Here is a 230,686-nt window from a genome sequence, read left to right as displayed (position 1 = left end):
CGACGGGAGCTTGCCTTGTCGTTCGCGGGCTGGCCGCGGCAACGGAGACAACTGTACATGGTCGGGGAGGGGGGTGTGCAAGCGGGATATGGCTTGTGATGTGGCCTACCTGAAGCGTGGCGGGCCGGGGCGTGGCGCCGACACCTTTTCAGGTGAACCCCCGTTGCGCCGGCCCCGGCCCGCCGGGCGACTGTAACGCGCCGCGCCGGTGGGCGCGGCGCGATTCTCACTGGTTGCTCGTGCTGGCCTGTCCGGTGATGCCGTCGAGCCAGGCGGCGTCGACGCCGTCGTGGTAGTTGACGAGCTTGGCGCCGAAGGCGTCGTCGCCGACCTTGGCGGTGATGCTGGCGATGACGCCGACGGTGGTCACGCAGACCTCGAAGGAGCCGACGGGCGCTTCGGCGGCGCCCTGGACGTCGACGCAGTCGGCGAGCTCGCCGGCGAGGGTGGTGTCGGTGAACTCGGCGCTGGCGGCGGCGTCGGCCGCGGCCGCGGCGAGCCAGGACGCGACGTCGTCGTCGGTGGGGAGGAGGCCGTCGAGCTCCTGGCCGAGCCAGACGGCGAGGTCGGCGTCGTCCTCGCCGGCCCACAGGGACGGGCGGTCGCCGACGACGACCGCGGCGGTGCCCGCCTCGGGGTCGACGGCCACGAGCAGCGCGTCGTCCGAGCCTTCGAGGAGGTACTCGGCGGTGTAGGCGTGGCCTTCGCCGTCGACGAGGCGCTCGCTCAGCTCGGTGAGGGCGGCCTGGTCCTCCGAGGCCGTCTCCTCGCCGCCTGCGCCTCCGGAGCAGCCGGCGGCGAGCGCCAGCAGCGCCGCCGCGCCGAAGGCGGCGCAGCGCCGGAGGGGGTTCTGCACGATCATGGGGCTCCACTTCCGTTGTGCTCGGCGATGGAGGCGCCGGGGCCGCTCTCGGCGGCGCTCGCGAGCCGCGACTCGGCCGTCGGCATCCGGGGGGCACGCCTAGCACAGGTGTCTGATCTGAGATAGGACTCCACCTTATAGCGCCCTAACCAGCCTCCATGTAACACGAGGAGGACCCGTCGCCGCCATCGCGTTTTCGCGGCTCGGAGGCACTGCCGCCGGGGCCGGGGCGTAGGCTGGGGTGCTGTGGCCGGCGCAGTGTCGGGTCGGCCGAAATCCTTCGGACACGGCCCCGTAATCGGGCCGACAGTCATGATTCGGCTATCTCAGGAGTGACAGTGGCTGCAATTGAAGACATCCGGGCCAGGGAGATCCTCGACTCCCGCGGGAACCCCACGGTCGAAGTGGAGATCCTGCTCGACGACGACACGCTCCAGCGGGCGGCCGTGCCCTCGGGCGCCTCCACCGGCGCCTTCGAGGCCATCGAGCTGCGCGACGGCGACAAGTCCCGCTACCTCGGCAAGGGCGTCGAGAAGGCCGTGGACAACGTCAACGGCCCGATCCGCGACGCCCTCATCGGCATCGAGGCCTCCGAGCAGCGCCTCGTCGACCAGGCGCTCCTCGACGCCGACGGCACCCCGGACAAGTCGAACCTCGGCGCGAACGCCATCCTCGGCGCGTCCCTCGCCGCCGCCAAGGCCGCCGCCGACTCCGCGGAGCTGCCGCTGTACCGCTACGTGGGCGGCCCGAACGCGCACCTCCTGCCCGTGCCGATGATGAACATCCTCAACGGCGGCTCCCACGCGGACTCCAACGTCGACGTCCAGGAGTTCATGATCGCCCCGATCGGCGCGCCGACGTTCAAGGAGGCCCTGCGCTGGGGCGCCGAGACGTACCACGCGCTCAAGTCGGTCCTCAAGGACCGCGGCCTGTCCACCGGCCTCGGCGACGAGGGCGGCTTCGCGCCGAACCTGGAGTCGAACCGCGCCGCGCTCGACCTCATCGCCGTGGCCGTCGAGAAGGCCGGGTACAAGCTCGGCACCGACATCGCCTTCGCGATGGACGTCGCCGCCACCGAGTTCTTCACCGACGGCGCCTACCTCTTCGAGGGCCAGAAGAAGACCGGCGACGAGATGAGCGCCTACTACGAGGAGCTCATCGCCGCCTACCCGTTCGTGTCCATCGAGGACCCCCTCTCCGAGGACGACTGGGCCGGCTGGTCCGCGCTCACCGCCGCCGTCGGCTCGCGCCTCCAGATCGTCGGCGACGACCTGTTCGTGACGAACCCCGAGCGCATCCGCCGCGGTATCGACGAGAAGGCCGCCAACGGCCTGCTGGTCAAGGTGAACCAGATCGGCTCGCTCACCGAGACCACCGACGCCGTCGAGATGGCCCACCGCGCGGGCTTCGGCTGCATGATGAGCCACCGGTCCGGCGAGACCGAGGACACCACCATCGCCGACCTGGCCGTGGCCATGACCTGCGGCCAGATCAAGACCGGCGCCCCGGCCCGGTCCGACCGCGTCGCCAAGTACAACCAGCTGCTGCGCATCGAGGAAGACCTCGGCGACGCCGCCCGCTACGCCGGCGCCTCGGCCTTCCCGAAGTTCGGCAAGTAGAACGTATCCAGGGGAACCTGAAGCGGACCTGAAGCCGCCTGAAGGGAACCTGAAGTGAAGGCCCCCGTGCTTCGGCGCGGGGGCCTCCGCCGTGCCGCATCGACTAGGCTGGGCCCGTGAACGCGAGCCGTCGACCCAGCCGCCCCGGAGGACGATCCACCGGTCCCGGCCGCACCCGCGCCGCCCGGCGCCCCGCCCCCGGCACCGCGGGCCGCGCCGAGGTCAAGCGGGTCCGGTACCGGCCCGCCCGGAAGGTCTCCCGCCGCGCCGCCGTCCTCGCCCTCGTCCTCTCCGCGCTCGCCCTCGCGTACGCCTACCCCCTGCGCACGTACGTCGAGCAGCGCATCGAGATCAACCGCCTCGAAGCCGAGCAGTCCGCGCAGCAGGACCGCATCGACGACCTCGAAGCCGAGCGCCTCAAATGGGACGACCCCGAGTACGTCGAGGCCCAGATCCGCTCCAGCCTCCTGCTCGTGCCGCCCGGCGAGGACCTCGTCATCGTCATCGACGAGGACGACCCGAAGCACACCGGTGGCGAGGACGACGAATCCGGGGCCGACAAGCCCTGGTACGAATCGCTCACCGATACCTTTGAAGACGCCGATCAGCTTGATCCGGACGAGACCGAGGAACCGGGGGAATGACCGTGAAGGCAGTGGAGCAGGTGGCCCTGTGAAGCCCGAAGCGTGGCCGCAGGAGCCGCAGCCGGTGACCGACGCGGACGCGGCCGCCGTCTCCGCGCAGCTCGGGCGCCCCATCCGCGGCGCGCACGCCGTCGCCTGGCGCTGCCCCTGCGGGCAGCCCGCCGTCGTCGAGACCGAGCCGCGCCTGCCCGACGGCACCCCGTTCCCCACCACGTACTACCTGACCTGCCCCAAGGCCGCCTCCGCGATCGGCCGCCTCGAAGGCGGCGGCGTCATGAAGGACATGAACGACCGCCTGAACGCCGACCCCGAGCTCGCCGAGCACCACCGCCGCGCCCACGAGGACTACCTCGCCCGCCGCGCCCGCCTCGGCGACGTCCCCGAGATCGCCGGGGTCTCCGCCGGGGGCCTGCCCGACCGCGTCAAATGCCTCCACGCCCTCGTCGGCCACGCCCTCGCCGCCGGACCCGGCGTCAGCCCCATGGGCGACGAGGCCATCGACATGCTCCCCGAATGGTGGCGCACCTCCAGCTGCGCGACGAGGCAGGAGGCCGCCGAATGACCGCCCGACGCGTCGCGGGGATCGACTGCGGCACCAACTCCATCCGCCTCCTCATCGCCGACATCGACGATGACGGCCGCCTCCACGACGTCGTGCGCCGCATGGAGGTCGTGCGCCTCGGCGAAGGCGTCGACCGCACCGGCCGCCTCGCCGACGCCGCCATCGAGCGCACCCGCGCAGCCCTCGCCGACTACACCGCGCAGATCCGCGAGCACGGGGCCGAGGCGATCCGCATGGTCGCCACCTCCGCGAGCCGCGACGCCGCCAACGCCGCCGACTTCACCGCCATGGTCGAGGCCGTCCTCGGCCAGGCCCCCGAGGTCATCACCGGCGACGAAGAAGCGCGCCTGTCCTTCACCGGCGCCGTCGCCACCCTCCCCGCCCACGACGGCCAGCGCCTCCTCATCGACATCGGCGGCGGCTCCACCGAGTTCGTGCGCGGCACCGGAGGCGACGTGATCGCCGCGATCTCCGTCGACGTCGGCTGCGTCCGCATGACCGAGCGCCACCTGCGCTCCGACCCGCCCGGCCCCGCCGAGATGGACGCCGCGACCGCCGACATCACCGGCATCGCCGACCGCGCCCTGGCCGTCGCCGACCCGGGCCGCGAGGCCACCGAGCTCGTCGCCGTCGCCGGGACCGCGACCACCGTCGCCGCGATCTCGCTGGCCCTGCCCGCCTACGACCCCGACGCGATCGACGGGACCCGCCTGACGTACGAGCAGGTCGCGAAGGTCACCGCCGACCTCGCCGCGGCCGACCACGCCGCGCGCCTGGCGATCCCCGTCATGCACCCGGGCCGCGCCGACGTCATCGTCGGCGGCGCGCTGGTGCTGCGGACCATCATGGAGCGCAGCGGGATCGGGGAGGTGCTCATCTCCGAGCACGACATCCTCGACGGCATCGCGCTCTCCGCATAGGACGAAACGGAGCGGCCCCGCTGCGATCGATCGCAGCGGAGCCGCTCCGTGTTCCGTTACGCCGGTTGCAGTTCCTTCGCGGGGGCCTTCGACGAGGCCCGCCACAGCTCGGCCGCCAGCCACAGCGCCGAGACCGTCACCAGTGCGCCCCAGGCGATCCGGCCCGCCTGCGGAATGAAGAACTGCGGCAGGTACGTGACCATCAGGACCGCGAACGGCACGCCGGACCACTTCGACAGCACGCCCGAGCGCCACACCGCGACGGCGGCGAGCACTCCTGCGATCGCGATGAGCGCCAGGCCGATCGCGAACACGGTCATCGCGGTCGGGTCGAGGCGGAACGCGTCGCCGACCTCGGTCAGCGAGGCGTCCCCGTCGGCGACCGCGCGCTCGCCGATCGCCTTGAGGCCGTAGACCTCCGCGCCGTAGTACGAGATGGTCAGGCCCGAGCCGATGTAGCCGATGGTGGCGGCGAGGAACGCGGTCTTCTCGTGCTTCGTTCCCTCAAGAAAACCGCGGAGGGCGCCGTAGCCGAGGGGGATGAGGATGAGGCCGACGATGGCCGAGACGTGGGCGATGGACCATCCGGCGCTGGCCCAGGACGCGGCGCCTTCGAGGGTGGTCTGGTCCTCGCGGGGCGCGACGGCCTCGTAGAGGACGAAGAGGATCCCGGCGAGCGCGAAGGCGAAGGCGCCCATGCGGGCTCGGGGGTCGGGGGCGGTGCGGGTCATCGGGGCTCCTTATGGGGTTCACCGCTCATTTCCGTGAGCGGTGCTCTCTGTTGAGAGCAATGATTGCACATCGTTCCCGAGGATGCAAGAGCGGTGCTCTCGTTTCTGTACACTGGTCTCATGAACGCGCCGAGAACCGCCAGAGAACGCGCCCGCGCCGAGCTCACCAGGGAGATCCTCGCGACCGCGCGTCGCCAGCTCGGCGAGGTCGGCGCACCGGGGCTGTCCCTGCGCTCGGTCGCCCGCGACCTGGGCATGGCCTCCTCGGCCGTGTACCGGTACTTCGCGAGCCGCGACGAGCTCCTGACCGCCCTCCTCATCGAGTCCTACAACGAGGTCGGCGAGGCCGCCGAGAGCGCCGACCGCCCCAAGGCCGTCCCCGAGAACCGCTGGATCGGCGTGTGGAACGGCGTGCGCAACTGGGCCCTCGCCAACCGGCACGAGTACGCGCTGCTGTTCGGCACCCCGGTCCCCGGCTACGCCGCCCCGCACCTCACCACCGAGATCGCCGCCCGGATGCCGCTCACGCTGGCGCGCATCGTCGCCGACGCCAAGCGCGGCAACGGACTGCGGCCCTACACCGGGCCCGAGTGCGACCCGGCCGCGATCGAGCCCGCGATGCTCGCCCTCCTTGAGGACGGCGCCTTCACCGTCGAGGAGACCGCGCGGCTCATCCTCGCCTGGAACCGCCTCGTCGGGATCATCGGCTACGAGCTGCACGGGCATCTGAACAACGTGACCGCCGACGACGCCGGGTTCTTCGACTACGCGGCCCGCGCCGAGGGCGCGAACGTGGGCCTCGCCTTCGACTAGGAGACGGAAGAGGGCCGCCCGGCGCTGCCGGGCGGCCCTGAAGTCTCAGCGGCCTAGAAGAAGTACAGGCCCAGGGCGATCGCGGCCACGACCAGGACCGCCGCGACCGCGGCGAGGACCCACGGCCAGCGGCGGCGCGCGCGGTGCTCGGAGACGTCGCCGACGACCACGGTGACGTTGTCGGGGCCGCCGCCTTCGAGGGCGAGGCGAACGAGCTCCTCGGCGGCCGCCTGGGGGTCGGCGAAGTCGCGCAGGACGTTCTCGATCACGGCGTCGTCCACGACGTCGCTGAGCCCGTCGGAGCAGAGCATGTACCGGTCGCCGATCTGCGCGGGCCGGGTCTCGAAGTGCGCCGGGGCGGGGTTGGCCTGGAGCACGCGGGTGACGACGGACTTGTAGGGGTGGTCCTGGGCCTCGGCGGGGGTGATGGCGCCCTCGTCGACCAGGTGCTGCACGTACGAGTCGTCCACGGTCACCTGGACGAAGTCCTCGCCGCGCACCTGGTAGGCCCGGGAGTCGCCGATGTGGACGATGTCGACGGCGTCGTCGCCGAGCCACAGCCCCGTCAGGGTCGTCGCCATGCCCTCGGACTCGGGGTTCTCGGCCACGGCGGCGCGGATGCGGTCGCGGGCGGCCTCGACGACCTCGCCCAGCTCCGCGTGGGCGTCGGCGGGGGAGCGGCGCGCCAGGCGGGTCACCTCGGCGATGGTCACCCCGCTGGCGACCTCGCCGGCCGCGGCGCCGCCCACGCCGTCGGCCACCGCGAGCAGACGCCGCGACGCGAGGTGGGAGTCCTCGTTCAGGTCGCGGACTTTGCCCACGTCGGTGGCGGCGCCGTAGCGCCATCGCAATTCGGTCACAGGCGATCACCACTGATTCGGCACTGAGTTTCGGCAGTCTGTTCAAAGCTTGGCCGTTCGAGGGACATGGGCGCAAGTGTAGTGGTCCCGCACTCACAGCACGCGACCGTTGAACCCCGGTCCGCGCACCGGCCGGGCCCGGCGCTGTATCCCCCGATCGTGCCACCCTGCCAACCCGCCGCTGAGCTGCGGTGACGCCCCGATTACAGTGGATTCAGCCCGCTTCGCCACCCACCCCCGGGAGCTGCCATGAAGTCCGTGCTGGCCGACCGCTACGTCCTGGAGCACGAGATCGCGCGGGGAGCGGTCGGCGTCGTCTGGCGGGCGTTCGACCGGATCACCGGCGACTGGGTGGCCGTCAAGGTCCTCCGCGAGGAGCTGCGCGGCGAGGCGGAGATCTTCGAGTCCTTCCGGGCCGAGGCCGAGATCCTGCGGACCATCGACCACCCCGGGGTCGTCGGCGTCAAGGACTTCATCGTCACCGACGCGGTCTGCGCGGTCGTCCTGGAGTTCATCGAGGGCCTGGACCTGCGCGAGCACCTGCGCCTCCACGGGCCCCTCCCGGCCGCCGAGGCCGCGCTGCGGTGCGCCAGCGCCGCCGAGACCCTCGCCGCGATCCACCGCTCCGGCTACCGCCACTCGGACGTCAAGCCCGGCAACCTCATGCTGCACGGCGCCGAGGGCGTCAAGTTCGTCGACTTCGGCATCGCCCGCGCCGCCGCCTCCCGCACCGCGCCCTCCCACGGCACCCCCGAGTACATCGCCCCGGAGGTCGCCTCCGGCGACTCCGCGAGCACGGGCGTCGACAACTACGCGCTCGGCCTCGTCCTCTACGAGGCGCTCACCGCGCACAGCGCCTACCGGGGCGGGTCCATCACGGAGGTCGTCGAGCGCCACCTCACCCGCATCCCCGTCAAGCCCGCCGTCGTCGACCGCGACCTGTGGCAGGTCGTCGAGACGCTGCTGTCGCTCGACCCGCGCGCCCGCGGCGACCTCGACGCCGTCGCCGCCGAGCTGCGCCGCCTCGCCCCGCGCCTCTCCCGCCAGGCCACCGCGCCGATCGAACCCGAACTGCGCGAACGGGACGCGACGAAGTCCTTCACCTACGAGCCCGTCACCCCGCACGCCGGGGAGGGCATCGGCGCGCTCCTCGCCGCCGGGCAGGAGCCGCCGCCCGAGCCCGCGCGCCGCGGCCGGTTCCTCGTGGCCGCCTTGGCCCTCGTGGGCCTGGCGGCCGCGGCGGTCTGGGCCGTCGCGGCCCTCACCGGACCCGACGTCCCGAATGCGGAGAATGCGGGCGATCCGTCTGAAGAGGCCGGAACGTCCATCCCGGCCGGGGACCAGTCCTCTGGGGACCCAACGGAACCGGCCTCCACTGAGTCCCCGTCCGGTGACGCTGCGTCCGCCACTCCCGAAGGGCCGGAGTCGGAGAGCCCCGATGGCGGGGTGGAATCAACTGATATGTCCGGATCAGAGGGTGAAACCGGAGGCTCCACTAAGGGCGGTTCGGACGACGACTCGCCCGGATCGGACCTCATCGGTTCCCCCATGCCGACAAGTGAAAACGGCCGCGACAGTCGATAATGATCCATGCGCGGCGAGTGACGCCGCGTCACCCGAACCGATGAGGGCGATGGGGATCACACGATTGGAATTCTCCGATCAAGCGTTGCAATACCGTATCGGTCGCCGTCGGATTCACAAGGCTTGCAGCGGAATCCGTGGTCACGCAGCATGAGTCATGGGTCGGGGTCTATCGACACATTGGAGCTGTCCACTTGTCAGGGCGGCATCCACATGGCATCCTGTCGGGCATGGCAGGAAAAGAACTCAACGCGACCTCGGCAGCATTGCTGGGCTTGCTTCACGAAGGACCGATGACCGGCGGACAACTCATGGCGGAGGCGACCCGTCGCCTCGGTCCGTACTGGACCATGACGCGCTCGCAGGTCTACCGCGAACTCCCCGCCCTCGCCGAAGGCGGCCTGGTGCGCGTCGGGAAGCCGGGGCCCCGCGCCTCGGTGCCCTACACCATCAGCGCCAACGGCAAGCGGGCGTTCACCCGCTGGCTCAACGAGCCGGCCCGGATCGGCCAGCTGCGCGACCCCGTCGCGCTGCGCACGGCCTTCCTCGACTACCTCTCGAAGGACACCGCCGACGAGATGTTCGCCGACGCGGTCGAGCAGCACCAGGAGGCCTTGGCAGAGGCCCGTGCCGCCGCGAAGGACTACGCCGACGAGGACCCGAACGCCGCCGTCGCGATGGAGTTCGCGATCGGCTACCACCGCTCGGCCCTCAGCTGGCTGAAGAAGCGGTAGACGGCTAGACCCCCGGCCCGCGGGCCGGACGCACGAGATCAAGCACGGAGCGGGACGCGGCCCTGAGGGGCTCGCGTCCCGTTTCGTATGAGCCCGAATACAGGCGTACCCTGATCTGTTGTGACCAGTGTCGATGTTTCCGCCGATCTCCGCGAACTCAAGGCGACGCTCGCCAGCGTCGAGGCCGTCCTCGACCTCCCCGCGCTCCGGCGCGAGCTGTCCGAGCTTGAGGCCGCGGCCGCCGACCCCGGGCTGTGGGACGACCCCGATCACGCCCAGCAGCTCACCTCCCGCCTCTCCTACGTGCAGGCCGAGCTCAAGAAGCTCGCCTCGCTCCACGGGCGCATGGACGACGTCGAGGTCCTCTTCGAGCTGGCCGACGCCGAGGACGACCCGAGCGCGGCGGCCGAGGCCGGCGCCGAGCTCGCCTCGATCCGCAAGGCCGTCGACGAGCTGGAGGTCCGCACCCTCCTCTCCGGCGAGTACGACGAGCGCGACTGCGTCGTGACCGTCCGCTCCGGCGCCGGGGGCGCCGACGCCTGCGACTTCGCCGAGCAGCTCATGCGCATGTACCTGCGCTGGTCGGAGCCGCACGGCTTCGGCACCGAGGTGTACGACGTCTCCTACGCCGAGGAGGCCGGGATCCGCTCGGCGACCTTCGCCGTCAAGGGCCCCTACGCCTACGGGCACCTCTCGGTCGAGCAGGGCACCCACCGCGTCGTGCGCATCAGCAAGTACGACAACCAGGGGCGCCGCCAGACCGGCTTCGCCGCCGTCGAGGTCGTCCCGGCCCTGGAGCAGACCGACGAGATCGAGGACATCCCCGAGGACGAGATCCGCGTGGACGTCTACCGCTCCTCCGGCCCCGGCGGGCAGGGCGTCAACACCACCGACTCGGCGGTGCGCCTGACCCACCTCCCCACCGGTATCGTCGTCTCCTGCCAGAACGAGCGCTCGCAGCTCCAGAACAAGGCCACCGCGATGGCCGTCCTCAAGGCCAAGCTGCTCCAGCGCACCCGCGACGAGGAGCGCGCGAAAGTCGACGAGCTGCGCGGCTCGGCCACCGCCTCGTGGGGCGACCAGATGCGCTCCTACGTCGAGCACCCGTACCAGATGGTCAAGGACCTGCGCACGGGCTTCGAGACCGCCGACGTCAAGGGCGTCTACGACGGGAACATCGACGGCTTCCTGGAAGCGGGCATCCGCTGGCGCAAGAGCGGCGAGAAGTCGACCGACTAGCACCGGATCGTGGATCCTGTTTCCTATAGGATCTACGATCCGCTGTGGACCCCCCGTGCCCGCCCGGTGACCCTCCGGCGACCCCGCATGGGCCTCCTGACCACATGTGCTTCCCCCGTTCGGACGAAATCACGTCGTTACCACCGGGCGGTCGTGACATATGGGTCGGAAACGACGGAATATGCCACGCTTGTGCTGGAGCCGCCGGACCGCCTCCGGAATTCGGCGGATAGACTCCGCCTCGTGATTCAGCTTGAGGGTGTAACCAAGCACTACCCCCGGTCGAACCGGCCCTCGGTCGAGGACATGAACGTCTTCATCGACAAGGGAGAGTTCGTCTTCTTCATCGGCCCGACCGGTGCGGGTAAGTCCACGATCATCAAGCTCCTGCTCCGCGAAGAGATCCCGGACAAGGGCAAGATCACCGTCGGGGACACCGACGTGACCCGGCTGCGCCGCTGGAAGACCCCGGCGTACCGCCGGAGCATCGGCTGCGTGTTCCAGGACTTCCGGCTCCTGCCGAACCGCACCGCGGCCGAGAACGTGGCGTTCGCGCTGGAGGTCATCGGCAAGCCCAAGTCCGTGGCCCGCCGCGTCGTCCCCGAGGTCCTCGAACTCGTCGGCCTCGGCGGCAAGGAGCACCGCTACCCGCACGAGCTCTCCGGCGGCGAGCAGCAGCGCGTCGCCGTGGCCCGCGCGTTCGTCAACCGCCCGCTCCTCCTGCTGGCCGACGAGCCCACCGGCAACCTCGACCCCGACACCTCGATCGAGATCATGCGGCTCCTCGACCGGATCAGCCGGACCGGCACCACCATCCTCATGGTCACCCACGACTCCAACATCGTGAACCAGATGCGCCGCCGCGTCATCGAGATCGAGAACGGCCAGATCGTCCGCGACCAGGCGCGCGGCGTCTACGGCTGAGCGAAAGGCAGAACCAGAGCTAATGCGCGCGAAGTACGTGATGTCCGAGGTCTTCCTCGGACTGTGGCGCAACATCTCCATGACCGTCGCCATGATCATCACCATGGCCGTCTCGCTGACGATGCTCGGCGCGGGCCTGCTGCTGTACAACCAGGTCGACGTGATCGAGGAGTACTACCAGACCAACCTCGAAGTGGTGGTCTACCTCGACCGCGACATCGACCAGGCGACCACGGACCAGCTCAAGGCGGACCTGGAGGCCAGCGGCTACGCCGAGCAGGTCGTGTTCGAGTCCAAGGACAAGGCCTACGAGCGGTTCAAGGACACGTTCGAGGAGTCCGAGGACCTCGTCAACTCCGTCGACGCCGAAGTCCTCCCCGCGGCCTTCCGCATCAAGATGAAGGACATCAACGACGCGCCGAAGCTCATCGCGGACTTCCAGGAGCGCGAGGGCGTCTACCAGGTGACCAACCAGCGCGACATCCTCCAGCAGGTGTTCGACATCCTCGGCGGGGCCCAGCGCCTCACCCTGATCGTCGCGCTCGTCCAGGGCGTCGCCGCGCTCATGCTGGTCGCCAACACGATCCAGGTCGCCGCGTACTCGCGGCGCCGCGAGGTCGCCATCATGAAGCTCGTCGGCGCGCCGAACTGGTTCGTCCAGGCGCCGTTCGTCCTGGAGGCCGTCTTCGCCGGCGTCATCGGCGCGATCTTCGCGTTCGCGACGCTCATCGCCGCGAAGTTCCTCGTCATCGACGGCCAGTTCAAGGACCTGTTCTCCCTGATGCCGCCGATCAGCATGCAGTCGATCCTGCTGCTCCTGCCGATCCTGACGGGCATCTCCGCGCTCATCTCCGCGGTCACCGCGTGGATCACGTTGCGGTTCAACATCAAGGTCTGACCCTCACCTGATCGGGGCGATGAGCGCCGATCCGCCTGAACATCCGTCGCAGATGGACTAGATTCTGGCGTTATGAGGCGAATCGGATGGCTGCTCGCGGCCCTGCTCTTCACGGCGGGGACCGCGAGCAGTCCCGCATTCGGGGTCTCCCAGTCCGATCTGGACGAGGTCGACCGCCAGAAGGCCGAGATGGCCGCCGAGCTCGAAGACGCCTCCGACGAGGTCCGCGCCGCGGGCGCCGTCCTCGCCGAGACCGAGGCCCGCCTGCCCGGCGCCCAGCACGACGTCGACGTCGCCCAGGGCCGCGTCGCCGCCGCCGAAGCCGAGTCCGCGCAGGCCGCGCGCGAAGCCGAGGCCGCCCGCGAGGCGCTCGCCGCCGCCGAGGACGAGTACGCCGCGGCGGCCGCCGCCGTCGACGAGGCCCGCGAGTCCCGCGCCGCCCTGTTCAACGCCACCGCCCGCGGCGCCGAACTGCTCACCGTCGACGCGATCCTCGCCTCCGACGAGCCGTCCGAGGCCGTCGACGGCCTCACCTACCTCGAATTCCTCATGGACGGCAAGGAGCAGGCCGTGCAGGAGGTCACCCTCTCGCGCCGCGAGGCCGCCAACGCCGAGAACGCCGCCGCCGCGGCCGAGGCCGAAGCGGCCGAGGCCGAGGCCGCCGCCGCGCAGGCCCTCGCCGACGCCCAGGCCCGCGAGGCCGAGGCCCACGCCGCGCAGCTCGCCGTCCAGCAGCTCCAGGCCGACCAGGAGGCCGCGCTCGCGGTCGCCGAGTCCTCCCGCGACGAGGCCCAGGCCGACTACGACGAGCTCGAAGCCGAGTCCGAGCGCCTCGCCGACCAGCTGCGCCGCGAGGACGACGACAACGACCACGGCGGCGGCTCGTCCTCCGGCGGCGGTGGTGGCGGCGGCTGGGTCGTGCCCGTCGACGGCTGGAAGTCCTCGGACTTCGGCTGGCGGATGCACCCGATCTTCGGGTACGCGCGCCTCCACGGCGGCACCGACTTCGCGGCGTCCTCGGGTACCACGATCCACGCCGCGGCCTCCGGCAAAGTGGTCTACGCGGGCTGGAGCTCCGGGTACGGGAAGCTCACGTGCATCTCGCACGGCGGCGGCATCACCAGCTGCTACGCGCACCAGTCGAGCATCTGGGTCTCCTACGGCGAGCACGTCGACCGCGACGAGGGCATCGGCGCGGTCGGCACCACCGGCGACAGCACCGGCCCGCACCTGCACTTCGAGGTGCGCGTCCACGGCGAGCGCGTCAACCCCGTGCCGTACCTGCCGTCCTGCCTGTGCCGATAAGGTTTCGACGTACGACTGTTCGATCGTTAAGCTTGCCTGGTGTCCAAGAAGAAGCAGGAAAAGGTCAAGCACTCGGGTCCCGAGCGCTCGGTGGTGACCACCAACCGGAAGGCCCGCCACGACTACGAGATCCTGGACACCTTCGAGGCCGGGATGGTCCTGTCGGGCACCGAGGTCAAGGCGCTGCGCCAGGGCCGGGGGAACATCGTCGACGCGTACGCCGAGATCCACAACGGCGAGGCCCGCGTCCACAACTTCCACATCCCCGAGTACGACTACGGGACGTGGACGAACCACCCGCCGCGGCGCATCCGCAAGCTCCTGCTGCACCGCTCCGAGATCGACAAGCTCGCCCCGAAGCTCGACGAGGCCGGCCTCACGCTCGTCCCGCTGTCGGTGTACTTCCAGAACGGGTACGCCAAGATGGAGCTGGGCCTGGGCCGCGGCCGCAAGAACTACGACAAGCGCCAGGCCATCGCCAAGCGCGAGTCCGACCGCGAGATCGAGCGGGCCATCGGCCGCGCCAACAAGCGCGGCGGGAGCTGACGGGAATATCGGGTCGACCCCGTCCGTTGAGACGGGGTAGAATTCCACAGCACAACTGAACAGGGTGATGAACACTCACTCGACGTTGCACCTGGCACCATCCAGGGGCTGATCGGTTTCGACTCCGTACGTTGACGTGAGGGAAGCGGGTCGAGGAAGCCAACGCCGTCTCGTAAACCGATGTTGGAAACCAATAAGTGCCAACGCAAAGCAACGCACTGACTTCGCCCTCGCTGCCTAAGCGAGCGTGAAGTTTGCCGCTCCAGGGGCGCATCCGCCCTGGACCAGCGGCATCATCTGAGGATGCTGTGGCCGTCGTCTTGATCGCTGGGACGCCGTCCGAGACTTTCGGCGATTAGAGCCCGTCGCACCGACTCGTCCGCGTGATCGGTGGGGCTCGATAAAAGGCACAGCGGACTGCACCCGGAGAAGCCTCACGAAGGCCGCGGAGGACCAGGGTTCGATTCCCTGCAGCTCCACCATAGGGTTCGCACTTGAACCCTGACCCATAGGAAAAGCGGCACCAGCCTCCGGGCAGGTGCCGTTTCGCCGTTCCCGGTCCCGGAACGCGATGAGCGGCGCGATGGATTCCGACACGCCGCCCCGGACCACGGTGGCCCGCTGGTCCGTGTCGGTGTCCAGGTGGAGGCGGGTGAAGCAGATCGTGTTGAGGATCTTCCGCTCGTCATCGCTGAAGGACTCGTAGAGCGCCCGAGGCCGGGTGAGCAGGTCGATGAACGGTGCCACCGTTGCGACCGCCTCATCGAGCCGGGGCCGGTCTGCCTCAGCAAGCTGGGCTTCGACCGTTTCGCGTTGCGCCTTGATGCCCTGGATCTTCGCGGTGAGCTTCTCGGTGGGCCAGTCGGGATCACCGATCAGATCGAGCACCTGGTCCTCCAGGGAGGCGAGGCGCTTGCGCTCGCGCTTGAGATTCCGCTTGAGCGCTGAGGTCGTCTCCAGATCGGCCCGCCCGACCCGCTCCAGCCCTTCCCGAGTGAAGGCGGCCTCGTCCGGCGACAGCGCGATGGTCGCGTAATGCGCGGCGACGGCCGACTCGACGTCGGCAACGGGGAACCGTGGCAGCTTGCACCCGTCGCCCTCGTTGCGGCCCATGCATAGGAAGTAGAAGTACAACCGCCCGGTCTTGGACTTGCCGCGTTCGATGATGAGCCGCCGTCCGCACCGGGCGCACCACACGAGCCCCTTCAGATAGTGGTCCCACTTCCGCTCGCGGGTGCCGGCCCCGCGCTGGCTCACGAGTACCGCTTGCACCTGCTCGAACAGGTCGGCGTCGATCAGCGGTTCGTGCCGCCCCGGGTACTCAGTGCCGTTGAAGGACACGTAACCGAGGTAGTACTGGTCGCGCAGAATCTGCCCGATCTTGTGCATCGACAGTTCGGTCCCGGCCGGATACGTCTTGGTCGGCCGCGTCCGCAGCCCCGCGCTGACCGCCAGCTCACGCAGCCCCTTGAACGAGAACTGCCCAGTCGCATACCGCTCGAACAGCATCCGCACCAGCGGGCCGCGCACCGGATCGAGAGCGACGGTCCGCACTTCGCGGCCGTCGACCATCTCACGGACGTTCAAGTACCCGAGCGGTGCCCGTCCCGGCGTCCCGCCCCTCGCGGCCTTGGCTTCCATCTTGTAGGCGATGTCCTGGCCCGAGACCCGCGACTGGTACTCGTTGAACCCGTCGACCATGTGCGCCATGAGGTCTCCGGTAGGGGAGTCGTCGGTCGGGTCCTTCACCGACAGGATCGTCACCCCGAGGCCGCGCAGCTCCTTCTTTGTGAAAGCCGCGTCAGCGGTGTCCCGGAACAGGCGCGAGCGCATGTACACGACGATGTAGGCGACATCGCCCTCGTTGCGCACCCGCCCCATCATCTTGCGGAAGGCAGGCCGCCCATCGATCGAGCGGCCGGACTTCCCGGGTTCGACATACTCGTCAACCACCTCAAGGCCCATTCGTTCCGCGAGCGCCAGACACGCCTTCCGCTGAGCCGGGATCGAGTTCCCCTCCGGGTCGTAGTCGGTGTCCACCTGTCCCTTGGAGGAGACCCGCAGATACACCACGGCCCTGCCTTCTGCCCCTTGTCGCACCGTTTTCTGCCCGCGCCCGGTCATGTCGCCGTCGCCCCTTCACCATCGCCTGAATCGCTGTCAGGGGCCGCGGCACCAGCCGTGTCGGCCTGGTCCCGCTCCTTGGCGACCCGGCGCGCAGCACGCAGCAGCAGCGCCGCCAACTGATCGGTATCGATGACCTTCCGGCGCGCACCGGTGACCCGGATACGCCGATCCACCCGGCTCATCGAACCCACCACATGGCGGTAAATGTGCTGGTAGCAGCCCCATTGGCGACCGTAACGCGAACTTGTTGCAGATACGAGCATCGGACGCAGGCGGGTGAACAGCCTCGCTCAGTCGGAAACCACTCGGGCTGCGAGAAGAAAGAAGACGACCAAATCAAAATGGGCGGCGAACCGTCGCTTCGGTCTCAGAGACCAACCAAGGTACCTGCTCGTCACCGAGTCGTCCAGCAATCCGAATGCAGGTACCCGCACCGACCCGCACGGTGCGGGTCGGTGCGGGTACTGAATGCATCTTCTTGTCCGGTCGCCGCCTATCCGATGTACGGCTCGGATCGATCTGCGAGGCCGTGCGCAATGCGAAGCCGCATCGACGGATTGATGGGCAGACGGTCAAGCTCCTCGACGCCGATCCAGGCGACTCGGGTGGACTCCGGACTCGTCGTGATGCTGCCACCCGTCACGCGTGCTTTGAAGGAGATCGAGAACTGCTGGCGGACCTCGCCGTCCCCGTACTCGATCAGATGTCCCGGATCGGTGTAGAGGCCGACGATGCCGGTGATTTCGACATCGAGTCCGGTCTCCTCCTTGGCCTCACGGACTGCGGTCTCTGCGATCCGCTCACCGAGATCATGCCCGCCGCCGGGCAGTGCCCAGTCCCCGTTGTCTGACCTCTGGATCAACAGCACCCGGCCCATCTCGTCGGCAACGAACACCACCGTTGAAGGAACAACACTGTTGGGCGCAGGGACATCCAGGTCAGGCGCGCGCACAGGTCGACGATCGTGTCCGCAGGGCTGGTGGTGGAGATACCGGAGACCGTACGACCCAGCGGTGGCGGCCAAGCCGGGTCGAGGATTCGGTGCTGAGGCGGGCGATGCGGTCGCCGATGCGCCGTTTTTGGAGCGCACGGTGCCAGTTGGGGATGTCGTAGGTCTTGTCGGCGTGGACTTTCCTCAGTTGCCTGCGACGCGGGCCGCGTCGGCGGGAGGGGATCCTGGAGATGCCCTGGAACAGCGACTCGAGGACCCGGGAGTCGTGGATGTTCGCGCCCGAGACACCGAGCGCGAGCGGGAGTCCGTTCCGGTCGGCAGGACGCGGATCTTCAAGCCGGACTTGCTGCGATCGACCGGGTTTGGCCCGGTCAGCGATTCCCCTTTCTGGCGCGCAGGTTCGCCCCATCGACGATCGCTCTCGGCCAGTCGATGTCGCCAGCGGCGCCGAGCCGGTCAAGCACGGCGCGGTGGCGCTTGGCCCACGGCGCGGCCTCGGACCACTCGGCAACGCGCCGGTGCGCGGTCTGGTGCGAGACGCCGAAAACCGACGGCATGTGTCGCCAGGCGCATCCAGTGGTCAGTACTCCCACAGCCCGTCGGGCATAAGGCGTCTGGCGAACTCATCCACGCATGATCTATCCCTGACCTCTTGGGCACCACCTGAGAAACTCGCTTATTGCAGGAACCCACCGGCTGAGATGCGTTCTTATTCGGAAAGGGTGCCATTGTATAGAGTCTGGTCAAGATCTCGAGGTCGGATCAATGGCTTCCCCTTGACGAAATAGTTCATAGGTATTGTCGCGCGGATTCGGGGCGTCGCCAGGGCCTCAACTGAGTGAGCAGTTTCTCTGGCATCGAAGAAGAACAGGTCGCCGGGCATCATGCTGAGAGCGACTTGATCGTCGACGTCCTGGCCGAACAGTAGCCGCCCTCCCAGCCGCACAGACGATGGTGACAGCACAAGGAGCCCAGTATAGGGATTACTGTCATAGTGCCACTCGTAGCGACCTCCGATACCTTCGAGAAGGTTGATGTTCGCTCCACTAACAAGATCCGGCGACGGAATGAGCCCGACACCGAAGACGCGTTCCGCGAGATGCAGAAAGTCTTGTTCGTACAGTTCTTGTAGCCGTGGCAGGTGTTCTGCAACTGCGCGTCCGTTCATTAGGCGATACGTCAGTTCTATGCCAACGTCTTCCAGGCTAGTTGAGGTACCTCCGACCAGTTTTGCACTTGTCGCCATCTCGGCAGCGACCGTTAGAAAATCGTCGATGTCTCCAATGGTTAGAAGACCATCTGCGATCGCGTTTGTTCCATAAAAGGGGTATGGAAGCACGGAAACTCCGGTTTAGAGAAAAGGGATTAAGAGCTGGTCCGAGATAGTGGGGTCGCCATCTTGATCAGCTTATTGTAGATTTCTAGCATTCTGGAAAGGTCTACGTCGAGCATCGTAACTTCTCCACGAGCGCTCCCCGATGGGTCAAAGCGATCTTCCAGCCCAACACGACCATTGAAGTCGATGAAACCTTCGCCGATCTGTTTAAGCAGATTGGGGTCGTACTTGGTTACCTCTTCATTTTTGACCAAGTACCCGATCAAGGGAGCTTCAGACTCTTTAGTGTGTTGGTCGATTGGTGATCGTGTTAGGAATTCTGCAATCCGCTTGCTTTCAACGATAAATATTCTCTCAACACGCACACCTCGCTCAGCAGCATCAATATTGGCTCGCAAGAAGTTTCTCTCTAGATCGCTGTCATTCCACTCCTCATCCGAGGACATTGAAACTGCATGCACGTATTCACCATTGCCGAGGGTTCCAAACTGACGAAATAGCCAGTCGTAGTAGTCGCCAGTCTGCAGGGTAGAGGAACGCTTGTTTATTGCGAGGAGTCGAAGCTGTTCGGTAGCATCCTTGACAATCTTCTGCTTGACTGGCGAGAACTCCGGTTCGGTAATAGCGGCGAATCGGCGAACTACTTCGTTGAGTGAAGAATAGTCAGCGTCAGGGCCAATCTCGATGTAGTCCGCGATCTTCCTGAGTGGCAACAGATCCCGTGCGAGAGTCGCATTTATGTCATCGCGCTCTTTTGCGAATGACTCCTCAAGTGCCTTTCGCTGAATGGTAAGCAGCATGCTACCAACAGGAGCCGCGAGTGAAAGCGCCCATCCTGCTGGCGAGCTCGCAAGGAAAAGCCAGTTGACGACACCGAAAGCAGCGCCAAGAAGCAAGCCAAAAACAGCCTCGACGATCGAAACGGGAAGACTGCCTATTTTCATGGAACTGTCCTAATCGACCGACTCTGACTCGTACTTTGAGATTGTATCGACGCCTGTATATCCGCCATCGACAGTCACCACCGACCCAGAGATAAACGAAGCCTCGGCGGAGGTCAAGAACGCCAGAACATTCGCAACCTCGGCGGGCGTTCCAAGTCGGCCAAGAGGTGTGATCCTACGAGACATCTCGAACACCTCATCGGTGTCCATCACCCCGCCGATCCAGCCGGCAGCGACCGCGTTGACCCGAACCCCATGTGGCCCCAGGTTGTTCGCGAGCGTCATCACCAGGTTGTGTACAGCCGCTTTAGAGGCGGCATATGCGCCAGCGCGGTACGAGCCACGGAACGCTTCGGTGCTCGTCACAATCACTGCACTCCCACCGTCAGCCAGCAAAGTTGAGGATTCGGTGAATAGGGCAGCCGGGGCGGCAAGGTTCTCAACTACCGATCGTGTCCACTGGGCCTCGTCGAAGCCGCTGATCGGTTCCATCTCGAAGTACATGTGTGCATAGACAACTGCGGTATAGCCCTCGGGCTGCTCTGACGCGAACGTTCTCACTGCTGACAGATCGCCCAGATTCAGCTCGACCAGCCTAAGCTTTCCCTCGCTTTCATTCCGAAGTCTGGTTAGCTTGTCGGACGGCGGGACGCTGTAGGTTCCGACAACATTGATACCCTGCTCTAGAAGCCGAGTAACAAGGGCCGCCGCGACCGGGCTCTCAGTTCCGACCACCAAATAGCTCATTTTGAACTTCCTCTATTTTCTACTGATCTTATCAGGATTGTTGAATTCGAATACATAGCGTATGGGCGTGATCTTTGTATATGGAACATAAAGTTGCATCTATTGAATCGCTGAGAAACTCCAATATTTTGGACTTATTCGCTCCTCGGCCACGAAGCAATGTCAACCCTCTAATGTGCATACGATGGAATCTTACGGAAAGCAACTTCCGAATATCGTAGGCCGAATAGAGCCGCGCGTCGACTGCAAATCCATCGGGGATTTCCGCACCCCTTGGCGTGTACGCCACTACTTCGCTATTGCGTCGATCGGGGGAAGTTTGACGATCGAGACCGTACACCATCAGGAAGGCGCGTCCGTTTCGACGTAGCACCCGGGCGGTCTCTGCCAAGGCTAGCTCGATCTCCAGCACATGTGAAAGCGCACCGAAAGTTGAGATCGCTACATCAAAGGTCTCATCTTGAAACGGCATTGAGCGGGCATCACCTTGCACAAATGACCGGCCAGGGAACGCCGCTCGTGCCACATCAAGCATCGGTCCAGAAAGATCCAATCCAACATAGTTGACGCTTTCAGGCAAGAGTTCGACGCCCTTTCCTGTCCCGCAGCCCACATCAAGAACACGGGCACCATGTGGAACGAAGCGTCGCAATGCGCGGCGCACCAAGCGGTCCTCGCGACGGAACTCCTCTCCCTGATAGGCGCTGTTGTAGATCGCAGCAATATCGTCGTAACTCACGCTTATTCCCTGAGTGCAAACGGTATCTTCGAGGATCATCACATTCGATCTTGGCAAGGATTTTCACAGGGCAACGACCATCTTGTAGGAGCAATGATTAACTTCTTTCGCTCTCAGCCTCAGAGTGCTCACATACCCGTCTGCGAGCATCTATGAGAGACTACTATACATGGTGCTTCTCGCCAGGACGAGAACAGGTACGAGATGTGGAGCCGGTAGGATCTCTATGGCTCTCAAAATCAGCACAAGTCCGCTGCTTTCGATTCGTCTGTGCTCATTGTGGTTTGAGCAGCTTTCTGAGTTCTCTCGATTTATGCTCGACCGTGCGAAAAGGCGCTGTACTGGGACGCGTTTTTGTGGTATTAGGCGCCCCGTTGGCCTGGTGCCATCTTGGGCAGCAGACGCGGCGGGCCATGTAGTGCTGTCCGGGTTTCGCGGTGTGTCATGCGGTGAGTACGAGTCGTAGGCGGGTCTGATGGTGGTGCCATCGGGCTCGGGCGAGGTAACGCTGTCGCCAGATCGACCAGTGGGCTTGGTGTGCTTTGCGATCGGGTGGGTCGTAGGCGATGAGGACGGCGAGGCGGGCGCGGATCTCATAGCGGCTGGGCGGAACAGGCGGCAGGTCGGCCGGGATGGGCTGGTCGGCGCGGTGCGGCAGGTAAATCGGCGCCCAGGCGATCGGTGTCGATGACGTCGCGCCGTTTCCCGGTCACACGGATGTGTCGACCGGCCCGGCTCATCGCACCCACCGGCCGGTGAATGCGCAGGTAGCGGCCCCTTTGAGGACCGTAGCGCGGACTCGATTGGTATACGAGCCTGCAACACGGATGGGTGAGAAGCCTCGGACCGCGCACGTGGCAAGGAGCTGCCGAGCGGCTGTCTTACGTGCGGGCAGGCATGACGAATGAACCTGCGTGGGCTGTGGGAAGAGAGTTGACCAGTGCAAGGGAGGCGACGTGCCGTCACTCGTGGTCTCAGATGCACTCTAGGTTAGCGGAGTGTCACTCATGATGCAAGGGGTAAGGGTGGCAGTAGGTCCTGATGTGGGGGCCCGCGGAGCGGGGCGGGTACCACTCGTTGTCGTCGTAAGACCCTTTGGGGGGAAATCAGAATGTATTTAGTAGGACCCGCACGACGGGTCCTACCTATTCGCAGCGAGCTGGGGAAACACGGCGGTGCGAGTGCCGGAGGCGTCTCGGGGGTGCTCGCGGAAGTGGGCACGGGTCCGTTCCCGGAGATCGTTCCGGGACTCCTCCGGAGCATCCTGGCCTGAGCCGTCAGAGACGGCGGAAGCTGTAGACCTCGTCGAGGCAGCGCATCTCGGCAGGCGAATCCCCGGCGCACCACCAGACCGGGCCGAGCGGATCGCCACTTCTCGTCGTGTTGGTGGTGGCGACCAAATCGCGTCCTCCTGCTGCGGCGAGCCGATCGTGGAGGTTGGCTTCCCGTCCGGGTTTGGTGAACTCGATGAGCATCATCCGTGGCGGCGCCAGGGCGAGGATCTGCTCGCGGGTGCGCTTGCCCTCGTTGATGTCCCTGCTCCGGATGCCCTGCCGCCTACCGATCTCCTTGTTGTACCAGTCGACCTTGCGCACCAGGCGCTCCAACGGCTCGGTCCCGGTGTCGTACTCAAAGGTGAACTCGCGCTCTTGCCCGGCGAAAGCGAGGTCGAAGCAGCCGTCCGGGCGCTGGCCCATAGCGGGCGAGACTTTCTCGGCCTCGCGTTCGACATACCAGTACCGCAGCACCGCATCGATATCGCCGCGGCACGAGGAGGCCAGGCGCGTATAGAAGTCGTTGACGCCTTCAAGGTGCGAGCGGTGCGAGGAGAAGAACAGCGAGTCCGCGTACTGCCTGGCCTTCAACTTGGTCGGAGCCCTGCCGGGTTTCGGCTTCTCGGACTCGCCGAAGAAATCAATCCCCGGATCGCGCTCGAAGTCAGCCACAGCGACGGAATGTGCCAGCGTGAGGCCCAGGAAACCCAGGAAATACCGGTACGCCTCGTGCGTCGAGGGACGCCGGCGATCGAGCAACTCTCGCTCGCACAGCGTCTTGATCCGGTCATACGCCGAGGAAGCCGAATCGAAGAACACCCGCTCCAACTGCACGATCGTGAGCAGACGAAACCTGTTCAAGTGATCGACGATCGCGAGATCCCGCTCCGTCAACTGGTGCGCGATCTCGCCCAGCGAAGCCGCCGCCTGGGCGGGTTTGCGCCATGAGGTCATAGACCCGCCTCCAGCCGGTAGCGGACACGTCTTCGGACGACGCCAACCGTGTGGCGCCGCGTCAGCTTCTGCTCGGATCGAATCGTCTGCACTCCCATCGCTCATACACATGCCGCATGTCGGCCTGCGTTGCGAGCGCGAGCATGACTCGAAACCGTCGCCGAGGCAAGTGTTTGTGCGGGGTTGTGCGGGTGAAGCACCCTCACAGACCCGCACCGCACCCGCACCGTCCGACTGTTCGTGCCGAGATGTCTGAAACTTGAGGAGGGCTAGGATCGTCGGGTGCAACCGAGCATGGCCGAACGCGCCAAGGTCCTCGCCGAGCAGCGACTGAGCAATACCCTGCCCCGTCGATGGCGGCATGTCCAAGCAGTGGCCGCTCGCGCTGAGCAGATGGCCTCGATGCTCATAGGGTCCGGAGACCGAGAGGCGCTGGTGTCGGCTGCGGTACTGCACGACATCGGTTACGCCCCCTCGATCGTTGTCACCGGCTTTCATCCCCTCGATGGGGCGCGGTGGCTCCGCAGCATCCAGTTCGACGACCGTGTGGCCGCGCTGGTCGCCCACCACACCAACGCCGTTGTTGAAGCCGAACTCCGCGGTCTGGAACGAGACCTCATCACCGAGTTCGCGCGTGAGACCACCCAGGTGGCCGACCTGCTGTGGTACTGCGATCTGACCACCGGGCCGGACGGTCAGCTCTTCACGGTGCCGGAGCGCCTCGCGGAGATCCGCGACCGCTACGAGCCCGGCTCGATCGTCGCGAAGTTCGTCGACCGCAGCGCGGGCGAGTTCTTTGACGTCGAAAAGCGGATCGAGAACGGGCTCTCGCCGGACTAACCGATGTAGGGCTCGGGTCGGTTCGCGAAGCCATGCTCGATCCGCATGCGCATCGAAGGGTTGATAGGCAATCCGCCGAGATCGTTCGATGCGACCCAAGCGACCTGCGTCGATTCGGAGCTCGTGCGCAGCATCCCACCGACCGGTTTCGCTCGGAACGCGATCGAGAACTGCTGACGGACCTCGCCGTCGCCGTACTCGATGAGGTGTCCCGGATCGGTGTAGAGGCCGATGATGCCGATGATCTCGATGTCGAGGCCGGTCTCCTCCTGCGTCTCGCGGATCGCGGTGTCGGCGATGTGCTCACCCAGGTCGTGCCCGCCGCCAGGGAGCGCCCAATCGCCATTGTCCGAGCGCTGGATCAACAACACGCGGCCTTGTTCGTCGGTCACGAACGCGACCGTCGAGGGCACGACGCTGTTGGGGGCTGGAGCGTCGGGGTCGTTGATGTGGTCGATGCGGCTCATGGCCTCACCTTGCCATGATCGCCGCCCCAGGCATTGCGTGAAGCGGTCCAGACGCGGTCGAAACTGTCGGCGTACGAGTTGAACAGCGTGCCTCCGGCCAGACGTCGCAGATGCAAGACCGGAGCGTGCGCGGCAGGGAAACCGTAGACGTGGGTGTTGACCAGCATCTCGTCGTCGTAGCGGTAGATGCTGTTGTACAGCGTCGTCGAGTGATACCCGACGAAGACGCCCTCGGTGCCCCGCAGCTTCTCGTAGAAGGACAAGACGTTGCGAACCTTCGCCGCGAGTGCATCGCCGATCCCCTCCTCACGCCCACGCACGGCTACCGCCTCGCTGTCGGGGTCGCCGAGCAGGATCGTGATCCTGGTGCCAGCCGCAGCCTTCTGCTGCAGCGCCTCGATCAAGCCCGGATCGTGCTCGGGCAGAAACAGCCCGGAGTACACGAGGATGCCGATCCGCTCGGTAGCGTTGTCGAACAGCCGCCGCCACAACTCAGGGGGCACCTGGAAACGCCGAGGGTAGGTCCGGATCACCTCAGACTGCGAAACCCGGGCCTGACGCTCGGCGGTGTCGATGTTCGGCCACAGGTACTCCTCGGCCTCATCGAGCATCGTGGCGACCGCCGAGCGGTGCCGCGGATACGGCACCCTCCCACTGCTGATCCAGCGCCGCACGGTCTTCGCATCGACTTCGAGCTCCTCAGCAAGCCCCTCCGGCGTCAGGCCCGCCACCTGCATGGCTTCCTTCAATCGCTCATTCGGCATAAGGGCTCCCGTCGGGGACGACTTCGGATCTTGAGGACGTCTCTTCGCGTCCCATTGTGTAGTTCAGTCGTCCCCGTCTGTCAACCACCCTGTAAGTACGCCGCTCTCCAGACGGCACCAGGCCGAGCCGAACGACCACGCAACAGGGGGACACGCATGACGCAGGTACAGGCGTCCGACCAGACCGCCAAATCGGAGGTGCTGGGCGAGTGGACGACCGAGCACGGCAACCGCCTCACCCTGATGGCCCGGCGCACGACCGGATACGCCTCGATCTGGCTGACCCACTTCGGCAAGCCCGCCAAGATCGGCTCGGCCGCACACGCAGGCGGAGTCCTCCGTGAAGTCCGCTGGGAAGAGCCCTGGCGAGAGCAGACGGACGCATGGAAGAACCAGCAACGCCGCTACATCGCCTCGCTGATCGCCACCTGGTACGCCGAGGGCCACGAACCCCCGAGGCCGGCCGCCCTACCCTCGACCGTGATCGGCACCTTCGACTGCTTCGGCTTCCGCTTCGCCGTCGAGCCCACCGCCGCCTCCGAGCATGCCGTCCTCAGCGTCATCAACGTCGCGGGCACTCTCACCCCCGTCGCTGACCTCCTCCACGACCAAGGCCGCATCTGCGGCATGAGCACCCGCCCCGGCTGGAAGAGCACACCCGACGACCGCAAACGAACCTGGCGCCACGAAGCCGAAGCCATCCTCACCCGAGCAGCCCAACAAGGCCGCCTCTAAGACCTTCCTCCAAGGGGTGGGGCTCGCTGGGTGGAGCGAGCCCCACCCATTCTTTGCCGGAGAGAAAGGAGGTACCGCAGGGGGGCCGTTCAGCTGGGACCGACCGCGCGGCCGGGGACCTGCAGCGGAACCGAATGCCAGGCATCTTACGTCTATGCTGTGGCGATGGCACTTCAGCGACTTGTCCTCATCAAGTACGCCTGCTTCACTGAGCGAACTGAGCTCGAACTGGCGCCGATTACAGTACTCTTCGGCCGTAACCACTCCGGGAAGAGCGCGCTCGCCCGATCGCTGCGTGTGCTCGAGACAGGCTTCGGTACCAACGCTGCTGTGCCGCTCGACCTTGCTGCGCTCGGGGACGATGCCCCTGAATTTATCGACCTGGTGCCCGACCGGCTCAGTCATGGAAGGGTCGCGGTCGAATTCGGATTCGAGGAGGCAGATGTCTCAGCCACGATCCAGAGCGTCGTCGATGAAGGCGCGGCGCAGGTGGTCAGCGATTGGCGATTGCTATCCGACCACACCGATCTCAGGTTGAGGTGGGACTTTGAACAACAAGCATCACAGGGACTGCGTACCTACCTAGTCTCAGAAGGTGACCGCCCTCCGCGGTCGGCAGCCATAGCGTTCAGAGGACTCACGCCGGAAGGTACTGGACTACCGTTCGAGATCCAGCTTCCGAAATACCCCTCCGTCCGGATGATGGGGCCGTTTCGCAGCCCTATGGCGCGACGAACCCGTCTCTCCTCGGTGGCTCCCGCCCTAGATCCCGAGGGCAGGCAGACGGCCACGATCCTGATTAACGACCATGCGCGTGGATCAGGGGAGGTCATTGGGTTGGTGAATGATTACCTGGAGAAGCAACTCGCAGATTGGCGACTGGAGGTCCGGCCGCAGTATGACGGCTATTCCGTCAGGCTGCGGTCGGTGATTAACCGGAACCTCTCTGTCGCTGCGACCGATTCCGGCACTGGCGTCACTCAGCTCCTGCCGCTGCTCGTGCTGCGGGCCCAGGACGAGGTCGCCCCGCCGATGTCCGAAGTTATCGAAGTAGTGGAGGAGCCTGAGTTGCATCTCCATCCCGCAGCCCAATCCGCGCTCGCGGACATGTACATCGATGCCGCTCAAGCGCAGGCGAATCTGCGATTCCTCGTCGAGACCCACAGTGAGACCTTGCTGCTACGACTGCGACGTCGAGTCGCCGAAGGGACCTTTGATCCGGCTAGGTTGGCGCTGTACTACATCGAGAACGACGGACGCAGATCGACAGCTAGACGCGTCGTCGTGGATGACAGAGGCGATGTCAATTGGTGGCCGGACGGTATTTTCTCGGAGGACTTTGCCGAGGTACGGCAGATCGCTTTGGCACAGCGGAACCGTCTGGAGAACGATGCTCATTGAACTAGACCCAGCGGTCTATACCTTCGAACACCACGACTCGGTGGTCGCGATGCTCGTCCTGTTCAAGAGGCAGTGGCACGACTGGGCCATACACCCCATGGATGTCGCTGCCTTTACCGAGTTTCTCCGTGAAACGCAGCAAGGGCTCGTCTCCGACACCAACCGGTTGTTCGCCGAGAACTGCGCTAAAAACTACCTGGCCTATGACAAGCGAGCGCCGACCCGGTTGGGTGGGGCCAGACTCGCCGAGGGCGTTGAGGAACTCGGTCGACCCGCGGCCGTCATCGTGGAGAACGCCGAGTCCGATGGCTGTTTTCTGCGCGCGGTCGCGACGGTCCTTGACTCGGAGGTTCGTGAGGCGTTCGAGAAGGGCAGAATCGCCCTCGTCCACGGTGGGGGCGTAGGCGACGCATGCAAGCAGGCCAGGAAAGTATGCGAGGAACTCCCGCGCTTCAATCGCGCGTTGCTGGTATTGGACAGTGACCGTTGGGTGCCGGGTTCGGAGTCGAAGCATGAGAAGAAGGCCCGTGAACTCCGCAAAGCGGGCGTCAAAGTGCACGTTCTGCTACTTCGTGAGGCTGAGAACTATGTCCCGAACAGGGTGTTCGTAGCGATTCCGCGGCAGCGTGGTCGGGAGACCACGCATCTCGACAGCTTGAAGACGCTGAGCCACGCCCAACGGGGGCACCTCGACATGAAGAACGGTCTGAAGAGCACCGGCGATACTGCCAGTTACCAGCGCGAACTTTACGAAGACCTCCCCGACTTCCATCGTCGACGCCTGGTCGGCGGCTTCGGGGACCGGATCCTCCATTACTTCGAGGATTTCGTCCGCTCAGTGAGTGCTGAGGACATCATGAAGAACGCTGGCCCGGAGGCGCTCGAGGATCTGCGTGACATGCTGGACCAGATCAAACGGATCGTTTAAGGAGGCGGCATGTCCGGTCACGACCCCGACATCAGCATTCAGCCGGAAGTGCAGCTGATGGAGGCGGTGCTGCGGCCCCTCGCAGACGGAACCTTGCGCATTCCGCGATTCCAGCGGCCGTTCGTTTGGGAGCCTGAGCAGATTCTCGCCCTGTTCGACAGCATCGAACGCGGCTACCCGATCGGCAACCTCCTCTACTGGGAGCCCTCAGAGGAGCTCAGCTCGATGGGCAAAGTCGGTGACCAGCCCATTCCTGCCGCACCCAGGAATGCGAGGACCAGTTACGTGCTTGACGGGCACCAGCGACTGTCTGTTCTATACGCGACCCTGCGACGCCCGGCTGATCCGCCTCGAACTTCTGATCAAGACAGTTGGCAGTGGTGGCCGTACCGGGTGCTCGGGTTGGCGGAAGACGCGGATCCTGAAGGGCGACCACGATACCGCTACCAACATTGGCGCAAGGACACCGAGCCTCCGCCGAACTACCTGCCGGTCCGAGCGGTGCTGCGCACAGTAGATTTCCTCGCCTACTGCCGCGGTCTCGAAGGGAGACCGGATCTCATCGCGGAAGCGGAGCAGGTAACGCAGCGTATCCGCGAATACTCGGTGCCGATCGTCAAGCTAGAGGGCGGATCGCTCGACAAGGCGGCCGAGGTTTTCACCAGAGTCAATTCGACTGGTCGTGCCATGAGCCAAGCCCAGATGGTGTCTGCGCTCACCTATAAAGAAGACGATGCGCCGACCTTGGCGGAGCGCATCGACGAGATCATCGAGGATATTGCAGGAACCGGGTTCGGCGAAGTGTCCGACAAGACGATTTTCCAGGTCGTTCTTGCGGTGAAGGGTGAGGAGGACTACCGCAGTCCTGAATGGTCGACGATCGCGAAAGAAATGGGACCGACGCTGCATGAGACGATCAGTGACGCCTGGGAGGCATTGTCGCTCGCGGTAGGATTTCTTCGAGACGAGGTGGAGGTTCCGTCGGCAAGGCTGATTCCATACGACCTTCAGTTGATCCTCCTGGCGACCTTCTTCAGCAAGTGTTCCCACCCCACCCTTCAACAGAGGAAGGTGCTGCGGCGCTGGTTCTGGGAGACTTCCTGGTCAGGCCATTTCGCCTCCTCCAACACGACGCAGGTCCGACAGAGCTTGCAAGCGATGAAGACCTACGCCGAGGAGGGTATATCCCCAATCCCGAAAGACTTGAAGCCATTGCCGTTCCCCGAGCGGTTCGACCAGAAGGCTGCCAGGGTGCGAGCTTTCATCCTGTGGGATTTGATCGCCCACAAGAATCGACTCGATGTCTCAGGCGCGGTGATCGACGCGGCTTCGATCTACCGCACCAGCCCTACCGCAACCTATCGGCACGTTGTCTCCCGGCCCACCGAATCCAAGCCCGCAAATCGCCTGGTCTTTCCCACTGGTCCTCGGATTTCCGTGCGCCGAGCGCTGGTTGATCTCGACGATAGAACCCGGCCCGAAATCCTGGAGAGCCATGGCATCCCTGAAGCTGCGTGGTGGGCCCTGAAGATAGGGGAGCACAAGACCTTTGTCGAAGAGAGGACTCGATTTCTCGTTGGCGAGGAGAAGAAGTTCATGGACTGGATCCTCGAAAAGTCGGCATCAGTCGGCGAAACAGACGGCCATTCACTGTCCTGATTTCTCAGCTTGGGGCTTCAGTGGCTCGAATGGCGTGCCTCTCGGGTCAGGCGTTTGACGCTTGAGATGCTGATTCCGTACTTCTTTGCGAGAGTCTTCTGGAGTTCGCCTGCTCGAAATTCGTTGACGATGGCGGCGCGGTCTGCGCGGGTGAGGCGGCGTTCCAGAAACCAGGGCCTTCTGTCGGTTGTGCGGGCCACCGGCTGTTCGGGAACTGAGAGGGGGTCAGGGTTCTGAACTGGGCCGGTGAGCAGGTCAGGGAGCTGGTATGAGTGGGCCTTGAGCTGGGGTGATGAGTTCAAGTAGGTCGTTGCAAGATCCACCGACAGACAAGGCCGGGACGCGGAAGCGTCCCGGCCTTCGTCGTGTCCGGGGCCTGTTCAGGCCGCTGCGCAGGCGCGGCGGCGGTAGGCGTCGAAGACGGTGCGGGCGTCGGGGCCGAAGTCCTCCCAGGGGCGGGCCGAGGCGTCGGTGGCGAGCTGGGCGAACAGGGGGACGGCCTCGGCGCCGCGACCGGCGTTGACCAGGCCGTACGCGGCCCAGCTGCGGTCGGCGTTCGCGTAGGGGCCCGTCGCCCCCTCCCGGGTGCCGAGGCGGTGGAGGACCGCGTCGAGGGCGCGGTGGACGCGCGGGTCCTTCCAGACGTGCTCGTTGACGTCCTCGTAGTCGTAGGCGGCCGCGACGACCAGGAACGCGAGGGACGGGTGCGCGGCGGCGGCCCGCTCGGCGAAGGCGAACAGCGGGTCGTAGGAGCCCTGCCCCTCGGGGGACCAGTACATGAGCGCGAACTCGTGCCCGGCGCGGTGGAGCGGGTCGCGCGCTTGGAGCTCGCGCCAGATCGCATTGAACGTGTCGGCGTCGTAGTCGCGGGCGCGCGCGAGGACGACGAGCGTGAACCACGGGGTCGGGTCCTCGGGGGCGAGCCGGGCCGCGTGCTGCGCGGCGGCCTCGGTGCGCGCGACCGTCCGGTAGAACGCGTCGTGCTGCTCCGGTGTGGTCTCCTCCGGGGGCCGATTGCCGCGCAGTTTCCATGCGAGCCAGAACAGGCCGTGGGCGTCGACCACGGCGATGTGGCGCTCGTCGCCGCCCGCGGCGCGCCACGCCTGGAGCCACGCGCCGTCGTCGGCGGCGGCCTCGCCGAGGGCGTGGACGGCGGCCGAACGCGTCGTCCACTCCTCGTAGCCGCGCTGGAGCAGGTCGGCGGCGGGCCGCCAGTCGCCCCGGCGCGCGGCGGCGACGGCCGCGGCGATCGCGGGCACCGCGCGGCTCACGTCGGTGCTGAGCGCGGCCGCCGGAGGCATGCCCCACCTGGTGACGTCCACGGGCGGCATGTCGGGCAGGCCGGGGATGACCTCGGCGGGGTTGACCGTGGGGTCGGTCGCCTGGATGAGGGCGATGACGTCGGACTGGGACACGGTGTCCATGTACGCGGAGAGGGACTGGCCGCGCCGCTTCGCCTCCTTCCGCATGGACATCAGGACGCGGGTCTTCGCCTTCAGGAGCAGTGCCATGAGGTGTTCGCCTTTCCGGTGGTCAAGGTGAGCAGTGCGCGCAGGGGCGCGGTGTCGGGGGCGTCGGCGACGGCGGCGTCGAGCGCCGCCGGGAGCGCGGCGTGGGCGTCCGCGCCGGTCAGCGCCGCGGCGGCGGCCCTGTGCAGGCCGTCGCGGACGTACAGGCGGGCGCGTTCGCGCCGCACCCGCGGCGGGTCGCCAGGCGAGGCCGGGGCGAGGTCGGGCAGGAGCCCCGCGTCGAGCGCGTCGAGGAGCACCGGCAGGGTCGGTTCGCGGCCGGTGGCCCGGGCCGCGTTCGCAAGGACCGCATCGGTGTTCGCGGGCGGACCGGCGACGGCGCCGAAGAGGCGCTCGGGGTCGCGCAGCAGCCCGGCCGCGGCTCCGGCCGGGACCGGCACCGAACCGGGCGCGCGCATCGCGGCGACCGCCGCGATGCGCCGGGCCGTCGGCGGATGCGTGTCGTACGGGTCCGCCGCGGCGGGACCGGACGGGTCGAGCAGTGCGAGCGCGCCAGCGGTCGCCGCCGAACCGGCCGCGAGCGCGGCGGCGCGGTCCGCGGCCTGCTCCTGGGCCCGCGCGAGGCCCGCGGAGGCGCGCAGCACGAACGCGCCGTAGCGGTCGAGCACGGCGCGCAGGGCCCGCTGGAGGAGGTCGTCCCCGTTCAGCGCGGCGAGGGTCCGCACGTAGGTGCGGCGGCTGCGGTAGGCGGCCCCGGCGAAGCGGGTGTCGCGGCCCGCGTAGTGCGCGAGCTCGTGGGCGAGGACCGCGGCGAGCTGCGTGGCGGTCATCGCCGCGAGCAGCGGCGCGCCCACGGACATGGTCCGGTGCGTGCGGCACCCGCGGCGGTCCTCCCTGACGGCGGCGTTCGCGTCGGCGGTGAGGCGGATCTCGTGCGGCGCACCGGTGCCGACGGCTGCGGCGAGCACGCGGACCAGGGCCCACAGGCGCGGCTGGTCGCGCTCCTCCACGAGGACGCCGTCCGGCGGTTCGCGGTCGGCGGCGGCGAGCGCCCACAGGCCGTACCCGAGGGCCGCCAGGAGCGGCAGGAGCGCGACCGCGATCTTCGCGCCTCCCCACGGGGACACCGTGAACGCGTACGCGACGCCGCCGAGGAGGCCGCCCCCGACCGCGAGGATCAGCGCGGAGACGGCCCCGGTCAGCGCCGCCCACCACAGGGCCCGCAGCGAGGTCAGCGCCGGTCCTTCGGCTTCTTCATGCGCTCGGCGAGCTCCCGGATCTTCCGGAGCTCCGCTTCGAGCTCCGCGGCCGCGGCGGGGTCGGCGGCCTCCCACAGCTCGGTGAGCTCGTCGTCGGCGGCGCTGCGCTCCATGCCGTGGATTTCGGCGGCCTGCCACGCGAGCCGGTGCACGCGCTGCTCCAGCGACGGGTCCTTCGCGAGGATCGCCTCGACCCGCTCGGCGACGCCGCCGCCCGGACGCGCCAGCGCGGCGACGTCCCGCTTCGCCTGCTCGGCGGACTTCCCGCCGACGAGCCGCGCCTGGAGGTGCGCGATCCCGGTGAGGACCATGGCGGTGACCACGGCGACGGTGATCCCGGCGAAGAACCCGTAGACGAGGTTCATGACCAGGCCGTTGCGCGCGAAGAACGCGAAGAGCACCGCCGTGGCGACCATGCAGACCAGGTACCACCAGTACCCGAGCCGCTCCAGGAGCCGGAACCATGCGGGCTTGCGCCCGGGGAACCCGTCGAGGGCCTCCGCCAGCCGCTGCACGGCCTCGTCGACGCCGGGCGGCGCGTCGGGCGCGGTGATGACGACATGGTCCGACCTGCGGACCAGCCAGCGGATCCTCGCCACGGCCCCTCCTCTCGCGGGGGCGCCCGATGCGCCCCGGATGTCGCGGCCATCCTGCCCGGCCGCGGTTACCGCCGACTTACACCGCACCCGCGCCCCTGCGGGAGGCTCGGTTAGCCTGGTCCCATGCCAGACACGGGCGCGCTCCGGTTCGGCGTCCTCGGTCCCCTCGAAGCGTCGCGCGGCGCGGCGCCCCTGCCGCTGCGCGGACCGCTCCAGCGGCGGCTGCTCGCGGCCCTCCTCGCCGGATCGGGCCCCGTCTCGGCCGACGCGCTCACCGACGCGATCTGGGATGTCCCGCCCCGCGACGCCCGCAACGCCCTCCTCGTGACCCTCCACCGCCTCCGCCGCACCATCGGCGAACCCGAACGGATCGTCCACGGCCCCAACGGATACCGCATCCGCGTCACCGCGGAGGACTTCGACGCCGCCGCGTTCGCCGCCGCCGTCGCAGCCGCGCGGGAGGAGCGCGCCGCGGGCCGCCTCGACCCCGCCGCCGACGCCTACACCCGGGCCGCGGCGCTGTGGCGCGGCGACGCCTACGCCGACGTCGCCGACACCGGCCTCATCCGCGCCGAAGCCGACCGCCTCGGCGAGGAGCGGCTCCTCGCCGCCCAGGAACTCCACGAAGTGCGCCTCGACCTCGGCCTCCACGACGCGGCAGCCGCCGGACTCGAAGCGCTCGCCCGCGCCCACCCGTTCCGCGAGCGCCTCACCGCCCTGCGCATGCTCGCCCTCCACCGCGCCGGACGCCGCGCGGAGGCCCTCCAGGTCTACCGCGAGGCCCGCGCCGCCCTCGGCGGCGAGCTCGGCATCGACCCCGGACCGCTCCTCCAGCGCCTCCACGAAGCGGTCCTCCGCGACGACGAGCGCCTCGACGTGGTCGCCGCCGGAACGCTCGACGGACCCTGGACCCCGAACGCCCGCAAGCGGATCGACACCGCCCGGCCCGTCCCCCGCGAACTGCCGCCCGAGGCCCCCGGATTCACCGGCCGCGCGACCGAACTCCGCGACCTCGAATCCGCCCGCCTCGGAAGCGACGACGACGGCATCCCGCCCGCGCCGCTCATCGTCCTCTCCGGCATGGCCGGGGTCGGCAAGACCGCGACCGCCGTCCACTGGGCCCGCCGCATCGCCGCCGACTACCCCGACGGGCAGCTCTTCCTCAACCTCCGCGGCCACACCGCGCTCCCCGAGCTCGAACCGGCCGAAGCCCTCGCGGCCCTCCTGCGGTCCCTCGGCCTCACCGGCGACCAAGTGCCCGCCGACCCCGACGAGGCCGCCGCCCGGCTGCGCACCGCGACCGCCGGACGCCGGCTCCTCGTCCTCCTCGACAACGCCGGGTCCGCCGCACAGGTCGGCCCCCTCCTCCCCGCCGGACCCGGCTCGCTCGTGATCGCCACCAGCCGCGACCGCCTCGCCGACCTCGCCCGCCACGGCGCCCACCGCCTCGACCTCGCGCCCCTCACCCCCGCCGAGGCCACCGGACTCCTCAAGTCCCTCATGCGGATCCCCCGCTCCGCCGACCGCCCGGACCTCGCCGACCTCGCCCGGGCCGCCGGGTACCTGCCGCTCGCGCTGCGCCTCGCCGCCGCCAACACCGACCGCCCCGACGCGCCCGCCGAAGGCGTCCAGGCGGTGTTCGACGGCTCCTACCGGGCCCTGCCCGAGGACGCCCGCCGCGTCCTGCGCCTCCTCGGCGCCGTCCCCCTCCGCTCCCTCTCACCCGCGGCCGCGGGCGTCGTCGCCGGACTCGCACCGGCCGCCGCCGCGGCCGCCGTCGAACGACTCGTCCACGCCCACATGGCGAACCGCGACGCCCGCGGCCGGCTCGTCCTCCACGACCTCATCCGCGACTACGCGGGCGGCCTCACCGCCGAGGCCGAATACACCGAGGCCCTCGACCGCCTCCTCGACTGGTACCTCGACTCGGCCGACGCGGCCTGCCGCAGCCGCTACCCCGACTACGCCCGCCTGCCCGACCCCGCCCGGACCGCGCCGCTCGACGCCGCGCGGGCCGAGCTCTGGCTCGACGGCGAGCGGGAGAACCTCGTCGCCGTCGCCCGCCACGCCGCCGAGCGCGGCCGCGGCACCGCGGCCTGGCGCCTCGCCGACGCCCTCCGCGGCCACGGCTGGACCACGATGCCCGCCGCCGACTTCCTCGCCCTCGGACAGGCCGCCCTCCAGGGGGCGCGCGCCGAAAGGAGCCTCGCAGGAGAGGCCGCCGCGGAACTGTGCATGTCCACCGCGTACATCAAGTCCCGCGACTTCGCCGACGCCGCCCGCCACGCCGGACGCGCCGCCGACCGCGCCCGCCGCCTCGGCTGGGAATTCGGGGAGGCCTCCGCGCACCACAACAGCGCGCTCGCGTCCTGGAACGCCGGCAAGCTCGCCGACGCCCTCCGCCACGGCGAGGCCGCGCTCGCGATGAACCGCGCCTCCGGCCGGATCCGCGCGGCCGCCGTCAACCTCGGGGCCCTCGGCGTCGTCCGCGGCGACCTGGGGGAGCTGCACGCCGCGCACCGCCTCCAGACCGAGGCGCTCGCGCTCGCCGAGGAGGCCGGCGACGCCGCGCTGGCGGCCTCGCAACGGCGCGACCTCGCCGCCACCGGGATCGCGCTCGGCGACATCGACTCCGCCGAACGGCACCTGCACCGGGTCGTGGCGTACGAGGTCGACACGGGCGCGCGTGATCTCGGCGGTGCGACCGCGGCGTCCCTCGCGGTGCTGCACTCCGCGCAGGGGTGCCACGACGACGCGCTCGTTTACGCGGACATGGTGGTCCGCCAGGCAGACCTGCGGGGCGACCGGTTCAGCCGGGCCATCGGCCTGGTCGCGTCCGCGGCGGCGCTCAACGGGGCCGGCCGCCACGAGGAGGCGGTGGCCGCCGCCGCGCAAGTCCTCGGGCTCGCCCACGGCGACCTCGCGACCACCGGTATCGACGCCCTCGTCGAGCGGGCCGCCGGGCGGATCGCGCTCGGTGAGACCGCGGCCGCCGAGACCGACGCGGCGCTGGTCCTCGAACTCGCCGCAGCGGGCGGCTACCGGGTCGCGGAGGGCAAGGCGCTCAACCTCCTCGCCGACGTGCGCCTGCGCCGCGGCGAGACCGGGGAGGCCCGCGCCCTCGCCGCGCGTGCCGCCGACATCCACCGCTCCTGCGGCCACCGCGCCGGTGAATCGCGGTCGCTGCGGATCCTGGAGGCGGCCGCCCGCGACGGCGCCGCGATTCGCCCGCTCGACTAGGGATATGTCCTTAAGATCACACTATGCACACGTTGTTGGTGGTCCTGCACGTGCTGGCGGTGGTGGTCTGCGTCGGCCCGGCCATGCTGCTGCCGTGGCTGGGCGAGCGCGCCCTGCGCGAGCGCGACGGCGATCGCGTGCACCAGGCCGGGCGCCGCACCATGCTGTACAACGCGCTGACCCTGGTCGCGGCCCTGTTCGGGGTGCTCGCGACCGCCACGAGCGACCGCTACTCCTTCGCCGACGCGTGGCTCATCATCGCCTCGACCCTCTACGTGGTCGCGGTGGTCAACGGCGCGGCCGTCATCCCCGCGGTGCTCGCGCGGATCGGCAAGGAGCTCCAGGACGCGCACGGGGTCATGGACGGGGAGCTGCTGGAGCAGCACCGGGGGCGCCTTTTGGCCCTGTCGGGCCTGAACCTCGTCTTCTACACCGCCGTCGTCATCCTCATGGCCTGGCGGCCCGGCGCCTAGCTCACGGTGTCTAGTTCATCGACGGGTCGGACGGGTAGTGCGCGACCGCGGACAGCATGCCGCCCTGCCGCTTCCACACCATCGACCACAGGTCCTCGGGGCTCGCGGAGAACGGGTCGGCGGGGAGGGCGTCGAAGACCATCCACGCGCCCGCCTCGATCTCGGACTCCAGCTGGCCCGGCGCCCATCCGGCGTACCCGGTGAAGACGCGCATGCCCTCCAGGAGCGGCGCGACCTCGTCGGGGTCCCGGGACAGGTCGAGGGTGCCGAGGCGCCCGAGCACGGGCCGGAACGCGTCGGAGAACGGCGCGTCCGCCTTGCGCCAGCCCAGGCCGATCGCGGCGTCCGGCTGGACCGGCCCGCCCTCGAACAGGACCGCGGGGTGACCGGCGAGCACGGCCCACTGGTCGAGGTAGTGGGCGACCTTCCGCTCGGTGGCGCGGTTGAGGACCACGCCGAGCACGCCGTCGGACTCGTGCCCGACGCCGATGACGACGGTGCGGTCGAAGTTCGGGTCCTGAAGACTCGGCGTGGCGACGAGGAGACTGCCCACGAACGACCTCGTCCGCGCCGGCGTCGTCTCACGGCTGACCATGGCTCCACCTCCGTTCTGCGCCCGCTTCGGCGAGGAGTGCTCGGGGTCCTGGGTGCGGCCCGGTTTCACCCGCACGGTAACCCGCGGGAGCGCGCTTGCAGCAAGGTTCTCGCACTTTCCGGAGAATTACACCGTGGTGTCGGGAGCCCGACAGTTGTTTCCTCACTGAGGGTGCGCAGGAGGGGACGATCCGCCGTCGGAGGCGCCGTCGCAAGTGGAAGAAGGGGCCCCAGGTTCCCCTGGGGCCCATGTGATGTCAGTGGCTACCGGAGTCCGGCGAAGAGGTCGTCCTCGGGGAGGCGCGTGTCGATGCGGGACTCGACGAGCTCGTAGTCCTCGGTCGGCCAGGCCTTCTCCTGGATCGCGCGCGGCACGGCGAACCAGAACCCGTCCGGGTCGACCTGGGTCGCGTGGGCCTTCAGGGCCGCGTCGCGGATCTCGAAGTACTCGGCGCACTCGACGCGGGTGGTCACCCGCTCGCTCTTGTCGCGGGTCCAGTCGCCGGCGTCCATCCAGTCCTTGTACGGCGACTCCAGCCCCGCGTCGACCATCGCGTAGTGCAGGGCCTCGATGCGCGCCTTGCCGAAGCCGTGGTTGTAGTACAGCTTCAGCGGCTGCCACGGCTCGCCGCGGTCGACGTACTTCGCGGGGTCCCCGGCGGCGGCGAAGGCCGCGACGGAGATCTCGTGGGTCTTGACGTGGTCGGGGTGCGGGTAGCCGCCCTCCTCGTCGTACGTGGTGACGACGTGGGGCTTGAACGAGCGCATGACCTCGACGAGCGGCGCGGCGGCCTGCTCGGTGGGCACCAGGTAGAACGCGTCCTGGGGGAGGTCGATCCCGGAGTCGGGGAGCCACCCGTCGGGGAGCCCGGAGTCGGTGAAGCCGAGCCAGTGCTGCTGCACGCCGAGGATCTCGCGGGCGCGGGCCATCTCCTCGCTGCGCACGCGCGGGAGGTTCTCCTGGATCTCGGGGCGGTCCATCTTCGGGTTGAGGACGTCGCCGCGCTCGCCCCCGGTGCAGGTGACCACCAGGACCTCGATGCCTTCGCGCACGTAGCGCGCCATAGTGCCCGCGCCCTTGCTCGACTCGTCGTCGGGGTGGGCGTGCACGCACATCAGGCGCAGGGTGCTTCGGTTCGTCACAGCAGTCGACCTCGCTGGCTGGGAGACAGGGATCCTCGTCGCTCGGACCGACTCGCGCACCGCGGTAGTTGTCGGCTCCGGCATTCTGTGCAACGATACTCGATAATCAATGCTTCCCGGTTTCTCCCGGAATCCGGACTCCCGGCGGCGAAGCCGCTGATCGCGAAGGAAAGCCGCGCCAATGACTGAGACGCAGACCACGGACGGACGCGTGCCTGATACGGCCCACGTGTCCTTCCCCGACGGTCGCTACGGTCGGCGCCGCCAACCCGCCAGGCGCCGCCCGGCGCTGACCGCGGCCCTCACGGCCGGGGTCGTCGTCGCGGGCGTCGCCGCCGCGTGGCTCCTCATGGAGTCCTACGGCCAGGACGAGGTCTCCGAGCGCCTCCTCGCCTACGACGACTCCGTCGCTGGCCAGGTCGCCGTCACGTTCGAGGTCTACAAGCCGGCCGGCGAGGGCGCCGTGTGCGCCGTCCGGTCCCGCGACCTCGCCGGAGCCGAGATCGGCTACGCCGAAGTGGAGGTCCCGGCGGACGACTCCACCCGCGTGGAGATGACCTACGTCCTCCCGGTGGAGGGCGACGCCAACACCGGTGAAGTACTGAGGTGCTGGCAGGCCGACTGAGCACAGACTTCCGGCCCGTCGCACCGCATTCCGGTCGGCGGGCCTTTCGCTATCCGGGGCCCGCGCTCGGCACGCGGCGCGCTGAGGCGGGACCCGCAACACGGATCGCACTAATCGGAGGATTGAGAACACATGGCTACCGACGCTAACCAGGGCACCTGGCTGACCCAGGAGGCCTACGACCGCCTCAAGGACGAGCTGGACGAGCTCATTGCGAACCGCCCCTTGATGGCCGCGGAGATCAACGCCCGCCGCGAGGAGGGCGACCTCAAGGAGAACGGCGGCTACCACGCCGCCCGCGACGAGCAGGGCAAGCAGGAGGGGCGCATCCGCCAGCTCGAAGACCTGCTGCGCAACGCGAAGGTGGGCGAGGCGAAGGACTCCGACGAGATCCAGATCGGCACCGTCGTCACCATCGCGTTCGACGGCGACCCCGACGACACCGAGAAGTTCCTCCTCGGCTCCCGCGAGATCGCCGCGACCACGGACCTCACCGTGTACAGCCCGGACTCCGCGCTCGGCGCGGCGATCCTGGGCCACAAGATCGGCGACACCGTCGTCTACAAGACCCCCAAGGAGATCGAGATCTCCGTCAAGATCATCGAGGCCGAGAAGTTCCTCGGTTAGCGCTGCGCGCGAAGGGGGCCCGCCGCGGCGGGCCCCCTTCGGCGTGCGCGGGGCCTAGGCCCGCTGGGTCCAGCCGACGTCGATCCGCTTGCCGTACTTGTCGAAGTAGTGCAGCGCGTCCATGTGGACGGCGACGGTGATCGGCTGCCCGGCGGACACCGGGATGTGCGGGGGGAGGCGGAACACGAGGTCCGCGGGCTTGCGGATGGGGCCCGAGTCGGTGTCGCCGCGGCGCTCGGCCGGGGCCTGCCCGAAGCCGGAGAACAGGCCGCCGAGGCGCCGGCGCGGCTTGGAGCCCGAGCGCGCCAGGTCCGGCTTGTCGCCGATGCCGTCGGGGACGACCGCGGTCGCGCCGATGTCGAGGAACACGAGCGTCTCGTGGCCGTGGTGCTCGTAGAAGCGGACGCGGCCCTGGATCGACTGGCCCGGGTGGCCCTCGGCGACCGGCGCGAGCGCCTCCGCGCGCATGCCGACCACGATGTTCTCGCCGTGGTAGCGGGCGACGGCGCGCCCGCGCAGGTCGTGCCAGGGCAGGCGCAGCTCCTGGTCGCCGAAGTCGAGCGCCACGTACCGGTCGAGGAAGACGTTCACGCGCGCTTCGAGGAGGTTCATGCGCGGGGTGCCCAGGAACGCCGCGACGTACATGGTCGCGGGCCGCTCGTACACCTCGTCGGGGGTGCCGACGTCCTGGAGGACGCCCTTGCGCATGACCGCGACCCGGTCGGCCATCGTCAGGGCCTCGGTCTGGTCGTGCGTGACGTACAGCGTCGTCGCGTCGTGGCGGCGCACGAGCGAGGAGATCTCCGTGCGCAGCTCCGCGCGCAGGCCCACGTCCAGGTTGGACAGCGGCTCGTCCATGAGGAACAGCTTCGGGCGCCGCACCAGGGCCCGGCCCATCGCCACGCGCTGCTGCTGGCCGCCGGAGAGCTGGTTCGGCTTGCGGTCCACCAGGTCCGAGATGCCCAGTGCCCCGGCCATGTCGCCGACGGCGTCGGGCACGGACTGGGCGCCGTTCTGCCTGCCGAGCTTGAGGGGGAACCCGATGTTGTCGCCGACGGTCATGTGCGGGTAGAGCGCGAAGGTCTGGAAGATCATGGCGGCGTTGCGCTCACGCGGGGGCAGGTCGTTCGCGTACTCGCCGTCCAGGAGGATCTCGCCGTCGGAGGGCGTCTCCAGGCCGGCCACCATGCGGAGCACCGTGGACTTGCCGCAGCCGGAGGGGCCGAGCAGGACGAGGAACTCGCCGTGGTTGACCTCCATGCTCAGCGAGTCCACGGCCAGGGTGTCGCCGGGGAACACCTTCGACACGTTCTTCAGCGTGACAGCAGTCACCGTTGACTCCAGGGGTTCAAGGGGATGGACAGGTGGTGGTCGGGCGGCGGCGCTGGGCGGGCGGTGGCCGGTATGTGTCCCGCGAGCTGCGCCACGGTTACGGGCTGACTGTTCGTAGCTTAAGCCTTCCGGTCTCTTTGGGTAACGGGGGTCACCCGCTGTTTCAGAAGTCCGGCGCGTCAGGTGCGCACCGATTCGCCCCGGGTGCGACCTGCCGTTTCGATGGGCGGAATGCAGCCGCCCACGGAGGTGCGGAATCGACAAATCGGTCGCTGGCAACCGTTATCGGGGCGTTCTGGAGAAGCGCGGAACCGGCCCCGGAACGGCGGGCGGGCACCGTGCGCACCGCGGGCACTACGATCGAGGCGTGACGGAACTCGTGACCCTGGCCGACGTCCGCGACGCCGCGGACGCGCTCGCCGGCATCGTCCGGCGCACCCCGCTGGAACCCTCCCGCGACCCCGTCCTCGACGGGGTCCACCTCAAGTGCGAGAACCTCCAGCGGGCCGGGTCGTTCAAGATCCGCGGCGCCTACATGCGCGTCTCGGGCCTCAGCGACGAGGAGCGCCGCCACGGCGTCGTCGCCGCCTCCGCGGGCAACCACGCCCAGGGGGTCGCGCTCGCCGCCTCCACCCTCGGCATCCGCTCCACCGTGTTCATGCCCGAGGCCGCGCCGCTCCCGAAAGTGGCCGCCACCAAGGGATACGGCGCCGACGTCATCCTCGGCGGCCTCACCGTGGACGACGCCCTCGAATCCGCGCACCGCTTCGCCGACGAGACTGGCGCGACCCTCATCCACCCCTTCGACCACCGCGACATCGTCGCCGGGCAGGGGACCATCGCGCTGGAGATCCTCGACCAGCTCCCCGAGACGGCCACCATCGTCACCTCCGTCGGCGGCGGCGGGCTCATCGCCGGGATCGCCGCCGCGGCCAAGCAGCTCAAGCCGGGCATACGCATCGTCGGCGTGCAGGCCGAAGGCGCCGCCGCCTACCCGACCTCCCTCGCCGCGGGCCGCCCCGTCAAGCTCGACAAGATGCACACCATCGCCGACGGGATCGCGGTCGGGCGCCCCGGCGACGTCCCCTTCGCGCACGTCGCCTCGCTCGTCGACGAGATCGTCACCGTCACCGAGGAGGACATCAGCCGCGCGCTCCTGTCGCTCCTCGAACGCAACAAGCTCGTCGTCGAGCCCGCCGGGGCCACCGCCTACGCCGCGCTCCTCAACTACTCCGTGGCCTACGACGAGCCGTGCGTCGCGGTCCTCTCCGGCGGCAACATCGACCCGCTGCTGCTGATGCGCCTCATCGAACACGGCCTCGGCGCCTCGGGCCGCTTCATGCGCGCGAGCCTGCGCTGCGCCGACCGCCCCGGCGCCCTCGCCACCGTCCTCAGACTCGTGGGCCGCTACGGCGGCAACATCGTCGACGTCTACCACCAGCGCTCCGACCCGCGCCTGAGCGTCGGCGAAGTCTCCGTCGACCTCTCGATCGAGACCCGCGGTTCCGAACACGCGACCGAAATCGTTGCGGCCCTGCGCGACGCGGGGTACTTCGTGTCGGTGGAGGGTCCTAGCATCTGAGGCATGACGAAAACTCTGGACGAACTCATGGAACCGGGCTGGGCCAAGGCCCTCGCCCCCGTCGCCGACGACGTCGCCAAAATGGGCGAGTTCCTGCGCAACGAAGTCGCCGAAGGCCGCAAGTACCTGCCGGCCTCCGAGCACATCCTCCGGGCGTTCCAGCAGCCCTTCGACGACGTCAAGGTCATCATCGTCGGCCAGGACCCCTACCCGACCCCCGGGCACGCCATCGGCCTGTCCTTCGCCGTCGCCCCCGACGTGCGCCCCCTGCCCAAGAGCCTCGTCAACATCTTCAACGAGTACCGCGACGACCTGGGCCACCCGCTCCCCGCCAACGGCGACCTCACTCCCTGGGCCGACCAGGGCGTGCTGCTGCTCAACCGGTCCCTGTCCGTCGCGCCCGGCACGCCCGCCTCGCACCGCGGCAAGGGCTGGGAGGCCGTCACCGAGCAGGCGATCCGCGCCCTCGCCGAGCGCGGCGGCCCCGCCGTGGCCGTCCTCTGGGGCGCCGACGCCCGCAAGCTCAAGGACCTCCTCGGCCCGATCCCCTCGATCGAGTCCGCGCACCCGTCGCCGCTGAGCGCCCGCCGCGGCTTCTTCGGCTCCAAGCCCTTCAGCCGCGTCAACGCGCTCCTCGCCGAGCAGGGCGGTGAGCCGGTCGACTGGCGCCTCCCGGCGCTGAACGAGGCCTGAGCGGCCGGGATACGGTTGCAGGGTGATCGAGATCCTGGCGCAAGAGTTCGGCCCGGAGCGCGACCAGGCGATGGCCGGTCCGCTCGGGGCGTTCGTGACGGTCTTCCTCCTCGTGACGATCATCTTCCTGATCAGGGGGATGAACAAGCACGTGCGGCGCTCGAACGCGCGCTTCGAGCGCGAGGCCGCCGCCGCTGAGGCCGCGACGGCGACGGCGACCGAAGACGACGCCAAACCCGCCTAGGCCCTGCCGTGCCCCGAAAGAACCGCCGCCGGGACGAACCCCGGCGGCCGACCTCCGGCGCCCAGGACCCGAGCCTCGTCGACGGTCCCGGCGGGCCCGTCCGCGTGCGCCGCATCCCCGGCGCGGGCGCCGAGAAGGTCTACCGGTGCCCCGGCTGCGACCTTGAGATCCAGCCGGGCACACCGCATGTCGTCGCGTGGGCCGACGACGGCGACGGCGACGACCGCCGCCACTGGCACACCGGCTGCTGGAACGCCCGCGACCGCCGCAGGCCCGGCCGCTGGCGCTGAGCGGCCAGCACTGAGCCGCCGGCGCTGAGCCCTCCGACGCGGCGGGCGGCCCCGATCGGGTGACACCGCGGCCGCGGGGGCCGGTTCCTGTCGGACCCCGGCGTGAATCTGGGACCGACCGTTCCCCGGGTGGGTGGGGGGTAGGGACGGCGGGAACCAACGTAGCGAGGGGTGCGACACAGCGGGTGGCCCCGCACCCGCGCTGCCGGGGATAATTCCGGCGTGGCTGTCATCAGATCCGCGAGCATGCTCCCCGCCAGACGCGAGGCGCTCACGCTCCACACCGCCGACGGGCTCGAACTCGTCGGCGAACTCGCCCTGCCCGCCGACCGCGAGCCCGAGGCGACCATCGTGTGCGTCCACCCGCTGCCCACCCACGGCGGCATGATGGACTCGCACGTCTTCCGCAAGGCCGCCTGGCGGCTCCCCGCACTGGCCGACATGGCGGTGCTGCGCTTCAACACGCGCGGCACCGAGTCGCAGCAGGGGAAGAGCCAGGGCGCCTTCGACAACGGCGTGGGCGAGCGCTTCGACCTCGCCGCCGCGGTCGAGTACGCCGAGTTCGCGGAGCTGCCGCGGCTGTGGCTGGTGGGGTGGTCCTTCGGCACCGACCTGACCCTCAAGTACGGCCTGGAGCCCGGCGTCGAGGGCGCGGTGCTCCTCTCCCCGCCCCTGCGCTACTCCAAAGAGGACGACCTGGAGCGCTGGGCCGACGACGGCCGCCCGCTCCTCGCCCTCATCCCCGAGCAGGACGACTACCTCCAGTACCCGGAGGCCAAGCAGCGCTTCGCCGCAGTCCCGCAGGCCGAGGTCGTGGAGATCGCCGGCGGCGGCCACCTGTGGGTCGGCAAGGCCGAGGAGGCCTTGGACCGCATCGTGAACCGCATCCTCCCCGGCCGCGCCCCGCTGCCGACCACTTGGGACGGACCGATGGAGCGCGGCGACACCTCCGCCTACGCGGACAAGTCCGTGGCGGCATTCGGCGGCTTTCTTCCCAAACCCGAACGGGACTGACTCCGGCGCTCCACACGGGACCTGAAGCGGTCTTCAGGCGGCTTCAGGTCCCCTTCAGGTTCACCCCTGCACTATTGCCTCCACGCCCGGCGGACCGCCGGACGGAGCGAAGGAGGCACACGATGACGAACCCCGAATCAGCCCCGGCGCCGGACGGCCGGACGGGCCCCGGTCGGCATCGATCGGGTTGCGGGACTTCAGGTCCGGTCCCGCTCCGGGGCGGACGACCGAGCCGAGGTGCAGCGCGCCGGCCCCAAGCGACGGGGGCCCGGGCCCGCCGCCGGGCTCAGACGCATTCGAGGAATTCGACGATGCTGGGCGGCATCGCGGTGTCGGTGCAGCCGGTGACGGCCACGAGGTCCTCGCCCTCGATGCGCCAGACGCGGCGCTCGGTCGAGCCCTCGCCGTCGCCGCCCGACCCGCCCGGGTAATCCACTGTGGCCGCGACATAGCCGCCGCCGTCGGCGCACCAGCTCTCCACGACCTCGCCGTCGTCGAGCTGCTCGCTGATCCGCATGCCGAGCACGGCCGGGTCGGTGCAGACGGTCCCGGTGCTCTCGGGATTGGTGGCCGCGTAGGTCGCGAGGGCGGCGCCGCCCAGGAGCGCTCCCGTCAGGGCGATCCCCGCGGTCGCGGTGGCGATGGACCGCAGTCGCGGGCGCAGGCCCACCCGCTCGCGGCCGGGCCGGTAGGGCGCCAGCTCGGTCGAGGACGCCACGGTGACGGGGCGCAGCCCGCGGCGGGGGAGGAGGCCCGCGGCCACTGAGTCGGGGCGCAGGCCGGAGGCGACCGGCCCGCCGAGGGCGATGCGGGTGAGGTGCTCGCGGAAGACGTCGACGGTGGGGCGCCGCCGGGGGTCGGGGCTGAGGGCGGCCCCGATGAGGTCGGTGAGGTCCGAGTCCACGCCGGGGACGTGCGGCACCGGGGCGGCGCGCAGCAGCGGGTCGGCGGCGTCCTCGCGGGCGTGGCGCACCCACGGCAGCCGCCCGCCGAGGGCGGCGTAGAGCACGGTCGCGAGGGCGTACACGTCGCCCGCGGGGCTGGCGGCGACCTCGCCCGCGACGGCGGCGTCGAGGTGCTCGGGGGCGGTGTAGGGGGTGGGGGGGAGGGGGGCCGCCAGGACGGGGGCGGTGACGTCGTAGGCGGTGAGCTGGAGGTGGTGCCCGGAGCCGACAAGGATGTGCGAGGGCTGGATCGCGCCGTGGATGAGGCCCGCGCGGTGGTACACTGCGACGGCGTCGCTCAAGGCCACGCCGAGGGCGCGCACCTGCCCGGGGGGCATGGGCCCCTGCTCGGCGAGGAGGTCGGCGAGGGTGCGGCGCGCCGTGCCCACCGCGAGGTACGGGCGGCCGTTCTCGGTCAGGCCCACGGCCGCGCAGGGGGACAGATGGGGGTGGGCGGGGAGGCCGGTGAGCTTCGCGGCCCATTCGAGGAAGACTTCGCGCCGGGAGCCGTCGACGCGCTCATGCGCGACGGTCACGCACAGCAGCTCGGCGGGGTCGGCCGCGACGGTGCCGCCGAAGACGCTGCACACCGCGTCCCGGTGCAGTAAACGGTGGACGGCTGCGGGTCCGACGGTCTGGGTGCTCGACATCCTCACCTCCTCAGGGGGTCCGCTGATCGGTGTCGTGATTTGGCACTAAATGTGAGGCTATCCCATCCGATCGGTCGAGCGGTAGTCGGCCGTAGGGATGTGGCACGAAAGGGTGACCGAACCGGCACTCTCGGTCATATTCTGGAGCCCTGCCGGAGTCCGATGTGCCCTGTGATGAGGGTGTGTCGGAATTCGGTGAACTGGAAAAGCAACGATTCGGACACGAGACGCATCCGCTGTTGACGGTTGTGGAAAAACGTTGAACTATCGAATCCGTCTTGACCCCAGGGCGACGTCGGTCATGCCCCGGCACGCCCGGTACGAAGGAGTACTAACAGATGAACGTCAACCGACGCCACCTGCTTACCGGAACCGTCGGCGCGGCGGCGGTCGCCCTCGTCGCCTCCGCTTGCGCTTCCGAGGACGGCGACTCGGGCTCGGGCGCTGGCAAGAAGGTCGGCATCGCGATGCCCACGAAGACCTCCGAGCGCTGGATCCTCGACGGCGACAACCTGAAGGCCTCGTTCGAGGACCAGGGCTACGAGGTGAGCCTCCAGTACGCGAACGACGTGGCCGCCGACCAGGTCTCCCAGATCGAGACCATGGTGGGCCAGGGCGTCAACGTGCTGGTCATCGCCGCGATCGACAACAAGTCCCTGAACGGCGTCCTGGCCCAGGCGAAGGAGGCGGACGTCACCGTCATCGCCTACGACCGCCTCATCCTGGACACCCCGGACGTCGACTACTACACCAGCTTCGACAACACCAAGGTCGGGACGCTCCAGGGCACCTACATCGCCGAGAAGCTGGGCCTGACCGCGGGCGAGGCCGGTCCGTTCAACATCGAGCTCTTCGCGGGCGCGTTGACCGATAACAACACCAAGTACTTCTTCGGCGGGGCCATGGAGGTCCTCCAGCCCTACATCGACGGCGGCCAGCTCGTCGTGCTGTCGGGCCAGACCGACCTGGAGCAGGTGGCGACCGAGAACTGGGACGGCGCCGTCGCCCAGGACCGCATGGAGACCATCCTCACCTCCTTCTACACCGGCGACACGAAGGTCGACGCCGTGCTGGCGCCCTACGACGGCATCAGCCGCGGCATCATCGCCGCCCTCGACGGCGCCGGCTACACCACGATGCCGATCGTGACCGGCCAGGACGCCGAGGTCGACTCCGTGAAGTACATCATCGCGGGCACCCAGGCCATGACCGTCTACAAGGACACCCGCGAGCTCGCCGACGTCACCGTCGACATGGTCGTGGCCGTCCTCGACGGCAAGGACCCCGAGGTCAACGACACCGAGACCTACGACAACGGCGACCACGTCGTCCCGGCGTTCCTGCTGGAGCCGGTGAGCGTCGACGCGACGAACTACCAGGCCGAGCTGATCGACTCGGGCTACATCGACGAAGCCGACCTCGGCTAGTCGACCCGCAGACCCTTCCTCTCGGGGGCGCCCGCCCGCCTGGGCGCCCCCGAACCTCTCCCCAGAGCAGTCCAATTCTCCAAATAGGACGAATCAATGTCTGAAGACATCCTCCGAATGCGGGGGATCACCAAGCGGTTCCCGGGCGTGCTCGCACTGTCCGGGGTCGAGTTGGGGGTCAAGCGGGGCACGATCCACGCACTCGTCGGCGAGAACGGCGCCGGCAAGTCGACCCTGATGAAGGTCCTGTCGGGCGTGTACCCGCACGGGGACTTCGAGGGCGAGATCGAGTTCGACGGCAAGCCCGCCGAGTTCCGCAGCATCCGCGACTCCGAGGCCTCCGGCGTGGTGATCATCCACCAGGAGCTCGCCCTGGTCGGCGAGCTGTCCATCGCCGAGAACATCTTCCTCGGCAACGAGCAGAAGAAGCGCGGCGTCATCTCCTGGGACCGCACCAACGCCGAGGCCGCCCGCCTCATGGCGCAGGTCGGCCTCCAGGACAGCCCGGCCACGCTGGTCGAGAAGATCGGCGTCGGCAAGCAGCAGCTCGTCGAGATCGCGAAGGCGCTCTCCAAGGACGTCAAGCTGCTGATCCTCGACGAGCCCACCGCGGCCCTGAACGACACCGACTCCGAGAACCTCCTCGACCTGCTCCGGCAGCTCCGCGAGGAGGGCGTCACCAGCATCATCATCTCCCACAAGCTGGGCGAGGTGCTGGCCGTCGCCGACCGGATCACCGTGCTGCGCGACGGCAAGTCGATCGAGACGCTCGACACCGAGGCCGACGCGGTCACGCAGGACCGCCTCATCAAGGCCATGGTCGGCCGCGACCTGGAGCACCTGTTCCCGCCGCACGAGCCGAAGATCGGCAAGGTCTTCTTCGAGGTGGAGGACTGGACGGTCCACCACCCCGACCAGCGCCACCGCGTCATCGTCAACGGGGCGACCCTGAACGTCGCCCGCGGCGAGATCGTCGGCCTGGCCGGGATCATGGGCGCGGGCCGCACCGAGTTCGCCATGAGCCTGTTCGGCCGCAGCTGGGGGTCGAACATCTCCGGCACCGCGACCATGGACGGGAAGGCGCTCCAGCTGCGGAACGTCCCCGAGGCGATCGACGCCGGCCTGGCCTACGCCACCGAGGACCGCAAGCACTACGGCCTGCACCTCGACTACGACCTGCGCGAGAACTTCACCCTCCCCGGCCTCCACAAGCTCTCGAAGCGCGGGGTCGTCGACCAGGACCGCGTCGACTCGGTCTCCGAGCGCCTCCGCAAGGAGTTCGGGGTCAAGGCGCCGTCGGTCCACTCGCTCGCCGGGAACCTCTCCGGCGGCAACCAGCAGAAGATCGTGCTCGGCAAGTGGGTGTTCACCGAACCCGAGCTGCTCATCCTCGACGAGCCGACCCGAGGCATCGACGTCGGCGCGAAGTACGAGATCTACGAGCTGATCCACCAGCTGGTCGACCAGGGCAAGGGGGTCCTCATGATCTCCTCCGAACTGCCCGAGCTGCTCGGCATGTGCGACCGCATCTACGCGATGAGCGCCGGGCACATCACCGGTCAGGTCGACCGGGAACATGCCACACAGGAAGAGCTGATGCGCCTCATGACCCTTGAGACCGCCAGCGGGGGAGAAGAGCAACGCCAATGACCACCGTCCAGACCAAGCCGCGTCCGAGCCTGCTCGGCGCGCTGCGCAACATCAACCTGCGCGCCTACGGCATGATCATCGCGCTCGTGCTGATCATGATCCTGTTCCAGGTGCTCGACGTGGCGCTCCAGAACCAGAACTTCATCACCGCGCAGAACCTCACCAACGCGATCCTCCAGAACTCGTACATCCTGATCCTCGCGATCGGCATGATGCTGGTGATCGTCAACGGCCACATCGACCTGTCGGTGGGCTCGGTCCTCGCGTTCAGCGGCGCCATGTCGGCGATCGCGCTGTCGCGCTGGGACTGGCCGTGGTGGGCGGCGGTCCTGTTCGCCATCGGCATCGGCGCCCTCATCGGCGTGTGGCAGGCGTTCTGGATCGCGTACGTGCGCATCCCGGCGTTCATCGTGACGCTCGCGGGCATGCTCATCTTCCGCGGCCTGACCCTGAAGGTCCTCGACGCCGAGACCATCGGCACCACCGGCACCTTCAACACGCTCGCCTCGGGCTACGACGTCGGCGGCGTGGAGCTGCGCGTCCCGACCCTGGTGCTCGGCGTCCTGGGCGCGGTCCTGTGGGTGTTCTTCCAGGTCCGCGGACGCTCCCGCCAGGCGAAGGCCGGGATCGTCGGCACCTCGCCGGTCGGCTGGGCCATCAAGACGATCGTGGTCGCGGCGGTCATCCTCGTCGCGGCGTACACGTTCTACTCGTACAAGGGCCTGCCGATCATCGGCTGGATCCTGCTGGCGCTGGTGCTGCTGTTCACGTTCATCGCGAACCGCACCGTGTTCGGCCGCCACATCTACGCGGGCGGCGGCAACGAGAAGGCCGCGCTGCTCTCCGGTGTGAAGACCAAGCAGACCACGTTCTGGGTGTTCGTCATCATGGGCGCGATGGCCGGCCTCGCCGGCGTCATCGTGACCGCCCGCCTGCACTCGGCGACGCCGGGCGCGGGCAACACGCTGGAGCTGAGCGCCATCGCCTCGTCGTTCATCGGCGGCGCGTCCGTCACCGGCGGCGTGGGCACCATCATCGGCGCCGTCATCGGCGGTCTGGTCATGGGCATCATGAACCAGGGCATGACCGTGCTCGGCATCGCGACCGACACCGTCCAGGTCATCCTGGGCCTGGTCGTCCTCGCCGCGGTCCTGTTCGACGTGTGGAACAAGAAGCGCGCCACCGGCGGCGGCAACGTCCCGCTCGTGGGGGTCACCCCGGGCGGCTCGGGCGAGGCCAAACGCGCGGCGAAGCCCGACGCGAAGGAGCCCGAGAAGGCCTCCACCAGTTAGGGACCGAGGCTCCCCTCGGTAGCAGAAGGGCCCCGCACCGATCCGGTGCGGGGCCCTTCCACTTGCGTCGCTTACGAGGACGAGACCTTCTCGGCGGCCTCGCTGCTGCTGGCCTGCTTGCCGCCGTTCTGCGGGCGCTTGCGGCCGTTGCCGTTCGCGGCGGGCTTGTTCACCGGCGCGTCCTGGGCGGGCTCCTCGCCGCGGCCCGCGCGGGCCTCCTCGATGAGCTTCTTGGCCTGGGCGCGGGCGGTGGAGAGGATCGCCTCGGAGTCGCGCCGCGCGGTCTGCTTGGCGGACTTGGAGAGCTCCTCGGCGCGGCGCTTGGCGGTCTCGGCCTTCTTCTCGGCCTCGGAGACGTACTGGTCGCGCTCGCTGCGGACCTGCTCGGCCTCCAGGTTGGCCTGTTCGAGGATCTTCTGCGCCTCGGCCTTGGCGTCGGCGACGAGCCGCTCGCGCTCGGCCTCGATCTCGGCGAGCTCGGCGCGGGCGCGCTCGACGTCGGCTTCGGCCTCGACCTTCGCGGCGTCGGCGTGCTCGCGGATGCGGGACGCCTCCGCGGCGGCCTCGGCGGTGATCTTGTCGGCTTCGGCGGCGGCCTGACCGCGGAGGCGCTCGGCCTCGGCGGCGGTCTCCTCGGTGAGGCGGCGGGCGGCGGTCTCGGCGGCCTCGCGCTCCTGGCGGCTCGCGTCGGCCGTCTCGTCGCGCAGGCGCTGGGTCTCGCGCTCGGTCTCCTCGGTGAGCCGCAGGGCCTCGGCCTCGGCGGCCTCGCGCTGGGCGCGGGCGGCCTCCTCGGCCTCGGCGGCCAGCTTCGCGACCTTCTCCTCGGTCTCGGCGGTGACGCGCTGCGCCTCGGCCTCGGCTTCCTCCAGGCGGCGCTGGGCCTCCTGGCGGAGCCGCTTGGCCTCGTCGGCGGCCTCGGTGCGGGTGAGGGTCGCGTTGTCGGCGGCCTCGGCGCGCAGGCGCGTGGCCTCGTTCTCGGCCTCGGTGCGCACGGTCTGCGCGAACGTCTCGGTCTCCTGCTTGAACCGCTCCAGGTTCTCGACGGCCTCGGTGCGCAGGTCCCGCAGCTCCGCCTCGTGCTCGGCGCGCTTGCGCTCGGCTTCGGCCTCGGCTTCGGCGGCGATCCGGTCGGCCTTCTCGCGGGCCTCGGCCACGGCCTGCTCGGAGGCGAGCGCGGCGTCGTCCTTGAGCTGCTGGGCCTCGGCGCGGAGGCGCTCGACGTGAGCGACCAGCTGCCGGGTCTGCTCGTCAGCGGCGGCCCGCTTGTTCTCGGCGTCCTGCTCGGCCTCGGCGACGAGGGCCGCGGCGCGCTCCTTGGCCTGGTCGAGCATGGCCTGGGCCTCGCGGGCCCGCTTGTTGATCTCCGCGTCGATGATCGCGCGCCGGTCGGCCTCGGCCTTCTCGGCGGCGGCGCGGCGGGCCTTCAGCGTGGTCTCGAAGTCCTTGCGGGCCTGCTCGATCTGCGCCTCGGCCTCGCGCAGGCGCTGGTCGGCGCGCTGGTGCAGGTGCTGGGTCTGCGCGTGCGCGTTGGCCTTGATCTCCTCGGCCTGCTCCTCGGCGAGGGTGAGCATGTGCTCGATGCGCACGCCCAGGTGCCGGTAGGAGGCGTTGTCGCCCGCGGCGCTGCGGCGCCGCAGCTCCTGGATCTGCGCCTGCAGCTGCTGGATCTGGACGACGAGCCGGTCGATCTGCGCGAGCGCCTCGGCGCGTTCCCCCGCCAGTGTGTCCATCTGGAGCTGCATCTGCTGGAGGTACCGGTCCACCTGCCGCTTGTCGTAGCCGCGCAGGGCCGTCTCGAACCCCCGGTCGATGGGTCCGCCCTCATCGAAGCCGGTCAGGAGTTCGGAATCGTCGAGTCTGTCTTCACGCGCCATGCCCTCATCCTCACGTAAGCCGCGTCCCGCCACCTCCGGATAGGGACCGGATGTGACGGGACGCGGCCGAGCTGTGGTTCCTCCACCGTCGACCTACGCCTACGATCATTCTTCACTGTCGTAGGTCTCGACGGTAACGCGGATTCGCCAGGTTTACTTGTTCGTCGGGTTTTTCTACTTGTCGCCGTCCTGCTGCCCGAGCGCCCCGCCGAGGGCGCCGCTGACCAGACCGCTGAGGTTGCGCAGGGTCTCCTGCACCTGGTCGCGCTTCGCGGTGAGCTCGGACACCTTGGTCTCGGCCTCCTTGGTGACCCGCTCCGCGTCGGACTTGGCGTCGGCGAGCAGGCGCTCGGCCTCGGACTTGGCGTCCGTGACGAGCTTGTTCGCGTCCTTCTTGGCCTTGGTCGTGGTGTCCTCGGCGTACTTGTCGGCCTCGGTGCGCTTCTCCTCGCCGCGGGTCTCCGCGGCCTTCGCGCGCTCCTCGGCGTCGCGGGCGCGGTTCTCGGCGTCGGACACGAGCTTCTGCGTCTCGGCGACGGCGCGGGTGTGGCGCTCCGACTCCTCGCGCTCGGCCTTCTCCTTGCGCTCGGCCAGTTCGAGGTCGAGGGCCTGGAGGTCCTTGTCGCGCTTCTCCTTCGCCTCGGCGAAGAGCTTCGCGGCCTCGGCGCGCTTCTCCTCCGCCTCGCGGGCGGCCTTGGCGCGCAGCTGGGTGATCTCGCGGTCCGCCGTGGCGCGGAGGGTCGCGACCTCGCGCTCGACGGAGGCCTTGAGCTCGGCGACCTCGTGGCCGGTCGCGGTGCGCAGCTGCTTGGTCTCGCGCTCGGCGTCGGCGCGGAGGGTCTCGCATTCGCGGCGGGCGTTGGTCCGCAGCTCCGCGACCTCGCGCTCCACCTGGGTGCGCAGGGCGTTGGCCTCGCGCTCGGCGTTCTGCTTCAGGGAGCCGGCCTCGCCGCGGGCGGCGTCGGTGATCTCGCGGGACTCCAGGCGGGCGGCCGAGAGGATGCCCTCGGTCTCGCGCTTCGCCTCGGCGCGGTGCTCGTTCGCCTGCTCCTCGGCGAGGCGCAGGATCTGCTCGACGCGCGTGCCCAGACCGGACAGGGTCGGGCGCGTGTTCTCCTCAAGCTGCTTCTGCTGCTCGGCGAGGCGCTGCTCAAGACCCTGGATGCGCTGCTCGGCCTGGCGCAGGCGACGCTGGGCGTCGGTCATCCGCTGCTCGGCCTCGGTCCGCTGCTGCTCGGTCTGCGTCAGCTTGGCGATGTTCTTCTGGATGAAGTCATCCACTTGGTGACGGTCGTAACCCCGCAACTGCACGGGGAATTCCGGCACCGATTGGTCGTTGTCGAAAAAGGTACTGCTGGAGGGCTGCTGCGACATGGACCAATACTTGCAGACGCGACTGGGAATGTCGACAGCAAGGTCAGGGGTTTGTGGGGCTCGAACCACCCGCAACACTAGCCGCAAATCGGGCGAATCCCTTGGAACGACACGGATGTCGAACGCGGTGAAGTTTCGGTGTCCTCCAGGTATCACCCGAATGGCGTCATCTATCCGACACTATCGGTGACCCGCGGCCCTGACCTGCAAGGGCCCTAAGCGGGTTCGACCAGTTCGATGAGGACGCCGCCCGCGTCCTTCGGGTGGACGAAGTTGATCCGCGACCCCGCGGTGCCCTCGCGGGCCCCGTCGTACAGCAGCCGCGCGCCCTTCGCGCGCAGCGCGTCGGCGGCCGCCTCCACGTCCTCCACCGTGAACGCCAGCTGCTGGAGCCCCGGGCCCTTCGTCCCGATGAACTTCGCGATCGTCGACTCCGGCGTGAGCGGCGCGAGCAGCTGCACCTGCGCCCCGCCCTCGGGCCACGCCACCATCACCTCGACGACGCCCTGCGCCTCGTTGACCTCGCGGTGCACCGCCCGGCCCCCCAGCGCCCCCTCGTACCATTCCAGGGCCGCGTCCAGGTCGGGGACCGCGATGCCCACGTGATCGATGCGCCGCAATCCGATTCCGTCCGTGTAAGTCATACGATCGAGCGTATCGAGCGAATCGACCAACGGAGGTCCGCCATGAACGACACGACCGTCATCCTCGCAGCCGCCCGGACACCCATCGGGCGCTTCAACGGGGCGCTCGCCGACATCCCCGCCACCGACCTGGCCGGGACCGCGATCAGAGCCGCCATCGAACGCGCCGGCATCGGCCCCGACCTGGTCGACCAGGTCCTCCTCGGACAGGTCCTGTCCGCGGGCTGCGGCCAGAACCCCGCCCGCCAGGCCGCCGTCGCCGCCGGGCTCCCCATGCGCGTGCCCGCGCTGGCGATCAACAAGGTGTGCCTCTCGGGGCTCGCCGCCGTCGGCCTCGCCGACCAGATCCTGCGCGGCGGCGCCGCCGACGTGGTCGTCGCCGGGGGCATGGAGTCGATGAGCCGCGCCCCGCACCTGCTGCCCGGCTCGCGCCGCGGCTTCAAGTACGGCGACGCCGTCCTCCTCGACCACCTCGCCCACGACGGCCTCACCGACGCCTACGACGGCATCTCCATGGGCGAGTCCACCGAACGCCACCTCAAGGGCCGCAGCATCACCCGCGAAGCCCAGGACGCGTTCGCCGCCGAGTCCCACCAGCGCGCCGCCAAGGCCGCCGAGCGCCTCGCCGAGGAGATCACGCCCGTCGAGACCCGCCGCGGCTACGTCGACGCCGACGAGGGGGTGCGCCCCGAGTCCACCCCCGAGGGCCTCGCGCAGCTGCGCCCCGCGTTCACCGAGAACGGCACCATCACCGCCGCCTCCGCGTCCCAGATCTCCGACGGCGCCTCCGCGCTCGTCCTCGCCCGCAAGTCCACCGCCGAGGCCAACGGCTGGGCCTGGACCGCCGAGATCCTCGCCTACGCCGCCGTCGCCGGGCCCGACAACTCCCTGCTCGACCAGCCCGCCAACGCGATCGGCAAGGCCCTGGGCCTCGCGGGCAAGCAGGCCGCCGACCTCGACGTGATCGAGATGAACGAGGCGTTCGCCGCCGTCGTCCTCGCCTCCGCCGAGACCCTCGGCGCGGGCCTCGACCGCGTCAACCCCGACGGCGGCGCCATCGCCCTCGGCCACCCCATCGGCGCCTCCGGCGCCCGCCTCGCCCAGACCCTCGCCCGCCAGCTCGCCCCGGGCGCGCTCGGCGCCGCCGGACTGTGCGGCGGCGGCGGGCAGGGCGACGCCATCGTCCTCAAGGGAGCCTGATGGCCCGCACCGACACGGCGCTCCCGGACCTCGTCGCCGCGGCCCGCACCGGCGACCGCCGCGCCACCGCCCGCCTGCTCACCATCGTCGAGAACGACACCGCCGATGCCCCCGCCCTCGCGGGCCTCGTCAAGGGCGGCGACGCGCAGATCGTCGGCATCACCGGCTCGCCCGGCGTCGGCAAGTCCACGCTCGTCTCCGCGCTCATCACCGCCTGGCGCGCCCAGGGCCTGCGCGTCGGCGTCCTCGCCGTCGACCCGTCCAGCCCGTTCACCGGCGGCGCGATCCTCGGCGACCGCGTCCGCATGGCCGACCACGCCCTCGACCCCGGCGTCTACATCCGCTCGGTCGCCACCCGCGGCCACCTCGGCGGCCTCGCCGCCACCACCACCGCGGGCGTGCGCCTCCTCGAAGGGCTCGGCTTCGACGCGGTCGTCGTCGAGACCGTCGGCGTCGGCCAGGCCGAAGTCGAGATCGCCTCCCTCGCCGACACCACGCTCCTGCTGCTCGCCCCCGGCATGGGCGACGGCATCCAGGCCGTCAAGGCCGGGGTCGTGGAGATCGCCGACGTCTACGTCGTCAACAAGGCCGACCGGCCCGGCGCCGACGGCACCGTCCGCGACCTCAAGGCCATGATGAGCCTGGTGCGCCGCGAACCGGGGGAGTGGCGCCAGCCCGTCTGCACCACCGTCGCCTCCGAAGCGAAGGGCATCGACGACCTCGTCGCCGCGATCGGCAAGCACCGCGACTGGCTCGCAGAAGGGGACCGGCTCGCCGCCAAGCGCCGCCAGCGGGCCGCCGCCGAGATCCGCGCCCGCGTCGACGCCGAACTGAAGCGGCGCTACCGGGTGCCGGACGCGCTGGCGGCGGCCGTCGCGGACGGGGAGACCGACGTCGCCTCGGCCGCGCGGAGCGTTCTCGGCGACACCGGCTAAACCTCTTCGCCTTCTCACCATGCGGCTTCGTAGACTGGAACGGTGACAGACGCAGCTGAGCAGACACCGGCCCCGGAAACCCACCTGCCGAAGACGTACGCGCCCGTAGAGGTAGAGGCGCGACGCTACGCGAAGTGGGTAGCCGACGGCCGGTTCAAGGCTGCCGACGACTCCGACCGCGAGCCCTACGCGATCGTGATCCCCCCGCCGAACGTGACGGGGCAGCTCCACCTGGGGCACGCGCTCGACCACACCCTCATCGACACGCTGGTGCGGCGCGAGCGCATGCGCGGCAAGGAGGCCCTGTTCCTCCCCGGCACCGACCACGCCGGCATCTCCACGCAGAACGTGGTGGAGCGCCAGCTCGCCGACAAGGAGGGCCTGTCCCGCCACGACCTCGGGCGCGAGGCGTTCGTGGACAAGGTGTGGGAGTGGAAGGACGTCTACCACGAGCGCATCACCTCGCAGATGAAGAAGATCGGCGACGGCGTCGACTGGGACCGCGAGCGGTTCACCCTGGACGAGGGCCTCTCGGCCGCCGTCCAGACCATGTTCAAGCGCATGTACGACGACGGCATGATCTACCGCGCCGAGCGCATCATCAACTGGTGCCCGCGGTGCATGACCGCGCTCTCGGACGCCGAGGTGGAGCACCAGGAGGACGCGGGCGAGCTCGTGTCGATGCGCTACGGCGACGGGGACGAGTCGATCGTGGTCGCCACGACCCGGCTGGAGACGATGCTCGGCGACACCGCCGTGGCCGTCCACCCCGACGACGAGCGCTACCGGCACATGATCGGCACCACGGTGGAGGTGCCGTTCACGGGCCGCCGCATCCCGATCGTGGCCGACTCGCACGTCGACCCCGAGTTCGGCACGGGCGCCGTGAAGGTGACGCCCGCGCACGACCCGAACGACTTCGCGATCGGCCAGCGCCACGACCTGGAGTCGATCCTCATCATGGACGAGCGCGGCGTGATCACCGCGCACGGCCCGTTCCAGGGGCTCGACCGGTTCGAGGCGCGCTCGGCGATCGCCGCCGCCTTGAGGGCCGAGGGCCGCATCACGGCCGAGAAGCGCCCGTACATGCACGCCGTCGGGCACTGCGAGCGGTGCGACACCACGGTGGAGCCGCGGCTGTCGCTCCAGTGGTTCGTGAAGGTGGAGCGGCTCGCGAAGATGGCCGGCGACGCCGTGCGGTCGGGCGAGACGAAGATCCACCCGCCGGAGATGGAGAAGCGCTACTTCGCGTGGGTCGACAACCTCCTCGACTGGTGCATCTCGCGCCAGCTGTGGTGGGGCCACCGGATCCCGATCTGGTACGGCCCGGGCGGTGAAGAGGTGTGCGTGGGCCCGGGCGAGACCGCGCCCGAGGGCTACGTGCAGGACTCCGACGTGCTCGACACGTGGTTCTCCTCCGGGCTGTGGCCGTTCTCGACGTTCGGCTGGCCCGAGGAGACCGCGGCGCTGGAGAAGTTCTATCCGACCGCGGTGCTGGTGACCGGCTGGGACATCATCTTCTTCTGGGTGGTCCGGATGATGATGTTCGGGACCTACGCGATGGGGAGGGCCCCGTTCGGGGAGGTGTTCCTGCACGGGCTGCTGCGCGACGCGAACGGCAAGAAGATGTCGAAGTCCTCCGGGAACGGCATCGACCCGCTCGACGTGGTGGACCAGTACGGCGCGGACGCGCTGCGGTTCATGCTCGCGCGCGACGCGAACCCCGGCGCCGACGCGATCGCCTCGATCGAGCTGGCCGAGATCTCCCGGAACTTCTGCAACAAGCTGTGGAACGGGACGCGGTTCGCGCTCATGTCGGGCGCGACGGTGGACGGCGACCTGCCGTCCGAGCCGTCGCTGATCGACCGGTGGATCCTCTCGCGGCTCTCGCACACCGTGGAGGCCGTCGACGGCTTCCTGGAGCAGTACGAGTTCGCGAAGGCCATGGACGCGCTGTACCACTTCGCGTGGGACGACGTGTTCGACTGGTACCTGGAGCTGACGAAGCCGGTGCTCGCCGAGGGCGGGCCCCGCGCCGAGGAGACCCGCCGCGTCATCGGCCACGTCTTCGACCAGCTGCTGCGGCTGCTGCACCCGGTGATCCCGTTCGTCACCGAGGAGCTGTGGCTCACCCTCACCGGCACCGAGGAGCAGGGGGACTCGCTCACCGTGGCCGCGTGGCCGACGGCGGCCGGGTCCGACGACGAGGCCGAGCGCCTCGTGGGGGCCCTCCAGCACCTCGTGACCGAGGTGCGGCGCTTCCGCTCGGACCAGGGCGTCAAGCCCAGCCAGCCGGTGCCCGCGCGCCTGACGGGCCTGGACGCGGCCGGCCTGGCCGACCAGGAGCCGCTCATCCGCGCGCTCGTGCGGCTGGAGGCCGAGGCCGAGGGCTTCGCGCCCACCGCCGAGCTCGCCGTCTCCGACCAGGTCACGGTCGGGCTCGACACGTCGGGGACGATCGACGTCGCCGCCGAGCGTGCCCGCCTGGAGAAGGCCCTGAAGGCCGCGGAGAAGGAGCTCGCCGGGACGACCGCGAAGCTCGGCAACGAGGCGTTCCTCGCGAAGGCCCCTGACGCCGTGGTCGACAAGATCAAGGCGCGCAAGGCGACCGCCGAGGCCGACATCGCCCGCGCGACCGCGCAGCTCGCACGACTCGCCTAGGCGGAGGCCGGGGCCCCGCGCCCCGGCCTCCCCTTTCTCACTGGGCTTTCTCACTGGGGGACCGATACTTTGAACGCCGAACTGGCGCAGGTCGAAGCGGCACTGGAGTCCCGCGGGTTCTCCCGCTGGGACTTCACGCTCGACCGCATCAAGCAGCTGCTCGACCTCATGGGCGACCCGCAGCGGTCGTTCCGCTCGGTCCACGTCACCGGCACGAACGGCAAGACCTCGACCACCCGCATGATCGAGCGGCTCCTGCGCGGGCACGGCCTGCGCACCGGCATGTTCACCTCGCCGCACCTCAACGACGTCACCGAGCGCATCAACGTCGACGGCGAGCCCATCAGCGCCGAGCGCCTCGCCCAGCAGTACTACGAGATCGCGCCGCTCGCCGAGCTCGTCGACCGCGAGGCGTCCGAGCCGCTCACCTACTTCGAGATGACCGTGGCGCTCGCCATGGGCGCGTTCGCCGACACGCCGATCGACGTCGGCGTCATCGAAGTGGGCCTCGGCGGCGAGACCGACTCGACGAACATCCTCAACGCCGAGGTCGCCGTCATCACCCCGATCGGCATCGACCACACCAAGTGGCTCGGCGAGACCCTCGCGGAGATCGCGACCATGAAGGCCGGGATCGTCCACGAGGGATCGACGCTCGTCACCTCCTCGCAGGAGCGGTCGGCGATGGAGCCGCTGCTGCGCCGCGCCGCCGCGGTCGGCGCGAAGCTCGTCCCCGAGGGCCGCGGCTTCGAGGTCACCGCGCGCGAGGTCGCCGTCGGCGGCCAGCTCGTCACCATCGAGACCCGGGCCGCCCGCTACCAGGACCTGTTCCTGCCGCTCCACGGCGAGTACCAGGCGCACAACGCGGCCCTCGCGCTCGCGGCCGTCGAGGTCCTCCTCGGCGCCGGCGAGCCGAAGGCCCTCGACGCAGAAGTGGTCGGCCAGGCGTTCGCGGAGTTCACGTCCCCGGGCCGCCTGGAGGTCGTGCGGTCCGAGCCCGCGGTCATCCTCGACGCCGCGCACAACCCGGCGGGCATGGAGGCCATGACGAAGGCCGTCGCGGAGGAGTTCAACTTCCGCAAGCTCGTCGGCGTCGTCGGCATGCTCGCCGACAAGGAGGTCGACCACATGCTCGAACTCCTGGAGCCGGTCCTCGACGAGATCGTCATCACCAAGTCCACGTCGGACCGGGCGATGCCCGCCGCGTCCCTCGCGAAGCTCGCCGTCGAGGTCTTCGGCGAGGAGCGCGTCCACGTCCACCCGCACCTGCGCGACGCCCTCGCCCGCGGCATCGAGCTCGCCGAAGAGGCCGACGACCTGTACGAGTCCGGCGGCGGCGTCCTCGTCACCGGCTCGGTCTTCACCGTCGCCGACGCCCGCCGCATCCTGGTGGGCCGCCGTGGCTGAGCGCGACGAGCACCCCGAGACCCCCGAGGAGGCCGAGGCCCCTTGGGAAGCGGAGCCCGACCCGAACCGCTCGGGCCTGCGCGACCCCGCCCGCGCGGCCCGCAGCCTCGCGGCCGTCGCGCTCGTGTTCGAGGCGCTGGCGCTGCTCATGGCGATCGTCCCGATGCGCATGATCCTCGACGAGCCGACGCCCGCGACCGTCGCGGTCATCGTCCTCGTCGTCGCCGCGGTCGCCTTGGCGGGCATGGCGAAGCGCCCCTGGGTGTGGCCCGCCGGGGCCGTCCTCCAGCTCGCGGTGATCGCCTGCTGGCCGATCCACTGGTCCCTCGGCGTCGCGGGCCTCATCTTCGCCTGCGTGTGGCTCTACTGCTGGCACGTCAAGCGCCAACTGGCCCTGCCCCCCAAGCGATGACGAAGGCGCCGACGTGGAACTGAAGACCGGGCGACTCCTCCTGCGGCCCCTCACCGCCGCCGACGCGCCCGCCCTCGCCCCGATCAACGCCGACCCGGAGGTCATGCGCTACATCGGGGAAGGCGCGCCGCGCACCCTGGAGCAGACCGAGGCGCTGTGCGCGAAGGTCGCCGCCCACTGGGACGACCACGGCTGGGGCGCCTTCGCGGTGACCGAACAGGACAGTGCCTCTGGGAACGACAGTGGGGCCTTCGTCGGCCTCGCCATCCTCGCGACCCCGTCGTTCCTGCCGGAGATCCTCCCCGCCACCGAGGTCGGCTGGCGCATCGCCCGCGACCGCTGGGGCCGCGGCTACGCCCCCGAGGCCGCCCGCGCCGTCATCGGCTTCGCGTTCGCCGAACTCGGCCTCGAACGGGTCGTCTCCTGCATCCACTCCGAGAACACCGCCTCGATCCGCGTCGCAGAGAAGCTCGGCATGGCCCTCGAACGCGAGACCACCGTCCCCGTCTACGACGTGCCGTGCAGCGTCTACGAATTGCGAACTGTCGGGTAGCCGACAACACGCGTTCTGCGAGTCTGTTTGGGTCGCATGGGCATGCAATAGTGAAGCTGTCCGTTTCGGCCCAGAGCGCACGGCGGTGGTCCCCTGTGAAGATGCAGCCTCGGCAACAGCTCCTCGACATCTGGAAGGCCCAGGTGGCCTACAGCTGGCGGCCCGCCGACGACGGCTCCCGGCGCAAGGAGTGGCACTGGGGCGGGCGCAACGACTCCGACGCCGTCGGCGACGCCCAGCAGCTCCTGTGCCTGCTCTACCCCGCCCAGGAACTCGTCGACCTGCGCTATGCCGACCCCGACGCCACCAGCGACGCCGTCCTCGAAGCGCTCTCGGGCCTCGGCGACGCCGTGGAGATCCCCATCCGCGTCATGCGGCTCATCAAGGACTACATGGAGAAGCACGTCGACGAGGAGGGCGTCCCCGTCTACTCCGGCGGCTCCAACATGCACCGCGTCGACCGCACCCAGAAGGCCACCGCCGAGCAGCGCGCCATCGACGTCACCGAGGGCTTCGCGCTCGCGATTCCGCTGAGCCTCACCGCCCTCTCCTTCCTCGCCGACTTCGCGCCCACCGTCGACCGCATGGGCCGCGGCGACCTCGTCCAAGAGCTCCGAACGGTCGAGGAGACCGTCCACCGGCGCCTCCTCGGCGCCATCACCGGCCTCCTGCGCTCCTTCGCCGTCTCCACCTTCGACGCCGACGACGACTTCGGCCGCCAGCTCATCGCCCTCATCAACGTCGACGGCCAGCCCGACCGGAAGATCGTGCGCCGCTTCAGGGAAGAGGCCGAGGAGATCATCGCGACCCTCCGCACCATCACCGTCGGCTCCGGCGGCACCGCGGGCGTCGAGGCCCCCACCAAGCTCTTCGAGATCGGCTGGTCCTGGTCCGTCGTCGAGAAGGCCCCCGACATCCCCGACGTCTCCGACACCTCCACCCAGCGCGTCGGCCGCGCCGAGGACGCCCCCTACCTGTACTTCACCGTGGTCGCCCTCGAAGCGATCGCGACCCTCTTCTCCGACCGCGTCATGCGGCGCAACCTCCTCACCGAGGAGGAGCGCCGCCTCGCCCAGTCGCTCCAGATCCGCCTCGACGTCACCCGCCGCTACTGGGCCATGGTCGCGTCCTTCGGCGGCGGCTCCAAATGGCCCCTGGAGGACGTCCCCTGGCGCACCACCGACGGCCTGGAGTACGACTACTACACGCTCCTGGTCTGCGCCGTCGCCACCGAGACCTTCGGCTCCAGCCGCGGCGGCGACGACGACCTCATCCGCCTCGCCGACGTCCTCGTCGAGCTCGCCAACCGCGGCCGCATCACCCGCCGCCCCCTCGTCGGCGACCGCGCCATCGAGATGCACTTCCCCGGTGTGAAGGCCGAACTCCTCGGCATCGAGAAGCTCGACGGCCCGGCCATGATCTGGAACATGGTCGACTTCGCGCCCCTGCTCCTCAAGCGCATCTACGACGCCGCCGGGCTCCTGGTCACCATCGCCAACCGCGCCGAACTCCTCGAAGTCGCCGACCTCATATGGGAGCACCTGGCGCGCAGGCGCATCCGCGAGGGCCGCGCCGCCCGCCTGTGGGACCAGCCCCAGCAGGTCTACAACGAGCTGCCGAACTGGTTCGAGGACCCATCGTGGCACTTCACGATCCGCGTCGTCGAGGCCATGGTCGTCGCCGCCCAGTTCGCGGGCTCCGAGCCGGCCCGCTCCCGCGACCTGGAGAGCCTCGCCCACGAACTCCTCGTGGAGGCCGAGCACATCTACGACCAGGAGCTGCTGCGCGGGTCCGGGAACGCCGGGCCCGCGCTGGCGCAGGAGATCCGGTCGGTGGGGCTGACGATCCGCCACGCGAAGGAAGTCGTGGACGAGCGCCCCGGCACCGCGTTCGCCCTGGGCGTCCAGGCCCTCATCGACCTCGACCGGCTCATCTCGGCCGGCCGCGACGCCGAGACCGGAGTGTGACGATGCTGCTGTTCGCGACCTCGGACAAGGGCGGCACGGGCCGGTCGGTCTCCTCGTGCAACCTCGCGTACCGGCGCGCCGTCCAGGGCATGAACGTGTGCTATGTGGACTTCGACTTCGGCTCGCCCACGGCCGGTGCGGTCTTCGGGATCGACGACCTGGAGCACGGCACGTACGGCAGCGGCATCCACGAGTACCTCCAGGACCACGCCTCCGAATCCGAGCGGTACTCGGTGTGGGAGGCCAGCGACCGCGCCGAGCTCCAGGCCCGCCCCGACGGCGCCGGGGAGCTCGTCCTGTGCCCCGGCGACGCCGACGGCTCGGAGTTCCCCGGCGACGAGAACACCGTCGACCGCTGCGTCAAGCTCCTGCAGGAACTCTCAAGGGAGTTCGACCTCGTCATCGTCGACCTGTCCGCGGGCCGCTCGCACGCCACCGAGATGGTCATGGCCGCGACCGCCCGCCCCGAGCTCGCGAACCTCCCGTGGCGGTGGATCGTCTACCACCGCTGGACGAAGCAGCACGTCATCGCCGCGCACTCCCTCGTCTACGGCGAGCGCGGCCTCGTGGAGACCGCGCGCTCCTACGGCGAGGAGTACCAGCGCAAGCTGCTCGACTCGATCCGCTACGTGCGCACCGCGGTCGTCGACCCCGACGGGGCCGACCTGAAGGGCCTGGAGGCCACGCAGATCCGGTGGCTGCGCAGGATCGACGCCGACCTGCACCAGATGGCCGTGCGCCTGAAGCTGGGCCGCATGAACCTCCTCGGCTCGGTGCCGCTCGACCCGGTCCTCCAGTGGCGCGAGCAGATCATCACCGACGCCGACGCGGTGACGCTGCGGATCGCCAACCAGGCGACCGTCCGGGCCTTCTCCGACCTGGCGTCCCGCTCCACGGAGGAGCAGTTCGCGGCCGGACTCGAAGCGAGCGTGCGGGGGATCGAGTGACGTACGAGGAGACCAGCGCCAAGCAGCGCACCGAGCGGTTCGGCATGTCCCACCTGTCGATCGAGGTCGGGCACCTGTACGCCGACGACCTCGCCCGGACCGACGCGCTCAAGGAGCAGATGGCGTCGGCGGCCGCGTGGGTCCACGGCACCACCGAGGCGCTCTCGAAGCGCCTCGGCGGCCGCACGCCGCGCGTGAGCACCTGCTACCTCGTGGACGACTACTTCCACCAGGACCTGCCCGACCCCGAGCACCTCATCGCGCAGGTCTCGGAGGCCGCCGCGGCCGCGGGCCTGCGCATCGACTACCTGGCGCGCGAGTCCGCGTGCGACCGCATGGGGCCCTTGCAGCTCGCGGCGCTCGTGGCCGACCGGATCGTGTTCGAGCCGCCGCCGGGCACGAACGGCTCGCGCCCGCCCGTCTCCGACCTCGGCTGGCTCCCCAACGGCGTGCCCACGCCGAAGCCGCGCGGCATCGCAATGGGCGCGCCGCTGCGGTGGATCCCGCCGAGCCAGAACTCGCGCCGCGAGCACTCGGTGTTCCTCGACGTGGAGCTGTGGAACGACACCCCGAAGGGCCGCCGCTGGTCGTGCCCGATGCTCGCCGCGGTGTGGCAGCTGATCCGCCTGGGCGTGCTGCGCGACCAGGGCAAGCGCATCGGCGTGCCCGAACCGGTCGAGTCGCTCGTGCCCGCCGAGCACGGGCACGTCCCCGGGCAGCGCCTCGGGAACCGCTTCCCCGACCGGTGGTCGGAGATGCCGCCGATCCTGCAGCTCAACAAGAAGGCGTTCCCGTTTCCCGCGTACCGGACCGTGTCGGTCCTGTCGACGGACTTCCTGGAGGTCGAGCACGCCGTGCGCGTCATCTGCGGCAGCGTCCGGCCCGACGCGGGCGCGCTCGACCAGATCCGCAAATCCGCCGAGCGCGAGGGCATGTCGCTGCCCGAGGAGCTCGTGGACCGCCTCTCGTACGTCTTCCAGGGACCGCTCTAGCGCGGGAACCGATCGGCCGATCCGCCCTGGCGCTGGTTCTGCTCCATCATGTCGAGCATCTTCGCGGCCAGATCCGCTGCGCCGTAGTCGATCTGGGAGCGCACGCGCTCGGTCATCGTGGCCCACTGCCGCGACAGACCCGGGCGCCGCTCCAGGGAGTCCCACATGAACTCCAGGTCCCGGGAGGTCCGCGCGCCCGCCGACCACAGGTGCAGCAGGTGATCCACGACCGGGCGGAGCGTGCGCAGCGTGTGCCGCGGGTCCTCGCCGATCTTCGCGAGCGCGATCCGCGCCGCGACGGCCGTCAGGAGCCAGTCGTGGATCGCGAGATCCTCTGCGGCGGCGGCGATGTGCTCGGGGTCGACCAGGCCGGTGACCATGCTCATGCGCCGCCGGTCGTTCCCGACGAGGCGGAACGCCACGGCCTTGCGGGTGCCGGGGTCGGCGATGGCCGCCCACCGCAGCCGGGTCGACCCGGTCTTGACGGGCGGGCGCTGGTCGAGCACGGGGCGCGAGAGCACGTCGTGGATCGAGTGGCGGGCGATGGCGGCGGTGTCGAGCAGTTCGGAGCGGTCGCGCCGGTTCTCGGCCACGAGGAACGCCCGCGCGAGCCGCTCGGCCTCGAAGTTCCCGATCGTCTCCAGCGTGCCGGGCCGCGCCAGGTAGTACGACCAGGGCATCCGCCGCGGCTGCTGTGGCGGCGCCACGGCGGTCCACGCCGAGCCCTGGAGCAGGTGCCCGCCGGTGAGGACCGCCCGGGAGCAGACCGTGCCGACCGCGCGGACCGTGGTGCCGTTCGCGGACTTGTCGTCGGCGTGCTGGTTGTCCTGCTTCGGCGCGAGCGGCAGCTTGCAGTCCACGCCGTGCAGGAGCACCGGCGACGCGGTGTGCGGGACGGGCCGCGCCCACTGGACGACGGTCTCGCCGACGGCGAGCGACAGGGCCGCGCGGGCCTCCTCGGGCGTCAGCGGCCGCGAATGCGGCAGCAGCGCGGTGTGGATCTCGCCGACGATGAGCATGGGCACACTCCGGTTCGCAAGGGCGGGAACGGTATCGGTCAGGGGACTAGTCGCGCTCCCGGTGCTCGGTGATCGCCAGGCCGTGCCCGTCCGGGTCCCGGAACGCGGCCGCCCGCATCTCGTAGTTCTGCCCCAGCAGCGCGGTCCGCGGCAGGTGCAGGAACTGGACGCCGGCCTCGTTCATCTGCGTGAACGCGGCGTCGATGTCGCCGACCTCGAACGTGAGGTGCATGATCCCGGTCTCGCCGGGCGGCGCGTCGGGGCGCTCCCACAGCAGGATCTTCCCGAAGCCCGCGTCGAGGACGGCCGCTTCGGCGGTCCGGTCGGAGATCGCCAGGCCCAGAGCGTCCGTGTAGAACTCGACGGACCGCTGGAGGTCGGCGACCACGAGCGTCGCCGCCACGTCGGTGACGTCGGTGCCCCCGAGTCGCTCCTCGGAAAGGAGCAGTTCGGCGAGGTCGCGCGCGAGGCTGCTGCCCTCCTCGGAGGTCCGGGGCTTCGGCGGGGACGGCGAGCGCAGCTTCGTGGCGGCTTCCGCGATGGGGCCCTTGGGCGGCGCCTCCGAAGGCGCCTCGGACTGCTCGTTCTCGGCTTGCGCCGCAACCGATCCGGTGGCGTCCTCGATGACGGGGCCGCCGCCGATCTGCTCGCTCGGCAGCGTGAACGCCGCGGGCGGGTCGGCGGGCAGCGGGGCCGACTCCGAGGACGCCGAGTCCACGGGCGCCTCGCTGGCCGGGGGCGCTTCGGCCTCCGCCGCAGCGGATTCGGGCTCTGCCGCCGCTTCCTCGCCGCCCGACGGGGCCTCGATCGGATCGGCCTGCCGCTCCCGGGACGGCTCGGACGCGGCCTTCAGCGCTTCGGACACCACGTACAACGGCGGGCCGGGCGCTGCCGCGTCCCCGGCGGGCGTCGTCGGCTCGCGCTGCGGAAGTCCGTCGGCCGCAACGGGTTCCGGCTCCTCGCGCGCCTTCGTCTCGTCGATGACCTCCTGGACGGAGGCCAGCACCGTGTCGAGCGCGTCGGGCTCCTCCGGCTCGACCGGGACGACGAGCGTCACCGGGCGGGCCTCGGCCGCAGCGACCGTGGGCTTCGGCGGTTCCGCTTCGGCCGCAGGCGGTTCGGGCTCCGCGGCCGGAGGCTCAGCGAGCTTGCTCGCGGGCTCGGCGGGAGGCGCAGGGGCCGCGGCGGGTTCGGGCGCAGGAGCGGCCGCAGGTGCGGCGGTCGCCTTGGGCGGCTCCGGGATCGGCGCCGTCTCGGGCCGGTCCGGCTCGAACAGGTCGTCCAGGGAGCCGCGCTCGGGCTGCTGCTTCACCGGGGCGCCGCGCGGCGGGTCGTCCTCGACGATGAGGTCTTCGAGCCGGTGCTGGCCGATGAGCGGCGGCGCCGGGACCGGCTGCGGGAAGCGCCGGGCCGAGTGCTCGACCGTGAAGAACGCGATGCACCCTGCGAGGCAGAGGAACGCGAGCACGGCGATGCCGACGCTCTGCGCGCCGATCGCCATGGACGTGAAGAAGAACGCCAGGATCAGTAAAGTGATGGCGCCGATCGCCCGCGAGGTGCGCCACCGCATCCGCCTGTCCGCGTTGAGGACCGTGCCGATCGCCTCGCCGCCCGCCGCGTGGTGCTGGCGCGAGTGCAGGTCCTTCATGGCGTGCTGGTTGATCGCCCACCAGCGCGCCTGGTTCTGGCGCCGCTGCTGGTCCTGCAGGAGCCGCTGCTGCCGCAGCTGCTCCGCGGTCATGCCCCGGGCCTGCTGCTGGCGCGTCCCGCGCGGCTGGGCCTTCGCGGGCGCGACCTTGCGGGCCCCGGCCTTGGCGGCGCCGCCTTTGGCCGCGCCTTTCGCCCCGCCGCGGGCGGCCCCGCCCTTCGCGCCGCCCCGGCTGGGGGCCTTGGAAGGCCGCGGGGCGGGACGGGGTGGCTGTCTTGGGGGCATCTGGGACACCTCATCCGCAACTGGGAAACCGGGTTTCAACGTGAATCGTACGTGGGTGAGGCAACCGGCACAACATCGCTTACGATGGCAGCCACCGATCCGACAGACGCTTCCAAGGAGTTCCACGTGGCCGAGCAGCGCACGCTCGTGTTGATCAAACCCGACGCCGTCCGGCGCGGGCTCGTCGGCGAAGTCCTGTCCCGCTTGGAGCGCAAGGGCCTGCGCATCGAAGAGCTGCGGCTGCGGACCATGGACGCGGCGCTGTCGGACGCGCACTACGCCGAGCACGTGGGGCGGCCGTACTACGAGGGCCTGAAGGCGTTCATGACGTCGGGTCCGCTGGTGAGCCTGGTCGTCGCCGGGGACGAGGCGATCCCGGTGGTGCGGCTGCTCGCCGGCGCCACCGACGGCCGCAAGGCCGAGCCGGGGACGATCCGCGGGGACTTCTCGCTGTCGAACCAGCAGAACCTCATCCACGCCTCGGACTCGGAGGAGTCCGCGAAGCGCGAGATCGACCTCTGGTTCGCCGCTTAGGGTGCACCGCTGACGACGTTGGCAGCAGTGCGCCCGGGTGCCCCGCTAGGCGGGGCTCGGGTGCTGGAGCGCCTCCAGGTCGGCCGGGGTGTCGACGTCGAGCGGGTCGCCCGGGCACGCGACCTCGCGCACCAGGTCCCCGTTCGCCGCGATGAAGTCGCGGGCCCCCCGGTCCCCGACGGCCCCGGCGGCGATGCCGTCGAGGTGCTCGCGCGCGAAGTACATCGGGTGGCCGCGGCGGCCCGCGTACGTCGCGACCGCGATCGTGGCCCCCTCGGCGGCGGCCGCGATGATCCGCCGCACCGCCTCCGCTTCGATGCGCGGCTGGTCGACGAGGGTCACGACGACCCCGTCGTACCGCGACGGCACGGCCGCGAGCCCGGCCTTCAGCGACGTCGACAATCCCTGCCCCCAGCGCCGGTTCATGACCGGCGTGAACGCCTCGGTGGCCGCGGCGAGCGCCTGCTCGGCCCCGGCGCCGAGCACGGCCAGGACCTGGCGGCAGCCGCCGTCGCGCAATGTGGCGACGGCCCGGTCGAGCAGGCTCCGGCCGTCGTATTCGACGAGGGCCTTCGGCTGGCCGAAGCGCCTTCCGGCGCCTGCGGCGAGCACGAGCCCCGCGGTGTTCCCCATGGTCGATCCCCCTTGTGATGGTCCCGCCTCCCGGCGGAATATGCGGCGGCGCCCCCTGCGCCGCCCGTCTGCGGGGCGGTCAGTCCAGGCTGACCGCCAGTGCGAGGTCCATCCGGTCGAGGGGGTTGCGCAGGTCGCGGCCGGTGAGCTCCTCCACGCGGCGCATGCGGTACCGGACGGTGTTCACGTGGACGTGGAGGCTCACGGCGCACTGGCGCCACGAGCCGTCGCATTCGAGGAACCGCCGCAGGGTCGGCAGCAGGTCGGAGCGGTGGCGCGCGTCGTATTCGAGGAGCGGGTCGAGGACGCGGGTGCGGAACGCGCGCGAGACGTCAGGGGGGACGGCCGCCAGGAGCATCCGGTGCGACACGAGGTGGTCGGGTTCGGCGACCTCGATGCGGCCGGGCCGCGGCTGCGCGAGGGCGGCGGTGTGGCGGGCCTGTTCGAGCGCGCCGCGGAGCCCGCCGGGGGAGGCGACGGGGTCGGCGATGCCGACGCCGATCGCGCCGGTCCCGCCCGGATGGGCCGCTTGCAGGACCTTGGCGCTGCGCCTCGCCCATGCGACGAGGCGGGCGCGCTCCTCGGGGAGCGCGGCCTTGCCGGCGAGGACGGCGACGGTCTCGCCGCCGCGGCTCGCCCACGCCGCCGCGGGCGGATCGAGCGGGTCCTCCATCGTCGCCGCCGTGGCGTAGTGGAGGACCTCGGCGATGACGGTCTCGCGCAGGGCCTCGGACTCGCCGGTCGCGGCGATGACCGTGGCGGGGCCGTCGGCGGGCAGGCCCGCGGAGCGCAGCAGGTGCTCGTCGGCGCGGCCCTCGCGCAGGGCGGTGACGAGCTCGACGTGCGGGGCGGGGCGCTGCGACGGGTCGTCGAGTTCGAGCATGAGCAGGGCCGAGAGCTGCTCGGCGACGAGGCGGCGCTCGTGGGGCCAGCGGGTGTGGTCGTCGCCGACGACCAGGAACCGTCCGGTGTGGATCGTGGAGCCGATGCCGAAGACCGAGTAGCAGCGGTGCCGGTCCAGGGTCACCTTCTGCGGCAGCCGGTCCGCGGCGTGCGCGCGGGCGACGACCGCGGCCCGCTCCGACTCGCCGAGCTCCAGGCTCCCGCGCAGCGCCCGTCCCGCAGGGGACAGGACCAGGCACTCCATGCCCAGCTCGCGGTCGATGAGTTCGAGGATCTGCCCGATCCCGTCGGCGGCGATGAGCCGCCGGTGCCGGTCCAGCAGCGACGCGAGGTCCCCGGAGCGGCCCGCGGAGAGGCGCTGCACGATCCGCTCGGTGATCTCGGCGAACGCGACCTCGGCGTCCACGGTGAACAGCGGCAGGTCGTGCTCGGCGCACGCGTCGACCAGGTCGGAGGGCACCGAGTGGAAGTCCGGGTGGTCGCCCGCGCCGAGCGCGGTCACTCCGGCGGCGATCAGGTTGCGCACGAACGCGTCCGAGTCCCGCTCGGCCCGGCGCCACATCATCCCGGTGAGCACCAGCTCGCCGCCGGACAGGTACCGGCGCGGGTCGCGCAGGTCGGTCGGCACGACCCACCGGACCTCGCGGTCCAGGTGGTGGCGGCCCGACACGAGGGTCAGGCCCAGTTCCGGCATCTGAAGCAGGGTACGCAGTCGCATGTTGGCCCCCAGGGGGTCCGGCCTTCTCAGGCGGGTTCGGGACGCGGTGGATACAGCCACCATAGCCCCGCCGACGGACCGACTTTGGACGATCCTCCAGCATTTAACGGCCGGGAAACCAAGGTTTCATAGGCGTTGACAATGCCTTCTGCCTCGCGTTTCGGCTTCAATTGCCCGACGCGGCGGCAAACCTGCCACGCTGAGGGGACACCTCGGGAGACCGGACGCGAACGGGAGGCGCCGATGTGGACGATCGCAGGGTTCAACACGGCCGACGCCGAGTCCGCGACCCGCGTGCTCGCGGCGTGCTGCGCCTCGCCGGTCTGGGCAGAGGGACTCGCCACAGGCCGCCCCTACGACTCGCCGGCCGCCCTCACCGACGCGGCCCTCGCGGCCTTCGACGCGCTGGACGACGCCGAGATCGAGCGGGCGGTGGACGCCCACCCGAGGATCGGCGGCGCGGCTCGACCTGCGCAGCCGGTCGCGGTCCCGGCCGGGTTCGGCGCGACGGCGGACGGCACCGACGGATCCGCTGAGCGCGCGCAGCCCGCCACCGCTCCAGCCGGTTCCGGCACTGCGGCGGAACGCGTGGGCCGTACGGCCGGAAGCGCGATCGCCGACGAGGCCGGACCGGCGCCGGGAGCCGCCGCCGATCGCCGAACGGCCCCGCTCTCGGGCCCCGAGGCCGAGTGGTCCCGCGGCGAGCAGGCCCGCGCGATGACCGCCGACGCCGCCGTCAAGGCCGACCTCGCCGACGCCAACGCCGCCTACGAGCGCCGCTTCGACCGCGTGTTCCTCATCTGCGCCACCGGCCTCGCCGCGGCGGACATCCTCGCTGCGGCCCGCCGCCGCCTCGGCAACGACGACGCGACCGAACGCGCCGAGACCCGCGCCGAGCTCCGCAAGATCGTCGCGCTCCGGCTCGGCAAGGCCTTCGGGGAGGACCGATGAGCGCCACACCGGCGAACGCCGACCGCACCGGCGCGGCGTCCACGAGCCCCGAGTTCGTCGGCGCCGATGCCGCGGGCGCGGCCCCCGAGGTCGAACCGCCGACCGCGACCGTCTCCTCCCACGTGCTCGACGCCGCCACCGGCCGCCCCGCCGCGGGCGTCCGGCTCACCCTCCTGCGCCGCGACGGGGACGGCGCCTACACCGAGGTCCGCACCGGCAGCACCGACGACGACGGCCGCGTCGCCGCCTGGCGCACCGAGCCCGGCGTGCACCGGCTCCGCTTCGAGACCGGCGCCTGGTTCGCCGCCCGCGGGACCGACACGTTCTACCCCGAAGTCGAGGTCGCCTTCACCGTCGGCGACGGCCACCACCACGTCCCGCTCCTCCTGAGCCCATTCGCCTACTCCACGTACCGAGGCAGTTAGATGAACGCACCCGAACCGGGCTTCACCTTGGGCCCCAACAGCTACGGCAAGTCCGGCATCCGGCTCGTCCACGTCGACCGCGCCACCGCGCGCCACGCGATCCGCGATCTCACCGTGCACACCGCGCTCGCCGGGGACCTCGACGCGACCCACTACACCGGCGACAACGCCGGCGTCCTCCCCACCGACACGCAGAAGAACACCGTGTACGCCTTCGCGCGGGACGGCGTCGGCGCCCCCGAGGCGTTCGCCGAGCGCCTGGCCCGGCACTTCGTCGACACCACCCCCTCCATCACGCACGCCCGCGTCCGCGTCGAGGAGCACCCGTGGACCCGCATCGGCGACCACTCCTTCGCGCGCGGCGACGGCGGCGAGATCCGCACCGCCGAGGCCGCCTACGACGGCGGGGCCGCCGCGGTCACCGCCGGCGTCAGGGACCTCCTGCTCCTCAACACCACCGACTCCGAGTTCAGCGGCTTCCTGGCCGACGAGTACACGACCCTCCCCGAGACCGACGACCGCATCCTCGCGACCGCGGTCACCGCGACCTGGGCTTACGCGACCGTACCCGCGGCGTACGACACCGCCTTCGACGCCGCCCGGACCGCCCTCGCCGCGGCGTTCGCCGACACCTACTCGCTCTCGCTGCAACAGACCCTCTACGCCGTCGGCGAGCGCATACTGAAGGCGGTCCCCGAGGCCCGCGACGTGCGGTTGTCCCTGCCGAACCGGCACCACTACCTCGTCGACCTCGCGCCGTTCGGCCTCGACAACCCCGGCGCGGTCTTCCAAGCGGGCGACCTGCCCTACGGGCTCATCGAGGGCACGGTCCGAAGGGAGGCGGCATGAGCGTCGCGACCCGCGCCGACTTCCACCGCCCGGCGGCGGTGGGCGAGGCCGTGCGCCTCCTCGCCGAGCACCCCGAGGCCGTCCCGGTCGCCGGGGGCACGGACCTCATGGTCGCCGTCAACTACCGGCACGCCCGGCCCGAGGCGATGCTCGACCTCACCGGCCTCGCGGAACTGCGCGACTGGACCGACGAAGGGGACGCCGTGCGCATCGGCTCGGGCGTCCCGTACGCGCGCATCACCGCCGAGCTCGCGACGGTCCTCCCGGCCCTGGCCGCCGCCGCCCGCACCGTCGGGTCCCCGCAGATCCGCAACCGCGGCACCCTCGGCGGGAACCTCGCCACCGCCTCGCCCGCGGGCGACGGCCACCCGCCGCTCCTCGCCACGGGCGCGACCGTGGAGATCGCCTCCACCAGCGGCACCCGGACCGTCCCGATCGGCGAGTTCTACCTGGGCCCCAAGCGCTCCGCGCTCGGCCCGGGCGAGCTCATCACCGCGGTCACTGTCCCGAAGGCCGCCGGGCCGCAGCAGTTCCTCAAAGTGGGCACCCGCAACGCCATGGTCATCGCGGTCTGCTCCTTCGCCCTCGCGCTCGACCCCGACGCGCGCCGCCTCGGCACCGGCATCGGCTCGGCCGGACCCGTGCCGCTCACCGCGCCCGACGCCGAGGCCCTCGACCTGCCCTGGAGCAGCCCGGGCCGCTTCGACGACGCCCTCGCCGCCGAGTTCGGCCGCCGCGTCGCCGCGGCCGCCCGCCCCATCGACGACGTCCGCGGCACCGCCGACTACCGCCGCCACGCCCTCGCCGTCTGCGCCGCCCGCGCCCTCCGCCGCGTATGGACGACCGCCCACGACAGGAGCCCCCGATGACCATCAGCACGACCACCGCCGACATCGCGCCCGGCCGTGAACGGCCCCGGCACCCGGACCGCCCGTCCCCGACGGCGCCGCCCGTCGGCGGCGCCCCGAGCACCCCAGTGCGGGCGATCACCGCACCTGCCCGTCGAACCCGCTCATGCCGCCCTCATCGGGCGACGAGTGCGATCGCTCGCAGCGGCGTCCCGAGCGCCGTTCACCCCGACCGCGTCCGGCTCACCCGTGTGCGGAGGCCCCGATGCGCGTGACCTTGCACGTCGACGGCGCCGAGTTCGCCGCCGAGATCGACCGGCCCGGCGAGAGCCTGCTGTCCACGCTCCGCGACCGGCTCGGACTCACCGGGTCCAAGAACGCCTGCGAACAGGGCGAGTGCGGGTCGTGCACCGTGCTGCTCGACGGCGCGCCCGTGTGCGCGTGCCTCGTGGCGACCGCCCAATGCGAAGGGCGCGAAGTCAAGACAGTGGTCGGCGCCGTGCCGCGGCCGGTGCGCGACGCGTTCGTGCAGTGCGGGGCCGTGCAGTGCGGGTTCTGCACCCCGGGGCTGCTCGTGTCGGTCGCCGACCTCCTCGAACGCGACCCCGACCCGGGCGACGCGGCCATCCGCGAAGCCCTCGCCGGGAACCTGTGCCGGTGCACCGGCTACGAGAAGATCATCGACGCCGTCCACACCGCCGCCGCGACGCTGGCCGGTGAGCGCCCGTGAATCATGCCATCTCCCCACCTCCTTCCGCATCCGCTCCGGGGACCGCAAGCCTCCCCGGCAGGTGTGACAATCCGACCCCGGAGCGTGTCCGATGAGCGCGATCGTGATCGAGAACTCCTTTGTGGCCGCCGTCGACGGCGCGGGCACCGAGCACGCCGCCGGGCACGTCGTCATCGAAGACGGGCGCATCACCGCGGTCGGCCCCGGCCCGGCCCCGCACATCGAAGGCGCGCAGCGCATCGACGGGACCGGCTGCCTCGCCACCCCCGGCCTCGTCAACACCCACCACCACCTGTACCAGTGGGCCACCAGGGGATACGCCACCGACCACACGCTCTTCGAATGGCTCGTCGACCTCTACCCCGTGTGGGGGCGGCTGCGCCCCGACCACGTGGCCGCCGCGAACACCGCCGGACTCGCGTGGCTCGCGCTCTCGGGATGCACCACCGCCGCCGACCACCACTACGTCTACCCCGGCGGCCAGGCCGCCGAGCTCGTCGACGTGCAGGTCGCGGCCGCCGCCCGCATCGGCGTCAGGCTCCAGCTCGCCCGCGGCTCGATGGACCGCGGCGTCTCCGACGGCGGCCTGCCGCCCGACCGCATCGTCGAGGACCTCGACGCCGCGCTCGCGGCCACCGCCGAAGCCGTCGACCGCCACCACGACCCCTCCCCGGAGTCCATGCTGCGCATCAGCGTCGCGCCGTGCTCGCCGTTCTCGGTCTCCACCGAGCTGCTCCGCGAATCCGCGGCGCTCGCCCGCGACAAGGGCGTGCGACTCCACACGCACCTGTGCGAGACGGTCGACGAGGCCGAGTTCTGCGCGGAGGTCCACGGCTGCGACCCCGTCGAGTACATGGACCGGGTCGGCTGGATCGCCGACGACGCCTGGCTGGCGCACGCCGTGCACCTCGACGACCGCGCCCGCGCCCGCCTCGGCGCGGCCGGGACCGGCGTCGCGCACTGCCCCTCCTCCAACGCCCGCTTGGGGACCGGCCTCGCCGACGTCCCCGGGATGCTCGCCGCGGGCATCCCCGTCGGCCTCGGCGTCGACGGCGCCGCGAGCCAGGAGGCCGGGCACCTCGGGGAGGAGCTGCGGCAGGCCGTCTACACCGCGAGGCAGCACCACGGCCCGCACGCGATGGACGCCCGCACCGCCCTGCGCCTCGCCACCATCGGCGGTGCACAGGTGCTGGGCCGCGAGACCGAGATCGGGTCCCTCGAACCCGGCAAGCAGGGCGACGTCGCCCTGTGGGACCTCACCGGCCTCGGCCACGCCGGGATCGCCGACCCCGTCACGGCCCTCGTCCTCGGCCCCGCCGCGCCCCTGCGGCTCCTCGCCGTCGCCGGACGGGCCGTCGTCGCCGACGGCGAACTGCGCACCGCCGACACCGAGACGCTCGCGAAGGACCTCGCCGCCGCCAGCGCCGACCTCAGGGAGGCACCCGATGCCTGAACCCGCCGAGACTCCGACCCCGCCGCCCTGGGCAGCCGGCGGGGTCGGGCAGACACCCGACGGTGAAGCCGCGGAACGAACCCCGGTCGCCGCCCCCGGCGGGCCATCGCCGGTCCGCGGCACTTCCGGGGGGCCGTCTTCCGGCGACGCCCCGCGGGGAACCGGCCTCTCGACCGGGCGCGTGCCCGGCGGAGGCGTCGGGGACTCGCCGATCCGCCCTGAAGCGGAGTCGAAGGTCAACGGGGCCTTCGACTACGCCTCGGACCTCGCGTTCGAGGGGATGCTGTGGGGCCACACGCTCCGCAGCCCCCACCCGCGGGCGCTGATCCGGTCGATCGACACCGCCGCCGCGCTGGCGCTCCCCGGCGTCGCCGCGGTGCTCACCGCCGCCGACGTCCCCGGGAAGCTCCACTACGGGCTCATCGAGGCCGACCAGCCCGTGCTCGCGCCCGGCGAGGTCAACTACCAGGGCGAGCCGGTCGCGGTCGTCGCCGCCGAGACCCTCGACCTCGCCCGCCGCGCCGCCGAGCTCGTCGACGTCGTGTACGAGGTCCTCGAACCGCGCTGCGACGCAGGCGAAGCGGTCGCAGCGGGGGAGTACTTCCGGTACCAGCCGGTGCGGCTCGGCGAGCCCGTGACCGCCGAAGCGGCCGTCGTCATCGCCCGCGAGTACGAGGTCGGCATGCAGGACCAGGCGCCGCTCGGCCCCGAGTCCGGCGTGGCCGTCCCCACCGGCGACGGCGGCCTGGTGCTGCACGTCGCGACCCAGTGGCTCCACTCCGACCTGGAGCAGATCGCGCCGTGCCTCGGCCTCGCGCCCGAGCGGATCCACCTCGCCATGGCCGGGATCGGCGGCGCGTTCGGCGCCCGCGAGGACCTGTCCGTGCAGGTGCACATGGCGATGCTCGCCCTGCGCACCGGCAGGCCCGTGAAGATGATGTACGACCGGGCCGAGTCGTTCCTCGGCCACGTCCACCGCCACCCCGCGCGGATGCGCTACGAGCACGGCGCCGACGAGGACGGCCGCCTCGTCTACGTCAAGGCGCACATCGTCCTCGACGGCGGCGCGTACGCCTCCACCACCGAAGCGGTCGTCGGCAACGCCGCGTCGCTCGCGGTGGGCCCCTACAAGGTCGGGCACGTCAGCGTCGACGCCTGGGGCGCGCGCACCAACAACCCGCCGTGCGGGGCGATGCGCGGATTCGGCGGCGTGCAGACCTGCTTCGCCTACGAGTCCCAAATGGACGCCATCGCCGACGCGCTCGGCCTCGACCCCCTCGAAGTGCGCCGCCGCAACGCCCTCGCCCAAGGCGACAAGCTCGTCAACGGCCAGGTCGTCGACGCCTACGACCCGACCAGGGCCGTTGACGGACAGCCGTTCTCGCCGCTGCGCGACCTCCTCGACCGGTTCGCCGACATCCCCGTGCCGCCGATCCCCGCCGGGCGCGACATCGTCGAGCTCCCCGGCGGCACCGGCAACACCACCCACGGCGAAGGCGTGCGCCGCGGCGTCGGCTACGGCGTCGGCCTCAAGAACATCTGCTACTCCGAAGGCTTCGACGACTACTCGACCGCGCGCGTCCGCCTCGAACTCGACGGCACGACCGGGGAGCCCGTCGCCTTCATCCACACCGCCGCGGCCGAGGTCGGGCAGGGCCACTGGAACCTCCAGACACAGATCGCTCGCACCGAGCTCGGCGTCGAACGGGTCGTCCTGCTGCCCAACGACACTAAGGCCGGCTCGGCCGGGTCCTCCTCCGCGTCGCGCCAGTCGTACATGACCGGCGGCGCCGTCAAGGCCGCGTGCGAGGCCGTGCGCGACCTGTGGCAGGGCCGCGACCTCGCCGACGGCCCCATCGAGGCGACCCGCGTGTTCCGCCACCGCGCCACCAAGCCGATGGACCCCGTCACCGGGCAGGGCGACAGCCACGTGCAGCTCGCCCTCTGCGTCCACCGCGCCACAGTGGACGTCGACGTGGAGCTGGGGCTCGTCAAGGTCGTCGACCTCACTTGCGTCCAGGACGTCGGCAAGGCCCTCAACCCCGTCGCCCTCGAAGGGCAGATCCACGGCGGCAGCGCGCAGGGGCTCGGCCTCGCCGTCATGGAGGAGATCGTCACCGACGAAGGCCGCGTCAGGAACGCGTCCTTCACCGACTACCTCATCCCCACGATCCTCGACACGCCCCCGATGCGCCTGCGCATCGTCGAGAACGCCGACCCCGAAGCGCCCTACGGGCTCCGCGGCGCCGGAGAGCCCCCGACGCTGTCCTCCACGCCCGCGATCGTCGCCGCCATCAGGGACGCCACCGGCCTGCCGCTCACCCGCGTCCCCGTCAGACCCGAGCACCTCACCGTCCGGAGGCCGTCATGAACACCATCGCCGCCGTGCTGCGCGCCTGGATGCGCGAAGGCCGCCCCTTCGCGCTCGCGTCCCTCATCGGGACCACCGGGTCCTCGCCGCGCCCGCTCGGCACCGCGCTCGCCGTCGACGGCCAGGGAGCGGCCGTCGGCGGCGTCTCCGGCGGCTGCGTCGAAGCCGCCGTGTACCTCCGCTGCCAGGAGGTCCTCGACACCGGCACGCCCGCGGTCGAGTCCTTCGGCTACAGCGACGACGACGCCGTCGCCGTGGGCCTCACCTGCGGCGGCACCATGGACGTCCTCATCGTCCGCGTCGCACCCGACGACACCGCCATCGGCGCCGCGCTCGACGCGATCCTCGACGGCGAACCGGTCACGCTCGTCCGCGCCGCCGAAGGGCCCCGCCTCGGCCAGGCCGTCGCCATCACCGCGGACGGCTTCAGCGGACCGCTCGAACTCGGCGGCCCCGACCTGCCCGCCGCCTCCGGGCGCACCGGCGAGTTCGCCGTCGAAGTCCACACGCCGCCGCCGCGGCTGCTCGTCTACGGCGCCGTCGACTTCGCCGGTCCGCTCGTCAGGATCGCCAAGCAGCTCGGCTACCGCGTCACCGTCTGCGACGCCCGCCCCGTCTTCGCCACCGCGATCCGCTTCCCCGAAGCCGACGACGTCGTGGTCGACTGGCCGCACCGCCACTTCGACAAGGCGGCCGCCGACGCCGACACCGCGGTGTGCGTCCTCACCCACGACGAGAAGTTCGACACCCCCCTCCTCGAACGCGCCCTCGTCTCCGACGCCGGGTACATCGGCGCCATGGGCTCGCGCGCCACCCACCGCGACCGCCTCGCGCGCCTGCGCGACACCGGCGTCCCCGAGACGGCGCTCGCCCGCCTCAGATCCCCGATCGGCCTCGACCTCAACGGCCGCACCACCGAGGAGACCGCACTGTCGATCCTCGCCGAGATCACCGCCGTCAGGAACGGCGCCGCCGCGGGCTACCTCACCGAAGCCCAGGGCCCCATCCACCACTGACCCGCCGCACCCGCGCGCCCGCGGCGCCGCGGACCCACCGACAGCCCGAGCGGACCGGCCACCGAGCGCCGGGCCCGCGCGAACCGAAGGAGCCGACGATGGTCCACATGTTCCTCAACGGAGGCGGCATGAAAGGCGGCAACCTCCACCACCTCATCGGCGGCGCGCCGTTCCTCGGACCGGCCACGACCCTGCCGATCTACCGGCTCCACTCGGTCCCCCTCGACGGCGTCGCCGACGACCACCCCGCCCTCCAGGCGGCGCCCCCCGGAACCGGCGCCGCCATCACCGGCGAGCTCTACGACATCGACCTGCTCGTCCTCCGCACCTCCCTGCTCCCGGCCGAACCGCCGGACCTCGAACTCGGCATCGTGGGCCTCGCCGACGGCGCCGAAGCCCTCGGCATGCGCCTGCGCGACGACTGCGCCGGCCTCCCCGGCCTGACCGACATCACCGCCCACGGCTCCTGGCGCGCCTACAAGGCGACGAAAGCCGAATCCCGATGAGCCCCTTCGCCACTCCCGGCGGCCCCGACAACCGCGGCCGCCCCCGTCCCACCTCCTCCTCGTCACCACTCCTGCACCTGGAGTCACCATGATGGCCGACCCCTCCGACATTTCCGGGCCCGTCGTCTACGACCTGGTGCTCCGCTCCCGGCGGACCGTCCTCCCCGACGGCGAGCGGCCCGCCGCCGTCGCCGTCGCGGGCGAGCGGATCGCCGTCGTCGGCGACTACACGGAACCGATCCCCGCGCGCCGCACCGAAGACCTCCGCGACCTCGCGCTCCTCCCCGGGCTCGTCGACACCCACGTCCACGTCAACGAACCCGGCCGCACCGAATGGGAGGGCTTCGCGACCGCCACCCGCGCCGCCGCCGCGGGCGGCGTCACCACCCTCGTCGACATGCCGCTCAACAGCCTCCCGCCCGTCGTCGACACCGCCGCGCTCACCGCCAAGCGCGCCGCCGCCAAGGGCCGCACCTGGGTCGACGTCGGCTTCTGGGGCGGCGCCGTCCCCGGCAACGAGACCGAGCGCAAAGCGCTCCACGACGCGGGCGTCTTCGGCTTCAAATGCTTCACGGCCCCTTCAGGAGTCGACGAGTTCCCGCCGCTCGACCGGGAGGGCCTGCGCCGCGCCTGCGCCGCGGTCGCCGCCCTCGGCACCGTCCTCATCGTCCACGCCGAGAACCCCGCCCGCCTCCACGACACCGCTGCCGCCACCGCCTTCGCGGACTTCCTCGCCACCCGCCCGCCCGAAGCCGAGACCGACGCGATCCGCGACGTCATCGACGCCGCGAAGGCCACCGGTGCGCGCGTCCACATCCTCCACCTCTCCGCCGCCGAAGCCCTCGAACCCATCCGCCGCGCCCGAAGCGACGGCGTCGACATCACCGCCGAGACCTGCCCCCACTACCTCGCCCTCACCGCCGAGCAGATCCCCGACGGCGCCACCGCCTTCAAATGCTGCCCGCCCATCCGCGGCGCCGCCAACCGCGACGCCCTCTGGGACGGCCTCGCCCGCGGCGGCATCGACTTCGTCGTCTCCGACCACTCGCCCAGCCCGCAGGCCATGAAGACCGGCGACTTCGCCACCTCCTGGGGCGGCATCGCCTCCCTCCAGCTCGGACTCCCCGTCCTCTGGACCGAGGCCCGCACCCGCGGGCACGGCCTCGCCGACCTCGCCGCCTGGACCTCCCGCGGCCCCGCCGACTTCACGCGCCTCCACCGCAAAGGCCGCATCGCCGCCGGAGCGGACGCCGACCTCGTCGCCTTCGACCCCGAGCGCGAATGGACCGTCCGCGCCGCAGACCTCCACCACCGCCACCCCGTCACCCCCTACGACGGCCGCCGCCTCACCGGCGGCGTCACCGCCACCTGGCTGCGCGGCAAGCGCATCGACACCGCGGCCGCCCCGCGCGGCCGCCTACTGCGAAGGAGCCCGCGATGACCGACACCGCGCCCGCACCCGGACCCCGCGCCGCCTGGAACCTCCCCGACCTGGCCGCCCGCGCCCTCGGCGGCGCCGTCCTCGCCGCCAACGACGAGTCATTCGCCGAGAAGGAGAACCTCATCCGCCCCTACCCCGTCGTCCACGCCGCGCACACCTTCGGCGCCAAAGGCCAGGTCTACGACGGCTGGGAGACGCGCCGCCGCCGCGACGACGGCCACGACTGGGCCCTCATCCGGCTCGGCGTCCCCGGCGTCATCAGCGCCGTCGCCGTCGACACCGCCTACTTCACCGGCAACTACCCGCCCCGCGTCTCCGTCGACGCCTGCCGCGCCGACGGCCACCCCTCCGTCGCCGACCTCCTCAAGGCCGACTGGCGGACCATCGTCCCGGTCTCGGACGCCAAGGGCGACAGCCGGAACGAATACGAGGTCGCCGACCCCGCCCGCTACACCCACGTGCGCCTCAACCTCCACCCCGACGGCGGCGTCGCCCGCCTGCGCGTCCACGGCACGCCCGTGCCCGACCCCGCCGGCTTCGCCGACCTCCCCCTGGACCTCGCCGCGCTCGCCAACGGCGCCGCCGTCACGGGAGCGTCGAACGCCTTCTACTCCAACCCGACCGGCGCGATCATGCCCGGACTCCCCGCCAGCCAGGCCGACGGCTGGGAGACCGCCCGCCGCCGCACCCCCGGCCACGAATGGCTCGACGTGCGCCTCGCCGGGCGCGGCGTCGTGCGCATCGCCGAACTCGACACCACCCACCTCAAGCACAACGCGCCCGGCTGGGCCTCGATCGACGCCCGCGACGGCGCCGACACGTTCCCCCTCCTCGAACGCACCGCCCTCCAGCCCGACACGCCCCACCGGTTCGTCCTCCCCGGCGACCGGCCCGCGACCGCCGTGCGGCTCAACATCTTCCCCGACGGCGGCATGGCCCGCCTCCGCCTCTACGGCCGCCTCACCCCCGAGGCCCTCCGCGACCTCGAAACCCGGTTCCGCTCCTGAACACCCGGCGATATCCTCCCCGCATGGCACACCAGTCACCCGCGGACGGGCACAGCAGCGCCGACGACTTCTTCCGCACCGAGATCCGCACCGGCCGCATCGAACGCGCCGAAGTCTTCGCCAAGGCCCGCAAGCCCGCCTACAAGCTCTGGATCGACTTCGGCGACCTCGGCGTCAAGCGCTCCAGCGCCCAGATCACCGCCCGCTACACGCCCGAGGAGCTCGTCGGGCGCACCGTCGTCGCCGTCACCAACTTCCCGCCCCGCCAGATCGCCGACTTCATGTCCGAAGTCCTCGTCCTCGGCGTGCCCGTGGACGGCACCGACGAAGTCGTCCTCCTCGCCCCCGACGCCGACGTGCCCATCGGCGCCCGCATCTCCTGAACCGCCACACCCCCGAATCAGTGCCGCAACCTCCAGGGGCGTCCGCGCGTTTCCCAGACATCAGCCCAATCGCCATAGGACGCTCAGCCCGCGCCCCGGCGACCGCCCCTGGAGCGTCCAATGAGCACACCATCCATTCGGTCCCGCCTTGCGGCGGCGCTGGTCGCGGTCCTGGCGCCAGTGACCGGAGCGGGCGCCTTCGCCCCGCCCGCCGCCGCCCAGGTCTCCGAGCCTTCCGAGGTCGTCCTCGACCTCGACGGTCCGCTCGTCGCCGGAGGCCTGCCGCGCGCCGCCACGCTGGACGTGTCCTTCGAGGAGGACCCGACCGGTCCCCTCGTCATGGCGTTCGAAGTGGACGCGCCCGCGTCGACGGTTTATCTCGGCGTCGGCGACGGATGCAGCAACTACGACCCTTCGGCTTACATCGAGTGCGAGATCGCCGATCCCGGCACGGAGAACCACTTCCTCTTCCCGATCGGCGCCGCGACCGGCACCGAGCTCGGCGAGTACGACTACACGCTCACAATCTTCTACGGCGAGGTCGATACCTATACCGAGACCGGCGCCGTCGAGGTCGTCGCGGACCGCTATGAGGGCACCTTCACCGGATACTCGGTCGAGAACACGGCCTTCACCGGCGTCGCCCCCGGAGCCGCGGTCGACGTGAACCCGCGATTCAGCACTGACACTCACCTCCCGGATGACCTGTACGTCATCGTGGCCTGGTTCGGCACCGGTCTCACGGCCATGGGCGCCGAGGGCGTCGGCAACCACGCGCCATGGGACAACTGCACGCCGAACACCTGGGAGCCCCAATTCGACGGGTACTTCTGCTTCTTCACCGGCTTCGAGGACTCCCCGGGCACCGCGTTCGAGTTCACCGCGCCGATTGAGTACACCGTCGATTCGGACGCTCCCGGGCCGCTCGCGGTCTGCGGCTGCGGATACCACGTGTTCGCCCTGAACCAGGCCGTCTTCGAACGCGACTTCGGCGAGCCCTGGTGGGACGAGGGCTCCTCGAACCTGCTCGGCCTCGTCACGGCCGCCGAGCAGGAGCCGATCGACGGCGACCGCTTCGGTGACCTGACGATCGAGACCGCCGACCGCCCCTACGACCTCACGGTCGAAGGCGCCGACCTCCGCGGCGGCGAGGTCGAGCTGACCATCCCGATCGGCAACGACGGCCCCGCACGGGCCCTCAACCGCCCCGCGTTCGAAGGCGAGCCGTCCTACTTCGTGCGCGGACAGCTCCCCGCGGGCGCGGAGGTCGTCTCGGTCGACAACCCCGACGGCAGCGGCTGGCGCTGCTTCGACGACGCCGAACTCGACGACCGCCGCGAAGCGCTCGAAGCCGACACCGAACTCGACCGCATCGACTTCGCCTGCGCCTTCTGGGGACTCAGCCCCGGCGAGTCGGTCGACGTGACCATCACCGTCGACGTCTCGGACGCCACGGGCGCGCCCGGCCGGGTCGAGGTCGACGCCTTCTTCCGGGGCGTCGACGGCGTGAACCTCGACGGCGACCTGTCGGACAACTCGGCAGCCCTCACGGTCGACGGCCGCTCGCTGCCGAACACCGGCTCGTCCACGATCGTGTTCGTGGCCGTCGCCGCGGGCGCGCTGGTCCTCGGCATCGCGCTCTTCCTCGTCGCGCGCCGCCGCAAGCCGCCCGCGGACCCCGCCTAGCGCCGCTGCCGCGGACTGGGTCGGCCGCGGTCGGCCCGTCCGCTGAACTCCGCTAGACGTCCGGTCCTGTCGCCCCCGCACGCTCGTGCGGGGGCCGCGGGTCGGCCCTGCGCAGCGCGAGTCTGAACATCGCACCTCCCTCCGGGGATTCGAGGACCTGCACCGTGCCGCGGTGCGCGAGCACCACGTCCTGCACGATCGCCAGGCCCAGTCCGGCGCCGCCGTCGTCGCGGCTGCGCGACTCGTCGAGCCGCACGAACCGGTCGAAGATCCGCCTGCGCTCCTCCGGCGGGACGCCGTTGCCGTCGTCGCCGACGTCGAGGCGCAGCCACTCGGCGTCCTCCGCGGCGAGCGTCACGGTCACCGCCGTCGCGGAGTGCCGCTGCGCGTTGTTGAGCAGGTTCCCGACGGCGCGCGCCAGGTGCCCGCGCACACCGAACACCGACAGGTCCTCCTCGACGTCGAGCCGCACCGGCACCCGGTCCGTCGCCGCGCGCCGCGCCACCTCTTCGCGCACGAGCTCGGTGAACGGCACCTCGGCGTGCGGCGGCCGCTCCCCGGCGTCGAGCCGCGCGAGCAGCAGCAGGTCCGCCGACAGGTCCTGAAGCCGGACGACGTCGGCGAGCGTGGCGTCGAGGTCGAGCAGTTCCGGGTGCTCCCTTGCGATCTCGATCTGGCTGCGGAGGATCGCGAGCGGGCTGCGCAGCTCGTGCGAGGCGTCGGCGACGAAGCGCCGCTGCTGCGACACCGCGTGGTCGAGCGCGGTCAGGGTCATGTTCGTGGTGACCGCGAGGCTGTGGATCTCGTCGCGGCTCGCGGGCACCGGCACCCGCCGGGACAGGTCGCCGCCGGTGATCGACATGAGCTCCTGCTGGATCGCGCCGACCGGGCGCAGCGCCCGCCGGGTCACCAGCCAGGTCACGACCGCGACGACCAGGAGCAGCGCGGGCAGCGTCCACCACATGATTGCGGTGACGCTGCCGACGGCCTCCTCCTGCGTCTCCAGCGACGACCCCGAGTAGACGTCGTACACCGTGCCGTCCGGCGCGGTGGCGCTCATGGCCGCGAACCGGTACGACGCGTCCTCGTCGGGGAGCGCCACCGTGGCGTACTCGATCGACGACCCGACCGCGCCGCCGGAGTCCTCCACCTCGTCGGACGGCGTCTCGTCGTCATCGCCGCCGCCGTGGTCGTCGTCCTCATCGCGGTCGTCGTCATCGTCGTCCGAGTCGTCTCCGCCGGGCGTGGGGGTCCCGTCCTCGGTCGGCGACTCCGCCGCGACGGGGTCCGGCGCCGGGGCGAAGCCGCCGATCGGGCCGAGCCCTTCGAGGTCCTCGCTCGCGGCGACGACCGTGCCGTCCGCCGTGAGGATCTGCGCGGCCTCGTCGTCGTCGGGCAGCTCGATCGCGGCGGGCGCGGTGCCGGAGGCGAGCTGGCCCGCGATCGAGCGGGCGCTCACCTCGGCGGTGAGCTCGGCGCGGCCGTAGAGGTTGTCGCGCAGGAGCGTCACGACGAGGAACCCCGCGGCGACGAGCGCGATCGCGACGACCACCGTGGCGCCCACCGTGGTGCGGGCGCGCACCGACTCGGGCCGCCACAGCAGCCTCCCGCCGCGGGAGTGGCGCCGCGACTCCTTGAGCGCCTGCCTCCTCACCCGCTCATCCACCGTCGGCCGCCAGCCGGTAGCCCGCCCCGCGGACGGTGGTGATGGCCGCCTTGCCGAAGGGCGCGTCGATCTTGCGGCGCAGGTTGGAGATGTAGACCTCGACGATGTTGACGTCGCCGTCGTAGGCGAAGTCCCACACGTGCTCCAGGATCTCCGATTTGGACACGACCTCCCCGGCGCGGGTGGCGAGGTATTCGAGGACGGCGAACTCCTTGGCGGTCAAGTCGACCGCGGTGTCGCCGCGGCGGCAGGTGCGGGTGGCCGGGTCGACGGCGAGGTCGCCGAAGCGCCACGCGGCGGGCCGCGAGGCCCTGCCGCGGCGCAGCATCGCCCGGATGCGGGCCTGGAGGACCACGAAGGAGAACGGTTTGGTGAGGTAGTCGTCGGCGCCCGTGTCGAGGCCCTCGGCCTCGTCGTACTCGCCGTCCTTGGCGGTGAGCATGAGGATCGGCGTCCCGACGCCCTCGTCGCGCAGGGCCGCGCACACCTGGTAGCCGTTCAGCCCGGGCAGCATGATGTCGAGGATGATCGCGTCGTACTCGCCGCCCCTCGCCATCGCCAGGCCGGTGCGGCCGTCATGGGCCAGGTCGACGGCGTACCCCTCGGCCGCCAGCCCGGCGGCGACCACCTCGGCCAGCCGCTGCTCGTCTTCCACCATCAGCAAACGCATGTCACGAAGCTTGGCACAAGGAACCTGAAGCTGAGCTGAAGTCGCCGCGCGGCCCGCGGTCTCGCGATCTGCCAGCGCAAACGCCGCATGCCTTCTGTCCTACGGCCCCAACCTGAAGCCGTCTTCAGGTGACTTCAGCTCAGCTTCAGGTTCGGTGGCGCATGGTTGCCCGCATCCGATCCGAACGGACCGAAAGGACCCGCCATGAACGACCAGACCCCGACCCAGGACCTCTCGAAGTTCGCGAAGGCCCGCCGCTTCACCGGCCGCCACCGCACCCTCGTGATCGCTGGCGCCGCCGGCGCGATCCTCCTCGGCGGCGGCACCGCCGCCGCGTTCGCGGCCGACGACGACACGTTCGACCCGGCGAACTCCGGCGGCGCGCAGACCGGCTCGACCGAGGAGCCGACCCCGGGCGGCGAAGAACCGACCCCCGGCGAGGAGCCGACTCCCGGCGACGACCGGGACGATGACGACGACCGCGGCGGCGACTGGGACGACGCGTGGGACGACCACGGCGACGACGACTTCGTCCTCCCCGACAACGCGATCGGCGAGGACGCGGCCGTGGAGGCCGCGCTGGCCGAGGTCGACGGCACGGTCCGCGAGGTCGACCTCGAAGGCAGCGCCGACCTCCCGGTATGGGTCATCGACATCACCGACGCCGACGGCATCGAGTGGGACGTCGCGGTCAACGCCCTCGACGGCTCGATCCTCGGCTCCCAGCAGGACGACGACTCCGACGACGATGACGACCACGACGACGACCGCTACGACGACGATGACGACGACTGGGGCGACGACGACTAAGCGCTCCGGACACAGGTCCGGTCCCGACCCGGCCCCTACGGGCCGGGTCGGGACCGGGGCGGCCGGGCGAGTCTCCGGCCGCCGGGACGGCCCGGGTTGCCCGGGAGTTCCGGCGGGACGGTGGGCGGCCCGCCGGAACCCCTTGCAGCCCTTAGTTCTTCACCCGGTAAGCGAGGTTGGCGAACTGGCCGATGGGCTTGGCCTCGATGAGTTCGAGGCGGTCCGAGAGGATGCGGCGGGGGAGGAGCTGCGCGCCCGCGCCGAGGAAGACCGGCGCGAGGCTGACGCGGATCTCGTCGAGGAGGCCCGCGTCGAAGAACTGGCCGACGAGGTCGCCGCCGCCGACGATCCAGCGGTCCTTGTCGCCCGCGGCCTCCACCATCGCGGCGTGGACCTCCCTGACGTCGCCCGAGGCGAAGGTGATGTCGGCGCCGGGGACGGCCGGAAGGTCGCGGCTGGTGAGGACCCAGGAGGGCTGCGGGTAGGCCCACTTGTCCGGGTGGTCGAGGAGCCGCTCGTGCCGGACGATCCACTCGTAGGTGGTGGAGCCCATGCAGACCGCGCCGATGCCCTCGAAGAACTCGGCCATCTCGTCGAGCGGCGTCTCGGCGGCCTCGCCGTCGGGCCCCGGCTCCTCGTCGGGGTGCCCGCCCGGGACGGTGAAGAGCCACTCCAGGGAGTTGTCGGGATCGGCAATGAACCCGTCGACGGTGGTCGCGGTGTTGTACACGGTTTTCGCCATCCCGCCATCCGATCACGGGCCACCGACATCGCGTCGGCGATCCGCCGACGGCCGTTTTCGAACACCCGAGCCCCGCGCCCCCGTTCGTGCGATCCGACGCGCCGGATCATTTCTGTCGGGTTCCCGACATTGACCGTTTTGCACCGGATTTGACCCTCGGGCGTACTTAGGTAAGGGGTGCGTCACAAGGCGCAGTCAGAACAAGTTTCACCAAAGGGGTGATCATGGTAATGAAGAGGATCTTCACTGCCATCGGTGTCGCGGCCGCAGTGCTCGCACTCTCGCTGTCGGCCACCTCCCCGGCCGCGGCGGCTCCCGTCGAAGCGCCGACGCCCGTGAAGTCGCGCATCGAGAACGCGGCGGCGCCCGACGCCGCCGTCGAGCAGCGCACCTGCCGGGCCCGTTTCGCGGAAGGGGTCAACCACCGCCTCCGCGCCGAGGCCGAGTCGGCGATCATCGGGTCCATCCCGGCCGGGACCTGGGTGCAGACGTCCTGCACCCGCGTCGCCGGCGGTGAATACACCGCGTGTGGCGTCTCCAGCGACTTCTGGATGGAGGTCTACTGGAACGGCAACTGGGGCCACAGCGCGTGGGGCTGCGTCAAGGACTGGGAGTTCACCTCTTAGGCGGACACTGAAGCGGGACAACGGACGGGGCCGGGAAGCGATGCTTCCCGGCCCCGTCCTCATCCGCTCATGCCGTCAGGCGCAGCGCGTTCCCGACGATCCGGTGCCCGTGCGCGCCCGCCGCCGTCAGGATCGACTCGGGGTGGAACTGCACCGCGAACCAGCGCTTCGCGGGCGCCTCGATCGCCATGACCACCCCGCCGATCGCCGCGGTGGGCGCGAAATCGCCCTTGACCTGGTCCGCCGTCGCGTACAGCGAGTGGTAGCGCGCCGCCGTGACCTCGTCGGGCAGACCGTCGAACAGGCCGCCGCCGTTGACCTTCACGTTCCCGGGCTTGCCGTGGCTCGGCTCGTCGAGCAGCGACAGCCGCCCGCCCGCGTGCTCGATCATCGCCTGAAGGCCCAGGCACACCCCGAACGCGGGCAGCCCGCGCCGCTCGATCTCGTCGAGCAGCGCCGCCGTCCCGAAGTCCTCCGGGCGCCCCGGCCCCGGCGAGAGCACCACCAGGTCGGGCGCGAGCTCGTCGAGGACGGCGGGCACGTCGAAGCCGAACCGCAGCGTCGTCACCTCGCAGCCGTGCTGCCGGAAGTAGTCGCCGAGCGTGTTCACGAACGAGTCCTCGTGGTCGACCAGCATGACCTTCCGCCCGGTCCCCATTGGTCCGCCCGCGACCTCGATCGGCTCGGGCACCGGGGCCGCCGCGCCGAGACCGCCCGCCGCCGTCTCCAGCAGCGCCCGCGCCTTCAGGTGCGTCTCCGCCTCCTCCGCGGCCGGGTCGGAGTCGTACAGCAGGGTCGCGCCCGCGCGCACCCGCGCCACGCCCTCGCGGATCTGCGCGGTCCGCAGCGTCAGCCCCGTGTTCATCGTCCCGTCGAAGCCCACGAACCCGACCGCCCCGCCGTACCAGCGCCGCGGCGTCGTCTCCTGCTCCTCGATGAACCGCATCGCCCACGTCTTCGGCGCTCCGGTCACCGTCACCGACCACATGTGCGTCAGGAACGCGTCCAGCGCGTCCATGCCCTCCCGCAGCCGCCCCTCCACGTGGTCCACGGTGTGGATCAGCCGCGAGTACATCTCGATCTGCCTGCGCCCCAGCACCTTCACCGAGCCCGGCACGCACACGCGGGCCTTGTCGTTGCGGTCCACGTCGGTGCACATCGTCAGCTCCGACTCCTCCTTCGCGGAGCCGATGAGCGCCGCGATCTGCGTCGCGTCGTGCAGCGGGTCGGCGCCGCGCGCGATCGTCCCCGAGATCGGGCACGTCTCCACCCGGTCCCCGGTGACCCGCACGAACATCTCCGGCGACGCCCCCACCAGGTACTCGCGCTCGCCCAGGTTGAACAGGAACTCGTACGGCGCCGGGTTCGCCGTGCGCAGCCGCTCGTAGAACGCCGTCGGCGAATCGCACGCCGCGTACATCTCGTGGCCCGGGACGACCTCGAACAGGTTGCCCGCCTTGAACTCCCGCTTCGCGCGCCGCACCGTGTCGGCGTACACGCCCGGCACCGGCCCGTCCGGCACCGACGCGGCCCGCACGTAGTCGAGCGACTCGGTCTCCCGCGCCAGGCCCTTCGTCGTGCGGTCCCCGAACGTGAACTCGTACCGGCGCACCTGCGCGGTCTCCCGCTTGCGGTCCACCACGTACAGCTCGTCGGCCAGGTGCAGCACCAGGTCCCGCTGGTCGACGGGCCGGTCCTTCGCGTACGGGATCGGCTCGAACTGGTAGGCCAGGTCGTACCCGAACGCCCCCCACAGGCCCAGGTACGGGTCGTCGCAGCGGAGCGCGTCGAGCACCACCCGCAGCGCAGAGAACGCCGTCGGCAGCTTCGACCGCAGCTCCTCGGGCACCCGCCCGGTGGGGACCGGGACCTCCACGCGCACCTCGCCGTCCTCGCGGACCACCTCACCGACCCCGGCGGCGGCCAGCGCGTCGGCGAGCACGTCCACGAGCAGGTAGCCGCGGGCGTTCAAGCGCCGCACCGTCACCGATCTGCCCCGCGCCACCACCTCCAGGGACGGGTCGACGTACGCGAGGTGGTAGCGCGAATAGCGCCCGGGATACTCCATGCCGCTGGAGAGGACGCCGCCGCGGCGGGTCTCGACCTGCGCCACCACCGACGTCAGATCGGGGGAGTCGAGCTCGGACACGGTCCGCTCGACCGTCACGCCCGACGGGGTCTCGAACAAAGTCATCAGGGCCTCTTCCTCGAAAGAAACTGGGTCACTAGTCCCGTCCTGAGGCGGCCGACCCCGGATACGACGAAGCGACCGCCTACCAGACGGTCGCTCGCTTCACTCGCACGCGAAAGCAGGACGCCGCCTCAGCGACGCCACCACCAGTTGATCGCGTGGAATCTCACAGGCCGAATACTACATGCCCGCACGGTGGGACGCCGACCGGTGACCGCGCCCGCGCGCCGGGGCGAAACGCGCGCGACCGCCGCGGACGGCAGCGCTACACTTGCGTGCAACAGCGTCGACCCGGCCATCACCGGCGAGCTTCCGGAAGAACCGGCCGGCAACGGCCTCACTAGAACCGGACGGACGCGGCCCGTCACCGCCGCCGAACGAGCGGGCGCACCAGTGCGCCAAGCGAGGTGGTACCGCGGGCCGCCCTCACCGAGACGAGGGCGCGTCTCGTCCTCGCACACGGAAACCAATGGCGTGTGTGAGGAGACCCGGGTCCCATGGCCTATCCACTCGACGACCCCAAGCGGGGCGTCCCCGCGAGCCCGAACCTCCCGGAGGTCGAGCGCCGCGTCCTCGACTTCTGGACCAAGGACGACACCTTCCAGTCCTCCATCGAGGCCCGCGACGCCGGCGAGAACGGCGCCAACGAGTTCGTCTTCTACGACGGCCCGCCCTTCGCCAACGGCCTGCCCCACTACGGGCACCTCCTCACCGGCTACGTCAAGGACATCGTCCCCCGCTACCAGACCATGCGCGGGCGCCGCGTCGAGCGCCGCTTCGGCTGGGACACCCACGGCATGCCCGCCGAGGTCACCACCGAGAAGGAGCTCGGCCTCAAGTCCAAGGCCGACATCGAGGCGTACGGCATCGACCGGTTCAACGCCGCCGCGAAGGCCTCCGTCCTCCAGTTCACCGGCGAGTGGCACGACTACGTCACCCGCCAGGCCCGCTGGGTCGACTTCGAGAACGACTACAAGACCCTCGACCTCACCTACATGGAGAGCGTCATGTGGGCCTTCAAGACCCTGTACGACAAGGGCCTGGTCTACGAGGGCTACCGCGTGCTCTGGTACTGCTGGCGCTGCGAGACGCCGCTGGCCGCCACCGAGACGAAGATGGACGACACCTACAAGGACCGCCAGGACCCGGCCGTCACCGTCGGCCTCGACGTCGTCGACGACGGCCCCCTGAACGGCGTCAAGCTCCTGGTGTGGACCACCACGCCCTGGACGCTCCCGTCCAACCTCGCCGCCGCCGTCCACCCCGCCGTCGACTACGTCGTCGTGAGCACCGAGGACGGCCGCTACCTCCTCGCCGAGGCCCGCCTCGCCGCCTACGCCCGCGAACTCGGCGAGGCCCCCGAGGTCGTCTCCCGCCACAAGGGCGCCGACCTCGTCGGCCTGCGCTACAACCCGCCGTTCGACTTCTTCACCGGCCGCGAGAACGCCCACCAGGTCCTCGCCGCCGACTACGTCACCACCGAGGACGGCACCGGCGTCGTCCACATCGCCCCCGCCTTCGGCGAGGAGGACAAGGTCGTCACCGACGCCGCCGGCATCGAGCCGGTCGTCCCCGTCGACGACTCCGGCAAGTTCACCGACGAGGTGCCCCCCTACGCGGGCGTGCACGTCTTCGACGCGAACAAGCTCATCATCAACGACCTCAAGGCCACCCAGCGCCTCCTGCGCCACGACACCTACAACCACAACTACCCGCACTGCTGGCGCTGCGGCTCCCCGCTGATCCAGCGCGCCCTCTCCGCGTGGTTCGTGGCCGTCTCGCAGTTCCGCGACCGCATGGTCGAGCTCAACCAGGAGATCGACTGGACCCCCGGCCACATCAAGGACGGCCAGTTCGGGAAGTGGCTCGCCAACGCGCGCGACTGGAACATCAGCCGCAACCGCTTCTGGGGCTCCCCGATCCCCGTGTGGGTCAGCGACGACCCCGCCTACCCGCGCACCGACGTCTACGGCTCCCTCGCCGAGCTCGAACGCGACTTCGGCGTGCACGTCACCGACCTGCACCGGCCCCACATCGACGACCTCGTGCGCCCCAACCCGGACGACCCCACGGGCAAGTCCGTCATGCGCCGCGTCCCCGAGGTCCTCGACTGCTGGTTCGAGTCCGGCTCGATGCCGTTCGCGCAGGTCCACTACCCGTTCGAGAACGCCGACTGGTTCGAGCACCACTTCCCCGGCGACTTCATCGTCGAGTACACGGCGCAGACCCGCGGCTGGTTCTACCTGCTGCACGTCCTCTCGACGGCCCTGTTCGACCGGCCCGCGTTCCGCACCGCCGTCGTCCACGGCACCCTCCTGGGCGCCGACGGGCAGAAGATGTCCAAGTCGCTGAAGAACTACCCCGACGTCCGCGAGTCCTTCGAGCAGTACGGCTCCGACGCCGTCCGCTGGTTCCTCGTCTCGTCCCCGGTCCTGCGCGGCGGCGACATGCCCGTCACCGAGACCGGCTTCCGCGACGCCGTGCGCCAGATCGTCCTGCCCCTGTGGAACGTGTGGTACTTCTACACGCTCTACGCGGGCGCCGCCGGGTACGAGGCCGAGCCCGCCGAGGCGCGCGCCGCCGCGCTCGCCTCCGAGCACCGGCTCGACAAGTACCTGCTCGCGAAGACCCGCGAACTCGTCGAGGCCATGACCGAGGCGATGGACGGCTACGACCTCGTCGCCGCCACCGCCGCGTTCCGCGCCTACCTCGAAAGCCTCACGAACTGGTACGTGCGCCGCTCGCGCGACCGCTTCTGGGAGGGCGACGAGGCCGGATTCGCCACGCTCGCGACCGCACTCAAGACCGCGACCGAGGTCGCCGCGCCGCTGCTGCCGATGGTCGCCGAGGACATCTGGAAGGGCCTCACCGGCGGCCGCTCCGTGCACCTCGCCGACTGGCCGGACCCCCGCGACCTGCCCGCCGACCACGCCCTCGTGGAGGCCATGGACGCCGTGCGCGACATCGCCTCCGTGGGCCTGTTCATGCGCAAGGCCCGCAAGCTCCGCGTGCGCCTCCCGCTCGCGAAGGTCACCGTCGCGACCCCGCACGCCGAGCGCCTCGCGCCCTTCGCCGACCTGCTCAAGGACGAACTGAACGTTAAGGCCGTCGAGTTCGACGCGAACGTCGAGGCCTACTCCCGGTCCGACCTGAAGCTCGTGCCGCGCGTCCTCGGACCGCGCCTGGGCAAGGACGTGCAGCGCGTCATCAAGGCCGTCAAGTCCGGCGACTGGACCGCCGAGAACGGCACCGTCACCGCCGGAGGCGTCGTCCTGGAGGACGGCGAGTTCGAGCTGACGATGGTCGCCGTCGACGCCGAGCACACCGAGGCCCTCCCGAACGAGGGCGGCGTGCTCGTCCTCGACACGGAGGTCACGCCGGAGCTCGCCGCCGAGGGCCTCGCCCGCGACCTGGTCCGCGTGATCCAGCAGGCCCGCAAGGACGCCGGCCTCGACGTCACCGACCGCGTCGCCGTCACCGTCGACGCCGCGCCCGCGGTCCGCGCCGCCGTCGAAGCCCACCTGGACTTCGTCAAGGCCGAGACCCTCGCGCTGGCCCTCGACTTCGCCCCGCTCCCCGACTCCGCCACCACTGGCGACGCGGGCGAGGGCGAGTCGGTCAAGGCCGCCGTCGTGAAGCAGTAGGAGACGACGAAGGGGCCCGCGCGAGCGACGCTCGCCGGGCCCCTTCGGTTTGCACGCCTCCCCGCAGCTACGGCGCGGTGCGCCGACCGCGCCAGCTGTGGGGCGGTCGAATTGCCGAGGCGGCAATGGTGGCATGAGTGGTATCATTGTTGCCACCAGACTGGAGGTTTGTCATGGCAATGACATTGCGGCTGTCCGACGAGGTCGAGAGCCGGTTCCGTGAGGCCGCCGCCGAGGCGGGGCTCTCGATGAACGGCGCCGCCGAGACCGCCATCGCGGAGTGGATGGAACGGCAGGCCCGCGGCCACGTCCGCTCGGTCGCCGAGGGCATAGCCTCACGTCATGCCAAGCTCATGAAGCGGCTCGGCGAGTAGTGCTCCGCTACCTGTCCACCGAGGAGCTGGTCGAGCTCGCACAGATCGCGGCCGGGCCGCAGGTCGGCATCCGTGATCTCGGACTGCTGGAGTCCGCGGCCGCCAGGCCCGGCACGGTCGTGTTCGGCACCGAGGCGTACGTGTCGTTGGCGGAGAAGGCGGCGGCGCTGCTGCATTCGATCGTCGCCAACCATCCGCTCGTCGACGGCAACAAACGGCTCGGATTCCTCGCCGCTGCCACCTTCCTCGAACTCAACGGAGTGCGGTTGAAGGACGCCGACCTCATCGAGGACCGCGCCTACGAACTGATCATCGAGGTGGCCTCCGGCGGATTCGCGGAGGTCGGCAAGCTCGCCGAACGCCTCGCAGAACTCTTCGACGATTGAGCCGCCGGCTGCCGTCGCAGCATTGCTGCGACGCGAAGGGGCCCGGCGAGCGCAGCTCGCCGGGCCCCTTTCAGGTTGCGGGCCTTATGCCATGTAGCCGCAGATCTTCCAGGCGTCGTCCTCCTTGACGAGGTCGAACGTCTCGTCCGTGGTCTCGTCGTTGGCGGTGATCGAGACCTCGACGGTGGCGGTGTCGCCGTCCTCGGTGGTCTCGCCGATCTCGTACGACATGTCCTCGAACATCGAGAAGGTGTCGCCGGCCATCTCCTCCATCTGCTGCTTCTCTTCGTCGGTCATGCCCTCGAACTGGGCAGCGGCGTCCTTGACGCCCGTGACGTCGTCGGCGCAGAAGTAGTCGCCCGCGATGTCGGCGGCCTTGTCGCCGTCGCCGTCGAGCATGGCGTTGACCATGTCCTCGGCGCCGTCCTTGAGGAAGCCCTCGACCGCGCCCTCGGGCGTGTCGTTCCCGGCGCCGCAGGCGGCCAGGGCGAGGACGAGGGCGAACGCGCCGCCGGTCAGGGCGGTGGCGCGGCGGAGCTTGACGTTGATGTCCATTGGGTCCAATCAGATCGGGGGGTCGGGCACGGCCCCGGGTAGGGCCGTCGTAATCCGCACGTCACGTTAACGGGGCCGTGCAAACCCGGGGCGATCCCGGGCTGAACAGCGCGCTAAGCGTCCGGCCACCACGTGTGGTCGGCCGCGATGTAGTGGAACGCCGTGCGCACCTGCGACTCGTCGATCCCCTTGAGCCGCGCCCACGCCTTGCGGTACACGCGCAGCTGGAGCGCCGCGTGCTCCGCGGCCTCGCCCTGCGGCGGGCGGCCCGTCTTCCAGTCCACGATGTCGTAGCCGCCGTCCTCGCCGTAGAACACCGCGTCGATCCGGCCGCGCACCACGGTCCCCTCGTACTCGACTACGAACGGCACCTCCTGCGCGGCGATCCGCCGCCCCGCCCACGCCGAGGCACGGAACGCGGCCTTGAGCCGTTCGAGCTCCCCCTGGTCGACGGCCTCGTCGGCCGCGCCCGGCAGGTCCGCCGGGTCGAACAGGGCGCCGCCGCCGAAGAACTCCTCGACCCACGCGTGGAACTCGGTGCCCCGCTGCGTCGCCGGGCGCGGCGGCTGCGGCATCGGGCGGCGCCGCTCGGCCGCGAAGCCCTCCTCGTCGGCGCGCATCGCCATGAGCTGCGAGGTCGACAGCCGCGCGGGCCGCGGCAGCCGCACCACCCCCGATTCGCGCTCGTCGCGCTCGGCGATGAGCAGCTCCGCCTCCTCGCGCCATTGCCGCGCCAGCGGCCCCTCCCGCTCCGGCTCCGGCGCCGACAGCACCAGCTCCGCGGCCTCCGCGAACACCGCCTGCCGGGAACCCAAGGGCGCCTTGGCGGGCCACTCGGCCGTCCGCGCCTGGTCCTCCAGCGGATTCGACGGCCCCGGGTCGGTCCACACCGGCACCTCCGCGCCTGCGTTCCGCGCCTCCTGGAGGAACGGCGCGGGCTTGCGGGCCGACCGCGCCTCCGCATCCCACCAGTACCCCGACGCCAGCAGCGCCCGCCGCGCCCGCGTGAGCGCCACGTACGCGAGCCGACGCTCCTCGTCGAGCCGCGCCTCCCGGTCGTCGGTCTTGAAGTCCTGCACCGCCTTCTTCACATCGGCAGGGGTGTGCGCCTCGTCGAGGTACAGCACCGGCAGGTTCGCGGCGTCGCCCCGCAGCCCGTACGGCAGCCGCGCGGCGTCCGACACCCACGTCGAATCGCGCTTCACCGACGTCGGCAGGATGCCCTCGCACAGCCCCGGCACCGACACCACGTCCCACTCCAGGCCCTTCGCAGCGTGCACCGTCATCAGCTGCACCACCCCGCCCGCCGGGTTCGCGCCCTCTACGACCAGCCCGCGCTCGCGCTTCGCCGCCGACTCCAGGTACGACAGGAACCCCGGGACGCTCGCCCCGAGCGTGTCGTTCTCGTAGGACGCCGCGATGTCCGTGAACTCGTCCAGATTGGACAGATCCCCGTGGTGGAGCATGACCTCCACGTCGAGCCCCGAGTGCGCGATCACGTCGCCCACCACGTCGGGAAGGCTCTGCCCGAGCCGCCCGCGGATCCACGACAGCTCCTCGTGGAGCTGCGCGAACCGCAGGTACCCGAGCGTCGAGTACCGTTCGGCCGCACCGGGATCGGCGAGCGCGTCGGCGAGCGACGCCTCCGCCTCGACGCCCGCGTCCGGCTCGAACCCGCGCGAGTCGGGGGCCAGCTCCCGCGCGCGCGTCCACAGCGCCGCGATGTCCCTCGGCCCGATCCGCCACCGGTTCCCCGCGAGCAGCCGCATGAGCGCGGGCCCGTTCACGGGGTCGGCCGCGGCCCGCAGCATCGCCACCGCCTCGGCGACCTCTGGGTAGTACAGCAGCCCGAGCGAGCCCACGACCTGCACGGGGAGACCGGCATTGGTGAGCGCCCGGTGCAGGGCCGGGATCTGGCGGCGCTTGCGGATGAGGACTGCGGCGGTCTCGTCGGCGCCCGGCTGCCACACAGCGGCCAGGCGCGCGGCGATCCACTCGGCCTCGTCGGCGGCCGTCAGGTGCATGGCCGCCTCGACCGAGCCGATGCCGTGCTCGTCGTCGAACTTGGCGCCCACCGTGAGCGGCGGGACCGCGCCCGCGCGCAGAGGCTCGGACACCGCGTTCGCGGTCTCCAGGACCGCTTCGCGGTTGCGCCACGACTTCGTCAGGTACGCGACCGCGGCGGGAGTGCCGCCCGCGGCCGGGAAGTCCTGCGGGAACCGCTGGAGCGTGCCCGCCGAGGCGCCGCGCCAGGAGTAGATCGACTGGTTCGGGTCGCCCACGGCCGTCACCGGGTGCCCGCCGCCGAACAGGTCCCGCAGCAGCGACACCTGCGAGAACGACGTGTCCTGGTACTCGTCGAGGAGCACCACCCGCCACCGGTCGCGCTCGGTGCGGATGATCTCGGGCGCGCCCGCGACGAGCTGCGCCGCCAGCGACAGCTGGTCGGCGAAGTCCATGACGCCCAGCTCGCGCTTGCGCCGGTCCCACGCCTCGACCAGCGGGAGCAGCTGGTCCCGCTTGCGCCGCAAGGACATCAGGTTGCGGAACTCGTCGTTCAGGCGCGCCGAGGACCGCTCTTCGAGGTGCTCGAACAGGTCCCGGTCGAAGCGGCGCAGGTCGGCGCCGTCCCGCAGGTGCTCGGCGAGCTGCTCCGCGAGCTGGAGCACCAGCTCGGTGACGCGGTCGACGCTGACGTCGAACTCGCTCATCTCGCCGTCCCACGCGCACACCAGGTCCCGTGCGAGCTGCCACCGGCCCGTGTCGGTGACCACGCGCGTGCCCGGCTCGATGCCGATGCGCAGCCCGTGCTCGCCGACCAGGCCGCCCGCGTACGCGTTGTACGTCGAGACCGTCGGCTCGCCGTGCAGCTCGGCCAGTTCGGGCAGCGACTCGGTGAGCCGCCGCAGCTTGTCGCGGACGCGCGCGGCCAGCTCCGCGGCGGCCTTGCGCGTGAACGTCAGCCCCAGGATGTGCTCGGGCCGCACCACCCGGTTCGCGATGAGCCACACCACCCGGTCGGCCATCGTCGTGGTCTTCCCCGAGCCCGCGCCCGCGATGACCAGCAGCGGGTCGCGCCCCGCCTCGATGACCGCGCGCTGCTCGTCGGTGGGGGAGGGCTGCCCGAGCCGGTTCGCAAGCCCCACGGCCCCGAAACTGCGGTGCCCCGCAACACGATCATTCATCGGTGACCTGCCGTCCCTCGTCAGCGATCGGGCAGCAGTGCTTGACCGAGCAGGTCTCGCACTTGCTGGTGGAGCGGGCCTCGAACACCGACCCGGCCATGCGGTTCGCCGTGTCCGCCACCAGGTCCCGCGCCCAGTCCGGGTTCTCGGCCTCCCCGAGCGGGCCCTGCGGCCGCGAGGCCGCCTTGTCGCCCTTCGCATTCGGGTAGACCAGCTCCGCGCCGCCCGGCTCGGCGCCCTCCTCGAACGCCCCCTCGGCGACCGCGAGCTGGTACACGCCCAGTTGCGCGTGGGACTTCGCCTCGTCGTATGTCGGCGGCGTCTTCCCGGTCTTCAGGTCCACCACGTACAGCCGCCCGTCGCCGTCGCGTTCGAGCCGGTCGATCTGCCCGGACATGACGACCTCCACACCGGGCGGCCCGAGTTCGAGCTTGACCCGGAACGACCGCTCCGCGCCGACCAGCTCCCTCCGGTTGGCGCTCAGCCAGGCCGCGAACCGCTCGACCGCGCCCGAGACGCGGCGGCGCTGCTGCTCGGCGTGCCAGGGCGCCTCGAACGGCAGCCGGTCGAAGTGCTCGCCCACGACCTGCTCCATGACCGCCTTCGGGTCGGCGGCCGGGTCGACGGTGACGGCCTCCGCGGCGGCGTGCAGGAGCGTCCCGAGGTGGCGCGGCAGCAGGTCGCCGTCGTCGGCGCCGTGCGATTCGAGGACCCACCGCAGCCCGCACTGCTGCGTGGTCTCCACCTGCGACGGCGAGATCCGGATCGTCTCCCCGGCGAGTGCGAGCGCGCGCTCGTCGGAGATCTGCGCGAGCCCCCACCACTTCGCGGGGTCCGCGCCCGGCACGCCCGTGGCGGCGAGGCGCCGCAGCGCCGCGGCGGCCGCGTCGCGCTCGGCGTGCCCGGAGTCGACGACGGCCTCCCGCAGCCGCGCGGCGAGCGACGCGAGGCTCAGCGGCCGCCCGCGCCGCGGCGCGGCCGCGGGCTCGACGCCGAGCTCGGTGCAGAACCGGCTCGGCTGCACGTCGTCCGAGTCGACCGCGGTCACCAGCAGCCGCACCCGCGCCCGGGTGCACGCGTTGTAGAACAGCCGCCGCTCCTCGTCGAGGAGCTGCGCGACCTGGTCGACGTCGGCGCGCCCGTCGAGGACGTCGACGAGCGCCTCCGCGCCCAGGAGCGACCCGCGCGGGCGCAGGTTCGGCCACATGCCCTCCTGCGCGCCCGCGACGACCACGAAGTCCCAGCGCCGCCCGTGCGCGGCGTGCGCGGTCGCGAGGGTCACCGCGTCGCCCAGTTCCGCACGCGCCGAGAGGAAGTCGCCCGGGAGCTGCTGGGTGAGCACGTGCTCGCAGAAGACCTCTGCGCCCGCGCCCGGCTGCTTCTTCTCGTAGTCGGCGGCCAGGTCGAACATGGCGATGACCGCGTCCAGCTCGGCGTCGGCGCGCTGCGCCCGCCGGTCCGAGGACAGGGCCCGGCGCCGCAGCCGCTCGCTCAGCTCCGAGGCCTCCCACACCGTCCACAAGGTCCCGGTGATGCCGGTCCCTTCGCGGGCGGCGGTGAACAGCGCGTCGAGGCGCCGCGCGGGCTCGGCCCACTCCTCGTCGGGGAGCGCCGCGATGCGCGCGGGGTCGGCGAGGGCCTCCACGAGCAGGTCGGCGCCGGGGGAGAAGTCGTCGGCGGCGACGGCGAGGCGCCGCAGCTCCTGGCGCAGCCGCCGCTCCGCGAACGGGTCGGCGCCGCCGAACTGGGAGTGCAGCAGCCCGGCCGCGACGGCCTCGTCGAGCCGCTCGGGGTGGCGGCCGACGAGGACGACCCGCAGCAGGTCCCGGACCGTGGGGTGGGCCGGGAGCGGCACGTCGTCGGCGGCCTGGCGGGTCGGCACCCCGGCGTGCTGCATGGCCCGGCGCAGATGCGGGATCGCCGAGGCGGACTTGACGACGACCGCCATGTCGCCGTAGGGGACCCCGTCGAGCAGGTGGGCGCGGCGCGCGGTGTCGGCGATGTACACGGCCTCCCGCGTCGGCGAGGGCAGGTACACGACCTCGGCGCGGCCCGGCTCCTCCGACGTCGTGCCGCGGCGCCGGTCTCGGTCGGGGCCGCGCAGCCGCCGCGACAGGACCGTCGTCGCCGCGAGCGGCGCGAGCGCCGTGTCGTGGACGTCGTTCAACTGGATCACCGGGGCCTCTTCGCCGCCGCCCGTGGGGAACCGGTCGGGGAACTCCCGCACCGACTCCGGGTCGCCGCCCTGGTAGCCGAAGACGGCCGCGTCCGGGGAGCCCGCGGTGACGAGGTTCCCGCCCTCGCCCGCGAGGAGGTGCAGCAGTCCCAGGTGCGCGGGGGTCGCGTCCTGGAGGTCGTCGACGAACACCCACGAGGGCCGCGGGAGCAGCTCGGGGCGCGCCCGCAGCGCGGCCGCGGCGGCCCGCACAATCTCCGCGGAGTCGTACAGGGCGCTCGACATCGACTGGAGCGCAAGGGTGGTGACGTACCGGTCGTAGAAGCGGGCGGCCGCGGCCCACTCGGGCCGGTCGTGGTCGAGCGCGAGGCGGGTCAGCTCGGGCGCCGACAGCCCGCGCTCGCCGCTGCGCAGCACCAGGTCGCGCAGCTGCTGCGCGAACGCGTAGGTGCGCACGGCCTCGTCGAACCCGTCGGGCCACCCGAAGTCCTCGCCTTCGAGCATGGAGCGGATGAGCGCGTCGGCCTCGGGGCCGGTGAGCAGGCGCGGCTCTTCCCGGCCGTCCATCGCGGCGGCGGACCTCAAGAGCGCGAACGCGAACGCGGGGAACGTGTACACGCCGACCTCGGCGGCGGAGCGGTGCGAGGTGGCGGCGTTCAGCCGGGCCCGCAGGTACGCGGTGTCCTGGCGGCGCAGCCCGAAGAAGAGGATCGACGCCGGGTCGACCCCCGCCTCCACTTTCGCCGCGGCGGCCCGGAGCAGCGCCTCGGTCTTCCCGGTCTGCGGCCCGCCGCGGACCAGGAGCGGCCCGGCGGCGTGGTCGACCGCCGCCTGCTGCGCCGGGTCGAGTCGGGACTCCTCCTCGGCGGGCGGATCGGTCAACTCATAGCGGAGGTCGAACACGGTCCCAATGGAATCACGCCCGACCGACAAACCCGGCGGCTATTCGGTGAAGTCGAACTCGCCATCCTTCGCGCCGCCCAGAAACGCCTCCCATTCGGCGCGCGTGTAGACGATGAGCGAGCCCTCGGGGTGATGGGAATGACGCACCGCGACCCGGCCCGAGCCGTCGGAAAGCGGCCCTGCCTCAACGCACTGGCCGCCGCCGCTATCACTGCGGGAGCTGACCCGCCAGCGGATTCCAGCCAGCTCAGCTTGGGAAAGCTGCTGTTCGGTGCTCATTTGATCTCCTTCAGGCGCTTGGCGATCAGATCAGCCGAGCGGGCCCCGGACAGCGCCGATCGATCAAGATCTTTCCACACGACCTCAAACTTACTCACCTTCGGTTCTTCGACATAGAGCGAACCAGCAGTCGTCTCGACATACGCGACCGCGGGATACGGCTCCGGCATCTCGTAGAGATTGAAGCTGCCGTTGAGGCCGGTGTGGGGGCCACCGCTCGCTGGGAGGATCCGAATGCCTACACCACTCTGTTCCCTCAGATCGAGCAGTCGTTGAAGCTGCTCCTGCATCACCGCGCTGGTACCGACCTCCCGATCGAGCACCGAGGCCTCGAAGATCGCATCGATCTGCTGTGCCTTCTCCGCGGTGAGCACCTGTTGCCGTTCCATTCGCAGATCGACCCAGCGGTCGATCTGCTCGGTCGACGCGCTGTCCTGCTCAAGCCTGGTGATGATCGCCTCCGCATACCCGCGGGTCTGGAAGAGCCCGTACACCAGGAAGTGCTGATAGGTGCAGACACGCTCTGCGCGGCTCTCCAGCCAGGGCACATTGATGAAGTCATCGCCCAGGTCGCTCTGGTGGTCGTCCCACCAGTTCCGCTGCCAAGCCTCATCGCAGATTTGCAGGAGGCCGTTGCGGGTCCGGTCGTCTTCGACGCCGTAGAGAGTCAGCAGACCCATGACATCGACACGCCGGAACGGGAAGAGACCGCTCTCGTATCTGCCGAGCATCGTCGCATCGCGCTGAATGTAGTCAGCGGCGTCCGACTGCGAGATGCCGCGGGATTTTCGCAGGTCGCGCATCTTCTCGCCGAGCCACTGCGAGCGTAGGTTCGGTTCCGGTCGCGGCTTCGCCATGACACCTCCAGGATCCTTTGGCGGAAAATATCAATTCAGCCTAGTGCAGACTTGCATTTGTCTAGGTCGTCTGCAATCCTATCAACTAACGGTGAGAAGTCCATCACTGGAGAAGCCGACCGGGGCGGGACCAAAGTTTCCACGCCGAGGCCCGCCCCGGTCTTGAGACAGCGGAGGTAGATCCGTGTCCGGACCCATTGTCGCCCAAGCGGCAGCCGAACCCAACCGTGAACCGCCTTCGGTTCCGCAGTCCTTCACCATCAGGTGCGCCGAATGCGGGGACACCTATGCCTCCCACCTGCCGCACTGCCCTGGTGTGCTCGCCATCGGATTCGACACCGGCCATGGCGCTGCCTCGATGGTCGTCTATCCGGAGGCGGGTAGCAGCATCGGCAAGCACAACGACGCCCTCGGCACGCTTCGCTTCTATTCCTTGTGGGGCCCGGTCGAAATGCACATGGAAGACGGGCGGGTCATCAGCTTTCTCGATTTGGACCGCTGAGGGGGCGAACGATGCATGCAGCGGTCAAGAAGTCGTTCAAGTTCCGGCTGCGCCCTAACAGACACCAGCGGCGAGCGCTGGAGGCGATGCTCCGCGACCATTGCGAGCTGTACAACGCCGCCCTCGAAGAGCGCCGCCTCGCCTGGTCGAAGGCCGGGGTCTCCATCCAGTACGGCGGCCAGTCGGCGCAGTTGAGAGACCTGCGCCGAGCCGACCCGGAGGGTCAGGGACGATGGTCCTTCTCCTCGCAGCAAGCGACCTTGCGCCGCTTGAACCGCGCATTCGAGGGGTTCTTCAGGCGAGTCCGCCAAGGCGGTGCACCTGGCTACCCGCGCTTCAAATCGATCCGGCGGTTCGACTCGGTGACCTGGCCGAGCAACGGCGACGGATGCAAGTGGGTCGATGGTGATGAAGCTCGAGACAGCATCACCCGAGTCCGCCTCCACGGAGTCGGCGCGGTCCGGGTTCACCGCCACCGCCAGGTCGAGGGGCGGATCAAGACCATTACCGCCAAGCGCGAGGGACCGGCCTGGTTCGTTGTGCTCACTTGCGAGGTCCCCCCGGGGCCCGAAGCGCCGAAGTCCGGTGAGGCGACCGGCATCGATCTCGGCCTGATCCACTTCGCGACTACCGCGCAAGGAGAGCACTTCGCTCCCCTGCGGACAATGGAGGTCAACGGTGCGAGGCTTGCCGACGCTCAGCGGGAACTCGCCCGATTTCGAAGACCTGCAAAGCGATCAGATCGGTCGGCAGCGCATCGCCGCGCCGCGCTCAATGTGGCGAAGCTGCATCGGAAGATCGCGAACCAGCGACGCGACTTCGCGCACAAGACCGCGCGGGCTCTGGTCGATCGTTTCGATGTGATCGCAGTCGAGCATTTGAACATCGCAGGGTTGACTCGCAGGCCGAAACCGGTGCAGGACCCGGAGCGGGGCGGCGGTTTCCTTCCCAACGGCAGGTCCGCCAAGAGCAGCCTGAACCGGCGCATCCAAGACGCTGCCTGGGGCCAGTTCGTCGAGATCCTCACCGCCAAGGCAGCATGGGCCGGGCGTGAAGTGATCAAGGTGAACCCCGCGTACACGTCGCAGACTTGCCCGTCATGCGGGCATGTCGATGCAGCGAGCCGTGAAAGAGAGCGATTCTGCTGCACCGCATGCGGGCACGCTGATCATGCGGATCGAGTCGGCGCAGTCAATATCGCAACCAGGGCCGGGCTGGTCCTCGGTGAACGCGGGCGACCGCGGGCACCAGAAGCTCAGCGGCGAGTGCCGCAGAGCGGAGTCACGGAACCACAGGAGGCACCTCGACCCGAAATTCTCGGAGCATCCGATCGCCCAGGGAGCTGCTCAAGCGGCCGGGACCCCTCCCGCGGCCTTCGGGGTACAACGGGATCGGAGCCGTTCCGGCGTATGGAGGAGAGAGCTCATGGGCAGTGAATCGACAGGGGCCGTCGTGGTCCGCTACAAGGCAGGCTACTCGGTCACCCAGATGGTGTTCGGGGGGTTCTTTCTAGTCCTAGGGCTCTTCTTCGCCGGCATCCCCGGCAGTACTGGGAACGGATTCATGGTGATGTTCGCCGGCCTCATGCTCCTGCTCCTCGGCGTCCTCGCCTACAACCGGCCCTACTGCACCCTCGAACCGGCCGAGGGCGCGCTGTACATGCACCCGCTCGTCGGCGGCAGGGGCCGCGCGATCGGCGCTCCTCGGGGCCAGCGCCTCTACCTCGACGGATCAGACATCATGTGCGCCGTGCCGAACGGGAGGGAACGGCGCCTCAACCTGGGATTCGCGGCCAATGCTGAGGATCTCGACCGGCTCAAGGCCGCATTGCATGCCGGTGCCGGGAACCCGTGAGTCCCCGGCACCGGCGGTGGGTGTTTCCTTCTGTGGCGATGGTTTGGAGCGCGATCAGTTGAAGCTGAGGTTGCGGCGACGCAGCCCCGTATACCCGAAGGTCGCCAGGACCGCCGCGATCACGGTGAGCACCGCCAGGGCCGCCGCGGAGAAGTCCTCGGCCGGGTAGTTCCCCAGGTGGTCGAACGGCGAGATCGCCATCGCCCACTCGGGGAGGTCGAGCAGCGCGCCGAAGTAGACGACCAGGAGCGTCCACGTCCACGCGAGCCACCGCAGCCAGCCCGCGCGGGGCAGCCATGCGAAGGCCGCGAACACGAACGCGATGAGCACCCAGATCGCCGGGAGCTGCACGAGCGTGCCGATCGCGATCTTCCCGAACAGGTCGCCGTCGCCGGAGGCGCCGCTCGCGGCGAGCCCGAGGCCGCCGACGAGGTTCGTGGCCGTCGCGGTGAACAGTGCGGCCGGCAGGTACGAGCCGGGCCAGCCGCCGCGGGTCACCGGTGCGGCGGCGACGAGCTCGCCGCGGCCGACGGTCTCCTCCTTGCGGCCGCGTCCCACGACGAGCACGCCGAACAGGGCCGCGACGATCGCGTTGATGGAGATGAACGTCGTGGCGAAGCTGGCCTTGAGGTCCGAGCCGCCGCGGTCGAGGATCTCCTTCTGCGCCGCCGAGAGCCCGTCGGCGAAGTCGTCGGCGCCGCCGAGGACCGACCCGTACGCCATGCCGAGCAGCACCAGGGTGATGACCCCGGTCCAGATGAGGCCGCGGGTGAGCCGGAACGTCAGCGCGGTGGCGCTCTTGAGCCCCGGCTTCGCCGTGGCGCGGCCGCGGCGGGCCGCCATCATGCCCTGCCCGAAGTCGCGGCGCGAGACCATCGCGAACGCCAGCAGCACCGAGCCGACCGCGACGGCCAGCGACACCAGCAGCGGCCACCACCGCTCCTGAGGCGTGTACACGTAGGTGAGCTGCGACCAGCCGACCGGGGAGAGCCAGGTCGCCCAGTTCCCCTCGGCGTTCCCGGCGCCCGCGAACAGGACCGACGCGCCGAGCGCGGCGAGCCCGTACCCGGTCGAAGTGGAGGCGTTCTCGCTGAGCTGCGCCGCGATGGCCGTGAGCCCCGCGAAGACGATCCCGACCGCGGTGTGCGCGGCGCCGAACAGGAGCGGGCTGGCCCCGTCGCCGCCGTCGAGGCCCGTGGCGGCGAGCGCCAGCAGCCCGCCGAGGACGACCGCCGCGCCGACGCTGACGAGCAGCGCGGAGGCGAGGTCGGCCCGGCGGCCGATCGGCAGCGACCTGATGACCTCCGACCGGGAGGTCTCCTCGTCGGCGCGGGTGAGGCGGGTGACGAGGAGGACGAACATGACGGCGGTCATCGCGCAGGTCCACAGGAGCATCCGGTGGGAGAACAGCGCGCCGACGCTCTCGGCGTACGCGTGGACGTACTCCACGGGCCCGCTCATCGAGAGCATCGCGGGGGAGCTCATCGTGGCCGCGAAGCCCGCCCGCTCGGCCTCGGTCTGGTACTGCTCGGTGATGACGGGCACGACCATCCAGGTGAACCCGGCGATGCCCGCGATCCACCAGAACAGGAAGAGGCGGGACCGGCGGAGCTGGAACCGGAGGATCTTGCCGGTCCCGGCGAGCGTCCCGAGGCCGTCCTCGATCTCCGCTGCTGCGGCGGTCATTTCCCGTTCCCCTCGTGGACGCCCGACGCGGCGAGCTCGTCGCCGTAGAAGCGCATGAAGATCTGCTCCAGCGACGGCGGCTCGCAGGTGAGCCCGGCGACGCCCGCGACGGCGAGCTGCGCGAGCACGTCGTCCAGTGCGGACGCGTCGACGGTGCAGTCGATGTCGAGGCCGTCGGCGACCAGGTCGTGGACGCCCTCGTGGTCCTCCAGGCCCCGCACGGGGTTCTTCAGGGTGGCGCGCAGCCGCGAGCGCGACAGGTGCCGCATCTCGGCGAGCGAGCCGGTCTCGACGATGACGCCCTTGCGGATGATGCTCACCCGCTCGCACAGCGCCTCGACCTCGCTCATGATGTGGCTGGAGAGGAGCACGGTGCGGCCCTGGGCGGCGGCCTCCTTGACGCACTCGTTGAAGACCGCGCCCATGAGCGGGTCGAGGCCGGAGGTGGGCTCGTCGAGCAGGAGCAGGTCGACGTCGGCGGCGAACGCGGCGACGAGGGCGACCTTCTGCCGGTTGCCCTTGGAGTAGGAGCGGCCCTTCTTGCGCGGGTCGAGGTCGAAGCGCTCCAGCAGCTCGTCGCGCTTGCCCTTGTCGACCCCGCCGCGCAGGCGCCCGAGCAGGTCGATGGTCTCCCCGCCGGTGAGGCCGGGCCACAGGGCGACGTCGCCGGGCACGTAGGCGAGGCGCCGGTGGAGCTCGGCGGCGTCCTTCCAGGGGTCGGCGCCGAACAGTTCGGCGCGCCCCTCGTCGGAGCGGAGCATCCCGAGCAGGACGCGGATGGTGGTGGACTTGCCGGCGCCGTTGGGGCCCAGGAATCCGTGGGTCTCGCCTTGGGACACTTCGAGGTTGAGATGATCGAGCGCGGTCACGTGACCGAAGCGCTTGACCAGGTTCTCAGTGCGGATCACTGCGTTCATGCGCTCAAGCTATCATAGTTTTCACAAATTTGTGAAACATATAGAGCGTCAAGATATCATCAAGGACCATCAGGACGCGGTGAAGGAGAGTCATGGAAGAGCACAGCCCGGAGCGCAAGGCCATGCTCGACTACGTTGAGCAGTTCTCCGCGATCCTGATCAGCAGCGGGATGCAGCGCATGGCCGCCCGCGTCTTCACGTACATCCTCGTCGACGACGACGAGACCTACACGGCCGCCGAGATCGCCGAGGGGCTGAGCATCAGCCTCGCCGCCGTCTCCGGCGCCGTGCGCGAGCTGCTCGCCGCCGGCCTCGTCTTCAAGACCCGGCGCCCCTCCACCCGCGCCGACGTCTACCGCCTCAACGACGACGACATCTGGGGCGGCATCATGCTCGACCGCTCCGGCTTCCTCGACCGCTACCGCGACACCGCGGTCATCGGCATCGAGACCCTCCCCGCGGGGCCCGGCCGCGAACGCCTCGTCCAGACGGCCGCGTTCATGGAGTTCATCAAGGAGGAGATGCGGCTCATGCACGAGCACTGGCGCGAGCGCAAGCTGGAGATCAGCGCCGCTTACGAAGCGCGACGCCGCGGCGTAGACCCTTCCAGTTAGTCCGGTATGCTGCAAGCCTGACCGCCCTGATCAGAGACGAACCCTGGAGGAAGCCGACGTGGCCGACGACACCAGCCGCTCCGATGCGACCGCCGACAAGGGTCGTCCCACCCGCAAGCAGGGCGAGAAGACCGCCGAGCGCAACCCCTTCAAGAAGCTCGGCCGGTTCCTGCGCGAGGTGGTCGAGCAGCTCCGCAAGGTCGTCTACCCGACCCGCCGCCAGCTCATCACCTACTCGATCGTGGTGCTCGTCTTCGTCGGCATCATGATGGCCTACATCGGCGGCCTCGACCTGCTCTTCGGCGACCTCGTCCGCCGGGCCTTCGGCGCCGACTCCTAGCTTCGCCCGCCCCGTCCGGGGCGACCGGTTCGCGTGACCTGCGCCGTTTCGACGGTGCCTGAGTCGCGCCGCGCCGCGGAGCGGCTACCCTAGTGGGTATGACGCGCGCCGGTTCCGCCGGCGCGCGACTTCACAGGCGGCCCAAACGGCCGGGCCGCAGCATGGCGCGGCGCCGCCGCATCCGAGAAACCGAAGCACAGTCGCAGTGTCCCGCCGTCCGCGGGGCACCGAGCCGGAATGAGAGTCAAGCGTGTCTGAGTTCGACGAGGCCTTGAAGGAAGAAGCCGCGGCGCAGGCCGCTGCTGCGCAGGTCGCGGACGTCGACGACGAGCCGGAGACCGACCTGGACGAGGGCGCCGAGCCCGCCGAGCCCGAGGTCGACCCGGCCGAGGCGCTGCGCGCGAAGCTGCGCTTCGCCCCCGGCGAGTGGTACGTGCTGCACTCCTACGCCGGCTTCGAGAACCGCGTGCGCTCGAACCTGGAGAACCGCATCCAGTCCTTCGACATGGAGGACTACATCTACCAGATCGAGGTCCCCACCCACACCGAGGTGGAGATCAAGAACGGCAAGCGCTCCAAGGTGGAGGCCAAGGTCTTCCCCTCGTACGTGCTCGTCCGCATGGAGATGACCCCCGAGTCCTACTCCGTCGTGCGCAACACGCCCGGCGTGACCGGCTTCGTGGGCGTCGTCGACCGCACCGACCGGCCCAGCCCGCTGCCGCTCGACGAGGTCATCCAGTGGCTGCTCCCGCCCGAGCAGAAGCCGAAGGACGAGTCCGCCGCCGAGTCCGCCTCGACCGACCCCGACATCAAGGTCGACTTCGCCGAGGGCGAGTCCGTCACCGTCGTCGACGGCGCGTTCGCCTCGATGCCCGCCACGATCGCCGAGATCAACGCCGAGCAGCAGAAGCTCAAGGTCCTCGTGTCGATCTTCGGCCGCGAGACCCCGGTCGAGCTCAACTTCAACCAGGTCTCGAAGCTGTAGCACGAGCTACAGCTCACACACCTCCGCTCCGGGGCCCCGCCTTCCGGCAGGTACCCTGGAACGGTTGCGCGGCAGCCGAGCGCTGCCGTGCGCACGCAAGCGGCGCGGGGGAACGGCCCCGCGTCATCCCAGGAAGAGAAGGACACGATGGCTCCCAACAAGAAGGCCGTTGTGACGTTCAAGCTGGAGCTCCAGGGTGGTCAGGCCACTCCGGCTCCGCCGGTGGGCCCCGCCCTCGGTCAGCACGGCGTCAACATCATGGAGTTCTGCAAGGCCTACAACGCGGCCACCGAATCCCAGCGCGGCGAAGTCCTCCCCGCTGAGATCACGGTGTACGAGGACCGTTCGTTCACGTTCGTCCTCAAGACCCCGCCGGCCGCCAAGCTCCTGCTCAAGGCCGCAGGCGTCCCCAAGGGCTCGGGCGAGCCGCACCGCGTCAAGGTCGGCAAGGTGACCTCGGCCCAGGTGCGCGAGATCGCGGAGAAGAAGCTCCCCGACCTCAACGCCAACGACCTCGACGCCGCCTCGCTCATCGTCGCCGGCACCGCCCGCTCCATGGGCATCACCGTCGAGGGCTAGCACCGGCCGAACGCCACCCCGCCGGCACCGCCGGCGGCGAACCCAGTGGAAGGGCTCGCGCCAGCCCCCACCACGACATCCGAAGGATGGAACATGAAGCGCAGCAAGAAGTACCAAGACCTCCTCAAGAAGGTCGACCGGACGCAGTTCTACGCCCCGGTCGAGGCCACCGGCCTCGCCAAGGAGACCTCGCCGACGAAGTTCGACGCCACGGTCGAAGTCGCCCTGCGCCTGGGCGTCGACCCGCGCCAGGCCGACCAGCTCGTCCGCGGCACCGTCTCCCTGCCGCACGGCACCGGCAAGACCGTCCGCGTCATCGTCTTCGCCGAGGGCGACAAGGCCGAGGCCGCCGTCGCCGCGGGCGCCGACGAGGTCGGCTCCGACGAGCTCGTCAAGCGGATCTCCGAGGGCTGGCTCGAATTCGACGCCGCCGTCGCCACTCCCGACCAGATGGCCAAGATCGGCCGGATCGCGCGGATCCTGGGCCCGCGCGGCCTCATGCCGAACCCGAAGACCGGCACCGTCACGCCGGACGTCGCCAAGGCCGTCTCCGAGATCAAGGCCGGCAAGATCGCGTTCCGCGTCGACAAGCACGCGAACCTGCACCTGCCGATCGGCAAGACCAGCTTCACGGCCGAGCAGCTCGCGGAGAACTACAACGCGGCCCTCGAAGAGGTCCAGCGGCTGAAGCCCGCCAGCTCCAAGGGCGTCTACATCAAGAAGTCCACGATCTCCACCACCATGGGCCCGGGCATCCCGGTCGACCCGCAGGCGGTCAAGATCAAGTAGCGCCACCCAGTGTGACGTAGCCCCGGTGCAGGCCTCCTGCGCCGGGGTTTCGCACGTCAGGGGTGTACCGTGGCGGAGAACAACCCATAGACCGTTCGGTCACCGCCTCGTGCGGTTGTAAACCCTCCGGGGACCGACGCAGGGCGACTACTCGAAGCGACCATGGTGCGGGCTCCGGCCCGAAGGTCCCAGTGATGAGGCGTCCGCGAGGGCGCCTTTTTTGTCGCCTCCGCACGGTTGTGGATTGACCAGCCGAGAAAGGAGGGAAACATGGCTGACAGGGAATATCCGGCGGGCAAGACGACCGCCATCGCCGAACTCGCCGACGAGTTCTCCAGCGCGACCGCCACGGTGCTCACCGAGTACCGCGGGCTGACCGTTGCCGAACTGCGCGAGCTCCGGCGTTCCCTCGGCGAGGGGACGCAGTACCGCGTCGCCAAGAACACCCTCGCCAAGCGCGCCGCCAACCAGGTCGGTGTCACCGGCCTGGACGACCTGTTCGTCGGCCCCACCGCGATCACCTTCATCCAGGGTGACCCGGTCGAGGCCGCGAAGGGGCTCCGCGCGTTCGCGAAGTCGCACGAGGCCTTGGTGATCAAGGGCGGGTACATGGAGGGCAAGCCCCTCTCCGTCGACGAGATCAACAAGCTCGCCGACCTCGAATCCCGCGAGGTGCTGCTGGCGAAGCTCGCCGGCGCGCTCAAGGCCACCGCGCAGAAGACCGCCTCCGTGCTCGCCGCCCCCGCAGGGCAGGTGGCGCGACTTGGCGCTGCGCTCCAGGACAAGAAAGCGGCCGCCGGGGAGTAATCCCCAGCAGGTCCGAGACTTTACAGAAAGGAACACACCATGGCTAAGCTGTCCACCGACGAGCTGCTGGAGCAGTTCGAGGGCATGACCCTTCTCGAGGTTTCCGACTTCGTGAAGGCGTTCGAGGAGAAGTTCGACGTCACCGCCGCCGCCCCCGTCGCCGTCGCCGCCGTCGCCGGCGCCGCTGGTGGCGAGGAAGCCGCCGTCGAGAAGGACACCTTCGACGTCGTCCTCGAATCCGCGGGCGAGTCCAAGATCAAGGTCATCAAGGAAGTCCGCGGCCTGACCGGCCTCGGCCTCAAGGAGGCCAAGGAGCTCGTCGAGAGCGCCCCCAAGGCCGTCCTCGAAGGCGCCAAGAAGGACGACGCGGACAAGGCCAAGGAGGCCCTTGAGGGCGCCGGCGCCACCGTGTCGCTCAAGTAACACGCACTTCGGCTAGACGCCAGGGGCCTCCCAGCCCTGGGTACGGAGACCGGGGCCGCACTGCATTCCGCAGTGCGGCCCCGGTTTCGTGCCACCTGAGAGATTTTCAGAAGATTCCCCGAAGGCTTGCAACGAAATCCGGGCACCGCCTCGTCTTGCGGGTAGACACACCTGACATGCGAGGAGAACGACGATGCCCGGGACAAGAGGGGCCGCGGCCGCAGCAGCGGCGGCCGCCGTACTGGCGCTGACCGCCGGCTGCGGCATGCTCGGCCTCGGCGAGGACGCCGAGGAGTCCGATGCGGACCGCCTGGTCGAGATGCTCAACGAGAGCAACCGGGTCGACGCCGAGCTCAGCGCCGCCGAGTTCCGGATCGTCGAGCAGTGCCTGGAGGCCGAGGGGTACACCGTCCACGAGCCGTGGATGATGCAGTCCTACGAGCCCGAGGAGCAGGAGTCGCTCACCGACTACTACCCCCACGAGACCTTCCTCATCGACCCCGAGGAGGCCGCCGAGTACGGCTTCGGCCAGTGGGCGAACAGCCCCGACGGCTGGGAGGACCCGGCCGCCGAGGACTACTACGCCGCCGAAGAGGAGGAGTACGAGGACGAGGGCACCTGGGAGGAGCCCGACTCCACCGAGTGGGACGCCCTCTCCCCGGAGGACCAGTACGGCTGGTACGTGGCCTACCAGGGCCAGGAGTACGCCGAGTGGCAGTACGGCACCGCCCAGGACTACGCCGACATGATGAACGGCGAGGGCGAGTGGGCCGAGGACGCCGTCGAGGAGCCCAGCTCGGACTCCACTGAGGAGGAGGACACCTCCGACGAGGCGGTCGAGGAGGAGGGCTCGATCGACTTCGAAGAGGACGACATGGGCCCCGAGCCCAAGCCCGGCGGCTGCCAGCTGGAGATGATCGAGGCCCTCTACGGCGAGCCCGAGCTCGTCGAGGAGACCTACGAGGGCGAGGGCGGCGCCGAGGAGTCCTACACCTACTGGACCTACCGCCCCGAGAACCCCGCCTGGGCCGACGAGGCCATGTGGGAGGACATCGAGGCCGACTACGCCGCGAAGATGGCCGACCTCCAGGACGAGCTCGTCGAGTGCATCACCGGCAAGGGCTACGAGGGCTGGGAGTTCGACCAGTACAACTCGCTCCCGGTCTACGAGTTCTTCAACACCCTCTACTACCAGAACGCCTCCGAAGAGGAGCAGGACATGATGCTCGGCGACACCGAGGCCGTCGTCCCGCCGCTCCCCGACGAGGCCGGGGACTCCTACGAGGAGTGGAAGGCCTACGAGATCCAGACGGCCGTCGACTTCGCCGCCTGCGGCGAGGAGTCCGGTTACGCCGACGCCTCCGAGAAGGCCTACGAGGACGCCCACGTCACCGCCTACGCGGCGATCGAGCAGGACGTCTACGCCTGGCAGGAGGACATGAGGGACGCGATCAGCAAGGCCCAGGAGCTCCTGGACGCCTAGCACCCTCGCTGCAACACAAGACCACTTCTCTATCGGGGAAGAAAAGGCCCGGGCTGCGCAGATGGGGCGCGGCCCGGGTCGCCCCGTCTCCGGCTCCTGAACAGCGGCCGAGCCCGCGTCACGGCGTCACCTTCGAGCTGCGGGCTCGTTGTACAAGTGCGGCGGCATCGCCGCAGGTGCCCGGGCGCGAGACGCCGCTTCTCGGCGGGGCCACGGCCTGTGCCGGACCCGGCCGCGGGCGACGCGCAGGCGTCCCGCGCCCGCACCTTCCGCGACACGCCCGGACCGGGCCCTCCGCGCGGCGCGCCCCGCCGCCCCGAGGGACGCATCGTGCCTGCTTCCGGCCCGCTCCTCGCGACCGGGCCCAAGCGGCGCATCCGGGCGAATTGGACGCCTGACTTGACGAAGTGTGACTTGATCCTGCAAACTAGTTCCTCAAGCGCCACTATGCGGCGCAGAGGCAGGACAGCACGACGGTCCCAGCGGGGACCGGCCCGGACCGGGAGGAACTTCGGCAGCAAGAGAGATGGTCGTCACCACTCACCCCGCCGCACGGTGGGGCAGTTGACAGTCTGCCGGAGTGTACGCTAGGGTAATAATTTGCGCTGCCTCCTTCACGCCTTCTTGACGCGGTGAGGGTCGCGGACGGTGGGGATTCCAGGCTTTCGACTCACGTTTGGCGTCATGCCCAGCATGACCGCTCGTTTCGATGCCCGTATCCGGCTGTCCTCGTCGATCCCGCATCGATGCGGTGACTGTGGCATGCGCCGGCCGTCGTAACACTCAGGTCCTCGGAAGGACGAATCTTGGCAGCTTCCCGCACTGGCAAGACCAGCTCCAGCAAGAGCAAGCACGCTCCCCGCCGTATCTCGTTCGGCAGGATCGAAGAGAAACTCGAAGTCCCGAACCTTCTGGCGCTCCAGACCGACTCGTTCGACTGGCTCGTCGGCAACGAGACCTACCGCGCCCGCGTGGGCGAAGACGCGGTCAGCGGCCTCGACGAGATCCTTGAGGAGATCAGCCCGATCGAGGACTTCTCGGGCACCATGAGCCTGTCCTTCTCCAACCCTCGCTTCGACGAGGTCAAGGCCCCCATCGAGGAGTGCCGCGAGAAGGACCTCACCTACTGCGCGCCGCTGTTCGTCACGGCGGAGTTCATCAACCACACCACCGGCGAGATCAAGAGCCAGACGGTCTTCATGGGCGACTTCCCCATGATGACCCCGAAGGGCACGTTCATCGTCAACGGCACCGAGCGCGTGGTCGTCTCGCAGCTCGTCCGCTCGCCCGGCGTGTACTTCGACAAGCAGCCCGACAAGACCTCGGACCGCGACCTGACCAGCGCGAAGGTCATTCCCGGCCGCGGCGCGTGGCTCGAATTCGACGTCGACAAGCGCGAGACCGTCGGCGTGCGCGTCGACCGCAAGCGCCGCCAGGCCGTGACCGTGCTGCTCAAGGCGATCGGCTGGGACAACGACCGCATCCGCGAGCGCTTCGGCTGGTCCGAGCTCATGATGGCGACCCTGGAGAAGGACACCATCAACTCGCAGGACGAGGCCCTGCTCGACATCTACCGCAAGCTCCGCCCCGGCGAGCCGCCGACGAAGGACAACGCGCAGTCGCTGCTGGAGAACCTGTTCTTCAACAAGAAGCGCTACGACCTCGCCAAGGTCGGCCGGTACAAGGTCAACAAGAAGTTCGGCCTCGACCACCCGATCTCGACCGGCGTGCTCACCGAGGACGACCTCGCGTCGACGATCGAGTTCATGCTGCGCCTGCACTCGGCCGAGCCGGGCTACGCGCCCGACGACATCGACCACTTCGGCAACCGCCGCCTGCGCACCGTCGGCGAGCTCATCCAGAACCAGATCCGGGTGGGCCTGTCGCGCATGGAGCGCGTCGTGCGCGAGCGGATGACGACCCAGGACGTCGAGGCGATCACGCCGCAGACCCTGATCAACATCCGCCCCGTCGTGGCCGCGATCAAGGAGTTCTTCGGGACCTCGCAGCTGTCGCAGTTCATGGACCAGGTCAACCCGATCACGGGCCTGACCCACCGCCGCCGCCTCTCGGCGCTCGGCCCGGGCGGTCTGTCCCGCGACCGCGCCGCCATGGACGTGCGCGACGTGCACCCGTCGCACTACGGCCGCATGTGCCCGATCGAGACGCCGGAAGGCCCGAACATTGGCCTCATCGGCGCCATGTCGACATTCGCCCGCGTCAACCCGTTCGGCTTCATCGAGACGCCGTACCGGAAGGTCGTGGACGGCAAGGTCACCGACGACATCGACTACCTGACGGCCGATGAGGAGGACCGCTTCACCATCGCGCAGGCGAACCAGCTCCTGAACGACGACGGCTCGTTCGTCGACACCCAGGTCCTGGCCCGCGGCCGCGGCGGCGAGGCCGAGCTGCTCACCGCCGACGAGATCGACTACATGGACGTCTCGCCGCGCCAGATGACCTCGGTCGCGACCGCGCTGGTGCCGTTCCTGGAGCACGACGACGCGAACCGCGCCCTCATGGGCGCGAACATGCAGCGCCAGGCCGTGCCGCTCATCAAGACCGACTCGCCGCTGGTGGGCACCGGCATGGAGTACCGCGCCGCGGTCGACGCCGGCGACGTCGTCGTCGCCGAGGCCGACGGCACCGTCGAGGACTCCAGCGCCGACTACATCACCATCGCGCAGGACAACGGCATGCGCCGCACCTACCTGCTGCACAAGTTCCGCCGCTCCAACGCGGGCTCGTGCATCAACCAGGTGCCCCTCGTCACCGAGGGCGAGCGCGTCGAGGCCGGCCAGCCGATCGCCGACGGCCCCTCGACCGACAAGGGCGAGATGGCGCTCGGCAAGAACCTGCTGGTCGCGTTCACCACCTGGGAGGGCCAGAACTTCGAGGACGCCATCGTGCTCTCCTCGCGACTGGTCGAAGAGGACGTGCTCACCTCGATCCACATCGACGAGCACGAGGTCGACGCCCGCGACACGAAGCTCGGTCCGGAGGAGATCACCCGCGACATCCCGAACGTCGGCGAGGAGATGCTCTCCGACCTGGACGACCGCGGCATCATCCGCATCGGCGCCGAGGTCGAGGACGGCGACATCCTGGTCGGCAAGGTCACGCCCAAGGGCGAGACCGAGCTGACCCCGGAGGAGCGCCTGCTCCGCGCCATCTTCGGCGAGAAGGCCCGCGAGGTCCGCGACACGTCCCTGAAGGTCCCGCACGGCGAGGCCGGCACGGTCATCGGGGTGCGCACCTTCAGCCGCGAGGACGGCGACGAGCTGTCCCCGGGCGTGAACGAGCTGGTCCGCGTGTACATCGCGCAGAAGCGCAAGATCGGCGTGGGCGACAAGCTCGCCGGCCGCCACGGCAACAAGGGCGTCATCTCGAAGGTCGTGCCGCAGGAGGACATGCCGTTCCTCCCCGACGGGACCCCGATCGACATCCTGCTCAACCCGCTGGGCGTGCCCGGCCGAATGAACATCGGCCAGGTCCTCGAAGTCCACCTGGGCTGGGCGGCCAAGACCGGCTGGAAGCTGGAGGGCTTCGACGAGGCCTGGCAGCAGGCCCTGAAGGCCATCGGCGCCGACGAGGCCCCGGCGGACTCCAAGGTCGGGACGCCGGTGTTCGACGGCGCCCACCCCGAGGAGGTCCAGGGCGTCCTGGCGAACACGCTGCCCAACCGCGACGGGATGCGCATGGTCGCCCCGACCGGCAAGGCGCAGCTGTTCGACGGCCGCTCCGGCGAGCCGTTCCCGGACCCGATCTCGGTCGGCTACATGTACATCCTGAAGCTGAACCACATGGTCGACGACAAGATCCACGCGCGTTCGACCGGTCCGTACTCGATGATCACCCAGCAGCCGCTCGGCGGCAAGGCCCAGTTCGGCGGCCAGCGCTTCGGTGAGATGGAGTGCTGGGCCATGCAGGCCTACGGCGCGGCGTACGCGCTCCAGGAGCTGCTGACGATCAAGTCCGACGACGTCGTGGGCCGCGTGAAGGTCTACGAGGCGATCGTCAAGGGCGAGAACGTCCCCGAACCGGGCATTCCCGAATCGTTCAAGGTGCTGCTCAAGGAGCTCCAGTCGCTCTGCCTCAACGTGGAGGTGCTGTCCGCCGACGGGCAGGCCATCCAGATGACCGAGAGCGACGACGAGGTCTTCCGCGCGGCAGAGGAGCTCGGGATCGACCTGTCCCATGAAGAGCCCTCAAGCGTGGACTTCGAGAGCGCCTGACGTCGAGCCGGGGGCGGCCGCACGGTGCCGCCGCCCCCGCCTTACGTCTCATCCCATCCTTACAGAAGCAGCACAAGGGGAAGAAGAGTTCAGTGCTCGACGTCAACTTCTTCGACAAGTTGAAGATCGGCCTCGCCACCGCGGAGGACATCCGGCAGTGGTCTCACGGCGAGGTGAAGAAGCCCGAGACCATCAACTACCGGACCCTCAAGCCCGAGAAGGACGGTCTCTTCTGCGAGAAGATCTTCGGTCCGACCCGGGACTGGGAGTGCTACTGCGGCAAGTACAAGCGCATCCGCTTCAAGGGCATCATCTGCGAGCGCTGCGGCGTCGAGGTGACGCGCTCCAAGGTCCGCCGCGAGCGCATGGGCCACATCGAGCTCGCCGCGCCCGTGACGCACATCTGGTACTTCAAGGGCGTCCCCTCGCGCCTGGGCTACCTGCTCGACCTGGCGCCGAAGGACCTTGAGAAGGTCATCTACTTCGCGGCCTACGTGATCACCGCCGTCGACGACGAGGCGCGCCAGCGCGACCTGCCGACGCTGGAGAACGAGATCGTCGCCGAGAAGCGCCACCTGGAGCAGCAGCGCGACGCCGCCATCGAGGAGCGCGCCTCGAAGCTGGAGGCCGACCTGGCCGAGCTGGAGGCCGAGGGCGCCCGCGCCGACGTCCGCCGCAAGGTCAAGGACGGCGGCGAGCGCGAGATGCGCCAGATCCGCGACAAGGCCCAGCGGGAGATCGACCGCCTCGACGAGGTCATGGACACGTTCCGCAAGCTCGACGTGCGCCAGCTCATCGGCGACGAGATGCTCTACCGCGAGCTCCAGCAGCGCTTCGGCGAGTACTACACGGGCGGGATGGGCGCCGAGTCCATCAAGAACCTGCTGGAGAACCTCGACCTGGACGCCGAGACCGTGAACCTGCGCGAGACCATCGCGACGGGCAAGGGGCAGAAGAAGCTCCGCGCGCTCAAGCGCCTGAAGGTCGTGGCCGCGTTCCAGGCCACCGGCAACTCGCCGCTGGGCATGGTCCTCGACTGCGTGCCGGTGATCCCGCCGGAGCTGCGCCCGATGGTGCAGCTCGACGGCGGCCGGTTCGCGACCTCGGACCTGAACGACCTGTACCGCCGCGTCATCAACCGCAACAACCGGCTCAAGCGCCTGATGGACCTCGGGGCCCCCGAGATCATCGTGGCGAACGAGAAGCGCATGCTCCAGGAGTCGGTGGACGCGCTGTTCGACAACGGCCGCCGCGGGCGTCCGGTGACGGGCCCGGGCAACCGCCCGCTCAAGTCGCTGTCCGACATGCTCAAGGGCAAGCAGGGCCGGTTCCGCCAGAACCTGCTCGGCAAGCGCGTCGACTACTCGGGCCGCTCGGTCATCGTGGTCGGCCCGCGCTTGAAGCTGCACCAGTGCGGCCTGCCGAAGCAGATGGCGCTGGAGCTGTTCAAGCCGTTCGTGATGAAGCGCCTGGTGGACCTGAACCACGCGCAGAACATCAAGTCGGCCAAGCGCATGGTCGAGCGCGCGCGCCCGGTCGTGTGGGACGTGCTCGAAGAGGTCATCTCCGAGCACCCGGTCCTGCTCAACCGCGCGCCCACGCTGCACCGCCTCGGCATCCAGGCCTTCGAGCCGCAGCTCGTCGAGGGCAAGGCCATCCAGCTGCACCCGCTGGTGTGCACCGCGTTCAACGCGGACTTCGACGGCGACCAGATGGCCGTGCACGTGCCGCTGTCCGCCGAGGCCCAGGCCGAGGCCCGCATCCTGATGCTGGCGTCGAACAACATCCTGAAGCCCTCCGACGGCAAGCCGGTGGCCCTGCCCACGCAGGACCAGATCATCGGCCTGTACTACCTGACCCACAAGTCCGAAGGGCGCGTGGGCGAGGGCCGGGCGTTCGCCGACGTCGGCGAGGCGCAGATGGCGAAGGACCGCGGGGAGCTCGACCTCCAGTCGCCGATCCGCATCCGCCTGGACGGCATCCAGCACATCAACAACGGCGGCGGCGCCGAGCCGTGGACGGCCCCCGAGGGCTGGACCCCGGGCGAGCCGCTGCTGGTGGAGACCACGCTGGGCCGGGTGTTCTTCAACGACTGCCTGCCGCCGGACTTCGAGTACGTCAACTACGAAGTGCGCAAGGGCCAGCTGTCGAACATCATCCACGACCTGTCCGAGCACTACTCGAAGGTGCAGCTGGGCGCCTGCCTGGACGCGCTGAAGTCCGCGGGCTTCCGCTGGGCCGGCTGGTCCGGCGTGACCATCGGCATCGAGGACGTCGTGGAGCCGGCGCACAAGGCCGAGATCCTGGAGAAGTACGAGGCGGACTCGGCGAAGATCGACAAGCAGTACGTCCGCGGCCTCATGACGGCCGAGGAGCGGCGCGGCGAGCTCACCGAGATCTGGACCAAGGCCACGGCCGAGGTGCTCGAAGACCTCAACGAGACGCTCCAGCCGGAGAACCCGCTGTGGCAGATGATCAACTCGGGCGCGCGCGGCAACATGCTCCAGCTCCGCCAGATCGCCGGCATGCGCGGCCTGGTGGCGAACCCGAAGGGCGAGATCATCCCGCGCCCCATCAAGTCCTCGCTGCGCGAGGGCCTGACGGTGCTGGAGTACTTCATCTCGACCCACGGCTCGCGCAAGGGCCTCGCCGACACCGCGCTGCGGACCGCCGACTCGGGTTACCTGACCCGCCGTCTGGTGGACGTGTCGCAGGACGTCATCATCCGCGAGGACGACTGCGGGACCGACCGGGCGCTGGACTTCCAGTTCGCGACCGAGGTCGACGGGCGCCTGATCGAGTCCGACATCGTCGACTCCTCGATCGACGCGCGGAACCTCGCCGAGGACGTCGAGGTCGACGGCAAGGTGGTCCTGGAGCGGAACACCGCGCTGAACTCGGACCACATCGCGACGCTGCTCGCCGCGGGCGTGCAGAACGTCAAGGTGCGCTCGGTCCTGACCTGCGAGTCCCGCCAGGGCGTCTGCGCGGCCTGCTACGGCCGGTCGATGCCCACGGGCGAGAAGGTCGACCTGGGCGAGGCCGTCGGCATCATCGCGGCGCAGTCCATCGGCGAGCCGGGCACCCAGCTCACCATGCGTACGTTCCACACCGGTGGTGCGGCGACGTCGCAGGACATCACGCAGGGCCTGCCGCGTGTGCAGGAGGTCTTCGAGGCGCGCATCCCGAAGGGCAAGGCGCCGATCGCCGAGGCGAGCGGCACCGTGCGCATCGAGGACGCGGAGAAGTCGCGGAAGATCATCATCACGCCGGACGACGGCTCCGAGGAGATCGTGGTCGACAAGGTGCCGCGCCGTCTGCGCCTGCGCGTGGGCGAGGGCGAGCACGTCGAGGTCGGCGAGAAGCTCGTCGAGGGCACGATCGACCCGCACGAGCTGCTGCGCGTGCTCGGTCCGCGGAAGGTCCAGCGCCACCTGGTGGAGCAGGTCCAGGACGTGTACCGGTCGCAGGGCGTGATGATCCACGACAAGCACATCGAGATCATCGTGCGCCAGATGCTCAAGCGGATCACGATCATCGACTCGGGCACCTCGGAGTTCCTGCCGGGCTCCCTGGTCGACCGGCTCTCCTTCGAGGAGGAGAACCGCAAGATCATCGCCAACGGCGGCGAGCCGGCCTCCGGCCGCCCGCAGCTGATGGGCATCACCAAGGCCTCCCTGGCGACGGAGTCGTGGCTGTCCGCGGCGTCGTTCCAGGAGACCACCCGGGTGCTCACCGAGGCCGCGATCTCCGGCAAGTCCGACTCGCTGGTCGGCCTGAAGGAGAACGTGATCCTCGGCAAGCTCATCCCGGCCGGTACCGGCATCGCCAAGTACCGCAACGTCTCCGTCGAACCCACCGAGGAAGCCAAGGCCGCGGTCTACTCCCTCGGCGGCTACGAGGACACCACGGCGGCGGCCTTCGCCTACGGCGGCGGCCCGGCCGTGAGCCTTGAGGACTCCTACGACCTGGGGACCTTCTAGCAACAACCTGCCGATTCCCGACGGCATGCAAGAAACCGGTGGGCCGGTGGCGCGAAGCGCCACCGGCCCACCGGCGTTTCACGGCAGCGGAATCCAATATGCGCATGTAAAATACATGCATGGTGAACATTCAGGTGAGAGATGTCCCCGAGGAGCTTCGGAACACGCTCGCTGCCGAGGCCAAGGAGCGGGGGCAGTCGATGCAGGCATATTTGCTGACCCTGTTCGAGGAGGCTGGCCGCCGGACTCGGGCGATCGCGATGCTGCGGCGGCTCGATTCGATGGGCGGCGGGTACTCCGGTCCGGGCTCCGACGCGGTTGAGGAGATCGCCGAGCAGCGGGCCGAGCGGGATCGCCGAATCCTGGGTGAGGCATGATCGTCATCGACTCCTCGCTGCTAGTGGAGGCGTTGACGGGTGATGACGGTCGGGCGCATCGGGCTCGCATCCTGCTCACCGAAGACCCGGTATGGCATGCGCCGGAACACATCGCAGTTGAAGTGACCTCGGCGATTCGAGGCAGGCTACTCGGGAAGAAGGTCTCGCTCGAACGGGCCGAGTTCGCGCTTGCGACGCTTCGGGAGATGCCGATTCTCCGGGCGCCGTGGTCGCAGGTAGCTGACCGGGCATGGGCATTGCGGGAAAACATGACTCCGTACGACGCCGCCTTCATCGCCCTGGCGGAGCAGCTCGACTGCCCTCTGGCCACTACAGACAGGAAGCTGGTGAACTGCCCGGTACGGCGGTGCGAAGTTCGAGTCGTGGAGTGAGGTGCAGATGACGAAGCCGGATGACGATCGCGACCTGTGGGAGCGACCGGCCGAGGTTCCGCCTGACCAGGAATGGTTCTGGACCCCGGAATGGCTGGCGGGCGAGCGCGAGGCCAGTGCGCAGATCGCGGCCGGCCAGGGTCAGGTCTTCTACAGCGCGGAGGAATTCCTTGAGCACCTTGAGCGCGGCTCGGGAAGAACTGATGAGGAGCCCGAGCACCCCGGCCAATAGGATGGGCCGATGGAGCCTGGGGTGCGGCATCCGGATGATCCGGAGCCGGTGGAGTCGACGAAGGTGGTGGCGGCCAGGATGCTGGCCGGGGTCGGGGCGGCGCTGTCGGTGTTCGTGGGCGGGGCGGTCCCGGCGGTGATCGCGCTCATGCTGGCCCGGCAGGCCGAGGCGGACATCCGGGCCTCCGAGGGGTTTCTGCTGGGGGCCTCGCGGCTACCCGGGATCAGGCGGACCGCGTGGACCGCATTGGGGATCGCGGGGGCCGTTGTCGTTGCGGCGCTGCTGGTCTGGGTGGTCGCGATGGCGCGGTCGGCGGGGTCGGACCCGTACGGGGGCGGGGTCGCCTGACCTCCCGGGGAAGACCTGGTGAACAAGCACTCCCTGCGGGCTCCCCGCGCGGGGCGCGCGGGTCCCGCGAGATAAGATGGCTGCGGTGTGCTTACCGCGCCGCACGGACGAGACGATGCCCTTCTCCCCGGCCCCGTGACACTGGACACGGATGCCGCTCAGGGCGAAATCGGCTTTGACCTTGTTCGTTAGGCTAGGTAGGCTTCTCCCTTGCGCCTGGACACCGCTTTGAGCGGCATGGTGGCCCTGTCAACTCCGGCAGCTCGGTCCCCGTGAGAGCCAGGCCAGGTTGCGTGTCTGCAAGGCACTCGGGACTCCGGTCCCGCGGGCCGGCGCCATCGGCACGCATCCCTCGCACTGGGGGCTTCGTGAACACGGCTCGATAGCCGGTCTCCGAGGAGATCGCTTCACGAACGCGTCTGAACTCGCATCGCGGCAGGCTTCGGTCTGCCGGGCGGCGGGTATGGGTCCGGAGAGACGCGACACGCCCGAACGCGGGGGACGGGAACCCACGCCGCTGAGCAGCGCTTTCGCCTGCTCCGGCACGGGGGACAGATGGCGTCGGAACACGAATACGCAACCGTCACTGTTGAGAGGGGTCCGCCTAGTGCCGACTATCCAGCAGCTGGTCCGCAAAGGCCGCCAGGCCAAGACCAGCAAGAACAAGACGCCCGCGCTGAAGGGCTCGCCGCAGGCCCGCGGCGTCTGCACGCGCGTGTACACGACCACGCCCAAGAAGCCGAACTCGGCCATGCGCAAGGTCGCCCGCGTGCGCCTCATGAACGGCACCGAGGTCACCGCCTACATCCCGGGCGTCGGCCACAACCTCCAGGAGCACTCCATCGTGCTGGTCCGCGGCGGCCGCGTCCGCGACCTCCCGGGTGTGCGCTACAAGATCATCCGCGGTGCGCTGGACACCCAGGGCGTCCGCGACCGCAAGCAGGCCCGCAGCCGCTACGGCGCGAAGAAGGAGAAGTAAGCCATGCCGCGTAAAGGTCCCGCGCCGCGCCGGCCGCTTACCGCCGACCCGGTCTACAACTCGGTGCTCGTCACCCAGCTCATCAACAAGGTCCTCAAGGACGGCAAGCGCCGCCTCGCCGAGCGCATCGTCTACGAGGCCCTGGAGAACTGCCGCCAGAAGGCCGACTCGGACCCCGTGGTCATCCTCAAGCGCGCCCTCGACAACGTGAAGCCGACCCTTGAGGTCCGCTCCCGCCGCGTCGGCGGCGCGACCTACCAGGTCCCGGTCGACGTCCGTCCGCAGCGCGCCACCACCCTGGGCCTCCGCTGGCTCGTGGGCTACGCCCGCGACCGCCGCGAGAAGAGCATGGTGGAGCGGCTGACGAACGAGATCCTCGACGCTTCGAACGGCCTCGGCGCCGCGGTCAAGAAGCGCGAGGACACGCACAAGATGGCCGATTCCAACAAGGCGTTCGCGCACTACCGCTGGTAGTGAGAAGGAGACATCGTGGCTAACAAGGCCAACGCGGAGCTCGCCAAGCTCCGGAACATCGGCATCATGGCCCACATCGATGCCGGTAAGACCACCACCACCGAGCGGATCCTGTACTACACGGGCGTCTCGCACAAGATCGGTGAGGTCCACGACGGCGCCGCCACGATGGACTGGATGGAGCAGGAGCAGGAGCGTGGTATCACCATCACCTCCGCCGCTACCAAGTGCGAGTGGGACGACCACGTCATCCAGATCATCGACACGCCCGGCCACGTCGACTTCACCGTCGAGGTGGAGCGTTCGCTGCGCGTGCTCGACTCCGCGATCGCCGTCTACGACGGCGTGGCCGGCGTGGAGCCGCAGACCGAGAACGTGTGGCGCCAGGCGAACAAGTACAACGTCCCGCGCATGTGCTTCGTCAACAAGCTCGACCGCACGGGTGCGAACTTCTTCCGCTGCGTCGAGATGATGCAGGACCGCCTCAACTCGAACACCGCGGTGATCCAGCTCCCGATCGGGAACGAGGCCGACTTCATCGGCGTCGTCGACCTGGTCGAGATGCACGCCAAGGTGTGGCGCGGCGAGACCGGCCTCGGTGAGCACTACGAGATCGAGGAGATCCCGGCGGACCTGGCCGACCAGGCCGAGGAGTACCGCGAGAAGCTCATGGAGACCCTCTCGGACGTCGACGACGAGTTCGCCGAGAAGTTCCTGGAGGGCGAGGAGATCTCGGTCGCCGAGGTCAAGGCCGCCATCCGCAAGGCCACGATCGCGAACCAGATCAACCCGGTCATCTGCGGCACCGCGTTCAAGAACAAGGGCGTCCAGCCCTTGCTCGACGCGGTCATCGACTACCTGCCGAGCCCGCTCGACATCCCGGCGATCCAGGGGACCCTCACCGACAACGAGACCCCGGCCGAGCGCCACCCGGACGTCGAGGAGCCCTTCGCGGGGCTGGCGTTCAAGATCCAGACCGACAAGCACCTCGGCCGCCTCACCTACGTCCGGATCTACTCCGGCACCGTGGAGTCGGGCACTCAGGTCATCAACTCGACCAAGAGCCGCAAGGAGCGCATCGGCAAGATCTACCAGATGCACGCCAACAAGCGCGAGGAGCGCTCGGAGGCGCAGGCCGGCGACATCATCGCGGTGCAGGGGCTCAAGGGCACCACCACCGGCGACACGCTGTCGGACTCGAACAAGCAGGTCATCCTGGAGTCGATGATCTTCCCGGAGCCGGTGATCGACGTGGCCATCGAGCCGAAGTCGAAGGCCGACCAGGACAAGCTGGGCACCGCGATCCAGCGCCTGGCCGAGGAGGACCCGACCTTCCGCGTCAAGACCGACGAGGAGACCGGGCAGACCGTGCTCTCGGGCATGGGCGAGCTGCACCTCGACATCATGGTCGACCGCATCAAGCGGGAGTTCAACGTCGAGGCGAACATCGGCAAGCCCCAGGTGGCCTACCGCGAGACGATCACGCAGCGGGTCGAGAAGGTCGAGTACCTGCACAAGAAGCAGACCGGCGGTTCCGGCCAGTTCGCGCGCGTGCTCGTCAACCTCGAACCGCTGGAGATGAAGTCGAACGAGGACACCGTCTTCGAGTTCGACGACCAGATCTCCGGCGGCCGCATCCCGCGCGAGTACATCCCGTCGGTCAAGGCCGGCGCGGAGGACGCGCTGCCCGACGGCGTCCTGGCGGGCTTCCCGCTGGTGGGCGTCAAGATGGAGCTCATCGACGGGCAGTACCACGAGGTCGACTCCTCGGAGATGGCCTTCAAGATCGCCGGCCGCATGGTGCTGAAGGAGGCCGCGAAGCGGGCTCGTCCGGTGCTGCTGGAGCCGGTCATGGCCGTCGAGGTCATCTGCCCCGAAGAGAACATGGGCGATGTCATCGGCGACATCAACTCCCGTCGCGGCATGGTCCAGGAGATGGGCGAGCGCGGCAACGACCGCACGGTCGTGGCCAAGGTGCCGCTCTCGGAGATGTTCGGCTACGTCGGCGACCTGCGGTCGAAGACGGCCGGGCGTGCGAACTACTCGATGCAGTTCGACACCTACGCCGAAGTCCCGGCGAACGTCGCCAAGGAGATCATCGCCAAGGCGACAGGCGAGTAAGCGGCTCCCCGCCCGAGCCTGGGCGGGACCGCTGACCACCTGTTGCCAGCAGAGGCGCTGACTTCCGAAGCGACGCAATAGGTCAGATAAGTCAAACCAGATTTACCCAGTCCACAGGAGGACGAAGTGGCTAAGGAAAAGTTCGAGCGGACCAAGCCGCACGTGAACATCGGCACGCTCGGTCACGTCGACCACGGCAAGACCACGCTCACGGCCGCGATCACCAAGGTCCTGCACGACAAGTTCCCGGACCTCAACCCGTACACGCCGTTCGACGAGATCGACAACGCTCCCGAGGAGCGCCAGCGCGGTATCACGATCTCGATCTCCCACGTCGAGTACCAGACCGAGGCGCGTCACTACGCGCACGTCGACTGCCCCGGTCACGCCGACTACATCAAGAACATGATCACCGGCGCGGCCCAGATGGACGGCGCGATCCTGGTCGTGTCGGCCGCTGACGGCCCCATGCCGCAGACCCGCGAGCACGTCCTGCTCGCCCGCCAGGTCGGCGTGCCCTACGTCGTCGTGGCGCTCAACAAGGCCGACATGGTCGACGACGAGGAGATCCTCGAACTCGTCGAGATGGAGGTCCGCGAGCTGCTGTCCGACCAGAACTTCCCGGGCGACGACGCCCCGGTCGTGCAGGTCTCCGCGCTGGGCGCCCTCGAAGGCGAGCAGAAGTGGGTCGACGCCGTCGCCGAGCTCATGCAGGCCGTCGACGACTCGGTCCCGGAGCCGGAGCGCGCCACCGACCAGCCGTTCCTCATGCCGATCGAGGACGTCTTCACGATCACCGGCCGCGGCACCGTGGTCACCGGTCGTGTCGAGCGCGGCGTGCTCCTCCCCAACGAGGAGGTCGAGATCGTCGGCATCCGCGAGGGCGCCATCACCACCAAGGTGACCGCCATCGAGATGTTCCGCAAGACCCTCGACGACGCGCGCGCCGGTGAGAACGTGGGCCTGCTGCTCCGCGGCACCAAGCGCGAAGAGGTCGAGCGCGGCATGGTCGTCGTCAAGCCTGGCACGACCACCCCGCACACCGACTTCGAGGCCGCGGTGTACATCCTGTCGAAGGACGAGGGCGGTCGCCACACCCCGTTCTTCAACAACTACCGTCCGCAGTTCTACTTCCGGACCACCGACGTGACCGGCGTCGTGACCCTCCCCGAGGGCACCGAGATGGTCATGCCGGGCGACAACACCGACATGAAGGTGGAGCTCATCCAGCCCATCGCCATGGACGAGGGTCTGCTCTTCGCGATCCGCGAGGGCGGCCGCACGGTCGGCTCCGGCCGCGTCACCAAGGTCCTCAAGTAAGACACGTTCCGGGGCGGCTCGCGAGGGCCGCCCCGGTTCATTCGCGTCCGGGGCCTGTCGGGTTCTGACGGTCCGGACGCCGATATAGCTGCATCCGCGTAACCTGCCCCACTGTTCCCCGACCCCAGCTTGCTGGGCATTCGGGGGAGCAGGCATAATATTCAGGTTGCGTTCGCACCAGCGCGCTTTCGACGTGCGCGGTGCTCACGCCCGGCCCGCGGGCCCTAGTAGGCGCTGTTGCTGTGCTGAGAGGGACCGTTCACGACGGGCAGGCGGGCGAGCCAGAAAGACCAGCAGAGGGCATTCGCGTGCCCGAGCCAGTCTCAAACTCGCGACACGCCCGACCGCGTGGAGCGGTCTGAACAGCCAATTTACGTTAGGTTAGGACACATGGCGGGACAGAAGATCCGCATCAGGCTGAAGGCCTACGACCACGAGGTCGTGGACTCCTCGGCCCGCAAGATCGTGGAGACGGTCACCCGTACGGGTGCCGCTATCTCCGGGCCGGTGCCGCTGCCGACCGAGATCAACCGCTTCTGCGTGATCCGGTCGCCGCACAAGTACAAGGACTCGCGCGAGCACTTCGAGATGCGCACGCACAAGCGCCTCATCGACATCCTCGACCCGACCCCGAAGACGGTCGACTCGTTGATGCGCCTTGACCTCCCGGCCGGCGTCGACATCGAGATCAAGCTGTAGGGGACCAATGGACAGGCAGATCAAGGGAATCCTGGGCACCAAGCTCGGCATGACCCAGGTTTGGGACGAGAACGGCCGCGCCGTTCCCGTCACTGTGGTGCAGGCCGGCCCGAACGTGGTCACCCAGGTCCGCAAGCCCGACGTCGACGGCTACTCGGCCGTCCAGCTGGGCTTCGGCGACATCAAACTCAAGAACGTCACCAAGCCGCTCCAGGGCCACTTCGAGAAGGCCGGCGTCGCTCCGCGTCGCCACCTCGTCGAGCTGCGCACCTCGGACGCCGCCGACTACGAGCTCGGCCAGACCGTCGAGGCCACGGCCTTCGAGGCCGGCCAGATCGTCGACGTCACGGGCACCACCAAGGGCAAGGGCTTCGCCGGCGTCATGAAGCGCCACGGCTTCAAGGGCCTCGGCGCCTCGCACGGTGCGCACAAGGTCCACCGCGCCCCCGGTTCCATCGGCGGCTGCGCGACCCCGGGCCGCGTGTTCAAGGGCATGCGCATGGCCGGCCGCCACGGCGGCTCGCGCCACACCACGCAGAACCTGCGCGTCCAGGCGGTCGACGCCGAGCGCGGGCTCCTGCTCATCGTGGGTGCCGTGCCCGGCCCGAAGAACGGCCTGGTGCTCGTCCGCTCCGCAGTGAAGCAGGTGGCATAAGCATGAGCCTTGAAATCAACGTCAAGAACGCCTCTGGTGAGGAGACCGGGAAGACCATCGCGCTTCCGGCGTCGATCTTCGACGTCGAGCCGAACATCCCGCTCATGCACCAGGTCGTGACGGCCCAGCTCGCGGCCGCCCGCTCGGGCTCGGCGAAGACCAAGACCCGCGGCGAGGTCCGCGGCGGCGGCAAGAAGCCGTACCGCCAGAAGGGCACCGGCCGCGCGCGCCAGGGCTCGACCCGCGCCCCGCAGTTCGCGGGCGGCGGCGTCGTCCACGGCCCGCAGCCGCGCTCGTACGCAGAGCGGACCCCGAAGAAGATGAAGGCGGCCGCTCTGGCGGGCGCCCTCACCGACCGGGTGCGCGGCGAGAACGTGCACGTCATCGACTCGTTCATCGCGGACGAGACCCCGAAGACCAAGACGGCCAAGGCCGCCCTCGCGGCGATCACCGGCGCGTCGAAGGTCCTCGTGGTCCTCTCGCGCGACGAGGAGACCGCGGCCCAGAGCCTGCGCAACCTCCCCGAGGTGCACCTGCTCGACGCCGGCCAGGTCAACACCTACGACGTGCTCAACAACGAGGACATCGTGTTCAGCGAGGCCGCCATCGAGGCGTTCATCGCGGACCGGACCGACGAGGAGGTCGCGGCGTGAGCAGCGAAGTGACCGTCGCCGACCCGCGCGACATCATCATCAAGCCGGTCATCTCGGAGAAGACCTACACCCTCCTCGGCGAGGGCAAGTACACCTTCGAGGTCGACCCGCGCGCCAACAAGAGCCACATCAAGATCGCCATCAAGGAGATCTTCGACGTGGACGTCAAGAGCGTCAACACCCTGAACCGCTCGGGCAAGCGCAAGCGCACCCGGACCGGTTGGGGCCAGCGCAAGAGCGTCAAGCACGCGATCGTCACCGTCGAGGGCGACCCCGGTCGCCTGGGTGAGATCTTCGGCGGACAGATCGCCTAAGAGACGCAGGGAGTTAACCGATATGGCTATTCGCAAGTACAAGCCGACGACGCCCGGGCGTCGTGGCTCCAGCGTCTCCGACTTCGCCGAGATCACCCGTTCGACCCCCGAGAAGTCGCTGCTGCGCCCGATCTCCAAGACCGGCGGCCGCAACAACTCGGGCAAGATCTCGACGCGTCACCGCGGCGGCGGGCACAAGCGCCGCTACCGGGTGATCGACTTCCGCCGCCACGACAAGGACGGCATCCCCGCGAAGGTCGCGCACATCGAGTACGACCCGAACCGGACCGCGAACATCGCGCTGCTGCACTACGCGGACGGCGAGAAGCGCTACATCCTGGCCCCCAAGGGGATCAAGCAGGGTGACACCATCGAGAACGGCCCGGGCGCGGACATCAAGCCCGGCAACTCGCTGGAGCTGCGCCACATCCCGGTCGGTACGACGGTCCACGCGGTGGAGCTCAAGCCCGGCGGCGGCGCCGCTCTGGGCCGCTCCGCGGGCGCCTCGATCCAGCTCCTCGCCCGTGAAGGCAAGTACGCGCACCTGCGCATGCCGTCCGGCGAGATCCGCCTGGTCCAGGTCACCTGCCGCGCCTCCGTGGGCGAGGTCGGCAACGCCGAGCAGGGCAACATCAACTGGGGCAAGGCCGGCCGCATGCGCTGGAAGGGCTGGCGCCCGACCGTCCGCGGTGTCGTCATGAACCCGGTCGACCACCCGCACGGTGGTGGCGAGGGCCGCACGTCCGGTGGCCGCCACCCGGTGAACCCGCAGGGCAAGCCCGAGGGTCGCACCCGGAAGAAGAACCACCCGACCGACCGGCTCATCGTGCGCCGTCGCCACGCCAACCGGAAGCGGGGTAAGTAAGCCATGGCTCGCAGCCTCAAGAAGGGCCCGTTCGTCGACGACCACCTGCAGAAGAAGGTGGACGTCGCCGTCGAGACCAAGAGCAAGAACGTCATCAAGACCTGGTCGCGCCGTTCGACGATCACCCCGGACTTCATCGGGCTGACCTTCGGCGTCCACGACGGTCGCAAGCACGTTCCGGTCTACGTCACGGAGAACATGGTCGGGCACAAGCTCGGCGAGTTCGCCCCGACCCGCACGTTCCGCGGGCACGAGAAGGACGACCGGAAGAGCCGTCGCCGCTAGGCCACGGGTTTGAGAAACGAACGAAGGATTAGAACGATGGCAACAGTGGAGCAGGAGGCTCCGAAGGCGCGCGCGGTGGCGCGGTACGTCCGCGTAGCACCCCGCAAGGCGCGCCGCGTCGTCGACCTCGTGCGTGGTCTGCCCGTGGACGAGGCCCTGACGACCCTGGAGTTCGCGCCGTTCAGCGCGGCCGAGGTCGTCTACAAGGTCATCGCGTCGGCTCAGGCGAACGCCGAGAACAACCTCGGTCTGGACCCGGAATCGCTCCTGGTGTCCGAGATCAAGGTCGACGAGGGCCCGACCATGCGCCGGTACCGTCCGCGCGCCCACGGTCGCGCCTACCGGATCAACAAGCGCACCAGCCACATCACCGTGGTGGTCGAGTCCGTCCAGGCCAAGGGCTCCAGCGCCGCTCCGTCGGTGCGCCGCCCCAAGGCCGCTACTGCGCCGAAGCCGGTCGAGGCCGACGCGGAGTCCACCGAGAACGCTGAGAAGGAGGAGACCGCCTAATGGGTCAGAAAATCCACCCGCACGGGTACCGCCTCGGCATCAGCGCCGACTGGACCTCGCGTTGGTACGCCGACAAGGAGTACGCCGAGTACGTCGGCGAGGACGTCAAGATCCGCAAGCTCATGACCCAGGGTCTGGAGCGCGCCGGGATCAGCAAGGTCGACATCGAGCGCACCCGCGAGCGGGTCCGCGTCGACATCCACACCGCCCGCCCGGGCATCGTCATCGGCCGCAAGGGCGCCGAGGCCGATCGCCTGCGCGGCAACCTGGAGAAGCTGACCGGCAAGCAGGTGCAGCTGAACATCATCGAGGTCAAGAACCCCGACATCGATGCGCAGCTCGTCGCCCAGGGCGTCGCGGAGCAGCTGTCCAGCCGGGTGAACTTCCGTCGCGCGATGCGCAAGGCCATCCAGTCGGCCATGCGCAACCCGACCGTGAAGGGCATCAAGGTGCAGTGCTCGGGCCGCCTCGGCGGCGCCGAGATGTCCCGTTCCGAGCAGTACCGTGAGGGCCAGGTCCCGCTGCACACGCTGCGCGCGAACATCGACTACGGCCTGTTCGAGGCCGCCACGACCTTCGGCCGCATCGGCGTGAAGGTGTGGATCTACAAGGGTGAGGCCACGCTCAAGGAGCAGGCCGAGCAGGTGCAGCGTCGTCGCGACGCCGGAGGCGACCGCGGTGGACGCGGCGGCCGCGGCGGTGCCGGCGGGGGTGCCCGTGGCGGACGCGGCCGTGGTGGCCGCGGGGCCGCCGCTCAGCCTGCGGAGGCCGCTGCCGCCGCGCCCGCCACTGAGAAGCAGGAGGGCTAAGCGACATGCTCATGCCACGGAAACCGCCGCGCGGTTACCGGAAGCCTCACGCTCCGAAGCGCAAGGGCAAGGCCACTCGCGGCACGAAGGTCTCCTTCGGCGAGTACGGCATCCAGGCGCTGGAGCACAGCTACGTGACCAACCGCCAGATCGAGTCCGCTCGTATCGCCATGACCCGCCACATCAAGCGCGGCGGCAAGGTGTGGATCACGATCTTCCCGGACCGTGCGATCACCAAGAAGCCCGCGGAGACCCGTCAGGGCTCCGGTAAGGGCTCGCCCGAGTTCTGGGTGGCGAACGTCAAGCCGGGCCGCGTCATGTTCGAGCTCTCGTACCCGAGCGAGGAGACGGCCCACGAGGCCCTTCAGCGGGCGATCCACAAGCTCCCGATGAAGTGCCGCATCGTCTCTCGTGAAGGGGCAGGTGAGTAGTGATGGCTACTGGTATCGACACCGGTGAGCTGCGCGAGCTCAACGAGAAGGAACTCCAGGCGAAGCTCGTGGAGAAGAAGGAAGAGCTGTTCAACCTGCGGGTCCGGAACGCCACCGGCCAGCTGGAGAACAACCACGAGCTCGGTCTGGTCCGCAAGGAGATCGCGCGGATCTACACCGTCATGAACGAGCGCCGGCTGGGCCTGAGCGCCGCGCCGGAGGAGGTTGAGAAGTGAGCGAGGAAACTCAGACTCGCGGTCGGCGCAAGGTGCTTGAGGGCCTGGTCGTCGGCGACAAGATGGACAAGACCGCTGTCGTCGAGGTCGAGGACCGCAAGAAGCACTCGCTGTACGGCAAGGTCATCAAGTCCAACAAGAAGTACAAGGCTCACGACGAGAACAACGAGGCCGGCATCGGCGACCGCGTCACCATCATGGAGACGCGCCCGCTGTCGAAGACCAAGCGGTTCCGCATCGTCGAGATCCTTGAGAAGGCGAAGTAGGGGGATCGGGACGTGATTCAGCAAGAGTCGCGGCTCAAGGTCGCCGACAACACCGGTGCGCGGGAGATCCTGTGCATCCGGGTGCTCGGCGGCTCCGGCCGACGCTACGCCGGTATCGGTGACACGATCGTGGCCTCCGTCAAGGACGCCACCCCGGGTGCCGGGGTGAAGAAGGGCGACGTCGTCAAGGCCGTCATCGTCCGCACGGTCAAAGAGACGCGCCGTCCCGACGGCACGTACATCAAGTTCGACGAGAACGCCGCCGTCCTCGTCAAGGACGGCGAACCGCGAGGGACCCGCATCTTCGGGCCGGTCGCCCGCGAACTGCGCGACAAGCAGTTCATGAAGATCATCTCCCTCGCACCGGAGGTGCTGTAAGAGATGAAGATCAAGAAGGGCGACCGAGTCCGCGTCATCGCGGGCAAGGACAAGGGCGCCGAGGGCCTGGTGCTGGAGGCGTACCCCGACCGCGAGCGCGTGCTCGTCGAGGGTGTCAACCGCATCACCAAGCACACCAAGGCCGGCCAGACGGCGCGCGGCTCGCGGACGGGTGGCATCGTCACCCAGGAAGCCGCGATCCACGTGTCGAACGTGCAGGTGCTCGACGCCGACAACCAGCCGACCCGCGTCGGCTACCGGTTCGGCGACGACGGCCGCAAGGTCCGCATTTCGAAGCGGACGGGTAAGGACCTGTAATGACTGACGTTGCAGAGAAGATCGAGCCCCGGCTGAAGGAGACCTACCGCTCCGACATCCGCCCGGCGCTCCAGGACCAGTTCAAGTACGCGAACATCCACCAGATCCCCGGTCTGACCAAGATCGTGGTGAACATGGGTGTCGGCGAGGCCGCGCGCGACTCGAAGCTCATCAACGGCGCCCTGGCCGACCTGGCCACGATCACCGGCCAGAAGCCGCTCGTGCGGCTGGCCAAGAAGTCGATCGCGCAGTTCAAGCTGCGCGAGGGCCAGGCGATCGGCGCGAAGGTGACCCTCCGCGGCGACCGCATGTGGGAGTTCCTCGACCGCCTGCTGGCGATCGCGCTGCCGCGCATCCGCGACTTCCGCGGGCTCTCGGACCAGCAGTTCGACGGCAACGGGAACTACACCTTCGGTCTCACGGAGCAGTCCGTGTTCCCCGAGATCGACCAGGACAAGATCGACCGGGTTCGCGGCATGGACATCACCCTGGTGACCACCGCGAAGACCGACGACGAAGGCCGGGCGTTCCTGAAGCTGCTCGGCTTCCCGTTCAAGGAGAACGACTAATGGCGAAGAAAGCCCTCATCGCGAAGGCCAAGCGGAAGCCGAAGTTCGCCGTGCGCGCCTACACCCGCTGCCAGAAGTGCGGCCGGCCGAAGGCCGTCTACCGCAAGTTCGGCCTGTGCCGCGTCTGCGTGCGCGACATGGCCCACGCGGGTGAACTCCCGGGCGTCCACAAGGCTTCCTGGTAACTCCAGGCCCATAGCTCCGATCGCCACAGGCCCCGCCGCGCTCCACAAGGCGGGGAACCGGGGTGAGAAAGGTAAACAACGCTAATGACAATGACCGACCCGATCGCAGACATGCTGACCCGTCTGCGGAACGCCAACCAGGCCTACCACGACACGCTGTCGATGCCGCACTCCAAGATGAAGGCCTCCATCGCGGAGGTCCTCAAGCAGGAGGGCTACATCGCCGACTGGCGCGCCGAGGAGCCTGAAGAGGGCAAAGTCGGCAAGACCCTGGTGATCGACCTGAAGTTCGGCGAGCGCCGCGAGCGGTCCCTTGCGGGCCTGCGCCGCGTCTCGAAGCCGGGCCTGCGGGTCTACGCCAAGTCCACTGAGCTGCCGCGCGTCCTCGGCGGCCTGGGTGTGGCCATCGTGTCCACGTCCCAGGGCCTGCTGACGGACCGCCAGGCTCGCAAGCGCGGCGTGGGCGGCGAAGTCATCGCCTACGTCTGGTAGCAGGAGGGTATTAAGCATGTCCCGCATTGGGAAGCAGCCGATTCTGGTGCCCTCCGGCGTCGACGTCAAGATCGATGGCGCGACGGTGACCGTGAAGGGCCCCAAGGGCCAGCTCAGCCGTGAGCTGCCCGAGCCGATCGGCATCGAGAAGAACGAGGACGGGACCGTCTCGGTCACCCGCCCGAACGACGAGCGCAAGTCCCGGGCCCTCCACGGCCTGGCGCGGAGCCTCGTCAACAACATGGTCGTCGGCGTCTCCGAGGGGTACAAGAAGTCCCTGGAGATCAACGGCACCGGTTACCGGGCGCAGGCCAAGGGCAAGGGCGTGGAGATGAGCCTCGGCTTCTCCCACACCATCCAGGTCGACGCCCCGGAGGGCATCTCGTTCACCGTCGAGAAGCCGACCCTGCTGCACGTCGAGGGCATCGACAAGCAGCTCGTCGGCCAGGTCGCGTCGAACATCCGTCGTCTGCGCCCGCCGGAGCCCTACAAGGGCAAGGGCGTCAAGTACGTCGACGAGCGCATCCGCCGCAAGGCCGGGAAGGCAGGCAAGTAATGGCGAGCAAACTCGAAAACCGCCGCCCGTCCGGCTCGATCTCCGAGCGCCGCCGGATCGGCAAGAACCGCCGCCACTTCCGCGGTCGCAAGAAGATCAACGGCACGGCCGCCCAGCCGCGCCTGGCGGTCTTCCGTTCCTCGAAGCACATCGTGGCCCAGGTCATCGACGACGTGCAGGGCCACACGCTGGCCGCCGCGTCGACGGTGGAGCCCGGTCTGCGCGCCTTCGAGGGCGACAAGACCGCGAAGGCCAAGGAGGTCGGCAAGCTGGTCGCCGAGCGCGCCAAGGCCGCCGGCGTCGAGGCCGTGGTCTTCGACCGCGGCGGCGTCAAGTACCACGGCCGCGTCGCGGCCCTGGCCGACGCCGCCCGTGAGGCCGGTCTGAAGTTCTAGTCCGCTAGGACCTGCAAGCCGGGCCGGAGCATTCGCTCCGGCCCGGCTTTTGTGGTGTCTGGGGTGATTTGGGCGGCCCCGGGGAGGGGGCGGGCGCGGGGGCCGGGACGGCCTGAGCGACCATGGGCGGGTGCGACCGGTGAAGCTCTCCCGAAAGACCGTGCTCCTGTCCAGCGTCACGGCCGCGTTCGCGGTCGTCGGCGGGGGAGCGGTGATCGCCGAGGCCACCGCGGACCGCGAGGACGAGCCCGAGGGGGACGAGCCGGTGGAGGAGACGACCGCGGACCCGGTGGGGGAGCTGCTCGCGTCGATGTCCTTGGAGGACAAGGTCGGCCAGCTGTTTATGGTGTACGTGCACGGCGAGTCGGCCGACACGGACGACCCCGACGCGGTCGCGTCGAACCGGGAGCGGCTCGGCGCCGACAACGGGGCCGCGTTCGTGGCGGCGTACCGGCCCGGCGGCGTCATCTACTTCGACTGGGCGAACGGCCTGACCGACCCAGAGCAGATCGCGCGGCTCTCGAACGGCCTCCAGGACGCCTCGGCGGTGCCGCTGCTCATCGCCACGGACCAGGAGTACGGCTCGGTGGTGCGCATCGGCGAGCCCGCGACGCAGTTCCCCGGCGCGATGCCGCTGGGCGCGACCCGGGACACGGGCGCGGCCGAGGAGGCCGCGCGGATCGCCGGGTCGGAATTGCGCGCGATGGGTCTGAACCACAATTTCGCGCCCGATGCGGATGTCAATGTGGACCCCGGGAACCCGGTGATCGGCGTCCGCTCGTTCGGGTCGGACCCGGACCTCGTGGCCGATTTCGCCGCTGCGCAGGTGCGCGGATACCAGGCCGGGGGCGTCGCGGTCTCGGCCAAGCACTTCCCGGGCCACGGCGACACCTCGACCGACAGCCACGTGGGCCTGCCGGTCATCACGCACACCGCCGAGGAGTGGGAGGCGGTCGACGCGCCGCCGTTCAAGGCCGCCATCGCGGCCGGAACCGACATGGTCATGTCCGCCCACCTGCAGTTCCCTGCTCTGGACGACTCGCTCAAGCCCGCGACGCTGTCGCCGCCGATCCTCACCGGGCTGCTGCGCGAGCGGCTCGGGTTCACCGGCGTCGTCGTCACCGACGCGCTCGACATGCAGGGTGTGCGGACCGAGTTCGGCGACGACCGCGTGCCGGTGCTCGCGCTCCTGGCCGGGGCCGATCTCCTGCTCATGCCCCCGGACTTCCCCCTTGCGCACCAGGCGGTCCTCGACGCCGTCGGGTCCGGGGAGCTCACTGAGGAGCGCATTGACGAATCGGTGCGCCGCATTCTCACACTGAAGCATTCACGGGGCATTGTGGACACTCCCGAGGTGGACGAGGGCGCGGCCGCGGGCGCCGTCGGCACCGACGCGAACCGCGCCGCGGCCCAGGACATCGCCGACCGCTCGATCACGCTCCTCGCCAACGACGGCACGCTGCCGCTCGCGTCCGGTTCGGTCCTGGTCACCGGCTGGGGCGAGAACACCACCCGGATCCTCGCATCGGCCCTGAGCGCCAACGGCTTCCAGGCCGAAGCCCACGTCACCGGCGACGAGCCCGACGCCGACGCCATCGCGTCCGCCACGGCCGCCGCCGCGGGCCGCGACCTCGTCGTGGTCGCCACCCGCAACGTCCGCGCCGGGTCCCCGCAGGCCGACCTCGTCGCCGCCCTCCTTGAGGGGGCTGCTCCCGTCGTCACCGCCGCGGTCGGCACGCCCTACGACGCCGCGCACCTGCCCGGCGCGAACGCGAGCCTCGCCGCGTACTCCTACGCGGCGCCCTCCCTTGCGGCCCTTGCCAAGGTCATCGCGGGCGCGGTCGAGCCGACCGGGACGCTCCCGGTCGACGTCCCCGGGGCATCAGGCGACGTCCTCTACCCCTTCGGCCACGGCCTCGGCTACCGCTAGCACGTTCACCGCCACGCAACGGAAAGTTATTTTCACAGGCTTGACTGTTCGTGGAACTTATCTCCATACTGGGGTCCAAGTGCCAAACCAGGCACTCCCCCCATTTGTGAGATCTCCTGACAAGCAGGGAGCATCGTGTGAACCTCTTCGCAACCCTCCGCACCCTCAGAAGACGCCACGGACTGCGCGCAGCGGTCGTGGTCCTCCTCTCCGCGGTCATGACCGCGACCGGACTCGCCGTCGCGAGCCCGGCGCAGGCCCAGGGCCTGGCGGGCATCGACGTCTCCAACTACCAGGGCTCCATCAACTGGACCTCGGTCAAGAACGCGGGCATCCAGTTCGCCTACATCAAGGCGACCGAGGGCACCACCTTCAAGGACGCCCGGTTCAACACCAACTACCCGGCCGCGCACGCCGCGGGCGTCATCCGCGGCGCCTACCACTTCGCGCGGCCCAACTCCTCCACCGGCGCGGCGCAGGCGACCTACTTCGCCTCGAACGGCGGCGCCTGGTCGGCCGACAACCTCACCCTCCCCGGCGCGCTCGACCTGGAGGCCCCGCCCTCGGGCGCGGCCTGCTACGGCCTGAGCACCACCTCGATGCGCAACTGGATCACGGACTTCTACAACACGTACAAGGCCCGGACCGGACGCGACATCGTCATCTACACGACCGCCTCGTGGTGGAACACCTGCACCGGCTCCTGGACCGGCATGGCCTCCAAGAGCCCCCTGTGGGTCGCGCACTGGGGCGCCTCGACCCCGTCGCTGCCCGCCGGATGGAACAACACCACGTGGACGTTCTGGCAGTACACGTCCACCGGGTCGGTCTCCGGCATCGCCGGGAACGTCGACCGGAACTACTTCAACGGCTCGACCGCGCGGCTCCTCGCGCTGGCGAACAACACCTAGTGCGACGCGCGGGCCGGGCCCACGAGGCCCGGCCCGCGACGTCCCGGGAGGCAGACCATGGACGACCACCGCATCCGCCGCCGGGTCCTGTTCGGGACCGGCGCCCTCATCGCAGCCGGCGCGACCGCGTACGGCGCAACGGCCGCGCAGGCCGAACCCGACGACTCCGTGAACAGCGACGGTTACTCAAGCAGCGCAGTCGAACCCGACATCGACGCGACGACCGTCTGGGGCGCGCGGCCCCCGAACGGCACCAACCCCGTGATCCAGGGGAGCCCCGCGAAGCTGATCGTGCACCACACGGTCTCCGCGAACACCGACGACTTCTCCCGCGCCCAGGCCCACGCCCACGCGAAGTGGGTGCAGGACCTGCACATGGACGGCAACGGCTGGCGCGACTCCGGCTACAACTTCGTGGTCAGCCGCGGCGGCTGGATCACCGAGGGCACCACCGGGAGCCTCGCGGCCCTGAGCTCCGGGCAGCGCTTCATCCAGGGCATCCACACCTCGGGCCAGAACACGACGGCCCTCGGCATCTCCAACGAGGGCGCCTACCACGACGGCGCCGAACCGCCCGCGGCCCAATGGGAGTCGCTGGTGACGCTCTGCGCGTACGCGTGCGAGCAGTACGGCATCCCGTCGAGCGAGATCTACGGGCACATGGACTTCAACTCGACCCAGTGCCCCGGCATCTTCCACGACCGGCTCCCGCAGCTGCGGGACGAAGTGGACGCCGCCCGCAGCTGGTAGTGAACCTGTAAGGCGCGCAAGCTGATCGCGCGCGGCGACGGTGACCGCCGCGCGCGATCGTTCACGTCCTGCGGTGCGACACCGCCGCGGCGGTGGCCGCGAGGGCCTTCGCGGTGCGCTTGCGCTGCTTGGCCGCGACCCCCACGAACAGGCAGTCGACGACCATGAGCTGCGCGATGCGGGAGACGGTGGCGCCGGAGCGGAACGTCGTCTCGCGCGCGGCGGTCGTGAGCACCAGGTCCGCGGTCTGCGCCAGCGGCGACCTGGCGTGGTTGGTGATCGCGATGGTGACGGCCTCCCGGTCGCGGGCGGCCTCCAGGAACTCCACGGTCTCGGTGGTCGCGCCGGAGTGGGAGATCGCGACGGCGACGTCCTTGGGCCCGGCGAGGGCGCTGGCGACGAGCGCGGAGTGGACGTCGGGCCAGCTGAAGGCCACGGACCCGATGCGGTGCAGCTTCTTCACGAGGTCGGCGGCGACGATCCCCGAGGCCTCGACGCCGAACACGTCGATGCGCCCGGCCGCGGCGAGCGCGTTGACGGCGGCCTCGCAGGCGGCCGTGTCGAGGGCGTTCGCGGTGTCGGTGATCGCGCCGACGTCGGCGTACGAGATGGTGGCGATGATGCGGGACATGTCGGCGCCGGTGGGGATGTCGCCGCCCGCGATCTCGCGGTCGGGTCCGTCGCCGGTGCCGATGACGGCCTGCGCGGCGCGCATGCGCAGCTCGCGGTGGCCGGCGAGGCCGAGGGAGCGGCAGAAGCGCACCACGGTCGCCTCGGAGGTGCCCGCGGCGCGGGCGAGTTCGGTGATGGTCCGCGTGGAGGCGGCCTCGGGCTCGCGGATGATCTCTTGGGCGACCTTGGTCTCGGCCTTCGAGAGGGAAGGCAGGACCGACTTGATGAGCACCAGGAGGTTGGGCGCGTCGGTGCGGCTTGCTGGCATGACGTCACGGTACACCCGCGGGCGATTCGTCACGGTGCGGTGCGATTCTTCATTTGAGCCTCGATGGGTGAAATTTTACTTCATTGCGCTACGCTCGCAACTGTGAGTGAACCGACCGAGCGCCTCGAAGCGCGAACCCTGTTGGCAATGCTGGCGACCGAGCGCGCCGACCCGCGGTACGCGGGGATCGAGGGCCTGTCGACCCTCGACCTGGCGCGCACCATGAACGAGGCCGACGCGAGCGTCTCCGCCGCCGTCGCCGCGGTGCTCCCCGACGTGGCCGCCGCGATCGACGCCGTGGCCGACCGGCTCGCCAAGGGCGGGCGGCTGCGGTACGTCGGGGCCGGGACGGCCGGGCGGATGGCCGTCATGGACGCCGCCGAGTGCCCCCCGACGTTCTCGACCGACCCGGAGCTGATCAAGGCGATCATCGCGGGCGGCAAGGCCGCCGAGGGCGGCGCGGTCGAGGGCACCGAGGACGACGCGGCCGCGGGCGAGGCCGCGATGGTAGCCGACGGCATCGGCCCGGCCGACGCGGTCGTGGGCCTGGCCGCGAGCGGCCGCACCCCCTTCGTCGTCGCAGCGGTCCGCGAGGCCAGGCGGCGCGGTGCGCTGACGGTGGGGCTGTCGTGCAACACGGGCACGGTGCTGTCGGAGGCGGCCGAGCACCGGATCGAGGTCGAGGTGGGGCCGGAGGTCGTGGCCGGGTCGACGCGGCTGAAGTCGGGGACGGCGCAGAAGTTCGTGCTCAACATGGTGTCGACGATCAGCATGGTGCGGCTCGGGAAGGTCTACCGGAACTACATGGTGGACATGAAGGTCGCGAACCAGAAGCTCGCCGCGCGCGCGGTGCGCATGATCCGCGAGATCACCGGCGCCGGCTCCGAGGAGGCCGAGGCCGCCCTGGCGGCCGCGGGCAACCGCGTGAAGACCGCGGTGGTGATGCTCGAACTCGGCATCGGCGCCGCGGATGCGGAGGCGAAGCTGGAGCTGGCGGACGGGAGGCTCTCGGGGGCGCTGGCGGCTTGAGGGCACGCCAGCTCGGGCGCGGCCTTCGGCCGCCCCCGGTTCAACTGTGCCTGCGGGGTACGACATCCGCCGGCCGCGGCGGCATTCGGGTACGCCGCGTCGGCGGGTGAACGGCGCCGCCCCCGGTTCGACTGTGACTGATGGGTGTGACAGTCGCGGCGGGGGCGGCGGTTTCGCGGTGGGAGTCGTGCGTGTCTAGCGCCAGGCGAGCTGGCGGTGGAGGCGGACGCGTTCGGCCGGGTCGGTGACGAATGCGCTGGCGGCCATCCAGGCGGCGCCGATGGCGGGATCGGTGGCCTTGCTGATGCCGGCCTTGGGGTAGACCAGCCGGAAGCGCTCCTGGAGGAGCGCGGCGATGGGGGTGGGTCGGGTCAGGAGGCTGCCGGCCATGACGATCGGCAGTTCGCGGTCGACGACGTAGGAGACCGATTCGGCCAGGTGGCCCACGGCCCGCGCGACGATCGACTCGGCGACCGCGTCGCCGCCGTCGGCGGCCTCGCAGACCAGGGCCGCGAAGCGCGACAGGCGGACGGGCGGGTCCGCCATGCACTTGGCGACGAGCGCGCCGGAGCGGCGCTTGTCGGGGGCGATGGCGGCGATGATGGCCTCGACGAGGCGTCCGCCGGGGCCGTTGCCGTCGATGTGGCGCAGGGCCGCGCGCACGGCCTCGCGGCCGAGCCAGAACCCCGAGCCCGCGTCGCCGAACAGCCAGCCGTAGCCGTCGGAGCGCAAAGCCGGGGTGCGGTCGCGGATCGCGAACGCCACCGCGCCCGTCCCGGAGACGATCACGGTCCCGTCGGCGGCCGAGGACCCGGCCGCGAACGCGATGACCGCGTCCGAGACCACCTCGACCTCGCAGGCGGTCGCGAAGCGCCGCTTGAGGTCCGCGGAGAGTTCCCGCACCTCCTCGGTCAGCGACAGCGCGCCCGCGGTGCCGACGCACACCGAGCCGACCTCGGCCGGGTCGATGCCGCCGAGGGCCCGCTGGAACGCCAGGGCCATGTTGGACAGGGCGATCTCCCGGTCGCCGCCCACCGGATTGGCCGGTCCGGACGCGCCGGTGCCGAGCTGCGCGCCGCTCTCATCGATGAGGACGGCGCGGCTGCTGGTCCCGCCGGCGTCAAGGCCGACGGCGAGTCTTGCATGCATGTATGAGGGTCCTCGCTTCTCGCGCTACCAGCAGTATCCGCTCTAGGTGCAAACCAGTAAAAAAAATTCTCACGAACTTGACACGAGTGTGGCATAGGTAATAGTTTTTCTTGAATCCACCTCCCGAAAGGGTCACCCATGGACCGAACCCGGACAGAAGCCCCGCCCGCCTCAGCGGATGCGGGCGTCCTCGAACGGATCCGCTTGGGCGCGAACGACCTGTCCGAGGCAATGTCCAAAGTGGCCGACCAGGTCTTGGCCGACCCCGAAGCCGCGGCCCGGGCGACGATCATGGATCTCGCCGAGCTGTCGGGCACCTCCCCAGGAACCATCACACGATTCTGCCGTCACCTCGGATACGACGGTTACGCGGCCCTCCGGGTCGCCATCGCCACCGAGACCGGCAGGGCCTCGGCCAGGCACGAGACCGGCTGGGACGTCAACATCGGCCGCGAGATCGGCCCCGAGGACCCGCTCGACCGAGTCCTCAAGCAGCTCATCACGATCGACGCCGCGATGCTCCGCGGCACCATGGACCTCCTCGACCTCGCCGCCGTCGAGCGCGTCGCCGCCAGCGTCGCGGACGCCCGCCGCGTCGACGTCTACGGCGTCGGCTCCAGCGCCATCGTCGCCCGCGAGCTCCAGATGGGCTTCTACCGCACCGGCGTCGCCGCCTGGGCCTGGACCGAGGTCCACGACGCGCTCGCCAGCGCCGCGATCCTCGGCCCCGGGGACGTGGCCATCGCCGCCTCCATGTCGGGCACCACGGTGGAGATCGTGGAGATGCTCTCGGAGGCGGGGAGCCGCGGCGCGCTCACGGTGGCGCTCACGGCGTTCCCGGACTCGCCGATCGCCGAGATCGCCGACGTCGTGCTCGTGTCCGCGTCCCGCCAGACCGGACACCGCGCGGACCTGCTGGCCGCCAGGCACTCCCAGCTGCTGGTGGCCGACCTCGTCCACATAGCCGTCGCGCAGCGGCGCTTCCCGGAGGCCAGCGAGGCCCTGGAATCGCGTGCGCGAGCCGTGGTCGGCCACCGACCGACGCCGCGGCCCCGGAACGGCGCCGGCTGACCGCCCGACCGATCTGCACCAACACCCTCTACCCCCAACTCAGGAGCGAAACCCATGAGGACAACCCGCCCGATATTCAACCGCCGCAACCTGCTCGGGGCCACCGCCGCCGGACTGGCGGCCTCCTCGCTGGGCGCGTGCGCGACCAGCGGCAGCGACGACGACGCCGAGGAGGTGACGGTCGGCGACGACGCCGAGAACCCGTTCGGCGTCGACCCGGCCGCGCCCCTTGACGTCGTCATCTTCGACGGCGGCTTCGGCAACGAGTACGCCGTCGCGCACCAGGCGATCTACAACGAGGCGTTCCCGGACGCGGAGATCACGCACCTGGCGACGCAGGCGATCGCCGAGACCCAGCAGCCGCGCTTCGCCGAGGGCAAGCCCGCCGACGTGCTCGACAACTCGGGCGCGCAGCAGATCCCGATGGACTCCCTCGTCTCGGACGGGGAGCTGGCGGAGCTGACGCCGCTGCTCGACGCGCCCTCCTACGACGACCCGTCGGTGACCGTGCGGGACACCCTGCGGGACGGCGTGCTCACCTCGGGCACGTTCAACGGCGAGGTGTACGCGCTGAACTACGTGTTCTCGGCGTGGACGGTCTGGTACGACGCCAAGCTGTTCCGCGACCAGGGCTGGACGCCGCCGACGACGTGGGAGGAGATGCTCGCGCTCTGCCCCGTGATCAAGGAGGCGGGGATCGCGCCGTGGACGTACGCCGGGCAGCACCCGGTGTACCTGTACGACCTGCTGCTCATCCTCGCGGGCCGCCACGGCGGCGTCGAGGTCATCAAGGCGATCGACGAGCTCGAACCCGACGCGTGGCGCAACGAGTCGATGGTCAAGGCCGCCGAGGCGCTCGCGGCGCTCTACACCGAGGGCTACATCCTCGAAGGCACGCCGGGCATCGACCACATCCAGTCGCAGACGGCATTCAACGAGCGCAAGGCCGCGTTCATCCCGTGCGGGTCGTGGCTGCCGAACGAGCAGGCGTCGATCGCGCCCGACGACTTCGAGTACATGCCGATGGGCGTGCCGCCGTTCGAGGGCTCGGTGCAGCCGGGCCTGATCAGCGCGGGCGGCGACGAGCCGTTCGTGGTGCCGAAGAACGCCACGAACCTGGCGGGCGCGTACGAGTACCTGCGGATCATGCTCTCCAAGGAGGGCGCGCAGATCTTCGGCGACACCGTGCAGGCGGCGACGATCGTCAAGGGCGTGGAGCTGGACAACCCGGCCGCCAAGGCGACCGACGCGCTCGTGTCCAATCCGGACGACCTGTTCCAGCCGCAGTTCCGGTTCTGGTACACGAAGATGAACGAGGAGGTCCGGCCCGCGCTCGGATCGCTGCTGTCGGGCGAGTCCACCGCGGCGGAGTTCATCGACCGGATGCAGACCGTGGCCGACGAGACGGCCGCCGACGACACCATCGAGAAGTTCCACCACGAGGACTAGGTCCGCAGCGAGAGGAGGGCCTGGGTCGTGAAGCACGGCAGGTACCCGTTCATCCTGAGTTTCCTGGCGCTGCCGGTGGGACTCTACGCCTGGCTGGTGATCCTGCCGTTCGCCCAGGCCTTCCAGATCTCCCTGACCGACTGGTCGGGGTCGAGCAACTCCTTCAACTACATCGGGTTCGACAACTACGTGAACCTGTTCAAGGACGAGCGGTTCGTCCTGCCCGCGCTGCGGCACACCGGGATCATCCTGGTGGTGCTGCCGGTGGCGACGATCGCACTGGGCCTGTTCTTCGCGTTCATGCTGAACCTCGGCGGGCGCAGCCGCCAGGGCCGCATCGAGGGCGTGGCGGGCTCGCGGTTCCACAAGGTCGTGTACTTCTTCCCGCAGGTGCTGTCGGTCGCGATCGTCGGCATCCTGTGGAAGCAGGTGTACGCGCCGGAGAACTTCGGCGGGCTCATCACCGGGACGCTCTCGGCGATCGGGCTGCCGTCGCCGGTGAACGGGTTCCTCGCGGACAAGCGGTTCGTGCTGGCGGCCGTCATCGGAGTCCTGGTGTGGAGCGCGGTCGGGTTCTACCTGGTGTTCTTCTCCTCGGCGATGGCGTCGATCCCGCGCGACATCTACGAGGCGGCGATCATCGACGGGGCCGGGCGGTTCCAGATGTTCTTCAAGATCACGCTGCCGCTGCTGTGGGACTCGGTCCAGACCGCGTGGATCTACCTGTCGATCGTGGCGCTGGACGTGTTCGTGCTGGTGTACCTGATGACGCCGGAGCAGGGCGGCCCCGACACGGCGAGCGAGGTCGTCGGCGGCGTCATCTGGAAGTACGCGTTCAAGCACGGCGAGCAGGCGTTCGCGTCGGCGATCGGCGTGGTCCTGTTCTTCGCCGCGCTGTCCCTGGCCGTGGTGTCGCTGCGGTTCGGCCGCCGCGAGCAGATCGAGTACTGAGGTTCGACATGGCAACCGAGACCCCCGTCAAGCCCCCGGCCGAGGCCCCCGCGAAGTCGCGCGCCTCCGGCGCCCCTCGCGAGGGTGCCGTGCTCAACTTCTTCTCCCAGGGCTTCCTGTGGCTGTGGTCGCTCATGGTCATCGTGCCCGTGGTGTGGATCGTGATGTCCTCGTTCAAGACCACGCGGGAGATCGCGTCGGCGCCGCTGGCGCTGCCGGAGTCGTTCCACTGGCAGAACTTCGCGAACGCGTGGACGAACGGGCACATCGGCGCGTTCTTCCTGAACACGCTGCAGGTCATGGTCTTCAGCGTCACCGGGACGATGCTCCTGGGCGCCATGGCCGCGTACGTGCTGGCCCGATACCAGTTCTTCGGGAACCGGATCATCTACTTCGGGTTCGCCGCGGGGATGATGTTCCCGGTGTTCCTGGCCCTGTTCCCGCTGTTCAAGACCCTCGGGAACGTGGGCCTGCTGAACACCTACACCGGGCTCATCATCGTCTACATCGCCTATTCGCTGCCGTTCACGGTGTTCTTCCTGACCGCGTTCTTCCGCACGCTCCCGACGGGGGTCGCGGAGGCGGCGATCGTGGACGGCGCCGGGCACTACCGGCTGTTCTTCCAGGTGATGCTGCCTATGGCGAAGCCGGGCCTGATCGCGATCACGATCTTCAACATCATCGGGCAGTGGAACCAGTTCCTGCTGCCGCTGGTCCTCATGGGCCGCAACCCCGACGACGCGGTCATCTCGCAGGGCCTGGCGAACCTCGCGATGCGCCAAGGGTACGAGGGCGACTCGGGCGCGCTGTTCGCCGGGACCGTGCTCGCGATGATCCCGATCTTCATCGCGTACGTGCTGTTCCAGCGCCAGATCCAGGAGGGCCTGACGGCCGGGGCCATCAAGTAGGAGTCCGCCGCCCGGAACGCCCCCTTCGCGTCCCGAGCGGCGGTCGGCGCCGGGGGCTTCCGCAGACCCCCGGCGCCGGTCTATGACACCGCCACCGAGTCGAACACGGCCGCACCGGGATCGGACCCGTCGTGCGAGGTGACGAACAGGCCCACCACCGCACTACCCGCCAGCTCGACGGTGCCGAACGCCGACCAGACCTCGCCGTCGGGCGACCACGAGGCCGTCACGGTGTCGCCGGTCCGGCTGAGCCGCAGCCACATCGGGGCGCCGTCGCCGGCCCCGGCGGTGTCGGTGTCGAACCCGGACTGGAGGTGCACGCCGTTGCCGGGCGTCACCGCCAGCAGCGCGTAGTCGGCGCCCGCTTCGGGCGAGGACTTGACCATGACCCCGGCCTTCGCCCAGTCGTCGGTGTCCTCCTGCGAGAGCACGCGCGCGGTGATCTGCCCGTCGCCGTCGAGCGGCTGGTGGCAGTAGTGGAACTGGTCCGCGTCACCCCAGACGTCGTCCCCGGCGCCGACGATCGTCCACGTGCCTCCAGAGACGACCGCGTCGCCGGGCATCCGCGGCGCGCCGACGTCCTCGCACGTCCACGGCTCCGGGACCTCCGGTGCGGCATCGGATATCGCGATCGAGTCGAACACGGCCGTGTTCGATGCGCTCCCGTCGTGGGAGGTCACGAACAGCCCCACGGTCGCCGGGCCCGCGAGCGTGGCGGCCGCGAAGGGCTCCCACGCCAGGCCGTCGGGGGAGTGGTACGCGGTGACCTGCGACCCGTCCCGGACCAGCCGCAGCCACACGGGCGCCGCGGTGTCAGGACCGTCCACATCGGTGTCGAACCCGGTCTGGAAGTGCACGCCTTCGGCGGCCGTGGCCATGGCCGCCGCGTACGGGGAGCCCTCCTCGGCCGCGGATTTGATCATCACCCCGGCCTTCGCCCAGTCGTTCGTGTCCTCCAGCGACGCGACCCTCGCGATGATCTCGCCGTCGCCGTCGAGCGCCTTGTGGCAGTAGTGGAACTGGTCCGCGTCGCCCCAGATGTCGTCCCCGGCGCCCCTGAGCGCCGCGGTCCCGTCCGGATTGAACGCCGCCGAGCCCGCGATGGCCGGAGCGCCCACGTCCTCGCACGTCAGCCCCGGGTCCGCCGCCGCGACCTCGACCGAGTCGAAGACCGCCGTGGAGAACTGCGTGTTGTCGTGCGCGGTCGAGAACAGCCCCACCTGCGCGTTCGCCGACATCGGCACCGTGGCCGACCCGATGACGGTCCACGTCTCGCCGTCCTCCGACAGCTCGGCGGTGAACTCGTCGCCCGCGCGCGTCAGCCGCAGCCACGCCGCGCCCTCGGTGTACGCGAAGCCGCCGCCGTCGGTCCCGAAGTCCGCCTGGAAGTGCGCGCCGTGCTCAGGCGTCACCGCGACCGCGGCGTACGCCGCGCCCTCCTCGGCCGACTCCTTCACCATGATCCCGGCCTTCGCCCACGGGTTCGTCGCCTCCTGCGCGGTCAGCCGGGCCGTGATCGACCCGTCCCCGATCAGCGGCCGGTGCACGAAATGGAACTCGTCGGTCTGGTCCCAGACGTCCCAGCCCGCGCCCGTCACCGTGAACTCGCCGTCCTCGAAGCTGCTGAGCCCCAACTGGGTCCGCTCCCCGATGTCCGTCGACTCCCACGGCGCGGGCGGGTACGGCAGCTCGTCGAACGCCGCCGTCACCGACACGTCCTCGTCCGGCACGGTGAACACGTGCTGCTGCTCCGCGCCCGTCGACCAGCCCGCGAACGCGAACCGCGACCCGTCCGCGTACTGCGGTGACTCCGCGCCGAGCACGTACTCGGTGCCCACGACCATCCGCTTCACCGCCGTCCCGTACGGCCGCCCGTCGAGCGTGAACTCCAGGCCCGGCGGGTCCGTCCCGATCGACACCTCCACCGTGTTCGGGTGCACGTCCACATAGGCCGTATCGGTCAGGCCGCCGGAGTCCGTGGCCGTCACCGTGATCCGGTAGAACGTGTTGTCACCGCCGTGCGGCGCCCGCGGGATCTCGATCTCGCCTGAAGCGCCTTCGGCCGGGCCGTAGAACGGGTGCACGTGGTCGGCGTGGTGGAACTGCACCGTCCACGACAGCGACGCCGCCCCCAGCTCCCCGTCCTCGGGGTCGGTCGCCGCACCCGAGAACGCGATCACGTCCCCGCCGTCGTACGTCAGGCCCGCTTCGGGCGTCAGCACCACCGCCTCCGGCCGCGTATTGCCCACCTGGACCTCGACCTGGGCGTGCGCCGTCTTGTCCCCGTCCGAGACCGTCAGTACCGCCTGGTAGACCCCGTCCTCGGTGTACGTGTGCACCGGGTCGGCCTCCGTCGAGCCCTCTCCGTCGCCGAAGTCCCACGAATAGGTGAGGCCGTCCCCGTCCGGGTCGTTCGACCCCGCCGACGAGAACGCCACCTCCAAAGGCCCGTAACCGGAGTCGGGCGACGCCGACGCCTTCGCCACCGGCGTCCGGTTCCCGCCCGAAGGCGCGATCCGGTACAGCTCGCCGGGGTAGATGTTCAACTGGTACAGCGCCCCGTCCGGCCCGGTCCGGAGCTCGACCGGCGTGCCCGCGGCCAGGTCGAAGTCGTGCACCCCGACCACGGTCTCGAACGCCGCGTCCATCTCCAGGTACTTCACGAACCCCAGCGTGTAGTCCGCGAAGAACACCGCGTCCTCGTACTGCTCGCCGAGCAGCCCGCCCTCGTAGACCTCGACCGACGAGATCGAGCCCGCGCTCGCGGGCGGCGCCGTGTGCGGGTAGGCGTACACCGGCTGCGCGTACGGGCAGTCCTCGCACACCCCCTCCACGTGCGGCCACCCGTAGTTCGCGCCGCGCTCGATGAGGTTCAGCTCCTCCCACTCCGAGCCGCCCACGTCCCCCGCGAGGATCTTCCCCGCGTTCGGTCCATTGGGGACGAAATCCCACCGGAACGAGTTCCGCAGTCCGTACGCCCACACCGACGGCTCCGCCCCCGGCGTGTCCACGAACGGGTTGTCCGCCGGGATCGAGCCGTCCGGGTTGATCCGGTGCATCTTCCCGTGCACGTTCCCCAGGTTCGGCGGGTTCTGGTTGTTCGTGTTCATCCCGAGCGTCCAGTACAGCTTCCCGTCCGGGCCGAACTTGACGCTCCCCGAGTGGTGGAACACGTTCGCGTCCTGGTGCGACTGGATGAGCACCAGCTCCGAAGCCGGGTCGATCTCGTGCCCGCTCATCGTGAAGCGGCTCAACCGGTCCAGGTTGTCCGCCGCCGTGTATCCCACGTACACGTAGCCGTTCGACGCGAAGTCCGGGTCCAGTTCGAAACCCAGCAGCCCCCGCTCGTCCGACCCGGCCGTCGCCAGCTCGATCAGCGGGTGCTCGTGCAGCTCCCCGTCGTGCACCAGCTCGATGTCGCCGTTCTTCTCCGCCACCAGGATGTCCCCGTCGGGCGTGAACCGGAACGACGTCGGCTCCTCCAGGCCGCCCGCCACGAGCAGCTTCTCGAACTCCTCCGGGGGCGCCGCCGTCGCCGCCCCCGGCGCCACCAGCAGCGCGGCGCCCACGACGGCGCCGGCGGCCAAGCGGCCCAACCTCTTACCGAGCATGTACGACTCCCTCGTCGACCTCGTCGGACTGGTCCAGCCCGTGGACCGTCAGCTCCCAGAAATGGCGCTTGCTGGGCCGCAGCAGCTGCCCGAACGCCTTGTACGCCGCCACGCTCATGAGCCCCCAGTACAAGGGGACCGTGAGCATCGCCCGCACCGCCGCGTACAGGCCGCGCTTGAGGCAGCCGAGCATGAGCGCGTAGCACATGAGCGCATTGCCCGCGATCATCGCGAACATGCCGCCGTAGAGCACCGCCGGCGGGAACAGCGGCTCCATCCACTGCGGCCCGAACACGAAGTACGACAGCGTCATCGCCCACATCAGCGGGTTGACGAGCGTCGTCACCGTCGAGAACCCCAGCGTCAGGTGGATCGCCAGGGTCTTCCTCGTCCCCAGCTCCCGCCACAGCTTCAGCGGCTCCCGCGAGTGCACCAGCCACGTCTGGAGGTATCCCTTGATCCACCGGCTTCGCTGGCGGATCCAGTTGCCCAGGCGGGAGTTCGCCTCCTCCTCGGTGACCGAGACGATCATCCGCACGTCCCAGCCGCGCCGGGCGATGCGGATGCCGAGGTCGGCGTCCTCGGTGACGTTGAACGGGTCCCAGCCGCCGAGGTCGCGCAGCGCGTCGATCCGGAAGTGGTTCGACGTGCCGCCCAAGGGGATCGCGAGCCGGTGCCGGTCCATGCCGTGGAGGGTGAGGCTGAAGTTCGTGGCGTACTCGGCCGAGAAGCACGTGGTCAGCCAGTTCGTCCACGGGTTCCAGTACTGGAGCTCGGCCTGCACGCACACCACCCGGTCGGGGAGCACCCGGAACGCCAGGGCCGCCTTGCGGAGCTGGTCAGGGTCGGGCCGGTCCTCGGCGTCGAAGATGACGCACAGCTCGCCGGTGGCCTGGGCCAGGCCCACGTTGCACGCCTTGGGCTTCGTCTTCGGCACCGAGTCGGGGACGACGACCGTGCGGAAGGTCCGCCCGGGCCGCTGCTGCGCGATGGCGGCCCGGGTCTCGCCGTCGTCGGCCTCCACGAGCAGGAGGATCTCCAGCTTCTCGGGCGGGTAGTCCATTGCGGACAGTCGGCGGACGAGCCCGGGGACGACCGCGGCCTCCCGGTACAGCGGCACGAGGACCGTGTACCGCGGCAGCTCGGCGTCGGGGAACGTCTCCAGCGCACCGGGTTCGAACCGCATGGCGGTGGAGCGGCCGGAGCCGAGCACCATCGCGAGCTTGAACCCGATCACGGCCAGGTACAGGACGATGAGGGCGAACATGCCGCCCTGCGCCCATTGCAGCGGGCTCGGCCCGAACCCGGTGAGCAGGTCGACGGCGATCGCCGCGGCGACGAACCCGACGAGGGCGAGCGCGAGGGCGGTCTGGCCGGTGGAGAGGAGCCGCTGGGCGCTGAGGCCCGCGGGCGGGGCGTCGGGGTTCACGCGGCACCGTCCTCGGCGCGGTAGACGAGCCGGTCGCCCTCGTCGTAGACGAGGTCGTAGTCGTCTTCGAGGGTCTCGGTGCCCCACAGGGCCTCCCAGACGTCGTCCTCGGAGCCGGGCGTCGCCCGCATGTAGATCCACTCGACCCCCGCGGCGCGCGGGTCCGCGAGGGCCTCCTCCCAGATCCGGTACGAGCCTTCGTAGATGAGCGAGCCGGTGGGCACCTGGGACTCGAACGTCACGGACTCGTTCTCGAACGACATCATGAGCGTGGTCCCGCCGTCGTGGTGCTCGCGCAGCCAGGCGGAGACGGCGGCGTTGTCGGCCTCCCAGCCGCTGGCGCGGTACTCGACGGCCTCGTCGAGCGTGACGGCGCCGCCGACGGCGAGGGTCGCCCCGGCGACCGCGGCCCCGGCGAGGGCCCCGGCGGCGATGCGCCGGCCCGGCAGGAGCGGCACGAGCCGCCCCACGAGGTACCCGGCGAAGACCGCGGCGGGGATGAGCATGATGAGTCCGAAGCGGACGTTGTAGAGCGCGCCCATGACCTCCCTGACGTGGAGGGGCCGCTCGCCGGTGTACAGGGCCCACACGAAGAACGGGATGAAGACGAGCATCGCGTAGGGCACGAGCCGCCTCGATCCGAGCCGCTGCTGCACCGCGTAGAGGACGAGCCCCGCGACTCCCAGTGCGGCCGTGGCGATCCCGAGGTTGTGGAGCGAGGCGAGGCCGTAGGTCTCCATCGCGGTCGGCAGCGACCCGACGTTGGCCTCGCCGTCGGCGACCCACAGGGACGAGTCGGCGTACTCGCCGGACTTCCAGTTCATGGCGTCGCCGAAGATCGCGAGGTTCCACGCCAGCCAGCCGAGGACCCCGGCTCCGGCGACGAACCCGAACACGACGAGGGAGCCCTCGGTGTGCGCGTACCTGCGGTGGCGGCGCAGCGCGGTGTACGCGACGATCGCGGCGGTGACGGCGAAGAGGATCCAGCCCTCGTAGCGGGTCAGGGTCGCGGCGAGGACCGCGCCGGAGGCCAGCGACAGGTCGCGGATGCGCCCTCCGGTGCACCACTCGTGGAGGTAGTGGAGGGCGGTGATCGCGCACGCGAACAGCAGCAGCTCGGTCATGGCCGTGGCCTGGAGGTACAGCACGTTCGGGTTGAGCGCGAAGAGCCCCGCGGCGGTGAGGCCCCCGGCCCAGTGGCCCGAGAGCGACCGGGCGTGGGCGAACAGGAACCGCACCGAGACCACATAGGACGCCATCGAGACGGCGGCCCCGGCGAACCCGTTGAGGTACAGCCCCTCCCACAGCGACAGCGGCGCTGCGAGGAGGTGCGGGAGCGGGAGCCAGACGCCGCCGAGCTGGGCGAGCCCGGCGGTTGGGCTGTCGACGACGCGCCTGGCGATGAGCAGGTGCGAGTTGGCGTCCTTGTACGCCAGCAGGTACCCGTGGTCGGCGAAGTAGAGGTACGCGGCGACCGCGACGGCGACGGCCGCCAGGGCGACCAGGGCCGCGCCGGGGTCCTTCGGGGCCGCCAGGCGCCGGGCCCAGCCGAGGCGGCGGGCGTCGCGCACCATGTGGCCGTAGACGACCGCGAGGCTCACGAGGGACTTGACGACGACCGACAGGCGCGCCCCGGTCTGCTCGCCGTGCTCCCTCGGGTAGTGCTCGACGGGGTGCTCGACGATGCGGGCACCGTCGCCGGAGATGCGGCACAGCAGCTCGGGGGAGATCGCGGCGGCCTCGCCGGACAGGCGCAGGTCCTGGAGGAGCGAGCGGTCGATGAGCTTGTACGCGCAGTCGACGTCGCGCCCGGGGACCCGCAGCAGGGTCTTGCACAGGAGGGTCCACACCTTGGCGTTGAGGCGGCGGCGCCACGGGTCGGCGCGCCTGCGGCGGTAGCCGATGACGGCGTCGGCGCGCTCCTCCTTCTTGCGCTCGCGCAGGCGGACCAGGTCCTCGGCGCGGAACTGGCAGTCGGCGTCGGTCAGCAGGATCTCGCGGAACCCGGTGCGCCGCAGGGCGGTCTCCAGTCCGGTGCGCACGGCCGCGCCGTAGCCCTGGTTGCGCTCGTGGTGGACGGCGATGACGCGTCCGGGGTGAGCGGCGGCGAGCCGGTCGATGATCGCGCCGGTGCGGTCGTCGCTGCCGTCGTCCACGACGACGACCGCGTGCGGAACGCCTTCGCGGACAAGGGTCGACAGGAAGTCCTGCACGGTCGAGGCCACGTTCGCCTCTTCTCGGAAGGCGGGCATGACCACGGCCACGCCGTCAGTCGGCGGCGGCGCCGCCGTTCGGACCGGGGAGTGCTGCGGCTGGTCGGCGATGATCGTCAAGGGAATCTCCATAGTGGTCGGTGGCGGAAGCCTTGCGGCGGAAGACGAGGTGGTCGCTGGCGAGGTAGGTGAGCAGGGCCCCGGCGCCGACCCCGGCGGCCGCGGCGGCCACCGGCGGCAGGAACGCCGCGACGAGGGCGTACACGCCCGTGTTGCAGGCCAGGCTCACCGCGACGGTGGCCTGGAACGAGAGCCAGCGCCGGGCCCAGGGGGCGCGCGGCGTCCGGCGGTCGGCCCAGGTGACGTAGGTGGACAAGAGGAAGTTGACTTGGGCCGAGGCGAGGAACCCGACCGCGTTGGCGAGCGGGCCGGGCGCACCGGAGCCCTTCAGTGCCAGGAGTATCCCGGCTTGAATTGCGAAACAGGTGAGGCCGACACCTGAGAATCGGGCGAGTCGCATCAATTGCGGCCGGAGCCGACGCATTCGATAAGCCTCCTGAAGGCACGACGGATAAGCGCATCGACTCTTCTTCAATGGAGTGTCGTGCGTTCGGCGATTCGGGTTGTGGTGACCAGACTACAGGCGGTTGAGCTGGCCATGTGGTCCGTCGTGGCTGGACCGCGACCACGGTGCGTCACTTGGGGGTTGGCAAATGTCCAGTTTGAGTGATTACGTGATTACACACGTCTCACGCGTATCCGATTGATTCGAACAAGTCGCGATTACATTTCCCCGGTGACTGTCGTGTAGTTGACTTTTAAGAATTGCCCGAATGGGGGATGACCCGCGAGTAGCTTTATCGGGTTCCCATGAATGCGAACGAATATGTTACTAAACCCGTTAGACGAAGGGTCTTTACAAGCTCGGGAATTTGTGGAAATATCGAAATCGTTCGATCTGGCCCTTCTTCAGGGGCCCAAGCGAAGGAGACGACGATGTCCTCACGACTGGGCGCGCTCGCGGCGGCGACGGCCCTCGCGACCGCAGTGCTCGGCCTCGGCGCCCCCGCCCCGGCCGAAGCCGCCGCCGTGGCGTTCGACAACGGGCAGACCATCACCGACACCTCCGGGAACCTCATGCACGCCCACGGCGGCGGCATGCTCAAGGTCGGGAACACCTACTACCTCGTGGGCGAGCAGCGCAACGACTACCTCTTCGACCAGGTCAGCATGTACAGCTCGACCGACCTCGTGCACTGGACGTTCGAGAACGACATCCTCAGCGCCGAGTCCGACCCCGACCTCTCGCCCGCGAACATCGAGCGCCCCAAGGTCGTCTACAACGCGGCCACGGACAAGTACGTCCTGTGGGCCCACAAGGAGAACGGCGTCGACTACGGCGACGCCGAAGTGGCCGTGGCGGTCTCCGACACCGTCGACGGCGACTACGAGTACCAGGGCTCGTTCCGGCCCGCCGGGTACGACTCCCGCGACATGACCCTCTTCGTCGACACCGACGGCACCGGCTACCTCATCTCCGCCGCCGACGTCAACTACGACCTCAACGTCTACCGCCTCACCGACGACTACCTCGCCATCGACGAGCTCGTCTACGTCTTCGACGGCTACCACCGCGAGGCCCCGGCCGTGTTCCAGCGCAACGGGGTGTACTTCCTGGTCACTTCAGGCGCCACCGGCTGGAACGCCAACCAGACCCAGTACGCCACCACCACGAACTTCCCCGAAGGCGCCTGGTCCGGCTGGTCCAACGCCGGGAACTCCACCACCTACGGCTCCCAGCCGACCTTCGTCACCACGGTCCAGGGCACCGCCGGGACCAGCTACCTCTACATGGGCGACCGCTGGGGACCCCAATGGGGCGGCAAGCCCATGGACAGCGAGTACGTGTGGCTCCCCATCAGCTTCCCCAGCAGCACCAGCATGTCGCTGACCTGGTACTCCACCCTCAACATCGACGCCGCCGCGGGCACGGTCCAAGGCGTCGTGGGCAACGACGACGGGAGCCCCTACTCCACCAAGTTCGTCAACGCGGGCTCCGGCAAGTGCATCGACGTGCCCTCCGGCTCCAGCGCCGACGGCACCGCGCTCATCCAGTACGGCTGCTGGAACGGCGCCCCGCAGGCCTTCACCTTCGACCCGGTCTACCCCGGCTCCAAGGTCGGCTCCATCGCCAACACCGCCACCGGCAAGTGCTGGGACGTCCTCGACCAGTCCACCGCCAGCGGCGCCCCCGTCGGCCAGTGGGGCTGCTGGGCCGGGGGCAACCAGCGCTTCTCGCTCCGCGCCGCCGCCGGAGGCGGCTACCTGATCGTCGCCCAGCACTCCGGGCTGTGCGTCTCGGTCTCCGGCTCCTCCACCGCCGACGGCGCCGCCATCGTGCAGAGCACCTGCACCGGTGCCGCCAACCAGCGCTGGACGGTCACGGTCCGCTAGCGCGCGCCACATATATAAGGTCGCCGCGGGGCCGGGGGTCCCGCGGCGACCTGTGTCGCCTGCCTCATCCCCACCCCGCCGTTCGCCGCATGACCCTTGACCAGGCATAATCGAGAAGTTGCGCTCTCAGTGCGACGTCTCCGGGTCCCGAATCCGGACAACCTATGCGAGTCAGTCCAATTCTGGGCTGGCGTTTTAGCGAACGAAAGGAATCAGTCTCGTGGCTGATCAACAGCAAGCGGCCGGTGGCCGGGACGGCGGCGGCGACCGCCGCGGCGGTCGCGGCGGCCGCGGAGGACGCGAGGGCGGTCGCGGACGCGACCGCGCCGAGAAGTCCCCGCACATCGAGCGCGTCGTCACCATCAACCGCGTCGCCAAGGTCGTCAAGGGCGGCCGGCGCTTCGCCTTCACCGCCCTCGTGGTGGTCGGCGACGGCGCGGGCAACGTCGGTGTCGGCTACGGCAAGGCCAAGGAAGTCCCCGCGGCGATCGCCAAGGGTGTGGAGGAGGCCAAGAAGAACTTCTTCGAGGTCCCCCGCATCGGCGGCACCATCCCGCACGAGACGTTCGGCGAGGACGCGGCCGGCAAGGTGCTCCTGAAGCCCGCCTCCGCCGGTACCGGCGTCATCGCGGGCGGCCCCGTGCGCGCCGTGCTCGAATGCGCCGGCGTCCACGACGTCCTGTCGAAGTCCCTGGGCTCCTCGAACGCGATCAACATCGTCCACGCGACGGTGAAGGCGCTCAAGCAGCTCGAAGCCCCGGAGGCCGTCGCGGCCCGCCGCGGCATGCCCCTGGAGGACATCGCTCCCCAGGGCCTGCTGCGCGCCCGCGCCGAAGCCGCCCAGGCTGCGCAGGCTTAGGGGATCTGACATGGCACGTTTGAAGATCACCCAGCACAAGTCGGTCATCGGCGAGAAGCCGAAGGCCCGCGCGACCATCCAGACGCTCGGCCTTCGCAAGATCGGCCAGACCGTCTACAAGGAGGACCTCCCGCAGTACCGCGGCATGGTCCACCGCGTCCGTCACCTGGTCGACGTCGAGGAGGTCGAGTAGTCATGGCTATCCGCATTCATGACCTTCAGCCCGCCCCCGGCGCCAAGAAGGCCAAGACCCGCGTGGGTCGCGGTGAGGGCTCCAAGGGCAAGACCGCCGGCCGCGGCACCAAGGGCACCAAGGCCCGCAAGACCGTGCCGGCCGCGTTCGAGGGCGGCCAGCTGCCGCTCCAGAAGCGCCTGCCGAAGCTCAAGGGCTTCAAGCCGCACAACAAGCTCGTCTACCAGGTCGTCAACCTCGACCGCCTCGTGGAGCTCTTCCCCGAGGGCGGCCAGGTCGGCCCCGAGCAGCTGATCGAGGTGGGCGTCCTCAACAAGAAGGAGCTCATCAAGGTCCTCGGCTCCGGCGAGCTCGAAGGCGTCAAGTTCGACCTGTCGGCGCACGCCTTCTCCGCTTCCGCCACCACCAAGGTCGCCGCCGCCGGCGGCTCGACCACCGTGGTGGACAAGAAGACCGGCGAGGCGCTCGCCGAGTAGGGCGGACGTACAACTGATCTGCGCAAACGGGCCGGAGGGAACTCCGGCCCGTTTCGTCATGCTGAGTGCCGAATACTCTGCGTCCGAATGCGCCTGCTAGGCTCCCTTGGCGAGGTCCACCGTCTTCCTCGGGCGCGTGACCCTCCCCACTACGAACTTCACACGCCCACTGGTAACGAAAGGTGTTGCACCGCAACACCATGGGCCCCGCCAGGGGGTCTTGTTCAGGAGGAACCGCATTGCTCTCCGCCTTCATCAGCGCGTTTCGGACCCCGGATCTGCGCAAGAAGATCCTGTTCACCCTGATGATCATCGGTCTGTACCGACTGGGTGCGCAGATGCCGAGCCCCGGCATCGACTATGCCGCGGTGCAGTCCTGCCTGAACATCCAGCCGACCGATGAAGCCGGCGTCTTCGGCCTCCTGAACCTGTTCACCGGTGGAGCGCTCCTCCAGCTCTCGGTCTTCGCACTCGGCGTGATGCCGTACATCACCGCGTCGATCATCATGCAGCTCTTGACGGTCGTGATCCCCAGGCTGGAGCAGCTCCGCAAGGAGGGCCAGCCCGGCCAGGTCAAGATCACCCAGTACACCCGGTACCTGACGCTCGGCCTCGCCCTGCTCCAGGCCTCCGGGTACATCGCTCTGGCGCGGTCGGGGATCCTGTTCCAGACCGAGTGCCCGAGCCCGATCCTGCCGGACCTGTCGGCCACCGACGCGAACATCCCCTACTGGATGTCCGTCATCGTCGTCGTCGCGGTCATGGTCGCGGGCTCCGCGATGATCATGTGGTTCGGCGAGCAGATCACCGAGCGCGGCGTCGGCAACGGCATGAGCCTGCTGATCTTCGCGTCGATCGCCGCCCAGATGCCCGGCCAGTTCTGGTCCCTCCAGGAGTCCGAGGGCTGGTTCATGTTCGCGGTCATCGTGGGCCTGTGCATCGCGATCATGGTGGCGGTCATCTTCATCGAGCAGTCGCAGCGGCGCATCCCGGTGCAGTACGCCAAGAAGATGGTCGGGCGCCGCATGTACGGCGGCACCTCCACGTACATCCCGCTCAAGGTCAACCAGGCCGGCGTCGTCCCCGTCATCTTCGGCTCGTCGCTGCTGTACATCCCGACGCTGTTCCGCCAGCTCAACCAGAACAGCGACGCCTCGTGGGTCCAGTTCATCGACCGGTACCTGCTCAACCAGGGCTCGTGGGTCTACATCACGCTGTACGCGTTCCTCATCATCTTCTTCACGTACTTCTACGTGTCGATCACCTTCAAGGTCGACGACGTCGCCGAGAACATGAAGAAGGCCGGCGGGTTCATCCCGGGCGTGCGGCCCGGCAACCCGACCGCGACCTACTTGCAGCGAGTCCTGTCACGCCTGACCTTCCCGGGCTCGCTCTATCTGGCCGCGATCGCTATCCTTCCCAATCTGGCCATCATCGCGTTCGGTAACCAGCAGCTGTTCGCTCAGTTCGCGTTCGGCGGCACCTCGGTGCTGATCATGGTGGGCGTCGGCCTGGAGTCGGTCAAGCAGATCGAGTCCCAGCTGATGCAGCGCCACTACGAGGGCTTCCTGCGCTGACGCAGGACTGACCTCGGTGCCACAGCGCGGCCGCCCAGGCCGCGCTATCGGCACGCTCGGCGAACGCCAGGTCGCCGAGGATCGGCAGCACGACACGGGAGGAACTTCTTTGCGACTGGTACTCGTAGGCCCGCCCGGGGCCGGCAAGGGCACCCAGGCGGAGATCATCGCCGAACGCCTCGGCATCCCCAAGATCTCCACCGGCGACATCTTCCGCGCCAACGTCTCCGGCGGCACCCCGCTGGGCCTCAAGGCCAAGGAGTACATGGACGCAGGGGACCTCGTCCCCGACGAGGTCACCAACGAGATGGTGGCCGACCGCCTCGCGCAGGACGACGCCGCCGACGGCTTCCTCCTCGACGGCTACCCCCGCAACACCGAGCAGGCGAAGGTCCTCGACGGCATCCTCAAGGCCGCCGGGACCGTCCTCGACACCGCGCTCGAACTGGTCGCCAGCGACGACGAGGTCGTGCGGCGCCTGTCGGGCCGCCGCGTCTCCAAGTCCACCGGCAAGGTCTACCACCTGGAGTTCGACCCGCCCGCGGACCCGGACTCCGACGACCTCTACCAGCGGTCGGACGACCAGCCGGAGACCATCAAGAACCGCCTCAAGGTCTACGCGGAGCAGACCGCGCCGCTCGTGGGCTACTACGAGGAGCAGGGCAAGCTCGTGCGGATCGACGCGATCGGCGAGGTCGCCGAGGTGACCGAGCGGGCCCTCGCCGCCATCGGCGCCGCGGAGTAGCCGCGTGTTCCGCCGTCGCGACCGGATCCAGTACAAGACCCCGGAGCAGATCCGCAAGATGCGGGCCGCCGGCCTCGTCGTCGCCGAGGTCCACCAGGCCATGCGCGAGTCCGCGGGCCCCGGCGTCTCGACGGCGGAACTCGACCGCATCGCCGAGCAGGTCATCCGCTCCTCCGGGGCGGTCCCCTCGTTCAAGGGCTACGACATCGGCTTCGGGCCCTACCCCGCCTCGATCTGCTCGTCGGTGAACGAGCAGGTCGTCCACGCCATCCCGTCCGAGGACGCCGTGCTCAAGGCCGGGGACCTGCTGTCGGTCGACGTCGGCGCGATCGTCGACGGCTGGCACGGGGACGCGGCGATCACCATCGAGGTCGGCGAGGTCGCCCCCGAGCTGCGGGCGCTGCGCGAGGCGTGCGAAGCGTCCATGTGGGCCGGGATCCGGGCCGCGGCGACGTCGAAGCGCCTCGGCGGGATCTCGCACGCGATCGAGCACTCCGTGGAGCACTCGGGCGAGTACGGGATCGTCACCGGCTTCGGCGGGCACGGCATCGGCACCGAGATGCACCAGGACCCGCACATCCTCAACTACGGCCGCCCGAACGAGGGCCCGAAGCTCCGCCCGGGCATGGCCCTGGCGATCGAGCCGATGGTCACCCTCGGCTCGCCCGACACCGCGGAGCTGGAGGACGGCTGGACCATCGTCACCGACGACGGCTCCGTCGCCGCCCACACCGAGCACACCATCGCGCTGTGCGAGGACGGCGTGTGGGTCCTGACGGCCCCCGACGGCGGCGTCGAACAACTGGGCGAACTCGCTGCGAGCGCGGCTCGCGGTGAATAGGACTCCGATGCCATAATGGCCTCGTGACCGAAGACCACGGCAAGCTGCGCATCTCGAACGCCGACCGCGACGAGGCTATCGCGCAGCTCCGCGCGGCCCTGGACGAAGGGCGCATCGACCTCGGAGAGTTCGACGAGCGGTCCCTGGCCGCCTACAGCGCCAAGACCAACGCCGAGCTCGACCTCATCTTCGAGGACCTCCCCGGCGGCCGCCCGAAGGTCGGCGAGGTCGTCCCGGCCGCCGAGGCGCCCGCCGCCGCGCCCGCGGCCCGGCCCGAGCGCCGCGAGAGCTGGATCAGGCGCGTGCCCGCGCTGCGCGGCCTGGTCACCGTGGGCGCGATCTGCACCGCCGTCTGGGCCGCGACCTGGATCGGCTCGGGGGAGCCGGGCTACTTCTGGCCGATCTGGCCCATCCTGGGCCTCGGCATCGCCACGGTCGTCCAGGTGGTCAACCTCGGGTTCGGCGACGACGACGAAGACGGGGACGACGACGAGGACCGCCGCGACCGGGGCCACCGCCACGGCCACCACGGCGGCCACCACGGCCGCACCTCCCACTGACGCCCCCGGCAGCCCCTGCGAACACCCATCCCAAGGAGCCCCCACATGTCCTCCCTCGAACGGTACGGCGACCGCACGATGCGGATCGGCAACCCCGAGCGCGGCGCCCTGACGGAGATCCTCCGCGCGGCGGTCGACCAGGGGTACATCGACCTCGACGAGTACGAGAAGCGCGTCGACGTGCTCCTCGCGGCCCAGACCGTGGGCGACGCCGAGGCGGTCCTCGCGGACCTGCCCGCGTACCAGCGGATCCTCGACTCCCAGGAGCCCGAGAAGCTCGGCACGCCCGACTGGATCAAGTGGCTGTGGTTCGGGTTCTCGATCCCGATCGGCATCAACGTCGGCGTGTGGGCGGTCGTGGAGGCCCTCACGGACGGCCCGATCTACTTCTGGCCCATCTGGGTCATCGTCCCGATGGCCGTCATCGGCACGGCCCTGACGTTCGCCGAGCGCCTCATCATCCGGCCCGCCGAGGAGCGCAAGCGCCGGGAGCGCCTGCGCCGCAAGCGGAACCGCTGACAAGACAAGCGAAAAGCCCCGCAGCGCGAGCCGCGGGGCTTTTTCAGATGGGGTGATCGACGGGACTTGAACCCGCGACCTCCTGGACCACAACCAAGCGTTCTACCAGCTGAACTACGACCACCATCGGGCTTCAACAAGGAAGCCGGGGACAATAATAGCCACCCGCATGCGCGTGATGTCAACGGGGTTGGGTGTCCGCGGTCTCACCCGGCGACTCGACCAGGGCCGCGGCGGCGGCCTTCGCCTCCTCGCTCGTGGGCCCGGGCAGCGGCACGAACACGGTGCGGCGGTAGTACTCCAGCTCCTGCACGCTCTCCTTGATGTCGGCGAGCGCGCGGTGGGCGAGGCCCTTCGGCGGCTGGTTGTAGTACACGCGCGGGTACCAGCGCCGCGAGAGCTCCTTGATGGAGGACACGTCGATCATGCGGTAGTGCAGGTGCGCGTCGAGCTTGGGCATGTACTTGGTGATGAACGTGCGGTCGGTGGCGATGGAGTTGCCGCACAGGGGGGCGGTGCGCGCCTCGGGGACGAAGCGCTTGACGTACTCCAGGACCTGGTCCTCGGCCTCGGCGAGGCTGATCCGCGAGGCCCGCACCTCGTCGGTGAGGCCGGACTTGGCGTGCATGTCGGCCACGAACGCGCCCATGTTCCCCAGCACGGCCTCGTCGCACGCGATCACGATGTCGATGCCGTCGTCCAGGGGGGTCAGGTCCGGTCCGGTGACGAGCACGGCGATTTCGATGAGGGCTTCGGCGTCCGGGTCGAGACCGGTCATCTCGCAGTCGACCCACACAAGGCGTTCTTCTGTCACCCGGCCAACTCTACGCGCCGCCGGTCACGGGCGTGATCTTCGAGTCACGGGCTCGGAAGCGGCCCGCGGCGGCCCGGGGAGGCGCAGACTGAGAGGAACGAGGGGTGCTCGGAATCCGACATCAACAGCTGAGAATGGTGTTGCTTGTCACCGCTACCGTCCGCTATGGTGCGGATATCAGAGCGTCGCCGCCTTCCCGGCCGGAAACCGAGTGATTCGGGCCGCAAAGAGATGATCTCTCAACTTTTTCAAGGTAAGGCGCGTGTACCCCTAGAGATTGAAGGTTTGCGATGAAGCAGGCCGGAGACGATACCGTGACCAGGAATCGGATCGCCCCACCGCGACGCCGGTGAGGTGATCTCCGTCTCAGAGGCATCATGAACGATCCCCGCGCCCGTCCCAGTGACAGGAGCCGTGAACCGAGCATAGCCCGCGAGACCGGACGACGGGATTGCGCGAACGCCCGCAAGGGCACCCGTTCGCATCAGTTTCGTAACCGTGGCGCATCGAACACCGGGGCACGGAATTCCACGCAACGAAGCGGTCGTTGTAACTGGTACACCGTTCACGCGGTGTCGGGGGACGAGGAAGCTGGAGGAGACCTTGAGCGTGGATACTACTGACACACCCACCCTCACCACCCAAGAGGTCGCTGAGGAACGAGACCTTGTAGGCGTTTACCTGCACGAGATCTCGAAGACGCCGCTGCTCGACGCCGCCGCCGAGGTGGACTTGGCGAAGGCGGTCGAAGCGGGTCTGTTCGCGAAGCACCTGCTCGGTGAAGGGGAGACCTTCGGCGGCGCCTCCGAGAAGGAGCTCGGCCGCCTGATCGAGGACGGCGCGCGCGCGAAGGAGCAGTTCATCAAGGCGAACCTGCGGCTGGTCGTGTCGATCGCCCGCCGGTACGTCCGCTCCGGGATGCCCATGCTCGACCTGATCCAGGAGGGCAACACCGGCCTGGTCCGCGCGGTCGAGAAGTTCGACTACGCGCGCGGCTTCAAGTTCTCGACCTACGCCACGTGGTGGATCCGCCAGGCCATCAGCCGGGCGATCGCCCAGCAGGAGCGCACCGTGCGCCTGCCGGTGCACCTGGTCGAGGACGTCAACCGGATGCGCAACGTCACCCGCCAGCTCACCCGCGAGCTCGGCGGCGACCCCGAACCCGACCAGGTGGCCGCCGCGCTCGGCGTCACGGTCGAGCGGGTCAATGAGCTCATCCGCTGGAGCCAGGACACCGTCTCGCTCGACACGCCGATCGGCGACGACGGCGACACCAACCTCGGCGACCTGGTCGCCGACTCCGACGAGCCCAGCCCCGAGGACGTCGTCCTCGCCGGGATGGAGCGGCAGCGGATCGAGATGATGCTCAACCACCTCGACGAGCGCTCGGCCGGCATCGTCAAGGCCCGCTACGGCCTCGAAGACGGCCGCGAGCACTCGCTCACCGAGGTCGCGCACCGGTTCCACCTGTCGCGCGAACGCATCCGCCAACTGGAGATCCAGGCGCTCGCGCGCCTCAAGGAGCTCGCCAACGACCAGGTCATGGCCGAGGCGGCTTGAAGGCGTAAGCGCTGAGACGACGGCGGAGGGCCGGGGCGAAAGCCCCGGCCCTCCGTCTTGCCCTGCGGCCTCACGGCGCGGGTCAGACCCGGCGGTAGCCGTCGATCGACATGCCCATGTCGAGGTCGGAGATCTTCACGACGTCGCCCGGCTTGGGCGCGTGGATGACCTGGCCGTCGCCGATGTAGATCGCCATGTGGTTCTGGCCGTTGTAGAAGACCAGGTCGCCCGGCTTCAGGTCGTCGCGGCCGATCGCGGAGGTCTCGTCCCAGATCGCCCACGTCGAGTGGGTCAGGGAGATCCCCGAGACGCCGTAGGCGCCCGTGACCAGGCCCGAGCAGTCCCAGGTGTCGGGGCCGGCCGCGCCGAACACGTACGACTCGCCGAGCTGGTCCTTCGCGAACTGGACGGCGGCGGTCGCGGCGTCGGCGCTGTACTCGGCCGTCGAACCGGACGAGGAAGAGGAGGAGGACGACGAGGACTCGCTCTCGGCCTCCGCGGCGGCGGCCTCGGCCTCGGCCGCGGCGGCCTCGTCGTAGGCGGCCTGGGCCTCCTCGATCTGCGCGTCGAGCCCGTCGACCTCGGTCGTGAGGTCGGCGATCTGCGCGGTGAGCGTCTCGCTGGTCTCGGTGGCCTCCTGGGCCTCGGCGTACTTGTCGCTCTGCTCCTGCGCGTACTCGACGAGCGAGGAGACCTTCGCGCCGAGCTCGTCGTCGGCGGACTCGACCGCGGCGGTGACGTAGGTGAGCTGGACGTCGGAGGAGCCGTAGTCGGCGGCCGCGGCGTCGATGACGGCCTGTGCGGCGGCGAGGTCGGTCTGGAGTCCGGTGATGGTGGCGGCGGTGGTGTCGCGCTCGGTTTCGAGGTCCTCCAGGTGGTCCTGGATCTCGGAGGCGGACGCGGCGTCGTAGTCGATGTCGTCGGCCGCGTGGGCGCGGCTGCCCGCGAACGCCGTCACGAGCCCGACGGTGGCGACGGTGACGCCGGTGTAGGCGGCGACGCGGCGGAGGATCGCGCTCGCGCGCGAACGATGGTCGATGTCTGTGCAGGTCTGAGCCACCGGGTGGCCTTTCTTCCTCGGCCGCCTACCGGGTTAGCTGTCGGGTTCGGGCAGGGAAGGTGCCCTACCCGCCGTAGGGTCTCGGCGGGATTCACCCCTGCGCCGTCGCTGTGCTCGTTCGAGCAGCGGGGGGAACGGCGCGGCTGGGTCCCCGGCCCGCGCTGCGGTGTATCGCCCTGCACCGGGAGGAACGGGCGTCATGCGCTGCGCGGCTCGGCGGTCCGGACGGGTGGGTCTCTGGGGGAGCCCTGAGGACCCGACCGGAACAGCCGCCGACGCTAGTCCAGGGTGACCCGCATCGCCAAGTCCTGTGTGAGCGTCTTCACCGATCGAGACCGGACAGTCGTGACGCGACGGGAGACAGGGCCACTATCCTGCGGCTTTATTGTCCGAACGGCCGACCTCGGGCTGGACCGTCCGCCCGGACGGTTCAGAAGCTCCGGAGGGACTTCGGCGGGGGCGGGGATTTGATCGCGGTGGCGTCGGTGGCCGGGGGCGCGCCCGCGATGTACTCCCGCAGTTCGGTGCCTTCCACGACGCGGCAGGGGAAGGCGGCGCCCGCGCAGCGGCGGCGCAGCTGGGCGATCGGGAGTTCCGCGCCCGAGGCCGCGGCCACGACATTGCCGAAGCGTCGGCCGCGCAGCACCGCGGGTTCGGCCATGACCGCCACGTGCGGCCACACCTCCTGCATCGCCGCGAGCGCGGGCTTCAGGAACTTCATCTGGCCGCCGTCGCAGAGGTTCACCGCGTAATGCCCGCCCGGGCGCAGGACCCGGTTCGCGCCGTGGAGGAACTCGGTGCTCGTGACGTGCGCGGGCACCCGCGCGCCGTCGTACACGTCGGTGATGACGAGCTCGTAGCTCGCGTCGGGCGCCGACTCGATCGCCTCGCGCGCGTCGGTGCGGCGGATCTTCACCTTGACGCCGCGGGGGAGCGGGGCCTCGGCCCGGACGAGTTCGATGAGCTCCTCGTTCGTCTCGACCGCCTGCTGGTACGAGCCGGGCCGGGTCGCCGCCACGTAGCGCGCCATCGCCAGCCCGCCCGCGCCGAGGTGGAGGACCCGCAGCGGCCGCTTCCGCTCGGCGGCGGCGTCGACGAGGTACGCGATGCGCTGCATGTACTCCGCGTCCAGGTAGGACGGGTCGTCGAGGTCGATCGTCGCCTGGACGACCTCGTCGTAGACGAGGTGGAGCAGGTTCGGGCGGCCGGGGTCGCGGTCGAAACGGAGGGCGTCAGGCATGGCGGGGCCGTTCGGGTTCGGGGAGCACGTCCTAGATTGTGCCCGAAGGGCCCTGGCTCGCCTGCGTGCGCGCCGACGCGGCGATGTGCGCGATCCGCCGCAGCGCCGCGAACACCGTCTCGCCGAGGACCGTCGCGGTGACCGCCTGCTCGACGTCGACGCCTTCGATCTTCGTGGCCTCCGCGATCGCCTCCATGTCGGCCGAGGCGAGGGCCGCCGCCGCGTCCGCGTAGTGCCCCAGCACCTCCTGCGGGTCGGGATTCCCCAAGCGGTAGAACGCGGTCAGGGCCGTGACCATCGCGTCGCGGTACATGGGCGGCGCCACCTCGGCCCAGCCGTACTCGTTCAGCAGCTGGTCGACCGTGCGCTCCGCGGCCTCCGTCGTCCCTTCGCTGGCGAGGGAGAACGTCGGGTCGCGGTGGGTCGCCGCAAGCGTCGCGCCGAGGGCCTGGAAGGCCGACTCCGGGTGGCGCGCAAGCACAGTGAGCACCTCGCCGATCTGCGCCACCGAGAGGCCCGCGGTCTCGGAGAGGGCCCGGATCAGCGTCAGCCGGTGCACGTGCTCGGGCCCGTACTCGACGGTGTTGCCCTCGCCGTGCGCGCCCGCCTGGAGGAGGTGCTCCCGCAGGTAGTACTTGATCGTCGCGGCCGGGACGCCCGTCCGCTCCGACAGCTCGCCGATGCGCATACGAGGGAGTCTATGACGGAAAGCGCGCCCGCGTTACCGTTGAGCCGCGGCCGGATCCCCTGCCCGAATCCACCCCACCGGAAAGGCGTTGGTCCCATGAGCGACCTTCGGACGGCCCTCCTCGAAGAGCTCCGCGAGATCGCGGCGGGGCCGGTGCCCGCGTTCGACCCGGCGCTCGCCGACGACTTCGCCGCGACCGGCCGCCGCCTGCCCTACGAGGTGCAGTACTTCGCGCGCCGCCGCCACCTCGCCGCGCTCGCCATCACCGGGGACGGGGCCGCGCTCTCCTCCCTGGTCAAGGACGTCTGCCAGGAGCGGTCCTGGGCCCTGCCCGCGCACTGGGGCGAGGACTTCGACCCGCGCACCTGCGTCGACCTGTTCGCGTGCGAGACCGCGCAGACCCTCGCCGAGATCCTGCGGCTGCGCGAGGACGTCGAGGGCGCCGAGCAGGTCGAGGCCGAGATCCGCGAGCGCGTGCTCGACCCGTTCTTCGAGTCGGAGTTCCCGTTCTGGTGGGAGCTGCGCATCTCCAACTGGACCGCCGTGTGCGCGGGCGCCGCCGGGCTCGCGGCCCTCGCGCTCGGGTACGACACCGACGTCATCCGCGGCCGGGTCCTGCCCGCGCTCCAGAGCTACCTGTTCTCGTTCGGGCCCGACGGCGGCTGCGTCGAGGGCGTCTACTACTGGATCTACGGCTTCGGGTACTTCACGTACTTCGCGGAGGCCTGGCGCGAGGCCACCGGCGAGGACCTCCTCGAAGGCAACGAGGCCATCGCCGCGTTCCCGGCCCGCGCCCAGCTCTACCCCGGCTCGTTCGCCACCTTCGGCGACACCGACGCCGACCCGCTCCTGCCCGCGGGCCTGCTCACCCGCCTCCACGACCGGCTCGGCGCGGACCTGCCCGCCGCCGACCGGCCCCAGACCTTCGCTGAGGACGAGTGCGCGCGCTGGGCCCCGCTCACCCGCACCCTCGAATGGGGCCGCCCCCTCCCCGAGGAGATCGCGCCCGCCCGCACCCTCCTGCCCGAGGTCGGCTGGTTCGTCGAGCGCCGCCAGCTCGGGCGCCGCATGTGGGCCCTCGCCGTCAAGGGCGGCTACAACGAGGAGCCCCACAACCACCTTGACCTCGGCTCGTTCATCATCGCCGTCGACGGCGAGCAGCTCCTGTGCGACGCCGGGGCCGGGGAGTACACCGCCGCGTACTTCGGCGACGAGCGCTACGAGCAGGTCCACCCCTCGGCCGCGTGGCACTCCGTGCCCACCGTCGAGGGCGCCGCGCAGCAGCCCGGCGAGGATTCGCGCGCCGAGCTCGTCGACGGGCCCGAGGGCCTGGAGGTGTACGTCGACGCGTACGGCGACGGCGCGCTCATCCGCAAGTTCTCCTGGACCGACGACGGGATCTCGCTGCGCGACTTCGGACCCGAGCTCACAGAGACGTTCGTCAGCCGCATCAGGCCCGAGCTCGAAGGCGACCGCGCCGTCTGGACCGGCGAGCGCGGCACCCTCATCCTCCACGGCGTCAACCCCGAGGACGCGGTGGTCGACTCGGTCGACACCGCCGACCACCGCGGCGTCGCCGACCGCCTATGGGCGCTCCGCTTCGGCCTCCCCGCCGAGCCCTCGCGCCTCCGCTTCGAGCTGCTCTAGGAGCCCGTCGGCCTTGAGGCGCCGGCGCGCGGCCGCGATCGCCTCCTTCGTGTGCTCGAACAGCCGCCCCTGCTGCCACAGCGGCTCCAGGACCCCCAGGGCCGCAAGGGGTTTCGCATGGACCGGCTCCAGCCCCGAGAGGTACACGGCGATGCCGCGGTGCTCCAGGCGCTTGATCGCGTCGGCGAGGACCGTCGCCCCCGAAGCATCCATCGTGGACACCCGGCTCATGCGGAGCACGACCACCCGCACGTCCGCCACGTCCAAGAGCTGGAGCAGGAACCGGTGCGCCGCCGCGAAGAACAGCGGCCCTTCCAGCCGGTACGCCACGATGTGCTCGTGGAGCAGCGCCGCCTCCTCGTCGTGGTGGTCGCCGTGGTCGATCGGCTCCTCCTCCACCGACACCGACCGCGAGATCCGGCCCAGCGCCAGCAGCCCCGCCAGCGCGATCCCTATCGCCACCGCCCACACCAGGTTGAGCACCACCGTCGCGCCGAGGGTGAGCCACATGACCGCCGCGTCGGCGCGCGTCGACCGCGCCAGCGCCAGCATCGACCCGACCTCGATCATCCGGATCGACGTCGCGATGAGCACGCCCGCGAGCGCCGCGAGCGGGATGTGCGCGACCAGCGGCGCCAGCGCCAGCATCATGACCGCCAGCACCAGCGCGTGGGAGAGCGACGCGAGGCGCCCGGCCGCGCCGGACCTGACGTTCACCGCAGTCCGCGCGAGCGCCCCCGAGGACGGCATGCCGCCGAAGAACGGCGTCACCAGGTTCGCCACGCCCTGCCCGAGGAGCTCCCGGTCCGGATTGTGGTGCCTGCCGACGGTCATGTTGTCGGCGACGGTGGCCGACAGGAGCGATTCGAGTGCGCACAGGGCGCAGATCGCCACGGCCGCGGCCACGAGCTGCGGGGCCTCCGCGGCGAACGCGAGAAACCCGGCCTCCGGGGCCGGGATCGTGCGCGGCAGCGACCCGATGACGGCGACGTCCAGGTCCGCGAACCAGACCGCGGCGGTCGCGGCAACGACCGCGAGCAGCGGCGTGGGGATCTGCGAGTGCAGGCGCGAGCCGAGGAGGATCGCGGCGACCACCCCGGCGGCGACGCCGACCGGCGCCCAGTCCGGGCGCACCGCGAACGCGTGGAGCGAATCCCATGCGCCCGTGAGCATGTGCTCGTTTTGCGGTGGCATCCCCAGGGCTGAAGGCAGCTGCTGGACGGCGATGACGATCGCGACCCCGGCGGTGAAGCCCTCGACCACGGGGACGGGCACGTACCGCGCGTACCGGCCCGCGCCGGTCAGCGCGAGCGCCACGAGCATGAGCCCGGCCATGACCCCCACGAGCATGACGCCGGTGTGCGAGTGGGTGGCCGCGAGCGGCACGAGCACGACCGCCATCGTCCCGGTCGGGCCGGTGACCTGGAGGTTCGAGCCGCCGAGGAGCGCGGCGACGACCCCGGCGATGATGGAGGTGATGAGGCCCGCGAAGGCCCCCAGACCCGAGGCGATCCCGAACCCCAGCGCGAGCGGCAGGGCGACGACCGCGACGGTGAGCCCGGCGAGGAGGTCGGTGTGCCAGTGGCGGCCGAGGTGCTGGAAGTCGGACCGTTCGGGAAACAGCTGTCGGAATCGTCGGCGTTTCGTGGCAGTTGTCTCTCGTATCGTGGTCATGAGCGTATTGTCCCGTCCGGTGGTACGGGAGGACGCCTCCAACGCGCCGGGGCGGCGCCCGCTTCGCTTGCTGCCGTAGGATCGCGACCGTGCGTGAGAGAGGTCTGGAGACCGCGGTCCGGGTCGGCGGCGCGGTCGTCGCAGTGGCCGCGGCGGCCCTCGCCGCCCTGATCGAATCGTTCCTCGTCCCGACCTACTGGGACGGGATCGCCGTCCCGCTCGCCGGGGCGCTCGCGTTCGCCGGGAACTGGGCGCTCGCCGCGCTGGCGGTGTGGTGGACGGGGACGCGGTGGGGCGCGCTGCTCACGGCGCTCGCGTGGTTCGCGGTGGTCCTGACCGCCTCGATGCCGACGTCGGCGGGGTCGCTCGTCATCACCAGCGGCTTCAACGGCTACGCGCTGCTCCTGGCCGGTACCGCCGGGATCGCCGTCGCGCTGTGGCGGTATTTTCGTCCCAGACCGAGCAAAGCCCCCTCTGCCCCGAAGGAGTCCCGACCGTGACCCTCCTCAGCCGCCTCCTGATGCCGCACTGGCCGTCGATCTACGGCTTCGCGCTGGGCCTGATCGCCGCGAACCTCGCGGGCCGGATCGCCTCGAACGTGTGGGGCGAGGGCACTGCGATCGGCGACCTCGTGGGCCTGTACACGTTCGGCGCGATGTCCGCCGTCGCGATCGCGGCGGGGATCTGGTGGGGCGTGCGGCGCCGCCGCCAGGAGATCACCGGCGAGCTGCTCGTGATCTTCCTGGTCGCGACCCTGTTCGCCGTCCTCGTCAACCCGCTCATCGCGCGCGTGGACTACCCGAACCTCCAGGGCGTGTTCTCGCAGATCCCGATCTACTTCGCGCTGCTGGCCCTGTCGGGCTGGGTGGGGTTCCTCATCGTGATGGCCCTCGGCGTCGACCGCTACGGCCGCGAGCTGAAGGCCACGAAGATCGCGTTCGAGCGCAAGGCGAGCCCGTCGAAGAAGGCCGCCGCCGCTAAGGCCTGACCCGGTACCCGTACCGGTAGCGCTCGGCGTACCCGAGCCGCTCGTACATCGCGATCGCGGGCGCGTTGTCGGCCTCCACCTGGAGGGCGGCGCGCGCCGCGTCCGTCTCCGCGCCCCACGCTTCGAGGGCGGCGAGGATCTCGGTGCCGAGCCCCCGGCGCCGGTACTCGGGGGCGGTGCCGATGCTCGTGACGGCGAGGAGGTCCCCGGCGACGGCCCCGCGCCCGCGGGCCGCGAGCGCGCCGTCCCTCCAGATCTCGGCGTAGGCGCGGCCGGGCCCCGACCCGAAGACCCGCGGCGCCGTCGAGGCCGCGCCGCGGTCGGTCTGCGCGAGGAACGCCGCGCTCGGCGCGTCGGTGAGCACCGCTTCGCCGTCGTAGCGGGTGCCCTTGAGGGCCTTGACCATCACGACGGTCTCCATCTCGTACGTCCAGCCGCGCGCGGCCAGCTCGTCGTCGAGGCGCCGCGTCACGGGCCCGGCCATGGAGAACTTCGGGACCAGGCCGCGCGCTCCGTACCAGTCGACGACCGCCGCGACGGCCGCGTCGACGCCGCCTTCGGGCGCGGTGAGCGCCAGGACCGAGTTCGCGCGGTTGGTGAACCCGCCGGCGGCCCGCAGCAGCCAGCCGCCGAGCGCGGCGGTCTCGGTCGCGGGCCACGTCTCGGCCAGGAGCCGCTCGGTGGCGACGATCTCCGAGAACGGGACGGGCTTCGGCGGCACGACCCGCGCGGCGACCACCGTGCCCGGGGACACATCGACGTCGCCGGTCCTCGTGCGCACCCGCCACACGTCCCCGGCGGCGACGAGTTCCCCGGTCACGTCCCTGTAGCGGCGCCCCGGCGCGGGGTCGGCGAGGCCGACCCGGACCACCACCCGGCGGCCGACGTGTTCCGGTCCCAACATCTGGGGGCACCCCTATCCTTGCGAGCCGCATGCCGAAATAAGCTTTAGGCTCATCACAGCGCAGTCCGCCCGACAGCGCCCCGTAGGAAGGACGACTCGTGACTTACGTTATCGCCGAGCCGTGTGTGGATGTCCTCGACAAGGCGTGCATCGAAGAGTGCCCGGTCGACTGCATCTACGAAGGCAACCGGATGCTCTACATCCACCCGGACGAGTGCGTCGACTGCGGTGCATGCGAGCCGGTGTGCCCGGTCGAGGCGATCTTCTACGAGGACGACGTCCCCGACGAGTGGGCGCCGTACACCAAGGCCAACGTCGACTTCTTCGACGACCTCGGCAGCCCCGGCGGGGCCTCCAAGGTCGGCAAGATCGACAACGACGACCCGTTCGTGGCCGGTCTTCCGCCGAAGGCGGAGTAGTGGCGCTGCGCCGCCTCCACGGCGCGTCGCCCGCGCGGCGGCTGCCGCGCTTCCCGTGGGACCGGATGGCCCCGTACAAGGAGCGCGCGGCCGCGCACCCCGACGGCCTCGTCGACCTCACCGTCGGCGCGCCCGTCGACCCGGTGCCCGCCTCGATCCAGGCGGCGCTGCACGAGGCCGCCGCGATGCCCGGCTACCCCACGGTCGCCGGGCCCCCCGACCTCGCCGCCGCGATGCGCTCCTGGCTGCACCGCCACACCGGCGTCGCCGAGGACGTCGCGGTCCTCCCGACCGTGGGCTCCAAGGAGCTGGTCGCGAACCTGCCGTTCCAGCTCGGGATCGGCCCCGGCGAGACCGTCGCCTACCCGGAGATCGCCTACCCCACGTACGAGATCGGCGCGATCCTCGCGAAGGCCGACCCCGCGCCCGTCGCCGACCCGCGCGACGCCGCGGGCTCGCGCCTGCGCCTCGCGTGGATCAACTACCCGACGAACCCGACCGGCGAGACCGCCTCCGTCGAGCACCTGCGCGGCCTGGTCCGCTGGGCCCGCGACTCGGGGATCGTCATCGCCTCCGACGAGTGCTACCTGACGCTCGGCTGGGACGACGACCACCCGCCGGTGTCGATCCTCGACCCGCGCGTCAACGACGGCGACCTCACCGGCCTGCTCGCCGCGCACTCGCTGTCGAAGCGCTCGAACCTCGCCGGGTACCGCTCGGCGTTCCTCGCCGGGGACCCCGCGCTCGTCGCCGACCTCCTGGAGATCCGCCGCCACGCGGGCTTCATGGTCCCGTGGGCCGTGCAGCGCGCCACGATCGCCGCCCTCCACGACGAGGAGCACGCGATCGACCAGCGCGAGCGCTACCGGCGCCGGCGCGAGGTCCTGCGGGCCGCCGTCGAGTCCGCCGGGCTGCGCATCGACCACTCGGCCGCGGGCCTCTACCTGTGGGCCACCCGCGACGAGGACTGCTGGGACACCGTCGCCTGGCTCGCCGAGCGCGGCATCCTCGCCGCCGCGGGGGAGTTCTACGGCGCCAAGGGGAACCGCCACGTGCGGCTGTCCCTGACGGCGACCGACGAGGCGATCGCGGACGCCGCGCAGCGCCTGAAGTGACGCATGCGAAAGGGGCCCGCAGCCGGTGTGCTGCGGGCCCCTTCGCGGTGCGTCCGTTAGTCCTTCGGAATCGCCGGGACGTCGACCGGCGGGTCGACCGGCAGGTCCGGCGCCGCGCCGGTCACCGTCGCGAGGATGTCCTGGCAGGTCTGCGCCAGCGCCCCGATGTCGGGGAGCGCGGGCGCGTCGCCGCCGCCGGGCACCGGAAGCGGCAGCGGCGGCAGCTGCTCGTACTCGTCGAGGCTCTCGGCCGGGATCGGCGCCCCGGCGTCGAGCGCGGCCTGAAGGTCCGTCAGGCACGTGGCGAGGTCGGTGAGCGCGGTCGGGTCCGGAACGGGCAGGTCGCCCGGCACCGGCAGGTCGCCCGCCCCGGGCAGCGGCGGAAGCTGCTCGCTGTTGACCGTCTCGACTTGGTCGGCGGGTGCCGCGGCCCCGACCGCCGGTGCGGCGGCGAGGACGGCGAACGGTACGGCGGCCCCGATGAGGATCGCGCGCCAGGTGTTCTTGCGTACTCCGTTGGACGTGGACTGTGCCATGAGGATTGCTCCTGTGGATCGTCGGCGCTCCCGGCTCAGGTGCGGTCCTGCCTATGACCGTCCGCTCGAACGGCCCGACCGCCCCGTCGGCACCGGGATGCCTAACTTTCCGTAGGACTTTATGTACTCGACGTAATCCGCGCACCGGTTCGAGGGAATCCGCCGGGCAAATACCGACATCCTGCCCGACCGGGACGCCCTGAGCAGGGCGATCACCGCGAAATCAGTTCGTCCGAAAGCCGACAGTTCTGAAAGAAGCGATTGGCGGGCGTCGGACCCTTCGGCCACACTGGTCGGGTGACTGACTCGCTGCTCATCGGACGCGACCATCCCGCCTCCGCCCTGCGCGCGGCCGTCGACCGCACCGCGGCCAGCCACGGCGGACTCGTCCTCGTCGTCGGCGAGGCCGGCATCGGCAAGACCGCCCTGGTCACCGCGGCCGCCGCGGGCCGCCGCGACGAGCTCCTCGTCGCCTTCGCGACCTCCTGGGAATCCGAGGCCGTCCCCGACAACTGGCTGTGGCTCCAGGTCCTGCGCTCGATCCGCGGCCAGTTCGGCGAGGACGCCTGGCGGTCGCTGCGGCCCGCCCCCGCGATCGACGTGTTCCTCGGCGAGGGCGACGGCGCCCGGCCCGTCGACTTCGAACTCCACGACGCCGTCACCCAGCTGCTCATCTCCGCCTCGCGCCTCCGCCCGCTCCTCATCGTCCTCGACGACCTGCACTTCTCCGACGCCGCGAGCCTCGAACTGCTCAAGTTCGCCTGCCAGCACACGTTCTTCGAGCGCATCCTGTTCGTCGGCACCTACCGCGACTCCGAGATCGACCCCGGCCACCGCCTCCGCGGCCGCATGCTCCAGCTCGTCTCCAAGGCCGCCATGGTCGGCCTCGACGGCCTGGGCGACGACGGCGTCGCCGCCCTCGTCGAGGCCACCGTCGGCGCCGCCCCCGACCCCGACACGGTCGCCGAGATCACCCGCCGCACCGGCGGCAACCCGTTCTTCGTCGAGCAGACCGCGCTCCTGTGGGCCTCCGGGCAGCCCGTCGACGCCACGAGCGCCGGGATGCGCGACGCCCTGCGCCGCCGCATCGACCAGCTCCCCGAGCCGATCCTGAGGATGCTCGTCCTCGCCTCGGTCGGCGGCCGCGAGTTCCACGCCCGCATCATGTCCCAGGCCTCCGGCATCGACCTCCAGCGCATCGAAGGTGCGCTCGACACCGCCGTCCAGACCCGCCTCGTGCGCCGCGAACGGGACCGGTACGTGTTCGTCCACGACCTCGTCCGCGAGACCCTCTACAACACGATGGAGCCCGACGAGGCCGCCCACCACCACGGCTGCGTCGTGCGCGCCCTCGTCGCCGACGAGTCCCTCCAGAAGCACATGCTCATCACCGAGATCGCCCACCACGCCTGGCTCGCCGGAGACGACCTCGACCCTGAGATCGCCGTGGACCTCATCGCCCGCGCGGGCGCGAAAGCCAACGCCTGCATGAGCATCGGCGGCGCCGAGAAGTTCTTCCGCCGCGCCGTGGAGCGCTGCACGCCCGCCATGGCCCGCAAGCGGATCGTGCTGCGGATCCAGCTCGCCGACGCCGTGTGGTGGCTCCGGCGCGAGGACGAGGCCCGCGGCGTCTACGCGCTCGCCCTCCAGGAGGCCGAGGACCTCGGCGACCCGATGCTCCTCACCCGCGCCGCCATGGGCGCGCCCCAGGCCGAGCGCCTGCCTGAACTGATGCGGCTGAAGACCCTCGCCTACGAGGGCCTCGCGGGCGGGCCGCCCGAGCCGGGCCTCGACCACGAGGCGCTGACCCGGCAGCTGCTGTACCGCTTCATGATCGCCGCCCGCGAGTCCGGCGACGAGGAGGACATCTCCTTTGGCCTGTGGGCCTCCCACGCCGCCAACTGGGGTCCCGGCACCGCCGCGCAGCGCCAGGAGATCGTCGAGGAGCTCGCCGAGATCACCCGCCGCACCGGCGACGAGGAGATGCGGCTGCTGTCCTCCTCGCTGCGGTGGGTCGTGCTCCTGGAGCAGGGCGACCCGGCGTTCCTCGCGCAGCTCGCCGAGTTCCGCGCCCTCGCCGACGCGGCCGAGACCGACCACTGGCGCGGCGGCTCCAGCGTCGACCAGGCCATCATCGACATGTTCCAGGGCCGCTTCGACGCCGCGCAGGCCCGCATCGACGAGGCCGCCGCGCTCATGGACGGCGAACGCCCCCACCTCGACCTCGTCGACCACCTCCGCTGGGAGCTCCAGCTCGCGCGCGGCGAGGCCCCCGACGTCTCCGACGTGCACCGGTCGCATTTCGGCGGCCAGTACGCCGACCTGCTCTCCGGGATCAGCGCCCTGCGCCGCGGCGAGATCGGCCGGGCCCGCGGCCTCCGCGACCGCCTGGCCGCCGCCGACGGTCAGTACGGCTCGTGGGAGTCGCTGATGCTGCGCTTCGAGGCCGAGCTCGCGGCCGCCGACGGCGACGCCGATCTCGCCCGCGGCGTCTACGACCGGCTCGCGCCCTACCCGGACGAGTGGCTGGTCGCCATGTGGGGCACCAGTATCGCCGGTCCCGTCAGCTACTGGCTCGGCGTGCTCGCCGTCGTCCTCGACGAGCCCGAGCGCGCCGCCGCCCACTTCAAGACCGCCGCGGCCCAGGCCGACCTGCTCGACGCGGCGCCGTGGTCGGCCCTCGCCCGCGCCGGGCTCGCCTGCCGGGCGGCCCCGGCCGCGCCCGCCCCCGACGCCGGCAGCGTCTTCCGCCGCGAGGGCGCCACCTGGACCCTCGCCTACGCCGGGTCCGTGCTCCACCTGCCGCACGCGAAGGGCCTCGCGGACCTCCGCGAACTCCTCTCCCACCCGAACGAGGAGATCGCCGCGGCCGACCTGCTCGACCCGTCCGAGGCCGTCAGCGCCGACGCCCGGCTCGGCGGCGACGACCTCCTCGACCCCGAGGCCCGCGCCCGGTTCCGCGAGCACCTCGAAACGCTCGACGAGCAGATCGACACGGCCGCCGCGATCGGCGACGACGCCCGCGCCGCCGCCCTCGACGCCGAGCGGCAGGCCCTCATCGAGCACCTCAAGGCCGCCACCGGCCTCGGCGGCCGGTCCCGGCGCCTCGGCGACAACCACGAGCGGGCCCGCAAGACCGTCACCAACCGGATCCGCAACACCCTCAAGAAGATCGAGGACGGCCACCCCGCCCTCGGCGAGCACCTGCGCGCGGCCGTCACCACCGGCTCCTCGTGCGCCTACCGCCCCGGACCCGACGCTCCCGAGTGGACCTTGTGACGCGAAGGGGCCGGGAGGGTCTCGACCCTCCCGGCCCCGCCGGGTGTTCTCAATGAAGCGTCACTTGCGGTTGTAGGCCCGGAGCGTCAGGAACCCGAACACCGCGATGAACCCGGCCGACCAGATCAGCGTCGTCGCGACCGCCCCCGACGGCGACGTGCCGTCGAACAGGCCCCGCACCCCGTCCACGAGCTGCGAGATCGGCGTGTTCTCCACGACCGGCCGGAGCCAGCCGGGCATCGTCGCCGGGTCGACCATGATGTTCGACAGGAACGTCAGCGGGAACATGATCGACATCGAGATCGACATGACGGTCTTCTCCGACCGCGTGATCAGCCCCAGCCACGTCCACACCCACGAGAACGCGAAGCAGAACACCAGCAGCAGCGCCACGCCCAGCAGCACGCCCGCCGCGCCGCCCGCGGGCCGGTAGCCCATGATCATCCCGGTGCCGAACATGATCGCGCCCGCCGCGGCGTACCGGAACATGTCCGCCAGCAGGTACCCGACCATCGGCGCGGCCCGCCAGATCGGCAGCGTCCGGAACCGGTCCGACACGCCCTTGTTGATGTCGATGTTCACCGACATGCCCGTGTAGATCGTCGTCATCACGATGCTCATGACCATGATGCCCGGCAGCAGGAACTGCAGGTAGTCGCCGGTGCCGCCCGCGATCGCGCCGCCGAACAGGTACGTGAACATCAGCAGCATGATGATCGGGAACACCAGGATGTCGCCCAGCTGCTCGGGCACGTGCTTGATCTTCAGCATCGAGCGCCACGCGAACGCCCGCGCCGACGCGAACGCGCTCGGCGGGGCCGGCCGCTCGCCCTGGTTCAGTAGCTTCCGCAGCCGCTCCTTCTCTACCGGTGCCGGCGCGTCCTGGTCGGTGCTCGTCTTCGTCTCGGTGAAAGCCATGATCGGTTCGTCCTCTGTCTCTCTCAAGTGGGCTGTCTAGGCGCCGACGCGCTCGGTGAGGGCGAGGAAGACCTCGTCCAGGCTCGGCTGGCCGAGCGAGAAGTCGTCGACGAGGATGCCGGCCTTCGCCAGCTCGCTCAGCGCGTGCGCGCCCTGCACGGCGTTGTCCTGCCCGGGCAGCAGACGCGCGGTGAGCGCCACCGGGTCGTCGTCGAGCTCGACCTCTGCCCGGAGCGCGTCGGCGAGGACGGTCCTGGCGTGCTCGCGCTGGTCGGTGTGGTGCAGGCGCAGCTTGATCGAGCCCGCGCCCACCGAGGACTTCAGCTGCCCCGGCGTGCCCTCGGCGATGACCTTCCCGGTGTCGATGACCGCGATGCGGCTCGCCAGCTGGTCGGCCTCCTCCAGGTACTGGGTCGTCAGCAGCACCGTGGTGCCCTCGCCGACGATGGTCCGCACGACCTCCCACACCTGGTTGCGGCTGCGCGGGTCCAGGCCCGTCGTCGGCTCGTCCAGGAACAGGAGCTTCGGGGTGATGATGATCGACGCGGCGATGTCCAGGCGCCGCCGCATCCCGCCCGAGTACGCCTTCACCTGCTTCCCCGCCGCGTACGAGAGCCCGAACGCCTCCAGCAGGTCCCCGGCGCGCGACCGCGCCGCGGGCTTCCCGAACCCGTACAGCCGCGAGAGCAGCACCAGGTTCTCCACGCCCGTCAGGTCCTCGTCCAGCGACGCGTACTGCCCCGTCAGACTCACCTGCGTGCGCACCGCCGACGGGTCCGCCGTGATGTCGTGCCCGAACACCTCGGCCCGGCCCGCGTCCGGACGCAGCAGCGTCGCCAGCATCCGCACCGTCGTCGTCTTCCCCGCCCCGTTCGGCCCGAGCACCCCGTACACGGTTCCGGCCGGGACCTCCAGGTCCACGCCGTCGACGGCCTTGATCTCCTTGAAGTGCTTGACGAGCCCCTCGGCCCGGATCGCGGTCTCGCTTGCCATGTCGGCCTCCTGAGTGAATTACTGCCTTCACTCCGGAGGCGCTACACGCCTGCGAGAAGCCGCAAGGCCCCGCTACATCGCGTGTAGCGGGGTCCCGAAGGAGACGTGGCGGCGGTCAGTCCGCCAGGTGCTTCGGCCGCACGACCAGCCAGAACAGCAGCGTCGCCGCGCCGCAGCCGACCGCGATCGCCGCCGCAGTGGTGTTCCACACCCCCGGCAGCGACAGCTCGTAGAACCGCGCGAACGGCGGCACCGCCAGCACCAGGACGAACGCGCCCGCGCACACCCCGACCAGCAGGCCCTTCCACCACACGTACGGCTTCGCGACGATCGCGAGCGCCACCAGCGCCAGGCTGAACAGCGTGATCGCCGCCGTCGTCTGCGGCTGCGCTGAGTCGTAGCCGTCGTGCGCGAGCGCCGCCAGGTACACCGCGAACGTCGGCACCGCGCAGCAGATCCCCGCCGGGATCGCGAACTTCAGGACCCGCTTCACGAACCCGGGCCGGGCCCGGTCGAAGGTCGGCGCGAGCGCCAGGAAGAACGCCGGGATGCCGATCGTGAACGCGTTGATGAGCGACTGGTGGATCGGCAGGAACGGGTACGGCAGCGGGTCGTTGCCCGCGAACCACGCGATCGACGCGCCCACGGCGATGAACAGCGCCAGCGCGATCGCGTACACGGTCTTGGTGAGGAACAGGTTCGAGACCCGCCCGATGTTCCCGAGCACCCGGCGGCCCTCGGCGACCACGTGCGGGAGCGTCGCGAACTCGTCATCCAGGAGCACGACCTGCGCCACGGACCGGGCCGCGGCCGAACCCGACCCCATCGCGATCCCCAGGTCCGCGTCCTTCAGCGCGAGCACGTCGTTGACGCCGTCGCCGGTCATCGCCACGGTGTGCCCCCGCGACTGGAGGGCCTTCACGAACGCCTGCTTCTGGTGCGGCTTCACGCGCCCGAAGATCGTCGCCCGCTCCAGCAGGTCCGCGAGCTCCTCCGGGTCCTCGGGGAGGCGCCGGGCGTCCACGGTGTCCGCGGCGCCCTCGACGCCGAGCTGCGCCGCGACCGCGCCGACCGCGGCGGGGGAGTCCCCGGAGATGATCTTGACGGCGACGCCCTGCTCCTTGAAGTAGGCGAGGGTCGCGGCCGCGGTGGAGCGCAGGCGCTGGCGCAGGACCACGAGCGCCTGGGCCTTCACACCGGTGACCCCGCCGGTGGTCGACGCCGTCTCGGCCGTGACGAGCGAGAGGACCCGCAGGCCCTGCGCGGCGAGCATGTCGGCCTCCAGGAGCACCGGGTCCCCGGCGTCCAGGAGCACGTCGGGCGCGCCGAGGAGCCACGTGCCGTGGTCGGTGAAGCGCGTCCCGGACCACTTGCGGGCCGAGGAGAACGGCATGACGTCGATGACCCGCCACCGCGGGTCGGCGACCGACTGCTCCTCCAGGTGCGCCGCGACGGCCTGCATGGTCGGGTTCGGGCTGTCGTCGGCCGCGGCGAGCGCCGCGAGCGCTTCGAGGGACGCGGCCCGGTCGCCGCCCTCGATGGGGCGGATCTCGTCGACGTCCATGCCGCCCTCGGTGAGCGTCCCGGTCTTGTCCAAGCACAGCACGTCGGTGCGGGCGAGCCCTTCGATCGCGGGCAGCTCCTGCACGAGGCACTTGCGGGCGCCGAGCCGGACCACGCCGACGGCGAACGCCACGGAGGTGAGCAGCACGAGGCCCTCGGGGATCATCGGGACGATCCCGGCCACAGTGGAGACGATGATGTCGCGCCAGTTCTGCGCGTCGGCGGCCTGGCTGATGATGAGGAGGATCGCGATCGGCACGATGAGCCAGTTGATGAGCTTGATGAACCGGTTGATGCCCTCGCGCAGCTCCGAGCGGGCCAGCGTGAACTTGCTGGCCTCCTCGACGAGCTTGGCGGCGTAGGAGTCCGCGCCGATGTGCTCGGCCCGGAACAGGCCGGTGCCGGCGACGGCGAACGAGCCGGACCTGACGTCGTCCCCGGGGGCCTTCGCGACCGGGTCGGCCTCGCCGGTGAGCAGCGACTCGTCGATCTCCAGGTTGCGGGACTCCACGACGGGCCCGTCGACGACCACGCGGTCGCCGGGCTCGACGAACACGAGGTCGTCCTTGACGATCTTGTTGGGCGCGATCTCCTGGACCTCGCCGTCGCGCAGGACCTTCGCGTTGGCCTGGTTCATGAGCGAGAGCTTGTCGAGCGTGCGCTTGGCGCGCAGCTCCTGGATCGTGCCGATGAGGATGTTCGCGATGATGACGCCCGCGAACAGGCCCTGCTTCCAGCCGCCGAACGTCACGGCGATCACGGCCAGCACGCCGATGACGGCGTTGAGCGGGGTGAACAGGTTGGCGCGCAGGATGGCCGAGAACGGTCGGCTCGTGTGCCGCTTGGCCTCGTTGACGGCTCCGGCCTCGACGCGCTCGGCCACCTCGGCGGCCGTCAGGCCGCGGTCGCCTGCCAGCATGGGTGTTGTCACGTCGACAGCTTATGCGACGTTCGCCGTCCTGTATCACCGCCGAAGGACCGGGATACGGCAATCGGCCCTCGGCCGTCCGACGGAGGTCTCAGCGCCGGAATCCGATTGCGGCCCGGCGGGGCCCGTTCCGTAGAATCCCTGATTATGGCCAATGTACTCACACCGCAGGGCGAGGACTTCCCTCGCTGGTACCAGGACGTCATCGCCAAGGCCCAGCTGGCCGAGAACGGGCCGGCGCGCGGCTCGCAGGTGATCCGCCCGACCGGCTTCGCCCTGTGGGAGCGCATGACGGCCGAGATGGACGCCCGCATCAAGGAGACCGGCACCGAGAACGCCTCGTTCCCCCTGCTGATCCCCGAGTCCTACTTCACGCGCGAGGCCGACCACGTCGAGGGCTTCGCGCCCGAGCTGTGGATGGTCACGCACGGCGGCGGCAAGGAGCTCGAAGAGAAGCTCGCGATCCGCCCCACCTCCGAGACCGTCATCGGCGAGTACATGGCGAAGTGGGTGAACTCCTACCGCGACCTGCCCCTGCTGCTCAACCAGTGGTGCAACGTCATGCGCTACGAGCTGCGCACCCGCCTGTTCCTGCGCTCCTCGGAGTTCCTGTGGCAGGAGGGCCACACCGTCCACGACAGCTACGAGGACGCCCACGCGTTCACGCTGCGGATCCTCCACGAGGTCTACGCCGACTTCATGGAGAACGTGCTCGCGCTGCCCGTGCTGCGCGGCATCAAGACCGAGGCCGAGCGCTTCGCCGGGGCCCTGAACACATTCGCCGTCGAGTCGCTCATGCGCGACGGCAAGGCCCTCCAGATGGGCACCTCCCACGAGCTGGGCCAGAACTTCGCGAAGGCCTTCGACATCCAGTTCCAGGGCAAGGACGGCAAGCAGGCCCACGGCTGGACCACCTCCTGGGGCACCTCGACCCGCATGATCGGCGGGCTCATCATGGGCCACGGCGACGACTCCGGGCTCCGCGTGCCCCCGAACCTCGCGCCCGTCCAGGTCTGCGTCATGGTCGTCAAGGACTCCGACGAGGTCCAGTCGGCCGCGCGGAAGGTCTTCGACGAGCTCAAGGGCGACGGCCTGCGCGTGAAGCTCGACGACCGCGCCGACACGGCCTTCGGCCGCCGTGCCGTGGACGCCGAGCTCAAGGGCTACCCGGTCCGCATCGAGATCGGCCCCCGCGACCTGAAGAACGGCGAGGCCACAGTGGTCTCCCGCGTCGAGGGCTCCAAGCAGACGATCCCGCTCGGGATGCTCGCCGAGGCCGTCGCCGCCGCGCTCCAGGGCGCGCAGGAGCAGCTGTGGAACGAGGCCCTGGAATTCCGGGAGTCGCACACCGCCGACACGGCCACCGTCGAGGAGGCCGTCGAGGCCGCCCAGACCGGGTACGCCCGCCTGCCCTGGGACGCCTGCGGCGTCGAAGGGGAGCGCAAGGCCGCCGAATCCTCGGTCACCGTGCGGGTCCTGCAACGCGAGGACGGCTCAGTACCGGACTCCCTGGATGAACCCGGTCTCATCGCCTACCTCGCCCGGTCGTACTGATCCGGCCGTGCGCTAGACTCGGTCGCTGTACATGAGCTTTGGGACGGGTGCCCTCTCAACAACCGTGACGCAAAGCCAGGTTTCAGCGCGAACGCAATCCGGACTGATTCCCCTGGAAGGCGTGCGCGCTGCGTGATCCTTATTACAGGAGTAACAAGAACGTGGCAGTGAAGATTCGCCTCACGCGCATGGGGAAGATCCGTACTCCCCAGTACCGCATCGTCATCGCCGACTCGCGGACCAAGCGCGACGGCAAGGTCATTGAGAACGTCGGGATCTACCACCCGAAGGAGAACCCGTCCCGGATCGAGGTCAAGTCCGACCGCGTCCAGCACTGGCTCTCCGTCGGCGCCCAGCCGACCGACCAGGTCAAGGCCATCCTCCGCAAGACCGGCGACTGGCAGCGCTTCAAGGGCCTGCCCGAGCCGGGACCGCTGAAGGTCGCCGAGCCGAAGCCCGAGAAGGAGTCGCTGTACGTGGCGGCCCTCAAGGAGTCCGGTATCGACCCGTCGAAGGCCTACGTCTCGGAGGAGGCCGCCAAGGCCGCCGACACGAAGCCCGCGTCGAAGTCGAAGAAGTCCGCCGAGAAGGCCGACGAATCCGCTAAGACTGAAGAGGTCAAGGCGGAGGCCACTGAGGCGTCCGACGAAAAAGGGGAGTAGACCGTGCTGCGACCGGCGCTTGAACACCTTGTGAAAGGCATCGTCGACCACCCTGACGATGTCCGTGTCCGTCTGGTCGACTCGCGTCGCGGCAAGCGCCTGGAAGTCCGGGTCAACCCGGACGACCTGGGCACGGTGATCGGCCGCGGCGGCCGCACCGTCAACGCGCTGCGGCAGGTCATCGGCTCGATCGGCGGGCGCGGCATCCGCGTCGAGGTCGTCGATTCCTACTGAGGTCTGAGTGCGACAGCCCCGGGGGTCACCCCCGGGGCTGTTGTGCTGCAAGGAGAGGCAAGCAATGGCAGAGGTCGTGGTCGGCCGGATCGTGCGCCCCCACGGGCTGCGCGGCGAACTCGTCGTCGAGGTCCGCACCGACGATCCCGAGGCCCGGTTCCAGCCCGGCGTCGAGTACGCCACCAAGAACGGCCCCCTGAAAGCCGTCTCGGTGCGCTGGCACCAGGGCCGGCCCATGGTCGGCTTCGAGGGCGTGCCCGGCCGCACCGAGGCGGAGCTGCTGCGCGGCGTGCTGCTCTCGGTCGACGTCGACGAGGACGACCTCGCCGAGGACGAGTTCCGCGACGACGACCTCGAAGGGCTGAAAGTCGTGGAGGCCGACGGCACCGAGGTCGGCACGGTCGCCCGCATCGAGCACGGCGCGGGCCACGAGACCCTCGTCGTCAAGCGCCAGGGCACGCACCCGGCGCGCATCCCGTTCGTCGCCGAGATGGTCACCGAGATCGACTTCGAGGCCGAGGTCATCATCGTGGACCTCCCGCCCGGGCTGCTGGAGCTGTAGTGAAGATCGACGTCGTCACCGTCTTCCCCGAGTACCTCGCGCCCCTCGACCTCTCGCTCATCGGGCGCGCCCGCGACAAGGGCCTGCTCGACCTGAACGTCCACGACCTGCGCCGCTGGACCCACGACGTGCACCACTCGGTCGACGGGGCCCCCGCGGGCGGCGGCGCCGGGATGGTCATGAAGCCGCAGCCGTGGGGCGAGTGCCTCGACGAGCTCGTCCCCGGTGAGGAGCGGCCGCGGCTGCTCGTCACCAGCCCCGCCGGGCGGCCCTTCACGCAGGCCATGGCGCACGAGCTGGCGGCCGAGCCGTGGCTCATGTTCGCCTGCGGCCGTTACGAAGGCATCGACCAGCGGGTCGTCGACTACGCGGCCGACCGCATGGAGGTCACCGAGGTCTCCATCGGCGACTACGTGCTCTTCGGCGGCGAGGTCGCGGTCCTCGCGATCGTCGAGGCGGTGACGCGGCTCGTCCCGGGCGTGCTCGGGAACGCGGCCTCCCTCGACGACGAGTCGCACAACGCGGGCCTCCTGGAGGCCCCCGCCTACACTCGGCCCGCCGAGTGGCGCGGCCACGAGGTCCCGCCGGTCCTCCTCTCGGGCGACCACGGCAAGGTCGACCGGTGGCGGCGTGAGCAGGCACTCCTCCGCACCGCGCGGGCCCGGCCGGATTTGCTGGAGCGCCTGGACCCGGGTAGCCTCGATGAACGTGACCGGCTCCTCCTCGAAGGGGCCGGGTTCGCCGCGCCCACGCAGGGTGTGGCAGAGTAAGACGGTTCCCCGCGACGTCCCGCCCGTTCAAGCGGTACCTCTCCCGGATCGGAACCCGTGAACTTTTCATCAACGAGGGTTGAAACCAATGAACATTCTGGATGAGCTGAACGCCGCCTCCATGCGCGCCGACGTGCCGGACTTCCGTCCCGGCGACACCGTCAAGGTCAACGTCCGGATCCAGGAAGGCAACCGGTCCCGTGTCCAGGTGTTCCAGGGCGTCGTGATCCGCCGCCACGGCGCCGGTCTGGGCGAGACCTTCACGGTCCGCAAGATCAGCTACGGCATCGGCGTCGAGCGCACCTTCCCGGTGCACGGCCCCATGGTCGACTCGATCGAGATCGCGATGCGCGGCAAGGTCCGCCGCGCGAAGCTGTACTACCTGCGCGACCGCAAGGGCAAGGCCGCGACCAAGATCAAGGAGCGCCGCGAGGTCTGATCCTCAAGCGTCTTCGGAGAACCCCGGGCACCCGCCCGGGGTTTTTCCATACCCTCCGTTTTCCGCTACGCTCACCGCATGAGTCCCGGTTCCTCCGACGGGGCGAAGGGCCCCCGCCGCATCGATTGGAGCCGCCTCCCCGGTCCCGGCGGGCCCGGCGCCCCCGTGCCGCCGAAGGGCCCCGCGAAGGCGCATGGCGTCCCGTTCGCGGGCCGCCCGCCCGCCACCGACGCCACCCAGCGCCTGCACCGCCCCGAAGGCCCCACGGGTGCGCGCGACCGCGTCAGCGCCTCGCACGACCGCGTCTCCGCCTCCCACGACAAGGTCTCGGCCGCCCACCGCACCGTGCCGCGCGACGCCGCACCCGGCGACGCCGGCAAGCCGAAGAAGGAGTCCGAGAGCCGCCTCTCGCAGCCGCACAAGCGCCAGTACCTGTCGCTGTGGATCGAGCTGCCGCTGCTCCTCGTCGTCGCGTTCTCCGCGGCGGTCCTGCTGCGCACGTTCGCCGTGCAGCCCTTCTACATCCCGTCCGGCTCCATGGAGCAGACCCTCCAGGAGGGCGACAAGGTCCTCGTCCTCAAGCTCACCACCACCCTGCGCACGCCCCAGCGCGGCGAGGTGGTCGTCTTCCGCGGCACCGACTCCTGGGACCCCGAGTACCGGCCCGCGGGCGGCGGCGGGGGCTGGGTCGACGACCTCACCACCGGCGTCCTCGACCTCATCGGCCTCGCCGAGCCCGACGAGAAGGACTTCATCAAGCGGGTCATCGCCGTCGGCGGCGACACCGTCATGTGCTGCGACGCCGACGGGAACGTCGTCGTCAACGGCGTCTCCCTCCACGAGGACGAGTACGTCTACGACAACGCGCCCGTCGAGCCCGAGCCAGGCACCTGCCACTCGCGCCGCTTCGACCAGGTCACCATTCCCGAAGGGGAGGTGTGGGTGATGGGGGACCACCGCGGCAACTCGAAGGACTCCCGGTGCCAGGGCCCGGTCCCGGTGGAGAACATCATCGGCCGGGCCATCGCCCTCGTGTGGCCCACCGACCGGGCCACCGAACTGGCGATCCCCGACTCCTTCGACGCGCTCGACGGGACCACCGGAACCGAAGGGGCCCAGTCCGCCTCGGGCGCCGTCGGGGACGGCCGCCCGGCGGCGTGGGGCACGTCCTGGGAGTCACCGCCTTCGTTGCCCGCCACCGGTACCACCGCCCCTGCCGTCAGAGCGCGAGCGCGTAGACTCGCACCGTGATCGAAGAAGGGCAGGCGCCCGGCGCCGACGGCGAGGGCGCCGAGGAGACCTCCGACAAGCAGCAGCCCAAGAAGAAGGGGTCGTTCTGGAAGGAACTCCCCATCCTCCTGGGCGTCGCCATCCTCGTGGCGATCGTGGTGCGCACCTGGGTCGTCCAGACCTACTACATCCCCTCCGGGTCGATGGAGAACACCCTCCAGATCAACGACCGGGTGCTCGTCAACAAGCTCGTGTACGACTTCTCCGAGCCCGAGCGCGGCGAGATCATCGTCTTCACCGCGCCCGAGTCGTGGCGGTCGGTCATGGAGGAGGACGAGTTCATCAAGCGGGTCATCGCCGTCGGCGGCGACCACGTCGTGTGCTGCGACGACCAGGGGCGCATCACCGTCAACGGCGTCGCCCTCGACGAGGACTCGTACCTGTTCACCAACCCGGTCACCGGGGAGCAGGACCCGCCCTCCCAGGACCCGTTCGACGTGATCGTCCCCGAGGGGCGCCTGTGGGTCATGGGCGACCACCGCTCGGCCTCCGGCGACTCGCGCGAGCGGTTCATCCGCACCGGCGGGAACGTCGACGCCTCCACGATCGAGGTCGACGCCGTCATCGGCAAGGCCTTCGTCCTGTTCTGGCCCTTCGGCGACTTCAACTGGTTCTCCATCCCGGAGACCTTCGACGACGTCCCGGACCCCTCCTGACCGTGCTCCGCCCGGACCCTTCCCGGATGCGGCGCGACGGCGACCTGTACGCGCTGGAGGCCGCGCTGTCCCGGCGCGGCCTCGGCCCGGTCGCCGGGACCGACGAGGCCGGCCGCGGCGCGTGCGCCGGACCCCTGGTCGTGGCGGCGGTGATCCTGCCGCCGAGCGCCCGGCTGGAGGAGCTGAACGACTCGAAGCTGCTCACCGAGGCCGCGCGCGAGCGCGTCTTCGAGCGGCTGCGCCGTTCCCGGGCCCTCATCGGCGTCGTCTCGTACTCCCCGCAGGAGATCGACCGGCGCGGCGTCGGCGTCTGCAACCTGGAGGGCATGCGCGTCGCCGTGGCCCGCCTGCCCCAGCGGCCCGGGTACACGCTCACCGACGGGTTCCCCGTCCCGGGCCTGCCCGGGAGCCTCGGGGTCGTCAAAGGCGACCGCACGGCCGCGTGCGTCGCCGCCGCGGGCGTGGTCGCGAAGGTGACCCGCGACCGGATCATGGCCGAGCTCGACGGCCGCCACCCCGAATACGGCTTCGCGATCCACAAGGGATACGGGACGCCCGCCCACGAGGAGGCGATGCGCCGCTTCGGGCCCTGCAGGGAGCACCGCTTCTCGTACGCCAACGTCGCCGCGCTCGCCGTACCCGCCGCCGCCTGAACCGGGTTTACCGGGTCCTCCCGGCGTGAATCCGGGACGGGCAAGGCAAGCCGCGTCCGCGGCGGGGCATGCGCGCACTATCGTGGTTACCGTCGCATTGAAGGAGGAGCGTTGAGCGCCGAGGACCTCGAGAAGTACGAGACCGACATGGAGTTGCAGCTGTACCGGGAGTACCGGGACATCGTGCGGCAGTTCACCTACGTCGTCGAGACCGAGCGGCGGTTCTACCTGGCCAACGCGGTCGAGGTCAACGTGCGCGGTGCCGACGCCGAGACCTACTTCGAGGTCGAGATGAGCGACGCGTGGGTCTGGGACATGTACCGCCCGGCCCGCTTCGTCAAGCACGTCAGAGTCCTGACCTTCAAAGATGTGAATGTAGAGGAGCTGGACAAGCCCGACATGACGCTGCCGTAGAGGACGGGCCGCGGCTCCGATCCCGCCGCTACCATTGGACCGGTGTCCACACTCCGTGATGTGATCAGCGCGCACACCGACCTGACGTCGAACTCCGCGGCCCACCTCCAGCGGCTCGTCGCCGAATGGCAGCTCCTCGCCGACCTCTCCTTCGCCGACTTCCTCCTCTGGGGCGCCGTCAAGGACCACCCGGGCCGGTACGTGTGCCTCGCCCAGGTCCGGCCCACGACCGGCCCCACCGCCTACGAGGAGGACCAGGTCGGGCGCACCCTCGAAGGCGAGGACGCGAAGCACCTGAGCGTCGCGTACACCGAGGGCCGGATCTTCCGCGAGGGCGACCCGGTCTGGCGCGGCGACGTCGCCGCCCGCCACGAGGCCATCCCGGTGCGCCGCCGCGACCGCAGCCAGGTCATCGCCGTCGCCGCCCGCGACACGAACCTCTCGGACACCCGCAGCCCCTCCCACCTGGAGCTCAACTACCTCAAGACCGCCGACTACCTGGTGCAGATGCTCACCGACGGCGGCTTCCCGCCCCCGCTGCTGCCCGGCGAGCCGACCACCGCACCGCGCATCGGCGACGGCCTGGTCCGCATCGGCGCCGACGGCCTCGTCCGCTACGCCTCCCCGAACGCGCTCTCGGCGTACCGCCGCATGGGCGTCACCGGGCACCTGCGCGACCGCGACCTCGCCGAGCTCACCCGCAGCCTCCCCTCCGACCCCGAGGTCGGCGCCGACGCGGCCCGCCGCATCGCCGACGCGCTCGCGGGCGGCACGCCGCGGCGCAAGGAGATCGAGGCGAAGGGCGCCACGGTCCTCATGCGGGCGCTGCCGCTGCGCCCCGGCGGCAAGGCCGCGGGCGCGCTCGTCCTCGTGCGCGACATCACCGAGGTCCGGCGCCTCGACCGCGAGCTGGTCACCAAGGACGCCACGATCCGCGAGATCCACCACCGCGTCAAGAACAACCTCCAGACCGTGGCCGCGCTGCTGCGCCTCCAGGCCCGCCGCGTCGGCTCCCCGCAGGCCCGCCAGTCCCTGGAGGAGTCCGTGCGCCGCGTCGCCTCGATCGCGCTCGTCCACGAGACCCTGTCCCAGTCCGGCGACGAGTCCGTGGGCTTCGACCAGATCGTCGACCGCGTCGCGTCGATGGCCGTCGAGGTCTCCGTGGCCGAGTCGAAGGTGACGCTGCGCCGCGAGGGCACCTTCGGGGTCCTGCCCTCGGAGTACGCGACGCCGCTGGTCATGGTCGTCAACGAGCTGATCCAGAACGCCGTCGAGCACGCTTACCCGCCCGGCCAGGACGGCGAGGTCGTCATCGGCGTCGAGCGCGACGGCGACCACTTCCGCGTCACGGTCTCCGACCACGGCAAGGGCCTCCCCGAGAACTTCCGCATCGCCGACTCGACCCGCCTGGGCCTCCAGATCGTGCACACCCTCGTCACCGGCGAGCTGCGCGGCACGATCGACATGCGCCCACGCGCCGAAGGCGGCACCGAAGCGGTGGTGGACTTCGCCCTCCAGTAACACTCGTCCCGCATGCCGGTATGGCCGGGCCCCGCGACCGCGAGGTCCGGCCGGACGCGTGTCACCTTCATGTGACCTGCTGTCCAGGGAGCGGGACGTCGAGTGCAGTGGACGGGAACCTGTGTCATGCTTCTAGGCATGTCTCGCGCACACGGGCTCCGACTGGTGGCACGCCGCCACGTCGACTTCTGCCGTGTGTACAGCGCCATGTGTCTCATGTGCGCTTAATTCGCTTCCGGCTTTTCCGCCGTCGAATCCACGCCACACCTGTGTCCGCGATGAGGAGTACCGTGCCAACGCCAACGCGCAAACCGTCCCGCCCCAAAGGCCAAGGCCAGTGGGCCATGGGCCACCGGGAGCCGCTCAACAAGAACGAGCAGTCCAAAAAGGACGACAACCCGCTGAACGTGCGGCAGCGCATCGAGGGCATTTACGCCCACCGCGGCTTCGACTCGATCGACCCCGCCGACCTGCGCGGGCGCTTCCGCTGGTGGGGCCTGTACACGCAGCGCAAGCCCGGCATCGCGGGCGGCAAGACCGGCATCCTCGAAGAGGAGGAGCTGGACGACAAGTACTTCATGATGCGCGTGCGCATGGACGGCGGCCAGCTCGACCTCGCGCAGCTGCGGACCCTCGCCGGGATCTCCAAGGAGTTCGGGCGCGACACCGCCGACGTCACCGACCGCGAGAACGTCCAGTTCCACTGGATCGACGTGCGCGACGTGCCCGAGATCTGGCGCCGCCTCGAAGCGGTCGGCCTCGACACGCAGGAGGCCTGCGGCGACTGCCCGCGCGTCATCCTCGGCTCCCCGGTCGCGGGCGTCGCCGTCGACGAGGTCATCGACGCCACGCCGCAGATCAAGGAGATCCACGACCGGTTCATCGGCGACCGCAGCCTCTCGAACCTGCCGCGCAAGTTCAAGTCGACGATCGGCTGGCTGCCCGACAGCCCGTACGAGGTCAACGACATCTCGCTCATCGGCGCGGTCCACCCCGAGCACGGGCCGGGCTTCGACCTGTACGTCGGCGGCGGCCTCTCCACGAACCCGATGTTCGCGCAGCGCCTGGGCACCTGGGTCGCGCAGGACGACATCGTCGAGGTGTGGCTCAACGTGGTGAAGATCTTCCGCGACTGGGGCTACCGGCGCCTGCGCACCCGCGCGCGCCTGAAGTTCCTCGTCAAGGACTGGGGCGCCGAGAAGTTCCGCGAGGTCCTCGAATCCGAGGCGTACCTGGGCCGCAAGCTCCCCGACCTGGAGCAGCCGCCGGTCCCGGAGAAGCTCCTCGACCACGTCGGCGTCCACAAGCAGCGCGACGGCAAGTACTTCATCGGCCTCGCGCCGGTCGCCGGGCGCGTCTCGGGCACGATGCTCGGCCAGCTCGCCGACATCGCCGAGAAGTACGGCTCCGACCGCGTGCGCGCCACCCCGCTCCAGAAGCTCCTGCTCCTGGACATCCCGGGCGACAAGGTCGACGACGCCGTCGAGGACCTGCGCGCGATCGGCCTGGAGGCCAACCCGTCGCCGTGGCGCCGGTCCACCATGGCCTGCACCGGGATCCAGTTCTGCAAGCTCGCGATCGTCGACACCAAGGACCGCGCCCGCGACCTCGTCGCCGAGCTGGAGAAGCGCGTCCCCGAGCTCGACACCCCCGTGTCGATCCACGTGAACGGCTGCCCGAACGCGTGCGCGCGCACCCAGACCGCCGACATCGGCCTCAAGGGCCAGCTCGTGGTCAAGGACGGCGAGCAGGTCGAGGGCTTCCAGGTCCACCTCGGCGGCGGCCACGCCTCCGCGGCGAGCCTGGGACGCAAGTCCCGCGGCCTCAAGGTCGCCTCGGAGGACCTCGGCGACTACGTCGAGCGCGTCATCCGCCGCTACCTCGCGGGCCGCACCGAAGGCGAGACGTTCGCGCAGTGGGTCCACCGCGCGGAGGAATCCGAGCTCCAGTGAGCGGCCGCGTCGTCCCCTACCACTGCCCGTACTGCGGTGAAGAGGACCTCAGACCCTACGTGCCCGATGCCGACAGCGACGTCGACATCAAGGGCGGATGGCACTGCGCGGACTGCACCCGCGTCTTCGCCGTCAAATACCACGGGATGGCGGCCGCGCCGATCATCGCGCCGCCCTCCACCGGCGACCAGCCGGAGTGAAACACCCCGATCGGAGTGAAGCAGCATGAGCAGCAACGGGATAGGAAGAGACCCATTCGAACTCCGTGACCTCGCGACCGCAGCGGGGGAGCGCCTCGAAGACGCCACGGCCCACGAGATCATCGAGTGGGCGGTCGGCGAGTTCGGCGAGCGCTTCTGCGTGACCTCCTCGATGGCCGACGCCGCCGTGGTGCACCTCGCCAGCGAGGTCGCCCCCGGCATCGACGTGGTCTTCCTCGACACGGGCCTCCACTTCCCGGAGACCCTGGAGGTCCGCGACTTCGTCGCCGCGACGATGAACGTCAACGTGCGGTCGATCCAGCCCGACCAGAGCGTCCTGTCGCAGGACGCCGAGTTCGGGCCGCGGCTGTTCTCGCGCGCCCCCGACGAGTGCTGCTCGCTGCGGAAGGTCCTGCCGCTCAACGCGGCCCTGGCCGACTACGACGGCTGGGCCACCGGCCTGCGCCGCGACGAGGGCCCGACCCGCGCGAACACGCGCGTGGTCGACTTCGACCTGTCCCGCCGCAAGGTCAAGGTCTCCCCGATCGCGAAGTGGACCGAGGCCGACCAGGAGGCGTACATCGAGCGTCACAACATCCCGGTCAACCCGCTGCTCAAGGACGGCTTCCGCTCCATCGGCTGCTGGCCGTGCACCCGCCGCACCGCGCCGGGCGAGGACCCGCGCGCGGGCCGCTGGGCCGCGTTCGACAAGACCGAGTGCGGACTGCATGTCTGAGGAACAGGCGCCTGAACCCGGCGCGGCCCCGGCCGCGGCGGGGACGGCGCCTTCGGGGACGCCGCGGCCGATCGTCCTGGTCGCCCACGGCAGCCCCGACCCGCGCTCCCCGGAGGCCGTCCGCGCCATCGCGCGGGCGGCCGGAGCGGACGTCGGGTTCCTGGAGTTCAACGAGCCGCACCCGGTGGAGGTCCTGCGGGGCATCGCCGACACCGGCGAGTCCGCCGCCGTGGCGCTGCCGCTGCTGCTCACCGACGCCTACCACACCCGCACCGACCTCCCCGAGGTCGCGAAGCGCGCCGAGGAGTCCCGCCCGGGGCTCGCGGTCGCCGTCGCCCGCCCGGTGGGGGACCTCTCGCTCGCGCGGGCCCTGCTCCGCGACCTGCCCTACGGCATCGACGGGCTCGTGGTGTGCGCCGCGGGCACCCGCGTCGACGAGGGCCGCGCTCACGTCGCCGCGATCGCCGACGCGGCGGGCCGCCTCCTCGGCGTCCCGGCCGGCCCCGGCTTCGCCTCGGGCCCGGGCCCCCGACCGGGTGAAACGGTCGAACTGCTGAAGGCCCAAGGCGCCCAGCGCATCGCGGCCGTCTGCTACTTCATCGCCCCGGGCATCCTGTGCGACACCGCGATCGAGTCCGCCCGCGACGCGGGCGTCGTCCACACGGGTGAACCTCTGGGCGCCGCACCGGAACTGCTCGACCTCATCGCGAAGCGCGCCGCGGAGGCGTAGTTCCGCCGGGAGATCGCCTAGTTGTGGTCCGGGCGGGTCGCCTATTCGCTCTCGCTGAAGGGCCTGCGCTCGCCGAAGCCGACCGCGCGCCTGCTCGGGCCGCACAGGATCAGCGCCAGTAGCACCGCCGCGAGCGCCCACGCCGCGACCCCGATCACCGGGTGCGCGGATTCGCGCAGGTAGTACCCGACCGGCAGCCACAGGAGCGCCTGGAACACCGCCTGCGCGACGATGTCGCGGCTCTGGAGGAGCCTGCGCCCGATGAACCAGTAGTACAGCGCCGCAAGCCACGCCAGGAGCGCGATCCCGACGGCCCCGCTGACGGTGTCGACGTCGCCGGTGGCGATCTGGATCAGGGCCCAGGCCCCGGCCGCGACGAGTCCCGTTGCGAGGAGCCAGAACACGCCGGCGGCTGCGGTCAGGGTCCACGGACGTGCGCTGTCACCGTGGCTTTCGGTGACCGCGCCCATGTCGGCGTCGGTTTCGTTCACACCTCCACCGTATCCCGGGCTACGCTGCGCCTATGCGCGACCTGAAAGCAGCGCCACAGCGCGGCCTGCTCATCGTGAACCCGAAGGCCTCCACCGGCTCGCGCCGCCGTACGCGCTGGGTCGTCAAGAGGCTCGACACGGTGCTGGACCTGACGGTGGAGAAGACCGACGGGCGCGGCCACGGCGAGGAGCTCGCCCGTCGGGGCGCCGACGCCGGGTACGACGTGGTGCTGTCCCTCGGCGGGGACGGCACCGTGAACGAGGTCGTGAACGGCCTGGTCGCCGACGGCCGCACCGCCGAGGAGGCGCCCGTGTTCGCGCCGATCCCGGCCGGGTCGACCAACGTGTTCGCGCGGGCCCTGGGCCTGCCGTGGGACCGGCGCCGCGCGTCGACGGCGATCGTGTCCGCGCTGTCGGACGCGCCGCGCACCCGCACCGTCAGTCTCGGTCGCGCGCAGGGCGAGGGGATCGACCGGCTGTTCACGTTCTGCGCCGGGCTCGGCTGGGACGCGTCGATCATCCAGAAGGTCGAGTCGTACCGCAAGAAGCGCAATCTCGGCGCGCACTACGCCCGCGCCGTCATGGCGGAACTGACTGAGCATGGCGTGGAAGGGGATTCGATCAAAGTGGCGCTGTCCACGGGCGAGGAGGTCGAATCGATGGGGATGGTCGTGGTCCAGAACTGCGCACCGTGGACGTACCTCGGCGCCCTTCCGGTGAATCTCAACGCGCGGGCGTCCTTTAATGCTGGACTTGATGTCCTGATTCTGCGTAAACTGGGTTTGTCGGACGCCGCGCTGACCGCCGCTTCACTGCTGGTGGGACGGGACGGACCCGACGGCAAGCACGCGGTGACGCATCACGATCTCTCCAGGATCCGGTTGCGCGCGTCGCTCTCGCAGGCGTTCCAGCTCGACGGGGACTATCTCGGAGAGCGCACCGAACTCGAACTCAGCTCGGTGCCGAAGGCGCTGCGGGTGGCCTGCTAACAACTTGGGAAAACCTCTAGGTGGGTGTTGACAAGTCGCCCGTGAGCAGGCAAGGTTGATTTCGCCATCCCTACCGGGACGGCGCGAGACTTACAACCGAATATCGTCTTTTCGGTGCGTTATAGACCGGGCGTCGTGGGTACTTCTGCCCTGGCGGACTTTACCTCGCAGGGTGTGTCGGCCAACCTTGAGTACCAGTGTGTCAAACCGGTTCGACTCGCTGTCACCGACCCCCTCCTTTACGAAGCCTGCAAGCCGGACAACGGCTTCGGCTCGCGCGGAGGGAACGTGTGGCGGGTGTCGCACGAGGACCCGCGGTAGGGGTCCCTGCGGCACCGGGGAACGAGTTCCCCGAGTCTTCTTCGAGGTAGCACGGTGAGTTCACTCACTTCGTGCTCATTTCCGGAGTCGAACCCTTGACAAATCACCGCCTTGTGAAAGTATTCACAAGGGCCCGGGTCACGGTGCGAACCGGTCGCAGATCCGCTCGCGGAGCTGTAGGTTTGCAGTCGCCATCTGGGCGGCCGACGCCGTAGGCGGGTGTGCCCCCCGGCCCAGTGCGTTCAGCAACGGTGCTGGCGCGACGCGAGGGCATTCCGAGCTCGCGGTGACAACGATTCCCCTTACAGGGAACCGCGATCCGTGCCGAGTGCCCGTCAGCGCCCGTCCGTGTGGTGCGACCGCCGCGGCGATTCCCGCCCGGCGGAACACGGTACGGCGCGCGTGCGGAGCGCGACCTGAACGCCCGGTGCAGGGCCCTTGCGGCCCGCGACGCCCGAACGCAAGAACTCATAACACCGTGAAAGCAAGATGCTTGATGCTTAGCAAGGAGATGTTTTGATGGATTGGCGCCACGAGGCCATCTGCCGCGACGAGGACCCCGAGCTGTTCTTCCCGATCGGGGACACCGGTCCGGCACTGGTACAGATCGAGCAGGCCAAGAACGTCTGCCGGCGCTGCCCCGTGACCGAGGAGTGCCTGCGGTGGGCGCTCGAAAGCGGTCAGGACGCGGGCGTGTGGGGCGGCATGAGCGAGATCGAGCGCCGCGAGCTGAAGCGCCGCTCGGGTGCGCTGCGCACGCTCGCCACCCAGGTCGTCGGCTAGTACTGCGCAATCCCTTGATGTAACCCATCCCTCGAATTTGCGACAACAGAAGCTTGGAAGGCCCGGCATGCCCGCCGGGCCTTCAAGCTTGTCCGTCTCAGGACACGCTGCCGGCCCGCCGAAGGCGGTGGGGTGGGCCCCCGATTGCAAGACTGCCCCAGGGGTACGACAATCCGGTTGCCCAGGGGCATCGCAACGGCCGGGCTCCGGCGCTGGGAAGGGCCCCCGGTTGCAAAGATGCCGGAGGGGTACGACATTTCCGGGCGGGCTAGTGGATCTGGTGGCGCTCGGTGTCGGCGTCGGCTTCCGTCGCGGGGCGGCGCTGGCGGATGCGGATCGTGGTGGTGGCGTCGTGGACCTCGGCCTCGACCTCGTCGGTGAGGGCCCTGAGGACCTGCCACTGGTAGGACCCGGCGTCGGGGAGGGGCTCGCCCTTGGGGCGGCTCAGCACGATCTGGAGGGCCTCCTCGCCCACTTCCAGGCGGCACTTGAGGGGCTCGTCGCCGCTCTTGCGGCGGAACGGCCGACGGCCGGGGTCGGCGGGGATCAGGAGCGCCACGGCGGCGTTCACCGCCGCCCGCAGGTCCTCGATCTCGTCCAGCGAGAACCCGAGGCGGGTCGCCACCGCCGCGGTCGCGGTCGGCAGGACCGACAGGTAGTCGCCCGTCGAGGGGACGTCGAGCAGCAGCACGTCGTCGCGCTCATCGCTCACCGGCATAACCGCTTCCTGTGTCCGAGGGGCTGAGCTGTTCCGCCCTCTCGCTGTAGAGGATAGTGCGGCGCCCTGGGATGCGGGTCCCACCCTTCGCGAATCCCACTCCCGGAGGCGGCTCGTCTCCGCCGCATCCCCCCGGGACTCCATAATGGGCTCCCGAGAACTAGAGTCATATTCGCATTGATCCCCCTGGAAGGAACGAATATGCCTGGTAAGAGCCGATTTGCAGTGAACCGCAGAAGGTTCATGCATCTCGCTGGCGGCGCCGCGGTCGCGGCTGCCGCAGGAAGCGCCGGCGCGGTTGCCGCCGACCCGCTGCCGACGTTCGCGGCCGACGCGCCGCTTGAGGGCCTCGGGTGGCCGCAGCGCGGTGGGACCGTCTTCGAAGCGCCGCTTCCGCCGCTGCCCGACCAGCTAGAGGGCGGCCGCATCGAGCCGCCGAGCGGATACGTCCCTGAGCCGCGAGAAGCCTCCGACATCGACGCGTTCGCCGAAGCGGAGGCGCTCGCGGAGGACCCGCCGACCGCCCTGCCGTTCGAGTTCAACCAGGACGGTTTCACCGCCGCCCTGGACCTGCCGGAGGCCTACCGGCCGTGGCGCGACCGGCCCACGAAGTGGGAGAACATCAGCCCGGACACCCAGTCCTCGTTCCTCGACGAGTTCGGCGTGATCCAGTACCGCTCCGATTGGGATGCGCCCGGCTACGACCACCCCGTCGCCCAGATCCAGTTCGGTCTCGGCTGCGTCACCAGCTACCGCACCGAGCAGGACCCCGCGCGCAAGGAGATGTTCCTGACCCGGGCAAAGGCCCAGGCCGGGCGGTTGATCGAGACCCGCGTGGAGGCCCGCGGCGCCTGGTACTTCCCGTACCCCTTCGACTTCACCCACGGCACCCACAGCGGAGTCGACTACGCGGCCCCCTGGTACTCGGGGATGGCACAGGGCGAGGCCATCAGTCTCTTCATCCAACTCGCTGACCTGGAAGGGGTCACCGAGGAGGAGCGGACGCTGTACCGCGCGGCCGCAGACGGCGCCTTCTACTCGCTGCTGCGCGCCGACGACGGCACCCCGTGGGCGGTCAACCGGAACAGCGCCGGATACCTGTGGATCCAGGAGTACCCGGGCAACACACCGGGCACGGGCGACTATACGTACAACGGCATGATCTTCGCGATGTTCGGCCTGTGGGACTACATCATCGCCACCGGCAACGAGCTCGCCATCGCACTCTTCGACGGCTGCTGCACCACGATCGACCGGTACTTCCCGCTTCTGCGCAACCAACGCTGGATCTCGTACTACTGCCAGACGCACCGGATCCCGACCGTTTCCTATCACCAGCACCACATCAACCTGTTCCGGCAGCTGCACTGGCAGACCGGCAGCCCTCGCTTCGCCCGGATGACCGACCAGCTGACCGACGACTACCCGTCCCCGACCGTGCCCGCGACGTCGACTATCGCCTTCGCCGCCGGCACCCACACCCTGTACCGGTTCGACACCGACGCCGACGGCGACTACGTGGCGGCGAAGGGCGACGCGCAGCTGGAGACCAAGTCGGTGACGTTCGCCCGCGCCACGCAGGCGCCGGCGAACAAACGCCGCCGCATCATGGGCCGCGGGATCTACTACCGGATCAACGCCGGCGCCTACACCGGCTGGTGGATCGGCGAGTACTACCCGAACGCCTACCTGATCGGCCAGTACCTGCCGACCGTGTGCCTCCCTCCCCGGACGCTCACCTTTCCGGCGAACAGCCCGGCGACCTGCTACCTGCTCGACGCCGACGGCATGTTCACCAGCCCCCGCACCGTGACTTTCGCGAACCCCTCGAACGCCCCGTTCGACCGCCGCGCGATCGTCAACGGCCGTTCCATGTACCGCATCTCGGCCGGATCCCTCACCGGCTACTGGGTGTGGGCCGGCAACGTCTCCGCCGACGGCGGCTGATCCGGGAAGAGGACCGGACAACAACGGAGCGCCCTCTCCCGCGGCTCGGGACAGGGCGCTCCGCACGGATGCCGAAGGCGCTAGGCCTTCTTGGTCTCCCAGAAGATCTCGGCGATCTGGTCGATCTTCGCCAGCAGCTCCTCGGCGACCTTCGGGTCGGCGGAGCCCTTGGAGCCCGAGGCGCCCGCCAGCTTCGTCGCCTCGTTCACGAGGGTGTGGAGCTGCGGGTACTTCTCGAAGTGCGGCGGCTTGAAGTAGTCGGTCCACAGCACCCACAGGTGCTCCTTGACCAGGTTGGAGCGCTGCTCCTTGATGATCAGGGCGCGGGTCCGGAACTCCGGGTCCTCGTTGGCCTGGTACTTCTCGCAGATCGCCTTGACCGACTCCGCTTCGATACGGGCCTGGGCCGGGTCGTAGACCCCGCACGGCAGGTCGCAGTGAGCGGAAGCGTCGATCGTCGGCAGCAGCCGCTTGAACAGAGGCTTGAACATGCGCCCCTCCAGCTTCCTTCAGTGGGTTGTGATTCCACCGCCGACCATACCTCTATGAACGCCCGTTTTGGTCGGCCCCCTAGAGTTGGGTACGCGACAACGCTGCTCACAGAACACCATGGTGGACAGTGAAAACAACGAATCGGAGGTCAGTCCCGATGCTCGCCGCCTACGCCCGCAACGTGAATCCCGAGGACCCGTTCGACGCGCTCTCGGTGGGTGAGATCGAGCCCCCGGCGGTGCCGGAGGACTGGACCCGCGTCGAGCTCGTCGCGGCCTCGGTCAACCACCACGACCTCTGGTCGCTCGCCGGGGTCGGGCTGCGCGCCGAGCAGACCCCGATGATCCTCGGGACCGACGCCGTGGGCCGCACCGCCGAAGGCGACGAGGTCGTCGTCTACCCCGTCATCGCCGACCCCTCGCTCGACGACGAGACCCTCGACCCCAAGCGCACCCTCCTGTCCGAGCTCCACCCCGGGACGCTCGCCGAGTACGTCTCGGTGCCCGCCCGCAACCTCGTGCCCGTGCCGAAGGGCTGGTCCGCCGCCGAGGCCGCGTGCCTGCCCACCGCGTACCTCACCGCGTGGCGGATGCTCACCTCCCGCGGCCGCCTCGGCGCCGACGGCGCCGCCGGCGACAGCGCCGTCCTCGTCCAGGGCACCGGCGGCGGCGTCGCCACGGCCGCGATCGTCCTCGCCAAGGCCCTCGGCGCCCGCGTCTACGCCACCGGCCGCAGCCCCGAGCGCCGCGAGCGGGCCGAAGCGCTCGGCGCCGTGGCCGTCGAGGCCGGCGGGCGCCTGCCCGAGCGCGTCGACGTCGTCGTCGACTCCGTCGGCGCGCCCGTCATGGCGCACTCGATCAAGTCCCTCAAGCCCGGCGGGCGCCTCGTCAACTGCGGCGTCACCGGCGGCCCCATCGCGGAAGTGGACATGCGGCACGTCTTCTTCAAACAGCTCGAAATCCTCGGATCGACCATGGGCACCCTCGCCGAGCTGCGGGAACTCCTCCTGTTCTGCGCCGAGAGCGGCCTCAAGCCCGTCATCGACTCCGAGCACGCGCTCCCCGACGCCGAGCAGGCCCTGCGCCGCCTGGCCTCGGGCGACGCGTTCGGGAAGGTCGTCGTCACCAACGCCTAGCCGCAGGCCCGGACCCGGGCCGACAGCGTCGTAAGTACGACAGTGGCCCCGGTTTCTGGCGGGTTCGGCCTCCGGCCGGGCCCGCCTGCCTTCACCCTGTAATGGATGTCACTCACGGGCCGGTTCCGGTCCCGGCATCGAACGCCGAGCGCCCGGCCGCAGTGAGCACGGGCGCCGAGGGCAGGGGAGCAGCGGCCATGTCGGTAATGGGTCGGGTCAAGGGCGGCATCAAGTCCGCCGCCGGAAGCACGTGGACCGTGGCCAGGAAGATCCTGGTCAGGGTCGCGATCGCGGCGGCGATCATGGTCGTCGCCATCGCGCTGGCGAGGAACGGCGAGAGCTCGGCCGCCGAGACCGCGGGGGCCGTCGGCACCGAGGCCCGCCCGATCGCGGCGCAGCACGCCATCCTCTCGGAGGGCTGGACCCACGAGCAGGACCTGTCGTGCAAGTACTCGGTGAAGGCCACCTTCGGGGTCTCGGTGTTCACCGAGACCGACATGGGCGCGCGGCGCCTGCTCCGGCTGCACAACAAGACCGAGGTCAACGGCGCGTGCGAGCCGACCCAGGGCGGCAGGACCATCGGCTGCGCGGGCCTGCGCTGGGAGACCGAGTGGATCAGGGTCCAGTCGGGCGACACCGTCGGCTACAGCCCGGCGTCGTGCCTCGTCAAGGAGGGGGTTCTATGAAGGCACCGGATCTGACGGCAGTGCCGGAGTGAGCGGCGACCGCTGGAGCACGCGGGGACCGCTCTGAGAGAGACGAACACGGACGGGGCGCGGACATTCGGTCCGCGCCCCGTCCCGTGCGGCTACTTCAGGCCCACGCCCGCCACGCCGTTCACGATCTGCTTCTGGAAGATCATGAACACGATGAGCAGCGGCAGCGCGCCCAGGACCGCGGACGCCATGTTCTGCGCGTACAGCAGGCCGTACCCGCCGGTGACCACGCCGAGGCCGACCGGGAGGGTCATCATCGACGGGTCGGTCGCCACCAGCAGCGGCCACAGGAAGTTGTTCCACGAGCCGATGAACGTGAAGATCCCGACCGCCGCGAGGATCGGCCCCGACAGCGGCAGGATGACGCTCCACAGCACCCGCAGGTGCCCGGCGCCGTCGATCTTCGCGGCCTCCTCGTAGTCGCGGGGGACCGCGTCGAAGAACCGCTTCAGGATGAACACCATGACCGGCGCGACCACCTGCGGGAGCGCCAGGCCCCAGTAGGTGTTCGAGAGGTTCAGGAAGCCCACGATGTCGAACAGCGGGATGATGAGCGCCTCGCCGGGGACCATGAGCCCCGCGATGATGACCCCGAAGATCACGTTCTTCCCCGGGAAGTCGAACCGCGAGAACCCGTACGCGGCGAGCACGCACAAGGTCAGCGTCAGGGCCGTGACGATCGTGGACACCACCGTGGAGTTCACCATCCACACCAGGTGGTCGCCCTGCTCGAACACGGCCCGGTAGCCGTCGAGCGACCAGTCCCGGGGGATCCAGTGGACGTCCTGGCCGAGGCTCGCCTCGGTCTCGGTCTTCAGCGACGTGGACAGGGCCCACAGCAGCGGCAGCAGCCACAGGACCGCGAGCAGGACCACCGCGACGTACACGATGACCGCGCCGACGCTGGGGCGCTTGAACCTCCGGCGGCGCGCGGGCGCCTCCGCGGGGGTGGCGGCGGGCTTGTCGAGCACTGCGGTCATGTCAGGCCCCCTTCCGTGAGAACAGCCGGAACTGGACGATCGAGACGAGCAGGATGAGCACGAACAGCACGTACGACAGCGCCGACGCGTAGCCGATCCGGTAGCCCTCGAAGCCCGAGATGTAGATGTAGTGGATGGCGACCTCGGTGGCGCGGTTCGGGCCGCCGCTGGTCATGAGGTACATCTGGTCGAAGATGCGCAGCGAGGCGATGAGCTGGAGCGTGATGACCAGGCCCGTGGTGCGGCTCAGCAGCGGGAGCGTGATGCTCCGCAGCTGCCGGAACCAGCCCGCGCCGTCGATGGAGGACGCCTCGTAGACGTCCTGCGGGATCGTCTGGAGCGCCGCGAGGTACAGCAGGAAGTTGAAGCCGATCGTCCACCACACGGTCGTGATGACCACCGACCACATGGCGCGGTTCTCGTCCTGGAGCCAGATCACGGGGGTGTCCGGGCTCTGGATCCCGAACAGCTCCAGGTAGTGGTTGAGCAGGCCGCCGTCGGGCTGGTAGATCCACGTCCAGATGGTCGTGACGACCGAGACCGGGATGACGAACGGCGCGAAGAACGCCAGGCGCAGGAACCAGCCGGCCTTGCGGGCGCGGTTCGCCAGCAGCGCGAACACGATCGCGAGGATCACCAGCGGGGGCGTGGAGTACAGCGTGAACACCGCGGTGTTCCACAGGGCGTTCCAGGCGCGCTCGTCGGCGAACGCCTCCGACCAGTTGTCCAGGCCCACCCAGCTCGGGGTGCGGCCGGTGATCGACTTGTCAGTGAAGGAGTAGTAGAGGCCGAGGATGGTCGGCCAGATCAGGAAGAGCGCGTACGCGGCGAAGAACGGGAGGACGAACCACAGTCCGGTCCAGTTGCGCCGCTTCGCGTTCGGGGTGCTCGGGGGCCGCGTCTCCACGGCCTGCGCCTCTGCGGGCGTCTCGGTTTGCGCAGTCATGGCGAAATCCCTATTGGATCGTTTCAATCAACCGGGTTCGGGAGCGAGACGAGGTCCTGGATCCGCTCCTTGAGCAGGGCCAGCGCTTCCTCGGGGTTCAGGGCCAGGCTGTAGACCTGCTGGAACACGGAGCCGGACTCGTCGAAGAGGCGGGCGCCGGAGCCGGAGAACCACACGTCCGGGTCAAGCTGGACGTTGTCGACGACGCCGGAGTACTCCGCGTTCGGCTCCAGGGCCTGGTACTCGGGGCTCTCGGTGACGGGCAGGTAGGCGGGCGTGTGCCCGGCCCCGGCCCCCCAGTCGAAGGAGTTGTGGAGCATGAACGCCACGTACTCGATGGTGGCCTTGCGGACCTCGGGGTCCCACTGGTTGTGGTGGGGGAGGATGAAGGAGTGGCTGTCGCCCTGCGTGCGGCGGTTGCCGAAGAAGTCGGGCATCTCGGCCATGGAGAAGTCGAGGCCCTGGGCCTCGTTGAAGGCCCGGAAGCGGGTGATCTCCCAGTTGCCGACCTGTACGAACCCGGCGGCGCCGTTCTCGAAGTTGGCGGCGCACTGGGCGCCGTCGGCGAAGGTGGGGCACAGGCCCTCTTCGGCCATCATGTACATCGTCTCGATGGCCTGGAGCGCCTTGTCGTCGTCCATCTCGTAGTCGCCGTCGCCGAAGGACATCTCGCCGTCGGCCTGGCGGTACCAGGCCCAGAACTGCCGCCAGCCGCCGAACGTGTCGAGGGAGGTGCCGTACTGGCCGGTGATCGCCTTGGCCTCGCGGAGGATCTCGAAGTAAGCGTCGCGGCCCTGGGGCTCCAGGAGGGTCCGGTCGGCGTCGAGGACGCCGATCTGCTCGCAGATCTCGCGGTTGTAGTAGTTGACGAGGGCGTGCGTGTCGAGCGGGATCGCGTAGAGGTCGCCGTCGACGAAGCACTTCTCCCAGATCTCGGCGGGGAACGCGTCGGGGTCGAGCCCGGCGTCCTCGACCTCCTTGAGGTCGAACGGGTCGAGGAGGGTGTCGGGGGCGAGGCTCTTGATGCGCGAGACGTGGGCGGTGGCGACGTCGGCGCCGTTGCCGCCGGAGGCGCCCATGACGACCCGGGTGTAGAACGGGGTGCCCCAGCCGAGGGTCGTGGCCTGGAGGTCGACGTCGGGGTACTCGTCCTCGAAGCGGGTGTGGAGGTCGGTCATGATGGCGCCGTCGGCGCCCGCGAGGAGGTTCCACTGCTTCACGACGGTCTTGTCGCTGAGCGACACCGCGAGGGACCCGCACCCGGTGAGGCCGAGGCCCGCGGCGGCGGCCGTCCCGGTGAGGAGCGTCCTCCTGGAGAGGGCCCCAGGTGGCGAGGGATGGTTCGGCATCTATGCATCACTCCAATGTGAGCTTTGTTTGGACGGCAGTTCGAAGGGTGAACCGTCCTGACATTGTTATCGCTCTCATCACAGGAGTCAAGGGTGTGAATATATAGAAACCGCTTCCTCTTTGCAACGTTGTCAACGCCCGCCGCCGGGGACGCCGAAGGGGGGAGGCCGGAATCGGCCTCCCCCCTTCGGTTCTCGTCGCTTACTGCGGCTGCGGGACCGCGACGTCGATGAGCGCCTGCTGCTCGACCTCGTGGACCTTCGGCGAGCCGGTGGACGGCGCGGCGGCGGCCGGGCGGGAGATGCGGCGCAGGTGGACCCCGCCGAGCTGCTCCAGCAGGTTGAGCGCGATGAACGACCAGGCGCCCTGGTTCGCGGGCTCCTCCTGGACCCAGGCGGTCTCGACGGCGTTCGGGAACGCGCCGAGCGCGGCCTTGAGCTCCTCGGCGGGCAGCGGGTAGAGCTGCTCGACGCGCAGGATCGCGGTGTCGGTGACGCCGCGCGCGGCCCGGGCCGCGGCCAGGTCGTAGTAGACCTTGCCGGAGCACAGGAGGACGCGCTTGACGTTCTCGGCGCGGATCTCGCCGGACGCGAGCGCCGGGTCGCCGAGGACGGGCTGGAAGCGGCCGGTGGTGAACTCCTCCAGCTGGCTGACGGCGGCCTTGTGGCGCAGCAGCGACTTCGGCGTGAAGACCACGAGGGGCTTTTTGACCGGGTCGAGGCCCTGGCGGCGCAGCAGGTGGAAGTAGTTCGCCGGGCTCGTGGAGTTGACCACGCGCATGTTCTCGTCGGCGCACAGCTGGAGGAAGCGCTCGATGCGCCCGGAGGTGTGGTCCGGGCCGGCGCCCTCGTGGCCGTGCGGCAGCAGCAGCGTCACGCTGGAGTGCTGGCCCCACTTGGCCTCGCCCGAGGAGATGAACTCGTCGATGACGGTCTGGGCGCCGTCGACGAAGTCGCCGAACTGGGCCTCCCACAGGACCAGCATCTCGGGGTTCTCGACCGAGTAGCCGTACTCGAAGCCGAGCGCGGCGTACTCGCTGAGCAGCGAGTCGTACACGAAGTACTTCGCGGTGTGCTCGCCCAGGTTCGACAGCGGCGTGTACTCGCCGCCGGTCTCCTGGTCGATGACCACGGAGTGGCGCTGCACGAAGGTGCCGCGGCGCGAGTCCTGCCCGGCGAGGCGCACGGCCTTGCCCTGCATGAGGAGCGAGCCGAACGCGAGCGTCTCGGCGAAGGCCCAGTCGACGTGCCCGGAGGTGGACATCTCGGTGCGCTTCTCCAGCACGCGGCGGACGGCCTTGTGCGGCGCGAAGCCCTCGGGGAGCGTCGTGTGGGCCTTGCCGATCATCGCGATCGTCTCGGCGTCGACGGAGGTGTCGATGTCGGCGACCGGCTCGGGCTGGTGGCGCCACGGCAGCGGGCCGGTCTGCCCGGCCAGGGCCTCCTTGGTCTCGCGGAAGATCCGCTCCAGCTGCGCCTGGTAGTCCGCGAGGGACTCCTCGGCGTCCTCCATGGTGATGTCGCCGCGGCCGATGAGCGCGCGGGTGTACAGCTTGCGGACCGACTGCTTGGCGTCGATGACCTGGTACATCTCCGGGTTGGTCATCTTCGGGTCGTCGCCCTCGTTGTGGCCGCGGCGCCGGTAGCAGACCATGTCGATGACGACGTCCTTGCGGAACTGCTGCCGGTAGGCGAACGCGAGCTTGGCGACTTCGGTGACGGCCTCGGGGTCGTCGCCGTTGACGTGGAAGATCGGCGCCTGGATCATGCGGGCGACGTCGGTGCAGTACAGCGACGAGCGCGAGTGCGCGGGCGCGGTGGTGAAGCCGACCTGGTTGTTGACGACGGCGTGCACGGTGCCGCCGGTGCGGTAGCCGCGCAGCTGCGACAGGTTCAGGGTCTCGGCGACCACGCCCTGGCCCGCGAACGCCGCGTCGCCGTGGATGGCGACCGGCAGGACCGTGAAGCCCTCCTCGCCGAGGTTGAGGCGGTCCTGCTTGGCGCGCACGACGCCTTCGAGGACCGGGTTCACCGCTTCGAGGTGGGACGGGTTGGCGGCCACGGAGACCGTGATCCCGTCGCGCCCGTTCGGGGACGTGAACCGGCCGGTGAGGCCCAGGTGGTACTTGACGTCGCCGGAGCCGCCGATGCTCTTGGGGTCGATGTGCCCCTCGAACTCGGTGAAGATCTTCGAGAGCTTCTTGCCGACGATGTTCGCGAGGACGTTCAGCCGCCCGCGGTGGGGCATGCCGATGACGACCTCGTCGAGCTCGGCGCCCGCGGCCTCGTTGAGGATCCGGTCGAGCAGCGGGATGAGCGACTCGCCGCCTTCGAGGCTGAAGCGCTTCTGGCCCACGAACTTCGTCTGGAGGAACGTCTCGAACGCCTCGGCGGCGTTCAGGCGCCCGAGGATGTGCTTCTGCTCCTCGACCTTCGGCTTCTCGAACGGCACCTCGATGCGCCGCTGGAGCCAGGCGCGCTCCTCCGGGTCCTGGATGTGCATGTACTCCACGCCGATGCGGCGGCAGTAGGAGTCGCGCAGCACGCCGAGGATGTCGCGCAGCTTCATGCGCTGCTGGCCCGCGAAGCCGCCGACGGGGAACGTCCGGTCGAGGTCCCACAGGGTGAGGCCGTGCGACAGGATGTCGAGGTCGGGGTGGCGGCGGATCTCGTAGTGCAGCGGGTTCGTGTCGGCCATGAGGTGGCCGCGGACCCGGTAGGCGTGGATGAGCTCGATGACCCGCGCGTTCTTGTCGATCTGGCCCTCGTGGGTCTTCGACACGTCGCGGACCCAGCGGACCGGCTCGTACGGGATGAGCAGCGAGCGGAAGACCTCGTCGAAGAAGCCGTCGCCGAGCAGGAGCTTGTGGAGGGTCGCCAGGAACTGGCCGGACTCGGCGCCCTGGATGATCCGGTGGTCGTACGTCGAGGTGACCGTCATGATCCGGGAGACGCCCAGGTCCGAGAGGGTCTCGTCGGAGGCCCCGGCGAACTCCGCGGGCACCTCCATGGCGCCGACGCCGACGATGAGGCCCTGGCCCTTCATCAGGCGCGGGACGGAGTGGACGGTGCCGATGCCGCCCGGGTTCGTCAGCGTCAGGGTCGCCCCGGCGTGGTCCTCCATCGTGAGCTTGTTGTTGCGGGCCTTGCGGACCAGGTCCTCGTAGGCCTGCCAGAACTCGCGGAAGTCCATCGACTCGGTGTTCTTGATGGACGGCACGACGAGGGTGCGCGAGCCGTCGGGCTTGGCGAGGTCGATCGCCAGCCCGAGGTTGATGTGCTCCGGGGTGACCAGCTGCGGCTTGCCGTCGACCACCTTGTAGGAGGCGTTCATGCCCGGGTGGGCCTTCACGGCCTGCACGAGCGCGTAGCCGATGAGGTGCGTGAAGGAGACCTTCCCGCCCTGGCCGCGCTTGAGGTGGTTGTTGATGACGATCCGGTTGTCGAACAGGAGCTTCGCGGGGACCGCGCGGACGGACGTGGCCGTCGGGATCTCCAGGGACGCGTCCATGTTCTGGGCTACCTTGGCCGCGACGCCTTTGAGCGGCTTGGTACCGGGTTCACTCACTGCTGGGGTCGCCTTCTCGGTCGAGGTCTCGGGTGCCACGGCAGCGGGCGCGGGCTCCGGCCGCACCGCCGGTTCGGCGGGCTTCGCGGGCGCGGCGGGGACGGGCTCCGGCGCAGGCGCGGGTGCGGCCTCCGCCTGCTCGGGGGCCTCGGCGGCGGCCTGCTTGTCTGCGGCCCTGTTCGCTGCGGCCTTGGTGTCGGCCGACTTCTCGCCGTTGAGGTGCGCGGTGGTCGGATCGCCCCCGAAGAACTCGCGCCACCCGGCGCTCACACTGTCGGGGTTTTCGCGGTATCGCTCGTACATCTCGTTGACCAGCCACTCATTGGCACCGAAATCGGTCAGCGGATTGCCCGGAGTCGCACTCGACACGACTGAATCGCCTCTTCTTTGACGCTGCGTGGACGGGGACGGCAGTCCCCGGACTCAAGGGTAACCGGGAGGGGGGAGAACTGTAGTACCGGTAACGCCGTTGCGGGTCCGGTCACGTGGACCGCCGTGAACGTGCTGCGCAGCAGGTGGATACGGGTGGAAGTCTGGTTCGACACACCGGCGTGCCGCGGGTCCGGGAGGGGTCTCCGGAGGGCCTGCGGGCCGGTCTAGCCGGCCGCGCTGCGCTCCTTGCCGGAGAACGTCTCGGTGGGCTCCTCCAGCAGCTCCTCGGCGCCGACGACGGTGAACAGGCGCGTGATGAAGCGGTTGGGGTTGACGACGGCCAGCGCGACGCCCATCTCGCGGGCGATGCGGTAGGCCACGACGATGGTGCCGATGCCGGTGGAGTCGAGGACCGTCACCTTCGCGACATCGACCCGGATGGCGGTCGCCCCGCCCGCTTCGAGCGCGTTGGTGATCGTCTCCCGGATCTGGGGCGCCGTGGCGTAGTCGACTTCGCCGGAGAGTTCGACGGTGACGACGCCCGCGTCGGTCGTGGCGGTCTCGATTGACAGCGTCATATTGCGATCCTCGCCCCTGTTGGGATCCTGGCCCGAGCACACCTGCCGTACTCGGCTGGGACACAAAGTCTATCCGACGGCCCCGACCGAAAACAGCTCGCGCGCGCCGGATGACCGCAAAGCAACGCACTCTTCGGAAAAAGGTCACACGAACGTGATCCGTGCGGGTGCGGACGGTCACCTCCGCGGGACCGCGCGGCGACCGCTTGGCACGCCACTGCGCCCGGCGTATGCTTCAGGACCACCTGTGACCAGCGGAGCACCGGCCCGTCGTGCCGACCGGCCCGCCCCGACCGCGAAGATGAGGCACATGCCGCTTTCGACCAGCCAGCCGAGCGCCGAGACCGAAGCGACCCTCCTGGTCGTCGAGGACGACGAGAACATCTGCGAGCTGCTCGCGACGTCGCTGCGGTACGCCGGCTTCGCCGTCCACGCCGTGGGCTCGGGGGACGAGGCGCTCCGCTCGATCGCGAGGCACCGCCCCGACCTGGTGGTCCTCGACGTGAACCTGCCGGACTTCGACGGCTTCGAGGTGGTGCGGCGGATGCGCTCGGGCTCCGACCACACGCCGGTGCTCTTCCTCACCGCCCGCGACGACACGGCCGACACCGTCACGGGCCTGTCGGTCGGCGGCGACGACTACATCACCAAGCCGTTCGCGCTCGAAGAGGTCGTCGCCCGCATCCGCGCGGTGCTGCGCCGCTCCTCCGGCGAGCTGCCGCGGCCCTCGCGCCTCCAGTACGCGGACCTCGAACTCGACGAGGAGACGCACGAGGTGTGGCGCGCGGGCAAGGCCGTGCAGCTGTCGCCCACCGAGTTCAAGCTCCTGCGGTACTTCATGATCAACGCCGGGCGGGTGCTGTCGAAGGCGCAGATCCTCGACCACGTGTGGCGCTACGACTTCCGCGGGGACGACGGGATCGTCGAGTCGTACGTGTCGTACCTGCGACGCAAGATCGACACCGGGGAGCCGAAGCTCATCCAGACCCTCCGGGGCATCGGCTACGTCCTGCGGGAGCAGCATCGTTGAGCGCTCCGCGCGTCCTTGAAGGCGCCCGCGACAAGTGGGACCGCACCCCGCTGAGGGTCCGGCTCACCGCGGCCGTGCTCGTCCTCGTGGCCGGATCGCTCATCCTCATCAGCGTCTCCACGATCCTGGCGCTGCACTCGTACTTCCTGGGCACCGTGGACGAGGAGCTGGAGGCGCAGCTGCTCAACTTCAGCCCCGACGTGTTCGACCCCGAGGACATGGAGGACGACGACGGGACCCCGGCCGTGCGGCCCGAGCAGTACGTCTTCTCGATCCTCTACAGCGGCGGCAACCGCTTCGACCGGCCCAACGACCGCGCCGACTACCCGGTCTTCGACTACGAGGACCTGGTCGCCGCCGACGGCGAGGCGTTCACGGCGCTGTCGGCCGACGGCACCACGCGCTGGCGGGTGCTGGGCCTGTCCGGCACGATGGTCGGCACGAACGACCCCGAGTACGACCCGGAGGACCACAACCTCCAGGGCGACGCGTACTACGTGCTGTCCTACAAGCTCGCGCACTTCGACAAGACCGTCGCAGGGCTCGTGTGGGTGGACCTGCTCATCGGGGCGGGCGTGCTCGCGGGGCTCGCGGCGATCGGCGTGGGCCTGGTGCGGGCGAGCCTGTCGCCGCTGCGGCAGATCGAGAACACCGCGGCGATGATCGCCGCGGGGAACTACTCGCGGCGCGTGCCCGAGCACGACCCGGCGACCGAGGTCGGCCGGGTGGGCCGGGCCATCAACTCGATGCTCACGAAAGTCGAAGGGGCCCTGCGAGCCCGCGAGTACTCCGAGCAGCGCGCGCACGACTCCGAGGAGCGGATGCGCGAGTTCATCGCCGACGCCTCGCACGAGCTGCGCACGCCCTTGACGAGCGTGCGCGGGTACGCGGAGCTGGTGCGGTCGAACCCGCAGATGCCCGAGGCCGACCGGCAGCACTACATCCGCCAGATCGAGGAGGCCGCCAAGCGCATGGGCCTGCTCGTGGGCGACCTGCTGCACCTGGCGCGGCTCGGGCAGGAGCGGCCGGTGGAGACCGAGCCGGTGGACCTGGCGCCGCTCGCGCACGAGGCGGTGACCGCGCACGCGGTCATGGCCGAGGACCACGAGCTGAGCTTCACGTGCGTGCCGGGCTCCGCGACCGTGGTCGCGGCGGACCGGGCCCGGATGCGGCAAGTCCTCGACAACCTGCTGTCGAACGCGCTGCGGCACACGCCCGCGGGCACGAACGTGCACGTGGAGCTCGCCTCGGAGGACGGGACGGTGCTGCTCACCGTCGCCGACGACGGGCCCGGCATGGAACAGGAGACCGCCGACCGGGTCTTCGAGCGGTTCTTCCGCTCCGACGCGGTCGTCCACCCCGGCTCAGGGCTCGGCCTGGCGATCGTCGCGGCCATCGTGAAGGCACACGGCGGCACGGTGCAGGTCGCGTCGCGGCCCGGCGAGGGCACGGCGTTCACGGTGCGCCTGGCGGCCGAGCCCGAGGTGGAGGCGCAGGACGAGTCCTAGCGTCCTCGGAGCCGATTCTTGGGAACCTCTGAGGTGCCCGTCCCCGGGGCAACGCTTGCCCGCGCCCGCCCGACCCGTCTGACCAGTGCGCCCGCCTCTGAACCGGACTCGGTTCATTAAAGGGTTTTAAGGCGTTTTTGCAGCGGGCCGAGAGCTGGGCCCTGCAAGCTGCTTACATGAGCAACACTGAGAGCACCAAGGGCCCCGAGGGGACCGAGCCCAGGGGCCCCGAAGGGGCTCCGAACCCCGAGCAGGCCGCGGCCGCCGCGGACCAGCCGCTCCCCGAGAGCTTCCAGGACCACCCCGCCGCCGAGCAGCACGTCGACCAGCCCGCCGGGCCGCAGTCCGCGGCTCCCGAGGCGAGCCTGCCGCCCGCCGCGGCCCCGGCGCCCTCCTACCCGGAGGCCCCCGCCAATCCGCCGATGCACCAGGCCCCCGTCCAGCACGCCCCGCAGGGCCCCTCCACCGAGCAGACCCGCGTGCTTCCGGCGGGCGCTCCCGCCCCGGCACCGGCCGGAGCGCCGCACATGAACGCGCCCGCGCCGGGCTGGCAGCCCTCGCAGGTCCCGCCGATGTACCAGGGCCCGGGCGCGGTCGCGGCACCGCCGCGGCGCGGTCGCGGCAAGCTCGTCGCCGGGGCGCTCGCGCTGGCCCTGATCGCGGGCGGCGCCGGCGGCGTCGCGGGCTGGTTCCTCAACGACGGGAACCCGGGCACCACCGTGGTCGAGTCCGTGTCGATGAACGCCGGGGACGGCCTCACCTACACCGACATCGTGAACAAGGTCAGCCCGTCGGTCGTCACGATCGTCACCGACTCCGCGGAGGGCTCGGGCGTGGTCTACTCCAAGGACGGCTACATCGTCACGAACAACCACGTGGTCGACGGCGCGCAGACCGTGGAGGTCCGCTTCTCCGACGGCACGACCGCCGACGCGCTGATCATCGCCACCGACACGACGCAGGACCTCGCCGTCATCCAGGTGTCGGGCGTGGACGACCTGACGCCGATCACGTTCGGCGACTCCGACTCGATCCAGGTCGGCGACGCCGCCGTGGCCCTCGGCTCGCCGCTGGGCCTCGAAGGGACCGTCACGACCGGCATCGTCTCGGCCCTCGACCGGTCGATGACCGTCGCGGGCGAGGAGCAGCAGGGCTTCCAGCAGCAGCAGTCGAGCTCGACGCTCACCGGCCTGATCCAGACCGACGCGGCCATCAACTCCGGGAACTCCGGCGGCGCGCTCGTCAACGGCAACGGCGAGCTCATCGGCATCAACACGGCCATCGCCACCACCGACTCCGGCTCGATCGGCCTCGGCTTCGCGATCCCGTCGAACACCGTCCAGAGCGTGGTCGAGCAGCTCATCCAGAACGGCTCGGTCGAGCAGGGCTACCTCGGGGTCTCGGTGGCCGACACCGACGGCAACGGCGCGATGGTCCTGTCCGTGGAGGGCGGCTCGCCCGCCGAGTCCGCGGGCCTGCAGGAGGGCGACATCATCACCGCCGTCGACGGCAACCCGGTCACCAGCGCCTCCGAGGTGGTCGCGGCGGTGCAGGGCACGGCCTCGGGCACCGAGGTCGCCATCACGTACACGCGGGACGGCCAGGAGGCGACCGCGAACGCGACGCTCGCCGCCTCGTGATCCTGAACGCGCGCAAGCGGAGACGCGGCCCCGGGCGGAAGCCCGGGGCCGCGGCCGTGTCACTGCGCGGCGCTCGTCCCGGCCTGGATCGCGGCCCGCACGGGGCGCAGCTCGACCGGCGGCTGGCCGGTGTCGATCCATTCCGCGAGGCGGTCGCGGTCCACGATGAGGACGCCCAGCTGGCGCGCGACCGCTTCGTTGCGGGCGGCGTGGTGCATCCAGTGGAGGTTCGCGTTGGTGATGATGACGCCGGCGTCGCAGTCCCAGCGGGCCTTGATCTCGCCGCCGAGGATCTGGACGTGGCGGTTGCCGTTGCGGCGGCGCAGCTGCTTGTCGTCCTTCTTGGCGCGCACGATGATCCGCTTGCCGTTGTTGAAGGTGACCACGAAGTTGCAGCCGAGGTCGTTCTTGCGGTGGCCGAACTTCTTGACGCGCTTGGCGTCGAGGCCGACGAGGAGCTGGCCGACCATCGCGTCGAACGAGGGCATGTTCATGCGGTCGACGTTGCGCATCAGCTCGTGGCGCTCGGCGGTGAGCGTGCGGTCGCGGTGCTCGTGGCCGCGGCTGCGGAACAGGACCCATCCCGCTATCGCCGTGCCCCCCAACAGGATCGCCACCGAAGCGAACCATGCCCAATGGTCCGCTACGAAACTCAGAACGTAGTAGCCGATGATGAGAGCGGCGAGACCCGCTCCTACTCTGAGGATCACGGACAAGGCGGCCTCCATTTGGTTCAGAGGGCTTGCGGTTAGCGTTATGTCGCCTGTGTTGTGACTACGAGTATCCGTTACCGTTCGCTCACGCGTAAGGGCAATGTCCGGTACCCGACAGCATGACTCGGCATCCTGCATGTGCGGCCCGTCGCGGCGCGCTCACCGGCCCGGCCTCCCGCCGCCGTTGGTGGGGGATACTGTCCCGGTGTCGACACCTACTTCTGGCGTTTTGGTGCTTCTCGGTGCGCCCCTGGGAAATCCAGAGGACGCCTCGTCTCGTCTGCGGACCGAGCTCGGCCTCGCGGACGTCATCGCCGCAGAGGATACCCGGCGGCTGCGGCGCTTGCTCAGTGAGCTGGATGTGGCCACCGGGGCTCAGGTCACGTCGTATTTCGAGGCGAACGAGGCGGGGCGAACCGAGACCCTTATCGAACAATTGTACGACGGCAAGCGGGTCGCCGTCATCACCGACGGCGGCATGCCCTCGGTCTCCGACCCCGGCTTCCGGCTGGTGCGGGCCGCGATCGACGCCGGGATCGCCGTCACGTGCGCGCCCGGCGCGAGCGCCGTGACGACCGCCCTCGCCCTCTCCGGCATGCCGTGCGACCGGTTCTGCTTCGAGGGCTTCGCGCCCCGCAAGGACGGCGAGCGGCGCCGCCTCTTCGGCGAGCTCGCCGAGGAGAAGCGCACCATGGTCTTCTTCGAATCGCCGCGCCGTGTAGCGGATACCTTGCAGGCGATGTCCGAAACCTTCGGCGCAGGCCGCCCCGCGGCCCTGTGCCGCGAGCTCACCAAGACCCACGAGGAGATCCGCCGCGGCACCCTCGCCGAGCTGGCGGAAGGCGCCGAATCCGACCCGCCCCGCGGCGAGATCACCCTCGTCATTTCGGGCTGGACCGGCCCCGACGCCAGCGAGGCCACCCCCGAGGCCATGGCCGCGGCCGTCGCCGCCCTGGAGGATGCCGGAACCGACCGCAAGACCGCCATGAAGGAAACAGCGACCCGCTTCGGTGTTCCGAAGCGGGTCGTCTACGACGCGGTCCTCAGCGCCGACTGATCAGAAATTAGTCTCGACCGTGATGATCGGGCACCGCGCGACGCCGGATCGCTCGATCTTGGTGTCGCCGGTGAGCAGCTCGCAGTCCAACTGCTCGGCCAGGGCGACGAAGAGCGCATCGTAGCCGGTGAGGTTGTGGCGCAGTTCCCAAGCCCGCGCTGTCAGGGCGAGATCGGGGCTGACGAGCTTGACCCCGAGCCGGATGTAGTCCTCGACGGCTTGGTGCGCGGAGTCGGAGGGAATAACCTGTCCTCGGTCCAGACTGCGAAAGGACTGGAGGATCTCGGCGGTTTGATGTGCCGGCGCGGCCAGGTCCTGGTGCTGCGAGAGAATCGACCGGATCTTGTCTCCGGAGGGACCGAAGAACCGGAGCGCGGTGACCATGGCTGAACTGTCGACGACGATCATGTCTCGGTTCAGTCCCTGTCGTGGATCGCGGCGAGGATGACGTCCATCGGAATGGGCTCGGGGCGCTCCCGCTTGAGACGGGCTTCGATTACCGCGAGTTTGGTTCGGTTGGAGGCGCTCCTCGCCTGCTCCCGGATGACCTCCAGGAGGAAGTCTTGGAGGGACTCCTGGCGCTCTTCGGCGAGCGCCCGGATGATCTCCAGGTCGCCCTCGGGGATATCGCGAATCATGAGGTCGGACATGAATCAATCGTAACTTCCGATTCGTGTCCGCTGGTGACGCGACACGCTAGAGCTCGTCGAATTTGAAGGTCTTCCAGGAGACGAGGGCGACGAGGACCGCGAAGGCCGCGAGGAAGCCGATCTGGGGGAGGACCGCCGCGGGGGACTCGCCGTAGACGACGACCGACTGGAGCGCCTCGTTGAGGTAGCGCATCGGCGAGGCGTACGAGAGCCACTGGACCCACTGCGGGGAGAGCGCGAGCGGGTAGAACGCGCCGGAGACGAACGCCATCGGCATCGTCACGAGGTTGCTGAGCCCTGCGGCGGCCGGGCTGGTCTGCGCGATGCCGCCGATGACCACGCCGATCGCGAGGAACGCGAACGTGCCGAGCAGGACCAGCGGCACCGCGAACCACGTCCACGCAGACAGTCGCAGCCCGAAGCCGACCGCGGCGACCGCGAGGAACACCGCGGTCTGCACGATCGCGACCACGAGGTTCACGGAGATCTTCGCGCCCAGGAACGTCCCCACCGAGGCGGGGGTGAGGCGCAGGCGCCGCATGAGCTTGTCGCGCTTCCAGTCCACGATCGTGCCGGCCGCGCCGAACACGCCCGAGATGGCGACGCCCCACGCGAGGATGCCGGGCGCGAGGTACTGGATCGGCTGGAGCGCGCCGCCGTCGGCCTCCTCGACGTCGGTGGCGAGCACCGGCTCGTCGGGCGCCGCCGCGGAGAGGACCTCCACGTTGACGTCGTCGATGAGCGAGGACAGCCGTTCCTCGGCGATTGCGGCGGACGTCGAGTTCGTGGCCGACGGGTAGATGCGCACCGTGGAGCCGTCCTGGACGACCGCGGCATCAGCGTCGCCCTCGCGGAGCATCGCCAGCGCCGCGTCGAGGTCCGACGCGCTTTCGACGGTGAACTCGTCGGGGTCGGCGCCGTCGAGGACCGCCACGTCGCCGACGGCGACGATCCGGGAGGCCGCCGTGTCGCCGGAGCCGAAGACGCTCGCGAGCAGCACCATGAACATGAGCGGCAGGAGGATCGTGAAGAAGATCTGGCTGCGGTCGCGGATCCACCCGCGGCCCAGAGCCTTGAACAGGCTCAGGAACGCCCGGCCCCGCGTGCCCGCGGGAGCCTCGCGTCCGGTCTCGGTGCGCTGCTCGGTCACCGCGCTCATCCGCGCCACTCCCGTCCGGTGACGTGCAGGAACACGTCTTCGAGGTTCGCCGTGCGCACCGCGAGGCCCTCCAGGGCCCCGTCGGAGGCCAGCGCGGTCAAGAGCTTGCCCGGGTCGCGGGTCTCGAACACGACCGTCCCGTCGGCGGTGCTCGCGGTGCCGTCGAGCGCGAGCTCGGCGATGCGGGCGTCGTCGAGCTGCCCGGCCGCGACGGTGACGCGCGTCGGGGCGTCGAGTTTCCGCACGAACCCGGCGGGGGAGTCGACGGCCTTGATGCGCCCGGCGTCCATGATGGCGACCCGGTCGCAGAGCGCCTCGGCCTCCTCCATGTAATGCGTGGTGAGGACCACGGTCCGGCCCTCGTCGTTGATGGCGCGCATGAGGTCCCAGAGGTTGCGGCGGGCCTGCGGGTCGAGGGCGGCGGTGGGCTCGTCGAGGAACACCAGCTCGGGGTCGCCGACGAGGGCGCACGCGATGGAGAGGCGCTGCTGCTGGCCGCCCGAGAGCTTCTCGCAGCGCATGTTCGCGTGCTCGGCGAGGCCGACGAGGTCGAGCATCTCGGCGGCGCGGGTCTTCGCGGCGCCGTACAGCTCGGCGAAGGTGCCGATCTGCTCGGCGACGGTGAGGAACTCGAAGAACGCGGACGCCTGGAGCTGCACGCCGAGGCGGCGGGTCAGCTCGGGGGAGTGGGGCCACGGCGAGCGGCCGAGGAGGCGCACGTCCCCGGAGTCGGGCTTGCGCAGGCCCTCGACGATCTCCAGGGTGGTGGTCTTCCCGGCCCCGTTGGGGCCGAGGATGCCGAAGAACTCGCCGCGCTCGACGCGGAAGCTCACGCCGTCGACCGCGCGGACCTCGCCGGTCCGGCGGCCGCGGTAGGTCTTGCGGAGGTCGGCGACCTCGATGGCGGCGTCCATGAGGCGAATCTAGAGGATCGGCCGGTGTGACGGGGTTCTCGGCCAGGCGGGAGTGAAGGTGAACGGCGGTTCCCGGGCAAAACGGGCGTTCGCAGGGTCCCCCGGCTCAACAGTGCCGCACGGGTGCGACAGCGCCGAGGCGCCCGGCGTGCGCGCCTTCCTCGCGTTCACACCCTCCGTAACAGGACCGTGAGGTGAACTTCACGGGCCCGGTACGACGGGCGCACGTCCAGGCAACGCCGTCCGCAGAGGGTGGGGCCATGACTTCGACACTGACGCCCCCGGCCGGCACGGCCGCCCCCCGCAAAGGCTGGATCAGCGACTGGCGCCCCGACGACGAGGGCTTCTGGCAGTCGACCGGCCGCAAGACCGCCCGGCGCAACCTGGTGTGGTCGGTGCTCGCCGAGCACCTCGGCTTCTCGGTGTGGACGATGTTCAGCATCATCACCCCATACCTGGCGGCCTCGGGCTACGAGTTCTCCGTCAGCCAGCTGTTCTGGCTCACCGCGGTCCCGAACCTCGTCGGCGCGTTCCTGCGCATCCCCTACACCGCCGCCGTGGCCCTGTTCGGCGGCCGGAACTGGACGATCATCTCCGCGGCGCTGCTCGTGGTCCCGACCGCGCTCCTCGCCTACTGCGTCATGACGCCCGGCACGCCCTACTGGCTGTTCGTCGTCGCGGGCGTGACCGCCGGGTTCGGTGGCGGGAACTTCGCGTCGTCCATGGCGAACATCTCCTACTTCTACCCGGAGCGCCACCGCGGCTCCGCGCTCGGCGTCAACGCCGCGGGCGGGAACATCGGCGTCGCGGCCGTGCAGTTCTTCGGGCCGCTCGTGATCGGCGCGGCCGTCCTCGGCTCCTCGCAGGGCACCACCGACACCGGGCAGGCGTTCTACCTGCACAACGTGCCGCTGCTGTGGCTGGTCCTGGCCGTGTTCGCCGCGATCATGGCCTGGCGCGCGATGGACAACCTCGCGGTGGCCCGCACGCCGCTGCGCGAGCAGGTCCCGGCGCTGGCCCGCAGCCACACGTGGATCATGAGCGTCCTCTACATCGGCACGTTCGGGTCGTTCATCGGCTACTCGTTCGCGTTCCCGCTGGTCATCAAGCTCGCGTTCCCGGAGTTCAACGCCCTGTGGATCGCCGCGCTCGGCCCGCTCGTCGGCTCCCTCGCCCGCCCCATCGGCGGCTGGTTCGCCGACCGCCTCGCGGGCGCCCCGATCACCTCCGGCGCGTTCGCGCTCATGGCGGTCGGCGCGATGGGCGCGATCTGGGGCATCAACTCGGCGTCGTTCCCGCTGTTCTTCGCCTCGTTCATGCTCCTGTTCGTCATGAGCGGCGTCGCGAACGGCTCCACGTACCGGTCGATCCCGGCGATCTTCCAGGCCGAGGCCGCCGCCGCGGCCGGGGGCAAGGCCGGCGAGGCCGACGTGCTCCAGGCGAAGAAGATCACCGCCGCGGCCCTCGGTTGGATCTCCGCGATCGGCGCGTTCGGCGGGTTCCTCATCAACCAGGGCTTCCGCATCGCCAACGAGACCACCGGGTCCGTGGTCCCCGCGATGTGGGCGTTCGTCGGCGCCTACGCGTTCTTCCTGGTCCTCAACTGGTGGTGCTACCAGCGCACCGTCCTCGTCGCGAAGGCCCCGAGCCTCGCGTACGCCAAGGTCTGACCCTTCGCGCACACAGTGGCCCGCAATCGCCGCCTCCGGGCGATTGCGGGCCACTTAGCATTCCTGAAACATCGCTCACGTGAACGCGTAACCACCTCTGGGCACACTCGCCGCATGACCGCTCGCACCCGCCTCCCCGTCCTCCGCAGCGCCGACACGCACTGCCCGTACTGCGCGCTCCAGTGCGGCATGCGGCTCGAAGAGGACGCCGACGGCACGGTCACGGCCGCGCCCCGCGGCGGCGGCATGTGCAAGAAGGGGTGGACCTCGCCCGAGCTGCTCGACCACCCCGACCGGATCACGACACCGCTCCTGCACGGGAAGCCGGTCTCCTGGGACGAGGCCCTCGACCACGTCGCCGACCGCATCCGGGCCGTCCAGGCCGAGCACGGGAAGGACGCCGTCGGCGTCTTCGGCGGCGGCGGGCTCACCAACGAGAAGGTCTACCAGCTCGGCAAATGGGCCCGGCTCGCGTTGGGCACCAAGCACATCGACTACAACGGCCGGTTCTGCATGTCCTCGGCCGCCGCGGCCCTCAACCGCGCGTTCGGCGTCGACCGCGGCCTCCCCTTCCCCGCCGAGGACCTCAAAGACGCCGAGGTCGTGGTGCTCGTCGGCGCGAACCCCGCCGAGACCATGCCGCCGTTCATGCGGTTCCTCCAGAACGCGGAGCTCATCGTCGTGGACCCGCGGCGCACCGCCACCGCCGAGGCCGCGCAGCTCCACCTCCAGCCCGCCCCCGGCACCGACCTCGCGCTCGCGAACGGCCTGCTGCACATCGCGATCGAGCAGGGCTTCCTCGACCGGGCCTACATCGCCGACCACACGTCGGGCTTCGACGAGGTCCGCCAGACCGCCGCCGGGTACTGGCCCGCGTTCGTCGAGCGGACCACCGGCGTCTCCGTCCCCGACCTGTACGCGGCCGCGAGGCTCATGGCGGGCAGGCGGACCGCGATCCTCACCGCCCGCGGCTCCGAGCAGCACGCCAAGGGCGTCGACACCGTCACCGCGTGGATCAACCTCGCGCTGGCCCTGGGGCTTCCGGGGCGCCCGTCCTCGGGCTACGGGTGCCTGACGGGCCAGGGGAACGGGCAGGGCGGGCGCGAGCACGGCCAGAAGGCCGACCAGCTCCCCGGGTACCGGATGATCACCGACCCGGCGGCGCGCGAGCACGTCGCGGGCGTGTGGGGCGTCGACCCCGAGATCCTCCCCGGGCCCGGCGTGTCGGCCGTGGAGCTGCTGCGCAAGTGCGGCGAGGAGGTGCGGATGCTGTTCGTGCTCGGCTCCAACCCGGTCGTGTCGGCGCCGCGGGCCGCGCGGGTCGCCGACCGGCTCAAGGACCTCGACTGCCTCGTGTCGCTCGACTTCGTCATGTCCGAGACCGCGCGCCTCGCCGAAGTGGTCCTGCCCGTGACGCAGTGGGCCGAGGAGGACGGCACGATGACGAACCTCGAAGGGCGCGTCATCCGCCGCCGGTCCCTGCGCCCAGCCCCCGCCGAGGTCCGCTCCGACCTGTGGATCATGCAGGAGCTGGCCGCGCGCCTCGACGCGCCCGGGACGTACTCGACTGACCCGGAGGCGATCTTCGAGGAGCTCGGCCGCGCCTCCGCGGGCGGCAAGGCCGACTACTCGGGGATCACCTACGGGCGCATGGAGACCCAGTCGTTCCAGTGGCCCGTCCCGGCCCCCGACCACGACGGCACGCCGCGCATGTTCGCCGACCTGAAGTTCTTCACCCCGGACGGCCGGGCCCGGTTCACCGCCGTCGACCACCGCCACCCCGCCGAGCGCCGCGACAGCGTCTACCCGCTGTACCTGACCACCGGCCGCATCCTCACCCAGTACCAGTCGGGCGCCCAGACCCGGCTCATCGGCTCCCTCGACGGCGAGCAGTTCCTCCAGATCCACCCCGACACCGCCGTGCGGCACGGCATCGGCGACGGCGACCTGGTGCGCGTCACCTCCAGGCGCGGCTCCTACACCGCCCCGGCCCGCCTCAGCGCCGACATCCGCCCCGACACGGTGTTCAGCCCCTTCCACTTCCCCGGTGCCGCCAACGCGAACGCCGCCGTCTCCGACGTCCTCGACCCGATCAGCCGCATGCCCGAGTTCAAGGTCTGCGCCGTCAAGATCGCCCTCGCCCCGAACCCCTGACCTTCGTCAGGGTTGAAGGGCCGGGAATATCGGTCGAAAGAAGGAGACGGTCCGGACGAATTGCCCAGGGCGGCAGCCGCTCCGGCGGTCAGAGTTGGTGATGCGGGCCCGACCGGGCCCGCGCCACCCACTCCCGATTGGACGCATCTTGCAACGCAGCACGAGACGGACCGTCCTCGTCGCGGCGGCCGCCGCGGCCGCACTGGGCCTCGGGGCCGTCCCCGCGGCCGCCCAGGGGACCGAAGCGCCGACGCCGCTCGCGATCCCCGAGCCGACCGGCGCGTACGCCACCGGCACCACCGCGATCCACCTCGTCGACGAGGACCGCGCCGACGTCTGGGTCCCGGCCGAGCGCCGCGAACTCATGGTCACCATGTGGTACCCGACCGCCGACGACGGCCCCACCGCCCCGTACATGACCGCCGAGGAGTCGGCCCTCTTCGGCGCCCAACTGGGCGTCCCCGCCGACCTCCTCGCCCAAGTGCAGACCAACTCGGTGCCCGGCGCCGAGCCGCTCGCCGACGACGGCTCCCTGCCGCTCGTGGTCCTGTCGCCCGGGTTCTCGTTCCCGCGCGCCACCCTCACCGGCCTCGCCGAGGAACTCGCGAGCCAGGGGTACGCCGTGGCCGCGGTCGGCCACAACTACGAGGCCCCGATCTCGTTCCCCGACCGCACCACCGAGTGCATCACCTGCGAGGACGACATCGACGGCGACACCCTCGTCCCGAACCGGGCCGCGGACCTCGACTTCGTCGTCGAGGAGCTCGAAGCGGGCGCCTGGGACGGCGCCGAGACCATCGACTTCGACCGGATCGCGGTCGGCGGCCACTCGATCGGCGGCGCCTCCGCCTACCGCACGCTCGCCGACTACGAGCGCTTCGACGCCGGGTTCAACCTCGACGGCACCTTCTTCGCGCTCGACCCGAAGCCCGTGCGCGAGCCGTTCCTCATGGTCGGCGCGGAAGTCCACGGGCAGCCCGGCGCAGACGACTCCTGGGACAAGGCATGGAAGAAGCTGCGGGACTGGAAGCGGTGGATCACCGTCGACGGCACCGGCCACAGCGCCATGACCGACCTCGCCCCGCTCGCCGAGCAGGCGGGCCTGAACGAGGACGCCACCGACGGCTTCCGCTCCAGCGACATCGCGCGGACCTACGTCACGGCCTTCCTCGACGCGCACCTGCGCTGCGAGGACGAACCGGTCCTCGACGGCCCCAGCGCCGAATGGCCCGAGGTCGAATTCCACAACCCCTAAGACCCGCAGGGGAAACCAGAAAGGCCCGGCCGCGCGGGTGCGCGCGGCCGGGCCGCCTCACGTCCCCCGGAGCCGCTGGGGGAGGAGGAACTCCTGGGTCTCCTCGGCCACGGCCCGCTCGACCACCTCGACCGGGCCGAGCCCTGCGATCAGCGCCACGACCTCGTCGACGAGCCGCGGCGGCGCCGAGGCGCCCGCGGTCACCGCCACCGTCGCCGCGCCGTCGAGCCACGCCGGGTCGACCGCCGCGGCCGTCTCGACCAGGTGCGAGGCCACGCCCGCGGTACGCGCCAGCTCCACGAGCCGGTTCGAATTCGACGAGTTCGCCGACCCGACCACGAGCACCAGGTCCGCCTCGTCCACGATCGCCGCGACCGCGGCCTGCCGGTTGCTCGTGGCGTAGCAGATGTCCTCGGCCCCTTGCCCTCTGATGTGCGGGAACCGGTCCCGCAGCGCGGCCGCGATGGCCTCGACCTCCGTCACCGCGAGCGTCGTCTGGCTCAAGTACGTGACCCGCCGCTCGTCCGCCACGCGCAGCGCCGCCACCTCCGCGGCGGTCTCCACCAGGACCGTCTGCGCCGGCGCGACCCCCATCGTGCCGACCACCTCCTCGTGGCCGTCGTGTCCGATGAGGACCACCGTGTCGCCCGCGTCCGCGGCCCGCTTGGCCTCCGCGTGGACCTTCGCGACCAGCGGGCATGTCGCGTCCACCGCGTCCAGGCCGCGCCGCGCCGCCTCCGCCTCCACCGCCGGGGCCACCCCGTGCGCGGAGAACACCACCAGCGCCCCCGCCGGGACCTCGTCCAGTTCGGACACGAACACCGCGCCGCGGGCCTCCAGGCCCGCGACGACCTGCGCGTTGTGGACGATCTGGTTGCGCACGTACACCGGCGGCCCGTGCTGCTCCAGCAGCCGCTCCACGATCTCGATCGCGCGCTCCACGCCCGCGCAGAACGACCGCGGCGACGGCAGCAGGACCCGGCGGACCGCGGTCACCACACCCTGCCGACGGTGCTCGCGGCCAGGCTCGTCAGCTCCTCGACCGCCCCGCCGTGCAGCCGCCGGTCCGCGAGCCCGTCGGCCGCCGCGGCCGTCAGCGACTCGGCGGCGCGCTGGCTCGCGATGCGGCCCCCGCACGACTCGACGAGCTCGGCCGCGCGCCGCAGCCCGTCCTCGTCGAGCGGGGCCGCGGCCCGGTACAGGGCCGCCAGCTCGGGGGCGTCGGCGTGGCCCGACCCGAGCGCGGCGGTCACCGGCAGCGACTTCTTGCGGTTGCGCAGGTCCGAGTAGACGGCCTTGCCGGTGACGGCCGGGTCGCCCCAGATCCCCAGCAGGTCGTCGACGTGCTGGAACGCGAGCCCGAGCCGGGACCCGAAGTCCCGCAGCGCCTCCACCTGCTCCGGCGTGCCGCCGCCGAACAGCGCGCCGAGCGCCGTCGCGCAGCCCATGAGCGACGCGGTCTTCGCCTCGCTCATCGCCACGCACTCGGCGAGGTCCACGTGCTCGCGGCCCTCGAAGCGCGTGTCGGCGAGCTGCCCTTCGATGAGCGCCCGCACGGTCTGCGCGAGCAGCCCCGCGCCCGCGCGCGCCCGGTCGCCGCCCGCCTCCGCGATCACCTCGAACGCGAGGGCGTGCAGGGCGTCGCCGACGAGGATCGCGTCGTTGACCCCGAAGACCTTCCACGCGGTCGGGCGGTGCCGCCGCAGGCCGTCGCGGTCGATGATGTCGTCGTGGATGAGGGAGAAGTTGTGGACCATCTCGACCGCGACGGCGGCCGGGACGGCGGCCCGCCAGTCGCCGGAGACGGTCTTCGCGGCCAGCAGCGTCAGCAGCGGCCGCAGGGCCTTCCCGGAGTTCGCCTCGACCGGGTTCCCGGCCTCGTCGGTCCATCCGAAGTGGTAGGCCGCGATCCGCGCGGCCGGGGCGGGGAGCCTGCTCGCGGCGGCGCGCAGGCCCGCGTCGATGGCCGCGCGCTCGGCGGTGTACTGGTCGGTCAGGACGGTCATGCGGGGGCCTCCCAATCTCGGGGTACGGGCCCGGGCGGCCGCGGCGGTGCGCTCCGCGGCCGCCCGGGGCTCACTAGCGTCCGATCTCGACGTGTTCGAGGATGCCGAGCGCGTCGGGCACCAGCACCGCCGCCGAGAAGTAGGCGCTCACCAGGTACGACATGACGGCCTTCTCGTCGATGCCCATGAACCGCACCGACAGCCCCGGCTCGTACTCGTCCGGCAGGCCCGTCTGGTGCAGGCCGACCACGCCCTGCTCCTGCTCGCCCAGGCGCATCGCCATGATCGAGGTGGTGCCCGCCGCGGTGATCGGGATCTTGTTGCACGGCAGGATCGGGACGCCCCGCCACGCCGGCATGTGGTGCCCGTCGTACTCCGTGGGCGTCGGGTACAGGCCCCGCTTGCTGCACTCGCGGCCGATCGCCGCGATCGCCTTCGGGTGCGCCAGGATCACCCGCGTGTCGCGGCGCCGCGAGATCAGCTCGTCCAGGTCGTCGGGGGTCGGCGGCCCCGACCGGGTCGGGATGCGCTGGTTCAGCGCCGCGTTGTGCAGGAGCCCGAACTCGCGGTTGTTCACCATCTGGTCCTCCTGCTGCTCGCGCAGGGCCTGGACGGTGAGCCGCAGCTGCTGCTCCATCTGGTTCATCGGCTGGTTGTACAGGTCCGCGACGCGCGTGTGGACGCGCAGCACGGTCTGCGCCACCGACAGCTCGTACTCGCGCGGCGCCAGTTCGTAGTCCACGAACGTCGTCGGCAGGTCCGGCTCGCCGGTGTGGCCCGCGGCGATGTCGATCGCCGACTCGCCGTGCTTGTTGGTCTTCGCGGACCGCCCGGCCCGGTACCGCTCCAGGTGCGCCGCGAGCGCCGGGATGCGCTCCACGAGCTCCGCGACCGCGGCGGTCGGGAGCGTCAGCACCGTCACCGGGGTCGCCGCGATGACGTCGTGGCCCCACACCGGCCCGGACTCGGTGAGCAGCTCCTCGCCGAAGTGGTCGCCGTCGACGAGGACCCCGAGGGAGAACCGGTCGCCGAACTTGCCCTCGCCGAACTGCTCGACGCGCCCGTGCGCGACCAGGTGCAGGCCGTCCACAGGGGCGCCCTGCTGCGCGAGGTGCTCGCCGGAGCGGATCTCGCGCTGCTCGAACCGGTCCGCGAGCGCCGCGAGCACCTCCTCGTCGTCGATGCCGCGCAGCTGCGCGATCTCGCCGAGCTCGGTGGGGATCACCCGGACGGCGTCCCCCTCGGTCGTGAACTCGACGCGGCCGTCGCCGACGACGTGCGTCAGGCGCCGGTTGACGCGGTAGGCCCCGCCCTGGGTCTGCACCCACGGCAGCACGCGCAGGAGCCACCTGGAGGTGATCTCCTGCATCTGCGGGACGGACTTGGTGGTGGTGGCGAGGTTGCGGGCGGCGGCGGTGCTGAGGCTGGTCTGGGGGTGCTGTCCGTTGGAGGTCTGCTGGGGGACTGCCGGGTTGCTGACGACGGCGTCGGTCATGCGAACACTTCCTCACTTTGAGGCGGTCAAGGCTCG

The 230,686-nt window shown here is 70.2% G+C and carries 218 protein-coding genes, 2 tRNA genes, 1 other RNA gene, 1 pseudogene and 1 riboswitch (1 of these 223 cut by a window edge); of the genes and pseudogenes, 149 read left to right on the top strand and 73 right to left on the bottom strand.

The features are described from left to right. Positions 1-10: transfer RNA gene (locus tag WA640_RS03800), tRNA-Glu, on the bottom strand (it extends 63 nt beyond the left edge of the window). Between the two features lie 216 nt (positions 11-226). After that, a complete protein-coding gene (locus tag WA640_RS03795) occupies positions 227-862 on the bottom strand; it encodes a hypothetical protein (protein WP_106361793.1) in 636 nt (211 codons plus the stop codon). A gap of 338 nt (positions 863-1,200) precedes the next feature. Between WA640_RS03795 and eno the strand changes: the two genes are divergently transcribed. The 4 genes from eno (at position 1,201) to WA640_RS03775 (ending at position 4,607) form a co-directional block, all read left to right on the top strand. Then, a complete protein-coding gene (eno, locus tag WA640_RS03790; protein WP_106361794.1) occupies positions 1,201-2,481 on the top strand; it encodes a phosphopyruvate hydratase in 1,281 nt (426 codons plus the stop codon). 116 nt (positions 2,482-2,597) lie between these two features. Beyond that, positions 2,598-3,125: an FtsB family cell division protein gene (locus WA640_RS03785; RefSeq protein WP_106361795.1), complete on the top strand. Its 528-nt coding sequence runs from the start codon at positions 2,598-2,600 to the stop codon at positions 3,123-3,125. Positions 3,126-3,153: 28 nt separating this feature from the next. Next, positions 3,154-3,687 carry a DUF501 domain-containing protein gene (locus tag WA640_RS03780; RefSeq protein ID WP_335986145.1) on the top strand — a complete coding sequence of 178 codons (534 nt, stop codon included), beginning with the start codon at positions 3,154-3,156 and terminating at the stop codon, positions 3,685-3,687. Further along, on the top strand, positions 3,684-4,607 hold the full coding sequence (locus tag WA640_RS03775; RefSeq protein ID WP_335986144.1) for a Ppx/GppA phosphatase family protein: 924 nt from the start codon (positions 3,684-3,686) through the stop codon (positions 4,605-4,607). Before WA640_RS03780 ends, WA640_RS03775 begins: the two co-directional genes overlap by 4 nt. A gap of 56 nt (positions 4,608-4,663) precedes the next feature. On the opposite strand, the gene WA640_RS03770 is transcribed toward WA640_RS03775, so the two are convergent. Next, positions 4,664-5,338, bottom strand: coding sequence for a hypothetical protein (locus tag WA640_RS03770; RefSeq protein ID WP_335986143.1), 675 nt, complete (start codon positions 5,336-5,338; stop codon positions 4,664-4,666). Between the two features lie 120 nt (positions 5,339-5,458). Here WA640_RS03770 and WA640_RS03765 point away from each other — a divergent pair, with 120 nt between their 5' ends. Continuing rightward, positions 5,459-6,151, top strand: coding sequence for a TetR/AcrR family transcriptional regulator (locus WA640_RS03765; protein WP_335986142.1), 693 nt, complete (start codon positions 5,459-5,461; stop codon positions 6,149-6,151). A gap of 53 nt (positions 6,152-6,204) precedes the next feature. Here the strand turns inward: WA640_RS03765 and WA640_RS03760 are convergent, their stop codons facing one another. Then, positions 6,205-7,011, bottom strand: coding sequence for a PP2C family protein-serine/threonine phosphatase (locus tag WA640_RS03760; RefSeq protein ID WP_106361800.1), 807 nt, complete (start codon positions 7,009-7,011; stop codon positions 6,205-6,207). A 249-nt stretch (positions 7,012-7,260) separates the two neighbouring features. On the opposite strand from WA640_RS03760, the gene WA640_RS03755 reads away from it, so the two are divergent. From WA640_RS03755 to WA640_RS03715, 9 genes are all read left to right on the top strand, one after another. Next, positions 7,261-8,595: a serine/threonine protein kinase gene (locus WA640_RS03755; RefSeq protein WP_335986140.1), complete on the top strand. Its 1,335-nt coding sequence runs from the start codon at positions 7,261-7,263 to the stop codon at positions 8,593-8,595. Positions 8,596-8,825: 230 nt separating this feature from the next. Then, complete coding sequence (locus WA640_RS03750; protein ID WP_106361802.1) at positions 8,826-9,329, top strand: PadR family transcriptional regulator; 504 nt, start codon at positions 8,826-8,828, stop codon at positions 9,327-9,329. Between the two features lie 120 nt (positions 9,330-9,449). Beyond that, positions 9,450-10,568: a peptide chain release factor 2 gene (gene prfB, locus WA640_RS03745; RefSeq protein ID WP_106361803.1), complete on the top strand. Its 1,119-nt coding sequence runs from the start codon at positions 9,450-9,452 to the stop codon at positions 10,566-10,568. A gap of 243 nt (positions 10,569-10,811) precedes the next feature. After that, entirely contained in the window at positions 10,812-11,492 is a 681-nt protein-coding gene (gene ftsE / locus WA640_RS03740) for a cell division ATP-binding protein FtsE (RefSeq protein WP_106362569.1), read from the top strand. 22 nt (positions 11,493-11,514) lie between these two features. Next, entirely contained in the window at positions 11,515-12,390 is an 876-nt protein-coding gene (ftsX, locus tag WA640_RS03735) for a permease-like cell division protein FtsX (protein WP_335986139.1), read from the top strand. Between the two features lie 72 nt (positions 12,391-12,462). Continuing rightward, positions 12,463-13,695: a M23 family metallopeptidase gene (locus WA640_RS03730; protein WP_335986138.1), complete on the top strand. Its 1,233-nt coding sequence runs from the start codon at positions 12,463-12,465 to the stop codon at positions 13,693-13,695. Between the two features lie 39 nt (positions 13,696-13,734). Next, complete coding sequence (smpB, locus tag WA640_RS03725) at positions 13,735-14,241, top strand: SsrA-binding protein SmpB (RefSeq protein WP_106361806.1); 507 nt, start codon at positions 13,735-13,737, stop codon at positions 14,239-14,241. A gap of 104 nt (positions 14,242-14,345) precedes the next feature. After that, positions 14,346-14,723: a transfer-messenger RNA gene (gene ssrA / locus WA640_RS03720) on the top strand. Between the two features lie 160 nt (positions 14,724-14,883). Continuing rightward, a complete protein-coding gene (locus WA640_RS03715) occupies positions 14,884-15,189 on the top strand; it encodes a hypothetical protein (RefSeq protein WP_335986137.1) in 306 nt (101 codons plus the stop codon). Positions 15,190-15,288: 99 nt separating this feature from the next. Here WA640_RS03715 and WA640_RS28765 read toward each other — a convergent pair. From WA640_RS28765 to WA640_RS03680, 9 genes and pseudogenes are all read right to left on the bottom strand, one after another. Then, a pseudogene (locus WA640_RS28765) lies at positions 15,289-16,365 on the bottom strand (recombinase family protein); the annotation flags it as partial. Further along, positions 16,362-16,550 carry a hypothetical protein gene (locus tag WA640_RS03710; RefSeq protein ID WP_335986136.1) on the bottom strand — a complete coding sequence of 63 codons (189 nt, stop codon included), beginning with the start codon at positions 16,548-16,550 and terminating at the stop codon, positions 16,362-16,364. The gene WA640_RS03710 and the pseudogene WA640_RS28765, both read right to left, overlap by 4 nt. 311 nt (positions 16,551-16,861) lie before the next feature. Beyond that, a complete protein-coding gene (locus WA640_RS03705; protein ID WP_335986135.1) occupies positions 16,862-17,320 on the bottom strand; it encodes an NUDIX domain-containing protein in 459 nt (152 codons plus the stop codon). 371 nt (positions 17,321-17,691) lie between these two features. Then, the gene (locus WA640_RS28760; RefSeq protein WP_442904659.1) at positions 17,692-17,913 is read right to left on the bottom strand and encodes a transposase; all 222 of its coding nucleotides are present in this window, start codon (positions 17,911-17,913) and stop codon (positions 17,692-17,694) included. 116 nt (positions 17,914-18,029) lie between these two features. After that, positions 18,030-18,659, bottom strand: a complete 630-nt coding sequence (locus WA640_RS03700) for a hypothetical protein (protein ID WP_335986134.1) — start codon at positions 18,657-18,659, stop codon at positions 18,030-18,032. A gap of 26 nt (positions 18,660-18,685) precedes the next feature. Beyond that, positions 18,686-19,600: a hypothetical protein gene (locus WA640_RS03695; RefSeq protein ID WP_335986133.1), complete on the bottom strand. Its 915-nt coding sequence runs from the start codon at positions 19,598-19,600 to the stop codon at positions 18,686-18,688. A gap of 9 nt (positions 19,601-19,609) precedes the next feature. Further along, complete coding sequence (locus tag WA640_RS03690) at positions 19,610-20,347, bottom strand: SDR family NAD(P)-dependent oxidoreductase (protein WP_335986131.1); 738 nt, start codon at positions 20,345-20,347, stop codon at positions 19,610-19,612. A 31-nt stretch (positions 20,348-20,378) separates the two neighbouring features. Beyond that, entirely contained in the window at positions 20,379-21,086 is a 708-nt protein-coding gene (locus WA640_RS03685) for a class I SAM-dependent methyltransferase (RefSeq protein ID WP_335986129.1), read from the bottom strand. A gap of 1,277 nt (positions 21,087-22,363) precedes the next feature. Further along, the gene (locus tag WA640_RS03680; RefSeq protein WP_335986128.1) at positions 22,364-23,314 is read right to left on the bottom strand and encodes a replication-relaxation family protein; all 951 of its coding nucleotides are present in this window, start codon (positions 23,312-23,314) and stop codon (positions 22,364-22,366) included. Between the two features lie 282 nt (positions 23,315-23,596). Between WA640_RS03680 and WA640_RS03675 the strand changes: the two genes are divergently transcribed. Beyond that, complete coding sequence (locus WA640_RS03675; protein WP_335986126.1) at positions 23,597-24,154, top strand: HDIG domain-containing metalloprotein; 558 nt, start codon at positions 23,597-23,599, stop codon at positions 24,152-24,154. On the opposite strand, the gene WA640_RS03670 is transcribed toward WA640_RS03675, so the two are convergent. Beyond that, positions 24,151-24,621: an NUDIX domain-containing protein gene (locus WA640_RS03670; RefSeq protein WP_335986125.1), complete on the bottom strand. Its 471-nt coding sequence runs from the start codon at positions 24,619-24,621 to the stop codon at positions 24,151-24,153. The two genes, WA640_RS03675 and WA640_RS03670, sit on opposite strands and share 4 nt — an antisense overlap. Continuing rightward, complete coding sequence (locus tag WA640_RS03665; RefSeq protein ID WP_335986123.1) at positions 24,618-25,385, bottom strand: XRE family transcriptional regulator; 768 nt, start codon at positions 25,383-25,385, stop codon at positions 24,618-24,620. Before WA640_RS03665 ends, WA640_RS03670 begins: the two co-directional genes overlap by 4 nt. Positions 25,386-25,541: 156 nt before the next feature. Between WA640_RS03665 and WA640_RS03660 the strand changes: the two genes are divergently transcribed. The 4 genes from WA640_RS03660 (at position 25,542) to WA640_RS03645 (ending at position 30,108) form a co-directional block, all read left to right on the top strand. Next, positions 25,542-26,120 (top strand): hypothetical protein, encoded by a 579-nt coding sequence (locus WA640_RS03660; RefSeq protein ID WP_335986122.1) that lies wholly within the window; start codon positions 25,542-25,544, stop codon positions 26,118-26,120. Positions 26,121-26,285: 165 nt separating this feature from the next. After that, positions 26,286-27,521: an AAA family ATPase gene (locus WA640_RS03655; RefSeq protein ID WP_335986121.1), complete on the top strand. Its 1,236-nt coding sequence runs from the start codon at positions 26,286-26,288 to the stop codon at positions 27,519-27,521. Then, positions 27,511-28,449 (top strand): hypothetical protein, encoded by a 939-nt coding sequence (locus tag WA640_RS03650; RefSeq protein ID WP_335986120.1) that lies wholly within the window; start codon positions 27,511-27,513, stop codon positions 28,447-28,449. Before WA640_RS03655 ends, WA640_RS03650 begins: the two co-directional genes overlap by 11 nt. 9 nt (positions 28,450-28,458) lie before the next feature. Continuing rightward, the gene (locus tag WA640_RS03645; RefSeq protein ID WP_335986118.1) at positions 28,459-30,108 is read left to right on the top strand and encodes a DUF262 domain-containing protein; all 1,650 of its coding nucleotides are present in this window, start codon (positions 28,459-28,461) and stop codon (positions 30,106-30,108) included. Positions 30,109-30,488: 380 nt separating this feature from the next. Here WA640_RS03645 and WA640_RS03640 read toward each other — a convergent pair whose 3' ends face one another. The 3 genes from WA640_RS03640 to WA640_RS03630 form a co-directional block, all read right to left on the bottom strand. Further along, positions 30,489-31,619 carry a hypothetical protein gene (locus tag WA640_RS03640; RefSeq protein ID WP_335986117.1) on the bottom strand — a complete coding sequence of 377 codons (1,131 nt, stop codon included), beginning with the start codon at positions 31,617-31,619 and terminating at the stop codon, positions 30,489-30,491. Next, positions 31,604-32,704, bottom strand: a complete 1,101-nt coding sequence (locus tag WA640_RS03635) for a M48 family metallopeptidase (protein WP_335986116.1) — start codon at positions 32,702-32,704, stop codon at positions 31,604-31,606. Before WA640_RS03635 ends, WA640_RS03640 begins: the two co-directional genes overlap by 16 nt. A 104-nt stretch (positions 32,705-32,808) precedes the next feature. Beyond that, complete coding sequence (locus tag WA640_RS03630; RefSeq protein ID WP_335986115.1) at positions 32,809-33,435, bottom strand: hypothetical protein; 627 nt, start codon at positions 33,433-33,435, stop codon at positions 32,809-32,811. Between the two features lie 123 nt (positions 33,436-33,558). Here WA640_RS03630 and WA640_RS03625 point away from each other — a divergent pair, with 123 nt between their 5' ends. Then, positions 33,559-36,675 (top strand): AfsR/SARP family transcriptional regulator, encoded by a 3,117-nt coding sequence (locus tag WA640_RS03625; RefSeq protein ID WP_335986114.1) that lies wholly within the window; start codon positions 33,559-33,561, stop codon positions 36,673-36,675. 23 nt (positions 36,676-36,698) lie between these two features. Then, positions 36,699-37,148, top strand: a complete 450-nt coding sequence (locus tag WA640_RS03620) for a DUF2269 family protein (protein WP_335986113.1) — start codon at positions 36,699-36,701, stop codon at positions 37,146-37,148. A 10-nt stretch (positions 37,149-37,158) separates the two neighbouring features. On the opposite strand, the gene WA640_RS03615 is transcribed toward WA640_RS03620, so the two are convergent. Both WA640_RS03615 and mca read right to left on the bottom strand, forming a co-directional pair. After that, the gene (locus WA640_RS03615; RefSeq protein WP_106361811.1) at positions 37,159-37,743 is read right to left on the bottom strand and encodes a YqgE/AlgH family protein; all 585 of its coding nucleotides are present in this window, start codon (positions 37,741-37,743) and stop codon (positions 37,159-37,161) included. A gap of 263 nt (positions 37,744-38,006) precedes the next feature. Then, positions 38,007-38,858, bottom strand: coding sequence for a mycothiol conjugate amidase Mca (gene mca / locus WA640_RS03610; RefSeq protein ID WP_342761185.1), 852 nt, complete (start codon positions 38,856-38,858; stop codon positions 38,007-38,009). 208 nt (positions 38,859-39,066) lie between these two features. On the opposite strand from mca, the gene WA640_RS03605 reads away from it, so the two are divergent. Together WA640_RS03605 and greA are read left to right on the top strand one after the other, a co-directional pair. After that, complete coding sequence (locus WA640_RS03605; RefSeq protein ID WP_335986112.1) at positions 39,067-39,510, top strand: DUF4307 domain-containing protein; 444 nt, start codon at positions 39,067-39,069, stop codon at positions 39,508-39,510. Between the two features lie 132 nt (positions 39,511-39,642). Then, entirely contained in the window at positions 39,643-40,137 is a 495-nt protein-coding gene (gene greA / locus WA640_RS03600) for a transcription elongation factor GreA (RefSeq protein ID WP_335986111.1), read from the top strand. Positions 40,138-40,191: 54 nt separating this feature from the next. On the opposite strand, the gene WA640_RS03595 is transcribed toward greA, so the two are convergent. Beyond that, positions 40,192-41,469, bottom strand: a complete 1,278-nt coding sequence (locus tag WA640_RS03595; RefSeq protein WP_335986109.1) for an ABC transporter ATP-binding protein — start codon at positions 41,467-41,469, stop codon at positions 40,192-40,194. 367 nt (positions 41,470-41,836) lie between these two features. Between WA640_RS03595 and ilvA the strand changes: the two genes are divergently transcribed. The 5 genes from ilvA (at position 41,837) to WA640_RS03570 (ending at position 45,292) form a co-directional block, all read left to right on the top strand. Then, complete coding sequence (gene ilvA / locus WA640_RS03590; RefSeq protein ID WP_106361816.1) at positions 41,837-43,051, top strand: threonine ammonia-lyase; 1,215 nt, start codon at positions 41,837-41,839, stop codon at positions 43,049-43,051. Positions 43,052-43,054: 3 nt separating this feature from the next. Then, on the top strand, positions 43,055-43,744 hold the full coding sequence (locus WA640_RS03585; protein ID WP_335986106.1) for a uracil-DNA glycosylase: 690 nt from the start codon (positions 43,055-43,057) through the stop codon (positions 43,742-43,744). Positions 43,745-43,766: 22 nt separating this feature from the next. Then, entirely contained in the window at positions 43,767-43,988 is a 222-nt protein-coding gene (locus tag WA640_RS03580; RefSeq protein ID WP_106361818.1) for a hypothetical protein, read from the top strand. An 8-nt stretch (positions 43,989-43,996) separates the two neighbouring features. Continuing rightward, positions 43,997-44,278, top strand: a complete 282-nt coding sequence (locus WA640_RS03575) for a hypothetical protein (RefSeq protein WP_106361819.1) — start codon at positions 43,997-43,999, stop codon at positions 44,276-44,278. A gap of 246 nt (positions 44,279-44,524) precedes the next feature. Further along, positions 44,525-45,292: an alpha/beta hydrolase gene (locus WA640_RS03570; RefSeq protein WP_442904680.1), complete on the top strand. Its 768-nt coding sequence runs from the start codon at positions 44,525-44,527 to the stop codon at positions 45,290-45,292. Positions 45,293-45,578: 286 nt separating this feature from the next. On the opposite strand, the gene WA640_RS03565 is transcribed toward WA640_RS03570, so the two are convergent. Further along, on the bottom strand, positions 45,579-46,886 hold the full coding sequence (locus WA640_RS03565; protein ID WP_106361821.1) for a protein kinase domain-containing protein: 1,308 nt from the start codon (positions 46,884-46,886) through the stop codon (positions 45,579-45,581). Positions 46,887-47,224: 338 nt separating this feature from the next. Between WA640_RS03565 and chvE the strand changes: the two genes are divergently transcribed. The 3 genes from chvE (at position 47,225) to mmsB (ending at position 51,255) form a co-directional block, all read left to right on the top strand. Next, on the top strand, positions 47,225-48,313 hold the full coding sequence (gene chvE / locus WA640_RS03560; RefSeq protein ID WP_335986100.1) for a multiple monosaccharide ABC transporter substrate-binding protein: 1,089 nt from the start codon (positions 47,225-47,227) through the stop codon (positions 48,311-48,313). Between the two features lie 96 nt (positions 48,314-48,409). Next, the gene (gene mmsA, locus WA640_RS03555) at positions 48,410-49,963 is read left to right on the top strand and encodes a multiple monosaccharide ABC transporter ATP-binding protein (protein WP_335986097.1); all 1,554 of its coding nucleotides are present in this window, start codon (positions 48,410-48,412) and stop codon (positions 49,961-49,963) included. After that, positions 49,960-51,255, top strand: a complete 1,296-nt coding sequence (gene mmsB / locus WA640_RS03550; RefSeq protein ID WP_106361824.1) for a multiple monosaccharide ABC transporter permease — start codon at positions 49,960-49,962, stop codon at positions 51,253-51,255. The genes mmsA and mmsB overlap by 4 nt, the downstream gene beginning before the upstream one ends. A 71-nt stretch (positions 51,256-51,326) precedes the next feature. Here mmsB and WA640_RS03545 read toward each other — a convergent pair whose 3' ends face one another. The 3 genes from WA640_RS03545 to mce form a co-directional block, all read right to left on the bottom strand. After that, positions 51,327-53,129, bottom strand: a complete 1,803-nt coding sequence (locus WA640_RS03545) for a DivIVA domain-containing protein (protein WP_335986094.1) — start codon at positions 53,127-53,129, stop codon at positions 51,327-51,329. 174 nt (positions 53,130-53,303) lie between these two features. Further along, on the bottom strand, positions 53,304-54,503 hold the full coding sequence (locus tag WA640_RS03540) for a cell division protein DivIVA (protein ID WP_442904658.1): 1,200 nt from the start codon (positions 54,501-54,503) through the stop codon (positions 53,304-53,306). 215 nt (positions 54,504-54,718) lie between these two features. After that, positions 54,719-55,147, bottom strand: a complete 429-nt coding sequence (mce, locus tag WA640_RS03535; protein WP_335986091.1) for a methylmalonyl-CoA epimerase — start codon at positions 55,145-55,147, stop codon at positions 54,719-54,721. 42 nt (positions 55,148-55,189) lie between these two features. On the opposite strand from mce, the gene WA640_RS03530 reads away from it, so the two are divergent. The 9 genes from WA640_RS03530 (at position 55,190) to WA640_RS03490 (ending at position 66,221) form a co-directional block, all read left to right on the top strand. Further along, on the top strand, positions 55,190-56,347 hold the full coding sequence (locus tag WA640_RS03530) for an acetyl-CoA C-acyltransferase (RefSeq protein ID WP_335986089.1): 1,158 nt from the start codon (positions 55,190-55,192) through the stop codon (positions 56,345-56,347). Further along, on the top strand, positions 56,347-57,282 hold the full coding sequence (gene meaB / locus WA640_RS03525; RefSeq protein ID WP_335986087.1) for a methylmalonyl Co-A mutase-associated GTPase MeaB: 936 nt from the start codon (positions 56,347-56,349) through the stop codon (positions 57,280-57,282). The genes WA640_RS03530 and meaB overlap by 1 nt, the downstream gene beginning before the upstream one ends. 42 nt (positions 57,283-57,324) lie before the next feature. Continuing rightward, complete coding sequence (locus WA640_RS03520) at positions 57,325-59,943, top strand: valine--tRNA ligase (RefSeq protein WP_335986085.1); 2,619 nt, start codon at positions 57,325-57,327, stop codon at positions 59,941-59,943. 69 nt (positions 59,944-60,012) lie between these two features. After that, positions 60,013-61,350 (top strand): bifunctional folylpolyglutamate synthase/dihydrofolate synthase, encoded by a 1,338-nt coding sequence (locus tag WA640_RS03515; protein WP_335986082.1) that lies wholly within the window; start codon positions 60,013-60,015, stop codon positions 61,348-61,350. Beyond that, positions 61,343-61,762: a DUF4233 domain-containing protein gene (locus WA640_RS03510; protein WP_335986080.1), complete on the top strand. Its 420-nt coding sequence runs from the start codon at positions 61,343-61,345 to the stop codon at positions 61,760-61,762. The genes WA640_RS03515 and WA640_RS03510 overlap by 8 nt, the downstream gene beginning before the upstream one ends. Before the next feature lie 13 nt (positions 61,763-61,775). Beyond that, positions 61,776-62,315, top strand: coding sequence for a GNAT family N-acetyltransferase (locus WA640_RS03505; protein WP_335986078.1), 540 nt, complete (start codon positions 61,776-61,778; stop codon positions 62,313-62,315). Between the two features lie 101 nt (positions 62,316-62,416). Then, positions 62,417-64,282 (top strand): SCO2524 family protein, encoded by a 1,866-nt coding sequence (locus WA640_RS03500; RefSeq protein ID WP_335986075.1) that lies wholly within the window; start codon positions 62,417-62,419, stop codon positions 64,280-64,282. A 2-nt stretch (positions 64,283-64,284) separates the two neighbouring features. After that, entirely contained in the window at positions 64,285-65,229 is a 945-nt protein-coding gene (locus tag WA640_RS03495; RefSeq protein WP_106361834.1) for an SCO2523 family variant P-loop protein, read from the top strand. Next, entirely contained in the window at positions 65,226-66,221 is a 996-nt protein-coding gene (locus tag WA640_RS03490) for an SCO2522 family protein (protein ID WP_335986073.1), read from the top strand. Before WA640_RS03495 ends, WA640_RS03490 begins: the two co-directional genes overlap by 4 nt. Here WA640_RS03490 and WA640_RS03485 read toward each other — a convergent pair. Then, positions 66,218-67,240: an SCO2521 family protein gene (locus WA640_RS03485; RefSeq protein WP_106361836.1), complete on the bottom strand. Its 1,023-nt coding sequence runs from the start codon at positions 67,238-67,240 to the stop codon at positions 66,218-66,220. The two genes, WA640_RS03490 and WA640_RS03485, sit on opposite strands and share 4 nt — an antisense overlap. 46 nt (positions 67,241-67,286) lie before the next feature. Continuing rightward, positions 67,287-69,173, bottom strand: a complete 1,887-nt coding sequence (locus tag WA640_RS03480) for a VOC family protein (protein WP_335986070.1) — start codon at positions 69,171-69,173, stop codon at positions 67,287-67,289. A gap of 126 nt (positions 69,174-69,299) precedes the next feature. Here WA640_RS03480 and ndk point away from each other — a divergent pair, with 126 nt between their 5' ends. Next, positions 69,300-69,707 (top strand): nucleoside-diphosphate kinase, encoded by a 408-nt coding sequence (gene ndk / locus WA640_RS03475; RefSeq protein ID WP_335986068.1) that lies wholly within the window; start codon positions 69,300-69,302, stop codon positions 69,705-69,707. 45 nt (positions 69,708-69,752) lie between these two features. Here the strand turns inward: ndk and WA640_RS03470 are convergent, their stop codons facing one another. Beyond that, positions 69,753-70,340, bottom strand: coding sequence for a nucleotidyltransferase family protein (locus tag WA640_RS03470; RefSeq protein WP_335986066.1), 588 nt, complete (start codon positions 70,338-70,340; stop codon positions 69,753-69,755). A 79-nt stretch (positions 70,341-70,419) separates the two neighbouring features. Continuing rightward, complete coding sequence (locus WA640_RS03465) at positions 70,420-71,937, bottom strand: PucR family transcriptional regulator (RefSeq protein ID WP_335986063.1); 1,518 nt, start codon at positions 71,935-71,937, stop codon at positions 70,420-70,422. Between the two features lie 267 nt (positions 71,938-72,204). Here WA640_RS03465 and WA640_RS03460 point away from each other — a divergent pair, with 267 nt between their 5' ends. The 13 genes from WA640_RS03460 to WA640_RS03400 all read left to right on the top strand — a co-directional run bounded on the left by WA640_RS03460 (position 72,205) and on the right by WA640_RS03400 (position 85,627). Beyond that, positions 72,205-72,912, top strand: a complete 708-nt coding sequence (locus WA640_RS03460; protein WP_335986061.1) for a 2-oxo-4-hydroxy-4-carboxy-5-ureidoimidazoline decarboxylase — start codon at positions 72,205-72,207, stop codon at positions 72,910-72,912. After that, positions 72,909-73,337, top strand: a complete 429-nt coding sequence (gene uraH, locus WA640_RS03455; protein WP_335986060.1) for a hydroxyisourate hydrolase — start codon at positions 72,909-72,911, stop codon at positions 73,335-73,337. Before WA640_RS03460 ends, uraH begins: the two co-directional genes overlap by 4 nt. Continuing rightward, positions 73,338-74,186 carry a factor-independent urate hydroxylase gene (gene pucL, locus WA640_RS03450; RefSeq protein ID WP_335986058.1) on the top strand — a complete coding sequence of 283 codons (849 nt, stop codon included), beginning with the start codon at positions 73,338-73,340 and terminating at the stop codon, positions 74,184-74,186. After that, on the top strand, positions 74,183-75,055 hold the full coding sequence (locus WA640_RS03445) for an FAD binding domain-containing protein (protein WP_106361844.1): 873 nt from the start codon (positions 74,183-74,185) through the stop codon (positions 75,053-75,055). The genes pucL and WA640_RS03445 overlap by 4 nt, the downstream gene beginning before the upstream one ends. Positions 75,056-75,299: 244 nt before the next feature. After that, a complete protein-coding gene (locus tag WA640_RS03440) occupies positions 75,300-75,764 on the top strand; it encodes a (2Fe-2S)-binding protein (protein ID WP_335986056.1) in 465 nt (154 codons plus the stop codon). Between the two features lie 91 nt (positions 75,765-75,855). Then, positions 75,856-77,217 carry an 8-oxoguanine deaminase gene (locus tag WA640_RS03435; RefSeq protein WP_335986054.1) on the top strand — a complete coding sequence of 454 codons (1,362 nt, stop codon included), beginning with the start codon at positions 75,856-75,858 and terminating at the stop codon, positions 77,215-77,217. Between the two features lie 181 nt (positions 77,218-77,398). Continuing rightward, entirely contained in the window at positions 77,399-79,588 is a 2,190-nt protein-coding gene (locus tag WA640_RS03430; protein ID WP_335986053.1) for a molybdopterin cofactor-binding domain-containing protein, read from the top strand. Further along, positions 79,585-80,604, top strand: a complete 1,020-nt coding sequence (locus WA640_RS03425; protein ID WP_335986052.1) for an XdhC family protein — start codon at positions 79,585-79,587, stop codon at positions 80,602-80,604. The genes WA640_RS03430 and WA640_RS03425 overlap by 4 nt, the downstream gene beginning before the upstream one ends. A 98-nt stretch (positions 80,605-80,702) precedes the next feature. After that, positions 80,703-81,110 carry an allophanate hydrolase-related protein gene (locus tag WA640_RS03420; protein WP_106361848.1) on the top strand — a complete coding sequence of 136 codons (408 nt, stop codon included), beginning with the start codon at positions 80,703-80,705 and terminating at the stop codon, positions 81,108-81,110. An 88-nt stretch (positions 81,111-81,198) separates the two neighbouring features. Beyond that, a complete protein-coding gene (gene allB / locus WA640_RS03415; protein WP_335986051.1) occupies positions 81,199-82,551 on the top strand; it encodes an allantoinase AllB in 1,353 nt (450 codons plus the stop codon). Continuing rightward, positions 82,548-83,558, top strand: a complete 1,011-nt coding sequence (gene alc, locus WA640_RS03410; protein WP_335986050.1) for an allantoicase — start codon at positions 82,548-82,550, stop codon at positions 83,556-83,558. Before allB ends, alc begins: the two co-directional genes overlap by 4 nt. Before the next feature lie 23 nt (positions 83,559-83,581). Next, positions 83,582-83,941 (top strand): tRNA-binding protein, encoded by a 360-nt coding sequence (locus tag WA640_RS03405; RefSeq protein WP_106361850.1) that lies wholly within the window; start codon positions 83,582-83,584, stop codon positions 83,939-83,941. A gap of 120 nt (positions 83,942-84,061) precedes the next feature. After that, a complete protein-coding gene (locus WA640_RS03400; RefSeq protein ID WP_335986049.1) occupies positions 84,062-85,627 on the top strand; it encodes an LPXTG cell wall anchor domain-containing protein in 1,566 nt (521 codons plus the stop codon). Positions 85,628-85,679: 52 nt separating this feature from the next. Here the strand turns inward: WA640_RS03400 and WA640_RS03395 are convergent, their stop codons facing one another. Next, positions 85,680-87,281 carry a sensor histidine kinase gene (locus tag WA640_RS03395; RefSeq protein ID WP_335986048.1) on the bottom strand — a complete coding sequence of 534 codons (1,602 nt, stop codon included), beginning with the start codon at positions 87,279-87,281 and terminating at the stop codon, positions 85,680-85,682. Positions 87,282-87,285: 4 nt separating this feature from the next. Beyond that, the gene (locus tag WA640_RS03390; RefSeq protein ID WP_335986047.1) at positions 87,286-87,963 is read right to left on the bottom strand and encodes a response regulator transcription factor; all 678 of its coding nucleotides are present in this window, start codon (positions 87,961-87,963) and stop codon (positions 87,286-87,288) included. A 204-nt stretch (positions 87,964-88,167) separates the two neighbouring features. Here WA640_RS03390 and WA640_RS03385 point away from each other — a divergent pair, with 204 nt between their 5' ends. Next, positions 88,168-88,773, top strand: coding sequence for a PepSY domain-containing protein (locus WA640_RS03385; protein ID WP_335986046.1), 606 nt, complete (start codon positions 88,168-88,170; stop codon positions 88,771-88,773). Between the two features lie 151 nt (positions 88,774-88,924). Here the strand turns inward: WA640_RS03385 and WA640_RS03380 are convergent, their stop codons facing one another. After that, positions 88,925-89,515: a dihydrofolate reductase family protein gene (locus tag WA640_RS03380; RefSeq protein WP_335986045.1), complete on the bottom strand. Its 591-nt coding sequence runs from the start codon at positions 89,513-89,515 to the stop codon at positions 88,925-88,927. A 230-nt stretch (positions 89,516-89,745) separates the two neighbouring features. Between WA640_RS03380 and WA640_RS03375 the strand changes: the two genes are divergently transcribed. After that, complete coding sequence (locus WA640_RS03375; RefSeq protein WP_335986044.1) at positions 89,746-90,141, top strand: hypothetical protein; 396 nt, start codon at positions 89,746-89,748, stop codon at positions 90,139-90,141. A 67-nt stretch (positions 90,142-90,208) separates the two neighbouring features. On the opposite strand, the gene WA640_RS03370 is transcribed toward WA640_RS03375, so the two are convergent. Next, the gene (locus WA640_RS03370) at positions 90,209-92,335 is read right to left on the bottom strand and encodes an anthranilate synthase component I (RefSeq protein ID WP_335986043.1); all 2,127 of its coding nucleotides are present in this window, start codon (positions 92,333-92,335) and stop codon (positions 90,209-90,211) included. 494 nt (positions 92,336-92,829) lie between these two features. On the opposite strand from WA640_RS03370, the gene ileS reads away from it, so the two are divergent. The 3 genes from ileS (at position 92,830) to WA640_RS03355 (ending at position 96,736) form a co-directional block, all read left to right on the top strand. Next, positions 92,830-95,976, top strand: coding sequence for an isoleucine--tRNA ligase (ileS, locus tag WA640_RS03365; RefSeq protein WP_335986042.1), 3,147 nt, complete (start codon positions 92,830-92,832; stop codon positions 95,974-95,976). A 173-nt stretch (positions 95,977-96,149) separates the two neighbouring features. After that, a complete protein-coding gene (locus WA640_RS03360; RefSeq protein WP_335986041.1) occupies positions 96,150-96,350 on the top strand; it encodes a hypothetical protein in 201 nt (66 codons plus the stop codon). Then, complete coding sequence (locus WA640_RS03355) at positions 96,350-96,736, top strand: type II toxin-antitoxin system death-on-curing family toxin (protein ID WP_335986040.1); 387 nt, start codon at positions 96,350-96,352, stop codon at positions 96,734-96,736. The genes WA640_RS03360 and WA640_RS03355 overlap by 1 nt, the downstream gene beginning before the upstream one ends. Before the next feature lie 84 nt (positions 96,737-96,820). Here the strand turns inward: WA640_RS03355 and WA640_RS03350 are convergent, their stop codons facing one another. From WA640_RS03350 to WA640_RS03330, 5 genes are all read right to left on the bottom strand, one after another. Further along, positions 96,821-97,291, bottom strand: a complete 471-nt coding sequence (locus WA640_RS03350) for an Rv0361 family membrane protein (RefSeq protein WP_106361860.1) — start codon at positions 97,289-97,291, stop codon at positions 96,821-96,823. Positions 97,292-97,404: 113 nt separating this feature from the next. Beyond that, the gene (locus WA640_RS03345) at positions 97,405-100,437 is read right to left on the bottom strand and encodes a UvrD-helicase domain-containing protein (protein ID WP_335986039.1); all 3,033 of its coding nucleotides are present in this window, start codon (positions 100,435-100,437) and stop codon (positions 97,405-97,407) included. A gap of 31 nt (positions 100,438-100,468) precedes the next feature. After that, positions 100,469-103,555 carry an ATP-dependent DNA helicase gene (locus WA640_RS03340; RefSeq protein ID WP_335986038.1) on the bottom strand — a complete coding sequence of 1,029 codons (3,087 nt, stop codon included), beginning with the start codon at positions 103,553-103,555 and terminating at the stop codon, positions 100,469-100,471. Positions 103,556-103,594: 39 nt separating this feature from the next. Continuing rightward, positions 103,595-103,834: a DUF397 domain-containing protein gene (locus tag WA640_RS03335; protein ID WP_335986037.1), complete on the bottom strand. Its 240-nt coding sequence runs from the start codon at positions 103,832-103,834 to the stop codon at positions 103,595-103,597. Next, a complete protein-coding gene (locus tag WA640_RS03330) occupies positions 103,831-104,691 on the bottom strand; it encodes a helix-turn-helix domain-containing protein (RefSeq protein ID WP_335986036.1) in 861 nt (286 codons plus the stop codon). The genes WA640_RS03335 and WA640_RS03330 overlap by 4 nt, the downstream gene beginning before the upstream one ends. Before the next feature lie 184 nt (positions 104,692-104,875). Between WA640_RS03330 and WA640_RS03325 the strand changes: the two genes are divergently transcribed. From WA640_RS03325 to WA640_RS03315, 3 genes are read left to right on the top strand one after another with little or no spacing between them, the layout of a single operon-like run. Beyond that, a complete protein-coding gene (locus WA640_RS03325; RefSeq protein WP_335986035.1) occupies positions 104,876-105,193 on the top strand; it encodes a hypothetical protein in 318 nt (105 codons plus the stop codon). An 11-nt stretch (positions 105,194-105,204) separates the two neighbouring features. Further along, positions 105,205-106,629, top strand: coding sequence for an RNA-guided endonuclease InsQ/TnpB family protein (locus WA640_RS03320; RefSeq protein WP_335986034.1), 1,425 nt, complete (start codon positions 105,205-105,207; stop codon positions 106,627-106,629). Beyond that, complete coding sequence (locus WA640_RS03315) at positions 106,619-107,047, top strand: hypothetical protein (protein ID WP_335986033.1); 429 nt, start codon at positions 106,619-106,621, stop codon at positions 107,045-107,047. The genes WA640_RS03320 and WA640_RS03315 overlap by 11 nt, the downstream gene beginning before the upstream one ends. Before the next feature lie 54 nt (positions 107,048-107,101). On the opposite strand, the gene WA640_RS03310 is transcribed toward WA640_RS03315, so the two are convergent. Continuing rightward, the gene (locus tag WA640_RS03310; protein WP_335986032.1) at positions 107,102-108,733 is read right to left on the bottom strand and encodes an ABC transporter permease; all 1,632 of its coding nucleotides are present in this window, start codon (positions 108,731-108,733) and stop codon (positions 107,102-107,104) included. After that, on the bottom strand, positions 108,730-109,650 hold the full coding sequence (locus WA640_RS03305; protein WP_335986031.1) for an ABC transporter ATP-binding protein: 921 nt from the start codon (positions 109,648-109,650) through the stop codon (positions 108,730-108,732). Before WA640_RS03305 ends, WA640_RS03310 begins: the two co-directional genes overlap by 4 nt. A gap of 92 nt (positions 109,651-109,742) precedes the next feature. Here WA640_RS03305 and WA640_RS03300 point away from each other — a divergent pair, with 92 nt between their 5' ends. The 39 genes from WA640_RS03300 (at position 109,743) to WA640_RS03110 (ending at position 142,341) form a co-directional block, all read left to right on the top strand. After that, positions 109,743-110,264 (top strand): GbsR/MarR family transcriptional regulator, encoded by a 522-nt coding sequence (locus tag WA640_RS03300; protein ID WP_335986029.1) that lies wholly within the window; start codon positions 109,743-109,745, stop codon positions 110,262-110,264. 58 nt (positions 110,265-110,322) lie between these two features. Beyond that, a complete protein-coding gene (gene secE / locus WA640_RS03295; protein ID WP_198667517.1) occupies positions 110,323-110,604 on the top strand; it encodes a preprotein translocase subunit SecE in 282 nt (93 codons plus the stop codon). Positions 110,605-110,854: 250 nt separating this feature from the next. Further along, positions 110,855-111,589, top strand: coding sequence for a transcription termination/antitermination protein NusG (gene nusG / locus WA640_RS03290; RefSeq protein ID WP_106361867.1), 735 nt, complete (start codon positions 110,855-110,857; stop codon positions 111,587-111,589). 147 nt (positions 111,590-111,736) lie between these two features. Next, positions 111,737-112,168, top strand: coding sequence for a 50S ribosomal protein L11 (gene rplK, locus WA640_RS03285; protein ID WP_106361868.1), 432 nt, complete (start codon positions 111,737-111,739; stop codon positions 112,166-112,168). A 93-nt stretch (positions 112,169-112,261) separates the two neighbouring features. Further along, entirely contained in the window at positions 112,262-112,957 is a 696-nt protein-coding gene (gene rplA, locus WA640_RS03280) for a 50S ribosomal protein L1 (RefSeq protein WP_106361869.1), read from the top strand. 270 nt (positions 112,958-113,227) lie between these two features. Further along, entirely contained in the window at positions 113,228-113,764 is a 537-nt protein-coding gene (gene rplJ / locus WA640_RS03275; RefSeq protein ID WP_106361870.1) for a 50S ribosomal protein L10, read from the top strand. Between the two features lie 39 nt (positions 113,765-113,803). Continuing rightward, positions 113,804-114,187, top strand: coding sequence for a 50S ribosomal protein L7/L12 (gene rplL, locus WA640_RS03270; protein WP_106361871.1), 384 nt, complete (start codon positions 113,804-113,806; stop codon positions 114,185-114,187). Between the two features lie 193 nt (positions 114,188-114,380). After that, positions 114,381-115,670, top strand: a complete 1,290-nt coding sequence (locus WA640_RS03265; RefSeq protein ID WP_335986028.1) for a hypothetical protein — start codon at positions 114,381-114,383, stop codon at positions 115,668-115,670. An 806-nt stretch (positions 115,671-116,476) separates the two neighbouring features. Continuing rightward, on the top strand, positions 116,477-119,908 hold the full coding sequence (gene rpoB / locus WA640_RS03260) for a DNA-directed RNA polymerase subunit beta (protein ID WP_106361873.1): 3,432 nt from the start codon (positions 116,477-116,479) through the stop codon (positions 119,906-119,908). Positions 119,909-120,000: 92 nt separating this feature from the next. Then, the gene (locus WA640_RS03255) at positions 120,001-123,891 is read left to right on the top strand and encodes a DNA-directed RNA polymerase subunit beta' (RefSeq protein WP_335986027.1); all 3,891 of its coding nucleotides are present in this window, start codon (positions 120,001-120,003) and stop codon (positions 123,889-123,891) included. Between the two features lie 119 nt (positions 123,892-124,010). Next, entirely contained in the window at positions 124,011-124,268 is a 258-nt protein-coding gene (locus tag WA640_RS03250) for a FitA-like ribbon-helix-helix domain-containing protein (protein ID WP_335986026.1), read from the top strand. Continuing rightward, positions 124,265-124,660 (top strand): type II toxin-antitoxin system VapC family toxin, encoded by a 396-nt coding sequence (locus WA640_RS03245; RefSeq protein ID WP_335986025.1) that lies wholly within the window; start codon positions 124,265-124,267, stop codon positions 124,658-124,660. The genes WA640_RS03250 and WA640_RS03245 overlap by 4 nt, the downstream gene beginning before the upstream one ends. A 1-nt stretch (position 124,661) precedes the next feature. Continuing rightward, the gene (locus tag WA640_RS03240; RefSeq protein ID WP_335986024.1) at positions 124,662-124,892 is read left to right on the top strand and encodes a hypothetical protein; all 231 of its coding nucleotides are present in this window, start codon (positions 124,662-124,664) and stop codon (positions 124,890-124,892) included. Positions 124,893-124,901: 9 nt separating this feature from the next. Further along, a complete protein-coding gene (locus WA640_RS03235) occupies positions 124,902-125,240 on the top strand; it encodes a hypothetical protein (protein WP_106361876.1) in 339 nt (112 codons plus the stop codon). 607 nt (positions 125,241-125,847) lie between these two features. Then, the gene (rpsL, locus tag WA640_RS03230) at positions 125,848-126,219 is read left to right on the top strand and encodes a 30S ribosomal protein S12 (RefSeq protein ID WP_091053661.1); all 372 of its coding nucleotides are present in this window, start codon (positions 125,848-125,850) and stop codon (positions 126,217-126,219) included. A gap of 3 nt (positions 126,220-126,222) precedes the next feature. Then, complete coding sequence (gene rpsG / locus WA640_RS03225) at positions 126,223-126,693, top strand: 30S ribosomal protein S7 (RefSeq protein WP_106361877.1); 471 nt, start codon at positions 126,223-126,225, stop codon at positions 126,691-126,693. A 15-nt stretch (positions 126,694-126,708) separates the two neighbouring features. Further along, positions 126,709-128,814: an elongation factor G gene (fusA, locus tag WA640_RS03220; RefSeq protein ID WP_335986022.1), complete on the top strand. Its 2,106-nt coding sequence runs from the start codon at positions 126,709-126,711 to the stop codon at positions 128,812-128,814. Between the two features lie 126 nt (positions 128,815-128,940). Next, positions 128,941-130,134, top strand: coding sequence for an elongation factor Tu (tuf, locus tag WA640_RS03215; RefSeq protein ID WP_106361879.1), 1,194 nt, complete (start codon positions 128,941-128,943; stop codon positions 130,132-130,134). A 390-nt stretch (positions 130,135-130,524) separates the two neighbouring features. After that, complete coding sequence (rpsJ, locus tag WA640_RS03210) at positions 130,525-130,833, top strand: 30S ribosomal protein S10 (RefSeq protein ID WP_026922761.1); 309 nt, start codon at positions 130,525-130,527, stop codon at positions 130,831-130,833. Between the two features lie 7 nt (positions 130,834-130,840). Then, complete coding sequence (gene rplC / locus WA640_RS03205; protein WP_106361880.1) at positions 130,841-131,488, top strand: 50S ribosomal protein L3; 648 nt, start codon at positions 130,841-130,843, stop codon at positions 131,486-131,488. A gap of 2 nt (positions 131,489-131,490) precedes the next feature. Continuing rightward, positions 131,491-132,141 carry a 50S ribosomal protein L4 gene (gene rplD / locus WA640_RS03200; RefSeq protein ID WP_106361881.1) on the top strand — a complete coding sequence of 217 codons (651 nt, stop codon included), beginning with the start codon at positions 131,491-131,493 and terminating at the stop codon, positions 132,139-132,141. Then, positions 132,138-132,455 (top strand): 50S ribosomal protein L23, encoded by a 318-nt coding sequence (rplW, locus tag WA640_RS03195; protein WP_245888830.1) that lies wholly within the window; start codon positions 132,138-132,140, stop codon positions 132,453-132,455. Before rplD ends, rplW begins: the two co-directional genes overlap by 4 nt. 22 nt (positions 132,456-132,477) lie before the next feature. After that, entirely contained in the window at positions 132,478-133,320 is an 843-nt protein-coding gene (gene rplB, locus WA640_RS03190; RefSeq protein WP_106361882.1) for a 50S ribosomal protein L2, read from the top strand. 3 nt (positions 133,321-133,323) lie between these two features. Beyond that, positions 133,324-133,605: a 30S ribosomal protein S19 gene (rpsS, locus tag WA640_RS03185; RefSeq protein WP_091053653.1), complete on the top strand. Its 282-nt coding sequence runs from the start codon at positions 133,324-133,326 to the stop codon at positions 133,603-133,605. Positions 133,606-133,641: 36 nt separating this feature from the next. After that, positions 133,642-134,115, top strand: a complete 474-nt coding sequence (rplV, locus tag WA640_RS03180; RefSeq protein WP_442904657.1) for a 50S ribosomal protein L22 — start codon at positions 133,642-133,644, stop codon at positions 134,113-134,115. Further along, the gene (rpsC, locus tag WA640_RS03175; RefSeq protein WP_106361884.1) at positions 134,115-134,924 is read left to right on the top strand and encodes a 30S ribosomal protein S3; all 810 of its coding nucleotides are present in this window, start codon (positions 134,115-134,117) and stop codon (positions 134,922-134,924) included. Before rplV ends, rpsC begins: the two co-directional genes overlap by 1 nt. Positions 134,925-134,929: 5 nt before the next feature. Next, entirely contained in the window at positions 134,930-135,355 is a 426-nt protein-coding gene (rplP, locus tag WA640_RS03170) for a 50S ribosomal protein L16 (RefSeq protein ID WP_106361885.1), read from the top strand. Positions 135,356-135,357: 2 nt separating this feature from the next. Further along, positions 135,358-135,591: a 50S ribosomal protein L29 gene (gene rpmC / locus WA640_RS03165; RefSeq protein WP_106361886.1), complete on the top strand. Its 234-nt coding sequence runs from the start codon at positions 135,358-135,360 to the stop codon at positions 135,589-135,591. Continuing rightward, the gene (gene rpsQ, locus WA640_RS03160) at positions 135,588-135,857 is read left to right on the top strand and encodes a 30S ribosomal protein S17 (RefSeq protein ID WP_091053649.1); all 270 of its coding nucleotides are present in this window, start codon (positions 135,588-135,590) and stop codon (positions 135,855-135,857) included. The genes rpmC and rpsQ overlap by 4 nt, the downstream gene beginning before the upstream one ends. A 12-nt stretch (positions 135,858-135,869) precedes the next feature. Then, positions 135,870-136,235 carry a 50S ribosomal protein L14 gene (gene rplN / locus WA640_RS03155; protein ID WP_091039823.1) on the top strand — a complete coding sequence of 122 codons (366 nt, stop codon included), beginning with the start codon at positions 135,870-135,872 and terminating at the stop codon, positions 136,233-136,235. Between the two features lie 3 nt (positions 136,236-136,238). Beyond that, positions 136,239-136,553, top strand: coding sequence for a 50S ribosomal protein L24 (gene rplX, locus WA640_RS03150; RefSeq protein WP_106361887.1), 315 nt, complete (start codon positions 136,239-136,241; stop codon positions 136,551-136,553). Further along, positions 136,553-137,122: a 50S ribosomal protein L5 gene (rplE, locus tag WA640_RS03145; RefSeq protein WP_106361888.1), complete on the top strand. Its 570-nt coding sequence runs from the start codon at positions 136,553-136,555 to the stop codon at positions 137,120-137,122. The genes rplX and rplE overlap by 1 nt, the downstream gene beginning before the upstream one ends. Beyond that, positions 137,122-137,307, top strand: coding sequence for a type Z 30S ribosomal protein S14 (locus WA640_RS03140; RefSeq protein WP_030155111.1), 186 nt, complete (start codon positions 137,122-137,124; stop codon positions 137,305-137,307). The genes rplE and WA640_RS03140 overlap by 1 nt, the downstream gene beginning before the upstream one ends. 84 nt (positions 137,308-137,391) lie before the next feature. Then, a complete protein-coding gene (gene rpsH / locus WA640_RS03135; protein WP_106361889.1) occupies positions 137,392-137,799 on the top strand; it encodes a 30S ribosomal protein S8 in 408 nt (135 codons plus the stop codon). A gap of 16 nt (positions 137,800-137,815) precedes the next feature. Beyond that, a complete protein-coding gene (gene rplF / locus WA640_RS03130) occupies positions 137,816-138,355 on the top strand; it encodes a 50S ribosomal protein L6 (RefSeq protein WP_106361890.1) in 540 nt (179 codons plus the stop codon). Further along, entirely contained in the window at positions 138,355-138,750 is a 396-nt protein-coding gene (rplR, locus tag WA640_RS03125; RefSeq protein ID WP_106361891.1) for a 50S ribosomal protein L18, read from the top strand. Before rplF ends, rplR begins: the two co-directional genes overlap by 1 nt. 139 nt (positions 138,751-138,889) lie before the next feature. After that, a complete protein-coding gene (locus WA640_RS03120; RefSeq protein WP_335986021.1) occupies positions 138,890-140,680 on the top strand; it encodes a glycoside hydrolase family 3 protein in 1,791 nt (596 codons plus the stop codon). A 218-nt stretch (positions 140,681-140,898) separates the two neighbouring features. Further along, positions 140,899-141,591 carry a GH25 family lysozyme gene (locus WA640_RS03115; protein WP_106362577.1) on the top strand — a complete coding sequence of 231 codons (693 nt, stop codon included), beginning with the start codon at positions 140,899-140,901 and terminating at the stop codon, positions 141,589-141,591. Between the two features lie 57 nt (positions 141,592-141,648). Then, complete coding sequence (locus tag WA640_RS03110; RefSeq protein WP_335986020.1) at positions 141,649-142,341, top strand: peptidoglycan recognition protein family protein; 693 nt, start codon at positions 141,649-141,651, stop codon at positions 142,339-142,341. Between the two features lie 61 nt (positions 142,342-142,402). Here WA640_RS03110 and WA640_RS03105 read toward each other — a convergent pair whose 3' ends face one another. Continuing rightward, on the bottom strand, positions 142,403-143,314 hold the full coding sequence (locus WA640_RS03105) for a MurR/RpiR family transcriptional regulator (RefSeq protein ID WP_442904656.1): 912 nt from the start codon (positions 143,312-143,314) through the stop codon (positions 142,403-142,405). A gap of 69 nt (positions 143,315-143,383) precedes the next feature. On the opposite strand from WA640_RS03105, the gene murQ reads away from it, so the two are divergent. After that, positions 143,384-144,310 (top strand): N-acetylmuramic acid 6-phosphate etherase, encoded by a 927-nt coding sequence (gene murQ, locus WA640_RS03100; RefSeq protein WP_245888832.1) that lies wholly within the window; start codon positions 143,384-143,386, stop codon positions 144,308-144,310. Between the two features lie 195 nt (positions 144,311-144,505). On the opposite strand, the gene WA640_RS03095 is transcribed toward murQ, so the two are convergent. Then, on the bottom strand, positions 144,506-145,459 hold the full coding sequence (locus WA640_RS03095) for an N-acetylglucosamine kinase (RefSeq protein WP_106361895.1): 954 nt from the start codon (positions 145,457-145,459) through the stop codon (positions 144,506-144,508). A gap of 138 nt (positions 145,460-145,597) precedes the next feature. On the opposite strand from WA640_RS03095, the gene WA640_RS03090 reads away from it, so the two are divergent. From WA640_RS03090 to WA640_RS03075, 4 genes are read left to right on the top strand one after another with little or no spacing between them, the layout of a single operon-like run. Further along, positions 145,598-146,530, top strand: a complete 933-nt coding sequence (locus WA640_RS03090) for a MurR/RpiR family transcriptional regulator (protein WP_335986018.1) — start codon at positions 145,598-145,600, stop codon at positions 146,528-146,530. Positions 146,531-146,584: 54 nt separating this feature from the next. Continuing rightward, complete coding sequence (gene ngcE / locus WA640_RS03085) at positions 146,585-147,979, top strand: N-acetylglucosamine/diacetylchitobiose ABC transporter substrate-binding protein (protein ID WP_335986017.1); 1,395 nt, start codon at positions 146,585-146,587, stop codon at positions 147,977-147,979. Positions 147,980-148,006: 27 nt separating this feature from the next. After that, on the top strand, positions 148,007-148,930 hold the full coding sequence (locus WA640_RS03080) for a carbohydrate ABC transporter permease (RefSeq protein ID WP_335986016.1): 924 nt from the start codon (positions 148,007-148,009) through the stop codon (positions 148,928-148,930). Between the two features lie 8 nt (positions 148,931-148,938). Then, positions 148,939-149,838, top strand: coding sequence for a carbohydrate ABC transporter permease (locus tag WA640_RS03075; protein WP_335986015.1), 900 nt, complete (start codon positions 148,939-148,941; stop codon positions 149,836-149,838). Positions 149,839-149,918: 80 nt separating this feature from the next. On the opposite strand, the gene WA640_RS03070 is transcribed toward WA640_RS03075, so the two are convergent. The 4 genes from WA640_RS03070 to WA640_RS03055 are packed head-to-tail and all read right to left on the bottom strand — an operon-like array spanning position 149,919 to position 157,611. Then, a complete protein-coding gene (locus tag WA640_RS03070) occupies positions 149,919-153,449 on the bottom strand; it encodes a PQQ-dependent sugar dehydrogenase (protein WP_335986014.1) in 3,531 nt (1,176 codons plus the stop codon). Continuing rightward, on the bottom strand, positions 153,439-154,878 hold the full coding sequence (locus WA640_RS03065) for a glycosyltransferase family 2 protein (RefSeq protein WP_335986013.1): 1,440 nt from the start codon (positions 154,876-154,878) through the stop codon (positions 153,439-153,441). Before WA640_RS03065 ends, WA640_RS03070 begins: the two co-directional genes overlap by 11 nt. Next, complete coding sequence (locus WA640_RS03060) at positions 154,875-157,211, bottom strand: glycosyltransferase (RefSeq protein ID WP_335986012.1); 2,337 nt, start codon at positions 157,209-157,211, stop codon at positions 154,875-154,877. The genes WA640_RS03065 and WA640_RS03060 overlap by 4 nt, the downstream gene beginning before the upstream one ends. After that, complete coding sequence (locus tag WA640_RS03055) at positions 157,147-157,611, bottom strand: GtrA family protein (protein ID WP_335986011.1); 465 nt, start codon at positions 157,609-157,611, stop codon at positions 157,147-157,149. Before WA640_RS03055 ends, WA640_RS03060 begins: the two co-directional genes overlap by 65 nt. Before the next feature lie 476 nt (positions 157,612-158,087). Between WA640_RS03055 and WA640_RS03050 the strand changes: the two genes are divergently transcribed. From WA640_RS03050 to WA640_RS03010, 9 genes are all read left to right on the top strand, one after another. Beyond that, positions 158,088-159,545 (top strand): RICIN domain-containing protein, encoded by a 1,458-nt coding sequence (locus WA640_RS03050; RefSeq protein WP_335986010.1) that lies wholly within the window; start codon positions 158,088-158,090, stop codon positions 159,543-159,545. A 220-nt stretch (positions 159,546-159,765) separates the two neighbouring features. After that, positions 159,766-160,404 (top strand): 30S ribosomal protein S5, encoded by a 639-nt coding sequence (gene rpsE / locus WA640_RS03045; RefSeq protein ID WP_106361905.1) that lies wholly within the window; start codon positions 159,766-159,768, stop codon positions 160,402-160,404. Between the two features lie 10 nt (positions 160,405-160,414). Continuing rightward, complete coding sequence (gene rpmD, locus WA640_RS03040; RefSeq protein WP_106361906.1) at positions 160,415-160,597, top strand: 50S ribosomal protein L30; 183 nt, start codon at positions 160,415-160,417, stop codon at positions 160,595-160,597. Between the two features lie 2 nt (positions 160,598-160,599). Next, on the top strand, positions 160,600-161,073 hold the full coding sequence (gene rplO / locus WA640_RS03035) for a 50S ribosomal protein L15 (RefSeq protein ID WP_106361907.1): 474 nt from the start codon (positions 160,600-160,602) through the stop codon (positions 161,071-161,073). A gap of 239 nt (positions 161,074-161,312) precedes the next feature. Next, positions 161,313-162,650: a preprotein translocase subunit SecY gene (secY, locus tag WA640_RS03030; protein ID WP_106361908.1), complete on the top strand. Its 1,338-nt coding sequence runs from the start codon at positions 161,313-161,315 to the stop codon at positions 162,648-162,650. 109 nt (positions 162,651-162,759) lie between these two features. Further along, on the top strand, positions 162,760-163,395 hold the full coding sequence (locus tag WA640_RS03025; protein ID WP_335986009.1) for an adenylate kinase: 636 nt from the start codon (positions 162,760-162,762) through the stop codon (positions 163,393-163,395). A gap of 4 nt (positions 163,396-163,399) precedes the next feature. Further along, positions 163,400-164,236, top strand: coding sequence for a type I methionyl aminopeptidase (gene map, locus WA640_RS03020; RefSeq protein WP_335986008.1), 837 nt, complete (start codon positions 163,400-163,402; stop codon positions 164,234-164,236). Between the two features lie 23 nt (positions 164,237-164,259). Then, positions 164,260-164,796: a DUF1707 SHOCT-like domain-containing protein gene (locus tag WA640_RS03015; RefSeq protein ID WP_335986006.1), complete on the top strand. Its 537-nt coding sequence runs from the start codon at positions 164,260-164,262 to the stop codon at positions 164,794-164,796. A 45-nt stretch (positions 164,797-164,841) separates the two neighbouring features. Beyond that, complete coding sequence (locus WA640_RS03010; RefSeq protein WP_335986005.1) at positions 164,842-165,315, top strand: DUF1707 SHOCT-like domain-containing protein; 474 nt, start codon at positions 164,842-164,844, stop codon at positions 165,313-165,315. A 48-nt stretch (positions 165,316-165,363) separates the two neighbouring features. Here WA640_RS03010 and WA640_RS03005 read toward each other — a convergent pair. Both WA640_RS03005 and orn read right to left on the bottom strand, forming a co-directional pair. Next, positions 165,364-165,439: transfer RNA gene (locus WA640_RS03005), tRNA-His, on the bottom strand. 57 nt (positions 165,440-165,496) lie between these two features. Then, entirely contained in the window at positions 165,497-166,129 is a 633-nt protein-coding gene (orn, locus tag WA640_RS03000; RefSeq protein ID WP_245888835.1) for an oligoribonuclease, read from the bottom strand. A 609-nt stretch (positions 166,130-166,738) separates the two neighbouring features. Here orn and WA640_RS02995 point away from each other — a divergent pair. Continuing rightward, complete coding sequence (locus tag WA640_RS02995; protein WP_245888836.1) at positions 166,739-167,689, top strand: sigma-70 family RNA polymerase sigma factor; 951 nt, start codon at positions 166,739-166,741, stop codon at positions 167,687-167,689. Between the two features lie 82 nt (positions 167,690-167,771). Here WA640_RS02995 and WA640_RS02990 read toward each other — a convergent pair whose 3' ends face one another. The 3 genes from WA640_RS02990 to WA640_RS02980 all read right to left on the bottom strand — a co-directional run bounded on the left by WA640_RS02990 (position 167,772) and on the right by WA640_RS02980 (position 170,677). Continuing rightward, complete coding sequence (locus WA640_RS02990) at positions 167,772-168,749, bottom strand: C40 family peptidase (RefSeq protein WP_335986004.1); 978 nt, start codon at positions 168,747-168,749, stop codon at positions 167,772-167,774. Between the two features lie 7 nt (positions 168,750-168,756). Next, positions 168,757-168,928, bottom strand: a riboswitch (cyclic di-AMP (ydaO/yuaA leader). Between the two features lie 251 nt (positions 168,929-169,179). After that, positions 169,180-169,989, bottom strand: coding sequence for a spermidine synthase (locus WA640_RS02985; protein ID WP_335986003.1), 810 nt, complete (start codon positions 169,987-169,989; stop codon positions 169,180-169,182). A gap of 31 nt (positions 169,990-170,020) precedes the next feature. Beyond that, positions 170,021-170,677, bottom strand: coding sequence for a MerR family transcriptional regulator (locus WA640_RS02980; protein ID WP_335986002.1), 657 nt, complete (start codon positions 170,675-170,677; stop codon positions 170,021-170,023). 96 nt (positions 170,678-170,773) lie between these two features. Here WA640_RS02980 and WA640_RS02975 point away from each other — a divergent pair, with 96 nt between their 5' ends. After that, positions 170,774-172,324 carry a heparinase II/III domain-containing protein gene (locus WA640_RS02975; protein ID WP_335986001.1) on the top strand — a complete coding sequence of 517 codons (1,551 nt, stop codon included), beginning with the start codon at positions 170,774-170,776 and terminating at the stop codon, positions 172,322-172,324. Here the strand turns inward: WA640_RS02975 and WA640_RS02970 are convergent. Further along, positions 172,262-173,998 (bottom strand): SulP family inorganic anion transporter, encoded by a 1,737-nt coding sequence (locus WA640_RS02970; RefSeq protein ID WP_106361917.1) that lies wholly within the window; start codon positions 173,996-173,998, stop codon positions 172,262-172,264. The genes WA640_RS02975 and WA640_RS02970 overlap by 63 nt on opposite strands. Positions 173,999-174,087: 89 nt before the next feature. Here WA640_RS02970 and WA640_RS02965 point away from each other — a divergent pair, with 89 nt between their 5' ends. Both WA640_RS02965 and WA640_RS02960 read left to right on the top strand, forming a co-directional pair. Beyond that, the gene (locus WA640_RS02965) at positions 174,088-174,498 is read left to right on the top strand and encodes a hypothetical protein (RefSeq protein ID WP_335986000.1); all 411 of its coding nucleotides are present in this window, start codon (positions 174,088-174,090) and stop codon (positions 174,496-174,498) included. Next, on the top strand, positions 174,495-174,986 hold the full coding sequence (locus tag WA640_RS02960; RefSeq protein ID WP_106361919.1) for a hypothetical protein: 492 nt from the start codon (positions 174,495-174,497) through the stop codon (positions 174,984-174,986). The genes WA640_RS02965 and WA640_RS02960 overlap by 4 nt, the downstream gene beginning before the upstream one ends. Here WA640_RS02960 and WA640_RS02955 read toward each other — a convergent pair. Then, positions 174,976-175,890, bottom strand: a complete 915-nt coding sequence (locus tag WA640_RS02955) for a GNAT family N-acetyltransferase (protein WP_335985999.1) — start codon at positions 175,888-175,890, stop codon at positions 174,976-174,978. The two genes, WA640_RS02960 and WA640_RS02955, sit on opposite strands and share 11 nt — an antisense overlap. A 98-nt stretch (positions 175,891-175,988) precedes the next feature. Here WA640_RS02955 and fdxA point away from each other — a divergent pair, with 98 nt between their 5' ends. Continuing rightward, complete coding sequence (fdxA, locus tag WA640_RS02950) at positions 175,989-176,309, top strand: ferredoxin (protein WP_106361921.1); 321 nt, start codon at positions 175,989-175,991, stop codon at positions 176,307-176,309. Then, positions 176,309-177,424, top strand: coding sequence for a succinyldiaminopimelate transaminase (gene dapC, locus WA640_RS02945; protein ID WP_335985998.1), 1,116 nt, complete (start codon positions 176,309-176,311; stop codon positions 177,422-177,424). Before fdxA ends, dapC begins: the two co-directional genes overlap by 1 nt. Positions 177,425-177,480: 56 nt before the next feature. Here the strand turns inward: dapC and WA640_RS02940 are convergent, their stop codons facing one another. Then, positions 177,481-177,960, bottom strand: coding sequence for a hypothetical protein (locus tag WA640_RS02940; protein WP_335985997.1), 480 nt, complete (start codon positions 177,958-177,960; stop codon positions 177,481-177,483). A gap of 297 nt (positions 177,961-178,257) precedes the next feature. Between WA640_RS02940 and WA640_RS02935 the strand changes: the two genes are divergently transcribed. Beyond that, complete coding sequence (locus WA640_RS02935; protein WP_335985996.1) at positions 178,258-181,239, top strand: ATP-binding protein; 2,982 nt, start codon at positions 178,258-178,260, stop codon at positions 181,237-181,239. 60 nt (positions 181,240-181,299) lie between these two features. Here the strand turns inward: WA640_RS02935 and WA640_RS02930 are convergent, their stop codons facing one another. From WA640_RS02930 to WA640_RS02920, 3 genes are all read right to left on the bottom strand, one after another. Beyond that, positions 181,300-182,157, bottom strand: a complete 858-nt coding sequence (locus WA640_RS02930; protein WP_335985995.1) for an ABC transporter permease — start codon at positions 182,155-182,157, stop codon at positions 181,300-181,302. A gap of 36 nt (positions 182,158-182,193) precedes the next feature. Continuing rightward, positions 182,194-183,150, bottom strand: a complete 957-nt coding sequence (locus WA640_RS02925; RefSeq protein ID WP_335985994.1) for an ATP-binding cassette domain-containing protein — start codon at positions 183,148-183,150, stop codon at positions 182,194-182,196. A 115-nt stretch (positions 183,151-183,265) separates the two neighbouring features. Continuing rightward, entirely contained in the window at positions 183,266-185,644 is a 2,379-nt protein-coding gene (locus tag WA640_RS02920) for an HAD-IC family P-type ATPase (RefSeq protein ID WP_335985993.1), read from the bottom strand. Between the two features lie 144 nt (positions 185,645-185,788). Between WA640_RS02920 and proS the strand changes: the two genes are divergently transcribed. The 15 genes from proS to WA640_RS02845 all read left to right on the top strand — a co-directional run bounded on the left by proS (position 185,789) and on the right by WA640_RS02845 (position 198,014). Continuing rightward, positions 185,789-187,195: a proline--tRNA ligase gene (gene proS, locus WA640_RS02915; RefSeq protein WP_335985992.1), complete on the top strand. Its 1,407-nt coding sequence runs from the start codon at positions 185,789-185,791 to the stop codon at positions 187,193-187,195. A gap of 161 nt (positions 187,196-187,356) precedes the next feature. Next, positions 187,357-187,857 (top strand): 30S ribosomal protein S16, encoded by a 501-nt coding sequence (gene rpsP, locus WA640_RS02910; protein ID WP_106361928.1) that lies wholly within the window; start codon positions 187,357-187,359, stop codon positions 187,855-187,857. A gap of 3 nt (positions 187,858-187,860) precedes the next feature. Further along, a complete protein-coding gene (locus WA640_RS02905; RefSeq protein WP_026922808.1) occupies positions 187,861-188,091 on the top strand; it encodes an RNA-binding protein in 231 nt (76 codons plus the stop codon). Between the two features lie 64 nt (positions 188,092-188,155). After that, the gene (rimM, locus tag WA640_RS02900) at positions 188,156-188,653 is read left to right on the top strand and encodes a ribosome maturation factor RimM (protein ID WP_335985991.1); all 498 of its coding nucleotides are present in this window, start codon (positions 188,156-188,158) and stop codon (positions 188,651-188,653) included. After that, the gene (gene trmD, locus WA640_RS02895) at positions 188,653-189,423 is read left to right on the top strand and encodes a tRNA (guanosine(37)-N1)-methyltransferase TrmD (RefSeq protein WP_106361930.1); all 771 of its coding nucleotides are present in this window, start codon (positions 188,653-188,655) and stop codon (positions 189,421-189,423) included. The genes rimM and trmD overlap by 1 nt, the downstream gene beginning before the upstream one ends. Before the next feature lie 88 nt (positions 189,424-189,511). Then, entirely contained in the window at positions 189,512-189,862 is a 351-nt protein-coding gene (gene rplS, locus WA640_RS02890) for a 50S ribosomal protein L19 (RefSeq protein ID WP_106361931.1), read from the top strand. Between the two features lie 78 nt (positions 189,863-189,940). Further along, positions 189,941-191,113, top strand: a complete 1,173-nt coding sequence (gene lepB / locus WA640_RS02885; RefSeq protein ID WP_335985989.1) for a signal peptidase I — start codon at positions 189,941-189,943, stop codon at positions 191,111-191,113. Continuing rightward, on the top strand, positions 191,110-191,808 hold the full coding sequence (gene lepB, locus WA640_RS02880; RefSeq protein WP_245888837.1) for a signal peptidase I: 699 nt from the start codon (positions 191,110-191,112) through the stop codon (positions 191,806-191,808). The genes lepB (WA640_RS02885) and lepB (WA640_RS02880) overlap by 4 nt, the downstream gene beginning before the upstream one ends. Before the next feature lie 26 nt (positions 191,809-191,834). Beyond that, a complete protein-coding gene (locus WA640_RS02875) occupies positions 191,835-192,461 on the top strand; it encodes a ribonuclease HII (RefSeq protein WP_335985988.1) in 627 nt (208 codons plus the stop codon). Positions 192,462-192,572: 111 nt separating this feature from the next. Then, complete coding sequence (locus WA640_RS02870) at positions 192,573-192,875, top strand: DUF2469 domain-containing protein (RefSeq protein WP_106361934.1); 303 nt, start codon at positions 192,573-192,575, stop codon at positions 192,873-192,875. A gap of 42 nt (positions 192,876-192,917) precedes the next feature. After that, the gene (locus tag WA640_RS02865) at positions 192,918-194,396 is read left to right on the top strand and encodes a sensor histidine kinase (protein ID WP_335985987.1); all 1,479 of its coding nucleotides are present in this window, start codon (positions 192,918-192,920) and stop codon (positions 194,394-194,396) included. Between the two features lie 278 nt (positions 194,397-194,674). Then, on the top strand, positions 194,675-196,348 hold the full coding sequence (locus WA640_RS02860) for a nitrite/sulfite reductase (protein ID WP_442904655.1): 1,674 nt from the start codon (positions 194,675-194,677) through the stop codon (positions 196,346-196,348). Continuing rightward, a complete protein-coding gene (locus WA640_RS02855) occupies positions 196,345-196,548 on the top strand; it encodes a hypothetical protein (RefSeq protein WP_335985985.1) in 204 nt (67 codons plus the stop codon). Before WA640_RS02860 ends, WA640_RS02855 begins: the two co-directional genes overlap by 4 nt. A 25-nt stretch (positions 196,549-196,573) precedes the next feature. Next, the gene (locus WA640_RS02850; RefSeq protein ID WP_106361937.1) at positions 196,574-197,284 is read left to right on the top strand and encodes a phosphoadenylyl-sulfate reductase; all 711 of its coding nucleotides are present in this window, start codon (positions 196,574-196,576) and stop codon (positions 197,282-197,284) included. Then, positions 197,277-198,014 carry a sirohydrochlorin chelatase gene (locus tag WA640_RS02845; protein ID WP_335985984.1) on the top strand — a complete coding sequence of 246 codons (738 nt, stop codon included), beginning with the start codon at positions 197,277-197,279 and terminating at the stop codon, positions 198,012-198,014. The genes WA640_RS02850 and WA640_RS02845 overlap by 8 nt, the downstream gene beginning before the upstream one ends. 41 nt (positions 198,015-198,055) lie before the next feature. On the opposite strand, the gene WA640_RS02840 is transcribed toward WA640_RS02845, so the two are convergent. After that, positions 198,056-198,505 carry a hypothetical protein gene (locus WA640_RS02840; RefSeq protein WP_106361939.1) on the bottom strand — a complete coding sequence of 150 codons (450 nt, stop codon included), beginning with the start codon at positions 198,503-198,505 and terminating at the stop codon, positions 198,056-198,058. Positions 198,506-198,537: 32 nt separating this feature from the next. On the opposite strand from WA640_RS02840, the gene WA640_RS02835 reads away from it, so the two are divergent. Then, complete coding sequence (locus WA640_RS02835; protein ID WP_335985983.1) at positions 198,538-199,494, top strand: diacylglycerol/lipid kinase family protein; 957 nt, start codon at positions 198,538-198,540, stop codon at positions 199,492-199,494. Positions 199,495-200,334: 840 nt separating this feature from the next. Continuing rightward, positions 200,335-200,598: a WhiB family transcriptional regulator gene (locus tag WA640_RS02830; protein ID WP_030154989.1), complete on the top strand. Its 264-nt coding sequence runs from the start codon at positions 200,335-200,337 to the stop codon at positions 200,596-200,598. A 268-nt stretch (positions 200,599-200,866) separates the two neighbouring features. Here WA640_RS02830 and WA640_RS02825 read toward each other — a convergent pair whose 3' ends face one another. Beyond that, entirely contained in the window at positions 200,867-201,316 is a 450-nt protein-coding gene (locus WA640_RS02825) for a hypothetical protein (RefSeq protein WP_335985982.1), read from the bottom strand. Positions 201,317-201,559: 243 nt separating this feature from the next. On the opposite strand from WA640_RS02825, the gene WA640_RS02820 reads away from it, so the two are divergent. Further along, positions 201,560-203,263 carry a D-glucuronyl C5-epimerase family protein gene (locus WA640_RS02820; RefSeq protein ID WP_335985981.1) on the top strand — a complete coding sequence of 568 codons (1,704 nt, stop codon included), beginning with the start codon at positions 201,560-201,562 and terminating at the stop codon, positions 203,261-203,263. 80 nt (positions 203,264-203,343) lie between these two features. On the opposite strand, the gene sodN is transcribed toward WA640_RS02820, so the two are convergent. Further along, a complete protein-coding gene (gene sodN / locus WA640_RS02815; RefSeq protein WP_106361942.1) occupies positions 203,344-203,754 on the bottom strand; it encodes a superoxide dismutase, Ni in 411 nt (136 codons plus the stop codon). 158 nt (positions 203,755-203,912) lie between these two features. Here sodN and WA640_RS02810 point away from each other — a divergent pair, with 158 nt between their 5' ends. Then, positions 203,913-204,890 (top strand): zinc-binding dehydrogenase, encoded by a 978-nt coding sequence (locus WA640_RS02810; RefSeq protein ID WP_335985980.1) that lies wholly within the window; start codon positions 203,913-203,915, stop codon positions 204,888-204,890. A gap of 197 nt (positions 204,891-205,087) precedes the next feature. Continuing rightward, on the top strand, positions 205,088-205,576 hold the full coding sequence (locus WA640_RS02805) for a hypothetical protein (protein WP_335985979.1): 489 nt from the start codon (positions 205,088-205,090) through the stop codon (positions 205,574-205,576). 122 nt (positions 205,577-205,698) lie between these two features. Here WA640_RS02805 and WA640_RS02800 read toward each other — a convergent pair whose 3' ends face one another. The 5 genes from WA640_RS02800 to WA640_RS02780 form a co-directional block, all read right to left on the bottom strand. Further along, positions 205,699-206,586 carry a carbohydrate ABC transporter permease gene (locus WA640_RS02800; RefSeq protein WP_335985977.1) on the bottom strand — a complete coding sequence of 296 codons (888 nt, stop codon included), beginning with the start codon at positions 206,584-206,586 and terminating at the stop codon, positions 205,699-205,701. A gap of 1 nt (position 206,587) precedes the next feature. After that, on the bottom strand, positions 206,588-207,532 hold the full coding sequence (locus WA640_RS02795) for a carbohydrate ABC transporter permease (RefSeq protein ID WP_335985976.1): 945 nt from the start codon (positions 207,530-207,532) through the stop codon (positions 206,588-206,590). A 23-nt stretch (positions 207,533-207,555) separates the two neighbouring features. Then, positions 207,556-208,881 (bottom strand): extracellular solute-binding protein, encoded by a 1,326-nt coding sequence (locus tag WA640_RS02790; RefSeq protein ID WP_335985974.1) that lies wholly within the window; start codon positions 208,879-208,881, stop codon positions 207,556-207,558. A gap of 202 nt (positions 208,882-209,083) precedes the next feature. Then, positions 209,084-212,818, bottom strand: a complete 3,735-nt coding sequence (locus WA640_RS02785) for a multifunctional oxoglutarate decarboxylase/oxoglutarate dehydrogenase thiamine pyrophosphate-binding subunit/dihydrolipoyllysine-residue succinyltransferase subunit (RefSeq protein WP_335985973.1) — start codon at positions 212,816-212,818, stop codon at positions 209,084-209,086. 227 nt (positions 212,819-213,045) lie between these two features. Beyond that, complete coding sequence (locus WA640_RS02780; protein WP_335985972.1) at positions 213,046-213,399, bottom strand: STAS domain-containing protein; 354 nt, start codon at positions 213,397-213,399, stop codon at positions 213,046-213,048. Positions 213,400-213,709: 310 nt separating this feature from the next. Between WA640_RS02780 and WA640_RS02775 the strand changes: the two genes are divergently transcribed. The 3 genes from WA640_RS02775 (at position 213,710) to WA640_RS02765 (ending at position 217,577) form a co-directional block, all read left to right on the top strand. Then, positions 213,710-214,429 carry a response regulator transcription factor gene (locus tag WA640_RS02775; protein ID WP_106361950.1) on the top strand — a complete coding sequence of 240 codons (720 nt, stop codon included), beginning with the start codon at positions 213,710-213,712 and terminating at the stop codon, positions 214,427-214,429. Then, entirely contained in the window at positions 214,426-215,937 is a 1,512-nt protein-coding gene (locus WA640_RS02770) for a sensor histidine kinase (RefSeq protein ID WP_106361951.1), read from the top strand. Before WA640_RS02775 ends, WA640_RS02770 begins: the two co-directional genes overlap by 4 nt. A 176-nt stretch (positions 215,938-216,113) precedes the next feature. Continuing rightward, positions 216,114-217,577 carry a S1C family serine protease gene (locus WA640_RS02765; protein WP_335985971.1) on the top strand — a complete coding sequence of 488 codons (1,464 nt, stop codon included), beginning with the start codon at positions 216,114-216,116 and terminating at the stop codon, positions 217,575-217,577. Positions 217,578-217,636: 59 nt separating this feature from the next. Here the strand turns inward: WA640_RS02765 and WA640_RS02760 are convergent, their stop codons facing one another. After that, the gene (locus WA640_RS02760) at positions 217,637-218,194 is read right to left on the bottom strand and encodes a restriction endonuclease (protein WP_181245586.1); all 558 of its coding nucleotides are present in this window, start codon (positions 218,192-218,194) and stop codon (positions 217,637-217,639) included. A gap of 301 nt (positions 218,195-218,495) precedes the next feature. Here WA640_RS02760 and rsmI point away from each other — a divergent pair, with 301 nt between their 5' ends. Beyond that, the gene (rsmI, locus tag WA640_RS02755) at positions 218,496-219,347 is read left to right on the top strand and encodes a 16S rRNA (cytidine(1402)-2'-O)-methyltransferase (RefSeq protein WP_442904654.1); all 852 of its coding nucleotides are present in this window, start codon (positions 218,496-218,498) and stop codon (positions 219,345-219,347) included. On the opposite strand, the gene WA640_RS02750 is transcribed toward rsmI, so the two are convergent. From WA640_RS02750 to WA640_RS02735, 4 genes are read right to left on the bottom strand one after another with little or no spacing between them, the layout of a single operon-like run. Continuing rightward, positions 219,348-219,755 (bottom strand): type II toxin-antitoxin system VapC family toxin, encoded by a 408-nt coding sequence (locus tag WA640_RS02750; RefSeq protein WP_335985967.1) that lies wholly within the window; start codon positions 219,753-219,755, stop codon positions 219,348-219,350. Positions 219,756-219,763: 8 nt separating this feature from the next. After that, positions 219,764-219,997: a hypothetical protein gene (locus WA640_RS02745; RefSeq protein ID WP_335985966.1), complete on the bottom strand. Its 234-nt coding sequence runs from the start codon at positions 219,995-219,997 to the stop codon at positions 219,764-219,766. A 46-nt stretch (positions 219,998-220,043) separates the two neighbouring features. Next, positions 220,044-221,156 (bottom strand): ABC transporter permease, encoded by a 1,113-nt coding sequence (locus tag WA640_RS02740; protein ID WP_335985965.1) that lies wholly within the window; start codon positions 221,154-221,156, stop codon positions 220,044-220,046. Beyond that, the gene (locus WA640_RS02735; RefSeq protein WP_335985964.1) at positions 221,153-222,070 is read right to left on the bottom strand and encodes an ABC transporter ATP-binding protein; all 918 of its coding nucleotides are present in this window, start codon (positions 222,068-222,070) and stop codon (positions 221,153-221,155) included. Before WA640_RS02735 ends, WA640_RS02740 begins: the two co-directional genes overlap by 4 nt. A 260-nt stretch (positions 222,071-222,330) precedes the next feature. Between WA640_RS02735 and WA640_RS02730 the strand changes: the two genes are divergently transcribed. The 3 genes from WA640_RS02730 to WA640_RS02720 all read left to right on the top strand — a co-directional run bounded on the left by WA640_RS02730 (position 222,331) and on the right by WA640_RS02720 (position 227,149). After that, positions 222,331-223,740 (top strand): MFS transporter, encoded by a 1,410-nt coding sequence (locus tag WA640_RS02730; protein ID WP_106361959.1) that lies wholly within the window; start codon positions 222,331-222,333, stop codon positions 223,738-223,740. A 114-nt stretch (positions 223,741-223,854) separates the two neighbouring features. Next, entirely contained in the window at positions 223,855-225,894 is a 2,040-nt protein-coding gene (locus WA640_RS02725) for a molybdopterin oxidoreductase family protein (protein ID WP_335985963.1), read from the top strand. A 148-nt stretch (positions 225,895-226,042) separates the two neighbouring features. Next, entirely contained in the window at positions 226,043-227,149 is a 1,107-nt protein-coding gene (locus WA640_RS02720) for an alpha/beta hydrolase family protein (protein ID WP_335985961.1), read from the top strand. A 57-nt stretch (positions 227,150-227,206) separates the two neighbouring features. Here WA640_RS02720 and ispH read toward each other — a convergent pair whose 3' ends face one another. From ispH to WA640_RS02705, 3 genes are all read right to left on the bottom strand, one after another. Then, on the bottom strand, positions 227,207-228,145 hold the full coding sequence (ispH, locus tag WA640_RS02715; protein ID WP_335985960.1) for a 4-hydroxy-3-methylbut-2-enyl diphosphate reductase: 939 nt from the start codon (positions 228,143-228,145) through the stop codon (positions 227,207-227,209). Continuing rightward, positions 228,142-229,155, bottom strand: a complete 1,014-nt coding sequence (locus WA640_RS02710) for a polyprenyl synthetase family protein (protein ID WP_335985959.1) — start codon at positions 229,153-229,155, stop codon at positions 228,142-228,144. Before WA640_RS02710 ends, ispH begins: the two co-directional genes overlap by 4 nt. A 73-nt stretch (positions 229,156-229,228) precedes the next feature. Then, positions 229,229-230,650 carry a family 2B encapsulin nanocompartment shell protein gene (locus WA640_RS02705; RefSeq protein WP_106361964.1) on the bottom strand — a complete coding sequence of 474 codons (1,422 nt, stop codon included), beginning with the start codon at positions 230,648-230,650 and terminating at the stop codon, positions 229,229-229,231. Between the last annotated feature and the right edge of the window lie 36 nt (positions 230,651-230,686).

This window comes from Glycomyces sp. MUSA5-2, from assembly GCF_037034145.1.
In the GTDB taxonomy this organism is placed as follows: Bacteria; Actinomycetota; Actinomycetes; order Mycobacteriales; family Micromonosporaceae; genus Glycomyces; species Glycomyces artemisiae.
Note: the sequence above shows the minus strand (reverse complement) of the source record. Positions and strands in the feature narration are given on the sequence as shown.

Coding starts and splice junctions, on each gene's coding strand:
- WA640_RS03795 (WP_106361793.1), bottom strand. CDS start 862: ATGATCGTGCAGAACCCCCTCCGGCGCTGCGCCGCCTTCGGCGCGGCG.
- WA640_RS03775 (WP_335986144.1), top strand. CDS start 3,684: ATGACCGCCCGACGCGTCGCGGGGATCGACTGCGGCACCAACTCCATC.
- WA640_RS03770 (WP_335986143.1), bottom strand. CDS start 5,338: ATGACCCGCACCGCCCCCGACCCCCGAGCCCGCATGGGCGCCTTCGCC.
- WA640_RS03765 (WP_335986142.1), top strand. CDS start 5,459: ATGAACGCGCCGAGAACCGCCAGAGAACGCGCCCGCGCCGAGCTCACC.
- WA640_RS03755 (WP_335986140.1), top strand. CDS start 7,261: ATGAAGTCCGTGCTGGCCGACCGCTACGTCCTGGAGCACGAGATCGCG.
- WA640_RS03750 (WP_106361802.1), top strand. CDS start 8,826: ATGGCAGGAAAAGAACTCAACGCGACCTCGGCAGCATTGCTGGGCTTG.
- ftsX (WP_335986139.1), top strand. CDS start 11,515: ATGCGCGCGAAGTACGTGATGTCCGAGGTCTTCCTCGGACTGTGGCGC.
- WA640_RS03730 (WP_335986138.1), top strand. CDS start 12,463: ATGAGGCGAATCGGATGGCTGCTCGCGGCCCTGCTCTTCACGGCGGGG.
- WA640_RS03710 (WP_335986136.1), bottom strand. CDS start 16,550: ATGAGCCGGGTGGATCGGCGTATCCGGGTCACCGGTGCGCGCCGGAAG.
- WA640_RS03695 (WP_335986133.1), bottom strand. CDS start 19,600: ATGAAAATAGGCAGTCTTCCCGTTTCGATCGTCGAGGCTGTTTTTGGC.
- WA640_RS03690 (WP_335986131.1), bottom strand. CDS start 20,347: ATGAGCTATTTGGTGGTCGGAACTGAGAGCCCGGTCGCGGCGGCCCTT.
- WA640_RS03680 (WP_335986128.1), bottom strand. CDS start 23,314: ATGACCTCATGGCGCAAACCCGCCCAGGCGGCGGCTTCGCTGGGCGAG.
- WA640_RS03670 (WP_335986125.1), bottom strand. CDS start 24,621: ATGAGCCGCATCGACCACATCAACGACCCCGACGCTCCAGCCCCCAAC.
- WA640_RS03665 (WP_335986123.1), bottom strand. CDS start 25,385: ATGCCGAATGAGCGATTGAAGGAAGCCATGCAGGTGGCGGGCCTGACG.
- WA640_RS03660 (WP_335986122.1), top strand. CDS start 25,542: ATGACGCAGGTACAGGCGTCCGACCAGACCGCCAAATCGGAGGTGCTG.
- WA640_RS03655 (WP_335986121.1), top strand. CDS start 26,286: ATGGCACTTCAGCGACTTGTCCTCATCAAGTACGCCTGCTTCACTGAG.
- WA640_RS03650 (WP_335986120.1), top strand. CDS start 27,511: ATGCTCATTGAACTAGACCCAGCGGTCTATACCTTCGAACACCACGAC.
- WA640_RS03645 (WP_335986118.1), top strand. CDS start 28,459: ATGTCCGGTCACGACCCCGACATCAGCATTCAGCCGGAAGTGCAGCTG.
- WA640_RS03640 (WP_335986117.1), bottom strand. CDS start 31,619: ATGGCACTGCTCCTGAAGGCGAAGACCCGCGTCCTGATGTCCATGCGG.
- WA640_RS03625 (WP_335986114.1), top strand. CDS start 33,559: ATGCCAGACACGGGCGCGCTCCGGTTCGGCGTCCTCGGTCCCCTCGAA.
- WA640_RS03620 (WP_335986113.1), top strand. CDS start 36,699: ATGCACACGTTGTTGGTGGTCCTGCACGTGCTGGCGGTGGTGGTCTGC.
- WA640_RS03615 (WP_106361811.1), bottom strand. CDS start 37,743: ATGGTCAGCCGTGAGACGACGCCGGCGCGGACGAGGTCGTTCGTGGGC.
- mca (WP_342761185.1), bottom strand. CDS start 38,858: ATGTGCGTGCACGCCCACCCCGACGACGAGTCGAGCAAGGGCGCGGGC.
- WA640_RS03605 (WP_335986112.1), top strand. CDS start 39,067: ATGACTGAGACGCAGACCACGGACGGACGCGTGCCTGATACGGCCCAC.
- greA (WP_335986111.1), top strand. CDS start 39,643: ATGGCTACCGACGCTAACCAGGGCACCTGGCTGACCCAGGAGGCCTAC.
- WA640_RS03585 (WP_335986106.1), top strand. CDS start 43,055: ATGACGAAAACTCTGGACGAACTCATGGAACCGGGCTGGGCCAAGGCC.
- WA640_RS03570 (WP_442904680.1), top strand. CDS start 44,525: ATGCTCCCCGCCAGACGCGAGGCGCTCACGCTCCACACCGCCGACGGG.
- WA640_RS03565 (WP_106361821.1), bottom strand. CDS start 46,886: ATGTCGAGCACCCAGACCGTCGGACCCGCAGCCGTCCACCGTTTACTG.
- chvE (WP_335986100.1), top strand. CDS start 47,225: ATGAACGTCAACCGACGCCACCTGCTTACCGGAACCGTCGGCGCGGCG.
- mmsA (WP_335986097.1), top strand. CDS start 48,410: ATGTCTGAAGACATCCTCCGAATGCGGGGGATCACCAAGCGGTTCCCG.
- mmsB (WP_106361824.1), top strand. CDS start 49,960: ATGACCACCGTCCAGACCAAGCCGCGTCCGAGCCTGCTCGGCGCGCTG.
- WA640_RS03545 (WP_335986094.1), bottom strand. CDS start 53,129: ATGGCGCGTGAAGACAGACTCGACGATTCCGAACTCCTGACCGGCTTC.
- WA640_RS03540 (WP_442904658.1), bottom strand. CDS start 54,503: ATGTCGCAGCAGCCCTCCAGCAGTACCTTTTTCGACAACGACCAATCG.
- mce (WP_335986091.1), bottom strand. CDS start 55,147: ATGACTTACACGGACGGAATCGGATTGCGGCGCATCGATCACGTGGGC.
- WA640_RS03530 (WP_335986089.1), top strand. CDS start 55,190: ATGAACGACACGACCGTCATCCTCGCAGCCGCCCGGACACCCATCGGG.
- meaB (WP_335986087.1), top strand. CDS start 56,347: ATGGCCCGCACCGACACGGCGCTCCCGGACCTCGTCGCCGCGGCCCGC.
- WA640_RS03500 (WP_335986075.1), top strand. CDS start 62,417: ATGCAGCCTCGGCAACAGCTCCTCGACATCTGGAAGGCCCAGGTGGCC.
- WA640_RS03495 (WP_106361834.1), top strand. CDS start 64,285: ATGCTGCTGTTCGCGACCTCGGACAAGGGCGGCACGGGCCGGTCGGTC.
- WA640_RS03485 (WP_106361836.1), bottom strand. CDS start 67,240: ATGCTCATCGTCGGCGAGATCCACACCGCGCTGCTGCCGCATTCGCGG.
- WA640_RS03480 (WP_335986070.1), bottom strand. CDS start 69,173: ATGCCCCCAAGACAGCCACCCCGTCCCGCCCCGCGGCCTTCCAAGGCC.
- WA640_RS03470 (WP_335986066.1), bottom strand. CDS start 70,340: ATGGGGAACACCGCGGGGCTCGTGCTCGCCGCAGGCGCCGGAAGGCGC.
- WA640_RS03465 (WP_335986063.1), bottom strand. CDS start 71,937: ATGCCGGAACTGGGCCTGACCCTCGTGTCGGGCCGCCACCACCTGGAC.
- WA640_RS03460 (WP_335986061.1), top strand. CDS start 72,205: ATGTGGACGATCGCAGGGTTCAACACGGCCGACGCCGAGTCCGCGACC.
- uraH (WP_335986060.1), top strand. CDS start 72,909: ATGAGCGCCACACCGGCGAACGCCGACCGCACCGGCGCGGCGTCCACG.
- pucL (WP_335986058.1), top strand. CDS start 73,338: ATGAACGCACCCGAACCGGGCTTCACCTTGGGCCCCAACAGCTACGGC.
- WA640_RS03445 (WP_106361844.1), top strand. CDS start 74,183: ATGAGCGTCGCGACCCGCGCCGACTTCCACCGCCCGGCGGCGGTGGGC.
- WA640_RS03440 (WP_335986056.1), top strand. CDS start 75,300: ATGCGCGTGACCTTGCACGTCGACGGCGCCGAGTTCGCCGCCGAGATC.
- WA640_RS03435 (WP_335986054.1), top strand. CDS start 75,856: ATGAGCGCGATCGTGATCGAGAACTCCTTTGTGGCCGCCGTCGACGGC.
- WA640_RS03425 (WP_335986052.1), top strand. CDS start 79,585: ATGAACACCATCGCCGCCGTGCTGCGCGCCTGGATGCGCGAAGGCCGC.
- WA640_RS03420 (WP_106361848.1), top strand. CDS start 80,703: ATGGTCCACATGTTCCTCAACGGAGGCGGCATGAAAGGCGGCAACCTC.
- allB (WP_335986051.1), top strand. CDS start 81,199: ATGATGGCCGACCCCTCCGACATTTCCGGGCCCGTCGTCTACGACCTG.
- alc (WP_335986050.1), top strand. CDS start 82,548: ATGACCGACACCGCGCCCGCACCCGGACCCCGCGCCGCCTGGAACCTC.
- WA640_RS03405 (WP_106361850.1), top strand. CDS start 83,582: ATGGCACACCAGTCACCCGCGGACGGGCACAGCAGCGCCGACGACTTC.
- WA640_RS03400 (WP_335986049.1), top strand. CDS start 84,062: ATGAGCACACCATCCATTCGGTCCCGCCTTGCGGCGGCGCTGGTCGCG.
- WA640_RS03390 (WP_335986047.1), bottom strand. CDS start 87,963: ATGCGTTTGCTGATGGTGGAAGACGAGCAGCGGCTGGCCGAGGTGGTC.
- WA640_RS03385 (WP_335986046.1), top strand. CDS start 88,168: ATGAACGACCAGACCCCGACCCAGGACCTCTCGAAGTTCGCGAAGGCC.
- WA640_RS03380 (WP_335986045.1), bottom strand. CDS start 89,515: ATGGCGAAAACCGTGTACAACACCGCGACCACCGTCGACGGGTTCATT.
- WA640_RS03375 (WP_335986044.1), top strand. CDS start 89,746: ATGAAGAGGATCTTCACTGCCATCGGTGTCGCGGCCGCAGTGCTCGCA.
- WA640_RS03370 (WP_335986043.1), bottom strand. CDS start 92,335: ATGACTTTGTTCGAGACCCCGTCGGGCGTGACGGTCGAGCGGACCGTG.
- ileS (WP_335986042.1), top strand. CDS start 92,830: ATGGCCTATCCACTCGACGACCCCAAGCGGGGCGTCCCCGCGAGCCCG.
- WA640_RS03360 (WP_335986041.1), top strand. CDS start 96,150: ATGGCAATGACATTGCGGCTGTCCGACGAGGTCGAGAGCCGGTTCCGT.
- WA640_RS03350 (WP_106361860.1), bottom strand. CDS start 97,291: ATGGACATCAACGTCAAGCTCCGCCGCGCCACCGCCCTGACCGGCGGC.
- WA640_RS03335 (WP_335986037.1), bottom strand. CDS start 103,834: ATGAGCACCGAACAGCAGCTTTCCCAAGCTGAGCTGGCTGGAATCCGC.
- WA640_RS03330 (WP_335986036.1), bottom strand. CDS start 104,691: ATGGCGAAGCCGCGACCGGAACCGAACCTACGCTCGCAGTGGCTCGGC.
- WA640_RS03320 (WP_335986034.1), top strand. CDS start 105,205: ATGCATGCAGCGGTCAAGAAGTCGTTCAAGTTCCGGCTGCGCCCTAAC.
- WA640_RS03315 (WP_335986033.1), top strand. CDS start 106,619: ATGGGCAGTGAATCGACAGGGGCCGTCGTGGTCCGCTACAAGGCAGGC.
- WA640_RS03310 (WP_335986032.1), bottom strand. CDS start 108,733: ATGACCGCCGCAGCAGCGGAGATCGAGGACGGCCTCGGGACGCTCGCC.
- WA640_RS03305 (WP_335986031.1), bottom strand. CDS start 109,650: ATGAACGCAGTGATCCGCACTGAGAACCTGGTCAAGCGCTTCGGTCAC.
- WA640_RS03300 (WP_335986029.1), top strand. CDS start 109,743: ATGGAAGAGCACAGCCCGGAGCGCAAGGCCATGCTCGACTACGTTGAG.
- rplK (WP_106361868.1), top strand. CDS start 111,737: ATGGCTCCCAACAAGAAGGCCGTTGTGACGTTCAAGCTGGAGCTCCAG.
- rplA (WP_106361869.1), top strand. CDS start 112,262: ATGAAGCGCAGCAAGAAGTACCAAGACCTCCTCAAGAAGGTCGACCGG.
- rplJ (WP_106361870.1), top strand. CDS start 113,228: ATGGCTGACAGGGAATATCCGGCGGGCAAGACGACCGCCATCGCCGAA.
- rplL (WP_106361871.1), top strand. CDS start 113,804: ATGGCTAAGCTGTCCACCGACGAGCTGCTGGAGCAGTTCGAGGGCATG.
- WA640_RS03265 (WP_335986028.1), top strand. CDS start 114,381: ATGCCCGGGACAAGAGGGGCCGCGGCCGCAGCAGCGGCGGCCGCCGTA.
- WA640_RS03250 (WP_335986026.1), top strand. CDS start 124,011: ATGGTGAACATTCAGGTGAGAGATGTCCCCGAGGAGCTTCGGAACACG.
- WA640_RS03245 (WP_335986025.1), top strand. CDS start 124,265: ATGATCGTCATCGACTCCTCGCTGCTAGTGGAGGCGTTGACGGGTGAT.
- WA640_RS03235 (WP_106361876.1), top strand. CDS start 124,902: ATGGAGCCTGGGGTGCGGCATCCGGATGATCCGGAGCCGGTGGAGTCG.
- rpsG (WP_106361877.1), top strand. CDS start 126,223: ATGCCGCGTAAAGGTCCCGCGCCGCGCCGGCCGCTTACCGCCGACCCG.
- rpsJ (WP_026922761.1), top strand. CDS start 130,525: ATGGCGGGACAGAAGATCCGCATCAGGCTGAAGGCCTACGACCACGAG.
- rplC (WP_106361880.1), top strand. CDS start 130,841: ATGGACAGGCAGATCAAGGGAATCCTGGGCACCAAGCTCGGCATGACC.
- rplD (WP_106361881.1), top strand. CDS start 131,491: ATGAGCCTTGAAATCAACGTCAAGAACGCCTCTGGTGAGGAGACCGGG.
- rplB (WP_106361882.1), top strand. CDS start 132,478: ATGGCTATTCGCAAGTACAAGCCGACGACGCCCGGGCGTCGTGGCTCC.
- rpsS (WP_091053653.1), top strand. CDS start 133,324: ATGGCTCGCAGCCTCAAGAAGGGCCCGTTCGTCGACGACCACCTGCAG.
- rplV (WP_442904657.1), top strand. CDS start 133,642: ATGGCAACAGTGGAGCAGGAGGCTCCGAAGGCGCGCGCGGTGGCGCGG.
- rpsC (WP_106361884.1), top strand. CDS start 134,115: ATGGGTCAGAAAATCCACCCGCACGGGTACCGCCTCGGCATCAGCGCC.
- rplP (WP_106361885.1), top strand. CDS start 134,930: ATGCTCATGCCACGGAAACCGCCGCGCGGTTACCGGAAGCCTCACGCT.
- rpmC (WP_106361886.1), top strand. CDS start 135,358: ATGGCTACTGGTATCGACACCGGTGAGCTGCGCGAGCTCAACGAGAAG.
- rplX (WP_106361887.1), top strand. CDS start 136,239: ATGAAGATCAAGAAGGGCGACCGAGTCCGCGTCATCGCGGGCAAGGAC.
- rplE (WP_106361888.1), top strand. CDS start 136,553: ATGACTGACGTTGCAGAGAAGATCGAGCCCCGGCTGAAGGAGACCTAC.
- WA640_RS03140 (WP_030155111.1), top strand. CDS start 137,122: ATGGCGAAGAAAGCCCTCATCGCGAAGGCCAAGCGGAAGCCGAAGTTC.
- rpsH (WP_106361889.1), top strand. CDS start 137,392: ATGACAATGACCGACCCGATCGCAGACATGCTGACCCGTCTGCGGAAC.
- rplF (WP_106361890.1), top strand. CDS start 137,816: ATGTCCCGCATTGGGAAGCAGCCGATTCTGGTGCCCTCCGGCGTCGAC.
- rplR (WP_106361891.1), top strand. CDS start 138,355: ATGGCGAGCAAACTCGAAAACCGCCGCCCGTCCGGCTCGATCTCCGAG.
- WA640_RS03115 (WP_106362577.1), top strand. CDS start 140,899: ATGACCGCGACCGGACTCGCCGTCGCGAGCCCGGCGCAGGCCCAGGGC.
- WA640_RS03110 (WP_335986020.1), top strand. CDS start 141,649: ATGGACGACCACCGCATCCGCCGCCGGGTCCTGTTCGGGACCGGCGCC.
- WA640_RS03095 (WP_106361895.1), bottom strand. CDS start 145,459: ATGCATGCAAGACTCGCCGTCGGCCTTGACGCCGGCGGGACCAGCAGC.
- WA640_RS03090 (WP_335986018.1), top strand. CDS start 145,598: ATGGACCGAACCCGGACAGAAGCCCCGCCCGCCTCAGCGGATGCGGGC.
- ngcE (WP_335986017.1), top strand. CDS start 146,585: ATGAGGACAACCCGCCCGATATTCAACCGCCGCAACCTGCTCGGGGCC.
- WA640_RS03075 (WP_335986015.1), top strand. CDS start 148,939: ATGGCAACCGAGACCCCCGTCAAGCCCCCGGCCGAGGCCCCCGCGAAG.
- WA640_RS03070 (WP_335986014.1), bottom strand. CDS start 153,449: ATGCTCGGTAAGAGGTTGGGCCGCTTGGCCGCCGGCGCCGTCGTGGGC.
- WA640_RS03055 (WP_335986011.1), bottom strand. CDS start 157,611: ATGCGACTCGCCCGATTCTCAGGTGTCGGCCTCACCTGTTTCGCAATT.
- WA640_RS03050 (WP_335986010.1), top strand. CDS start 158,088: ATGTCCTCACGACTGGGCGCGCTCGCGGCGGCGACGGCCCTCGCGACC.
- rpmD (WP_106361906.1), top strand. CDS start 160,415: ATGGCACGTTTGAAGATCACCCAGCACAAGTCGGTCATCGGCGAGAAG.
- rplO (WP_106361907.1), top strand. CDS start 160,600: ATGGCTATCCGCATTCATGACCTTCAGCCCGCCCCCGGCGCCAAGAAG.
- WA640_RS03010 (WP_335986005.1), top strand. CDS start 164,842: ATGTCCTCCCTCGAACGGTACGGCGACCGCACGATGCGGATCGGCAAC.
- WA640_RS02985 (WP_335986003.1), bottom strand. CDS start 169,989: ATGCCTGACGCCCTCCGTTTCGACCGCGACCCCGGCCGCCCGAACCTG.
- WA640_RS02980 (WP_335986002.1), bottom strand. CDS start 170,677: ATGCGCATCGGCGAGCTGTCGGAGCGGACGGGCGTCCCGGCCGCGACG.
- WA640_RS02975 (WP_335986001.1), top strand. CDS start 170,774: ATGAGCGACCTTCGGACGGCCCTCCTCGAAGAGCTCCGCGAGATCGCG.
- WA640_RS02970 (WP_106361917.1), bottom strand. CDS start 173,998: ATGACCACGATACGAGAGACAACTGCCACGAAACGCCGACGATTCCGA.
- WA640_RS02955 (WP_335985999.1), bottom strand. CDS start 175,890: ATGTTGGGACCGGAACACGTCGGCCGCCGGGTGGTGGTCCGGGTCGGC.
- WA640_RS02940 (WP_335985997.1), bottom strand. CDS start 177,960: ATGGCACAGTCCACGTCCAACGGAGTACGCAAGAACACCTGGCGCGCG.
- WA640_RS02930 (WP_335985995.1), bottom strand. CDS start 182,157: ATGGCTTTCACCGAGACGAAGACGAGCACCGACCAGGACGCGCCGGCA.
- WA640_RS02925 (WP_335985994.1), bottom strand. CDS start 183,150: ATGGCAAGCGAGACCGCGATCCGGGCCGAGGGGCTCGTCAAGCACTTC.
- proS (WP_335985992.1), top strand. CDS start 185,789: ATGGCCAATGTACTCACACCGCAGGGCGAGGACTTCCCTCGCTGGTAC.
- rimM (WP_335985991.1), top strand. CDS start 188,156: ATGGCAGAGGTCGTGGTCGGCCGGATCGTGCGCCCCCACGGGCTGCGC.
- rplS (WP_106361931.1), top strand. CDS start 189,512: ATGAACATTCTGGATGAGCTGAACGCCGCCTCCATGCGCGCCGACGTG.
- lepB (WP_335985989.1), top strand. CDS start 189,941: ATGAGTCCCGGTTCCTCCGACGGGGCGAAGGGCCCCCGCCGCATCGAT.
- WA640_RS02875 (WP_335985988.1), top strand. CDS start 191,835: ATGCGGCGCGACGGCGACCTGTACGCGCTGGAGGCCGCGCTGTCCCGG.
- WA640_RS02860 (WP_442904655.1), top strand. CDS start 194,675: ATGAGGAGTACCGTGCCAACGCCAACGCGCAAACCGTCCCGCCCCAAA.
- WA640_RS02850 (WP_106361937.1), top strand. CDS start 196,574: ATGAGCAGCAACGGGATAGGAAGAGACCCATTCGAACTCCGTGACCTC.
- WA640_RS02845 (WP_335985984.1), top strand. CDS start 197,277: ATGTCTGAGGAACAGGCGCCTGAACCCGGCGCGGCCCCGGCCGCGGCG.
- WA640_RS02835 (WP_335985983.1), top strand. CDS start 198,538: ATGCGCGACCTGAAAGCAGCGCCACAGCGCGGCCTGCTCATCGTGAAC.
- WA640_RS02830 (WP_030154989.1), top strand. CDS start 200,335: ATGGATTGGCGCCACGAGGCCATCTGCCGCGACGAGGACCCCGAGCTG.
- WA640_RS02825 (WP_335985982.1), bottom strand. CDS start 201,316: ATGCCGGTGAGCGATGAGCGCGACGACGTGCTGCTGCTCGACGTCCCC.
- WA640_RS02820 (WP_335985981.1), top strand. CDS start 201,560: ATGCATCTCGCTGGCGGCGCCGCGGTCGCGGCTGCCGCAGGAAGCGCC.
- sodN (WP_106361942.1), bottom strand. CDS start 203,754: ATGTTCAAGCCTCTGTTCAAGCGGCTGCTGCCGACGATCGACGCTTCC.
- WA640_RS02810 (WP_335985980.1), top strand. CDS start 203,913: ATGCTCGCCGCCTACGCCCGCAACGTGAATCCCGAGGACCCGTTCGAC.
- WA640_RS02805 (WP_335985979.1), top strand. CDS start 205,088: ATGTCGGTAATGGGTCGGGTCAAGGGCGGCATCAAGTCCGCCGCCGGA.
- WA640_RS02800 (WP_335985977.1), bottom strand. CDS start 206,586: ATGACCGCAGTGCTCGACAAGCCCGCCGCCACCCCCGCGGAGGCGCCC.
- WA640_RS02795 (WP_335985976.1), bottom strand. CDS start 207,532: ATGACTGCGCAAACCGAGACGCCCGCAGAGGCGCAGGCCGTGGAGACG.
- WA640_RS02790 (WP_335985974.1), bottom strand. CDS start 208,881: ATGCCGAACCATCCCTCGCCACCTGGGGCCCTCTCCAGGAGGACGCTC.
- WA640_RS02780 (WP_335985972.1), bottom strand. CDS start 213,399: ATGACGCTGTCAATCGAGACCGCCACGACCGACGCGGGCGTCGTCACC.
- WA640_RS02775 (WP_106361950.1), top strand. CDS start 213,710: ATGCCGCTTTCGACCAGCCAGCCGAGCGCCGAGACCGAAGCGACCCTC.
- WA640_RS02765 (WP_335985971.1), top strand. CDS start 216,114: ATGAGCAACACTGAGAGCACCAAGGGCCCCGAGGGGACCGAGCCCAGG.
- WA640_RS02750 (WP_335985967.1), bottom strand. CDS start 219,755: ATGATCGTCGTCGACAGTTCAGCCATGGTCACCGCGCTCCGGTTCTTC.
- WA640_RS02745 (WP_335985966.1), bottom strand. CDS start 219,997: ATGTCCGACCTCATGATTCGCGATATCCCCGAGGGCGACCTGGAGATC.
- WA640_RS02740 (WP_335985965.1), bottom strand. CDS start 221,156: ATGAGCGCGGTGACCGAGCAGCGCACCGAGACCGGACGCGAGGCTCCC.
- WA640_RS02735 (WP_335985964.1), bottom strand. CDS start 222,070: ATGGACGCCGCCATCGAGGTCGCCGACCTCCGCAAGACCTACCGCGGC.
- WA640_RS02730 (WP_106361959.1), top strand. CDS start 222,331: ATGACTTCGACACTGACGCCCCCGGCCGGCACGGCCGCCCCCCGCAAA.
- WA640_RS02725 (WP_335985963.1), top strand. CDS start 223,855: ATGACCGCTCGCACCCGCCTCCCCGTCCTCCGCAGCGCCGACACGCAC.
- WA640_RS02710 (WP_335985959.1), bottom strand. CDS start 229,155: ATGACCGTCCTGACCGACCAGTACACCGCCGAGCGCGCGGCCATCGAC.
- WA640_RS02705 (WP_106361964.1), bottom strand. CDS start 230,650: ATGACCGACGCCGTCGTCAGCAACCCGGCAGTCCCCCAGCAGACCTCC.